General features: G+C 67.0%; 187 protein-coding genes and 3 pseudogenes (1 of these 190 cut by a window edge). 104 read left to right on the forward strand and 86 right to left on the reverse strand.

Annotated features, from left to right (window positions below; translation table 11 throughout):
- The first annotated feature begins 123 nt into the window (after positions 1–123).
- Genes CG716_RS05805 through CG716_RS05845 form a run of 9 tightly spaced genes read left to right on the forward strand, consistent with a single transcriptional unit; the run spans position 124 to position 7982 of the window.
- Complete coding sequence (locus CG716_RS05805) at positions 124–1281, forward strand: virulence factor Mce family protein (RefSeq protein ID WP_410431151.1); 1158 nt, start codon at positions 124–126, stop codon at positions 1279–1281.
- Positions 1282–1297: 16 nt separating this feature from the next.
- On the forward strand, positions 1298–2863 hold the full coding sequence (locus tag CG716_RS05810; RefSeq protein WP_094477394.1) for an MCE family protein: 1566 nt from the start codon (positions 1298–1300) through the stop codon (positions 2861–2863).
- Entirely contained in the window at positions 2833–3531 is a 699-nt protein-coding gene (locus CG716_RS05815; RefSeq protein WP_094477396.1) for an Rv1363c family protein, read from the forward strand. The genes CG716_RS05810 and CG716_RS05815 overlap by 31 nt, the downstream gene beginning before the upstream one ends.
- The gene (locus CG716_RS05820; RefSeq protein ID WP_094477398.1) at positions 3528–4511 is read left to right on the forward strand and encodes an RDD family protein; all 984 of its coding nucleotides are present in this window, start codon (positions 3528–3530) and stop codon (positions 4509–4511) included. Before CG716_RS05815 ends, CG716_RS05820 begins: the two co-directional genes overlap by 4 nt.
- On the forward strand, positions 4508–5065 hold the full coding sequence (locus tag CG716_RS05825) for an Rv1363c family protein (protein ID WP_094477842.1): 558 nt from the start codon (positions 4508–4510) through the stop codon (positions 5063–5065). Before CG716_RS05820 ends, CG716_RS05825 begins: the two co-directional genes overlap by 4 nt.
- Positions 5032–5670: an Mce protein gene (locus tag CG716_RS05830; RefSeq protein ID WP_094477400.1), complete on the forward strand. Its 639-nt coding sequence runs from the start codon at positions 5032–5034 to the stop codon at positions 5668–5670. The genes CG716_RS05825 and CG716_RS05830 overlap by 34 nt, the downstream gene beginning before the upstream one ends.
- A 25-nt stretch (positions 5671–5695) precedes the next feature.
- Entirely contained in the window at positions 5696–6379 is a 684-nt protein-coding gene (locus tag CG716_RS05835) for a YoaK family protein (protein WP_094477402.1), read from the forward strand.
- A 14-nt stretch (positions 6380–6393) separates the two neighbouring features.
- Entirely contained in the window at positions 6394–7218 is an 825-nt protein-coding gene (locus tag CG716_RS05840; RefSeq protein ID WP_094477404.1) for an SDR family oxidoreductase, read from the forward strand.
- Entirely contained in the window at positions 7215–7982 is a 768-nt protein-coding gene (locus tag CG716_RS05845; protein WP_094477406.1) for a fructosamine kinase family protein, read from the forward strand. Before CG716_RS05840 ends, CG716_RS05845 begins: the two co-directional genes overlap by 4 nt.
- Here CG716_RS05845 and CG716_RS05850 read toward each other — a convergent pair.
- Positions 7975–8262, reverse strand: a pseudogene (locus CG716_RS05850) (phosphodiester glycosidase family protein); the annotation flags it as partial. The gene CG716_RS05845 and the pseudogene CG716_RS05850 overlap by 8 nt on opposite strands.
- A gap of 153 nt (positions 8263–8415) precedes the next feature.
- On the opposite strand from CG716_RS05850, the gene CG716_RS05855 reads away from it, so the two are divergent.
- On the forward strand, positions 8416–8694 hold the full coding sequence (locus CG716_RS05855; RefSeq protein ID WP_094477408.1) for a GlsB/YeaQ/YmgE family stress response membrane protein: 279 nt from the start codon (positions 8416–8418) through the stop codon (positions 8692–8694).
- Positions 8695–8715: 21 nt separating this feature from the next.
- Here CG716_RS05855 and CG716_RS05860 read toward each other — a convergent pair whose 3' ends face one another.
- Entirely contained in the window at positions 8716–9471 is a 756-nt protein-coding gene (locus CG716_RS05860; protein WP_094477410.1) for a pirin family protein, read from the reverse strand.
- Positions 9472–9565: 94 nt separating this feature from the next.
- Between CG716_RS05860 and CG716_RS05865 the strand changes: the two genes are divergently transcribed.
- Positions 9566–10006 (forward strand): MarR family winged helix-turn-helix transcriptional regulator, encoded by a 441-nt coding sequence (locus CG716_RS05865; protein WP_094477412.1) that lies wholly within the window; start codon positions 9566–9568, stop codon positions 10004–10006.
- A gap of 7 nt (positions 10007–10013) precedes the next feature.
- Here CG716_RS05865 and CG716_RS05870 read toward each other — a convergent pair whose 3' ends face one another.
- Entirely contained in the window at positions 10014–10412 is a 399-nt protein-coding gene (locus CG716_RS05870; protein ID WP_094477844.1) for a heme-binding protein, read from the reverse strand.
- A gap of 450 nt (positions 10413–10862) precedes the next feature.
- Here CG716_RS05870 and CG716_RS05875 point away from each other — a divergent pair, with 450 nt between their 5' ends.
- A complete protein-coding gene (locus CG716_RS05875) occupies positions 10863–11825 on the forward strand; it encodes a hypothetical protein (protein WP_094477414.1) in 963 nt (320 codons plus the stop codon).
- 54 nt (positions 11826–11879) lie between these two features.
- On the opposite strand, the gene CG716_RS05880 is transcribed toward CG716_RS05875, so the two are convergent.
- Positions 11880–12830, reverse strand: a complete 951-nt coding sequence (locus CG716_RS05880) for a sigma-70 family RNA polymerase sigma factor (protein WP_234817737.1) — start codon at positions 12828–12830, stop codon at positions 11880–11882.
- Between the two features lie 149 nt (positions 12831–12979).
- Here CG716_RS05880 and CG716_RS05885 point away from each other — a divergent pair, with 149 nt between their 5' ends.
- Genes CG716_RS05885 through CG716_RS05910 form a run of 6 tightly spaced genes read left to right on the forward strand, consistent with a single transcriptional unit; the run spans position 12980 to position 17479 of the window.
- Entirely contained in the window at positions 12980–13819 is an 840-nt protein-coding gene (locus tag CG716_RS05885) for an alpha/beta hydrolase (RefSeq protein ID WP_094477846.1), read from the forward strand.
- 29 nt (positions 13820–13848) lie between these two features.
- Complete coding sequence (locus CG716_RS05890; RefSeq protein WP_094477848.1) at positions 13849–14853, forward strand: alpha/beta hydrolase family protein; 1005 nt, start codon at positions 13849–13851, stop codon at positions 14851–14853.
- A 48-nt stretch (positions 14854–14901) separates the two neighbouring features.
- Positions 14902–15651: a DUF2786 domain-containing protein gene (locus CG716_RS05895; protein ID WP_094477418.1), complete on the forward strand. Its 750-nt coding sequence runs from the start codon at positions 14902–14904 to the stop codon at positions 15649–15651.
- Positions 15648–16145, forward strand: coding sequence for a TIGR04338 family metallohydrolase (locus tag CG716_RS05900; RefSeq protein ID WP_094477420.1), 498 nt, complete (start codon positions 15648–15650; stop codon positions 16143–16145). Before CG716_RS05895 ends, CG716_RS05900 begins: the two co-directional genes overlap by 4 nt.
- Entirely contained in the window at positions 16142–16807 is a 666-nt protein-coding gene (locus CG716_RS05905) for an O-methyltransferase (protein ID WP_094477422.1), read from the forward strand. Before CG716_RS05900 ends, CG716_RS05905 begins: the two co-directional genes overlap by 4 nt.
- 57 nt (positions 16808–16864) lie before the next feature.
- Positions 16865–17479: a pyridoxamine 5'-phosphate oxidase family protein gene (locus CG716_RS05910; protein WP_094477424.1), complete on the forward strand. Its 615-nt coding sequence runs from the start codon at positions 16865–16867 to the stop codon at positions 17477–17479.
- Positions 17480–17489: 10 nt separating this feature from the next.
- On the opposite strand, the gene CG716_RS05915 is transcribed toward CG716_RS05910, so the two are convergent.
- Both CG716_RS05915 and CG716_RS05920 read right to left on the reverse strand, forming a co-directional pair.
- Positions 17490–19712 carry a molybdopterin oxidoreductase family protein gene (locus CG716_RS05915; RefSeq protein ID WP_094477426.1) on the reverse strand — a complete coding sequence of 741 codons (2223 nt, stop codon included), beginning with the start codon at positions 19710–19712 and terminating at the stop codon, positions 17490–17492.
- 42 nt (positions 19713–19754) lie between these two features.
- Positions 19755–20522 (reverse strand): IclR family transcriptional regulator, encoded by a 768-nt coding sequence (locus CG716_RS05920; protein WP_094477850.1) that lies wholly within the window; start codon positions 20520–20522, stop codon positions 19755–19757.
- Between the two features lie 90 nt (positions 20523–20612).
- Between CG716_RS05920 and CG716_RS05925 the strand changes: the two genes are divergently transcribed.
- The 3 genes from CG716_RS05925 (at position 20613) to CG716_RS05935 (ending at position 24462) form a co-directional block, all read left to right on the forward strand.
- Complete coding sequence (locus CG716_RS05925; RefSeq protein WP_094477428.1) at positions 20613–21953, forward strand: FAD-binding oxidoreductase; 1341 nt, start codon at positions 20613–20615, stop codon at positions 21951–21953.
- Positions 21950–22732, forward strand: coding sequence for a DAPG hydrolase family protein (locus CG716_RS05930; RefSeq protein WP_234817738.1), 783 nt, complete (start codon positions 21950–21952; stop codon positions 22730–22732). The genes CG716_RS05925 and CG716_RS05930 overlap by 4 nt, the downstream gene beginning before the upstream one ends.
- 101 nt (positions 22733–22833) lie before the next feature.
- A complete protein-coding gene (locus CG716_RS05935; protein ID WP_094477432.1) occupies positions 22834–24462 on the forward strand; it encodes a PE-PPE domain-containing protein in 1629 nt (542 codons plus the stop codon).
- On the opposite strand, the gene ilvD is transcribed toward CG716_RS05935, so the two are convergent.
- The gene (ilvD, locus tag CG716_RS05940) at positions 24459–26156 is read right to left on the reverse strand and encodes a dihydroxy-acid dehydratase (protein ID WP_094477434.1); all 1698 of its coding nucleotides are present in this window, start codon (positions 26154–26156) and stop codon (positions 24459–24461) included. The genes CG716_RS05935 and ilvD overlap by 4 nt on opposite strands.
- Positions 26157–26234: 78 nt before the next feature.
- On the opposite strand from ilvD, the gene CG716_RS05945 reads away from it, so the two are divergent.
- Positions 26235–26825 carry a DUF305 domain-containing protein gene (locus tag CG716_RS05945; RefSeq protein WP_094477436.1) on the forward strand — a complete coding sequence of 197 codons (591 nt, stop codon included), beginning with the start codon at positions 26235–26237 and terminating at the stop codon, positions 26823–26825.
- On the forward strand, positions 26826–27116 hold the full coding sequence (gene ricR, locus CG716_RS05950) for a copper-sensing transcriptional repressor RicR (protein WP_094477438.1): 291 nt from the start codon (positions 26826–26828) through the stop codon (positions 27114–27116).
- Between the two features lie 3 nt (positions 27117–27119).
- Here ricR and CG716_RS05955 read toward each other — a convergent pair whose 3' ends face one another.
- Positions 27120–27509: a PPOX class F420-dependent oxidoreductase gene (locus CG716_RS05955; protein ID WP_094477440.1), complete on the reverse strand. Its 390-nt coding sequence runs from the start codon at positions 27507–27509 to the stop codon at positions 27120–27122.
- Between the two features lie 85 nt (positions 27510–27594).
- Here CG716_RS05955 and CG716_RS05960 point away from each other — a divergent pair, with 85 nt between their 5' ends.
- The 3 genes from CG716_RS05960 (at position 27595) to CG716_RS05970 (ending at position 31523) form a co-directional block, all read left to right on the forward strand.
- Complete coding sequence (locus CG716_RS05960; RefSeq protein WP_420093176.1) at positions 27595–28821, forward strand: MFS transporter; 1227 nt, start codon at positions 27595–27597, stop codon at positions 28819–28821.
- Between the two features lie 143 nt (positions 28822–28964).
- A complete protein-coding gene (locus CG716_RS05965) occupies positions 28965–30005 on the forward strand; it encodes a L,D-transpeptidase (protein WP_094477442.1) in 1041 nt (346 codons plus the stop codon).
- A 63-nt stretch (positions 30006–30068) separates the two neighbouring features.
- Positions 30069–31523 (forward strand): alpha/beta hydrolase, encoded by a 1455-nt coding sequence (locus CG716_RS05970; RefSeq protein WP_207760594.1) that lies wholly within the window; start codon positions 30069–30071, stop codon positions 31521–31523.
- A gap of 10 nt (positions 31524–31533) precedes the next feature.
- Here CG716_RS05970 and CG716_RS05975 read toward each other — a convergent pair whose 3' ends face one another.
- Both CG716_RS05975 and CG716_RS05980 read right to left on the reverse strand, forming a co-directional pair.
- A complete protein-coding gene (locus tag CG716_RS05975; RefSeq protein WP_094477446.1) occupies positions 31534–32049 on the reverse strand; it encodes a nitroreductase family protein in 516 nt (171 codons plus the stop codon).
- Positions 32050–32051: 2 nt separating this feature from the next.
- Positions 32052–34064: a M13 family metallopeptidase gene (locus CG716_RS05980; RefSeq protein WP_094477448.1), complete on the reverse strand. Its 2013-nt coding sequence runs from the start codon at positions 34062–34064 to the stop codon at positions 32052–32054.
- A gap of 66 nt (positions 34065–34130) precedes the next feature.
- On the opposite strand from CG716_RS05980, the gene CG716_RS05985 reads away from it, so the two are divergent.
- Both CG716_RS05985 and CG716_RS05990 read left to right on the forward strand, forming a co-directional pair.
- Positions 34131–34739 (forward strand): Rv1363c family protein, encoded by a 609-nt coding sequence (locus CG716_RS05985; protein WP_094477450.1) that lies wholly within the window; start codon positions 34131–34133, stop codon positions 34737–34739.
- Complete coding sequence (locus tag CG716_RS05990; RefSeq protein WP_094477452.1) at positions 34736–35425, forward strand: hypothetical protein; 690 nt, start codon at positions 34736–34738, stop codon at positions 35423–35425. The genes CG716_RS05985 and CG716_RS05990 overlap by 4 nt, the downstream gene beginning before the upstream one ends.
- On the opposite strand, the gene CG716_RS05995 is transcribed toward CG716_RS05990, so the two are convergent.
- Genes CG716_RS05995 through CG716_RS06005 form a run of 3 tightly spaced genes read right to left on the reverse strand, consistent with a single transcriptional unit; the run spans position 35412 to position 39266 of the window.
- Positions 35412–35834, reverse strand: coding sequence for a CoA-binding protein (locus tag CG716_RS05995; RefSeq protein WP_094477454.1), 423 nt, complete (start codon positions 35832–35834; stop codon positions 35412–35414). The genes CG716_RS05990 and CG716_RS05995 overlap by 14 nt on opposite strands.
- A gap of 4 nt (positions 35835–35838) precedes the next feature.
- Positions 35839–36318: a transcriptional regulator gene (locus CG716_RS06000; protein WP_094477456.1), complete on the reverse strand. Its 480-nt coding sequence runs from the start codon at positions 36316–36318 to the stop codon at positions 35839–35841.
- Positions 36315–39266 carry an MMPL family transporter gene (locus CG716_RS06005; protein ID WP_094477458.1) on the reverse strand — a complete coding sequence of 984 codons (2952 nt, stop codon included), beginning with the start codon at positions 39264–39266 and terminating at the stop codon, positions 36315–36317. Before CG716_RS06005 ends, CG716_RS06000 begins: the two co-directional genes overlap by 4 nt.
- Positions 39267–39532: 266 nt before the next feature.
- Here CG716_RS06005 and CG716_RS06010 point away from each other — a divergent pair, with 266 nt between their 5' ends.
- The 4 genes from CG716_RS06010 (at position 39533) to CG716_RS06025 (ending at position 42675) form a co-directional block, all read left to right on the forward strand.
- On the forward strand, positions 39533–40069 hold the full coding sequence (locus tag CG716_RS06010) for a hemophore (protein ID WP_094477854.1): 537 nt from the start codon (positions 39533–39535) through the stop codon (positions 40067–40069).
- A gap of 166 nt (positions 40070–40235) precedes the next feature.
- Entirely contained in the window at positions 40236–40607 is a 372-nt protein-coding gene (locus CG716_RS06015; RefSeq protein ID WP_094477460.1) for a heme-binding protein, read from the forward strand.
- Positions 40608–40664: 57 nt separating this feature from the next.
- Positions 40665–41333, forward strand: a complete 669-nt coding sequence (locus CG716_RS06020; protein WP_165774050.1) for a response regulator transcription factor — start codon at positions 40665–40667, stop codon at positions 41331–41333.
- A 7-nt stretch (positions 41334–41340) separates the two neighbouring features.
- Entirely contained in the window at positions 41341–42675 is a 1335-nt protein-coding gene (locus CG716_RS06025) for a HAMP domain-containing sensor histidine kinase (protein ID WP_094477464.1), read from the forward strand.
- On the opposite strand, the gene CG716_RS06030 is transcribed toward CG716_RS06025, so the two are convergent.
- Both CG716_RS06030 and CG716_RS06035 read right to left on the reverse strand, forming a co-directional pair.
- The gene (locus CG716_RS06030; RefSeq protein ID WP_094477466.1) at positions 42672–43049 is read right to left on the reverse strand and encodes a DUF3054 domain-containing protein; all 378 of its coding nucleotides are present in this window, start codon (positions 43047–43049) and stop codon (positions 42672–42674) included. The two genes, CG716_RS06025 and CG716_RS06030, sit on opposite strands and share 4 nt — an antisense overlap.
- Before the next feature lie 18 nt (positions 43050–43067).
- Positions 43068–44246, reverse strand: coding sequence for a lysylphosphatidylglycerol synthase transmembrane domain-containing protein (locus CG716_RS06035; protein ID WP_094477468.1), 1179 nt, complete (start codon positions 44244–44246; stop codon positions 43068–43070).
- 79 nt (positions 44247–44325) lie between these two features.
- On the opposite strand from CG716_RS06035, the gene CG716_RS06040 reads away from it, so the two are divergent.
- The gene (locus CG716_RS06040; protein ID WP_094477856.1) at positions 44326–45480 is read left to right on the forward strand and encodes an AI-2E family transporter; all 1155 of its coding nucleotides are present in this window, start codon (positions 44326–44328) and stop codon (positions 45478–45480) included.
- A 108-nt stretch (positions 45481–45588) separates the two neighbouring features.
- Here CG716_RS06040 and mmpL3 read toward each other — a convergent pair whose 3' ends face one another.
- From mmpL3 to trmB, 3 genes are read right to left on the reverse strand one after another with little or no spacing between them, the layout of a single operon-like run.
- The gene (gene mmpL3, locus CG716_RS06045; protein ID WP_094477470.1) at positions 45589–48522 is read right to left on the reverse strand and encodes a trehalose monomycolate exporter MmpL3; all 2934 of its coding nucleotides are present in this window, start codon (positions 48520–48522) and stop codon (positions 45589–45591) included.
- 45 nt (positions 48523–48567) lie between these two features.
- Positions 48568–49257 carry an NYN domain-containing protein gene (locus tag CG716_RS06050; RefSeq protein WP_094477472.1) on the reverse strand — a complete coding sequence of 230 codons (690 nt, stop codon included), beginning with the start codon at positions 49255–49257 and terminating at the stop codon, positions 48568–48570.
- Positions 49254–50012, reverse strand: a complete 759-nt coding sequence (gene trmB, locus CG716_RS06055; RefSeq protein WP_094477474.1) for a tRNA (guanosine(46)-N7)-methyltransferase TrmB — start codon at positions 50010–50012, stop codon at positions 49254–49256. Before trmB ends, CG716_RS06050 begins: the two co-directional genes overlap by 4 nt.
- Positions 50013–50114: 102 nt before the next feature.
- Between trmB and CG716_RS06060 the strand changes: the two genes are divergently transcribed.
- From CG716_RS06060 to CG716_RS06080, 5 genes are all read left to right on the forward strand, one after another.
- The gene (locus tag CG716_RS06060) at positions 50115–51011 is read left to right on the forward strand and encodes a hypothetical protein (RefSeq protein ID WP_234817723.1); all 897 of its coding nucleotides are present in this window, start codon (positions 50115–50117) and stop codon (positions 51009–51011) included.
- Positions 51008–52345 (forward strand): hypothetical protein, encoded by a 1338-nt coding sequence (locus tag CG716_RS06065; protein WP_094477478.1) that lies wholly within the window; start codon positions 51008–51010, stop codon positions 52343–52345. The genes CG716_RS06060 and CG716_RS06065 overlap by 4 nt, the downstream gene beginning before the upstream one ends.
- 128 nt (positions 52346–52473) lie before the next feature.
- Positions 52474–54300 (forward strand): phosphoenolpyruvate carboxykinase (GTP), encoded by a 1827-nt coding sequence (locus CG716_RS06070; protein WP_094477480.1) that lies wholly within the window; start codon positions 52474–52476, stop codon positions 54298–54300.
- A 63-nt stretch (positions 54301–54363) separates the two neighbouring features.
- The gene (gene fadD4, locus CG716_RS06075) at positions 54364–55899 is read left to right on the forward strand and encodes a fatty-acid--CoA ligase FadD4 (protein ID WP_094477482.1); all 1536 of its coding nucleotides are present in this window, start codon (positions 54364–54366) and stop codon (positions 55897–55899) included.
- 12 nt (positions 55900–55911) lie between these two features.
- Entirely contained in the window at positions 55912–56853 is a 942-nt protein-coding gene (locus CG716_RS06080; protein WP_094477484.1) for an enoyl-CoA hydratase/isomerase family protein, read from the forward strand.
- Here the strand turns inward: CG716_RS06080 and CG716_RS06085 are convergent.
- Positions 56850–57605 carry a GntR family transcriptional regulator gene (locus tag CG716_RS06085; RefSeq protein WP_094477486.1) on the reverse strand — a complete coding sequence of 252 codons (756 nt, stop codon included), beginning with the start codon at positions 57603–57605 and terminating at the stop codon, positions 56850–56852. The genes CG716_RS06080 and CG716_RS06085 overlap by 4 nt on opposite strands.
- Before the next feature lie 35 nt (positions 57606–57640).
- Positions 57641–58798, reverse strand: a complete 1158-nt coding sequence (locus CG716_RS06090) for an acyl-CoA dehydrogenase family protein (RefSeq protein ID WP_094477488.1) — start codon at positions 58796–58798, stop codon at positions 57641–57643.
- 73 nt (positions 58799–58871) lie between these two features.
- Between CG716_RS06090 and CG716_RS06095 the strand changes: the two genes are divergently transcribed.
- The 3 genes from CG716_RS06095 (at position 58872) to CG716_RS06105 (ending at position 62461) form a co-directional block, all read left to right on the forward strand.
- Positions 58872–59885 carry a MaoC family dehydratase gene (locus CG716_RS06095; protein ID WP_094477490.1) on the forward strand — a complete coding sequence of 338 codons (1014 nt, stop codon included), beginning with the start codon at positions 58872–58874 and terminating at the stop codon, positions 59883–59885.
- A 96-nt stretch (positions 59886–59981) separates the two neighbouring features.
- On the forward strand, positions 59982–61169 hold the full coding sequence (locus tag CG716_RS06100; protein ID WP_094477492.1) for a CoA transferase: 1188 nt from the start codon (positions 59982–59984) through the stop codon (positions 61167–61169).
- Entirely contained in the window at positions 61163–62461 is a 1299-nt protein-coding gene (locus CG716_RS06105) for an amidohydrolase family protein (RefSeq protein ID WP_094477494.1), read from the forward strand. Before CG716_RS06100 ends, CG716_RS06105 begins: the two co-directional genes overlap by 7 nt.
- Here the strand turns inward: CG716_RS06105 and CG716_RS06110 are convergent.
- From CG716_RS06110 to CG716_RS06125, 4 genes are all read right to left on the reverse strand, one after another.
- Positions 62458–63813: an HNH endonuclease signature motif containing protein gene (locus CG716_RS06110; protein WP_094477496.1), complete on the reverse strand. Its 1356-nt coding sequence runs from the start codon at positions 63811–63813 to the stop codon at positions 62458–62460. The two genes, CG716_RS06105 and CG716_RS06110, sit on opposite strands and share 4 nt — an antisense overlap.
- Before the next feature lie 88 nt (positions 63814–63901).
- Positions 63902–65065, reverse strand: a complete 1164-nt coding sequence (locus tag CG716_RS06115) for an acyl-CoA dehydrogenase family protein (protein WP_094477498.1) — start codon at positions 65063–65065, stop codon at positions 63902–63904.
- A complete protein-coding gene (locus CG716_RS06120; protein ID WP_234817724.1) occupies positions 65062–66168 on the reverse strand; it encodes an acyl-CoA dehydrogenase family protein in 1107 nt (368 codons plus the stop codon). The genes CG716_RS06115 and CG716_RS06120 overlap by 4 nt, the downstream gene beginning before the upstream one ends.
- Entirely contained in the window at positions 66169–67056 is an 888-nt protein-coding gene (locus CG716_RS06125) for an alpha/beta hydrolase (protein ID WP_094477500.1), read from the reverse strand. It abuts the gene before it with no gap.
- Positions 67057–67188: 132 nt separating this feature from the next.
- Between CG716_RS06125 and CG716_RS06130 the strand changes: the two genes are divergently transcribed.
- Both CG716_RS06130 and CG716_RS06135 read left to right on the forward strand, forming a co-directional pair.
- A complete protein-coding gene (locus CG716_RS06130) occupies positions 67189–69132 on the forward strand; it encodes a flavin-containing monooxygenase (protein ID WP_094477501.1) in 1944 nt (647 codons plus the stop codon).
- Positions 69133–69141: 9 nt separating this feature from the next.
- Entirely contained in the window at positions 69142–70167 is a 1026-nt protein-coding gene (locus CG716_RS06135; RefSeq protein WP_094477503.1) for a zinc-binding dehydrogenase, read from the forward strand.
- A gap of 27 nt (positions 70168–70194) precedes the next feature.
- Here CG716_RS06135 and CG716_RS06140 read toward each other — a convergent pair whose 3' ends face one another.
- Entirely contained in the window at positions 70195–71832 is a 1638-nt protein-coding gene (locus CG716_RS06140) for an amidohydrolase (protein ID WP_094477505.1), read from the reverse strand.
- An 80-nt stretch (positions 71833–71912) separates the two neighbouring features.
- Here CG716_RS06140 and CG716_RS06145 point away from each other — a divergent pair, with 80 nt between their 5' ends.
- From CG716_RS06145 to CG716_RS06155, 3 genes are all read left to right on the forward strand, one after another.
- Positions 71913–72899 carry a glycoside hydrolase family 6 protein gene (locus tag CG716_RS06145; RefSeq protein WP_094477507.1) on the forward strand — a complete coding sequence of 329 codons (987 nt, stop codon included), beginning with the start codon at positions 71913–71915 and terminating at the stop codon, positions 72897–72899.
- Positions 72900–73042: 143 nt separating this feature from the next.
- On the forward strand, positions 73043–74239 hold the full coding sequence (locus tag CG716_RS06150) for an alpha/beta hydrolase (RefSeq protein ID WP_094477509.1): 1197 nt from the start codon (positions 73043–73045) through the stop codon (positions 74237–74239).
- A 58-nt stretch (positions 74240–74297) separates the two neighbouring features.
- A complete protein-coding gene (locus tag CG716_RS06155) occupies positions 74298–75716 on the forward strand; it encodes a WS/DGAT/MGAT family O-acyltransferase (protein WP_094477511.1) in 1419 nt (472 codons plus the stop codon).
- Here the strand turns inward: CG716_RS06155 and CG716_RS06160 are convergent.
- The 4 genes from CG716_RS06160 to CG716_RS06175 are packed head-to-tail and all read right to left on the reverse strand — an operon-like array spanning position 75700 to position 80297.
- A complete protein-coding gene (locus tag CG716_RS06160; protein ID WP_094477513.1) occupies positions 75700–76653 on the reverse strand; it encodes a DUF4436 family protein in 954 nt (317 codons plus the stop codon). The two genes, CG716_RS06155 and CG716_RS06160, sit on opposite strands and share 17 nt — an antisense overlap.
- 5 nt (positions 76654–76658) lie before the next feature.
- Positions 76659–77933, reverse strand: a complete 1275-nt coding sequence (locus CG716_RS06165) for an alpha/beta hydrolase (RefSeq protein ID WP_094477515.1) — start codon at positions 77931–77933, stop codon at positions 76659–76661.
- Positions 77902–79557 carry an acyl-CoA ligase FadD12 gene (gene fadD12, locus CG716_RS06170; protein ID WP_094477517.1) on the reverse strand — a complete coding sequence of 552 codons (1656 nt, stop codon included), beginning with the start codon at positions 79555–79557 and terminating at the stop codon, positions 77902–77904. The genes CG716_RS06165 and fadD12 overlap by 32 nt, the downstream gene beginning before the upstream one ends.
- Entirely contained in the window at positions 79557–80297 is a 741-nt protein-coding gene (locus tag CG716_RS06175; RefSeq protein ID WP_234817739.1) for a 1-acyl-sn-glycerol-3-phosphate acyltransferase, read from the reverse strand. Before CG716_RS06175 ends, fadD12 begins: the two co-directional genes overlap by 1 nt.
- Positions 80298–80452: 155 nt before the next feature.
- Between CG716_RS06175 and CG716_RS30695 the strand changes: the two genes are divergently transcribed.
- Positions 80453–81235 carry a crotonase/enoyl-CoA hydratase family protein gene (locus CG716_RS30695; protein WP_094477519.1) on the forward strand — a complete coding sequence of 261 codons (783 nt, stop codon included), beginning with the start codon at positions 80453–80455 and terminating at the stop codon, positions 81233–81235.
- 28 nt (positions 81236–81263) lie between these two features.
- Here the strand turns inward: CG716_RS30695 and CG716_RS06185 are convergent.
- Positions 81264–82142: pseudogene (locus tag CG716_RS06185) on the reverse strand (DMT family transporter); the annotation flags it as partial.
- 27 nt (positions 82143–82169) lie between these two features.
- On the opposite strand from CG716_RS06185, the gene CG716_RS06190 reads away from it, so the two are divergent.
- Positions 82170–83066: a LysR family transcriptional regulator gene (locus CG716_RS06190; RefSeq protein WP_094477521.1), complete on the forward strand. Its 897-nt coding sequence runs from the start codon at positions 82170–82172 to the stop codon at positions 83064–83066.
- On the opposite strand, the gene CG716_RS06195 is transcribed toward CG716_RS06190, so the two are convergent.
- From CG716_RS06195 to CG716_RS06205, 3 genes are read right to left on the reverse strand one after another with little or no spacing between them, the layout of a single operon-like run.
- A complete protein-coding gene (locus CG716_RS06195) occupies positions 83060–84118 on the reverse strand; it encodes an acyl-CoA dehydrogenase family protein (RefSeq protein ID WP_094477523.1) in 1059 nt (352 codons plus the stop codon). The two genes, CG716_RS06190 and CG716_RS06195, sit on opposite strands and share 7 nt — an antisense overlap.
- Complete coding sequence (locus tag CG716_RS06200) at positions 84115–85314, reverse strand: acyl-CoA dehydrogenase family protein (protein WP_094477524.1); 1200 nt, start codon at positions 85312–85314, stop codon at positions 84115–84117. The genes CG716_RS06195 and CG716_RS06200 overlap by 4 nt, the downstream gene beginning before the upstream one ends.
- Positions 85311–86156: a PaaI family thioesterase gene (locus tag CG716_RS06205; protein ID WP_094477526.1), complete on the reverse strand. Its 846-nt coding sequence runs from the start codon at positions 86154–86156 to the stop codon at positions 85311–85313. The genes CG716_RS06200 and CG716_RS06205 overlap by 4 nt, the downstream gene beginning before the upstream one ends.
- A 237-nt stretch (positions 86157–86393) precedes the next feature.
- Here CG716_RS06205 and CG716_RS31065 point away from each other — a divergent pair, with 237 nt between their 5' ends.
- Entirely contained in the window at positions 86394–89030 is a 2637-nt protein-coding gene (locus CG716_RS31065; RefSeq protein ID WP_133066878.1) for a PE family protein, read from the forward strand.
- Between the two features lie 54 nt (positions 89031–89084).
- On the opposite strand, the gene CG716_RS06225 is transcribed toward CG716_RS31065, so the two are convergent.
- Both CG716_RS06225 and CG716_RS30100 read right to left on the reverse strand, forming a co-directional pair.
- Entirely contained in the window at positions 89085–89714 is a 630-nt protein-coding gene (locus CG716_RS06225; protein ID WP_094477534.1) for a TetR/AcrR family transcriptional regulator, read from the reverse strand.
- On the reverse strand, positions 89715–89852 hold the full coding sequence (locus CG716_RS30100; RefSeq protein WP_165774039.1) for a hypothetical protein: 138 nt from the start codon (positions 89850–89852) through the stop codon (positions 89715–89717).
- 261 nt (positions 89853–90113) lie between these two features.
- Between CG716_RS30100 and CG716_RS06230 the strand changes: the two genes are divergently transcribed.
- Positions 90114–91943, forward strand: coding sequence for an acyl-CoA dehydrogenase (locus CG716_RS06230; RefSeq protein ID WP_094477536.1), 1830 nt, complete (start codon positions 90114–90116; stop codon positions 91941–91943).
- 55 nt (positions 91944–91998) lie between these two features.
- The gene (locus CG716_RS06235) at positions 91999–92457 is read left to right on the forward strand and encodes a MaoC family dehydratase (protein WP_094477538.1); all 459 of its coding nucleotides are present in this window, start codon (positions 91999–92001) and stop codon (positions 92455–92457) included.
- Between the two features lie 56 nt (positions 92458–92513).
- Here the strand turns inward: CG716_RS06235 and CG716_RS06240 are convergent, their stop codons facing one another.
- Positions 92514–93986, reverse strand: coding sequence for an aldehyde dehydrogenase (locus CG716_RS06240; RefSeq protein WP_094477862.1), 1473 nt, complete (start codon positions 93984–93986; stop codon positions 92514–92516).
- 41 nt (positions 93987–94027) lie between these two features.
- Positions 94028–94807, reverse strand: a complete 780-nt coding sequence (locus CG716_RS06245; protein WP_094477864.1) for a class I SAM-dependent methyltransferase — start codon at positions 94805–94807, stop codon at positions 94028–94030.
- A 36-nt stretch (positions 94808–94843) separates the two neighbouring features.
- Between CG716_RS06245 and CG716_RS06250 the strand changes: the two genes are divergently transcribed.
- Together CG716_RS06250 and CG716_RS06255 are read left to right on the forward strand one after the other, a co-directional pair.
- Positions 94844–96001 (forward strand): glycosyltransferase family 4 protein, encoded by a 1158-nt coding sequence (locus tag CG716_RS06250; protein ID WP_094477540.1) that lies wholly within the window; start codon positions 94844–94846, stop codon positions 95999–96001.
- A 16-nt stretch (positions 96002–96017) separates the two neighbouring features.
- On the forward strand, positions 96018–96404 hold the full coding sequence (locus CG716_RS06255; protein WP_094477542.1) for a DUF5313 domain-containing protein: 387 nt from the start codon (positions 96018–96020) through the stop codon (positions 96402–96404).
- 22 nt (positions 96405–96426) lie between these two features.
- Here CG716_RS06255 and CG716_RS06260 read toward each other — a convergent pair whose 3' ends face one another.
- From CG716_RS06260 to CG716_RS06275, 4 genes are all read right to left on the reverse strand, one after another.
- Positions 96427–98121 carry a diol dehydratase reactivase ATPase-like domain-containing protein gene (locus CG716_RS06260; RefSeq protein WP_094477544.1) on the reverse strand — a complete coding sequence of 565 codons (1695 nt, stop codon included), beginning with the start codon at positions 98119–98121 and terminating at the stop codon, positions 96427–96429.
- A gap of 2 nt (positions 98122–98123) precedes the next feature.
- Entirely contained in the window at positions 98124–98459 is a 336-nt protein-coding gene (locus CG716_RS06265) for a diol dehydratase small subunit (RefSeq protein WP_094477546.1), read from the reverse strand.
- The gene (locus tag CG716_RS06270) at positions 98456–100675 is read right to left on the reverse strand and encodes a propanediol/glycerol family dehydratase large subunit (RefSeq protein ID WP_094477866.1); all 2220 of its coding nucleotides are present in this window, start codon (positions 100673–100675) and stop codon (positions 98456–98458) included. The genes CG716_RS06265 and CG716_RS06270 overlap by 4 nt, the downstream gene beginning before the upstream one ends.
- A 120-nt stretch (positions 100676–100795) precedes the next feature.
- Positions 100796–102331, reverse strand: coding sequence for an APC family permease (locus tag CG716_RS06275; RefSeq protein WP_094477548.1), 1536 nt, complete (start codon positions 102329–102331; stop codon positions 100796–100798).
- A gap of 173 nt (positions 102332–102504) precedes the next feature.
- Here CG716_RS06275 and CG716_RS06280 point away from each other — a divergent pair, with 173 nt between their 5' ends.
- The 11 genes from CG716_RS06280 (at position 102505) to CG716_RS06330 (ending at position 110939) form a co-directional block, all read left to right on the forward strand.
- Positions 102505–103785 (forward strand): class-III pyridoxal-phosphate-dependent aminotransferase, encoded by a 1281-nt coding sequence (locus CG716_RS06280; RefSeq protein ID WP_094477550.1) that lies wholly within the window; start codon positions 102505–102507, stop codon positions 103783–103785.
- Positions 103782–105332 carry an aldehyde dehydrogenase family protein gene (locus tag CG716_RS06285; RefSeq protein WP_094477552.1) on the forward strand — a complete coding sequence of 517 codons (1551 nt, stop codon included), beginning with the start codon at positions 103782–103784 and terminating at the stop codon, positions 105330–105332. Before CG716_RS06280 ends, CG716_RS06285 begins: the two co-directional genes overlap by 4 nt.
- A gap of 3 nt (positions 105333–105335) precedes the next feature.
- A complete protein-coding gene (locus CG716_RS06290) occupies positions 105336–105941 on the forward strand; it encodes a BMC domain-containing protein (RefSeq protein WP_094477554.1) in 606 nt (201 codons plus the stop codon).
- A gap of 5 nt (positions 105942–105946) precedes the next feature.
- A complete protein-coding gene (locus CG716_RS06295; RefSeq protein ID WP_094477868.1) occupies positions 105947–106465 on the forward strand; it encodes a hypothetical protein in 519 nt (172 codons plus the stop codon).
- Entirely contained in the window at positions 106462–106722 is a 261-nt protein-coding gene (locus tag CG716_RS06300; protein ID WP_094477556.1) for a EutN/CcmL family microcompartment protein, read from the forward strand. Before CG716_RS06295 ends, CG716_RS06300 begins: the two co-directional genes overlap by 4 nt.
- A 24-nt stretch (positions 106723–106746) precedes the next feature.
- A complete protein-coding gene (locus tag CG716_RS06305) occupies positions 106747–107028 on the forward strand; it encodes a BMC domain-containing protein (RefSeq protein WP_094477558.1) in 282 nt (93 codons plus the stop codon).
- Between the two features lie 43 nt (positions 107029–107071).
- Positions 107072–107737 (forward strand): microcompartment protein, encoded by a 666-nt coding sequence (locus CG716_RS06310; RefSeq protein ID WP_094477560.1) that lies wholly within the window; start codon positions 107072–107074, stop codon positions 107735–107737.
- Entirely contained in the window at positions 107737–108738 is a 1002-nt protein-coding gene (locus tag CG716_RS06315) for a phosphotransferase enzyme family protein (protein WP_094477562.1), read from the forward strand. Before CG716_RS06310 ends, CG716_RS06315 begins: the two co-directional genes overlap by 1 nt.
- A 22-nt stretch (positions 108739–108760) precedes the next feature.
- On the forward strand, positions 108761–109540 hold the full coding sequence (gene fabG / locus CG716_RS06320; RefSeq protein ID WP_094477564.1) for a 3-oxoacyl-ACP reductase FabG: 780 nt from the start codon (positions 108761–108763) through the stop codon (positions 109538–109540).
- Positions 109541–109582: 42 nt separating this feature from the next.
- Positions 109583–110341, forward strand: a complete 759-nt coding sequence (locus CG716_RS06325; protein ID WP_094477566.1) for a GntR family transcriptional regulator — start codon at positions 109583–109585, stop codon at positions 110339–110341.
- A gap of 196 nt (positions 110342–110537) precedes the next feature.
- The gene (locus CG716_RS06330; protein ID WP_165774040.1) at positions 110538–110939 is read left to right on the forward strand and encodes a DUF1003 domain-containing protein; all 402 of its coding nucleotides are present in this window, start codon (positions 110538–110540) and stop codon (positions 110937–110939) included.
- Here the strand turns inward: CG716_RS06330 and CG716_RS06335 are convergent.
- Both CG716_RS06335 and pgfA read right to left on the reverse strand, forming a co-directional pair.
- Positions 110936–112639: an MmpA family trehalose lipid delivery protein gene (locus tag CG716_RS06335; RefSeq protein WP_420093177.1), complete on the reverse strand. Its 1704-nt coding sequence runs from the start codon at positions 112637–112639 to the stop codon at positions 110936–110938. The genes CG716_RS06330 and CG716_RS06335 overlap by 4 nt on opposite strands.
- 29 nt (positions 112640–112668) lie before the next feature.
- Complete coding sequence (pgfA, locus tag CG716_RS06340; protein ID WP_094477872.1) at positions 112669–113868, reverse strand: cell envelope lipid trafficking protein PgfA; 1200 nt, start codon at positions 113866–113868, stop codon at positions 112669–112671.
- Between the two features lie 172 nt (positions 113869–114040).
- Between pgfA and CG716_RS06345 the strand changes: the two genes are divergently transcribed.
- Complete coding sequence (locus tag CG716_RS06345) at positions 114041–115219, forward strand: acyltransferase family protein (RefSeq protein ID WP_094477570.1); 1179 nt, start codon at positions 114041–114043, stop codon at positions 115217–115219.
- Here CG716_RS06345 and CG716_RS06350 read toward each other — a convergent pair.
- The 4 genes from CG716_RS06350 to CG716_RS06365 all read right to left on the reverse strand — a co-directional run bounded on the left by CG716_RS06350 (position 115216) and on the right by CG716_RS06365 (position 122202).
- Complete coding sequence (locus CG716_RS06350; RefSeq protein WP_094477572.1) at positions 115216–116694, reverse strand: AMP-binding protein; 1479 nt, start codon at positions 116692–116694, stop codon at positions 115216–115218. The genes CG716_RS06345 and CG716_RS06350 overlap by 4 nt on opposite strands.
- Positions 116687–117670: a phosphotriesterase family protein gene (locus tag CG716_RS06355; RefSeq protein WP_094477574.1), complete on the reverse strand. Its 984-nt coding sequence runs from the start codon at positions 117668–117670 to the stop codon at positions 116687–116689. Before CG716_RS06355 ends, CG716_RS06350 begins: the two co-directional genes overlap by 8 nt.
- A 31-nt stretch (positions 117671–117701) precedes the next feature.
- Positions 117702–121967 (reverse strand): alpha-(1->3)-arabinofuranosyltransferase, encoded by a 4266-nt coding sequence (locus CG716_RS06360; protein ID WP_094477576.1) that lies wholly within the window; start codon positions 121965–121967, stop codon positions 117702–117704.
- Positions 121968–122028: 61 nt separating this feature from the next.
- On the reverse strand, positions 122029–122202 hold the full coding sequence (locus CG716_RS06365; protein ID WP_071948071.1) for a DUF2613 domain-containing protein: 174 nt from the start codon (positions 122200–122202) through the stop codon (positions 122029–122031).
- A 144-nt stretch (positions 122203–122346) separates the two neighbouring features.
- Between CG716_RS06365 and CG716_RS06370 the strand changes: the two genes are divergently transcribed.
- Positions 122347–123552 carry a glycoside hydrolase family 3 N-terminal domain-containing protein gene (locus CG716_RS06370; protein ID WP_094477578.1) on the forward strand — a complete coding sequence of 402 codons (1206 nt, stop codon included), beginning with the start codon at positions 122347–122349 and terminating at the stop codon, positions 123550–123552.
- A gap of 30 nt (positions 123553–123582) precedes the next feature.
- On the forward strand, positions 123583–124206 hold the full coding sequence (locus CG716_RS06375) for a TetR/AcrR family transcriptional regulator (protein WP_094477580.1): 624 nt from the start codon (positions 123583–123585) through the stop codon (positions 124204–124206).
- Positions 124207–124213: 7 nt separating this feature from the next.
- Here CG716_RS06375 and CG716_RS06380 read toward each other — a convergent pair whose 3' ends face one another.
- Together CG716_RS06380 and CG716_RS06385 are read right to left on the reverse strand one after the other, a co-directional pair.
- Positions 124214–125059, reverse strand: coding sequence for a MaoC/PaaZ C-terminal domain-containing protein (locus tag CG716_RS06380; protein ID WP_094477874.1), 846 nt, complete (start codon positions 125057–125059; stop codon positions 124214–124216).
- A gap of 10 nt (positions 125060–125069) precedes the next feature.
- Positions 125070–126434, reverse strand: coding sequence for a 3-oxoacyl-ACP reductase (locus tag CG716_RS06385; RefSeq protein ID WP_094477582.1), 1365 nt, complete (start codon positions 126432–126434; stop codon positions 125070–125072).
- Between the two features lie 121 nt (positions 126435–126555).
- Between CG716_RS06385 and CG716_RS06390 the strand changes: the two genes are divergently transcribed.
- Positions 126556–127860 carry an acetyl-CoA C-acetyltransferase gene (locus CG716_RS06390; protein WP_094477584.1) on the forward strand — a complete coding sequence of 435 codons (1305 nt, stop codon included), beginning with the start codon at positions 126556–126558 and terminating at the stop codon, positions 127858–127860.
- Positions 127861–128081: 221 nt separating this feature from the next.
- Here the strand turns inward: CG716_RS06390 and CG716_RS06395 are convergent, their stop codons facing one another.
- The 3 genes from CG716_RS06395 to CG716_RS06405 form a co-directional block, all read right to left on the reverse strand.
- Positions 128082–129311, reverse strand: a complete 1230-nt coding sequence (locus CG716_RS06395) for an alpha/beta hydrolase family protein (protein WP_094477876.1) — start codon at positions 129309–129311, stop codon at positions 128082–128084.
- Between the two features lie 171 nt (positions 129312–129482).
- Positions 129483–131318: an acyl-CoA dehydrogenase gene (locus tag CG716_RS06400; RefSeq protein WP_094477586.1), complete on the reverse strand. Its 1836-nt coding sequence runs from the start codon at positions 131316–131318 to the stop codon at positions 129483–129485.
- Between the two features lie 308 nt (positions 131319–131626).
- Positions 131627–142732 (reverse strand): type I polyketide synthase, encoded by an 11106-nt coding sequence (locus CG716_RS06405; RefSeq protein WP_094477588.1) that lies wholly within the window; start codon positions 142730–142732, stop codon positions 131627–131629.
- 348 nt (positions 142733–143080) lie between these two features.
- On the opposite strand from CG716_RS06405, the gene CG716_RS06410 reads away from it, so the two are divergent.
- From CG716_RS06410 to pe, 3 genes are read left to right on the forward strand one after another with little or no spacing between them, the layout of a single operon-like run.
- Positions 143081–144490, forward strand: coding sequence for a condensation domain-containing protein (locus CG716_RS06410; protein ID WP_094477590.1), 1410 nt, complete (start codon positions 143081–143083; stop codon positions 144488–144490).
- Positions 144491–144543: 53 nt separating this feature from the next.
- Entirely contained in the window at positions 144544–147522 is a 2979-nt protein-coding gene (locus tag CG716_RS06415; RefSeq protein WP_094477592.1) for an MMPL/RND family transporter, read from the forward strand.
- Positions 147519–148634: an acyltransferase PE gene (gene pe, locus CG716_RS06420; RefSeq protein ID WP_094477594.1), complete on the forward strand. Its 1116-nt coding sequence runs from the start codon at positions 147519–147521 to the stop codon at positions 148632–148634. Before CG716_RS06415 ends, pe begins: the two co-directional genes overlap by 4 nt.
- Here the strand turns inward: pe and CG716_RS06425 are convergent.
- Positions 148631–149266, reverse strand: a complete 636-nt coding sequence (locus CG716_RS06425; protein ID WP_094477596.1) for a GAP family protein — start codon at positions 149264–149266, stop codon at positions 148631–148633. The genes pe and CG716_RS06425 overlap by 4 nt on opposite strands.
- Before the next feature lie 11 nt (positions 149267–149277).
- The gene (locus CG716_RS06430) at positions 149278–150999 is read right to left on the reverse strand and encodes an AMP-binding protein (protein WP_094477598.1); all 1722 of its coding nucleotides are present in this window, start codon (positions 150997–150999) and stop codon (positions 149278–149280) included.
- A gap of 86 nt (positions 151000–151085) precedes the next feature.
- Here CG716_RS06430 and CG716_RS06435 point away from each other — a divergent pair, with 86 nt between their 5' ends.
- The gene (locus tag CG716_RS06435; RefSeq protein ID WP_094477600.1) at positions 151086–151568 is read left to right on the forward strand and encodes a flavin reductase family protein; all 483 of its coding nucleotides are present in this window, start codon (positions 151086–151088) and stop codon (positions 151566–151568) included.
- A gap of 24 nt (positions 151569–151592) precedes the next feature.
- Here the strand turns inward: CG716_RS06435 and CG716_RS06440 are convergent, their stop codons facing one another.
- The 5 genes from CG716_RS06440 to CG716_RS06460 all read right to left on the reverse strand — a co-directional run bounded on the left by CG716_RS06440 (position 151593) and on the right by CG716_RS06460 (position 155764).
- A complete protein-coding gene (locus tag CG716_RS06440; protein WP_094477602.1) occupies positions 151593–151748 on the reverse strand; it encodes a hypothetical protein in 156 nt (51 codons plus the stop codon).
- 89 nt (positions 151749–151837) lie between these two features.
- Complete coding sequence (locus tag CG716_RS06445) at positions 151838–152593, reverse strand: succinate dehydrogenase/fumarate reductase iron-sulfur subunit (protein ID WP_094477604.1); 756 nt, start codon at positions 152591–152593, stop codon at positions 151838–151840.
- A 2-nt stretch (positions 152594–152595) separates the two neighbouring features.
- Entirely contained in the window at positions 152596–154524 is a 1929-nt protein-coding gene (locus CG716_RS06450; protein ID WP_094477606.1) for a fumarate reductase/succinate dehydrogenase flavoprotein subunit, read from the reverse strand.
- Between the two features lie 37 nt (positions 154525–154561).
- Complete coding sequence (locus CG716_RS06455) at positions 154562–155398, reverse strand: succinate dehydrogenase subunit SdhC (RefSeq protein ID WP_094477608.1); 837 nt, start codon at positions 155396–155398, stop codon at positions 154562–154564.
- A 69-nt stretch (positions 155399–155467) separates the two neighbouring features.
- Entirely contained in the window at positions 155468–155764 is a 297-nt protein-coding gene (locus CG716_RS06460) for an Rv0250c family protein (RefSeq protein ID WP_094477610.1), read from the reverse strand.
- 167 nt (positions 155765–155931) lie between these two features.
- On the opposite strand from CG716_RS06460, the gene CG716_RS06465 reads away from it, so the two are divergent.
- On the forward strand, positions 155932–156693 hold the full coding sequence (locus CG716_RS06465) for an isocitrate lyase/PEP mutase family protein (protein ID WP_094477878.1): 762 nt from the start codon (positions 155932–155934) through the stop codon (positions 156691–156693).
- Here the strand turns inward: CG716_RS06465 and CG716_RS06470 are convergent.
- The 12 genes from CG716_RS06470 to CG716_RS06525 form a co-directional block, all read right to left on the reverse strand.
- Positions 156690–159593 carry an MMPL/RND family transporter gene (locus CG716_RS06470; protein WP_165774041.1) on the reverse strand — a complete coding sequence of 968 codons (2904 nt, stop codon included), beginning with the start codon at positions 159591–159593 and terminating at the stop codon, positions 156690–156692. The genes CG716_RS06465 and CG716_RS06470 overlap by 4 nt on opposite strands.
- Positions 159590–160003 (reverse strand): MmpS family transport accessory protein, encoded by a 414-nt coding sequence (locus CG716_RS06475; protein ID WP_165774053.1) that lies wholly within the window; start codon positions 160001–160003, stop codon positions 159590–159592. The genes CG716_RS06470 and CG716_RS06475 overlap by 4 nt, the downstream gene beginning before the upstream one ends.
- A 41-nt stretch (positions 160004–160044) precedes the next feature.
- Positions 160045–160524 (reverse strand): MarR family winged helix-turn-helix transcriptional regulator, encoded by a 480-nt coding sequence (locus CG716_RS06480; protein ID WP_234817728.1) that lies wholly within the window; start codon positions 160522–160524, stop codon positions 160045–160047.
- A gap of 228 nt (positions 160525–160752) precedes the next feature.
- A complete protein-coding gene (locus tag CG716_RS06485; RefSeq protein WP_094477614.1) occupies positions 160753–161304 on the reverse strand; it encodes a GNAT family N-acetyltransferase in 552 nt (183 codons plus the stop codon).
- Positions 161305–161314: 10 nt separating this feature from the next.
- The gene (locus CG716_RS06490; protein ID WP_094477884.1) at positions 161315–162208 is read right to left on the reverse strand and encodes a 5-oxoprolinase/urea amidolyase family protein; all 894 of its coding nucleotides are present in this window, start codon (positions 162206–162208) and stop codon (positions 161315–161317) included.
- Positions 162205–162864 (reverse strand): 5-oxoprolinase subunit B family protein, encoded by a 660-nt coding sequence (locus tag CG716_RS06495; RefSeq protein WP_094477616.1) that lies wholly within the window; start codon positions 162862–162864, stop codon positions 162205–162207. The genes CG716_RS06490 and CG716_RS06495 overlap by 4 nt, the downstream gene beginning before the upstream one ends.
- A gap of 90 nt (positions 162865–162954) precedes the next feature.
- Positions 162955–163671 carry a queuosine precursor transporter gene (locus CG716_RS06500; RefSeq protein WP_094477618.1) on the reverse strand — a complete coding sequence of 239 codons (717 nt, stop codon included), beginning with the start codon at positions 163669–163671 and terminating at the stop codon, positions 162955–162957.
- 22 nt (positions 163672–163693) lie between these two features.
- Positions 163694–164680 carry an ABC transporter substrate-binding protein gene (locus tag CG716_RS06505; RefSeq protein ID WP_094477620.1) on the reverse strand — a complete coding sequence of 329 codons (987 nt, stop codon included), beginning with the start codon at positions 164678–164680 and terminating at the stop codon, positions 163694–163696.
- Positions 164681–164689: 9 nt separating this feature from the next.
- The gene (locus CG716_RS06510) at positions 164690–165289 is read right to left on the reverse strand and encodes a LysE/ArgO family amino acid transporter (RefSeq protein WP_094477886.1); all 600 of its coding nucleotides are present in this window, start codon (positions 165287–165289) and stop codon (positions 164690–164692) included.
- A gap of 105 nt (positions 165290–165394) precedes the next feature.
- Positions 165395–167614: a SpoIIE family protein phosphatase gene (locus CG716_RS06515; protein WP_337360767.1), complete on the reverse strand. Its 2220-nt coding sequence runs from the start codon at positions 167612–167614 to the stop codon at positions 165395–165397.
- A 156-nt stretch (positions 167615–167770) separates the two neighbouring features.
- A complete protein-coding gene (locus tag CG716_RS06520; RefSeq protein WP_094477624.1) occupies positions 167771–167983 on the reverse strand; it encodes a hypothetical protein in 213 nt (70 codons plus the stop codon).
- A 162-nt stretch (positions 167984–168145) separates the two neighbouring features.
- A complete protein-coding gene (locus CG716_RS06525; RefSeq protein ID WP_165774042.1) occupies positions 168146–168754 on the reverse strand; it encodes a TetR/AcrR family transcriptional regulator in 609 nt (202 codons plus the stop codon).
- 84 nt (positions 168755–168838) lie between these two features.
- On the opposite strand from CG716_RS06525, the gene CG716_RS06530 reads away from it, so the two are divergent.
- The 6 genes and pseudogenes from CG716_RS06530 (at position 168839) to CG716_RS06555 (ending at position 174276) form a co-directional block, all read left to right on the forward strand.
- On the forward strand, positions 168839–170089 hold the full coding sequence (locus tag CG716_RS06530) for a cytochrome P450 (protein ID WP_094477626.1): 1251 nt from the start codon (positions 168839–168841) through the stop codon (positions 170087–170089).
- Positions 170090–170183: 94 nt separating this feature from the next.
- A complete protein-coding gene (locus CG716_RS06535; RefSeq protein ID WP_094477890.1) occupies positions 170184–170456 on the forward strand; it encodes a hypothetical protein in 273 nt (90 codons plus the stop codon).
- Positions 170453–171352, forward strand: a complete 900-nt coding sequence (locus CG716_RS06540; protein WP_234817740.1) for a LysR family transcriptional regulator ArgP — start codon at positions 170453–170455, stop codon at positions 171350–171352. Before CG716_RS06535 ends, CG716_RS06540 begins: the two co-directional genes overlap by 4 nt.
- Positions 171353–171473: 121 nt before the next feature.
- A complete protein-coding gene (locus CG716_RS06545; protein WP_133066879.1) occupies positions 171474–171746 on the forward strand; it encodes a hypothetical protein in 273 nt (90 codons plus the stop codon).
- A 186-nt stretch (positions 171747–171932) separates the two neighbouring features.
- A pseudogene (locus CG716_RS06550) lies at positions 171933–172682 on the forward strand (L,D-transpeptidase); the annotation flags it as partial.
- Between the two features lie 127 nt (positions 172683–172809).
- Positions 172810–174276: a peptide MFS transporter gene (locus CG716_RS06555; protein ID WP_094477892.1), complete on the forward strand. Its 1467-nt coding sequence runs from the start codon at positions 172810–172812 to the stop codon at positions 174274–174276.
- A gap of 21 nt (positions 174277–174297) precedes the next feature.
- On the opposite strand, the gene CG716_RS06560 is transcribed toward CG716_RS06555, so the two are convergent.
- Both CG716_RS06560 and CG716_RS06565 read right to left on the reverse strand, forming a co-directional pair.
- Entirely contained in the window at positions 174298–175056 is a 759-nt protein-coding gene (locus CG716_RS06560; protein ID WP_094477634.1) for a DeoR/GlpR family DNA-binding transcription regulator, read from the reverse strand.
- Between the two features lie 10 nt (positions 175057–175066).
- Positions 175067–177052 carry a PTS mannitol transporter subunit IICBA gene (locus CG716_RS06565; RefSeq protein ID WP_094477636.1) on the reverse strand — a complete coding sequence of 662 codons (1986 nt, stop codon included), beginning with the start codon at positions 177050–177052 and terminating at the stop codon, positions 175067–175069.
- A 177-nt stretch (positions 177053–177229) separates the two neighbouring features.
- Between CG716_RS06565 and CG716_RS06570 the strand changes: the two genes are divergently transcribed.
- Positions 177230–178288, forward strand: coding sequence for a zinc-dependent dehydrogenase (locus tag CG716_RS06570; RefSeq protein WP_094477638.1), 1059 nt, complete (start codon positions 177230–177232; stop codon positions 178286–178288).
- 9 nt (positions 178289–178297) lie between these two features.
- Here the strand turns inward: CG716_RS06570 and CG716_RS06575 are convergent, their stop codons facing one another.
- The 3 genes from CG716_RS06575 to CG716_RS06585 are packed head-to-tail and all read right to left on the reverse strand — an operon-like array spanning position 178298 to position 182303.
- Complete coding sequence (locus CG716_RS06575; RefSeq protein ID WP_094477639.1) at positions 178298–179752, reverse strand: aldehyde dehydrogenase family protein; 1455 nt, start codon at positions 179750–179752, stop codon at positions 178298–178300.
- A 1-nt stretch (position 179753) separates the two neighbouring features.
- Positions 179754–180956 carry an acyl-CoA dehydrogenase family protein gene (locus CG716_RS06580; protein ID WP_094477641.1) on the reverse strand — a complete coding sequence of 401 codons (1203 nt, stop codon included), beginning with the start codon at positions 180954–180956 and terminating at the stop codon, positions 179754–179756.
- Positions 180957–180959: 3 nt separating this feature from the next.
- Positions 180960–182303, reverse strand: a complete 1344-nt coding sequence (locus tag CG716_RS06585; RefSeq protein WP_094477643.1) for an NAD-dependent succinate-semialdehyde dehydrogenase — start codon at positions 182301–182303, stop codon at positions 180960–180962.
- Between the two features lie 110 nt (positions 182304–182413).
- Between CG716_RS06585 and CG716_RS06590 the strand changes: the two genes are divergently transcribed.
- Entirely contained in the window at positions 182414–183043 is a 630-nt protein-coding gene (locus tag CG716_RS06590) for a helix-turn-helix domain-containing protein (RefSeq protein WP_234817729.1), read from the forward strand.
- A 46-nt stretch (positions 183044–183089) separates the two neighbouring features.
- Positions 183090–183338 carry a hypothetical protein gene (locus CG716_RS06595; protein WP_094477645.1) on the forward strand — a complete coding sequence of 83 codons (249 nt, stop codon included), beginning with the start codon at positions 183090–183092 and terminating at the stop codon, positions 183336–183338.
- Here the strand turns inward: CG716_RS06595 and mhpA are convergent.
- Positions 183282–184832, reverse strand: coding sequence for a bifunctional 3-(3-hydroxy-phenyl)propionate/3-hydroxycinnamic acid hydroxylase MhpA (gene mhpA, locus CG716_RS06600; protein ID WP_094477647.1), 1551 nt, complete (start codon positions 184830–184832; stop codon positions 183282–183284). The genes CG716_RS06595 and mhpA overlap by 57 nt on opposite strands.
- A 110-nt stretch (positions 184833–184942) precedes the next feature.
- Between mhpA and CG716_RS06605 the strand changes: the two genes are divergently transcribed.
- The gene (locus CG716_RS06605; protein ID WP_094477896.1) at positions 184943–185527 is read left to right on the forward strand and encodes a TetR/AcrR family transcriptional regulator; all 585 of its coding nucleotides are present in this window, start codon (positions 184943–184945) and stop codon (positions 185525–185527) included.
- Here the strand turns inward: CG716_RS06605 and CG716_RS06610 are convergent.
- Both CG716_RS06610 and CG716_RS06615 read right to left on the reverse strand, forming a co-directional pair.
- The gene (locus CG716_RS06610; protein ID WP_094477649.1) at positions 185518–186456 is read right to left on the reverse strand and encodes a fumarylacetoacetate hydrolase family protein; all 939 of its coding nucleotides are present in this window, start codon (positions 186454–186456) and stop codon (positions 185518–185520) included. The genes CG716_RS06605 and CG716_RS06610 overlap by 10 nt on opposite strands.
- On the reverse strand, positions 186453–187586 hold the full coding sequence (locus CG716_RS06615; RefSeq protein WP_094477651.1) for a VOC family protein: 1134 nt from the start codon (positions 187584–187586) through the stop codon (positions 186453–186455). Before CG716_RS06615 ends, CG716_RS06610 begins: the two co-directional genes overlap by 4 nt.
- A 59-nt stretch (positions 187587–187645) precedes the next feature.
- Between CG716_RS06615 and CG716_RS06620 the strand changes: the two genes are divergently transcribed.
- Positions 187646–188830, forward strand: a complete 1185-nt coding sequence (locus CG716_RS06620) for a cytochrome P450 (protein ID WP_094477653.1) — start codon at positions 187646–187648, stop codon at positions 188828–188830.
- Here CG716_RS06620 and CG716_RS06625 read toward each other — a convergent pair.
- The gene (locus tag CG716_RS06625) at positions 188827–190590 is read right to left on the reverse strand and encodes a sulfatase-like hydrolase/transferase (protein ID WP_094477655.1); all 1764 of its coding nucleotides are present in this window, start codon (positions 190588–190590) and stop codon (positions 188827–188829) included. The two genes, CG716_RS06620 and CG716_RS06625, sit on opposite strands and share 4 nt — an antisense overlap.
- Positions 190583–191026 (reverse strand): SRPBCC family protein, encoded by a 444-nt coding sequence (locus tag CG716_RS06630; protein WP_094477898.1) that lies wholly within the window; start codon positions 191024–191026, stop codon positions 190583–190585. Before CG716_RS06630 ends, CG716_RS06625 begins: the two co-directional genes overlap by 8 nt.
- A gap of 85 nt (positions 191027–191111) precedes the next feature.
- Here CG716_RS06630 and CG716_RS06635 point away from each other — a divergent pair, with 85 nt between their 5' ends.
- Entirely contained in the window at positions 191112–191711 is a 600-nt protein-coding gene (locus CG716_RS06635; RefSeq protein WP_094477657.1) for a GNAT family N-acetyltransferase, read from the forward strand.
- Here CG716_RS06635 and CG716_RS06640 read toward each other — a convergent pair.
- From CG716_RS06640 to CG716_RS06650, 3 genes are all read right to left on the reverse strand, one after another.
- The gene (locus CG716_RS06640; protein WP_094477659.1) at positions 191678–192826 is read right to left on the reverse strand and encodes an acyl-CoA dehydrogenase family protein; all 1149 of its coding nucleotides are present in this window, start codon (positions 192824–192826) and stop codon (positions 191678–191680) included. The genes CG716_RS06635 and CG716_RS06640 overlap by 34 nt on opposite strands.
- A 61-nt stretch (positions 192827–192887) precedes the next feature.
- Positions 192888–194438: a long-chain-fatty acid--ACP ligase MbtM gene (mbtM, locus tag CG716_RS06645; RefSeq protein WP_094477661.1), complete on the reverse strand. Its 1551-nt coding sequence runs from the start codon at positions 194436–194438 to the stop codon at positions 192888–192890.
- Positions 194435–194677 carry an acyl carrier protein gene (locus tag CG716_RS06650; RefSeq protein ID WP_094477663.1) on the reverse strand — a complete coding sequence of 81 codons (243 nt, stop codon included), beginning with the start codon at positions 194675–194677 and terminating at the stop codon, positions 194435–194437. Before CG716_RS06650 ends, mbtM begins: the two co-directional genes overlap by 4 nt.
- A gap of 218 nt (positions 194678–194895) precedes the next feature.
- Here CG716_RS06650 and CG716_RS06655 point away from each other — a divergent pair, with 218 nt between their 5' ends.
- Together CG716_RS06655 and CG716_RS06660 are read left to right on the forward strand one after the other, a co-directional pair.
- Positions 194896–196233, forward strand: a complete 1338-nt coding sequence (locus CG716_RS06655) for a hypothetical protein (RefSeq protein WP_133066880.1) — start codon at positions 194896–194898, stop codon at positions 196231–196233.
- A 107-nt stretch (positions 196234–196340) separates the two neighbouring features.
- Positions 196341–197690, forward strand: coding sequence for a salicylate synthase (locus CG716_RS06660; protein ID WP_094477667.1), 1350 nt, complete (start codon positions 196341–196343; stop codon positions 197688–197690).
- Positions 197691–197696: 6 nt separating this feature from the next.
- On the opposite strand, the gene CG716_RS06665 is transcribed toward CG716_RS06660, so the two are convergent.
- On the reverse strand, positions 197697–199292 hold the full coding sequence (locus tag CG716_RS06665) for a (2,3-dihydroxybenzoyl)adenylate synthase (RefSeq protein WP_094477669.1): 1596 nt from the start codon (positions 199290–199292) through the stop codon (positions 197697–197699).
- 138 nt (positions 199293–199430) lie between these two features.
- Here CG716_RS06665 and CG716_RS06670 point away from each other — a divergent pair, with 138 nt between their 5' ends.
- The 17 genes from CG716_RS06670 to CG716_RS06750 all read left to right on the forward strand — a co-directional run bounded on the left by CG716_RS06670 (position 199431) and on the right by CG716_RS06750 (position 230230).
- Positions 199431–202874, forward strand: coding sequence for a non-ribosomal peptide synthetase (locus tag CG716_RS06670; protein WP_094477671.1), 3444 nt, complete (start codon positions 199431–199433; stop codon positions 202872–202874).
- 36 nt (positions 202875–202910) lie between these two features.
- On the forward strand, positions 202911–209339 hold the full coding sequence (locus tag CG716_RS06675) for a non-ribosomal peptide synthetase (RefSeq protein ID WP_094477673.1): 6429 nt from the start codon (positions 202911–202913) through the stop codon (positions 209337–209339).
- Entirely contained in the window at positions 209336–213640 is a 4305-nt protein-coding gene (locus tag CG716_RS06680) for a non-ribosomal peptide synthetase (protein WP_094477900.1), read from the forward strand. The genes CG716_RS06675 and CG716_RS06680 overlap by 4 nt, the downstream gene beginning before the upstream one ends.
- Positions 213637–214929: an NADPH-dependent L-lysine N(6)-monooxygenase MbtG gene (gene mbtG, locus CG716_RS06685; protein WP_094477675.1), complete on the forward strand. Its 1293-nt coding sequence runs from the start codon at positions 213637–213639 to the stop codon at positions 214927–214929. The genes CG716_RS06680 and mbtG overlap by 4 nt, the downstream gene beginning before the upstream one ends.
- On the forward strand, positions 214910–215107 hold the full coding sequence (locus CG716_RS06690; protein ID WP_094477902.1) for an MbtH family protein: 198 nt from the start codon (positions 214910–214912) through the stop codon (positions 215105–215107). The genes mbtG and CG716_RS06690 overlap by 20 nt, the downstream gene beginning before the upstream one ends.
- A gap of 103 nt (positions 215108–215210) precedes the next feature.
- Positions 215211–217037 (forward strand): type VII secretion AAA-ATPase EccA, encoded by a 1827-nt coding sequence (eccA, locus tag CG716_RS06695; protein WP_094477677.1) that lies wholly within the window; start codon positions 215211–215213, stop codon positions 217035–217037.
- A complete protein-coding gene (gene eccB / locus CG716_RS06700) occupies positions 217034–218566 on the forward strand; it encodes a type VII secretion protein EccB (protein WP_094477679.1) in 1533 nt (510 codons plus the stop codon). Before eccA ends, eccB begins: the two co-directional genes overlap by 4 nt.
- Positions 218563–222555, forward strand: coding sequence for a type VII secretion protein EccCa (gene eccCa, locus CG716_RS06705; RefSeq protein WP_094477681.1), 3993 nt, complete (start codon positions 218563–218565; stop codon positions 222553–222555). The genes eccB and eccCa overlap by 4 nt, the downstream gene beginning before the upstream one ends.
- Positions 222552–222863, forward strand: a complete 312-nt coding sequence (locus CG716_RS06710) for a PE family protein (RefSeq protein WP_094477683.1) — start codon at positions 222552–222554, stop codon at positions 222861–222863. The genes eccCa and CG716_RS06710 overlap by 4 nt, the downstream gene beginning before the upstream one ends.
- Positions 222863–224398, forward strand: coding sequence for a PPE family protein (locus CG716_RS06715; RefSeq protein ID WP_094477685.1), 1536 nt, complete (start codon positions 222863–222865; stop codon positions 224396–224398). The genes CG716_RS06710 and CG716_RS06715 overlap by 1 nt, the downstream gene beginning before the upstream one ends.
- 13 nt (positions 224399–224411) lie before the next feature.
- Entirely contained in the window at positions 224412–224705 is a 294-nt protein-coding gene (locus tag CG716_RS06720) for a type VII secretion protein EsxS (RefSeq protein WP_094477687.1), read from the forward strand.
- Positions 224705–224992: a WXG100 family type VII secretion target gene (locus CG716_RS06725; protein WP_094477689.1), complete on the forward strand. Its 288-nt coding sequence runs from the start codon at positions 224705–224707 to the stop codon at positions 224990–224992. Before CG716_RS06720 ends, CG716_RS06725 begins: the two co-directional genes overlap by 1 nt.
- 3 nt (positions 224993–224995) lie before the next feature.
- A complete protein-coding gene (locus CG716_RS06730; RefSeq protein WP_094477691.1) occupies positions 224996–225841 on the forward strand; it encodes an ESX secretion-associated protein EspG in 846 nt (281 codons plus the stop codon).
- A 17-nt stretch (positions 225842–225858) separates the two neighbouring features.
- Positions 225859–227253: a type VII secretion integral membrane protein EccD gene (gene eccD, locus CG716_RS06735; protein ID WP_094477693.1), complete on the forward strand. Its 1395-nt coding sequence runs from the start codon at positions 225859–225861 to the stop codon at positions 227251–227253.
- Positions 227250–228623 carry a type VII secretion-associated serine protease mycosin gene (mycP, locus tag CG716_RS06740; RefSeq protein ID WP_094477695.1) on the forward strand — a complete coding sequence of 458 codons (1374 nt, stop codon included), beginning with the start codon at positions 227250–227252 and terminating at the stop codon, positions 228621–228623. The genes eccD and mycP overlap by 4 nt, the downstream gene beginning before the upstream one ends.
- Complete coding sequence (eccE, locus tag CG716_RS06745) at positions 228620–229492, forward strand: type VII secretion protein EccE (protein WP_094477697.1); 873 nt, start codon at positions 228620–228622, stop codon at positions 229490–229492. Before mycP ends, eccE begins: the two co-directional genes overlap by 4 nt.
- A 15-nt stretch (positions 229493–229507) precedes the next feature.
- A complete protein-coding gene (locus CG716_RS06750; RefSeq protein ID WP_094477699.1) occupies positions 229508–230230 on the forward strand; it encodes a siderophore-interacting protein in 723 nt (240 codons plus the stop codon).
- On the opposite strand, the gene CG716_RS06755 is transcribed toward CG716_RS06750, so the two are convergent.
- Positions 230196–230686: the final stretch of a CopD family protein gene (locus CG716_RS06755; RefSeq protein WP_094477701.1), read on the reverse strand. Its footprint extends 541 nt past the window's final position; the window shows 491 of its 1032 coding nt (coding positions 542–1032); its start codon lies beyond the right edge, outside the window; the stop codon is at positions 230196–230198. The two genes, CG716_RS06750 and CG716_RS06755, sit on opposite strands and share 35 nt — an antisense overlap.

Consider the following 230686-nt stretch of genomic DNA (forward strand, 5'->3'; position numbering starts at 1 on the left):
ACCGGACGTGGTCCCCGGACCGCTGCCCGTCTCGCAGCAGATCAACGGTGGGGCTCCTCCCGGCGCACCCGCACCCGCGGCACCCGCCGGTCCGGCGTTGCCCGCTGAAGCGGGAGGCGGCCAGTGAACGCGATCCTGACGACCACCCGCCGGCTGGGCTGGCGTGGCTTCGTACTGCTGGTGACGGCGCTCGTGCTGACGTCGTGCGGCTGGCGCGGTATCGCCAACGTGCCGATGCCGGGTGGACCCGGCAGCGGCAAGGACAAGATGACCGTCTATGTCCAGATGCCGGATACGTTGGCGCTCAACGTCAACAGCCGGGTGCGGGTGGCTGACGTGTTCGTCGGCTCGGTGCGCGCCATCGAGCTGAAGAACTGGATTCCCACCCTGACGCTCGACATCGAGCCCGGAATCAAGCTGCCCGCCAACGCTATTGCGCGAATCGGCCAGACCAGCCTGCTGGGCACCCAACATGTCGAGCTCGATCCGCCGCCGAACCCGTCGCCGGAACCGCTGCGCAACGGCGCAACGATCCCGCTGAAGAACTCCCAGTCCTTCCCGACCACCGAACGCACGCTGGCCAGCATCGCCACCGTGCTGCGCGGCGGCGGCATCCCGAATCTGGAGATCATCCAGACCGAGGTCGCCAACATCCTGGACGGCAATGCCGGGCAGATCCGCGACTTCCTGGGCAAGCTGAACACGTTCACCGATCAGCTCAACCAGCAGCGCGACGACCTGACACATGCGATCGACAAGACCAACGAGCTGCTCTCGATCGTGGCGGCCCGCAACAACACGCTGGACCGCGTGCTGACCGAATTCCCCCCGCTGATCAAGTATTTCGCGGACGCCAGGGACAGGTTCACCGGTGCGGTGGAGGCCCTCGGCCGGTTCAGTGCGGTCACCAACCAGACGTTGTCGCAGTCGCGGGCCGACTTCGACACCAACCTGGCGCTGCTGCAGCGGCCGCTCAAACAGCTCGGCCGTGCGGCGCCGTATCTGATCGACTCGCTGAAGCTGGTCATCACGGCCCCGTACCCGATCGACAACATCCCGAAGGTGATCCGTGGTGACTACATCAACACGTCGGCCACCTTCGACCTGACGCTGAGCTCGCTCGACAACGCGTTCCTCACCGGTACCGGTGTGTCCGGAATGCTGCGTGCACTCGAGCAGGCGTGGGGCCGCGATCCGCAGACGATGATCCCGGACGTGCGGTTCACGCCGCACCCGAACATGACCGACGGTGGCGGACCCTTCATCGAGCGCGGCGAGTGAAGGGGGTGACGGACAGATGTTGACGACATTCATCAAGAGGCAGCTCGTCGTGTTCGGCGTGCTGACCGTGATCGCCCTGGTGGTGCTCGGCTGGTACTTCCTGCGGCTCCCCACACTGGCCGGTATCGGGCAGTACGAGCTCAAGGCGGACCTGCCGTCCTCCGGTGGCCTGTACGCGACGGCCAATGTCACCTATCGCGGCATCACGATCGGGAAAGTCACCGACGTGGAGCCGACCGAGACCGGTGTCCGGGCGACCATGAGCATCAGCGACAAGTACAAGATCCCGCTCAACTCGAGCGCCAACGTGCACTCGGTGTCCGCGGTCGGCGAGCAGTACCTCGACCTGGTGTCCGACGGCAATCCCGGCCAGTACTTCGCGGCCGGGTCGACCATCACCAAGTCGACGGTGCCGGAAGAGATCGGCCCGGCTCTGGATGCCGCCAACAAGGGACTGGCGGCGTTGCCCGCCGACAAGATCCCGGTGCTGCTGAACGAAACCGCCCAAGCGGTAGGCGGTTTGGGGCCGTCACTGCAGCGGCTGGTCGACGGCACCCAGGCGATCGTGACTGATTTCAAGACCAACATCCAAGACGTCAACGACATCATCCAGAATTCGCCGGCCGTCATCGACAGCCAGGTCGATTCGTCGAGCGCGATCCAGCAGTGGTCGAAAAACCTGAACTCCATCGCGTCGCAGACCGCGGCGCAGGATCAGGCGTTACGCGACGGCCTGAGCCAGGCCGCCCCGACCGCCGATGCCGTCAACGCAGTGTTCAGCGACGTGCGGGAGGCGTTGCCGCAGACGCTGGCGAACCTGGAGATCATCCTGGACATGCTCAAGCGCTATCACAAGGGCGTCGAGCAGTCGCTGGTGCTGTTGCCACAGGGCGCGGCCGTCGCGCAATCCGTGTCGGCGCCCTACCCCCATCAGGCGGCGCTGGACTTCGGGTTGACAATCAACCAGCCGCCGCCGTGTCTGACCGGCTTCCTGCCCGCCAGCCAGTGGCGTGCTCCCGCCGACACCAGCCCCAAGCCGGTGGAGAACGGTCTGTACTGCAAGATCCCCAAGGACACCCCGGCCAACGTGGTCCGCGGCGCTCGTAACTTCCCGTGCGCCGACGTGCCCGGCAAGCGGGCGGCCACCCCGATGGAGTGCCGCAGCACCGAGCCGTACACGCCGCTGGGCAACAACCCGTGGATCGGCGACCCCAACCAGGTGCTGAACTGCCCGGCCCCCGGTGCCCGATGCGACCAGCCAGTCAATCCCGGTACCGTGATACCGGCACCGACGATCAACAACGGGATGAACCCGCTACCGGCCAATTTGCTACCAGGGCCCACCCCGCCGATCAGTGACAACCCCAGTCCCGCCGGGACTGGCACCGTGCAGTGCAACGGCCAACAACCGAACCCCTGCACGTACACCCCGGCAGCGGGTAGTCCGACAGCCAGTAACACGGCCATCTACAGTCCGCAGAGCGGGGAACTGGTTGGTCCTGACGGGGTGAAGTACAACGTCAGCAACTCGAGCAGTACAGGAGACGACGGATGGAAGGAGATGCTGGCTCCGGTCAGCTGAACCCCACCCCGCCCACCACCGATGACGATGCTGAACGTAGAGAAGCTGAGGAGTCGGTGAAACCGGACCCAGCCGATGACGATGCGGATGTCGCTGACACCGAAAGCGTCGAGTCGGAGGCCACAACGGTCGACGAGACCGAACCAGCCGACACTGAGCAGCCGCGTGGGACGCGGCTGAGCGGGCGCCGTGTGGTCGCCGTGTGCGCCGCCCTCGTCATCGCGAGCCTGCTCGTGGCGACCGGCGGGTTCTTCGCGCTGCGGGCCCATCAGAACAGCGTCGCCGCGGCGCGGGCCGAAACCCTCGCGCTCGCCGCCGCCAAGGATTGCGTCACCGCCACCCAGGCACCCGACGCCAATGCGATGGCGGCCAGCCAGCAGAAGATCATCGACTGCGCGACCGGCGACTTCGGCGCGCAGGCCACCTTGTACAGCGGGCTGCTCGTGGACGCCTACCAGGCCGCCAAGGTGCAGGTCCAGGTCTCCAACATGCGTGCGGCCGTGGAGCGGCACAACGACGACGGCTCGATGGACGTCCTGGTGGCCGTGCGGGTGAAGGTCTCCAACACCGCGGCGCAGGACCAGGAGCAGGGCTACCGCCTGCGGGTCCGGATGATGCCCGAGGGAGGCACGTACAAGATCGCCAAACTCGACCAGGTGAGCAAGTGACGGTGACCGTTTCGGACACCGACACCGACACCCCCGACGACGCGGTGACCGACCAGGCGCCTGCCTGGGTGCAGGCGAGCTGGACGGCGCGCGCGGGCGCCTTCGCGGTCGACGTCTTCTTCGGCGCCGGCGTGGTGATCACCGGCCTGCTGGTGGCGTGGGCGGCGCCGCTGCGCGGATGGCTGTGGTGGGTGGCGGTCGCGCTGGCCGGTGTGGTGTTCCTGGCGGTGGCACTCAACCGGCTGCTGCTGCCGTCGATCACCGGGTGGACGCTGGGCCGCTGCCTGTTCGGTATCGCCGTCGTGGGCAAGGACGGGTCCTCGGTCGGCCCGTGGCGCCTGCTGCTGCGCGACCTGGCGCATCTGCTCGATACCGCTGCGCTGTTGCTCGGCTGGCTCTGGCCGTTGTGGGATTCGCGCGGCCGTACCTTCGCCGATTTGATCACCCGCACCGAGGTGCATCGTGTCGCGGGTGCGCGGCCCGATCGGCGGCGGCTGGCTGGGGCGGTGCTGATCGGACTTGCCGTACTGGCGGGCACGGCCACCGCGCTGGGCTACTTCGGGGTGTACCGGCCCGAGCTCGCCGTCGAGCAGGCCCGTCAGGACCTTGCGGTTCAGGGCCCCAAGATCGTCCAGCAGATGCTGAGCTACAACGTCGCCAGCATCGACGACGACTTCGCGCGAGCCCGCGGACTGGTCACTGACACCTACCGGCCACAACTTGTCGCCCAACAGGATTCGGTCCGCAAGGCCGGTCCCGTGGACAACGACTACTGGGTGACCAACAGTGCGGTGCTGACCAACACCCGCGACGAGGCGACGATGCTGCTGCTCATGCAGGGCCAGCGTGGGGAGGCACCCAAGCAGCGGTTGATCACCGCCACCGTGCGGGTGACCTTCGAGCGTTCTTCCTCCGGCCAGTGGCAGGTCGCCGGCCTCTCAGTGCTGGCCAAGCCGAACTCGGCAGGGGAGGCGAAATGAGCCCCCGTCGTAAGGTCGAGCCCGGCAGCCACGACTTGTTCCGGCTGCCCGACCCGCAACGGCGCCGCTGGGTGCTCCCGCTGGTCGCCGGACTCGCGGCGGTGGCGGTGATCGCCGCGCTCACGGTCAGCACGCTGCTCCTGGTGAAGCGCGAAACCCAGCGGCACGACGCGGTCCGGGATGTGGCCGTGCTCAGCTTCGTCCGCGGCTTCGTCACGCAGTACACGTCCATCGACCCGTTCCACGCGAACGACTACGCCGACCAGGTGCTGGCCCAGGGCACCGGCCAGTTCGCAAAGTTGTACCAGGACAAGATGAATGAGGTCGTCATCCAGGTGGCCCGGGCCGAGCCGACCAAGGGAACCGTGCAGGACCTGGGTATCGAGCGCTGGAACCGCGACGGCAGTGCCGACGTGGTGGTGGCCGCGACCACGAAGACGACCATGCCGGACGGCAAGACCATCGAAAGCGGGAGCCGCTGGGTGGTCACCGCGACCCAAGAAGGAGGTGCAGGAGGACCGTGGAAGATCAGCAACCTTCTGCAGGTGATCTGACCGACGCGGCGCCCGACGACGAAGGGGCCGACACCGACACCGACACGGACACCGAGGCCGCCCCGGACGCGCCGCGACGTCGAAACTGGTTGTACCGCAACAAGACAACTGTGGCGGTGGCAATCTCAGCCGTGCTGTTCGTCGCGGCGGGCGCCTTTGCCGGCGCCACCGTGCAGCCGTATCTGGTGGACCGCGCCGCCGTCGACACCAAGCTCACGATCGCTCGCACTGCCGCCGAGGCGATCACGACGCTGTGGACCTATACCCCCGAGGACATGGACAAGCTGCCGGACCGGTCGGCGCGGTACCTGTCCGGGGACTTCGAGGATCAGTACCGCAAGTACGTTGACGCCATCGTGCCGACCAACAAGCAGGCCAAGGTCACCAACAGCACCGAGGTGGTCGGGGCGGCCGTCGAATCGCTGAACGGCTCGGACGCCACCGCCATCGTCTACACCAACACCACGTCGAAGAGTCCGTTGACCAAGGACATCCCTTCGACGAAGTACCTGTCCTACCGGGTGCAGCTGACTCGGGACGGGTCGCACTGGCTGGTCACGAAGATGACCACGGTGACCTCACTGGACCTCACACCGAAGATTTAGCCGACCTATTGGCGATACTTGGCCCATGGTCGTCGCATCGCCCGTGTCGGAACGCTCCACCGTTGTCGCGCTGATGTTGCTGACGTTCGCCACCGGCCTGGTCGACGCGATCAGTGTGCTGGTGCTCGGGCATGTGTTCGTCGCCAACATGACCGGCAACGTGGTCTTCCTGGGGTTCTGGTTCGTCCCACATTCCGGGGTGGACATGATCGCCGCGATCCTCTCATTCGCCAGCTTCCTGGTCGGCACCGTGCTCGGCGGGCGGTTCGCCCGGCACTTCGACTACGAGGTACGGGTGTGGTTGACGGCGGCGCTGGGCACCGAGGTGGTGCTCCTGGCCGTATTGGCGGCGCTGGCCGGCACCGGCGTCGTGAACTATCACGACAACGGCAAGCTGATCCTGATCGCCGGCCTGGCGGTCACGTTCGGTGCCCAGAACGCCGCCGCCCGCCAGTTCGGTGTGCAGGAACTCAGCACCACGGTGTTGACGTCGACGTTGGTGGGGATCGGTGTCGACAGCCGGCTCGCCGGCGGCACGGGGGAGCGGGAAAAGTTGCGCTACAGCGTGGTTTTGACGCTGTGTGCGGGTGCCATGGTCGGGGCTACGCTGACGCGCTGGATGGTGGCACCGGTGATCGGCTTGGCCGCGATCGTGGTGACCGCCAGCCTGGCCGTCTTCCTGTTCGGTCCGAAACCACCCGCCGGGTAACTACAGTCGGGGCCATGCCTACTGTCCTGGTCACCGGTGCAGCCCGGGGAATCGGTAAGTCGATCGTCAGCTATCTGGCCGCCGCCGGATGGGATGTTATCGGCGGTGTGCGTACTGCGGCTGACGCCAAGGCGTTGTCGGCACTCCCGCGGGTCAGCGCGGTTATGCTCGACGTCACCGACGGCGCCCAGGTCGCGGCGCTGCCCGAGGCCCTACCCGCCCGGCTCGACGCCGTGGTCAACAACGCCGGAATCGCGGTCACCGGCCCGCTGGAAGCGCTGAGCACCGCCGATATTCGGCGGCAATTGGAGGTCAACGTCGTCGGCCAGCTCGCCGTGACGCGGGCGGTGCTGCCCCTGCTGCGCGAGTCCAAAGGCCGAATCGTGTTCATTTCCAGTGTGAATGGCAAACTTTCGGCGCCGATGATGGGCGCGTACAGTGCCTCGAAGTTTGCGCTCGAGGCGGCCGCCGACGCGCTGCGGATCGAACTGCGCCCCTGGCATATCGCGGTGAGTGTGGTGGAGCCCGCCCAGACCGACACCGACCTGTGGCGCACTGCCGACCAGGCCGTTGTCGATATGGAAGCCGCGATGACCCCGTCGCACCGCACCCTCTACGCCAAACATGTTGCGGGCATGCGCAAGTCGATTCCGATGTCGCAGCGGCTGGCCGTTGACCCGGAGAAGGTGGCAGTGGTGGTACACCGGGCGCTCACCGCACGCCGTGCCAAACCGCGGTACCCCGTCGGTGTGGCCACGGTGGTGCAGATGAACCTGGTGACCACGCTGCCCACCCGGGCCCGCGACATGGTGCTGCGCCGGGCGCTCGGCCAGCCTTGAGCGAGTTCGTCAAACGCAGACTTGCCGCACCCGATGGCTTCTTCGCCTGTGAGGCAGCAGGTTTGGCGTGGCTGTCGAGTGTGCCCGGTGGTGTTCCGTGCGGGCGGGTACTGCACTATGGCGACACCAGCCTGACGCTGCAGCGCTTGGATTCCGTGCCGCCGAGTCCTGAGGCCGCCACCACGTTCGGCCGGCGCCTGGCGATCACCCACAATGCCGGCGCACCGGGATTCGGTGCGCCGCCGGCCGGCTGGCAGGGCGCCGGATTCTTCGGTCCGCTGGACCAGCCACTGTCGATGTCTCTGGTCGCCAGTGATTGCTGGGGGCGGTTTTATGCCGACGAGCGTCTGGTGCCGATGCTTGAGCAGGCAAAGGGGATTGGACCCGTGGGGTGGACCGTGATCGACGAACTCATAGACCGTTGTCGCCAAGGCGATTTCGATGATGACGATGTGCCTGCCCGTCTACACGGTGATCTGTGGAGTGGCAACGTGATGTGGACCGACGCCGGGGCGGTGCTGATCGATCCCGCCGCACACGGTGGGCACCGCGAGACAGACCTCGCGATGCTCGCATTGTTCGGCTGCCCGCATCTGGAGGCCGTCTACGCCGGCTATCAGAGTGTGCATCCGCTGCGCGACGGCTGGCGCAACCGCATCCCGCTGCACCAGCTTTATCCGCTGCTCGCCCACGTCGTGTTGTTCGGCACCGGCTACGCCAGTCAAACTGTCCGCGCCGCGCGGGACGCGCTGGATCTCAATTGAATCCGAGCCAGGCGGGCAGTGCGCGCTCATGGGAGTCGCACAACACCTGCATCGTGTCGCATGAGCCCTTCGGTACACCGGCGCCGGCCCACATGCCGCCGGCGTCGCGGCGTAGCACGATTGCCGACGAGCCATCGCCGTCGAGCAGGATCGCGGTATCGCTGCCCAGGCCGCGAAACAGATCTTGGATCTGATCCGGGGTGTAGTTGCCACCCTGGAAGACGTACATCTCGTCCTTGTCCCTGGCGTAGGCCAATGCGGTCCGCGCCGCGCTGGGGCCCGGGCGGTTCGGCACCGGCGTCGTCACGACCAACCCGCCGCGTTTGCGAGTCCGGCAATTGATTGGCCGGGAGATGGTTATCCGCGCTGTGTGTGGGGAATCACTGCTCGTACGCGGCGCCCTCCCGGGCCCGCCGGAACATGAGGAGCAGCAATGATCGGAACGATTATCGGAGCAATCGTCGTCGGCCTGATCGTCGGCGCGCTTGCGCGACTGGTGATGCCCGGTAAGCAAAACATCGGCGTCATCATGACGATCCTGCTCGGCGCGGTGGGTTCCTTCCTGGGAACCTGGATCACCTACCAGGTCGGATACACCAACGCCAACGGCGGATTCGCGATCATCCCGTTCTTGGTCGGCATCGTGGTCGCCGTTGTGCTGATCGCGGCCTACCTCGCGGTCACCGGACGCAACAACCGCGTCCGCCACTAGCAGATGCGCGGCCGGGCCGGCCTAACCGGCCAGCCCGGCATGCATCTCCCAGGCCAGAATCTCGGCGGGCTCGATGGCTGTAACCCGCTGTCCGCCAGCAGAAGTGAAGCGCACCGCGTCGCCCTCGCGAAGGTCGCCGGCCCCCTCAAGCGTCACCGCGCCACGCGGAACGAACAGATGCAGATACGGTGCCTCAGGCAGTTCGACCGTGTCCCCGGCTTGTAGCCGCGCACCGTGCAGGGCCGCGTACCGGTTGCGGATCGCAATCGCGGCCTGGTCCTTGTGCTCGGGCATGCCGGAGGCAATCGTCACCAGGCCACCGCGCAACAACTCGTCGTCAATCTCCAGCTGCTGATATCCCGGATCGATTCCCGACTCGTCGGGAACCACCCACATCTGAACGAAATGGACAGGCTCGCTATGGGTTGTATCACCGGTGAGAGTCCAGTAGTCGTTCTTCTCCGAGTGCAGAATGCCGCGGCCGGCCGACATCCGTTGAGCCAGGCCAGGATAGATGACTCCGGAGTGGCCGGTGGAGTCCTGGTGCACAAGCGAGCCCTGCAGCACCCAGGTGATGATCTCCATGTCGCGGTGCGGATGGGTGTCAAACCCGGTGCCGGGTTTGACGATGTCGTCGTTGTTCACCAGCAGCAAGCCGTGGTGGGTGTTCACCGGGTCGTAGTGGTGTCCGAACGAAAATGAGTGCTTGGAGTCCAGCCATTCGATCTTCGTCGCGGCGCGGTCGGCGGCACGTCTGATGTCGATGGTTGCGGCCATGTCATCACCCCTTGAGGTTCCTTGCCAGCCTAAGTGGCCAGCTGCCTTGCGACAACGTAGATGACGTGTCATGTATTCCGCTAGGGTGGGGCGCATGGCTCAGCGCTGGTTGACCGATGACCAACAGCGGACGTGGCGGAACTACCTGGTATTGACCAGCCGCCTGCAGACCGCGATGAACCGCCAGCTGCAGGCACGGTGCGGACTGTCGCTGGCCGACTATGAGGTGCTGGTCGCGCTGGCCGAGCACGGCCCAATGCGGGTGCTCGAGCTGGCCGCCGAACTGGACTGGGAGCAGAGCCGGCTCTCTCACCAGCTCAGCCGGATGCGCACCCGCGACCTGCTCGAGCGGCGGGGCAGCGAGCAGGACGGGCGGGGTGCCACCGTCGAGATCACCGCCGCCGGGCGCGACGCCCTGGTCACCGCCGCCCCCGACCACGTCGAGCTGGTCCGCTCTGTGCTGTTCGACGGCATGACGCAGGCGCAAGCGCGGGGCTTCGACGAGGTCGTCGCTACCGCGCTGCGCCGGCTGTAGGGCCGACTCAGCCGGCCATGAAGGCGTCGTAGGCCGACTGCAGATTCGGTGGCAACACCGTCACATTGCAGGCCTGTTGAGTGGCGCCGATCGGCGAGAGGATCCCGCGCAGGTCGTAGTACTCGCTCGGGTTGGCGGTGAAGTACCCGCGAACGTTGGCTTCAGCCTGCGGGCGAGGCTGGCCGTAGGCCGCCGTCAGCACCTGGTTTGCGCCCGGGTGGGCGGCCAGATACTGGTTCGCCGAACCCGTCACCGAGCTGACGGTGTTGGCAACGCCGGCGCTGCTGCAATCCGGTGCCGCAGAGGCCATCGGCGCGGCCAGAGTCGCAGCCGCTATGCCCCCCACGATCAAACCGGTGCAGACGGCCGCAGCCTTCTTACTCGGCGCGATACCGCTGAACATCATGATCACTTCTCTCTTTCATTGGTTTCCCCGCCCTGAAACCCAAAGTACTCACGAGGTTTCCCGGCAAACACCCGTGCGGTAAACGGGTTTCGTTGCCGCGGCATGCGTTACAACACAGCGAGTGATGTTCGCCTCATTGTGGCCCAACGGAGTCGGCCGGCAATGCGCGCGCACTGAGAGTCCTTAACGCTCGGGGCGACTTCTTAAGTGATGGTCATGTCGGTCGTAACTCAACCGTTATGCCGGCAAACGCGAATAGCGCTGGGACAGGACGGGTTAGAGGCCGGGAAAGAGCGTCTTATTGACGCCCGTGGTCTTAACGGATCCTGAAAATGACCGCACCGGAGCGACGGTGGCGAATAGCGCCCGGGCAGATCGGGTAGAGCACTGGGCGAGGCGCGAAACTCCGCGCCGTCACGAAATCTGTCAACCCACAAGGGGAAAAACGCAATGACCACCCCAGACACCACTACCTTGCTCGCCCAGTTGCGGGCCGTGCTCGACTTGACCAACACCGAAATCCAGATCGCCGAAACCAGAGTGGCGCAGGCTCGCACGGATGCGGTGCGCACCGAGCTCACCCAGAACGCCGTCAACGGCCGCGAACGTGCCGAAGCGATCGAGAGCGCGATCCGTGACCTCGGGGGCTTCCCCGATTTCATCGGACCTTTTCTTGGCCGTGCGGCCGCGGCCGTCAAGGCCCTCACCGAGCAGGCGCAGCCTTTCGACGAGGCGCTGCTGGGCGACCTCGCACTGGAGGGCCAGCTGCTCGACCGTTCCCGCTACGTCAAGGCACTTGCCGTGGCCGCCAAGCAACCTGAGGTCGAGAGCCTGGCCAACCGGCTGATCATCGCGCACTCGGCGACCGTCGACTGGCTGACCACGGTGCTGGCCGAGGATGCCCTCGGCGGACCGGCCGCGCTGCGGCGCACGCCGCTGCAGATCCTCACCGGTCTCACGGTGCGGGTCGCCAATTGGCCGGTCATCTCCTCGGTCCGCGGTATCGACCGCGCGCTGGACGCGCTGCGCAACAGCCGGCCCGTCGTGGACCAGCTGGTCAGCCGCGGCGCCCACGCCGGCGAGGTCGCGGTCAAGGCCGCCCAGGCGTCGCGCGATGCGGCGCTGGAGACCGCTGAGCGGGTGGCTCGCCGCGAAGGCGCCGACGGCGCCGCTGACGCGTTGCACTCGCTGCGCAGCGCGACCGGAGTCCTCTCGCCGGAGGAGCTGCCCATCGCCAACTATGACGAGCTCAACCTCAACGACGCTGTTTCCGCGGTGAAGGACCTCGATGATCCTGCCGACATTCGCGCCATCGTCGCCTACGAAGAGGCCAACAAGAACCGCCAGCGGCTGGTCTCGGCCGCCCAGACCCGGGTGGCAGCCATCGCTCAGGAGATCGTCGGCATCGACTGACCCAAACCCATTGCCGGGTGGCCGGTTGTGATGGCCGACCACCCGGCTTCTGGGCTAAAGTGCCTCGGGCAGAAGGAATTTCGCGAACAGGCTGGTGTCGAGAAACGCCACCACATGCGAGATACCGCTGGGGAGCACGTCGAGCACATGCAGCTGGAACGGCACGTGCCTGCCGCCGGTCTCGGGTAGGCGCATGTACATCGCCGCGGCGGGCTGGCCGTTGGCGATCAGCGGTAACAGTCGCATGTCGCCAGCCGCATTGGCGGGGCAGTTGTGATGAATGAGTTCACCGATCGCCGGGCCACCCCGATACCAGCCATCGAACGGCGGCATCTCCCACACCGCTTCGGCGGTGAACATCTCCACCAGCCGTTCGATGTCGTAATCCTCGAAGGCCGAGATGTAGCGGGACAGCTGTTCGCGGGCCTCGGCCGACTCCGGCGGGGACAGGCGATCGTCCTGGCTGGGCCCCACGGCTTCGAGCTGGGCACGGGCCCGCTGCAGCAGGCTGTTGACGGCGGCGACGGACGTTCCGATGGCGTCGGCGACCTCGGCGGCCCGCCACTGCAGAACATCGCGCAGCACCAGGACGGCCCGCTGCCGCGGGGACAGATGCTGCAGCGCCGCAACGAAAGCCAACCGCACCGACTCCCGGGAGCCGACGATCGTCAAAGGGTCCGCGGGGTCGTCATATGACGATTCGGGCAGCGGCTCCAGCCACGACACTTCGCTGCGCTCGACGAGCTCGTCAGTCGGCTGTGAGCTCGGCGCGCCCAGGCCCGTCGGCAGCGGCCGGCGCTGCCTGCCCTCGAGCGACGTCAGGCAGGTGTTGGTGGCGATGCGGTGCAGCCAGGTACGCACCGAGGACTTGCCCTCGAAGCGGTCGTAGCCCTTCCACGCGCGCAGGAAGGTCTCCTGCACCAAGTCCTCGGCGTCGTGCAACGACCCGGTCATCCGGTAGCAGTGCGCCAGCAGTTCGCGCCGGTACGGCTCGGCCTGAGCCAGGAAATCACCCCGGTTCGGGTCGAACCCATCAGCAAGACGCTGCGGGCTATGCCCGTCATCAAGACTTTGCGCGAGCTCGCTCACACCGACCGACCTTACGCACGCGCACCGACAACCTGCGTGGCCTTAGTGACCGTTAGGCTCCGTTGATGGTCACAACGCGCACCGAGCGCACGTTCGACGGAGTCGGCGGCGTCCGCATCGTCTACGACGTGTGGACGCCGGACACCGAACCGCGCGGCGTCGTCGTGCTGTCCCATGGCCTCGGTGAGCACGCCCGCCGCTACGACCATGTCGCCGAGCGCTTCGGCCAAGCCGGCCTCGTCACCTACGCCCTCGACCACCGCGGTCACGGCCGCTCCGGCGGCAAGCGCGTCCGCGTCAGATCCATCGACGAGTACACCGGAGACTTCGGCACCCTCGTGGCAATCGCCACCGGTGAGCACCCCGGTCTCAAGCGAATTGTCCTCGGCCACAGCATGGGCGGTGGCATCGTGTTCGCCTGGGGTGTGGACCACGGAGGCGATTTCGATCTCATGGTGCTGTCCGGTCCCGCGGTCGCAGCTCAGGCCGGGGTGCCCCGCGGCAAACTGCTGCTCGGCAAGGCCGTGGGCTCGCTGCTGCCGGACTTGCCGGTCGAAGAGCTCGACTCGAACGCGATCTCGCGCGACCCCGAGGTGGTGGCCGCCTACAACGCCGACCCGCTGGTACATCACGGCAAGATTCCGGCCGGCATCGCCAAGGCGCTGGTGACGGTCGGTGAAACCATGCCTCAGCGCGCGCGTCAGCTGACCGCACCGCTGCTGGTGGTGCACGGCGCCCAGGACACGTTGGTGCCCACCAGCGGCAGCGAGCTGCTGGTCGACTGCGTCGGCTCCACCGATGTGCACCTCAAGGTCTATCCCGGGCTCTATCACGAGGTGTTCAACGAGCCCGAGCGCGACCGGGTGCTCGACGATGTGACCGCGTGGATCGAGGCCAGGCTGTGAGCTTGCGCCGTCGCATCGCCCTGGCGGCGATGGCGCTGATGCTGGTAGCCGGTTGCTCGTCGAACAGCGACTCGCACAACGCCTGGGTCGAGGACGAGGTGACGTTCGTCGCCGACGGCCTGACCATCCACGGCACCTACCGCCACCAGCACAACGGCCAGAAGGGGCCGGCGGCGCTGCTGATCTCCGAGAGCGGACGCACCGACCGCAACGGTGACAACAACGTCGCCGGGCCGATCGGCAACATGCGTCAGCTCGCCGAATACCTGTCTAACCACGGCGTGGCCTCGCTGCGCTACGACAAGGTCGGTACCGGCCAGACCGGCCTGGGTCCCTACGCCGACCACCCGTCCGACGTGGGCAGCGCTGTCTACACCAGCGGGGCGAAGGCGGCCGTGCGGTTCCTGGCTGGCGAAGCCGCCACCGCCTCCGACCACATCTCGGTCTACGCCCTCGGCGAGGGCACCGTCCACGCGATGGCGCTGGCCGACGACACCTCTGCCGGCGCGCCCAAGATCCATTCGCTGGGTCTGCTGCAGCCGCTGGCCGGCCGGTATCTGGACTTGATCACCAATCGGGTGAAAACCGATATGGCCGCCGCTGTGAAGGGCGGCCAGAAGACCCAGCCGCAGGCCGACCAGGTGATAGCCGCGTGGAATGCCGCCGTCGCCGAGGCGCGCACCAAGGGCACCGTGCCCGCCAAGCTGCCCGAGAGCCTGAGCGCGATCCTCAACCCCGGCAACGTCAAGGCTGTCGTCGAGGCCGACGCCATCGACCCGCTGCAGCTGGCCGCCCGCATCCCTGCCGCCACACCGGTATTGGTGACGTGCTCGGATTCCGACGGGCAGGCCAACTGCGCGGACATCAAGCCGTTCACCGACGCGCTGGCGCACACTTCGCTGTCCCTGGTTGCGCTCAAGGGCGTCAACCACGTGCTGCGCGACGACCCAACCGACAACGTCGGCAACTACTCCAAGCCGGGCCCGCTCTCGCCGCAGCTCACGGTGGCGTTGGATGGGTTCGTCGGCCAATGACGAGCCGGTGGCACACCAATGTCGGAGTGCTCGGCTAGGTTGCCAATCGTGACCGACGACAAGATGCTCGCGCGGATCGCGGCACTCCTGCGCCAGGCCGAGGGCACCGACAACGTCCACGAGGCCGAGGCATTCATGTCCGCCGCCCAGCGGTTGGCCACCGCGACCTCCATCGACCTCGCCGTCGCGCGCGCGCATTCGGCTTCCCGCACGGCCGCCCAGGTCCCGACCCAGCGGACCATCACCATCGGCGAGCCGGGCGCCCGGGGTCTGCGCACCTACGTGCAGTTGTTCGCGGGCATCGCCGCGGCCAACGACGTGAAGTGCGATGTCGCCTCGAATTCGACGTACGTGTACGCCTACGGATTCGCCGAGGACATCGACGCGAGCCACGCCCTGTACGCCAGCCTGGTCGTCCAGATGGTCCGGTCGTGTGACGGTTACCTGGCTACCGGTGCACACCGGCCGACCCCGACGATCACCGCGCGGCTCAACTTCCAGCTGGCCTTCGGCGCCCGCGTCTCCCAGCGTCTCGCACTGGCGCGCGAGGAGGCCACCAAGGACGCCACCCGGGACCGCAAGACCGCGCCGGGAACGGCATTGGCCTTGCGCAACAAGGAACTCGAGCTGCGCGACCATTACCGGCAGAACTCCAAAGCGCGCGGTACCTGGCAGGCCAACCGAGCGTCAGCGGGGTACTCGTCGGCGGCCCGGCGAGCCGGTGACCGGGCCGGCAAGCAGGCCCGGCTGGGGTCGAGCCCCGAACTTCCCGGGGCGCGGACCCGGCTGCCCAGGTGACGGCCCGCGACAGCCAGCGCTCCCGCGTCTACGCGGCCGAGGAGTTCGTCCGCACACTGTTCGATCGTGCCGCCCAACACAGTTCGCGCAGCATCGACTTCTTCGGCGCCCAGCTCACCCTGCCCCCGGAGGGACGGTTCGCGTCGATGCCCTCGGTTCAGCGCTACGTCGACGAGGTGCTCGCGCTGCCCGCCGTGACGGTCAGGTGGCCGACGCCGGAGCCGCTGACGGTACGTGCCCGCCGCGCCGCCAGCGCGGCCCACTACGAAAACCACAACGGCACAGGCGTTATCGCGGTGCCCGACCGAGACTCCGCCGACTGGGCCATGCGGGAACTGGTCCTGCTTCACGAAATCGCCCACCACCTGACACCGGACGGACCGCCCCACGGCCCGGACTTCATCGCGACGTTCTGTGAATTGGCTACCGTTGTCATGGGCCCGGAAGTCGGCCACGTGCTGCGCGTCGTCTACACCAAAGAAGGAGTGCGATGAACGACACCATCGGCCCGAACGACTGGCAGCCCGTCGACCGACTGCTGAACCAACTGTTGCTGCCCGAAGACCCGGCATTGACGGCCGCGCTGGCAGATTCGGTCGCCGCCGGCCTGCCGGCCATCGAGGTGTCGCCGCAGAGCGGACAACTGCTGTATCTGCTGACCCGCATCAGCGGTGCGCGCCGGGTGCTCGAGATCGGCACGCTCGGCGGCTACAGCACGATCTGCCTGGCCCGCGGCGTCGGCGCCGAAGGCAGGGTTGTCACGCTGGAATATGAGCCCCGCCACGCGGAGGTCGCCAGAACCAACCTGGACCGCGCCGGGGTGGGCGAGCGCGTGGACATCGTCGTGGGTGCGGCGCTGGACAGCCTGCCCGGCCTCAGCGGCCATTTCGACCTGGCTTTCATCGACGCCGACAAGGAGAACAGCAGCGCCTACCTGCAGTGGGCCATAGACCTGGGCCGGCCCGGCACCGTGATCGTGGTGGATAACGTTGTGCGCCACGGCCGCATCGTCGACCCGGTAGCGGGCGACGCACAGGCCCGTGGGGTGCGCGACATGCTGGAGCTGATGAGCACGCACCCGCGGCTGGACACCGCGGCCATCCAGACGCTGGGCCTGAAGGGCTGGGACGGCTTCGCCGTCGCGCTGGTGACGTAGTCCGCTCGAAAAAAAGGGGGTGCACAAATGTCGTACCTGATAGGGGACAATCGAGCGATGCGCCGCGAAGTCACGACCGTCGCCGACCTGCGTGCGGTCATCGGTGAGCCCGACCACTACGTCGCCAACAAGGTCAAGGACCGGCTGTCGCCGGTGCAGTGCGACTGGCTGGCCCATTCACCCTTGGCGTTCGTCGCAACGACGGACGCTCAAGGTCGCGTGGACGTTTCCCCAAAGGGCGACCCACCAGGATTCGTCCACGTCATCGATGACCACACCATCGCGATCCCAGAGCGACCCGGCAACAAGCGCGTCGATGGTTACCTCAACGTGCTGCAGCGCCCTCAGGTCGGGACCTTGTTTGTGATCCCGGGTCGCGGCGACACGCTTCGGATCAACGGACGGGCCCGCATCCTCGCCGACGCCGACTACTTCGACACGATGACCGTGCAGGGCAAACGGCCCCTACTGGCGTTGGAGATCGACATCGAGGAAGTGTTCTTCCACTGCGCCAAGGCGTTCCTGCGATCCAACGCCTGGAAGCCCGAGACGTGGAACCCCACCGCGTTGCCCAGCGTGGCCAAGATGGCCAAGGCGTTGCGGTCGGACTGGACTGACGCCCAACTCGAGGAGCGCTACAGCGAAGACAACGTCCGGCGCGTCCTCTACTGACTTCTGCGCGTCAGCCGACCGGGGCCACCTCGACCGGTAGCGCGCTTAGCACCGCGGTGCCCGACAATGGATCCAGCAGTGTCCCGTCGTTGAGGTTGTTGACGTTGACGCCCGGATCCCGCGCTGCCACCCGCATGCGGGTTCCCGGCTCGGTGTGACCCCATCCGTGCGGCAACGACACCACACCGGGCCGGATCGCGTCCGTGATCTCCACGGGCACTTCGAGTTTCCCGCCGGAACCGGTGACCACGGCCATGTCCTCGAGGCCCAGCCGAGCGGCGTCGTCTGGGTGGATCTGCAACGTGCACCGATTGGAACCGCCGGACAGCGCGGGCAGGTTGTGCATCCAGCTGTTGTTCGAGCGCAGGTGCCGCCGGCCGATCAGCAGGAACCCCGGCTCCGAGGTCAGCGACGCCAGCAGCCGGGGGAGGTCGGCGAGGATCGGACCGGGATCCAATTCGACGGTCCCCGAAGCTGTTCGAAGCACCTCCGGGATCCGCGGGACCAGCGGGCCGAGGTCGACCCCGTGGGGGGCGTCCTTGACCTTCTGCAGTGTCAGGCCGTGGGGGTCGGCGCCGAAGCCGTCACCGAACGGGCCAAGGCGCAGCATCATGTCCAGCCGCCGCTCGTAGCCGCGGCCGGCGGGCAGCATCGCGACCAACTCCTCGACCGAGCGGCCGGCGACGGGGGAGTGCTCGTCGGCGACCTCCTTGCCCAGCGTCGAGGTGATCACCTGGTCGTCCACCAGCGTCGGGTCGGCGTCGGGACCCATCCCGAGCGCGATCAGCGCGAGCCGAGACAAGATCTCGCACTCGTCGGGCCGCCCGTCCGGCAGCGGCAGCACCGGCGGGGAGTACCGGGCGTTGTTGCGCACCATCGCCACGCTGAGTGCGATGTCGAAATGTGCTGCGCGTGACGGCGGGGGCGGCGGCAGGATCACGTCGGCATGCCGAGTCGTCTCGTTGAGGTAGGGATCCACCGACACCATGAAGCTGACGGTGCCGAGGGCGTCCTGCAGGCGGGCGCCGTCCGGCGCCGATAACACCGGATTGCCTGCGATGGTGATCAACGCACGGATCTGGCCGTCGCCAGGGGTCTCGATCTCCTCGGCCAGCGCCACCGCGGGCAGCTCGGAGAGCACCTCGGGGTGGCCGGATACCCGGCTGCGCCAGCGACCCGTCGCGAATCCCCGGCCGGGGCGCGCCGGCCGCGGGGCGCCGGCGATCGACGAGCTGGCGAACATCACGCCGCCGGGCCGGTCCAGATTGCCGGTCAGGATGTTCACCACGTCCACCAGCCAGCTGGTCAGCGTGCCGAACTGGACGGTCGAGGTGCCGATGCGCCCGTACACCGCCGCGGCCGGGGCCGCGGCGAGTTCGCGTGCCAGAGTGCGGATTTCGTCGGCGGACACCCCACAGTGGTCGGCGACGGCGCCCGGCGGGAAGTCCTGTGCCGCCGCACGCACGCGGTCGACACCGGTGACGTGATCGGTCAGACGACCCAGATCGACCAGGTCCTCGTCGAAGAGGACGTGCACGACCGCGAACAGCAGCGCGGCATCCGAGCCGGGACGGACAGCGAGATGGCGGTCGGCCAGTTCGGCGGTGCGGGTGCGTGTCGGGTCGATCACCACCAGCTTCCCGCCGCGGCGGCGCAGCGCCTTGATCTTGCCTGGGAAATCCGCAGCCGTGGCCAGGGATCCGTTGGACACCAGAGGATTTCCACCGATCACCACGAGATAGTCGGTGCGGTCGAGGTCGGGGACGGTGAAGGCAAGCGGGTTGCCGTACAGATAGCCGCAGGAGACATGCTTGGGCATCTGGTCCAGTGTGCTGGCAGAGTACGCCTGCCGGGTGCCCAGCGATTTGATGACGACGGGGCCGTAGAGCGATCCGGCGATGGTGTGCGCGTTGGGGTTACCCAGATACACCGCCACCGACGCACCGCCGGTCTCAGCGATGACGCGCTGGAGTCCTTGCGCCGCCGCGGCGAAGGCTTCGGGCCAGCTGGTTTCGACGAGCTCACCGTCGCGGCGCACCATTGGCTGCTGCAGCCGGTCGGGATCGTTGTCCAGCTCGGCGAAGCTGGCGCCCTTCGGGCAGATGAAGCCGTGACTGAAGACGTCCTCGCGGTCACCGCGGGCCGAACTGATCCGGTCGTCTTCATCGATGGTCAGGACCATCCCGCAGGTGGCCTCGCACAACGGGCAGATACGTAAAGCGGTGCGGCTCATGCTTGCCACTGTGCTCCCCGGCCGACCCACTGGCAAGGCTGGTCAGCTGGACCAGAGGGGTGAATCCAGCGCGGAGCGCAGTGCGGCGATGATGTGGTTCTGGTGTTCCTTGAAACGTTCGGTCGGAGCGGGTACCGAGATCGCGACGACGTTTCCGCCCGCCGCCCGGCCCGCGATCCCAGCGGCGGAGATCCCCTCGGTGTGCTCGTCGCGGTCGAACGCCATTCGGGCGGTGCGGATCTCGCGAAGCTCGGCGCGCACCCGGTCGGCCGCAGCCTGGTCCAACGGTGCCAGCGCCGTGGCGACGTCGGCGTCGGCGTCGTCGAACAACGCCAGCGTCGCCTTCCCGTTGGCGGTGTCGTGCAAGGTGAAACGTCCGCCGATCGCGGAGACGGCGCGCAACCGATGTGGAGATTCGATCTGGTCGATGAACAACATCTGGCCGCCCCGGTACACCGAGAGGTCCACGGTTTCGCCGGTGGCCTCGGCGATGCGCTCCAGGGTCGGCCGGAAAGCCGAGGTGATGTGCGCGGCATCGGCGCTGGCCAGGCCCAGCAGCCGATCCCCGAGGACGATGCGGCCATCGTCGTCCACCGCTGCGAACCCGACCTCGACCAGACCGACCAGCAGCCGGCGCGCGGTCGACTTGGCCAGGCCGAGGCGGCTGTGCAGGTCGACCAGTCGCAGCCGGCCCGGGGCGGTCGCGATTTCGTCGAGCGCGGCGGCGGCCCGGCGTAGTACCTGGATGCCGTCGTCGCGTGCACTGGACGCACGTCCCTCACCGACCACCGAAATTTCCGCATCCGCCATCAGGCTGTCCCTTCCCTCCACGTCCCCTGCGCGGTATTGTGCCACATTGCGGATCGTATAGATCCGCAATGTGAACCAGAGGAGGCTTGGGTGGGGTCACTTCCTGAGGGTCGTCATTTCTTCCATGGTGACGATGGTTACGAGAACGCGCGCCGCGCCACGGTGTGGAACCAGCGCGTCCCGGACCGCTACCCGGACGTCATCGTCCAGGCGGTCGATACGGACGACGTGGTCGCCGCAGTGCGCTACGCGAAGGCCAACAACAAGCGGGTGAGCATCAAGTCCGGCGGCCACAGCTGGGCGGCCAGCCACCTGCGCGACGGTGCCGTGTTGCTGGACATGAGCCGAGTGGACCAGACCAGCATCGACACCGACAGGAGCGTCGCCGTCGCCGGTCCCGGTAAGGGTGGCAGTGTGCTGGCCGCCGAACTCGACGCGGCGGGCCTGTTCTTCCCCGCCGGACATTGCAAGGGCGTGTGTATCGGCGGTTACCTGCTGCAGGGCGGATACGGCTGGAACAGCAGGGTCGTCGGCCCCGCCTGCGAGAGTGTGATCGGTCTGGACGTGGTGACCGCCGACGGCGACACGATCTACATCGACGCCGACAACCATCCCGATCTCTATTGGGCTGCCCGCGGATCCGGACCCGGCTTCTTCGCCGTGGTCACCGCGTTCCACCTCAAGCTCTACAAGAAGCCCGCCGTGCTGGGCAGCAGCTTCTACGCCTACCCGATCGAACTCGCCGACGAGATCTTCACCTGGGCGCGCAACATCTCCGCCGAGGTCGATCGCCGGGTCGAGCTGCAGATCGTCGCGACCAGCAGTGCGCCTAATGCGGGCATCGACCGGCCGACGATCGTGATGGCCTCACCGGTGTTCGCCGACACCGAGGCCGAAGCCAAGGAGGCGTTCGGCCTCCTCGACCGCTGCCCCGTCGTCGACAAGGCGCTGGCCGCTTTTCCCTATGCGCCGATGGGCCTGCCCGATTGGTACACCGCGGTGATGAGCAACTACCTCGCCGATCATCGGTACTCCGCCGACAACATGTGGACCAACGCCTCGGCCGCGGAGCTGATGCCGGGCATTCACACCATCCTGGACACCCTGCCGCCTCACCCCTCGCACTTCCTCTGGCTGAACTGGGGGCCGTCCCCGCAGCGTCAGGACATGGCCTACAGCCTGGAAAGCGAGATCTATCTGGCGCTCTACGCCGGGTGGATGGATCCGGCCGACGACGACAAGTACGGCGACTGGCCGCGCTCCAACATGGCGGCAATGGCGCCGTTGGCCACCGGAATCCAGCTCGCCGACGAGAATCTGGGCAAGCGACCGGCGAAGTTCGCCACCGACGAGAGCATGGCCCGGCTCGACCGGGTGCGTGCCGAGTACGACCCCGACGCTCGTTTCCACAGCTGGATGGGTCGACTCTGATGGCCCAGACATATCTGGGTTACCACCCCGGCGACAGTGACACCCCATGGGGCACGTACTTCAATCCCGAGATGGCCGAGCTGCCCCGGCACGCCGTCATCGCACTCGAGCACGGGCCGCAGGCCGATCAGGTGCTACTCGGATTCGATTCCGCGGGAACGATTCTCGACGAGGGATACCAGCAGACCGAGAACGGGTACGGAACGCTGCGTGGCGGCGGCTTCCAGGTCTCGATCCGCACCGACATGCCCGGTGTCACGCCGGCGATGTGGGATTGGTGGTTCGGCTGGCACGGCAGCGAGTCCACCCGCTACAAGCTGTGGCACCCGCGTGCGCACGCGTCGGCGCATTGGGGCGACGACAACGGCTCCGGCTACGTCGGGCGGACCTCGATCATCGAGGAATACCTGGGTTCGGCCTACGCCAAGGCGGCCATCCAATTCCTCGAACCGTCCGCGCTGGGCTTGGACGCATCCAGGCTGGGCAATGACCTCGCGGTGTGCGCGCGGCTGGGCTCAAGCGAGCTGCCCGTGGACATCGGCTGGTTCGTGCACCACGTCCGGGCTACTCCCGACGGGGCCGAGATGCGGTCTCGATTCTGGATGGGCGGACCCTATATCGGAGTGCGCCGCGGCAACCGGCTGGCCGATTCGGTGATCCGCCCGATCGCGGCGCGTCAGCTGCCGGATCCGCGCGACCTGCTGGTGCACTGCGCACAGGAGATGAACCACCTGGCGAGCTTCTTGCCGGCGCTTTACGCGCGGTTCGAAGGTCCGTAGTCCCCAGTTTCGTCCAGCATTGCGAAAGTGATCTGAGCACCAACTGTTTGGGGCTAAATTCCTGAGCGCAGCCTGAGAAATGCGATGTAAGGGGTGGGGCAATGCCAGAGACACGAATCGCCAGGAAAGGCCAACGGATCTCGAGCGCTGCCAGGAAAACCGGGCTGTTCGGTGCGGCGGCCGCTACCGCTACCGCGATGGCGTTCGGAATGACCGCGCCGGACCTGTTGCCCACGGCCAGAGCAGCAGATGTCACCCTCAACGGCGTGACCACTGGACCGGTATTCCGGCTCTTGCAGGCCGCTGGTGTGAACTCGGTTGATTTCCCCAACGTGGCGCCGCCCTTGATCGACACCCTCACGATCGACTTCGCCTACACCGACGCCAATCCGGTGAACCTGGCTGATCAGATCAACGCCTTCCCGTTCGCCGGATGGAACATCCTGACCAACAGTTTCAGACGCCAACCCGGCGGGATAGTGGGGTCGGCGCTTCTGGCGGGTTCAGGGTTTGCCACCTTGGACACGAACCACGCGTATCAAGCGTTGCTGTCGAGCGCAGGCGGTAATACGTTGCCGGGATACACCCCTCTCGTTGGTCCAGGGCTGATCAACACTCTGACCGGGGCGCAGTGCGCGTCCCAGGGCACCTTCTGCAGGCCCGGCAACAACGTGACGACCCTGGCGCTTCTCCTGCTGAACAGCCCGCTGACACCCAATGGTGGGCTTTACACGCGCTTCGCCCCGATTGCGAACCTGTTCGGCATCAACCTCGTTAATCCGGTCGGCACAAGCGCCTCGAGTTCAACGCCGGCCACCAAGGGCAGCGGCGGCATCGTCACTCTGCACTCCGCGGTAGTGAATGTCGGGCTGGAGTACAACGCGTTGTCCGACTTGCCGGAGACCCTGAACCCGTTCTCGCTCGCCAACACCCTGCTGGCCACCGTCTTGCCGACCAACCTGCTCGGCGGTGTGAATCTCGGGGGTGCATCGCTGGGCGACATCGAGACTGCCCTCGGTCTGCTGGCGACGCTGGGTTCAACGAGTACCACCTACAGCACGTTGGCGCCTAACGATCTGCCACTCCTGGAGCCCCTTCGTCTGCCGGTGCGCCTGATCAACGCCGTCTCAAACGCGCTCGGTCATCCACTGAACCTGGGGACCCCGCTCGCCGACGCGTTGCAGCCCGCGCTGACGATCCTGGTCAACACCGGCTATACGGATGTCCAGACCCCGACCGACGGGGGCACCTACAACCGGACGTTCGACCAATCCGGCGACTCCGTCACCTTCCTGTCGCAGGCGACGCTCACCCCGGCGGAGTGGGCGCAGGTGCCGGGCGATGTCGTTCGGGCGCTGATCGTCGGATTCCAGGATTCGTTCCCGCTGCTCCGGTTCGGGAAGACGGCGCCGGTGCTCACTGTGGATGGCAACCATCTGAAGATCACCTACCCGTCGGCGCCTACCGGTAGCACGAGCACGCCGACAGCCACTTCCGGTGTTTCGATAGCGACTCCCGCCGCAACGACTCCTGCCGCCGAATCGGTCAGCACGCCGTCGACCGGCACCACCTCGACCCGCACCACGAGGTCCTCGGCCGGCGGCGCGAAGTCGCCCGCGGCAACCGGTCAGACGGGTTCAAGCTCAACTAGCCCGTCGGCGAGCACTGGATCCACCCACAACGGCGGCGTCGGCGGATCCAAACGATCCGCCACCAGGGCAGCGGCCTAGCCGCAGACGGCCCCGTGCGCGGCCGAGCCGACCAGCTTGCGGTACTTGGCCAGCACACCCGTCGTGTACTTGGGCGCGGGCGGGTTGAATCCTGCCTTGCGGGAATCGAATTCGTCGGCGTCGACCAGCACGTCGAGCGTGCCCTTGCCGACATCCAGGCGGATCCGGTCGCCGTCGCGCAGGAAGGCGATGGGTCCGGCGTCGACGGCCTCGGGAGCGATGTGCCCGACGCACAGGCCGGTGGTACCTCCGGAGAACCGGCCGTCGGTCATCAGCAGGACGTCCTTGCCCAGCCCGGCGCCCTTGATCGCTCCGGTGATCGCCAGCATCTCGCGCATCCCGGGGCCACCCTTGGGGCCCTCGTAGCGGATGACGACGACGTCGTTGGCCACGATGGTGCCGTCCTCGAGTGCATCCATCGCGGCGCGCTCGCCGTCGAAAACCCTTGCGGTGCCCTCGAACACGTCGGAGTCGAAGCCGGCCGACTTGACCACCGCGCCCTCGGGCGCCAGCGAGCCGTGCAGGATCGTGATGCCGCCGGTGGGGTGGATCGGATTGTCCAGCGCACGCAGCACCTTGCCGTCGGGATCCGGCGGCGCGATGTGGGCGAGGTTGGCGGCCATGGTCTCCCCGGTCACCGTCATGACGTCACCGTGCAGCAGTCCGGCATCCAGCAGCGCCTTCATGACCACCGGCACGCCGCCGATGCGGTCCACGTCGAACATCACGTGCTTGCCGAACGGCTTGACGTCGGCTAGGTGCGGAACCTTGGCGCCGATTCGGGTGAAGTCCTCCAACGTCAGCTTGACGTCGGCCTCGTGCGCGATCGCCATCAGGTGCAGCACCGCATTGGTAGATCCGCCGAACGCCATCACCACCGCGATCGCGTTCTCGAACGCTTCCTTGGTCAGGATGTCGCGCGCGGTAATGCCGCGGCGCAGCAGTTCCACCACCGCCTCACCACTGCGGCGGGCGTACCCGTCGCGGCGGCGGTCGGTCGCCGGCGGCGCCGCGCTGCCCGGCAGCGACATGCCCAGCGCCTCGGCGGCGCTGGCCATCGTGTTGGCGGTGAACATTCCGCCGCAGGCACCCTCGCCCGGACAGATCGCCCGCTCGATGATGTCGACATCCTCGCGCGACATCAGACCGCGGGCGCACGCGCCGACCGCCTCGAATGCGTCGATGATCGTCACGTCCATCTCGGTGCCGTCGGACAGCTTGGCCCGGCCCGGCAGGATCGAGCCCGCGTAAAGGAACACCGCGGCAAGGTCGAGGCGCGCGGCGGCCATCAGCATGCCCGGCAGCGACTTGTCGCAGCCCGCCAGCAGCACCGAACCGTCGAGGCGCTCGGCCATCATGACGGTCTCGACGCTGTCGGCGATCACCTCGCGGGAGACCAGCGAGAAGTGCATGCCCTCGTGGCCCATCGAAATGCCGTCGGACACCGAGATGGTGCCGAACTCCATCGGGTAGCCGCCAGCGGCATGCACGCCGTCCTTGGCGGCCTTGGCCAGCCGGTCCAGCGACAGGTTGCACGGGGTGATCTCGTTCCACGAGGACGCCACCCCGATCTGTGGTTTGGCGAAATCCTCGTCACCCATGCCTACCGCGCGGAGCATGCCGCGAGCGGCGGCCTTCTCCAAACCATCGGTCACATCACGACTGCGGGGCTTGAGATCGGGCGTTTCAGTCACCGGACAAGTATGCCGTGGTCGGGGTGCGGTTCCAAATCTCTATTATACCCCCGAGGGGTATTCCGGTACGGTGGGGACATGCCTTCTCCCAGCAGTCGCATCGTGGCGGTCGCCGCCGCCCTCGCCACCGCCGCCGTTGTCGCGTCCTGTAGCGCCGCCACCGACCATAGCCAGCACGGGTCGTCCGCCACGACGAGCAGCGCAGTGGTGGCCGCGCACAACGCCGACGACGTGATGTTCGCGCAGATGATGATCCCGCACCACCAGCAGGCGGTGGAGCTGTCGGCGCTGGTTCCCCAGCACACCGCCAACCAGGCATTGGTCGCGTTGGCGGCCAAGATCTCGGGCGAACAGCAGCCGGAGATCAACGCGATGAAGGCACTGCTGCTGCAGTGGGACGTCGACCCCGGCGCGATGGGCGACCACAGCGGAATGGCGATGCAGGGCATGGTCGACGACGCGACGATGGCCAAGCTCAACTCGCTCAGAGGCCCTGAGTTCGACACACTATGGCTGCAGTCGATGATCAACCATCACCAGGGGGCCATCGAGATGGCGAATAACGAGATCGCCAAGGGGCAGAGCGCCGACATGATCACCATGGCCAAGGCCATGGTGGCCGCGCAGCAGGCCGAGATCAACCAGATGAAACAAATGCTGGGAGAGTAAATGACTGCCGCACATGGGTATTCGGCGCGCAAGGACAACTACACCAAGAGGCTGCGACGGATCGAGGGGCAGGTCCGTGGCATCGCCAAGATGATCGATGACGACAAGTACTGCATCGACGTGCTGACGCAAATCAGCGCCGTCAACAGCGCGCTGCAATCGGTGGCGCTCGGACTTCTCGAGGAACACCTCGGCCACTGCGTCAGCCACGCGGTCGCCGAAGGCGGCGAGGAAGCCGACAAGAAACTGGCGGAGGCCTCGGCCGCTATCGCACGGCTGGTTCGGTCCTGACGCTCACTGTTTGCTGAACGACGTCGGGCGCACGACCACGATCACGCGGTCGGCGGCATCGGTCGGCGGCTCGGTCAGCGGGCCGCCGTAACGGTCGTTGAGGTGAAGGTAGAACGCGCCCGTCGGATCCGGCACGATCTCCTCGACCACGCCGCGGACCTCCAGATACTTGTAGGGCACGTCGGGATCGACGACCGACATCGCGATATGCGGGTTGGCGGCGATATTGCGGTATTTCTGCCGTTTGGTGGTGTGCGTGAACCGCAGGAGCTCGCCATCCCAGTCGAACCACATCGGATTCACCTGCGGATCGCCGTCGGGCCGGGTGGTGGCCAGGTGCCCGTACAGCGGGCGGGTCAGCAGATCTTCGTAACCAGCCGGAATCGCGACCATTCGAATTCTCCTCTGTTGGTGATCAGCCTGTGCAACGCCGACCAACGTCATCCTGTTTCCCTGGTGTAGCCGATAACGTGAGCGCGTGCCCACTGTGCTGCGCGCCGGCCCGTGGACACCGCGAGTCACCATTGCGCTCGGCGTGCTCGCCGCCGCCGCGTTCATCTACGTCACCGCCGAGATCATGCCGGTCGGGGCATTGTCGGCGATCGCCCGCGATCTGCACGTCAGCGAGGCCGTGGTCGGCACCCTGCTGGCCAGCTACGCGCTGGTGGCCGCAGTGGCCACCTTGCCACTGGTGCGGTGGACGGCCAGTTGGCCGCGACGGCGCACCCTGCTGTGGACGCTGGCCTGCCTGTCGGCGTCGCAATTGATCTCCGCGCTGGCCCCGACGTTCGCGGTGCTGGCCAGCGGCCGGCTGCTGTGCGCGCTCACCCACGGGCTGATGTGGTCGGTGATCGCCCCGATCGGTGCGCGCCTGGTGCCACCGAGTCACGCCAGCCGGGCGACCATGGCCGTCTACGTCGGCACCGGGTTGGCTCTTGTCGTCGGCAGTCCGCTGACCGCGGCGATGAGCGACCTGTGGGGTTGGCGGCCGGCTGTCGGGGCCATCACGATCGCCTCGTTGGTGGTGCTGGTCGCCGCGCGGTTCGCGCTACCCGTGATGGCGGTGGGCGACGCGGTCACCGGCGAGCGGCCCCCGCGCGGTGGTCACCACCGCAACCGGCCGCTGGTGGTGCTGTGCGCGTTGACGCTGGTGGGCGTTACCGCGCATTTCATCTCTTACACCTTCATCGTGGTCATCATCCGGGACGTGGTCGGCGTGCACGGGGCCCATCAGGCGTGGCTGCTCGCCGCCTACGGCGTGGCCGGGTTGACCGGTATGGCGCTGCTGGCCCGGCCGGGGGACCGTCGTCCGAAGGCCGCCGTCGTCGGGTGCCTGGCCGGGTCGTCGCTGGCCTTCGCGGGCCTGGCTGCGCTGGGTTTTGCCGACTGGCACACCTTCGTCGCAGCACTGGCCGGGGTGGTGGCCATCGTGCTGTGGGGAGCGACGGCCAACGCGATGCCGCCGATGCTGCAGGCCGCCGCCATGCGGCACTCGCCGAACGACCCTGACGGCGCATCCGGGCTGTATGTGGCTGCTTTCCAGGTCGGCATCATGGCCGGATCCCTGACCGGCGGCCTGCTCTACCAGCGGGCCGGGGTGGGAGCCATGATCAGCGCGTCCGCGGCGTTGATGCTGGCCGCCCTGGTGTGCGTGGTGTTCAGCCGCGGGCTGTTCGCTCTTGCCCCGGCTACCAGCGAAAAGTAACGCTTGCCACCTTTGCGGCGACTATCTGCACAGTTCAGGACGTTGACAGGGTCCAAGGTCGGGTTCGCTGGCTAATCACGTCTGGGAGTAACCCCAGGGTGCTGTGCCACACTGGGTCCTAGGAAATCGAGGGAGTTCAGGTTATGGCGCTGCGAGTGAAGGGGGCGATCGCCGCCACGTTATGCGTGGTCGGAGTGGCCGCCGGAATCAGTCTCGGCAGCGGATCGGCGCTGGCCGACCCTGACCAATCGCCCGCCGACCCAGGGATCGTCGATGTGCCGCCGGCCCAGGTGCCGCCACCCGACCCGGGGATTCCGCCCGCCGTCGACCCGATCGCCGCCGCGCCGGCACCCGATCCGTTCGCGCCGCCACCGCCACCGCTGCCGGCCGCCGACCCGCTGGCCGCTCAGCAGGCCGCCGTGGCCGCAGCCGGCCCGGTTAAGGGCCAGAACCCGCTGCCGTACACCGGAGATCCGGTGTTTGCGCCGCCGACGTTCAACCCCGTCAACGGCTCGATGGTCGGGGTGGCCAAGCCGATCATCATCGACTTCGCCCGCCCGATCGCCAACCGCCCGTTGGCAGAGCAGTCGATCCACATCTCGTCGGTGCCGCCGGTTCCCGGCGCGTTCTACTGGTTGACCAATACCGAAGTGCGGTGGCGGCCCTACAACTTCTGGCCGGCCGGCACCGTCGTCAACATCGACGCCAGCGGCGCGAGGTCCAGCTTCCGCGTCGGAGACGCCCTGGTGGCCACGGCCGACAACGCCACCCACCAGATGACGATCACCCGCAACGGCAAGCTCGAGCAGACGTTCCCGATGTCGATGGGCAAGCCGGGTCACGACACCCCCAACGGCACCTACTACGTGCTCGAAAAGTTCCCCGACATCGTGATGGACTCGGCCACCTATGGAGTGCCGAATACATCGCCGGACGGTTACAAGGTTCACGTCAAGCTCGCTGTGCGAATCGACAACCAGGGCAACTTCGTCCACAGCGCGCCATGGTCGGTGGGAGACCAGGGCAAGCGCAACGTGAGCCATGGCTGCATCAACCTCAGCCAGGCGAATGCGCAGTGGTTCTACGACAACTTCGGCAGCGGTGATCCGATCATCGTGAAGAATTCTGTCGGCACCTACAACAAGCCCGACGGCGCCGACGACTGGCAGTGGCAACTCGCCTGACCGCCGGTCCGCCAGGTCAGCGCTCAAAGGTTAAGCACAGCAACGGCCTCCACAATGGGGTCCGTGCCGCCATCTCCATCGCCTGCACCGTCGCCGGCTGAACCGACACCGCTGCCGCAGCTGCCCGCCCCCGACTTCCACCAGTACGCACACGGTGTCTCGCTGCTCGGCGGCTGGCTGCCGCTGACCATCGAAATCGTCGCTGTCGTCGTATTACTCGTCGCCATCGGCTGGCGCAGGACCCGGCGCTGGTGGCTGGTGTGGCTGCCGGTCTGTGTAGTCGTCGGCGTGCTCGCCGCGCTCGCCGCGCGGACCTACCTCAACTCCGAAGGCCTCGCCTCTGACCCGCCGCCCTTCTACTTGTGGGTGTGGACCGCGGTTTTCGGGGCCGGGGTCGCGGTGGCCGTGCTGGGCTGGCGGGGGAACTCTTGGTGGCGACGAGGTGTCGCGCTGCTAGCGATTCCGTTGACACTGTTGACCGCGCTGGTCGCCCTCAACAGGTGGGTCGGCTATTACCCGAGTGTGCAGGCAGCGTGGGGATCGCTGACCGCAGGCCCGCTACCGAATCAGATCGATGCCGCCGATCTGCCCGGGCTGCGTAACACCGTGCAGACCAACGGGAAGCTGGTCGAGGTCGACATCCCGAAGGACGCGAGCGGTTTCAAACACCGCAGCGAGTACGTTTACCTGCCGCCCGCCTGGTTCGCCGGACCCACCCCGCCGAAGCTGCCGGTCATCATGATGATCGCCGGCGAGTTCAACACCCCCGCGGACTGGATGCGCAGCGGCAACGCGATGCCCATCATCGACGGCTACGCCCAGAGCCACGGCGGCATGGCGCCGATCTTCGTGTTCGTCGACACCGGGGGCAGCTTCAACAACGACACCGAATGCGTCAACGGTCCCCGCGGGAACTCCGCCGACCATCTGACCAAGGACGTTCGGCCTTATGTCGTCGACCAATTCAACGCCTCCGATCAGGCGGCCAACTGGGCGGTGGTCGGCTGGTCGATGGGGGGCACCTGCGCGATCGACCTGACTGTCATGCATCCCGAGCTGTTCAGCACCTTCGAGGACATCGCCGGTGACCACGGGCCGACAGCCGGGACCAAAGAGCAGACGATCAGCCGGCTCTACGGCGGCGACGCCGCGGCGTGGGACCAGTTCGACCCGCGGACGGTGATGCTCAAGCACGGGCCGTATCAGGGTGTCGCCGGCTGGTTCGAGGACACCGTCACACCCACCAACACCACATCGCCCTACGGCACCGGCGGTGCGAAACGGCCGCAATCCGATGCGCCGTTAGGGTTCGGCGGGCACGACGAGTTCCACGATTCCGACGAGGCCGGAGCGGCCGACGATCTGTGCGCGACGGCCAAGACGGTCGGAATCTCCTGCACGGTGCACCGGATCATCAGCTTCCACACCTGGCAGTTCGCCGAGCGCGCGCTCTCTGATGCGCTGCCCTGGCTGGCCGCTCAGATCAAGACACCTGGCGCCACGGATTCGCCGGCCTGAGTAGGCCGACCTACCACCGGCCGCGGTGGACCACCTCGTCGAACGGACGCCGGTTCGGTTTGCGGATCGGGGTGAGTGGACGGTCGGCCGGGTAGCCGAGGCCGAGTAGATAGGCCACGAGGTAGCCGCTGGGAACGCCGAGGATTGCCCGGGCCTTGTCCTGATCGCCGACTGCTGAGTGGCCGGTGCCGATGCCCAGGTCCGTCGCCGCGATCGCCATGGCCATCGTGGCCTGGCCCAGGTCGTACTGGTCGAGCAGTTTGGTGCGCTCGTCGGGCGGCTCGGGAATCACCAGTGCGATCGCGGCCTGGGCGCCGGCGATGTGGCCGGCGCCCACCCATACCGTCGAAAGTTCCTGCAGCTGAGAGTGATCGGTGACGAGCACGAAATCCCAGTGCTGGTTGTTGCGCGCCGACGGGGACCGCCAGCCGGCTTCGAGGATCAGGTCGAGGTCGTCCTCAGGCACCGGGGTCGGGGTGTAACTGCGAACGTTACGCCGGGCCCGGATGGCATCCCAGGCGTCCACGCTCAGCTCCAGATCCGGACGCGGCGCTCTGGTTCCAGATACAGTTCGTCGTCGGCGCTGACCTCGAACGCGTCGTAGAACGCGTCCATATTGCGGATCACGCCGTTGCAGCGAAACTCCGGTGGCGAGTGCGGGTCGGTCGCCAGTCGTCGAATAGCCTCGGCCTCACGAGATTTCGTCCGCCACACCTGGGCCCATCCGAAGAACACACGCTGCTGGCCGGTCAGCCCGTCGATCACCGGCGCCGGCTTGCCCTCCAGCGACAGCTCGTAGGCGAGCAGTGCGATCGACAACCCGCCCAGGTCGCCGATGTTCTCGCCGACGGTGAACGCCCCGTTGACGTGATGGGACGGTTCGAGCCCGCGGGGCACGAACGTCTCGTACTGCTCGATGAGTGCCTTGGTTCGCGCGCCGAACTCGGCGCGATCCTCGTCGGTCCACCAGTCGACCAGGTTGCCGTCGCCGTCGTATTTGGCGCCCTGGTCGTCGAATCCGTGCCCGATCTCATGGCCGATCACCGCGCCGATCCCGCCGTAGTTCGCGGCGTCGTCGGCCTCGGCATCGAAGAACGGCGGCTGCAGAATCGCCGCGGGGAAAACGATCTCATTCATGCCCGGGTTGTAGTACGCGTTGACCGTCTGCGGGGTCATGAACCATTCGTCGCGATCGACCGGGCCGCCCAACTTGGCCAGCTCCCGGTCATGAGAGACTTCAGCGCCTCGAATAATGTTGCCGTACAAATCGTTTGGATCGATCACCAGCGTGGAGTAGTCTCGCCATTTGGCCGGATAGCCGATCTTGGGGGTGAACTTGTCCAATTTGGCCAGGGCGCGCTGGCGAGTGGCCGGTGTCATCCACTCCAGGTCGTTGATGCTGACCCGGTAGGCCTCACGCAGGTTGTCGACCAGAACGTCCATGCGGGCCTTGGCATCCGGCGGAAAATGGCGTTCGACATACAGCCGCCCGACCGCGTCGCCCATCAGACCTTCGACCAGCGACACCGCCCGCTTCCAGCGGTCGCGGATCTGCTCGGTGCCCGACAGGGTGCGGCCGTAGAAGTCGAAGTTCGCCGCGACCACCGCGTCGTTCAGATAGGCGGCCCGGGCGTTGATCAGCCGCCAACGCGCCCAATCCTGCCAGTCGGCGAACTCGTGGCTCGACCACAGCTCTGCGAATGCTGTCAGGTAATCAGGTTGGCGCACAACCAGTTCGGCGACAGCGTCTGGCGAGGTGCCCAGCCCGCTGACCCAGCCCATCCAGTCGAAGCCGGGTGCCTCGGCCGGAAGATCGGTCAACCTGCGCAGGTTGTAGGTCAGGTCGGCGTCGCGGCGCTTGACCACATCCCAGTGCGCGGCAGCCAGTTTGGTCTCCAACGCCACGATCCGCGCGGCCCGCTCGGTGTGCTCGTCGGCTGTCCCGCCCAGGACGAGGGCGAACATGGCGGCGATGTGCGCCGGGTAGGCGGCCAGAATGGCGGCGTGCTGCTCGTCGCGGTAGTACGACTCGTCGGGCAGGCCCAGCCCGGACTGCGAGACGTGCACCAGGTAGCGCGCCGAGTTCTTCGAGTCGGTGTCGACGTAGAGCCCGACGCCACCGCCGACGCCGGTGCGCTGCAGGGCACCGATCACGGCGGCCAGCGCGGCCGGGTCGGTCGCGGCGTCGATGCGGGCCAGCTCGTCGCGCAGGGGCTGCACGCCGCGGCGCTCGACGGCCTCCTCGTCGAGGAAGCTGGCATAGAGGTCGCCGATGCGCTGAGCGTCCGTGCCGGGCTCACCTCTGTCGCCCCCCGAGTCGCTGCGCTCCCGCCCGCCGGCGGCCTGCGTGATCAGCTCCCGCACCTGTTCCTCGGCCCGGTCGTACAGCGTGCGGAACGCTCCGTCGGTGGCCCGGTCACCGGGAATGGTGTATTCGGCGAGCCAGCGTCCATTGACGTGGCCGAACAGGTCGTCTTGCGGGCGTACCTCGGCCTCGACGTAGGACAAGTCGAGACCCGAGCGCAGTGTTTCTACCGTCACCCAACCATCCTTACCAGAGGTCAGACCGCGGCGTCTGGCCCGTGAGTGGCCCGGTAGCCTCGCCTCATGCCCGAGGCCGAACAGACGTCGTTGTCTGACCAGGACCACGACGAGGCGCACCACGGCGTGTTCTCCGGCTACGGTGTCGCCTCCGCGGTCCTGGGCCTGGTGGCTGTGATCGCGATCGCGCTCGGCGCGCTGATCTGGTCGGCCCATCACAACGCCACCGACGAGCGCGCCTACCAGACCCGGGTGATGGCCGCCGCCGCGGACTGGACCGAGGTGCTGATCAACATGAACGTCGACAACGTCGACGCGAGCCTGCAGAAGCTGCACGACGGCACCGTCGGCCAGCTCAACTCCGATTTCGAAGGCGCCATCACGCCCTACCGCGAAGTGGTCAGGACACTGAAGGCGCGCACCACCGGACAGATCGATTCGGTGTCCTTCGAAACTGTTCATCACGACCTCGACGCGCAGCAGGGCCAGCGTCCGGCCGCGCCCGCCGCCCTGCCCCCGGAACTGGCCGAACGCACCGACACCGTGCTGGTCGTCGCCACCTCGGTCAGTGAGAATTCCGGCGACAAGCCGGCCACCGTGCGCTGGAACCTGCGCCTCGGGGTCTCCGAGGTAGACGGCAAGCTGATGATCTCGCGGCTCGAGTCACTGCGATGAGGAACCTGGCCCGCGTGCTCGCCTTCGACGTCGCCGCGCCGGTCGCCGCAGTCGGGGCGTTGCTGGCCATCGGTGTGGTGCTGGGCTGGCCTCTGTGGTGGGTCTCGGTGTGCTCGGTGTTGTGCCTGCTCATCGTTGAGGGTGTCGTCGTCAATTTCGTTCTGTACCGGCGGGATTCGGTGACCATGGGCACCGACGACGAAAGCCCGGGGCTGCGCCTGGCGGTCGTCGGGCTGGCTACCCTGGCGCTGGCGGCGGCGGTGGTTGTCGGCTACACCCGGTGGACGCTGCCCGATCAGGACTTCACTCACGACTCCGCCGAGGTGGTGCGCATCGCCACTGCTGTCTCCGAGGCCACCGCCACCTTCAGCCCGGCCGCCCCCACCTCGTCGATCGACCGGGCCGCATCCTTCATGGCACCCGACCGCGCCGACGCGTACAAGGGTGAATTCGGCAAAGCCACTTCAGATCTGGCCAAGAAGAACATCTCTGCCTCGGCGCAGACGATCTCGGCGGGTCTGGAGGCATTGGGGCCGGCGGCGGCCAGTGTCGCGGTGGTGATGCGGGGAACCCAGAACCAGCCCGGTCAACAGCCGAGCTCGGCTGTGCTGGCGCTGCGAGTGGCGCTGGCCAAGCAGGACGACCGGTGGGTGGTGCTCGATATCTCGCCGATCAACGCCCGATGAGCTGGGCGTAGTCCACCTTCAGACACCGGTCCATCACGACGCGTAAACCGGCGGCCTGTGCTTGCGCGCCGACTTCGTCGTGCCACAAACCCTGTTGCAGCCAAAGGTATTTGGGGAGCGGGTCTAGGGCGAGCGTGTCGGCGAGCACCGCAGGCAGGTCGTCGTACCGGCGGAACACGTCGACCATGTCCGGCACCACCGGCAGGTCGGCCAGTGACGGGTAGACCCGTTTCCCGTCGAGCTCGCTGATGTTCGGGTTAATCGGGTACAGCTCGTAGTGGCTGTACCGAGCCAAGTACCGGTAGACCTCGTTGCTGGGCCGAACCGGATTGTCGGAAACGCCCACCACCGCGACGGTGCGGGTGTCACGCAGAATCTGTTGCAGCTCAACCGAATCCAGGGAGCCCACGGCGCTATTCTCGGCCGGACGCGCGCTCGGCGCGCATTTTGGCGAACCGGTCGGACAGCCTTCGCATGCGGATCATCAGCGAGGCGGGCGGGCTGAGCGTCGCGTCCAGATAGGCGGCCAGATCTGCCTGGGCGACGCCGATGCGGGAGGCGAATTCTGGAATGGCCAGGCCGGACCTGTCGAGCAGCAGTCGCACGTGGCGAGCCGCCTCGGCCCGCTCGTTGGCCTCGAGGTGACCGCGCGCCCGGGTCAGCACCTCCGAGAGAGCTTTGGAGATGCCGTAGGGCTGCGAATGTTCGAGCACTTCCTCGACTTGGCGGGCGGTGCGGCCGTACGGGTCCCGTTTGATGGCCACCACGATGCGCTGCCAGACCGTGATGTCACCGGTTTCCAGCGCCTCGCGAATCAAAGCAGTAGGCCAGAACTCGACGGGACGGCCGTCGGCGAAGGACTGCGCGGCATCGCGATCCGCAGCCACCGTCACCTCGCCTCCTCCAGGATCGCCACCGCCACCGAAAGGCAACGCTGCCTGATCCGCTCCCATTCGGCTGCCCCTTGCGGTCCTGCCCACCGCTCGTCGTCGCCGACGGCGGAGGGGTTGGGATCGGCGAGCCGACGTACCAACTGGGTTGTCACCCATTGTCGCTTAGATTGTCCAGAACAGTAATACCGGTCCATACTCGCGAGTACCACCGCAGCGGCCTCGGTATCCATCACAGTGACCAGATCGGCGAACTCGGCGAAGTCCGCCCGGCTGTTGCGGCACATGATCAGATAAGCCTGCATGCGCAGGGTCTCGGCGCAGGTCGGGATCTGCAGCCGGTCACCGGTGGGCAGCTGGACGTTGGTGGTCTCCACCGGGCTGAGCCGCTCGACCGTCGGGTCAGTGATGTCGGCCCCGGTTTCCAGGGCGTCCAGCGCGATCGCCAGCCGGCCCCGCCACATCGTCACCGGGTGCACGGGCCGGGGCACCGTCCTGCCGTTGCGGTAGCCGCGGATCAGCTTGACGGTCGCGGTGGTGCTCACCCCGACCCGGACAGGTCCGACGCGGACAGGATGCGGAGCGCTGGCGTCGTCGCTGCCCTTCACCTTGCCGGCGAGGTCGTTGCAGCCGCTGAACGCCAGCGGGTCGGCCACACTGACCGCGTCGGGCGCCAGGTTCTTCAGCCGGGCCGCCCCCTTGACCACCATCTTCAGATCCGCGGTCGGCGGCACCAGTGCGGAGATGTCGTCGGGGATGACGACGAGGTCGCCGAGGTCGACCTTGGGCAGCGGCTTCTCGAAGTCGACCGACGGCAGGATCCGGGCCAGCCAGGCGGGCAGCCACCAGTTCCATTGGTCGAACATCGCCATCAGGGCGGGCACCAGGACCAGCCGGACGATGGTGGCGTCCACCGCGATCGCCACCGCGCAGGCCACCCCGAGCTCGGCGACCAGCGGCATGCCGGCGAACGCGAATCCGGTGAATACCGCGATCATGATCAGCGCGGCGCTGGTGATCGTGCGCGCGCTGGTGGCCACCCCGTAGGCGACGGCGTCGCGGGTGTCGCCCGCCTGCAGGTAGCGCTCCCGGATACGAGTGAGCAGGAAGATCTCGTAGTCCATCGACAGGCCGAACGTCATCGCCAGCACCAGCGGCGGGATCGTGCTGTCGATCGAGGTGATCTTCTCGAAGCCCAGCCCCTCCAGCCAGCCCCACTGGAACACCATCACCAGGCTGCCGTACGCGGCGGCGACAGACAGCACCGTCATCAACACGCCCTTGAACGCCAGAAACACCGACCGCACCGAGATCAGCAGCATGACGAACGCGATCAGCGCGACGAATACGAACACCAGCGGCTGGGTCTGCGACACCCGGTCGTCGAAGTCTTTGATCAACGCCGTGGGACCACCGACGTCGACCTGCACGCCGGACGCCGCGGGCAGCCTGGGCAGGTGCGATCGCATCCAGTCGATGGCGTTGCGTGCGCCGATGTCCTCGGGGTCAACCGAGAGCACCGCGGAGAGCAGTGCGCTGCCGTTGTTATCGGCGAACGCCGGCTTGGAGACCGAGACGACGTCGGGCGCCTTCGACATCTCGGTGCTGATCGCTTCGAGCCCGGCGGAGTTCTTGGGATCGGATGCGCCGCCGCCCGGGAACGTGACCAGCACCCTGACCGGGCCCAGTGCGCCGGGTCCCAACGCTTCGGCGGCCGCGGCCACTCCGCCGCGGATCTCGTGGGACGACTTGAACTGCCGCTGCATGCTGTTGCCCAGCACCATCGAGAATGCGGGTGCGGCCATCAACAACAAGACCAGCGTCGCCGCCAGCGCCGACAGCCAGGGCCTGCGCATGACCTCGCCGACCCAGCGGGTCCAGAACCGCGACTGGGTGGCCTCCACGCGCCTCGACCATTGCAGCAGTGGGGAACGTTTGGCGACCGGTCGCCCGAACGTGGCCAGCACGGCCGGGGTCAATGTGGTCGACGTCAGTACCGCGATGGCGACAGCGAGGATGGCGCCGGTGGCCATCGAACGCAGCACCGGGGTGTTGATCAGGTAGATGCCCGTCAGCGAGGCGATGACGGTCAGACCTGACAACACCACCGCCAGGCCCGACGTTGCCATGGCCGCGTCGGCCGCCTGCTTCGGGTCGCGTCCGGCGCGCAGTTCTTCCCGGAAACGCATGAGGATGAACAGCGAATAGTCAACGGCCAGTGCGATACCGAACATCGACACCGTCGACGTGACGAATACCGACATGGTCGTGACGGTCGACAACAGGTAGACCACGCCCATCGTCACCACGACGGTGCACAGCGCCAGCACCAGCGGGACCGCGGCGGCCGCCAGCGAGCCGAACACCGCGAGCAGCACAATCAGGACGATCGGCAGGTTCCAGCGCTCGGCTTCGGCGATGTCGTGCTTGGTGCTGGTCTGGGCGGCGGCGCCGAGGGCGCCCTGGCCGATGACGTAGAGCTTGACCCGCCCGTCCCGGATCTGGCCGGGCTGGTCACCGGTGATGCCGACCTTCTGGCGCAACTGACGTGCGACGTCCACCGCGCCGGTGTTGTGAAAGTCCAGCCGCAGCGACACCACGTAGGGCTTGTCCGGGGCGGGCGCCGGCTGGGCGGGGTTGGGCACCACCACGACGCTGGGGGTCTGCTTTGCCACCTGCTCCAACTGGGCGACGGCGGCGTTCATGTCGTCGTAGCTGGCGTCGGCGCGGGGTGCCGCGACCAGAGCCAGCGGGGAGGCGCCCTGCTCCGGGAAGTGATCTTCCAGTTGATACTGCACATTCAGCGACTGCGAGCCGGCCACGTCGAAGCCGCCACCGGTGAGATGGTTGGACTGGGTGAGGGCCAGATAGACGGCCGGCACGAGGGCCAGCAACCAGCAGGAGAACACCAGCCAGCGGAATCTGCGCAGGTTGCTGCTGAGGCGCATCATGAACTGCTGGATGTCGATCTCCCCGCATTCTCCCCGCGCTATTTGGGAGCGAGCGTACCGCAGATAGCTGTGCGGTGACCTGCCGTGATCGGCGGTCTTAGCTGGATTGAGACCTGTTGAGCAGGTCCTTGTTACCGACGCTGAAGTGGAGGCCCGCCGCGGCCGATGGCAGGATGTGCTCTGGCCATGTATCCGGGTCGGGGAATTAGCCGGGCCGCAGCCGCGCTGCGGTGCGGCTCGTTGTCAGCGAACCCGAGGAGTCCGAAATGTCCGCGTCCACCATCTCGACGATCGCGGGCATACGCCGCGGCTTGTGCGCAGTGCTCGCCGCCACGGCCGCCGGCGGGGCTGCCGCGTTTGCGCTGTCGTCGTCGCCGGCGACCGCCGCCACGGATCCCTGCGCCGCCGGCTCGATCGCCAAGACCGTCGGCACGGTGGCCACCAACACCGGGACCTACCTGGACAGCCACCCACAGACCAACCAGGCGCTGACGACGATCTCCCAGCAGCAGGCCGGCCCGCAAACCTTGGCGTCGTTGAAGACGTATTTCGACGCCAATCCCGACGCGGCCAAGGATCTCCAGACCATCCAGCAGCCACTGACGAGTCTGTCCACCCAATGCAAGTTGCCGGTGAGCCTGCCGCAGCTGCTCGGCGTGCTGCAGTCGGCGCAGGCCGGCGGGCTGCCGGGAACCGCGGCAGGTGCGCTCGCCGGCGCGACGGGCGCGCAGCAGGTCGCAGGCACCCAAATCCCGCTGGTCGCAGGCCCGTTACCAGGGCCGGCCACGATCAGTACGCGCTGACCGACGCGACGTCGAAGCCCTCGAGAAAGGGGCCTGACCAGCTGCGTCGGAACATTCTCACGATTGGTTAAGCTCAAGGCGCGAAAGTCTGCAGCAATTCTGCTTAGCTTTCTCCTGTCAGTAGCCGTTACTGGCACGGCTTCTCCCCACGCTAAGGAGTCCGAGCATGTTGGTAAATGCCCGTCTTGCCCGTCGCGCGGTCGTCGGAGTGATCGGCACGGGCGCGGTCGCCGGCGCGATCCTGGTTGGCGCGGCACCATCCGCACTGGCCGATCCGCCGCCGAACTGCACCGCTGCCGACCTCGCCGGGGTCGCGGCAGGTGTGTCCGCCGCGACGTCGGCCTACCTGTTCACGCATCCGGACGTCAACGCGTTCTTCACCGGCCTGGAGGGTGCACCGCGCGACACCATCCGGACCCAGGTGAAGCAGTATCTGGACTACAACCCCTCGGTGAAGGCCGACCTGCAGGGCATTCGCCAGCCGCTGGTCGATCTGAAGAACCGCTGCGGTACCAGTCCCGCCGCACCTGTCTCCTAAGCCACGGTGCGGGTAGGACAGCAGCCCGCGCAGGAAGGCGCCGGCCGCACCGTCCTGATGGTCGATGACGACCCGGATGTCCGGACTTCGGTCGCACGCGGTTTGCGGCATTCGGGATTCGACGTCCGGGTCGCGGCGACTGGCAAGGAAGCGTTGCGGCTGTTGGCGAACGAGAGCCACGACGCGCTGGTGCTCGACGTCCAGATGCCTGAGCTCGACGGCGTGGCGGTGGTGACCGCGCTGCGCGCGCTGGGCAATGACATTCCGATCTGCGTGCTGTCGGCGCGAGACACGGTCAACGACCGCATCGCCGGTCTGGAAGCCGGGGCCGACGACTATCTGACGAAGCCCTTCGATCTGGGCGAGCTGGTGGCGCGGCTGCACGCGCTGCTGCGGCGCGCGGCCAATTCCAGTGAGGGCTCCGACGCGGTGACTATCGGGCCGCTCACGATCGACACCGCTCGGCGGCTGGTCTTCGTGAACGGCGACCGGATCGAGCTGACCAAGCGTGAGTTCGACCTGCTGGCCGTGCTGGCCGAGAATTCCGGTGTGGTGCTGTCCCGCCAGCGACTCCTGGAGTTGGTGTGGGGCTACGACTTTGACGTCGACACGAACGTGGCCGACGTGTTCATCAGCTATCTGCGCCGGAAACTGGAACGCGAGGGTGTGCCGCGCGTGATCCACACCGTGCGCGGAATCGGGTACGTGCTCCGGTCGGAGCCCTGAGCCCCCTGTGACTTGGCTGGGCCGTAGCCTTTCTCTCCGCGTCCGGGTCGCCCTGGCCGCGGCCTTGGCCGCCGCCATCGTGGTGGCCCTGCTCGCGGCGGTGACGTCGGTGGTGCTGGCGAACAACGATGAGGCGCAACTGGATCGGCGGCTGGACTCGATCGTCGAGGCCAGCATGTATCCCGAGGAGTTGCAGGACCCCGGCCACGGGGTGCTCAACACCGGGCGGTCGCGGTCCACCGGCCAGGTGGTTTTCCAGCGCGGATTCCAGCTGCCCCCGCTGCCGCCGGGAACGGCAACGGTCACGGTCAACGGCGTCGACTACCGGGTGCGCACGGTGACTGTCGAACAGGGCGGCGGCATCCTGGTCTCGGTGGGTATCCGCGCGGACAGTATCTTGTTGAGCCGCGCCCGAATTCCGCTGTACGGATTTATCGGCGCGCTGGCCGTGCTGGTGGCCGCCAGCTTGGGCTGGATGCTGGCGGGGCCGGCTATCCGGCCGCTGCTGCGGCTCACCGAACAGACCAGACGGCTGGGCAAGGGCAGTGACCAGATGGATCCGGTGCACGGCGCCAGGGAAGCCGAGGACCTGTCGGAGGCCATGGTCGCCATGCTGCACCGGCTGGCGGAAGCCCAACTGGCGACGACGAATTCGCTGCAGGCCGCCCAGGATTTCGCGGCCAACGCCGCGCATGAACTGCGTACGCCGCTGACCGCGATGCGGGCGGATCTGGACACCCTGCGCATCCACGATCTGCCGGCCGAGGAGCGCGCCGAGGTGGTGGGTGACCTGGCCCGGGCGCAGCGCCGCGTCGAGGCGATCATCACCGCACTGGGGCAATTGGCGTCCGGGCAGCTGGCTCGCAACGAGGACCGGGAGCAGATCGACGTCGCCGAGATGCTCGACCGGGTGGCCCGCGAGAACGTCCGCTCCGGTGCGGTCGAGATCATCGTCGAGGCCGACGAGGCCGGCACTGTGTGGGGCTGGCCGGCCGGTTTGCGGCTGGCGGTGGACAACCTGGTGCGCAATGCGGTCACCCACGGCGAGGCCAGCCGCATCGTGCTGCGGGCACACCGTCAGGAACCGTGGTTGTTCATCACCGTCGACGACAACGGCCGTGGTTTGCCGGCCGAGGAACACCGAAAAGTGTTGGGGCGCTTCGCGCGTGGTAGTACCGCCACAGCGGGCGGCTCAGGTCTGGGTCTGGCGCTGGTGGCGCAGCAGGCGGCCCTGCACGGCGGTGGCATCGAGCTCTCCGACGGTCCGCTGGGTGGGTTGCGTGCCGTCCTGGCGGTGTCGACCGCCCCGGAGCCCGTCGCCCTGACGCGGCAGCAGCCCTAGCCGTTGCGCTTGCGCGCCAGCACGGCCAGCCCCCGCCAGCTCAGTAGCAACAGTGCGGTCACCACCGACGCGACGATGATGAAGCTGGCCGCGACTCCCTGAGAACTGGCCTTGCGCAACAACATTCCGACGACGACCGTAGCCAGCCAGACGGTGACCCCGGTGGGCGCGATCGCGGTCGGGGCTCGCCAGCCTCGGGAGAGCACCCAGCCGATCAGGGTGCCGGACAAGAACGGCCACGCGGTCTCGGCGAGTCCGTCGAGCGTCAGTCCCTCCGCGTGGCTGCGGCGACCGATCGCGCAGAACACCACCACGCAGACGATGTCACCGGCCAGCGCGAGCGCCGCAGGCCGGGTGTCGGTACGAGCTGCCATCCTCGGATCCAAGCACAGTCAGCCGGCGGCGTCGTCGTCCGAGTGAGGGCACGGCGGCGGCAGCGGGCCCTGCAGCGCCGTGTTGGCCGGATCCTCGAGTGCCTCGACGGCCTGCTCCCGTTCGGCCGCGGCCGCCTCGTTGGCGACGTCGTCGGGGTCGAGCGCGCCCTCGGTGCGGAACATGAAGAAGAACACCACCCAGCCGATGGACGAGATGAAGATCCAGCTCGCCAGGCGGTAGATCAGCATCGCCGAGATCGCGGCAGAGAGCGCCATCCCGCTGGACACCAGACCGGGAACCAGCACGGCCTCCACCACCAGCAGCCCACCGGGCATCAGCGGGATCGACCCGACGGCGCGGGCGGCCGCGTAGGCGACGGTCAGGCCGGCCAGCGACGGCTTGCCGCCGGCGGCGTAGGCGGCGAAGGCCAGGCACGCCACGTCGCAGATCCAGTTGAAGAACGACCAGCTGAACGCGACCCCGAGGGTCCGGCGACTCAGGCTGACCGATTCCAGTTGGTTGAGGGTTTCGCGCCACTTCTGTAGGCCGGTGTCGGCGGGCTTGCCGCGCACGGAGTTGACCCAGCCCAGCACTTTGATGCCGATGCCGTCGATCAGTTCTGGGCGGCTCGCCACCGCCTGGGCGAGTAGCAGCAGCGCGATGAACCCGCCGAGGGTGAACAGCAGCGAGAACGGATTGTTCTTGGCGCCCAACAGGAATGCGCCGCCGAGACCCAGCAGCGCCAGACCGACGACCTGCAGCGCCCCCGACATCACCAGCTGCCAGGACGCGACCACCGGGGAGGCGCCCCAGAGTCGCTGCTGCCGGTAGACGAAAGTGGCCGAGAGCACCGGACCACCCGGAATGGTGGTGCTGAGCGCATTACCGGCGTAGAACGCGGCTTCGGAGCGCCACTGGTGGACGATGACCCCGGCCGACCGCAGCAGCGTGCGCTGGATCTGGGCGAAGCTGTGCATCGACAGCATGGCCGCGGCGATCGCGGCCAGCACCCACCACGCGTTCGCGGTGATCAGGCTCTTCCAGGCTTTGGCCAGCTGATCCCACACCAGGCTGGCCTCGACGACCAGCACAATCAGCGCGACCGCCAGCACCGCCCAGCGGACCCACCAGTACTTCCCGTGTGCCGGGGGGTCGTGTTCCTCGCGGGCGGTGTGGACCGGCGCGTCGTGGGACACGCAGTTCAGGGTAACGGTGCAGGCCGGTATCCACGGTGTTCGGCACGGATGCCCGTCGGTGCCGGTTACGCTGGGCCGCATGCCGGCGACCCGAACTTCGGACGACGAATCGGTTGATCCCTTCGTCCGCAAAGCGGCAGCGTGGTCATGGCGCCTCCTGGTGCTCGCGACGGCGATCGTGGCGCTGTTGCTGATTGTGGAACGGCTCCAGGTCATCGTGGTCCCGGTGGCGCTGGCGACCATGCTCGCGGCCTTGCTGCTGCCCGCCGTCGACTGGCTGGACCGGCGTGGCGCACCGCGCGGTGGTGCGGTGGCCCTGGTGTTGCTCGCCGGCTTCGCGTTGTTCGGCGGGATCATGACTTTCGTTGTCAGCCAGTTTGTTTCGGGCCTGCCGGGTCTGGTGGAACAGGTCACGCACAGTATCGACAGTCTGCGCCAGTGGCTCGTCCAGGGGCCGGCGCACCTGAGCCGCGAGCAGATCGACAACGCCGGCAACACCGCGATCAAGGCGCTGCGCGACAACCAGGAGAAGCTGACCACCGGCGCACTGTCGACCGCAGCCACGCTCACCGAGATCATCACCGGCGCACTGCTGGTGTTCTTCACGCTGATCTTCTTGTTGCACGGCGGCCGCAACATCTACAGCTTCGTCACCGCGATCGTCCCGTCGGCCACCCGGGAGCGGGTGCGTGACGCCGGGCGCGCCGGCTTCGGATCGCTGATCGGCTACGTGCGAGCAACCTTCCTGGTGGCGCTCGTGGATGCGGTGGGTATCGGTACGGGTCTGGCGATCATGGGGATCCCCCTGGCGCTACCGCTCGCCTCGCTGGTGTTTCTGGGCGCCTTTATCCCGCTGGTCGGTGCCGTCATCACCGGATTCCTCGCCGTGGTGGTGGCTCTGCTGGCCAAGGGGCTCGTCTACGCCCTCATCACGCTCGGCCTGATCATCGCCGTGCAGCAGCTCGAGGCCCACATCCTGCAACCGCTGGTGATGGGTCGCGCGGTGTCGATCCACCCACTGGCGATCGTGCTGGCGATCTCGACCGGCGGCGTGCTGGCGGGCATCGTCGGGGCACTGTTGGCGGTGCCGCTGGTGGCCTTCCTCAACAGCGCGATCCGGGTGCTGGTGGCCGACAACCCGGCCGAGGAGGCCGCCGAACTCGAGGCGCTGGACGACGGCGTCGTCATCAATGCCGAACCGGACGTCGTGCCCCCGAAGCGCAAGCACGACTAGTCGCCGAGGTCGACGAAATGTCGCGAACCACTGGCCCTTTCGCGCCCGTTTGTCGGTTTGGGCGGAACGAAGTCTTTGGGCGGAACGAGGTCTTTGGGTGGAACGACGTCAGAGACGGCCCTCGCGGCGCAGCAGCTCCGCGGCGCTGACGCCGCCACCGCCGCCGCGACGGGGGCGGTCCTCGCCCTCCTTCTTGCCGCGGGAGTTCAGCTTCTCGGTGGCCACCTCGGAGTCGCCCTGCTCGGGCCTGCTGACCGGAATGGCCCGGGTCTCCTCGGCGCTGACCGACGGCGGAACCTCGTCGGTGCCCTTCTGCTCGCGCTGGGTGGGGATGGCCGTGGTGGCGTCCTCCGGAGGTGTGATGGCCCCGGTGGGTTCGGCCGAGGACTGCGGGGGAGCCGGGGGAGTCGGCGAGCTGGCGGATCCGCGCAGTTCGCCCAGCCAGGACTCGATTTCCCGGTCCGGCGCCGGCGCCGCCGGCGGACGGTTGGTTCGCGCCGCCGAGGTCGCGGTGTTCACCGCGTTCTTGACGGCGTTCTTGGCAACCGAGAACCGCGTCGTGGGCGCCTCATTGACGGGCCCGGGATCCGGACCCGCGCCTGCGTCCGGCATCCGGGTGGTCCCGGCCGCCGACGGCGGATCCTGCGGCGGCGGAGTGCGCTGTTCGCCACGGCCCACAACGCGGGGCATCGCCCTGCCTTCGATGCCGGGGTGGGTCGGGTCGTGTGCCGGGCGGCGGGTCGTCGCGACGGGCGCGCCCGCGCCGACCAGCGCGTCGTCGGACTCACGCACGATCGGCCGCTTGCGTTCGTCGGGCAGATGGATCTCGCCGAGGCCGAGCTTGACCTGCAGACGCTTCATCCATCGCGGCGCCCACCAGCAGTCATCGCCGAGCAGCTTCATCACCGCGGGAACCAGGAACATCCGGATAACGGTCGCGTCCAATAGCAATGCGGTGATCAGGCCGAAGGCCAGGTACTTCATCATGACCAGATCGGAGAACGCGAACGCTCCGGCCACCACGATCAGGACCAGTGCGGCCGCCGTGATGATGCGGCCCGTGGTCGCGGTACCGATCCGGATGGCTTCTGTGGTCGACATCCCGCGTTCCCTGGCCTCCACCATGCGGGAGACCAGGAACACTTCGTAGTCGGTGGACAAGCCGTAGATCACCGCGATGATCAACCCGATCACGGGTGCCGTGAGTGGCGTCGCCGTGAAATTCAAGAAGCTCGAGCCGTGACCGTCGACGAATATCCACGTCAACACACCCATGGTGGATCCGAGCGTCAGCGCACTCATCAGCGCCGCCTTGATCGGCAACACCAACGATCCGAACGCCAGGAACATCAGGATCGTCGTCGTACTGATCAAGATCAGCACCATCAACGGACCCTTGTCGAGCAGGCTGTGAATACTGTCCTGCTCCAGCGCCGGGGTGCCACCTACCCAGATGGTCACCCCCTTGGGGGGTGGTATCGCGCGTAGCTCACTGATTTTCTTGGGTGCGTCGTTGCGGACCTGCAGCCCGTTCTGGATGACGGTGACGTTCGGGTCTTTGGTGCCCTCGTCCGTCGCGGTACGCGGTGTCCATTGCCCGGTGAATCCGGTGATCGCGTTCGCCTGCTGGGTGATCTGCTCGATCTGCGGGGGCGTGGCGTTCTGGATGACCAGGGTCATCTGCTCGGTGCGGAAGCCCGGGAAGGTCCTGTCGAAGTCCTCCTGCGCCATGCGCACAGAATTCGTTGGTGGCAAATACTTTTCACTGAAGCCGCCGAGGGACAACTTGCCCAATGGAATGATCAGCAAGATCATGATCACGACGATCGGCAGCGCGAACATGATCGGCCGCTTCATGACCATGTTGACGAGCTTGCCCCAGAAACCCTTCTCGACCTGCTCACGCGTCTGGGTCTTCTGCAGCTTGTTCGCGAGCCATTCCAGGTAGACCCGCATCGGCTTCCAGTTCCGGAAGAACGGCACCCGCAGCAGGGTGCGCACGCCGAGCGCGTCGACGTTCGGGCCCAGGATGCTCAGCACCGCGGGCAGCACGCTGATCGACAGGATCGCGGCCAGCATCACCGAGGCGATACCGGCGTACGTCAGCGATTTCAGGAAGCCCTGGGGGAACAGCAGCAGGCCGGCGAGTGACGCCACGATCAGCACGGCCGAGAACGTCACCGTGCGGCCAGCCGTCATCACGGTGCGCCGGATCGCCGCCTCGGTGTCGTAGCCCTCGGCGAGTTCCTCCCGGAACCGGCTCACCACGAACAGGCCGTAGTCGATCGCGATACCGAGACCGATAAGGGTGACCACCGGCTGCGCGAAGAAGTGCACCGGGGCGAAGAGCGAGATCAATCGCATGATGCCCAGCGAGCCGAGAATGGACAGTCCACCGACCATGGCAGGCAGGCAGGCGGCGACCACGCCGCCGAACACGAAGAACAACACCACCGCGACCAGCGGTAATGCCAGCACTTCGGCGCGTTGTTGGTCCTTGCCGATGGTGCCGGTCAGCTCGTTGGCCACCGGTTGGAGCCCGGCCAGCTCCACTTTTCCGTCGTCCATCTTCTGCAGGTCAGGCTGGACGACCTTGAAGTTGTTCAGGATGGTGTCGTCGTCATCGCCCTTGAGCGGCAACGTGACAAACGTGCGGGTCTTGTCGTCGGTCGCGAGTTTCTGGACGGCAGGCAGGGTGGGCGCCTTGAGGTATCCAGCCCACGGCAACATCTGGTCGGGGTGGTCGGCGACAACCTGATTGAGTTCGTCGACGATCTTCTTGGACCACTCCGGGTCATCAACGGTCTTGCCCTTGGGTGCCGTGAAAATGGCGACGATATGGCTGGATCGGTCTCGGCCGTACACCTTGTCGGCCAGCACGGACGCTTTCACTGACTGGCTGTTGTCGTCGTAGAAACCGCTCTGGGTGACGTGCTTTCCCAGGCTCAAACCGAAAAACCCTGCGCCGAGGCACAGCGAGACCATGACTGCGATCACGATGTATCGGTAGCGATACACAGTTCGACCCCACCAGGCGAACACGTAATCTCCTAACTAAATCTGCGGCGACCTGCGCATTGGGTTCTCCTACACGCGCGATGTCAGTAGCGAGGACAGCGGCCGGAATGGTTGCAGCCACGCCCCTTGCTCTGGTAGCGAATCTAGGCCGATTCGCGGCAGCGGCTCTCGGAAAACACCAGGAATGTCCTCCAGGTCGACGAACTCCAAGGTATCCGACGCTAATGCCCAGCTGGCGTGTTCGCGAAATCCGAGCACGTAGGCGGGGGTGCCGGCGCGGGCGATGTCTTCCAGCGGTGTGCGGAATGCCTGCCCGTCGGCCGACGCGACCAGCACTGCGGCCAGGCCTTCACTGCGGCGCAGCTCGATGTGGGCCAGCATGTCGCTGTCGACGTCGCTGTCCTCGTCCACCTTGGGCTTGGCGAAGACCGCGAAGCCGACGTTGCGCAGCGCCTCGACCCAGGGACGAACGACGTCAGCGCTGCCCGGCGCGATGTTGGTGAATACGGTCGCCTCGGGTTCCACCGTGATGTCCGGGTGGCCGGCCGACAGCTCGGCGGTGCGGCTCAACAGCCAGCGTCCCAGCGCGTCGAACCGCGGCCGGTGTGCGGCTGTGGGCCGGCCGCCGAGGATCGAGCCCAGGCCCATGTCCAGGTTGGGGGCGTCCCAGACCAGAAGGACCCGCTGGACCGGCGAGCTCGCCACCGGTTCGTCACCGTCGGGCAGGGCCGGAGCCGTCGCGTCGTCAATCACACTCATCGGCGTCTCATCCAGAGGAGCTCGCTCACCGCGCTGCCTGCGTGGCGGGCCTTCGTCTCATATTTGGTGGTCGGGCGCTGCACCGATATCGGCAGCTCGTCACCCGGCCGCACCCGCTGTAGCAGTGGTTCGGCGTCGCCGGCCTCGGCGATCTGCTCGGCATAGCCGGCATGGTCGGTGGCGGCGTGCAGCACACCGCCGGGGCGCAACCGGTCGGCGATCAGCGCGATGGTGGTCGGCTGTAGCAGCCGGCGCTTGTGATGGCGTGATTTTGGCCACGGGTCGGGGAAGAACACCCGCACCCCGGTCAGCTCGCCGGCCGCGAACATGTGCTCGAGCACGTCGACGGCGTCACCGCGGACCAGCCGGATGTTCGACACGCCTTCACGGTCGACCGCGCTGAGCAGCTGCGCCAGGCCGCGCCGGTAGACCTCGGCGGCCACCACGTCGATATCGGGTTCGGCCACTGCCATGCCGAGCGTCGAGGTTCCGGTGCCGCAGCCGATCTCCAGAACGACGGGGGCCCGCCGCCCGAACCACGCGGTCGTATCCAGGTGTTCGGCAGGTTTGGCGTCGAAGCGCGCCTGGGTGCCCAGCTGCGACCAGAGCCGATCCCATACCTCTTGCTGTGCTTCGGTCAGCGCCGAACGGCGCGACCGAAAGCTGGTGATTCGCGGATAGGGATGCGCAGCCCCGGCATCGGGCGCGGCTGAGCCACCGCTGCGCTGCATGTGCATCCGTCCATGGTCGCTCATGACAAGGGGTGTACCCGCACCGTGGTGCAGATTGATACCCAACAGTTGCCTAGGCCTGCTAGTGGCTAGCGCCACAGGGCAGCTGATGCCAGCATGTCGGGTGTGTCTGCCCAGGTAGTGCGGGTCGGAATCGCCGGTCGGCGGGGGTGCGGCAGGGCCACCGTGACACGAGTTCTGCGTGGGGCTGGTGTGGCTGTTGTGGGCTCGGCGGAACCCGCGGACCTCGACGTCTATGTGGTGGCCGAGACGCTGAAACCCGAGGACCGCCGCGCACTGGCCCACTCACCCCGGCCGGTCGTCGTGGCCCTCAACAAGGCCGACCTGGCCGGGTTCGGTGGCCAGGGACCCGTCGCGACCGCCGCCGCGCACTGCCGTCGGCTCAGTGACTTCACCGGCGTACCGGTCTATCCCCTGGCCGGCCTGGCCGCGGTGGCCGCCCTGGACGACACCGTCGTCGACGACGAGGTGCTTGACGCGCTGCGGGCGCTGACCACCGATCCCGCCGACCTCGGCTCGACCGACCGGTTCATCGACAAGGCACATCAGTTGCCGCACCCGATTCGACTGCGGCTGCTCGCTCAGCTCGACTTGTTCGGCATCGCCCATGGCGTGCTGGCGCTGCGGGCCGGCGCCGACCGGGCCGGGCTACTGGCGGCGCTGCGTCGCGCCAGCGCGGTGGACGGGCTGCTCGCCGGCATCGACGCGGCCGCCGCCCCGGTGCGCTACCGGTGGCTGATCGACGCGCACGCCGTGGCGCTGCCGGCCTCCGACGACGCGGTCGCCGCCAGAATGGCCGCGGCCATCGAGGTGGTGCGGGCCGCCGGGATGGCCGTGGACGACGACGTCACCGCCGCCGCACATCTGCGCCGCGCGATCGTATGGCAGCGGTACTCCCGCGGGCCGGTGTCGCGGCTGCACCGTTGCTGCGGCGCCGACATCGCCCGCGGCTCACTGCGGTTGTGGGAACGGGCGGGCGGAGTCGCGGAGTCGCTGCCATGACTCACGTAGTCCTGGTCGCCGGCCCGTGGCTGGCCGGCACCACCAGTCTGGTTGCCGCCCTTCGAGACCGGATGCCCGAGCATCGCGTGCTCGAAGCGGCTGAGCTCGCTGCCGGGGAGGCGCCCGCTGCGGTGGTGTTCGTGGTGTCGGCCGCCGCACCGCTGACCGCGTCGGACTGCGCGCTGCTGGACGTCGTGGCCGCCGGCACCGACGCAGTGATCGCAGTGGTGTCCAAGATCGACGTGCACCGCACCTGGCGCGAGGTCCTCGCCGCCGACCAGGCGCTCCTGACCGAGCGGGCTGCCCGCTACCGCGAGCTGCCATGGGTTGGGGTCGCCGCAGCACCGGACTTGGGCCTACCCGTCGTCGACGATCTCGTCACGGCGCTGCGGACCGTGCTCGCCGATAACACCTTGACGCGACGAAATCGGTTGCGGGCCAAGGAGAATCGGTTGCTCACCGCGGATGGCGCCGCTCGGGAAGGGTGCGTGGCCGCACTGCGCGATCAGCGTGCCGCGGTGCTGCGCCGGTTCCGGCTGGACAAGTCCGAGCGGACCATCGCGATGCGCAGCCAGATTCAGCAGGCCCGGGTCCGGCTGTCCTCCTTCGCCCGCGCCCGGTGCGCCTCGGCGCGGACCGAGCTGCAGGACGACGTGGCGGCCCTGACCCGCCGCGGGCTGGCCGGCTTCACCGACGAGGTGCGGCGCCGCGCGGCGGAAGTCGGCGATGACGTGCGGGACGAGGTGACCGGGCACTTGGCCGACGTCGTCGAGCAACTTGGACTGGCTTCCGACGTCGCGACGCCCGAGGGTCCGCGCTATGAGGTGGGCGCCGCACCGGTGCGGTCACGTAATGCGGAGACCCGGTTGATGATGCTGCTCGGCGCGGGCTTCGGCCTGGGTATCGCGCTGACGATCACCCGGCTGCTGGCAGACCTCGCGCCGCAGTGGGCGCTCCGCGGTGCCATTGGCGGTGCGGTCCTCGGGCTGATTGTGACGCTCTGGGTGGTCAGTGTGCGCGGACTGCTGCGGGACCGGGCAGTGCTGGACCGCTGGGTGGTCGAGGTCACCGCCGGCCTGCGCACCGCGATGGAGGAGTGGGTGGCTACTCAGGTGCTGGCCGCGGAGGCGTCAATGGGTCGGGCCGGCGCCGAGCGGGATGCTGTCGACGGCGCCGATATGGAGGACGCGGTGGCGCGCATCGACGCCGAAATCCGCGAGCAGACGGTGCGGCGGGCCCGCGCCGCCGCGGTCCGAGATCGGGCAGTAGCGGCGGTGCGGGCCGAACTTGAGGGTGAAAGGCTCCGATTATGGCCTTCTGAATCGTTCCTGTGAGTGATCGGACATAATCCCGATTAACCGCGGGTATCTCACCCGCGTTAACCTACTTTTCAGGGAGGACCGCGCTTTGGCGCGGATTCCGGCCTGCGTCCTGGCCATAAGAATAAGCAGGAGATTTTGCGATGACTTCAGCGACTATCCCCGGTCTTGATACCGCACCGACTAAGCATCACGGCCTCCTCGCTTGGGTCCAGGAGGTCGCCGAACTTACCCAACCCGACAGGGTGGTCTTCGCCGACGGGTCCGACGAGGAGTACCAGCGGTTGTGTGACCAGCTGGTGGCCGCGGGCACCTTCACTCCGCTGAGCGACACCGAGGAGCCGAGCTCGTATCTGGCGCGGTCGGCGCCGTCGGACGTGGCACGGGTCGAGTCGCGGACGTTCATCTGCTCGGAACGCGCGATCGACGCCGGCCCGACGAACAACTGGATGGCGCCGGACGAGATGCGCGCCCTCATGAAGGACCTGTACCGCGGCAGCATGCGCGGCCGCACCATGTATGTGGTGCCGTTCTGCATGGGCCCGCTGGGTGCCGACGATCCGAAGCTCGGCGTCGAGATCACCGATTCCGAATATGTCGTGGTGTCGATGCGAACGATGACGCGCATGGGCAAAGCCGCGCTGGACAAGATCGGTGAGGACGGGTTCTTCGTCAAGGCGCTGCACTCGCTGGGTGCGCCTCTCGAGGACGGGCAGCCGGACGTCCCGTGGCCGTGCAATGACACGAAGTACATCACCCACTTCCCGGAGACCCGCGAGATCTGGAGCTTCGGCTCGGGTTACGGCGGCAACGCGCTTTTGGGCAAGAAGTGCTACTCGCTGCGCATCGCCTCGGCCATGGCGCACGACGAGGGCTGGCTGGCCGAGCACATGCTGATCCTCAAGCTGATCTCCCCGGAGAACAAGGCGTACTTCGTGGCCGCTGCGTTCCCGTCGGCCTGCGGTAAGACCAACCTGGCGATGCTGCAGCCGACCATCCCCGGTTGGCGCGCCGAGACTGTCGGCGACGACATCGCATGGATGCGCTTCGGCAAGGACGGCCGGCTGTATGCCACCAACCCGGAGTTCGGCTTCTTCGGGGTGGCGCCGGGAACCAACTGGAGCTCCAACCCCAACGCGATGAAGACCGTCGCCGCCGGCAACACCGTCTTCACCAACGTCGCGCTGACCGACGAAGGCGGTGTCTGGTGGGAAGGCCTCGAGGGCGACCCGCAGCACCTCATCGACTGGAAGGGCGAGGACTGGGAGCCTGGACTCGACAAAAAGGCCGCGCACCCGAACTCCCGCTACTGCACCCCGATGTCGCAGTGCCCGACCCTGGCGCCGGAGTGGGACGACCCGCAGGGCGTGCCCATCTCGGCAATCCTGTTCGGCGGACGCCGCAAGACGACGGTGCCGCTGGTGACCCAGGCCCGCGATTGGCAGCACGGGGTGTTCATCGGGGCCACCCTCGGTTCCGAGCAGACCGCCGCCGCCGAGGGCAAGGTCGGCACCGTCCGCCGCGACCCGATGGCCATGCTGCCGTTCCTCGGCTACAACGTCGGTGATTACTTCGCCCACTGGATCAACCTCGGCAAGAACGCCGACGAGTCGAAGCTGCCGAAGATCTTCTTCGTCAACTGGTTCCGCCGCGGTGACGACGGCCGCTTCCTGTGGCCGGGCTTCGGCGAGAACAGCCGCGTGATGAAGTGGATCATCGAGCGGGTCGAGGGCAAGGCCAACGGTTCCACGACGCCGATCGGCATCGTGCCCAGCGCAGGCGACCTCGACCTCGAGGGCTTGGACGCGGATCCGGGTGACGTCAATGAGGCGCTTGCGGTCAACGTCCAGGAATGGCGGGACGAACTGCCGCTGATCGAGGAGTGGTTCGAGTTCGTCGGCGAGAAGTTGCCGACCGGCGTAAAGGACGAGTTCGAGGCGCTCAAGCAGCGTTTGGCTGAAAGCTCCTAACTGCTCAACACGTAGACAGGGCCAGTTGACACCCGTCAACTGGCCCTGTCGTATTGTGCATCCATGCAGATCCGCGAGCATGCCGAGGCCACTCCCGACAAGCCGGCCATCATCCTGTATCCCTCCGGAACCACCGTCACCTTCGGCCAGATGGAGGCGCGAGCGAACCAGCTGGCCCATCTGTTCCGGCAGGCCGGGCTGCGAGAGGGCGACGCCGTCGCGATCCTCATCGAGAACAACGAGCACTTCCACACGGTGATGTGGGCGGCACGGCGCAGCGGCCTGTACTACGTGCCGATCAACACCCACCTGACCGCGGCCGAGGCTGCTTACATCATCGACAACAGCGAGGCGAAGGCGGTCGTCGGCTCCGGCGCCCTGAAGGAGACCCTCGCCGGGCTCGCCGAGGAGCTGCCGAAGCTGCCGCCGTTGCTGCTGATCACAGACGGTGAACTCGACGGCTGGCTGAGTTACCCGGAATGTGTTGCGGATCAGCCGGTTACGCCTATCGATGACGAGATCGAGGGTGACCTGCTGCAGTATTCGTCGGGGACGACGGGGCGGCCCAAGGGAATCAAACGCGAGTTGTCGCATCTGCCTCCCCCCGAGGTGCCGGGCATGATGGCGGGGCTCATCGGGTTCTGGATGACGCCGGACGCCGTTTACATCAGTCCTGCGCCGCTCTACCACACAGCGCCGTCGGTGTGGTCGATGCAGACGCTTTCGGCGGGTATCACCACAGTCGTGCTGGAGAAGTTCGATGCCCAGGGCTGCCTCGACGCGATTCAGAGCCACAAGGTCACCCACGGTCAGTTCGTCCCGGTGATGTTCACCCGGATGCTGAAACTGCCTCCAGACGTGCGTAATTCGTACGACCTGTCGAGCCTGAAGCGGATCATGCACGCCGCCGCGCCCTGTCCGGTCGAGATCAAGAAGCAGATGATCGACTGGTGGGGCCCGATCGTCGACGAGTACTACGCGTCCTCCGAGGCGATCGGCTCGACGTTGATCTTCGCCGAGGATTGGCTCACCCATCCCGGTTCGGTCGGCAAGCCGATGATGGGCGCCCTGCACATCCTCGATGAGGACGGCAACGAACTGCCCGCCGGGCAGGCGGGGGAGATCTACTTCGAGGGCGGCTTCGACTTCGAGTACCTCAATGACGCTGAGAAGACGGCGAAGTCGCGCGACAGTCATGGTTGGAAGACGGTCGGTGACATCGGTTACCTGGACGAGGACGGCTACCTTTACCTCACCGACCGCCGGCACCACATGATCATCTCCGGCGGGGTGAACATCTATCCGCAGGAAGCCGAGAACGTGCTCGTCACCCATCCCAGGGTGATGGATGCCGCGGTGTTCGGCGTGCCGGACGACGAGATGGGCCAGAGCGTCAAAGGTGTGGTCCAGCTGGTCGACCCGGCCGAAGCGTCGGATGAATTCGCCGAGGAGCTGTTGGCCTGGTTGCGAGATCGGTTGTCGCACTATAAGTGTCCGCGGTCCATCTCGTTCGAGAAGGAGCTGCCCCGCACTGACACCGGCAAGCTGTACAAGCAGGAACTGATCGTCAAGTACTCGGCACCTGCACCGACGGGCTAGCGGGATGCTCCGCTGATGCTGGTGGTGGACCTGTACGACCCGCCCCCGATCGGGGTGTCCGGGCCGCCAGGTGTTGTGGTGGCGATCGGAGATTCGGCCAGCCCCGAAGCCGAATTCTGGCTAGACACCGCAACATTCGCGCTGACCGATGTCGAGCATGAGGACCGGCGGTTCATCACCGTGGAGTCGGTCAGTGACACGGTGGCCGAGCTGACCGACCGCTGCGGGCGCTGGCCGCACGCCAGCGCGGTCTGTGACGACGTGCTGCGGTCGGTCGACGTCAGCGGACCCGCGCTGCCCGCGATCATCACCGAGTCATTGGCCTACTCGACTCTGCAGGCCGGCCCGGAATTCGCCCGCTGGCTGGCCGAGCGTGGCCCGGCGACTCTGCCCGACATCGCGGATCCGGTGCTGGCCGAGCGCGACGGCGGCACGCTGCAGATCCTCTTCAACCGGCCGTCGCGGCACAACGCCTTCAGCACTGACGCCCGGGCGCTGCTGCTGGAGGCGCTGACCGTCGCGCTGCTCGACGACACCGTCACCGAGGTGGTGCTCGGCGGCAACGGCGCATCCTTCTGCAGCGGAGGGGATCTCGGCGAGTTCGGTACGTTCGCCGATCCGGCTGCCGCGCATTTGGCACGCACACGGCACAGTCCGGCGCTCGCGCTTGACGAGGTGACGCGTCGGCTGGGCCGCGCCTGCCGCGCCGAGATTCACGGCCGCGCGCTCGGCAGTGGGCTGGAGATGGCATCGTTCTGCGGTTGGGTCAGCTGTCAGCCTGACGCCGTGCTCGGACTGCCCGAACTCATGCTCGGCCTCATTCCCGGCGCCGGCGGCACGTTGAGCATCACCCGGCGCATCGGACGTTGGCGCACCGCTTATTTGGTGCTGTCCGGGCGGACGATCGGCCCGGCCACCGCGCTGGAATGGGGCCTGGTCGACGAGATCCGCTAGCTCGAGCGGCGCAGCGTCACCCGATAGGTGTACTGCTCGGGCAGGAAGTGACTCACCGACAGCTCGACCGGCGTGCCGGTGGTATCGGAATAGAGGCGATCCACCCGCAGCATCGGATGCCCGGTATCGCAGCCCAGCGCACCGGCCACCAGGTCGTCGGCGGGTGCAACGGTAATCGACTGCGCCGCTTCGGCGATGGGCTGATCCAGGTGAGGCTCGAGAACGCCGATCACGGTATTGGTGCCGACGGCGCCGTCGGCCAGCTCCGGGGACTCGAACACCAGCCGGGCGACCGACTCGGGCAGGTGCACGGTGGTCACCACGAACGGAACGCCGAAGTTCTCCCCGGGTCGCTGCGCTCCTGCCCGCCGGTCGTGCAGCCGACGGAACACCACGGTGTAGACGACGTCGTGTTCCAGCCGCAGGCGGCTGGCCACGGTCACGTCGACGCGACGCGAAAGTCCTTGCAGAACTTCCATTGTGGTGTCCTCGGACAGGCTCATCAGGTCTTCGATCGACCCGAGCTGCCGTAAATAACCCCGATTCGCGTACGTCCCGCGTCCCGGCACGCGATGAACCACGCCCTCGGCCACCAGATCCTGAAACGCCCGGCGCACCGTCTGCCGGGACAGCCCGTGTTCGGCCACCAGCTCGGACTCTGTCGGCAAGCGGATACCCTCGGGATACGCCCCGGCGGCGATCTCGTCGCGAAGCCGTTGCCGCAGAACCTGATACGCGGGCTCGGGTTTCATGTTCGGCTAGATGCCCCGCAAAGCAGATGTCGGCATCAAATGCCTCCTCGGGCCACCAGCTGCGCGGCGATGACATTGCGCTGGATCTCGTTGGTGCCTTCACCGACGATCATCAGCGGAGCGTCGCGGAAGTAGCGTTCGACGTCGTATTCGGTGGAGTAGCCGTAGCCGCCGTGGATGCGCACCGCGTTGAGCGCGATCTCCATAGCCACCTCCGAGGCGAACAGCTTGGCCATGCCCGCCTCCATATCGCATCGGTCGCCGCTGTCGTAGCGTTCGGCAGCGTAGCGGGTGAGCTGGCGGGCTGCGGTGAGCTTGGTCGCCATGTCGGCCAGATAGTTCCCGATGGACTGATGCTTCCAGATCGGCTGGCCGAAGCTCTCCCGGTCCTGCGCGTAGGCCAGCGCGTCCTCCAGTGCCGCCGTCGCGACGCCCAACGCGCGGGAAGCCACCTGAATGCGACCGGTCTCAAGACCTTTCATCATCTGGCTGAATCCCCGGCCGGGCTCTCCGCCCAGGATCGCGGTGGCCGGCAGCCGGCAGTCGTCGAACGCGAGCTCGCAGGATTCGACGCCTTTGTAGCCGAGCTTGGGCAGATCCCGCGAGATCGTCAGCCCGGCGGTCGGGGACTCGACGAGCACCACCGAGATGCCTTTGTGCCGCGGGGTGGCCTGCGGGTCGGTCTTACACAGCAGGGCGATCAGACCAGACTTGCGGGCGTTGCTGATCCAGGTTTTGGACCCGGTGATCACCAGGTCGTCGCCGTCGCGGCGGGCGACGGTGAACATGTTCTGCAGATCTGAGCCGCCGCCGGGTTCGGTCAAAGCCATCGTCGCGCGCAGTTCGCCGGTGGCCATTGCGGGGAGGTAGCGCCGCTTCTGTTCCTCGGTGCCGAAGATCTCCAGCAGTTTGGCCACCACGGTGTGTCCGCCCATCGCTCCGGCCAGACTCATCCAGCCGCGGGCCAGCTCTTGGGTGACCTCGACGTAGCAAGGCATCGACACCGGAGAGCCGCCGTACTGCTCGCTGATCGCGAGCCCGTAGATGCCGATGCGCTTCATCTGCTCGATCCACGCTTCGGGATAGGTATTGGCGTGTTCGACCTCGCGGATCGTCGGCTTCACGTCGCGGTCGACGAAGGCCCGCACCGTCTCCACCAGCAGCGTTTCTTCATCGTTGAGTGCAATGCTCACCAGGTCGCTCCAAGATCGGGAAATGTACGGCCATATTGACACGGACCCGGAAGAACCGCCAGTATGAGCGACTGTGACTTTGTACGGCCATATTGGTGGGGGCGAGGCAGGCGGGCCCTATTTCGATGATCTGGTGGTCGGCCAGGTCTTCGACTGGGCGCCGTCGATGACATTGACCGGCGGCGCTGCCGCCAGCCATCAGGCAATCCTGGGTGATCGGCTGCGGCTGTCGCTGGACGCGGAGCTGGCGCACGCTGTCGTGGGCAGCACGGCTGCCCTGGCCCACCCCGCGCTGGTGTGCGACGTCGCGATCGGCCAGAGCACGCTGGTGACGCAGCGGGTCAAGGCCAACCTGTTCTACCGCGGCCTGACGTTCTACCGGTACCCGGAAATCGGGGACACCCTGTTCACGCGCACCGAAGTGGTGGGGCTGCGCCAGAACGCCGCGAAGCCCGGTCGCGCCGCGACGGGGCTGGCCGCACTGCGGATGACCACCATCGATCAGGTCGGCCGGCTGGTGCTGGACTTCTACCGCTGCGCGATGCTGCCGCTGAGCCCGGCTGCCCAAGACACCGGTCACGCCGACGACCTGTCATCGATCGGCACCGACCTTGCGCTCGCCCCGGACCCGACCGTCGACTGGAACGCGGTGGCCTTCCGTGAACGGGTCCCCGGTCCGCACTTCTACCCGGATATGGCCGGTTCGGTTCTGCACAGCACCGGCGATGTCGTCAGTTCAGCACCGGAGCTGGCCCGGCTTTCGCTGAATATCGCTGCTACCCATCATGATTCACGGGTCGGTGGGCAGCGGCTGGTGTACGGCGGGCACACTATCGGGTTGGCGCTGGCTCAGGCCGGCCGGTTACTGCCGAACCTGGCGACAGTGCTGGGCTGGCAGTCCTGCGACCACACCGGTCCGGTACACGAGGGCGACACCGTCTACAGCGAGCTGCACATCGACGCGGCCGATCCACTGCCTGGCGAGCGCGGTGGGGTGCTCACCTTGCGCTCCCTGGTCTATGCGGTGGCCGACGAGGGCGACGATCGTCAGGTCCTGGACTGGCGGTTCCGCGCTCTACACTTCTGACGCCTGCGACGAGATCGGCACTTGTCGGTTTGCACTCGCATTTCCGCGGCGGAACGTTGATGTGGGCGCAGAGGATACGCAGAGGATAATGGACACGTGCACAGCGACGGTGGCGACTGGGCGGGCAGCGGCCTGGCCTGGTTGACCGGGCTGTCCGACGGTCCGCCTGACCACTCGCGCGCGGCCGTGCTCGCCCGTGCCGAGACCGTCGCTACCGACCTCGCCACTCTTCTGGGCGTGCAGGTCGATGCCGTCACCACATTGACCGGCCGGGCCGCTCAGCTCGGTCTGCAGCGGCGAGGCCGGATCTCCGCCGGCGGCGCCACCCGGCTGATGCCGACGCGGGACGGCTGGTGCGCCCTGACTCTCTCGCGCCCCGATGACATCGCGGCCGTCGCCGCCCTGGTCGAAACCAACTCCGTGCCCGACGACCCCTGGCCATCGATCGCGGACTGGGCTGCCCAGCGAAGCGGTGACGATGTCGTCGACCGGGCCGCACTGCTGGGCCTGCCCGGTGCCCGCCTCGGCGAGGCGACGGCCCAGTCACCCCTCGTCCGGCCCTCCGAGCGGCGGGGCGCACCCCGAACGGCGGCGGGTCTGCTGGTGGCCGACCTGTCGTCGATGTGGGCCGGACCGCTGTGCAGCCAGATCCTGGCGACCGGCGGTGCCACCGTCGTCAAGGTCGAGAGCCCGACCCGCCCGGACGGAACGAGGGCCGGCAGTCAGGCTTTCTACGACCGGATCAACCACGGAAAGCTCTCCTATTCCCTCGATTTCGACCGGGACGACCCGCGGCTGCGGGCATTGCTGATGGCCGCCGACGTCGTCATCGAGGGTGTGCGCCCCGGGGTGCTGGCGCGGCGCGGATTGAGCCCCGAAACGATTCCCGGCCCCGAGGGCAGGGTGTGGCTGCGGATCAGCGGGCACGGGCCGGACTCACCGCGCGTTGCCTTCGGTGACGACGCCGCGGTAGCCGGTGGGCTTGTGGGCACCAGCAGCAGCGGCCCCGTCTTCTGCGGCGACGCCATCGCCGATCCGCTCACCGGATTGGAATCGGCACTGGCCGTGGCCCATTCGCTGCGCGCAGGCGGCGGCGAGACGATCGACGTGTCGATGGCGCGGGTCGCCGCGAGCTATGCGCTGCTGCCCACTGAGCCGTCCTCGTCACCCACAACAGCCGCGCCACCCATGCCGCCCCCGCCGGCCCCGACCGCGGCCGCACTCGGCGCCGACAATGATGCGGTGGACGCCATTGTCGCGCAGAGGAATTCGGTGCCGTGCTGATCCGTCGGGCTCAGTTGCTGGACGGTCGAACCGTCGACATCCGGTTGACGGACCACATCGACGAGGTCGCCGCATCGCTTGCCCCGCGGCGTGCCGAGACAGTATTCGACGCCGCGGGCGGCACCGTCATACCGGGCTTGCACGATCACCACGTGCATCTGCGGGCGGCCGCGGCCGCACTGGATTCCGTTCATGTCGGGCCCACGACGGTACGCAGCCGCGCCGACCTTGCCGACGTACTGGCCGCGGCGCCGGTCGGCATCGACGGTTGGATCCGCGCGGTCGGCTACCACGAATCCGCGGCAGGACCACTGGACCGCGCCACACTCGACGACCTGAAAGACGCGGTGCCGGTGCGCGTTCAGCACCGCAGCGGTGTGATGTGGTTCCTGAACTCGGCGGGTCTGGCTGCCGTCGGCTTGCCCACCCACCCCGACGGCAGGTTGCGCAGTTACGAAACCTGGTCGGATGCGGTCGCACGGCGCGACATCTCTCTGGCCGCGGTCAGTCAACGACTTCTCGGGTATGGCGTCACGGGTGTCACCGACGCCACGCCCGGTCTTGGCGCCGACGAGATCGTCACGCTGACAGAGGAACACCGGCACGGCGGTCTGCACCAGCGGGTGCACTGGCTGGCGCCGGGAAAGCGGATCCTGCACGACGATTCGCTCGATCTTGACGAGCTGACCGATTGGATCACCCGGCGCCACAGCGAGGGTGGAGCCGTTGCCCTGCACTGCGTGACGGCCAGTCAACTGATCGTCACCCTGGCCGCGCTTCGGGCAGCGGGCACCCGGCCCGGCGACCGGATCGAGCACGCCGCGGTGGTGCCCGACGATTCGATCGCCGAACTGGCCGACATCGGCGTACTGGTGGTGACCCAGCCCAACTTCATTGCCGAACGCGGAGACCAGTACCTGGCCGACGTCGACCCCGCCGATCAACCTGCGCTGTGGCGGTTGGCATCACTGCTGCGGGCCGGCGTGCGGGTCGCACTGTCGACAGATCTTCCGTTCGGCGGCGCCGATCCTTGGGCAGCCATGCGGGCCGCAGTGCGCCGCACCGCCGCAAGCGGTTCGGTTCTCAACGAGAGCGAATGCATCTCGGCAACAACAGCTCTGACAATGTTCACCGGACACCCCGAGCGTCCTGACGTGGCCCGGACAATCGATCCCGGGCAGCCCGGGGACCTATGCGTGCTGAGCGCCGCGCCGGCCGAGGTCCTCGACTCGCTCGACGCGGATTTGGTGACTGCCACCATCGTTGCCGGCCACCTGCACCTCAACAACTAGTCCTTTTCGTCGTCCTTGGGGAGGAGTCGCTCAGGGTGGTGGTAGGTGTTGGTACCGCCGAGGAGCGGCAGGTGCGGTGGTGGGATCCATTCGGTGTCGCCGTTGGAGAGTTTCCGGGTGCGCCAGCCGCCGGTTTCGACGAGTTGGTTGTCGGGTGGACAGGCGAAACCGAGGTCGTCGATGTTGGTGGAACCGCCATCGGACCAGTCTTTGGCTGCGTGATGCACCTGCGCGTTATAGCCGGGAACGCTACAGCCCGGTGCGGTGCAGCCTCGGTCTTTGGCGTGCAACACAATTCGTTGATCAGCTGAGGCGATCCGTTTGGTGCGTCCCAGCCACAGCGTTCGGCCGGTGACCCCGTCGAACAGGGTGAGGTAGTGGTAACTGTGCCGGGCCATGCGGATGACGTCGGTGATGGGCACCACGGTGCCGCCACCGGTCACGCCGTTCCCGACCTTGTCTTGCAGTTCCTGCAACGTGGTGGACACGATCACCGTGACCGGAAGTCCTTTGTGCTGGCCGAGTTTCGGATTACCCAGCGTGGCACGCAACACGGCCATCAGCGCGTCGTTATGGCGTTGCCCCACTGTGCGGGTGTCGGTCTCGACTTGAGCAGGGGCTGGGTCGCCGTCGGTGATGGCGGTTTGATCGGCCGGGTTGCACATGCCCGGGGCCCCGTATTTGGCCAACAACGGCTCCAGATAGGCGCGGCATTCCGGGGTGAGCCACCATCGAGCCTCTGACATCCCGTCAGACTGCTGACGACCCAACACAAAGCTGCGTTTACGGGCCCGATCTTGGTCAGAGAACTCGCCATCGGGATTGATATGCAACGCCAACCGATTCGCCAACCGTCCCAGCTGGTCGGGCCGTAGCAACAGGGCGTGTTCAGCGAGGACGCCTTCAGCCTTCTCCCGCACCGGCACCGGCACATCGAAGGGCAACTCGGCCAAAAAGCGTTGGATCACCCGCACGTGCTCACGATCCAGCCCGCCGTCACGCCAGGCGGCCGCGGTGCCCGGCTGATGCGGCGCCATCGGCTCCCCGGTCAGGCTCATCCGCGGCGCCAGGGGCTCGGTGACCCGGGCCCGGCGTTTGGCTTCGGCGGGGGTGATGCGCAGCCAATCTGCGAGCACCCTATGCGCCGCTCCGCCGAGTTCGCTGACGTCGCGCTGATGCAACTCGTGGCTCAGGTCGTGGCGGATCACGTCATCGTGGCGGGCGTCCTTCTCGCAGCGGGCCGCGATCTCCAACAACTCCATCACCGTGAGCGCGGTCAAATCCAGCTTCGCCAAGGTGGTCCGGGCGGCGTCGATCGCATCCAACGCCTCACCCACCTCAATCGAAAGCATGTTCGAATACTATGCCGACCCACCGACACAACGAGACCTCGAAACCCAACCTGGGGATGAACCCGAGACTGGGGATGAATGCGGCATCTCAAGAACTGGTCGGCAACTCCCGGAACGGCGTACTCCGGTACGGCTCCGGCTCTTTCGGTAGCCCCAGGACCCGTTCGCCGACGATATTGCGCTGGATCTGATCGGTGCCGCCGCCGATGGAGGTGAAGTAGGCGTTGAGCGTACGGAACGTCACCGCGTCACCGACCGGATTGTCCGGGCCGCTCAACATTGTTTCCGGGCCGGCGATCTCGGTCTGCACCTTCGCCGTCTCGTGCAGGATCCGCGACATGGCAATCTTGCCCAGCGCCAGCAAGGTGGCGGCCTCGGCCCGATCGGTGGTGGCCTTGGCCCGCTGGGTGTTCCACCGATTCACCGCCGCGTAGGCGTCGACGCGGGCGATCTCCTGCCGGATGAACGAATCGTCGAGTCTGCCTGCGCGACGGGCCATCTCGACCAGACTGTCGGAGTCGGACTGCGGCTTGCGGGCCGAGCGGGACGTGCGGGCCAGGTCGCCCATCAACCGCCGCTCGTAGGACAGCGCCACCTGCAGCACCGCCCAGCCGCCACCCGGCTCGCCGACCAGGTTCGCATGAGGCACCCTGGCGCCCGAGATGAAGACTTCGTTGAATTCCGACTCGCCCGTGATCTGGTGAATCGGGCGAACCTCGACGCCGGGCTGGCGCATCGGGAACATGAAGAAGCTGATTCCGTTGTGCTTGGGCACATCCCAGTCGGTCCTGGCCACCAGCAGGCCGTAATCGGCGGTCTTGGCGAATGACGTCCACACCTTCTGGCCGTCGATCACCCACTCGTCGCCGTCGCGCTCGGCGCGGGTGCGCAACCCGGCCAGATCCGATCCCGCGCCGGGCTCGGAGTACAGCAGGCACCACTTGCTCTCACCACGGATCGACGTCGGGATCAGCCGGTGCTTCTGCTCGTCGGTACCCAGATCGTGCAGCGTGCAGGCGAACAGGTTGGCCCGGTCGTGCCCCGTGCCCGGCGCGCCGACCACGCCGAATTCTGCTGCCACGATTCGTGATTGCGGATCGGTGAGCCCGCGTCCCCACCAATGCGGTTCCCAGCTCGGCACGGCCCAGCCGGCGTCGAACACCAGCTGCGCCCAGTGCCCGCGGTCGAGTCCGGCGTCCCAGTTCTCGGTCAGCCACTGCCGGACCTCGTCGCGCACCTCGTCGTCGGTCACGGCTGAGCCTCCCGCAGTCGCACGTAGCGTTCTCGATGCCAGGCCGGGTCGCCCAACAACTCGGCGTCGGCTCTGGCCCGCCGCAGATACAGGTGCGCGGGGTGCTCCCAGGTGAAGCCGATGCCGCCGTGCACCTGGATGTTGTTGGCCGCGATCGTGACGAAGGCCTCAGAGCAATATGACTGTGCCGCAGCTAGATCCAACGTCCACGAGGTGTCATCGGCGTCGAACGCAGCGGCGACATGGCGAGCCGCCGACACCGACGATTCGGCGTCCAGCAGCATGTCGGCACACATGTGCTTGACTGCCTGAAAGCTCCCGATCGCCCGGCCGAACTGGAACCGGTTCTTGGCGTAGTCGGCTGCCATCCGCATTGCGTGCATCGCGCCGCCGGCCTGCTCGCCCAGCAGAGCCACGGATGCGGCGTCCAGCGCACGATCCACTGCATCGGCCCCGGCTTTCAAGTCGCCCACCGGCCGGCCGGGGGTGTTCCGCAATACGAGCCGGCCGAGTTTGCGGGTCTGGTCGACTGTCGACAACGCGCTGATCTCCAGGCCTGGCGCGTCGGGTTCGACGGCGAAGACCGCGTTCCCGGCCAGCACATAGAAACGCCCAGCGACGGTCGCGTCCAGCACGTAGGTCTTGGTGCCCGACAACTGCCACTCGAAACCGGCCGCGCGCGCCACGGTGCCGGCCGTACGAGGCGGCCGCGCCGACCCCGGCTCGGCGAACGCCACCGTCGCGAGAAACTCGCCCGCGGCGATGCGCGGCAGCACATCGGCCTGTTCCTTGGCATCGCCGAGGGCCAGCAGCAGCTGCGTGGTCAGAACCGCGGTCGACAAGTACGGCGCGCACAGCAGCGCCCGGCCCATGGCCTCCATCACCACGCCCACCTCGGCCGCACCTGCACCCGATCCGCCGAACGCCTCGGGGATCGCCAGGCCGAGCAGACCCATCGCCGCGAGCTCGGCCCAGACCGCGGGGTCGTACCCGGTGTCGGTGGCCATCAGACGGCGCACCTCGGCCTCGGGGGAGCGCTTGGCCATCAGGTCGGCGACCGCCTCGGCCAGGTCCCGCTGCTCGGTGGTCAGCGCCGCGGACACTCAGTCTCCGAAGCTTTGGCGCAGGCTGTCGCACTGGCTGTAGAAGAACGCCTTGGAAATATCGGCATCGGCCACGATCCCGTCGAAACCGTGGAACGCGCCGGGTACCACGTGCACATGGCACGGCACGCCCGCCGCGTTCAGCCGCTCGGCGTAGGCGAGGTCTTCGTCGTGGAACAAATCCAGCGTGCCGACGCCGAGCCAGGCGGGCGGCAGCCCGGCGAGATCAGTACGCCGGGCGGGCACCGCCACCTGCGGATCGGCGTCGCCCAGATAGGCCTTCCAGCCGAACTGGTTACTGGCGGCATTCCACAGCCGGTGCCCCGGGTTGTAGAGATGGCTGCCCACGCTGCGGTCGTCGATCATCGGATAGACCAGGACCTGAAAGACGGGTTTCACGCCGTCGCGGTCACGGCTCAGGAATGCCAGCGCGGCGCAGAGGCCACCGCCGGCGCTTGCTCCGCCGATCGCGATCCGGTCGGCGTCGACGCCGGGCAGCCTGGCCAGCCACTGCAGCGCGGTGTAGCAGTCCTCCACCGGCGCGGGGTACGGATTCTCGGGGGCGAGGCGGTAGTCGACGGAGGCCACCGTGATGCCCAGTTCCTTGACGAACTTGCGGCATAGCAGGTCATCCTGGGCGGCCGAGCCGATCAGGTAGCCGCCGCCATGGATCCACAGCAGGGCCGGGGTCGTGGTGGCCGCTCCGGCGGGCCGGTACAGACGGATCCCGATCCCCGACTCCAGCGTCAGCACGTCGACGTTGTCTGTTCTGGCTCGCTGGAACGCGGTCAGCCGCCGGATGACAGGCAGCGTCAACGGGGTGATCAGCTTGCGGGGGGTGAACCGCGCGGCTTTGCGCAGTTCGGGATTGATGTCAGTGGTCGCCACGCTGCCCAGTATGGCAACCCGGGATCCCGTTAGGACAGGACCTTGATCCGCGACGGTGCCGACAGTATCGTGATGGCGGCTATTACGGAACTACGCGTAGCGTAATTGCCGATCGGTGAGAGGACACGGGCAATGTCGACCAATCCCTATGCGGGGCAACCATTCACGTCCTCCGACGACGAGATCGCTGCCGCATTGGAGCAGGTCAGCATCCCGACTCTGTTGCTGTCGCTGGTCCACATCACCGGCGATCCGCGGTTCATCCGCGACTTCCAGCAGGCTGGTGTCTTCCTCAACGAGGTTCAGGGCTTCATGTCCGAGGAGGACAAGGCCAGGGCCCGCGCCGTGGCGCTGCCCGTCATCGCCGACTACCGCGACCGGGGCTGCCCGGGGCCGGTGCCACTGAGTCCCGAACTGATCGCCGAGATGCTCGACTGGGCCGCCTGCGAGCACGTCGACGACGAGTACCGCCCGATGGTTCTGGAGGAGATGGACCTCGAGGATGTCGACCCGCGCCGTCCGGCCGCCCTCGACCCCGCGGCCGCCGCCGACTTCCCGGTCGTGGTGATCGGGTGCGGGGAATCGGGTCTGCTCGCCGGAATCCGCCTGAAACAGGCCAACATCCCGTTCACCATCATCGAGAAGAACGCCGGCCCGGGCGGAACATGGTGGGAGAACAGCTATCCCGGTGCCCGAGTCGACGTTGCCAACCACTTCTACTGCTACAGCTTCGAACCCAGTAACGACTGGTCGCACTATTTCGCCGAGCAGCCCGAACTGCGCGCCTACTTCGAAACCGTGCTGGCCCGACATGAACTCGACGCGGACGTCCGCTGGCAGACCGAAGTGGTTTCGGCGCAATGGAATGACGACGACGGCATCTGGCTGGTGGTCGTGCGCGGCAAGGACGGAACCGAATCCACCATCCAGGCCAAGGCCGTCGTCACCGCGGTGGGTCAGCTGAACCGGCCGCAGCTGCCCGACTTCGAGGGTGCCGAGACCTTCGAGGGACCGGCCTTCCATTCCGCGGCCTGGGATCACTCCGTCGACCTGACCGGCAAGCGGGTGGCGCTGATCGGCGCGGGGGCCAGCGGTTTCCAGATCGCACCGGCGATCGCCGACCGGGTGGAGCATCTGACAGTCTTCCAGCGCACGGCGCAGTGGATGTTCCCCAACCCGATGTACCACGACAGCGTCGATGACGGTGTCCGCTGGGCGATGAATCACCTTCCGTACTACAACCGTTGGTATCGATTCCTGGTGATGTGGCCCGGGGCGGACAAGGGCCTGGAGGCGGCCCGCTCGGATCCGGACTACTCACACCCTGACGACCCGAACTATGCGGTCAGCGAGATCAACGCGATCGCGCGGCTGATGTTCACCGACTGGATCACCACCCAGGTCGGCGACGACCACGATCTGCTGAGCAAGGTGCTGCCCGACTATCCGGCGACCGGTAAACGCACCTTGCAGGACAACGGAACCTGGCTGACGACACTGCGCCGCGGCGACGTCGAGCTGGTGCGCACCCCGATCGAACGCATCACCCCACACGGCGTGGTCACCGCCGACGGAGTGAGCCACGAGGTGGATGTCATCGTGTACGCCACCGGATTCCGCGCCACCGAGGTGCTTTATCCGATGACGATCACCGGCCGCGACGGCGTGGACCTGCGCACCGCATGGGGCGAGCGCCCCGCAGGGTATCTGGGCATCACGGTGCCGGGGTTCCCGAACTTCTTCATGATCTACGGCCCGGGCAACCACCTGGCGCACGGTGGCAGCCTGATCTTCAACTCCGAGCTGCAGATGCGCTACATCAACGACTGCCTGGCCGAAGTAATCAGCAACGGCTGGAACGCAATTGAGCCGACCGTGGACGCCACCGAGGAGTGGCACCGCCGGCATCAGGCCGAGATCGCCACAATGGTGTGGGCGCATCCGTCGATCAAGCATTCGTACTTCAAGAATCCCGACGGCGAGATCCACACCGTCAGCCCGTGGCGACTGCCGGTGTACTGGAATGCGGTACGCAACCCGGAATGGTCGAACTTCGTTGTGACAAAAGGGAAATGAGGAATCGCCATGCGCGCGGTGCTTATCGAGACGCCCGGTTCGGTCCGGGTCGACAACTGGCCTGACCCGGTGCTGCCGGGATCGACCGGCGCCATCGTAAAGGTGACCGCCGCCGCCATCTGCGGCTCGGACCTGCACTTCTATGAAGGCGATTATCCACTGTTCCAGCCGGTGTCGCTGGGGCACGAGGCCATCGGCACCGTCGTCGAGGTCGGTTCGGACGTGCACACCGTGAAGGTCGGCGACCAGGTGATCGTGTCCTCGGTGGCCGGCTGCGGTGCCTGTGCCGGGTGCGCGGCCAAGGACCCGATCCTGTGCACGTCAGGCCCGCAGGTCTTCGGCGCCGGGGTGCTGGGCGGGGCCCAGGCCGAGCTGATGGCCGTTCCGGCCGCCGATTTCCAGCTGCTGAAGATGCCGGAGAACATCAACACCGAGCAGGCGCTGCTGCTCACCGACAACCTGGCCACCGGCTGGTCGGCTGCCCAGCGTGCCGACATCCCACTCGGCGGAACCGCGGTGGTGATCGGCCTCGGCGCGGTCGGCCTTTGTGCCGTGCGCAGTGCGTTGTTCCTCGGTGCGGCAACGGTATTCGCCGTCGATCCGGTCGCCGAGCGGCGGGAACGGGCGGCGAAATTGGGTGCCACGGCGATCGCTCCGGCCGCGGCCCAGGCCGTCATGGAGGCCACCGGCGGGATCGGCGCCGATTCGGTGATCGACGCGGTCGGCAACGACACGACACTGGATGACTCACTGGCCACGGTGCGTCCCGGCGGCACCGTGTCGGTGGTCGGGGTGCACAACCTGAACCCGTACCCGTTCCCCGCGCTCACCGCCCTGCTGCGCAACCTCACCTTCCGGATGACGACGGCACCGGTCCAGAGCACCTGGCCGGCGCTGATCCCGCTGCTGCAGAACGGTCGCCTCGACGTCGACGGGATCTTCACCACGAACCTGTCGCTGGAACAGGCCGCCGAAGGCTACGCGGCCGTCGCCGCGCGGTCAGGTGAGCACGTCAAGGTCCTGCTCACTCCCTGACATGGCAACATCGGTGCGGCCGGACGTCTATGCGCGGTAGACCGTTTCACCTTCTTTGACGGTCTCGACCACCGTGATGTCCTTGATGGCGGCCGGCTCAACTTTCAGTGGATTCTGGTCCAGAACAACGAGATCGGCGAGCTTACCGACTTCCAGTGAACCCTTCTTGTCAGCCTCGCGATATTGACGTGCCGCATTGATCGTGATCGCCTTCAACGCCTCGAGTGGGGTCACCCGCTGGTCGGCGCCGATGGTCGCGCCACTGCGTGAAATCCGGTTGACCGCCGTCCACACCACGAACATCTGATCCAGCGGGGTGACGACGAAGTCGGTGTGGTTGGTCGGCTGCAACCCGAGGTCGATCGCCGCGCGCATGGGGGACAGGAAGTCCGCTTGGGCCTTGCCGCGCAGCCGGACGTGGGCGTCGCCGAAGTAGAACGTGTGTGGTGTGAAGAACGACGGGATGATGCGGTAGTCCACGTAGCGTTGCAACTGGTCCCGGCGGACGAACTGCGAATGCACCATGACAGTGCTGCGGTCCCGGTGGAGGTCGTCGGCGGCCGCGAATTCGTGGGCCGCCAACGCGACATCGATGGCCGCGTCGCCGTTGGCGTGGATGTCCAGAGGCAGGCCGAGGTCGTAAACCTGCTTGAACCAGCCGTTGACGGTGTCCTGCGAGAAGCCGAGCTCACCGCACCAGTTGGCCTGGCCGTCGGGCCCGTCGACCAGATACGGCGTCGTGAAGTAAGCGGTGCGGCCCTGTGGTGAACCGTCGAGGGTGACTTTGACCCCACCGAGCTTGACCCGGTTGTGGTAACGGCCGAAAGTTGCCGGCGGATGGTGTTCCAGCACCTCTTCGAGATCGAGGATGAACGGGTAGGCGACCACGTCGATCAGACTGGCCCCACCCTCGGCCGCCCGGTAGATCAACTCGACATCGGCGGCCTTGGTGGCGCCCTCGTGCGCCGTGGTGATACCCGCCGCGGCGTACAGCATCTGGCCGGCCTTGCTCCACGCGATTTCTTGCGACGCTGTCGGCTGGGGCATGGCGGCGAAGATCGGCAGGAACGCGGTTTCCATCACCAGCCCGTCGGGCTCGGTCGAGCCTTCCTTGCGGACAATCACCCCTCCCGGCGGGGTCGGGGTCTCCGCGGTGATGCCGAAGATGCGCATCGCCGCGGAGTTGAGCACCGCACCGTGCATTGAAACGTGGCCTACCAGAACCGGATTGGCAGGAAAGTCAACGTCGAGGTCTTCCTTGTGCAATGTCCGGCCGCCGGGCATCAGGGTGTCGTCGTAGCCGTACGCGATGATCATCTCGCCGGGAGGAACCCGGTGGGCATCCCGAAATGACCTGAGGGCATTGACGATTGTTCCGACATCGGAGCCCGGCCCGGCCGGTGGTGCGAAGACGTTGACCTGGTTGGCGACGCTCAGTGAGTTGATGTAGTGACTGTGTGGATCCAGGAAGCCCGGCAGCAACGTCGCCCCGTCGAGGTCGACCACCCGGGTCGCCGGTCCCCGGTGCGCCGCCAGCACCTCATCGTGATCTCCCACCGCGGTGATGTGCCCGTCGCGCACAGCCAGCGCTGACGCCCAGGGGTTGTGGTCGTCGATGGTGACGAGGTCGCCACCGGTGTAGATGAGGTCCGCTCCAGCGAGCATCCCGGCCTCCTTACAGAGTCACTGGAGTTTAGGCCCGCAACTGGCGCCAATTGCTTCGCGGCGCTACTTTCTGTCCGGTGATGTCCTCAGCTGTTGGCGCAATCGCGCGCCTGATCGCTCCCGTTATGACGGTTGCGGTGGTCGCCGGCATGGTCCTGTCCGCCGATCCGGTACGGACAGGCCCTTTGCGCCTGGTCGACGACGCGGCCCCGGCCGGCGGATCCCCGTTTTACGTCGACCCGAACTCGGCGGCCATGCGTGCTTCGCACGCCGACCCCGACAACCCCGAGCTGGCGTACATCGCGAACACACCGCAGGCGTACTGGATCGACAACCTGGTCCCGGGCGCCGCGGTCAGCCGGTACCTGACCGGCGCGTGGGCGGCCGGCGCGCAGCCGATGCTGGCCATCTATTCGCTCCCGCACCGCGACTGCGGCAGCTTCGCCTCGGGTGGTTTCGGCTCGGGCGACGCCTACCGTAGCTGGATTGACGGCGTCTCGAACCAGCTGGGCGTCGGGCCGGTGACGATCATCCTCGAACCCGATGCCCTCGATATGGCTGACTGCCTGTCGAGCGATGCGCGAAAGGAGCGCTTCGACCTGATCCGCTATGCGGTCGACGCGCTGAACCGCGATCCGAACGCCGCGGTGTACATCGACGCCGGGCACTCGCGCTGGCTGAGCGCCGAGGAGATCTCCAACCGGCTCAACCAGGTCGGGATCGACCGGGCTCGGGGATTCAGCCTCAACACCTCGAACTTCTTGACCACCGATGAGGAAATCGGTTACGGCGAAGCGGTTTCGGGGATGACGGGCGGCAAGCCGTACGTCATCGACACCTCGCGCAACGGCAACGGGCCGGCCGCGGGCGATATGTATTGGTGCAATCCCAGTGGCCGGGCTTTGGGCGTGCAGCCCACCACCGCCACCGGCAATGGTCACATCGACGCCTTCCTGTGGGTCAAGCGTCCCGGTGACTCCGACGGCTCGTGTGATCAGGGAGATCCCGGGCCGGGGCATTTTGTGAATCAGTTCGCCATCGATCTGGCCCGTAACGCTGGTCACTGACGCGCCTTATTGACGCGTGCGGGCAAACGTCGTCGTCGGCGGCATGCCTTGGAGCGCGGCGGGTCTGGCCCCGCTCCAGCAAAGCAGTGCACATTCCGAAGAAATTGTCGTTTCGCGCTGCGCAGCCGGGGTACGCTCGCGCAATGACGGTACGACCGTGGACGACAGCCCGCTGGCTCATGCAGGCCGGCCCCGCTGACTACCTGTTGGCGATGAGCGTGGCCTCTGCGCAGCTGCCGATTGTCGGCAAGCATCTCGAGCCGCTGGGCGCCGCGACCGCAATGAGTGTTTGGGGCGCGCGGCAGATGCCCGAACTCGTCGGAGCGGCCGCCCGCTCGTGGCTGAGCCCGAATGCGGGCGAGGTGCGCAAGACTCAGCGAGAAAGCACCCGCGCGGTGTCCGAAGCCGGACTGCGCGGTGTCGTGGCGCCCGAGGATCTGCAGATCGAGTGGCCGGCGCCGGAGCGGACGCCACCGGTGCTGAATGCCTTGGAGCACCGCAAGCATCTCTATCGCTCGTCGGTCCGCTACGGCGACGACCCCGCGCAACTGCTCGACGTCTGGCGGCTCAAAGATCTGCCCGCCGAGCCCGCCCCGGTGCTGGTGTTCCTGCCGGGTGGGGCCTGGGTGCACGGCAGCCGGATCCTGCAGGGCTACGCACTGATGTCGCACCTGGCCGCCCAGGGCTGGGTGTGCCTGTCGATCGACTACCGCGTGGCGCCGCATCACCGGTGGCCGAAGCACATCCAGGACGTCAAGGCAGCGATCGCCTGGGCCAGGGCCAACGTGGACCGGTTCGGTGGTGACCGCGATTTCGTTGCCGTTGCCGGGTGTTCGGCCGGCGGCCACCTCGCCGCGCTGGCAGGACTGACCATCGACGACGCCGAGTACCAGGCTCATCTGCCGGAGGGCTCGGACACCGCCGTCGACGCGGTCGTCGGCATCTATGGCCGTTACGACTGGGAGGACCGCTCGACACCGGAGCGCACCCGCTTCGTCGACTTCCTCGAGCGGGTGGTGGTCAACAAGCGCCAGAGCCGCCACGGCGACATCTTCCGCAAGGCCTCGCCGATCGCGCGGATCCATCCCAAGGCGCCACCGTTCCTCGTGGTGCACGGATCCGGTGACAGCGTGATCCCCGTCGCGCAGGCCCAGAGCTTCGTCGAACGGCTGCGTTCGGTGTCCCGCTCGGCGGTCGGCTACGTCGAATTGCCCGGTGCCGGACACGGTTTCGACATGACCGATGGTGCACGCACCGGTTCGGTCGCCACGGCAATCGGATTGTTCCTCAATCAGATTCGCCGCGACCGCGCTCTGATGTCCGACAAAGAGGTGATCTGAGCCGTCCCCGGCGGTATCGTCCCGACTGGGACGGGCAGGGGCGGAGAGGGCTCAGGCGATGAAGAGATTGCGTGGCTGGGATGCCGTGCTGTTGTACAGCGAGGCACCCAATGTGCACATGCACACCCTCAAGATCGCGATCATCGAGTTGGGCGACCTCGGTGGCCGCACCTTCGGTGTCGAGGAATTCCGACAGGTCATCCGTGGCCGGCTCTACAAGCTCGACCCGTTCCGCTATCAGCTGGTCAACATTCCGTTCAAGTTCCACCACCCGATGTGGCGGGAGAACTGCGATGTCGACCTCGACTACCACATTCGCCCGTGGCGGGTGAAGGAGCCGGGCGGCAGGCGTGAACTCGATGAAGCGATCGGTGAGATCGCCAGCACCCCGCTGGACCGCAGCCGTCCGCTGTGGGAGATGTACTTCGTGGAGGGGCTGGCCAACGGCCGGATCGCGGTCGTCGGCAAGATTCACCACGCCCTGGCCGACGGGGTCGCCTCCGGCAACCTGATGGCCCGCGGGATGGATCTGCAGAGCGGCCCCGACCCGGACGTCGACTACCCGACCGACCCGGCACCCACCCGCGGCGAGCTGGTGCGTTCTGCGTTCGTCGACCACCTGCGGCAGATCTCGCGGCTGCCCGGTGTTATGAAGTACACCGCCGACGGCTGGGGTCGGGTGCGGCGCAGTTCCCGCAAGCTGTCGCCGGAGCTGACGATGCCGTTCACTCCGCCGCCATCGTTCCTCAATCACATGCTCACCCCCGAACGACGTTTTGCCACTGCGACATTGGCGCTGGCGGAGTTCAAAGAGACCAGCAAGCTCCTCGGCGTGACGATCAACGACCTCGTGCTCGCCACCGCCGCAGGCGCGTTGCGCACGCTGCTGCTGCGCTACGACGGGATCGCCGACCATCCGCTGCTTGCCTCGGTTCCGGTGAGCTTCAACTTCGACCCGGACCGGGTGTCGGGCAACTTCTTCACCGGCATGATGGTGGCCGTCCCGGTGGAAGTGGCCGATCCGCTGGAGCGGGTGCGCCAGACCCACGACGCCGCGGTGCTGGCCAAGGAGGGCCACCAGCTGGTCGGACCCGAGCTGGTCAGCCGGTGGTCGACGTACCTGCCGCCCGCGCCGGCGCAGGCGCTGTTCAAGTGGTTGTCCACCAGGGACGGCCAGAACAAGGTGCTGAACCTGCCCATCTCCAATGTGCCCGGACCGCGGGAACACGGCCGCGTCGGCGGTGCACTGGTTACCGAGATCTACTCAGTGGGCCCGTTGACCACCGGCAGCGGCATGAACATCACCGTGTGGAGTTACGTGGATCAGCTCAACATCTCGGTGCTCACCGACGGCACCACGGTGAAGGACCCGCACGAAGTCACCACGGCGATGCTGGAAGCGTTCTCCGAGATACGTGTGGCCGCAGGGCTTTCCGGTGAGCTGGCGGTGGTCAACACCGCTATGGCGCAGGCTTAGCCTCGGCGTCGTCCGCCAGCTCCTCGAAGACGTCGTCCGCGGTTTCCGAGGCGCTTTCGGCACGCTCGATGCTTCGCTGGTGCCGGAAGCCCAGGATGATGCTGGAGATCAGCGAGATGGAGATGACCGCCTCGGCGATGAAGAACGATCCGAAGTCGATGATGGATCCGATCGGCGGACTGCCCGGCACGGCGTTGCGCAACGGAATCAGCGCGAACAGGATGGCCGCCATCATCGAACACGCCGGGAAGATCAGACCGCGCCGCCAATGCAATACGTAGAAGGCAGCCACCACGGCGCCGATCGCCAGGCCCAGCATCAGGACCATCACGAACACCGCGAAGACAAGAGTGGGCATGCTGCGGTGGACCCCGAGGTTCACCCCCACCCCTCCGTTCGCATTGGCGATGAAAGTCTGGCCCTTTGTGGTGGTGATCCCGAAGAACGGGTCGGTGTTCAAGACCGTGAGAGCGACGGGCAGTTCGCCACCGCTGGCGTTGAGGGCATGCACCTCGAGGTGACCGCTGTAGCGGTCGAACGGATAGTCGGTGACCGAACCGGTTATGGTGACGCGTTGTTCGATATCAGGTGCGGGCTCGCCGGCTTTGATCTCGGCGCGCCAGTTGCCGATCGCTTCGGTCGTCACCGTCGTGTCCTGGGCGAAGTTGCCGTTCTCGTCGGCGAGTGATCCGCTCGGGAAGATGCTCATGACGGTCACCGAAAGAGCTTGTGTCGCAGAGTCGACACGCGTTACCCATACGGTCACTTCGACGTGGTTCGGGTTCTCCCAGTCCCCGAAATAGCTTTCGTCATTTGTACTCTGCCTGCTGGCGATATACCCGCCGACGCTCGCGGCGATCACAGCTGCCAGCGCGACGAGGGCGATCGCCACCCGTCGCAGGCCGATGTCGCGGACCCGCCGGATATGTCTACGCATCAGGCTTATTCTTTCATCCGGCTGGCGTACACCCAGGACAAGAACTGCCCGACTGCCTCGGCCGAGTCCTCTGCCCGTCGCGAGGGCATGATGTCGTAGCCGTGTTGGGCACCGGGCAATTCGGCGTAGAGCACCGGTGCCTGCGACACTTCCCGGATCTGCTCGACGAACTCGCGCGCCTCCCCGACCGGGATCACCGAGTCGTGTTCGCCGTGCAGGATGAAGAACGGCGGGGCGTCGGCCCGCAGGCGCCGGATTGGCGAGGCTTCGGTGTAGATCTCGCGGAATCTGCTGAATTGCCGCTTCACGACGAGCCTCTCGAGGAAGGCGATGAATTCGCGGCGGCCCTCGCCGCGGGAGGTGAACCAGTCGTACCGGCCGTATACCGGAACTGCGGCCACCACTGAGGTGTCGGCCTCGGTGAAGCCGGGCTGGTATTCCGGATCGTTCGGGGTCAGCGCAGCCAGCGCGGCCAGATGGCCACCGGCCGAGCCGCCGGTGATCGCGACGAAATCCGGGTCGCCACCGTACTCGGCGATGTGCTCCTTCACCCACGCCAGCGCGCGCTTGACGTCGACGATGTGGTCGGGCCAGGTATGTGCCGGGCTGACACGGTAATTCATCGCCACGCAGATCCAGCCGCGGTCAGCGAGGTGGCTCATCAACGGGTAGGCCTGCGGGCGGCGCCACCCGATCGCCCACGCGCCGCCGGGCACCTCGAGCAGCACCGGCGCCTTACCGTCACGCGGCAGGTCGCGCCGGCGCCACACGTCGGCCAGGTTGGCCCGCCCGTGCGGTCCGTAGGTGACGATGTTGGTCTTCTCGACGTAGCGCCGCCGCGACCAGGTGGTTCGCCACGCGGTGGGCCGCCCCGACGGGGACGGTGTGGCAGGCAGGTTGCCGAGAACGTCGGTGAAGTCCGCGCCGAGGCCCTCAACGAGGGCGGCCTGCAGCACCAGCTGCGGGGTGGTCACGTTGCGACGCTGAATCGCCCCCAAGAAGAGCCACGACAGCACCGTCAACACCAGGGCCGCAGCGCCCCGCCGGCCGCGGAAGTCGCCGCGCAGACCGCGACGCACGGCGTCGAGCGCCGAGCCGCCCAGATAGAGCAGCGGCAGCTCCGAGGTCGGCCAGCCGAACCAAAAGATTGCCAGCGTCTTGTAGCCCTTACGGCTCAGCGGGCGAAATCCGTTGGCGGCGTTGGCCAATTCGACGACGGCACGCGCCAGCGGGCGCGGGCGTCGCAACTTAGCCGTCAGACGTGCGAGCGAGGAGTTCATTACGCAGGATTTTGCCAGTGCTTCCGCGCGGAAGTTCGGTCAGGATGGTGATCTCACGCGGGACCTTGTAGTTGGCCAGGTTCTCCCGCACGTGGGCCTTGAGGTCGTCGGGATTGGCGCCCGACCCGTCGGTGAGCACCACGAACGCAACCAGCCGCTGACCGTACTGTTCGTCGTCGACGCCGAGGACGGTCGCCTCGGCCACCTCCGAATGCCCGGTCAGCGTTTTCTCCACCTCGATCGGGTAGACGTTCTCGCCACCGGAGACGATCATCTCGTCGTCCCGGCCCACCACGAACAGGCGGCCGGCTTCGTCCAGGCGGCCGATATCGCCCGAGGACATGAATCCGTCGTGAAAGTCCTTGGTGTTGCCCGAGGTGTAGCCGTCGAACTGGGTGGAGTTCTTCACGAAGATGCGCCCGACCTCACCGGTGGGGACCAGCCCGAACTCGTCATCGTAGATGCGGATCTCGGTGCCTGCGGCGGGCTTGCCCGCGGTGTCGGGGGCAGCCCGCAGGTCGGCTGGGGTCGCTGTGGCGATCATGCCGGCCTCGGTGGCGTTGTAGTTGTTGTAGATGACGTCGCCGAACTCGTCCATGAACTTGGTGACGACATCGGGTCGCATCCGCGATCCGGAGCAGGCGGCGAACCGCAGTGAGCGGCCGCTGTAGCGCTTCCGCACGTCGTCGGGAAGGTCCATGATGCGGTCGAACATCACCGGCACCACACACAATCCGGTGGCCTGATACTTGTCGACCAGTGCCAGCGTCGCTTTCGGGTCGAACTTGCGGCGGGTCACCACCGTGCAGGCCATCGCTGAGGAGAACACCAGCTGCGAGAAGCCCCACGCGTGGAACATCGGTGCGACGACCACCGTCGTCTCACCCAGCCGCCATGGCGTGCGGCTCAGGATCGCGATGAGATTACTGGCCCCGCCGCCGGAGTGCTTGGCGCCCTTGGGGGTTCCGGTGGTGCCCGACGTCAGCAGGATCAGCCGGCTCTTGCGGCCGGTGTTGGTGGCCCGCTGCCCGGCGTATGCAGCGATGAGCTTTTCGACGGTGGGTGCCTGCGTCTGCTCGTCGGTCCAGGCCAGGATTCGGGTGGCCTGTGGCCGGTCGGCCAGCGCCCGGTCCACCGAGGCGGTGAACTCCTCGTCGTAGATCACGACATCCGCGCGTTCGCGGTTGACCACCTCGGCCAGCGCCGGGCCGGCGAACGAGGTGTTGAGCAGCAGCACATCGGCGCCGATGCGGGTGGCGGCGATCAGCGACTCGACGAACCCGCGGTGGTTGCGGGCCATGATGCCGACCACGGCCGGAGCCGCCTGGCCGGCGACATCAGATCGAGCTGTACCACCGGGCAGCTGCTGCAGGGCCGCGGCCAATGCATGCGCACGCTCGTCGAGCTCGCGCCAGGTCAGGGTCCCCAGCTCGTCGATAAGTCCCGGGCTGTCCGGGCGGCGTGCGGCAGCCGTCGCGAACCCGGTGGCGATCGACAAGCCCTCGGCACGCGCGGCAGCCACCATCCGCACCGTCCGATCGGGACGCATCGGGGTCAGGAAGCCGGCCTTGGCCAGCGTGGCGACCGCGTCGCCGACCGACGTCAGGCGGGACAGCAGATCCATCAGCCGATCACCGGGAGGCGGCGCTGCGAGGCCAGCTCGTCCAGCGCCTCCTGCATGACCCCGCGCACATAGGCGTCGACGGCGTGGATATCGGGGTCCTCACCGAACTGCTCGGTGATGTGGATCGGCTCGAGCACCCGCATGACGATCTTGGTGGGCAGCGGGATGTTGAACGGGACGACGGCGCTCAGCCCGAACGGGAAGCCGACCGAGATGGGCAGGATCTTCGCCCGCAGCAGCTTGTCCAGCCGCAGCGCCTTGGCCAGGCCGGTGCCGCGAGTGAGATAGATCTGGCTTTCCTGACCGCCGATGGCCACCGTGGGCACGATCGGGACGCCGGCGTTGATGGCGGCCTTGACGTAGCCGGTGCGGCCGTCGAAGTCGATCTTGTTCGACGAGAAGGTCGGGCGGTACACGTCGTAATCCCCGCCGGGGAAGACCACCACAACGCCACCGGAGCGCAGCGCCTCGTCGGCGTTCTCATGGTTGGCGCGGATGAAGCCGTTCCGGATGAAGAAGTCCGCGGTCGGACCTGTAAGGACCAGGTCGTGGCTCAGCGTGTAAACCGGCCGGTCGTAGCCGAAGTGCTCGTAGAAACCCAGCGCGAACACCGGCACATCCATCGGGAACAGGCCACCGGAATGGTTGGAGACCACCAGAGCGCCGCCTGGCGGGAAAGACTCGAGCCCCTTGACCTCGCTGCGGTGGTAGAGCTTGAGGAATGGGCGCAGCACGCCCATCGTCTTTTCCACCAGGCCTGGGTCCCATTTCGCCGTCTCGGTGCGTGTCACGTCGTCGGTCCCCACACGTCCTCCTAAGAATTGAAACGTGTTCTAGTTTTTGATCGTACCGGGCTGATGCTGCTCGTCGTACCCCGATAGTTACCATTCCGAACGTGAGTGAAAACGCCGTTACCGAAGAGCCCGCTGTTCTCACCGAGCGTCGTGGCCGCATCCTGATCGTCACCATCAACCGGCCGAAGGCCAAAAACGCCGTCAATGCCGCGGTCAGCCAGGGTTTGGCCGCCGCCATGGACGAGCTCGACGACGACGCCGGCTTGTCGGTGGGCATCGTGACCGGAGCAGGCGGCTCGTTCTGCGCCGGCATGGACCTCAAGGCCTTCGCCCGTGGCGAGAACGTCGTGGCCGAGGGCCGCGGACTCGGCTTCACCGAGCGGCCGCCGCTCAAGCCGCTCATCGCCGCCGTCGAGGGCTATGCGCTGGCCGGCGGGACCGAGGTGGCGCTGGCCACCGACCTGATCGTGGCGGCCAACGACTCCGCCTTCGGCATCCCGGAGGTCAAGCGCGGGCTGGTCGCGGGCGGCGGCGGGCTGCTCCGGCTGCCGCAGCGCATCCCGTACCAGATCGCCATGGAGCTGGCGCTGACCGGTGAGAACCTGCCTGCCGTGCGCGCCCACGAGCTCGGTCTGGTCAACGTGCTGGCCGAACCAGGCCACGCCTTGGACGCCGCGATCGAGCTGGCCGAGCGGATCACCGCCAACGGCCCGCTGGCGGTGGCGGCCACCAAGCGGATCATCACCGAGTCGCGTGCGTGGTCTCCCGAGGAGCAGTGGAAGCAGCAGATGAAGATCCTGATGCCGGTCTTCGCCTCCAAGGACGCCCAGGAGGGCGCGATCGCGTTCGCCGAGAAGCGATCGCCGAACTGGACCGGCAGCTAGTCGATCTGCCCCAGTTGGTTCCAGCGAGAACCAGGATCGCGCCTGCGACTCCCACGAGGGTGAGCGGATCGCCGGCGACCAGGATGCCGACCGCGACCGCCCATAGCGGTTCGGTTCCGAGGAGCAGGCTGACTCGTGCCGGCGAGGTTCGGTAGACCGCCCACGTCTGGACGACGAAGGCGAAGACCGTGCATCCCAGTGCGAGGTAGACGATGACGAGCCAGTCGCCGAGGGACAAGTGCGCGGCGACCTCCGCGGCGTCGCGGCCCGTGAGCGGCGCCGCCGCGGTGAACACCGCCAGGCAGATGCAGATCTGCGTGAGAGTGACGCGGCCCGGATCGAGACGTCGGCCCCCGGACAGCTGTGCGATCACGGTGACGTGGCAGGCGCGGGCGGCCGCGGCGAGCAGCATCAGCAGGTCGCCCAGGCCCGGTGGGGTGAACCCGCCGCTTTGGGTGAGCAGCCCGACCCCGAGTACCGCGACCGCAGCCGCGCAAAAGAACGTGGCCGGGAGGCGGGTCCGCTGTATCCACTGTTGCAGCACCGGCGTCATGACGATGGTCGCAGAGATGATCAGGCCCGCGTTGGATGCCGAGGTCTTGGTGAGCCCGAACGTCTCGAGAGCGAAGATCACGCCGAGGATGGTTCCGAACACGGCACCGAAGGCCACTTCGGCGAGGGTCAAGCGGCGCAGCCTAGGGCCGAGAACGACCATGAGACCGATTGCGGCAAGGGCGAATCGGATGGCGAGATACCCGAAGACGGTGTCGGGTGTGGCGACGTCCTTGGCCGCCAGATAACTCGACCCCCAGACGGCGGCGACGGCAAGCAGTCCGACGTCGACACGGCGGTGGGTGGGCATGCCGTCATGGTGTCCAGGGGCGAACCCATTAGACAAGCAATACATTATGAACCAACCGAGTAGATTTACTACATGGATGTGGTGCGGCTGCGGCTCTTGCGTGAGCTCTCCGAGCGCGGCACGGTGCACGCGGTTGCCGAAGCGATGTCGCTCACGCCGTCGGCGGTATCCCAACAACTCAAGATCTTGCGGCGTGAGGCCGGGGTCCCTCTGCTCGAACCGGACGGGCGCCGAGTACGGCTCACCGATGCCGGTCGTGCTCTGGTCGGCCGGACCGACGAGATTCTTGCCGCCTTGGACCGGGCGCAGGCAGATATGGATGCCTACCGGTTCACCCCGCGCGGCACGGTCCGGGTGGCCATGTTCCCTTCCGGTGCCGCGATGTTGCTCGCCGGGCTCATCACCCGCGCCGCCGCCGTCGGCGTCGAGGTGCTCGGCCGCGATATCGATCAGCCGGCGATCAACGCACCCAGCCAGCTCGCCGATTTCGACGTCGTGGTGGTCCACCGCGACGAGCGCGACACCAACCCCTGGGGCCCGAGAATCGAAGCCACCCCGCTACTGCGCGAGCCGCTGGAAATCCTGCTGCCCCGGCATCATCGGTTGGCGGGCAGCGCACGCGTACCGCTGCGGGAACTGGCTGACGAGCCCTGGATCGGCGTCGAGGGCGGACTGATGGTCGACGACGTCCTGCGTTCCCTGGCGACCATTGCCGGGGTCCGGCCGCGAATCGTTCAGCGTGTCAACGACTTCCGGGTGGTCGAGGAACTCGTCGCGGCCGGGGTCGGCATCGCCCTTCTGCCGCGTTACGTTCACACCACCCGAGCCCTCGTTCGCAAGCCACTGGGCGGAGTGCGGATTGCGCGTCGGATCGAGGCGGTCACCAGGGCCGGGGCCAGCGCCCGCCCGGGCGTCGCCCAGGTGATCGACATCCTCAAGACCGTCGCACAGGACGTGGTCGGTCAGTAGGACCCGACGACGACGTCCCACGGGTTGCCGTCGCGTGCCGCGGCCAGCGCGAGCCGACCCAGCCTGCGGGCGTAGGACGCCGTGTCGCCGAATTCGTCGATCCAGCCGCGGGCCCGCATCGTCGCCAGCCACAGCCGGTGCTCCAGGGTCACGCCGATCGCACCGTGCAACTGGTGCGCGGCGGTCACCACAGACGGAACGACGCGGCCCAGCACCACCTTGGCCACAGTGACGGCGTAATCGGCCTGGGCGTGAGCGAATCCGTGGTCGGTGACAGCGGCGACGGCCAGCTCGGTGGCCGCCCGGGCGCGCTCCACCTCACCGGCCATCGCGGCCAGCGTGTGCTGGACCGCCTGAAACGCACTCAGTGGCCGGCCGAACTGCTCGCGCTCGCGAGTGTGGGCCACCGAGAACTCGACCGCGGCGTCCAGCGCGCCCAGGGCCTGGATGCAGCGCGCCCAGGCGCCGCGGCGCAGCAGCTCCTCGGCCGCGCCGTCGATGGCGACGAACCGCTCAGGCGTCTCCAGGATGAGGGTGTCGCGCGGCTCGCCGCCCAGGGAGTGTCCGGCGGCGACGGCTGTGGGATGGGCGATGGCAACCTGGAGCGCGGGGCCGTCGCGCAGGGCCAGCACCACCGCGCCCGCGGCGCCGGCGTATGGGACGCCCGTGACGGTGGTCGCCCCGGCCTCGCCGATCGCGATCGTCAGCGGACCCGAATCGGGCACCTCGAGGCCGGCCCTGGCCGCCAGCCAGCCGGCCAGCAGGTCGGTCTCGGCGAGCGGAACCGTGACCGCGTGTCGCGCCAACGCCCGCAGGACCACGGCCAATTCCCTTGGCCCGCCACCGGATTCGGGATCGCTGGTCAGGCGGGTCAGCCCGGCGTCTTCCAGGTGGCGCCAGGCGGAGGCGTCGAAGTGGTCGGGCAGCTCGCGCTGGCCGATCCGGTCGTTGAAGGATCGCGCACCGATATCCTCGGCCAGCCGCCGCAAGTCGGCGAGATCGCCTGTACCGCTGGTGGATCCGAATATGCCACCGGTCAACGCGCGGGTCAACGCAACCCCATTCCCCGTGCCACCACACCGCGGAGCACCTCGTTGGTCCCGCCCCGCAACGTGAACAGAGGCGAGTGCAGTCGTGCGACATCCAGGAGTGCGGCCACGCAGGCGTGTCCCGGGGCGTCGGCGGCGACGTAGGAGAACAGGTCGGCGGCCAGCTCTACCGACTCCTGCTCGAATCGGGTGCCCAGATCCTTGACCAGCGCGGCCTCGTTCACCGGCGACTGCCCGGCCGCCAGCGCCCTGGCCACCGATACCGACAGCTGGCGCAGCGAGATCACCCGGGCGAGAAGGTCGCCGACGGCCGCGGCGGCATGGTCGTCGAGATCGTCCTGGGCGGCCAGCAGCCGCATCAGCGCCGTGAGCAGCGGCGCGGTCGTCAGGATGCGTTCTGGGCCGCTGCGTTCGAACGACAGCTCGGCGGTTACCTGGTGCCAGCCCGCGCCGATCTCGCCCAGCACGTTGGCGTCGTCGACGAACACCTGATCGAAGGTCACCTCGTTGAAGTGGTGCTCGCCGGACATCATCACGATGGGGCTGATGGTGAGGTTCGGCGAGCGGGCGGGCGGCGACCCGGGAATGGCTTCTGCCAACGCGGTCGGCACGATGAACTGGCTGAACCCGGCATGCCGTCGCTTCGGGTCGACCGGGCTGGTGCGGGCCAGCACCACGATCTGGTGAGCCAGATGCGCACCGCTGGTCCACACCTTGGTGCCGGACAGCAGCCAGCCGCCGTCGGTCTTGGTGGCCTTGGCCGCAGACGCCGCGAGGTCGGATCCTGCCTGCGGCTCACTCATGCCGATCGCCGAGAAGTACCGCCCCGCAGCGATTCTGGGTAACAGTCGCTGCCGTTGTTCTTCGGAACCGTAGGCCAGTAGGCCGGGTGCCACTTGGCGGTCGGCGATCCAGTGCGCGGCCACCGGCGCCCCTGCGGCCAGCAGCTCTTCGGTCACCACGTAGCGATGCAGATGGCTGCGCCCCTGCCCGCCGTATTCACGCGGAATGGTCATGCCGAGGAATCCGGCGTCGCCCAGCCGAGCGCTGAACCCCTCGTCCCAGCTCGACAACCACGCGTCGACCGTTGGCTGCCAACCGAATTCGTCGTGGTCGGCGGACAGGAACGCGCGCACCGCGCCGCGAAGCTCGGCCAGCTCGGGCTCATTGGCGCACAGCGCCGCGAAGTCGTCGCTCACCGGTAGCCCGTGACCCGCGCAATGATCGCGACCTTGCCATCGTCTCCGACGGCCCGTGCATCCCCGACCGCGGAGTTCTTACCGATCCGCAATGCCGTTCCCTCGTAACGGGATTGAGCACCGGCAAAGAAGGGGCGCAGGAAGTTGACCCGGATCGACGCAGTGCGCAGCGGTTCAGCCTGCTCGTGGTTGATCGCGGCGGAGGCCACGAGTTCCAGTCCCGCGCTGCTGACCCCGCCGTGCACGATCCCGATCAGGTTGTTGATGATCGGGTCCGGGCGCTGCGCCAGCCGGTAGGTGCCGGATTCGGGCCCATTGCTCGCCTCGCTGGACATCAGCTCGGCCAGCGAGGTCTCAGGTGTGCGCACCAGGCTGTCCGGGCCACGCTGGATGGGTCCCTCGGGACCGCCGGTGATCGCGACGGTGCGTACGGTGCCGCCGCCGATCGTGCTGCCACGGTGGCTGATCGTGCAGATCGCCAGCAGCGTCGCACCCTGCGGCCCGAGTGGGCGGCTGCTGGCCACCACCGGTTCGTCGGGAGCGGCCTGCAGGCTCTCGATCCCGTCCGGGCTGAGTTCGACGGTCAGCTCGCTGGACACCGTCCATTGGCCCGACCCCCGGCGGTAAAAGTTCGCGCGGCCGCCCACGTCATCGACCAGGATGGCCAGCGGCCCGACCGTCGGCATTCCGGTGAACGGGTTGAGTAGCCGACCAACCGGCATCGACGCCACCACCGTGAACTCGGTGAAGTTCTCGTCGAGAGTTTGGATGCCGAACCGGGTGATGACACTTTCCGGAGTTTCCGGGTCCTGCCGCCCAGCCGGTTGGTCGAAGAACGTCACACCCTGTATTCCAGCATCAGCGACCCAACCTGTGTCCGACGGGCCGTCCGTAGTCCTTATCGATGGCCACATCCATCGCCACCGTGAACTTCCCCGCATCCAGCCCGGAGAGCGAAGGGGCGGCTCGGCGCGCCCGAAAACTGTGAAAAACCTCCTGAATCGCTGTGTGTTAGGTAAATTTCCGAGTCACGGGCGGGGGCACGGGGTTCCCGCATGAGGCGGGCAAGGAAGTCCACAATGATCGTGCACGATTCGTTGCAGAGCATCGACCACCCCGGGAGCCCGCCGCAGGGCGAGGCGCGGGTTAGCGAGAACGTCCGTCGCGCGCCGGACCTCGAGCCGCCTTCATTCGGTTATGCCCGCTGGGTGGGACGGGTCGGTGTGTTGGCGGTTGCGCTGGGTGTCGGCGCGGCCGCGGCCGCCATGCCGGTAGCTGCCGCGGATTCGAGCGGCTCGGGGAATTCGACTGGTTCGACGTCGGGTCGATCGTCGCAGGGGACGACACACGGGGGCTCCTCGAGTAAGGCTTCGTCGACGGGGGATGACTCGTCCGCCGGAACGGCGGGTTCGACGGCCAGTGGGGCACGCACTGCTCCCCGTCAACGCGCCGCCGCGCGTCCGTCGTCACCGGCGAGCCCTTCCGAGCCAACCACTTCCGAGCCAACCGCTGCGAGCAACGACACTCCTTCGGCGGCCACGAAGGCTCCCGCCGGTTCAGCGACCGAGACCAAGTCGGCGCCGCCTGCTGCCGCCTCGGCAGTCAGTGGGAAGGTGGCGTCGCCGGGAGCGGCCGCGATGGCCGCACTGGCGGGCAACCCGATCACGGACTTCGTCCGGGTCTTCATCGGTAACGGCACCGCCGCCAACCCCAATGCCGGCATTCTGTTCGGAAATGGCTACAGCTACACCGCCGTTGGCGGTGCGTGCGTTGCCGGTGCTGCGTGCAATGGCGGAAACGCCGGCCTGTTCGGAACCGGCGGCAACGGCTTCAACGGCGGCAATGGCGGGTCGGCCGGGTGGTTCGGATCCGGCGGTAGCGGTGGCACGGGCGTGGCCGGAATCAACGGCGGGGCCGGTGGCAAGGGCGGCGCCGGCGGCCTGTTCACCGGCGATGGTGGCAGCGGCGGTGCCGGCGGCGCCGGTACCGGTGCCGCCGGTGGCGATGGCGGCGGCGTCGGAGCCCTGTCGATCAACGGCAACGGTGGCAGCGGAGGCGCAGGCGGGACCGGGGTGACCGGGACGACCGGCAGCACCGGCGGTGCCGGCGGCAAAGGTGGCGTCGGCGGTGCCGGCGGTAAGGGCGGTTCCGGCAGTTCGATCTTCGGCCGGGGCGGCAATGGCGGCACCGGCGGTAAGGGCGGTACGGGCGGTGTCGGCGGTAATGGTGCTGACAGCGTCGACGGCGGCGCTGCCAGCGGCAACGGCGGGGCCGGAGGCGAAGGCGGAACCGCCGGAGTCGGTGGCGCGGCAGGCCAGGGCCGATTCCTGTTCCTCTTCACTCAGAGTGGTTTCGCCGGCGGCGGCGGTGTCGGTGGTACGGGCGGCGCCGGCGGTACCGGCGGGGCCGGCAAGGGTGCAACAGCCAGCGGTTTGGCGCAGGCCGGCGGTGTCGGTGGCACAGGCGGCAAGGGTGGTGCCGGGACCGGCGGCGCCGCGTTCGGCACCGGTGGTGCCGGCGGCGCGGGCGGGGCGGGCGCGAGTGACGGTACCGGCGCGACCGGTGGCAAGGGCGGTGTCGGTGGCAAGGGTGTCGCGGGCACTGCCACCGCAGTCGGCTTGGGCGGTGGCGGAGGCGGCGGCGGTGGCGGTGCCCTCGTCGAAGGGACCAACGCCGGCGCCGCTGTCGGTACTGCCACCGGCGGGGCCGGTGGCAACGGCGGTGACGCCACGACCACTGCAGCAGGCGGGGCCGGCGGCTCGGGCGGTGGCGCCAACATCATCTCCGACGGTGTCCTCAGCTCCGCCTCCGGTACTGCCACCGGCGGCGCCGGCGGTAAGGGCGGCACCGGGGGTGCCGTGGGCGGAGCCGGTGGCACCGCGGCACTCATAGCCGGCGCGCACGGCACCGTCGCGGGGACAGCCAAGGGCGGTAGCGGCGGTGACGCCACGGGCGCAGGCAGCGTCGGTGGCAATGGCGGGTCGGCCCAGATGCAGGCTGGCTCGTTGGCCAACACGCCCGCCGACTACGGCATTGTGACCGGTACCGCTACCGGTGGCAACGGCGGGGCCGCCACCAACGGGGGCCTCGGCGGTGGAGCTGGCAACGCAGTGGTAATCGCTTCAGGGCCGACGGGCGGTACCACCGGCATCACCGCCATCGGCGGTAACGGCGGTGCGTCCAGCGTCACTGGCGTGAGCGGCGGTAACGGTGGCTCCTCGAGCGTCAACGGTCTGAACGGGAGCATCACCGGCGGCTCGGCGGTCGCCGGCAACGGTGGCGCAACCAAGGGCGGTAAAGGTGGTGACGGCGGTTTCGCTTGGATCAAGGCCACCGACCCCACTGCCGCCGCAGGGACCGCGATCGTCAACGGCGTTTCGACCGGCGGTAACGGCGGTGACGGCGGAGCCAACGGCACCGGCACGGGCGCTGCGGTTGGTGGCGACGGCGGTGACGGCGGGAACAGCGCCTTCGTGCAGTCTGGCGGCCAGACTTCGGTCGGCGGGGTCAATTCGGGCGGCAAGGGTGGCAACGGCGGCAAGGGGACCAATGCCGGCACCGGGGGCACCGGCATCGGTGGTGCTGGTGGCAACGGTGGTAACGGTGGCAATGTCTCGGGCGTCCTAGGCCAGGGCACCGACGGCGGCAATGGCGGCGACGCCGGCGCGACCGGTACACCCGGCAGCGTCGGCACCGCGGGAGTCGATCACCCCTGATCGTGAACTGAAGGCCAGCGGGCGCAGTCGATTTCGGCTGTGCCCGTTGGCATTTCAGGCTTTGACTGTCGGTACGCCGAACTTCGTCACGAATTCCTTTGCCTTGATAAGGAATTCCATCTGCGCCGCGACGTCGTGCAACGGCTGCAGGCTGCGTACCGAGCGGCACAGGACAACCGCGCCCTCCATCGCGGACAGGGTGGTGTCAGCCAACGCGCTGGCCTCGGCGCTCTCGAAACCCTCTCGCAGGTATGCCTGCTTGGCGGCCTCGCGCCAGCGGCCGAAGATCTCGCCGGCCACTGCGGTCAGCTGCTGTTCGTCCTCGCCGGAGCCGACCGCGGCGGCCAGCACCGGGCAGCCGGCGGTGTAATCGCTTGTGAGCAGGGCATTTTCCCAGAGCTGGACGAAGCGGCGAAGCAGTACCCCGGCGCTCTCGCCGGCGGCTTCGTCGATGCTGGTGGTGATCTCGTAGCCGGCATAGTCCAGCGCCTCGCGCAGGATCTGGCTGCGGCCTTCGGGGAAATGGTGATAGACCGAGCCGCGCGGCGCGCCGCTGCGAGCCAGCACTTCGTCGATGGTGACTCCGGCGGCCCCGCGTTCGCGCAGCACCTCAGCGGCGCTCACCAGCATCTTGGTGCGGGTGGAGCCTCGGGTGCGGCGATCTGCCGGCGGTGTCCGGGTCATTCAGGCGGCGGGGGTTTGGCGAGCGTCGCCACCGCGCCACGCCAACGCACGCGCACCCCGACCGAACAGCTGCCGGCGCTTGTCAGGCACGTGACGCGTGAACCGGTGGCCGGCGATATTCAGCTCGATCAGCCACATTTTTCTCTCCTTGCGGCGCAGGTCGTAAGACCGACTCCATAACTATGGTTATGACCATAAGATTAGAGCCGATTAAGTGCAACATGGAATCTGCGTTCGGCGTTAACTCCTGAAAAAGGGGAGCCGCTGAGCTGCGGGTAGTTTCGCGCGCCGTGCTTTATATGATCCAGATCATATTTCTGGGCACTGCCTGAACCCCGCTGATCAGGCCCGCCATACCGACTAGGCTCGGCTCTGTCAGCGATGAGAAGGACGCAATCGATGAGCCATTACAAGAGCAACATCCGCGACCTCGAGTTCAACCTCTTCGAGCTGCTCGATTTGGAGAAGACCCTCGACGCTTATCCCGACCTTGACGGGGATTCGGTGCGCGAGATGCTGTCCGAGGCGGCCCGCCTGGCCGAAGGTCCGGTAGCCGAATCGTTCGCCGAGACTGACCGGCATCCGCCGACATTCGACCCCGACACTCATGTGGTATCGCTGCCCGAGCCGTTCAAGAAGTCGATGCAGGCCTGGCGGCAGGGGGAGTGGTTCCGCGTCGGGCTGGACGAGGCCGTGGGCGGTGTCCCGGCCCCGGCGATGGTTGGATGGGCGATCAACGAGCTGGTGCTGGGGGCCAACCCGGCGGTCTTCATGTACATGGCCGGCCCGATCATGGCCAACATCCTGTTCCACATCGGCAACGACCAGCAGCGGCACTGGGCGACCCTGGCCGCCGAACGCAACTGGTGCGCCACCATGGTGCTGACCGAGCCGGACGCCGGCTCCGACGTCGGCGCCGGCCGCACCAAGGCCGTCGATGCCGGGGACGGAACCTGGCACATCGAGGGCGTCAAGCGGTTCATCACCAACGGTGACACCGACGATTTCTTCGAGAACATCCTGCATCTGGTGCTGGCCCGCCCAGAGGGTGCCGGGCCGGGCACCAAGGGGCTGAGTCTGTTCGTGGTCCCCAAGTTCCTGCTCGATCCCGAGACCGGTGCGCCCGGTGAACGCAACGGTGTCTACGTCACCAACCTCGAACACAAGATGGGCCTGAAGGCCTCGGCTACCACCGAACTCAGCCTGGGTCTGCACGGGAAGCCCGCGATCGGCTGGTTGGTGGGCGACGTCCACAACGGCATCGCGCAGATGTTCAAGGTCATCGAGTACGCCCGGATGTTCGTGGGTACCAAGGCGATTGCCACCCTGTCGACCGGTTACCTCAACGCGCTGGAGTATGCCAAGACCAGGGTGCAGGGCGCCGACCTGACGCAGATGACCGATAAGACGGCGCCGCGGGTGACGATCATTCACCACCCGGATGTCCGCCGTGCCCTGATGATGCAGAAGGCCTACGCCGAAGGGCTGCGCGCGCTGTACCTCTACACCGCTGCCCACCAGGATCCGACTGTGGCGCAGGTGATTTCAGGTGCGGACGAATCGATGGCCGAGCGGGTCAACGACCTGCTGCTGCCGATCGTGAAAGGCGTCGGGTCCGAACGGGCCTACCAAACCCTGACCGAGTCGCTCCAGACGTTCGGCGGATCGGGCTTCCTGCAGGACTATCCGATCGAGCAGTACATCCGCGACGCGAAAATCGACTCGCTCTACGAGGGCACCACCGCGATCCAGGCCCAGGACTTCTTCTTCCGCAAGATCGCCAGGGACCGGGGCGGAGCGCTGGCGCACGTCGTCGGCCAGATCGAGACGTTCATCGGCAGCCCCGACGCGCGGCCCGAGTTGGCCGCCGGCCGCAAGGCCCTGGCCGACTCGCTGGACAACGTGCGCGCCATCGCGACCGTGATGACCGGTTATCTGCTCGGCGCGCAGGACAACGCGCGCGAGCTCTACCGGGTGGGACTGGAGTCGGTCGGGTTTCTGCTCGCCGTCGGCGACCTGCTGATCGGCTGGTTCCTGCTGCGCCAGGCCGAGATTGCGCTGCACGCGCTCGACGGCGACCCCGATCCGCGGGAGGAAGCCTTCTATCGCGGCAAGGTGGCGGTGGCGAACTTCTTCGCCGCCAACGTGTTGCCGCGGCTGGCCGCCGAGCGACACATCGCGGAGTCGATCGAGCTGACGATCATGGACCTGCGCGAAGAGGCCTTCTAGGCGTCGGTCAAGATGGCGGGGATAACCCGGCGGGACTGATGAGGAAGGCAACCCCATGAAGCTGATCACGTCCATCGACGACGCGGCATCCGCGGTCGGCCAGGAACTCGGCGTCAGCGAGTGGCTGCAGATCGACCAGAAGCGCATCAACGACTTCGCCGATGCCACCGGTGACCATCAGTGGATCCACGTCGACGTCGAGAAGGCCAAGGCCGAAAGTCCTTATGGCGCACCGATTGCGCACGGATTCCTGACGTTGTCACTGATTCCCGCGCTCAGCAAGGACAACTTCCGCGTGGAGAACGCGAAGCTGGCCGTAAACTACGGGCTCAACAAGGTCCGGTTCGTGGCGGCCGTGCCGGTCGACAGCCGGATCCGGGTGCGATCCGAGCTCGCGGACGCCACCAAGGTCGATGACAACACCGTCAACCTGACCGTCAAGCACACCATCGAGATCGACGGCGTCGACAAGCCGGCCGCGGTGGCCGAGATGATCGTGCGCGCGATCTACTAGCTCACAGGCGAAAAGGCCCCCGACACGCGATGCGTGCGGGGGCCTTTTCCGTCGAATTATTCGGGCTGGTACCCGAACGGCAGCAGCACGCTCTTGGCCTGCGTGTACGGCTCGATACCTTCGGGGCCGTTCTCGCGGCCGATGCCGGAGTTCTTGTAGCCGCCGAACGGCGCACCCGGATCGAAGGCGTACATATTGACCGCGTAGGTGCCCGTACGGATCTGGGCGGCGATCTTCATCGCCTTGTCGTTGTCGGTGGTGAACACCGAGCCGGCCAGACCGTAGGCGGAGTCGTTGGCGATCCGCACGGCATCCTCTTCGGTGTCGTAGGGAATCACCGCCAGCACCGGTCCGAAGATCTCTTCCTGCGCGATGGTCATCGAGTTGTCGACGTCGGCGAATACCGTCGGTTGCACGAACCAGCCGTTGTCGAGTCCCTCGGGACGGCCGCCGCCGGTGACCAGCCGCGCGCCCTCTTCGATGCCCTTCTTGATGTAGCCCTCGACGCGCTCACGTTGCTTCTCGCTGATCAACGATCCGATCATGGCGCCCGCGTTGTCGGGCAACCCGACCGGCATGGCCGCGGCCGCGGCGGAGATCTTCTCGACGACCTCGTCGTAGCGCGAGCGCGGGGCCAGGATCCGGGTCTGGGCGACGCAGGCCTGCCCGGTGTTCATCAGGCCGGCGAACGCCAGCATCGGCAACGTGGAATCCAGGTCGGCGTCCTCGAGGATGATGGCCGCCGACTTACCGCCCAGTTCCAGCGTGCACGGCTTGAGCCGCTCGGCGGCGATCTTGGCGATCTCCTTGCCGACGGCGCTGGACCCGGTGAACGTGAACTTGTCGATCTCAGGGTTGGCGGTCAGGGCGCGACCGGTCTCCGGGCCACCGGGGACGACCGACAGCACACCCTCGGGCAGCCCGGCCTCGGCGAAGATATCGGCCATCGCGAACAGCGACAGCGGGGTCTCGGCGGCGGGCTTCACGACGATGGTGCAGCCGGCCAGCAGCGCGGGGCCGAGCTTGTTGGCGGCCAGGAAGAACGGCACGTTCCACGCCGTCACGGCGGCCACGACGCCGATCGGCTCGCGCAGCACCATCGTGGTGCCGTAGACGCCGTCGCGGAACTCCCGCCAGGTGAACTTGTCGGCCGCACCTGCGAAGTACTGGAACGACGACATCGCGGCGCCGTACTGCATCATGTCGACGATCGTCGGCGGTTGGCCGGTCTCGGCGGCCAGCAGGAACTTCAGCTCCTCGGCGCGCTCTTCGAGGATCTTGACGGCGCGGCCCAAGATCTCGGCGCGCTCGGCAGGCGTCAGGTGCGGCCATGGTCCTTCGTCGAAGGCCTTGCGGGCGGCGGCGCAGGCGGCGTCGACGTCGGCCTTGGCGGCCAGCGGTACCTTGCCCACCAGCTCGCCGGTCGCGGGCGAATGCACTTCAATGACCTCAGAGGTGGACGGCTCGGTCCACTTGCCGCCAATGAACAACTTGTCCCATTCGGTCTTGAATGCGGTGCTCTGTGTCATGACCGTCACATTACCTACTGAAGACAGAAACTAGAACCTGTTCATTTCGGTGGGATCGGCGGCCGCAGCACCAGCACCAGGTTGCTCACCAAGAACTCCCGTATACCGGGCGCCGATGTCAGCCACCACGCCCATCGTGGGTGGTAACGCGGAAATGCCGCGACCAGCGCTCCTGTGCCGGCTGCCCAGGCCAGGCCGTCGGCAGCGGACACCGCGAAAAGCGACGACCCGTAGTTGTTCTTGGGTGGCCGGCCGTGCCTGCGGGTATAGCGCGCCGCGGCTCTGGCGCCACCCAGATAGTGCGTCAGCCCCATTTCATGGCCACCGAAGGGGCCGAGCCAGACGGTGTAGGACAGGATCGCCAGCCCACCGGGGCGGGTGACCCGCAGCATCTCCGCACCCAGCTGCCACGGACGGGGCACATGCTCGGCGACGTTGGAGGACAGGCACACGTCGACGCTGCCGTCGGCAAACGGCAGGGCCATTCCGGAGGCCCGGACGAACGCGCCGGGTCCAGACTGCCGCACCTGTTCGGCGGCGTGCATCTCGCTGGGATCGGGTTCGACGCCTACGTAGTTCCAGCCCGCGTCGGTGAATGCCGTCGCGAAATAGCCGGGGCCACCGCCGACGTCGAGCAGGGTGTGCCCGGTCGGGCTGTCGATGTGCGACGCCCGCCACAGGTCGGTGACCATGGCGGCGGTATCGGCCGCCAGCGCGCCGTAGAAACGGGCCGGGTCGGGCTGCTCATAGCGGAATTCGGACAGCAGCCGCACCGAGCGGCCCAGCGTCGCACGCCGGGCGAACAGGTCGGTGACGGCCATCGGGCTCACCCTAGTGCGCGGTCTAGTCTGAACTTGATGTCCACCAACGTTCGCTCTGTCCTGCTCTTGTGCTGGCGGGACACCGGCCACCCCCAGGGTGGCGGCAGCGAAACCTACGTCCAGCGCATCGGCACGCTGCTGGCCGAATCGGGCATCGACGTCACCCTGCGCACCGCCCGGTATCCCGGCGCCCCCCGGCGCGAGGTCGTCGACGGCGTCACGATCAGCCGCGGCGGCGGGCCCTACAGCGTCTACATCTGGGCAGGGCTGGCCATGGTCGCCGCGCGGCTGCGGGTCGGCCCGCTGCGGCGGGTGCGTCCCGACGTCGTCATCGACACCCAGAACGGGGTGCCGTTCCTGGCCCGGCTCGCGTTCGGACGGCGGGTGGCCCTCCTGGTGCACCACTGCCACCGCGAGCAGTGGCCGGTGGCCGGCCGGTTCGTCGGCAGGCTGGGCTGGTTCGTCGAATCGTGGCTGTCACCGCGCATGCACCGGCGCAACCAGTACGTCACCGTCTCCCTGCCGTCGGCCCGTGACCTGTCCGACCTCGGGGTCGACGCCGCGCGAATCGCCGTGGTCCGCAACGGTCTCGACGAGGCGCCGCCGGACACCCTGACGGCCCAGCGGTCGTCGACGCCCCGCGTCGTCGTGCTGTCGAGGCTGGTGCCGCACAAGCAGATCGAGGATGCGCTCGATGCGGTGGCCGCCCTTCGGTCCCGCATCGCCGACCTGCACCTGGACATCGTCGGTGGCGGCTGGTGGCATGACCGTCTCGTCGAGCGCGCCGACCGTCTCGGTATCTCCGACGCGGTCACGTTCCACGGCCACGTCGATGACCGGACCAAACACGCTGTCGTACAACAATCCTGGGTGCACGTGCTGCCGTCCCGCAAGGAAGGCTGGGGGCTGGCCGTCATCGAAGCCGCCCAGCACGCCGTGCCCACCATCGGCTACCGCTCGTCGGGAGGACTGACCGACTCGGTCATCGACGGCGTGACCGGAGTACTGGTCGACGACCACAACGACTTGGTACATCAGCTCGAACATCTGCTGGCAGAACAGGTCCTGCGTGACGAGCTCGGCGCCAAAGCCAAAGCCCGCAGCCGGGACTTCTCCTGGCAGCAGAGCGCCGACGCCATGCGGAATGTGCTGGAGGCGGTGCACGTTGGAAACCCTGCCAGCGGTGTGATCTAAGAAAAGGAACACCACGATGAGCGACGCGACCCGTCCCAATGCCCTGCAGTACATCGGCTACTCGTACGGCAAGGTCCTGCCCCCGTCGATGCGGGACTGGGTGCGAAACGATCTTGTGGGCAAGGGCGCCCAGCGCCGGGTCTTCTTCCGGGTGGCCATACCGGCGTTGCTTATTCTGGCGCCGCTGTGGTTGATCCCGACGACGGTTTACATGCACCTGGCGATGACCGCCCTGTTGTTTGTGCCCTGCCTGTACTTCACCCACGCCCTGCACAAGATCTACCGCGCGCATCGGCTGCGCCAGCACGGGCTGGATCCAGAGCTGGTCGACGAGGCCGCCCGTCAACGCCACGCGGCCATCCACGACGAGTACAACAAACGCTATGGGCCGCCGCAAAACTGACTGCTGACCCGGCCGGGGCTGCTCAGACCGTGTCGGCGTATAGATGCACCAGCCCGGACGCAACGGCGTAGCGCGGCCCGTGCAGCCCGTCGACGTCGGCCCGCCCGACGGCGACCGGAACGTTGCGCAGCGATTCGCCCACCGTCCGCAGCAGCTCGTCATCGAGGGCGCCGCCGCCGGCCAGCACCAGGGCAATCGGCGGCCGGTCGAAGGCTTTCAGGCAGCGGGCGATGTTGGCCGCGACGGTCTGCTGCTTGACCGCCAGCCGAAGGCTCCGCCACTCCTCGGCTGCCAGCCGGTTGGAGAACGGGACCAGCCCGGCGCTTCCGCGAGTACACAACCGGCCGATCGCCTCGGGCGGGGCCGGTGCGTCCAGGAACACCCGGCGACCGTCTTCCTCGTGGGCGATGTGCGGTCCTTCGACCCGGATCGCCGGCGAGCGTTTGACTTGTTCAGCCAGCGCGCGGGGAACACCGAGGGTGGCCGCGACGGCCGTGGTGATGGCCTCGCCCGCCCCGGCGGCCACCACTTCCTGGTCGGGGCCGATCACATCGATGGTGCCGCCGCCGATGTCGCACACGATCGACCCGGGAGGCAGATGGGGGGTGGTGTGGGCACCGCGCGCGGCCGCCCGCGGCTCCGAGGCGATGGTCCGGGCCGGGCGGCCGCACATCTGCTGCAGGGTGAGCGCGGCATCGGCGACCTCGTCGGCGGCCAGCAGCGCGACGATGGTGCCGCCGGTTTCCACGATCCCGCGGCGCAGCCACGCTCCGTCGTCGATCGCCCTGAGGTTGGTGAAATAGGCGTCGTCGACGGCGATTCCGTGGACGGCCGACGGCAGGGCGGCCAGCCGCACGCCGACCACCGTCCCGGGCGGACGGACCCGCAGCAAGCTCTCCGCCTCGGCCGGCGAATAACGTTGCACGACACCGTCAACCCGGCACTCCGCGTAGTCGTCGTCGGCCGCCGGTGGTGCGGGCTGGTCGGAGCGCAGGGTCACCGCGATCGCCGGGGAGTCGGCGAGCTCGCGGGTGAACTCGGCAATCCGGTGGATGTGCTCGTGGCCGATCTCCAGGGCCGCGGACAGCGCGATCGGGTCGGCCAAGGCGCGGTACGAGCGCCCCTCGGCCACCACTTCGATCGCCACCGGTGCGCCGCGCTGTAGGCCGACAAGGTCGACCTCGTCGACGACCGGCACGCCGCCGGGAATCCGGTTGGCGATCAGCACCGCCTCATCGCGTTCGGCGATCACCCCGGCGACCTGCCAGCCACGGTCCATGGCCTGGGTTATCTCCCGGGCGGCCACCTCGAAGTCGACCGTCGAATCGACCGAAACGACGATCCGTCCGGTGGCCACCGGGCCGTTGAGGTCGGCAAGCGGGACGTGGGCCCCGACGCCCGATCCCGCTCCGGCCGGGGTGCTCGCGCTGGGGCGGCGCAGGTTTCGCACCGGGCAATGGGGCGGTGTCGGTGGCGGCAGCGGCGCCGTCGCCGTATCGACCGGCCGTAGCGCCGACAGGACGATCTCGTCGACACGGATCTCTGCCTGGACCTCGAGCTTGTGCAGCAGCGCCGCCGCACCGGCCAGGGAGTCCGGGGACCCCTTGCGCCCACGGGTCGGTGCTTGTCCATGGCAGACCTGCGCCAACGGCCCGGGACCCACCCGCGCAACAACGATCTCGGTGGTGTGATTTCCGACATCGATACCGGCAACCACGCTCAACGCAGCAGACCCCGCCGCTGGTAGACGGTCGCCGCATGGCGGACCAACTGCGCGCAGCGGCCGGCGCCGCGCGAGTCCAACGCGGCCCCGAGTGCCTCGAGTTCCTGCGCCGTCGACCGGTGGGGGCGCAGCGCTTCGTAGAGGTCCATCACCTCATCGTCAGGCATCGTCGCCAATTCAGCTGCGCGCAAGAAGTTCTCGGCCAGCTGCGGGTTGCCGCCCGCCGCCGCGACCGAGGCCTGATGTGCCAGCGTTGCGGGATCCATCCGCAGATCCGACAGACTCAGCTTGCCGTCGACCGCCGCCTCGACGGTGTAGGGATTCTCGGTCATGCGCGAACCGCATCGATCGTTACCGGGGGTTCGCCGGGCTCGCATGCCGCGCGTTCGAGCGCGACCAGCGCCACCGCGCGGGCGTGGTACCGCGCCGAGATCGACTCGTCGGTGCCGCCGGTGAAGATCGGCACCGGCGCCATGCCCTTGGCGTGGCGCGCGGCGTTCTTACCCAGCTGCCGGTACATGTCAGCGTCGAGCAGGGGGGCGACGCTGAACAGTTCGAGGTTGGCCAGAGGGGCCAGGTCGCGGCGGTGTATCAGTGCAGTTCCCTTGCCTTGCAATCCAATTCCGATCCCCGAGCCCGACAGCTTGGCCGCGGTCAACCCGATCAGGCCGACGTCGATCGTCGAGCGGACGCGGACCAGTCGCGCCACGCAGCCCTCCTCTTCCAGTCCGGCCTCGATTTGCCGCAGGACTTCACCGACCGTCAGCCCGCACAGGGTGAGCCAGACGCTGCGGCCCAGCGCGGGGGACAGGCCGATGCATACCTCTCGCGGATCGCTGCCCTGCCGGGCGTTCTCAACGGGAGTCAGCGTGATGTGCCCGCGATGCTCGTCCTGGTCGGCGGTCAGTTCAGCTGCCGTCCGTGCCTGCCTGATTTCGTCGATCTCCGCGCGGCGGGCGGCCGAGAGCACGTACCCGGTGCCCGGTCCCGCGTAGTCGTTGGGGTCGGTGAGCTTGGAGAGCACCCGGAAGTTCTCGTCGAAGATGGCCGAGGTCTGCAACTGGTCGCCACGCAGCCGCTCGGCGGTCAGCCGCATGATCGCCTCGGCTTCGGCCTCGAAACCGGTGCGGTGCAGCGAGGCGGCCACGTCGAAGACCGTCAGCTGTCGGGCCTCGATGGCTGCCGCCGCCTCCGCCACCATCTTGGGGTGGCCAGCCGAGAGGTCGCGAGAGCCGTTGGCCACCACCACCTCGTCGACCCGGGCGTCGTCGTAGTCGGCCAGACCGAGGTCGCGGTAGACGGCCTGCACGGCGGTCGCGGCCCGGCGTCTTACCTGGGCCAGGTGCTCGGCTGACACGGTGCGTAGCCCGCCGTCCGCGCCCCAGTCCCGCTGCAGCACCAGGAAGTCGTCCATGTCGTCGGAGTTGAAGTTCGACAACGCGAATGCGTTGTCGTACCGGGGAATCGAGCCGAAGCCGGAGAAGACGAAATCGGCCCCGGCGAGCAGGACGGGCAGGGTGTGAGCGCTGCGGCGGATGTCGGACTCGGAGATGAGATTGTCGTTGCCCGCACATGATTCGAGATCGCGCAGCATCACCATCAGGTTTTCGGCGAGCAGCTCTTTCATGCCCTCCGGCACCGATGCGACCACCCCGACGCCGTCGATTCCACCGTTCTGCACGCCCTGCGATCCCAGCGCCCGGGCAAGCGACACGCACCGCGATTCCAGATACAGGATGGAGCACTTCTCGGCCGCGCCCATGAGGACCTCGGCACCACCGCCGCTGGTGACCCTCATCTTGAGGCCGCGGGAGGCGTAGGCGGAGGTGAGGATCGCCTTGGAGAACGGGGTGTCGTCACCGTCGACGAACACCTGCTCGGTGCCGTAAATCGAGATCGTCTCGGCATAGCTGGTCAAGCCGCGCAAGCCCAGCCGGAGTTCGAGGGCTTCCTCGATCGAGCACTGGGCCAGCGCGCCGGGCACCCCCACCTGGCTGCCGATCAACAGCGCCACCGCATTCGACGGTGCGTCGCCCAGCACGGGCACCGTGGTCTCGACTTCGCGGAAGCCGTAGGCCACCGCGCTCGCCGCGTCGGCGGCGATCAGTAGCGGGTCGTCGAGCTGGTTGGTGACATGCGCCTGGTTGCTCGGGGTGCGCCTGGCTCGCATCTTGGCCATCGCCATCTGCATCTCGACCGGCGTCTGCATGGCCACGACCCGGGCCAGTTTGGCCGGGGTGGTACCGCCGATGAGGCGGACCACCTCGGACCGGGGCACGCTGATGTCGACCGCCATCCGGGCCAAGGTGGCGTCGTCGAGAGCCATCGCTTCGGCGGCGGCCGCCAGGTCGATGCCATGCCGGGCGATGAACTCGTCGATGACGTCGAAGTCGGCGGCCGGTTTGCCGTCGAGTTCGACGACGACGCCATCGCGAACCACCAGCGATGGCGCGGGATCGTAAGGGCTGTGCATTGCGGCCAGGCCCAGCTCAGGGTTGGCCACGCTGAAGCCGTCGAGGTTGACCGGCTTGGCGTCCAGGATGCGCATTCGCCCCTGGTCGAGGTCCTTCGGGTGGTGCTGCTCGGATTGGCCATCCTGTGGCAGGGCCACGGTGTCGGTCCTCCTTGGTCCTCGAGCCAGGGGCGAAGTGTCGCTCATCGCCAGTCGCTATTCGCGAATCGCGGTGTCTTCGAAAACAATACGGCCGATCAATTCGTAGCGTCGGGGGTCACGCAGTTTGAAGTACAGCGCAGTGCCCGCCCCAAAGACGAACAGCCCGACCACGATCCACGGTGTCAGCTTGAACAGCAACGTCCCGGACGCGGTGCCCGCGGCGGCGTCTTTGTGCTCCCACAGCAGATAGACGACATAGAGCATGCCGATCCCGCCGAGCATGGGTGCCACGAGAGTGCGGAACCAGTGCTTGCTGACCGGATGGTTCTTGCGGATGTGAAAGTAGCTGACCACCGAGAACGCGCACAGCGACTGGACGATCATGATCGCCATCGTGCCGAGGATCGCCAGCAGGGTGTACATGTCCAGGTAGGGATCCATCCCGGCGGCAAGGAACGCCAGGATGATCACCAGCGTGATCCCGCTCTGCACGAAGGATGCGACGTAGGGCGAGCCGTGCTTGGGGTGCGTGGCGCCGATGGTCCGCTGAAGGTACTTCGACAGTCCCTCGCGCCCTAGGGCGTAAAGGTAACGCGACGCGCAGTTATGGAACGCCATGCCGCACGCGAACGAACCGGTGACCAACAGGACGTTGAACATCGTGATGGCCCAGCCGCCGTAGTAATTGCGCACCGGCCCGAAGAAGATCTCCGATGCGGTGTCGGCGTCCTGAGCGAGCTCGACCGACTTCTGCGGTCCGGTGCCGGCGATGGCCATCCAGGAGACGAAGACGTAGAACAACCCGACGCCGATAACGCTGAACATGGTGGCCCGGGGAATGATCTTCTTGGGCTCGCGGGACTCCTCGCCATACATTGCCGTGGACTCGAATCCGACCCACGACCAAAAAGCGAAGAACAAGCCGAGGCCGGCGCTGGCGCCGGCGATGCCGGCGGCCGGGCTGAACGCGCCGGCCGGGTTGATCGTCTCCGAGACAGCGAAGCCCTGGGGGCCGCCGCCATGGACAAGTACCGCGACCGCTCCGAGTGCCAGCATGACGATCTCCGTCACCAGGAACACGCCGAGCACCTTGGCGGTGAGGTTCACGTCGAAGTAGGTGAGGATCGCGTTGAGCGCCAGCATGCCCAGTGCGGGAACGATCCATGGAATCGACATGTGGAACTGGGACTCGAGCAGATTCTTGAAGAAGAACGAGAAGATGCCGATGAGCGATCCCTCGAACACCACGTAGGCCATGGTGATCAGCGCTCCGCTGGCCAGGCCGACGATCTTGCCCAGGCCGTGGGCGATGTAGCCGTAGAAGGCGCCGGTGGTGGTGATGTGCTTGGCCATCGTCGCGTAACCCACGGCGAACAGCGCCAGAACGATGGTGGCGACCAGGTAGCCGGCCGGTGCGTGTGAACCATTACCAAAACCGACTGCGATCGGCACGTTGCCAACCATTGCGGTGATCGGCGCGGCCGTGGCGACCGCCATGAAGATCACGCCCACGGTTCCGACCGCGTTGCGTTTGAGTAGCTGTACGTTGTCGCCCGAACTCTTCTCGGGTGTTGTGGCTTGATCGGTCATCGAGTACTGGGACCTTTCCAGATGTACGGTGGAACGTCGGATGTGGCCCACGCCACAGCGAACGTCCGTATATTGGCACTACCAATACGGCTTGGCAAGACCCAATTTCGACCATTGACATAAATGGTCAATCCATTTAGGTTCGGATCCGTTGACAGCGTGTGAGGAGCCGCATGCACGACTACGGAACATTCGCGTTCGACTCCAAGGCCGACGTGTTGGAGCGGGCGAAGACGTTTTGGAATCCGGACAAGACTCAGTTTTGGACGGATGCCGGCGTCGACCTGGTGATTGATCGCCGTGAAGGCTACTTCCTGTGGGATATGGGTGGGCGTCGACTCATCGACATGCACCTCAACGGTGGCACCTACAACCTCGGGCATCGCAATCCTGAAGTGGTGCAGGCACTTACCGAAGGTATGCAGTACTTCGATGTCGGTAACCACCACTTCCCCTCGGTCGCCCGAACGGCCTTGGCGCAGAAGCTGGTTGAGTCCGCACCCGACTCGATCACCAAGGTCGCGTTCGGTTCCGGTGGCGGCGAGGCGATCGACATCGCGCTCAAGAGCGCCCGGCACGCCACCCAGCGGCGCAAGATCGTCTCGATCGTCAAGGCCTACCACGGTCACACCGGGCTGGCGGTCGCCACCGGAGACGACCGGTTCGCCAAACTCTTCCTCGCCGACCGCCCCGACGAGTTCATTCAGGTACCGTTCGGCGACGTCGGTGCGATGGAACAAGCGCTTTCCGGCAACGACGTCGCTGCCGTCATCATGGAGACCATCCCGGCCACCTATGGATTCCCGCTGCCCCCACCGGGATACCTCGAGGCGGTCAAAGGTCTGACCGAGAAGTACGGCGCGCTCTACATTGCCGACGAAGTGCAGACCGGCCTCATGCGCACCGGTGAGATGTGGGCGATCACCAAACATGGAATCGAACCCGACATCATCGTCACCGGCAAGGGCCTGTCCGGCGGCATGTATCCAATCACCGCCGCCATGCTGGGTGATCGAGCGTCGCAGTGGCTGAATCAAGATGGGTTCGGCCATATCTCGACCTTCGGCGGCGCCGAACTCGGTTGTGTGGCCGCCATCAAGACGCTGGAAATCTGCGGCCGCCCCGAAGTGCGGTCCATGGTTCATTACATCGCCGACCTTTTCAGTGCCGGGCTCGCGCGCATTCAGAGCGACTACCCCGACTGGTTCGTCGGCATCCGGCAGAACGGAGTGGTCATCGGGCTGGAGTTCAACCACCCCGAGGGAGCCAAGTTTGTGATGCGAGAGCTGTACGAAAACGGTGTGTGGGCGATCTTCTCGACCCTGGATCCCCGTGTACTGCAGTTCAAGCCGGGCCTGCTGCTGGGGCGTGACCTATGCGAGGACGTGCTGGACCGGGTCGATGTCGCAGTGGGACGGGCCCGCACGGCCGCGATTGGAGGGAGACGATCATGACGACCATCGCCTCGGGCGGTCACATGCTGGAACGTGCCCAGTGGGCCGCCCGCGCGTTCGCCGATTTCGACCAGGCGGCGGTGGCGGCCATCGTCACCGCGGTCGCCGATGCCGGGTACAACGAAGCGGAGCGGTTCGCCGCGGCGGCTGTTGCCGAAACCGGCATGGGCGTGGTCGCCGACAAGCTCCTGAAGAACCGCGCCTGCTCGCGAGGCATCGTCGACTACTACCGCGGTGAGGATTTCGTATCCCCGCGGGTCGACACCGCCCGCAAGATTGTGGAGATCCCGCGTCCCGCCGGTGTGGTGCTCGCGCTGACACCCACGACGAATCCCGTGGCGACCGTCTACTTCAAGGTGATCCTGGCTCTGATGACGCGCAATGCCGTTGTGGTGGCGCCGCATCCGCGCGCCAAGCGCTGCTCGGCCGACGCCGCCCACGTTCTCGCCGAAGCGGCGGCGAGCGCCGGCGCCCCCGACGGCATCATCCAGGTGATCGAAGAGCCGTCGATCCCCCTGGTCGAAGCGCTGATGGCTGACGAGCGCACCGACGTCATCGTGGCCACCGGCGGCACCGGTGTGGTTCGCGCCGCGTACTCGTCGGGCAATCCGGCCCTCGGTGTCGGGCCGGGCAACGTCCCGGTTCTCGTCGACGCCAGTGCCGACATCGCCGCCGCGGCCAGACGCATCGTCGACAGCAAGGCATTCGACAACTCGGTGCTGTGCACCAACGAATCAGTGCTCATTGCAGAGGAGTCGATCGCGGCGTCGTTGTGCTCGGCGATGACCCGCAACGGCGCCCACATACTCGATGCCGAGAGCGCACGACGGTTGCGCGAGTACATGTTTGCCGATGGTCACCTCAACACCGACGTCGTCGGCCGCGACGCGGCCTGGATCGCCGGTCAGGCCGGTCTGCGGGTGGGCCCCAAGACCCGTGTGCTGGTAGCACCATTCGAGCACGTCATCGCCGAGGAGATGTTCGCGCACGAAAAGCTCTCACCGGTGCTGGGCATGACGACGGTGCCCGACGCCCACCGCGGCATCCGCGCGGCCCGCAGCGTGGTGCGGATCGGCGGTGCGGGGCACTCTGCCGCGATCCACAGCGAGAATCCAAGCGTCATAACTGAGTTCGCCGCACAGGTGCCGGTTCTCCGGGTCTCGGTCAACGTCGGGAACAGCACCGGCAGCTCGGGTCTGGAGACCAACCTCGCCCCGTCGATGACCATCGGCACCGGGTTCGTCGGGCGCAGCTCGATCGGGGAGAACCTGCAGCCGCAGAACCTGGTGAACTGGGCGAGGATCGCCTACAACCGTGATGCGGGGGTGGCGATGCCGAACTTCGCCGGGGTGAACCCGTGGCGGACGCCGGCGGGCCCGGTTCCAGAGTATCCGCGTGCCTCGAATGACCGCGGTGCCGCACCGCAAACCCAACCCGCGCGCAACGGCCAGCCAGTGGGCCGTTCCGCGCAGTCCGATCTCGACCTGCTGCGCGCCGAATTGCGTGCGCTGGTGGTCGAAGAGCTCGCTCAACTGATCAAGAGGTGACCTGTGGCCGAACTGCGCTCCTTCATCTTCATCGACCGGCTCCAGCCGCAGACGATGTCGTACCTGGGCAGCTGGATCAAGGGTGCTCTGCCGCGGGCTGACGTTGCCGCGCAGATCATCGAGGTGGCGCCTGGCCTCGACATCGAGGGAGTGACCGATGTGGCGCTCAAGCATGCCGATGTGACGGCCGGAATCCTGTTCGTGGAACGGCAATTCGGTTATCTGGAGTTCCACGGCGAAACCGGGGCGGTGAAGGCGGCCGCCGACGCAGCCCTGGCTGAGCTGGGTCAGGATGCGGCCTCCGCGGTGCGCCCGACGATCCTGGCGGCGCGCATCATCTCCAGCATCGACCGGCAGCATGCGTTCTTGATCAACCGCAACAAGCTGGGCTCGATGGTGCTGCCGGGGGAATCGTTGTACGTGCTGGAGGTGCAACCCGCCTCGTATGCGATTCTCGCCACCAACGAGGCCGAGAAGGCCGCTGACGTCAAGGTTGTCGATTTCCGGATGATCGGCGCCACCGGGCGGGTCTACCTGTCGGGCACCGAGGCCGACGTGCGGCAAGGCGCCGAAGCAGCTCAGGACGCCCTGTCCCGGAGTGCAACGTGACGGTGCTGGGTTCAATCGACCGCGATCAGCTCCGCGCGCTGGTCCGAGAGGTGGTGCGCGACGCGGTGGGCAGCCTGACCCCGCAGGCGCCTGCTCCCGCCGCCGCACCCCCGGCACGCCCTGCGCCGCCTGCCGGCGTTCCGCCGTCACGGCCGGTGGTGCCCGTCGGCATCCAGCCGACCGGGCCGCTGGCCGCCGACGATAAAGCTCGCACCGACACCATTCGCATCGCGAACGACCAGGATCTCGACGCCTTTGTCCGCCGCCTGCTGAAGCTCTTCGACAACCCCAAGGCGCGGGCCGACCTGCGCGCAGGCCGGCTGAGCTTCCGCCTCGCCGGCGGCGCGCACGGGGCGCCGGCGGCGGCCCGGCGCATCGACAGCGGCGCCGTCACCGAGCGGCACGTCGCCGACATGGCGACCTCGGGCGGCGTGCTGGTCCTAGGCCCCAGGGCGGTGCTGACACCGCTGGCCCGGGAGAAGGCCCGGGTCCTTGGCATCACCATCGAGAAGGAGCGGAAATGATCGCAGCGACCGTGACCGGTCACGTATGGGCGACCCGTCGCATCGACGGGCTGCCGCCCGGTGCCCTCCTCGAAGTACAGCCGGACGGATCGGGATCACACCTGATCGCGTTCGACGTGCTCGGCAGCGGGCTGGGCGAGCGTGTGCTGGTGGCCCAGGGTTCGGTGGCGGCCAGCTGGTTTCCCGGAACTCCACCGCCCGTCGATGCGCTGATCATCGGCTCGATCGACGCTGACATCACCGAACAACAGCAGTAACCGACAGAGAAACGAGGAGAAATCATGCCCAGCAACGCCATCGGAATGATCGAGACCAAAGGCTACGTTGCCGCGCTCGCGGCGGCCGACGCGATGGTGAAGGCGGCGAATGTCACCATCACCGATCGTCAGCAGGTCGGCGACGGACTTGTCGCCGTGATCGTGACCGGTGAGGTCGGCGCGGTCAAGGCCGCCACCGAAGCCGGCGCCGAATCCGCCTCCCAGGTAGGCGAACTCGTCAGCGTGCACGTCATCCCGCGGCCGCACAGCGAACTCGGCGCGCACTTCTCGGTGTCCGCTCAGTAGATCACCCCTTACCGCCGCTCGAATCCGACAGGGAGTAACCCGCATGGCCGCGACCGATACGCGCTCTGACTCGAGGACGCGCACCGATATCCGCGTCTATCTCCTGGTGGAAGACCTCCAGCGCCAGTTCGCCGCCTATCTGGGGACACCGACCCGTGCCCGGGGTTATCCCCCTTACGAGGGTGAGCACGCGCTCATCGTCGAGGTGTCGCCGGCACTGGCGATCGAGCGGGTCATCGATTTGGCGTTGCGTGAGGTTCCCGGTGTCCAGCCGGGAATCCTCTACGTGGAGCGGCAGTTCGGCGTGCTCGAGATCCACTCGAGTGATCTGTTGGAGGTTCAGCGGGCGGGCGAGGCGATCCTGCAGGGGACGGGCAATTCGGCGGCCGACCAGTTGCGTCCCCGGGTGCTGTACCACGACATCATCGCCGACATCACTGACCAGCATGCGGTCATCCTGAATCGCAACCGGCAGGCCTCGATGATCCTGCCCGGTCAGGCGCTGCTGGTCTACGAGATGACGCCCGCTCTGTTCGCCGCGGTGGCCGCCAACGAGGCCGAGCGGGCCGCACCGGGATTGACCGTCGTCGATGTCCAGATGATCGGCGCGGCCGGCCGGTTGTACTTCGGTGGTTCACTCGCCGACGTCACCACCGCCCGGGACCGCATCACCGAGGTGCTGGCCGGCATCGAAGGACGCGAGCACTGATGGGTGAAGCCGACGCGGTGATCACCGACAACCGGGAGGCTGCGGAACGAGCACTCGCCGAATACGACCTGGCGCCTGACTCCGAACTCCGTCTGCTGAATCTGTCCGAAAACGCCACCTACGCAGTGCAGGACGGCGCCACCGGCGCCCGATCCATTCTGCGGGTGCACCGGCAGAACTACCACCAGCTCGCCGAGATCGAGTCCGAACTCGACTGGCTCGCGGAGCTTCGTCGGGAGGGCGGCGTCACCGTGCCCACCGTGCTGCCGGCGCGGGACACCCGGCGGGTTGTCACTGTCACCGTCGACGGAATCGACCGTCACGTGGTGCACTTCGACATGGTGGCCGGCGTCGAGCCGGACGAGACGACGATCACCGCCGACGACTTCCACACGCTCGGACGGATCACCGCCGCATTGCACGAGCATTCACGCACCTGGACGCGCCCGCCCGGCTTCGCCCGGTTCTCCTGGGACTGGGAGCACAGCCTCGGCGCGCGGCCGCGCTGGGGCCGCTGGCAGGATGCCGAAGGCGTCGGCGTCGCCGAACGCGACGTGCTGGACCGCGCCGAGCAGCTGCTGCTTCGGCGCCTGACCGAGTATGGTTCGGGCCCAGACCAATTCGGTTTGGTCCACGCCGATCTGCGACTAGCCAACGTTCTCGTCGACGGCTCGACCATTACCGTCATCGATTTCGACGACTGTGGTTTCGGCTGGTTCTTCTATGATTTCGGCACCGCCGTCTCATTCATCGAGGATGATCCCGCGCTCGGCGAGTGGCAGGAGTCCTGGCTGGCCGGCTACCGCACCCGTCGCCGGCTCGCGGCCAAGGACGTCGACATGCTCGCCTCCTTCGTTCTGCTGCGCCGACTTCTGCTGCTGGCTTGGATGGGAACACACAGTCACTCCAAGGAATCTCGCACCAAGGCGATCACCTACGCCGCCGGCAGCTGCGGCCTGGCCGAGCGCTACCTCAGTTCAGCCGGCCGAGCGCTGGTCTGAGCCTCACGAAAAGGGCACCGCTATGTTCTCCTCACTTCAGGGCCGGTCGGCCATTGTCACCGGTGGCAGCAAGGGTCTGGGCCGCGGCATCGCCGAGGTCTTCGCCGCGGCCGGCATCAATGTGCTCATCACCGGACGGACCCAGACCGACATCGACGCAACCATCGCGGAGTTGGGCGACCGCCCGGGCCGAGTCAGCGGGTTGGCCGCCGATGTGGCCAACCCCAACGACTGTCAACGCGTCGTCGCCGCAGCCGTCGAACGACACGGCGGTGTAGATATCGTCTGCGCGAACGCCGGTGTCTTTCCGCAGTGCCGGTTGGAGGATCTGACACCCGAGGACATCGAGCATGTACTGTCGGTCAACTTCAAGGGCACCGTGTTCATGGTTCAGGCCTCGCTTGCGGCACTGGCCGCCAGCGGGCACGGCCGGGTCATCATCACCTCCTCGATAACCGGTCCCATCACCGGCTACCCCGGGTGGTCGCACTACGGTGCCAGCAAGGCCGCTCAGCTCGGCTTCCTGCGCACGGCCGCAATGGAACTGGCGCGCAAGAAGATCACCATGAACGCGGTGCTGCCCGGCAACATCATGACGGAGGGCCTGATCGACATGGGCCAGGAGTACATGGACGGGATGGCGGCGACCATCCCGTCGGGGCGGCTCGGTACGGTGGCCGACATCGGCAACGCCGCGCTGTTCTTCGCCACCGACGAGGCGGCATTCATCACCGGCCAGACGCTGGTGGTCGACGGCGGCCAGGTTTTGCCCGAATCCGCGGCGGCGATTGCGGATCTGTAATGCCCCACCTAGATTGGTAGGTCCAATTCAAGGGGGAGTTCGGTGCCAACGCAAAGTGAGCAGCTGCGGCGCCACATCGTCGCCGACATCAACGCCGGCGAGCCCGGCGGCAAGCTCGGCAGCGAACGCGAACTCGCGGAGCGTTACCGGACCAGCCGCTCAAGTCTGCGGCAGGTCCTCGCAGCGCTGGAGGAATCCGGCCTGGTGCATCGGGTGATCGGCCGATCGGGTGGCATTTTCATCAGCCACCCGCAGGTACAGCGCAGCCTGTCCGACGTGGTGGGGGTGCCGTCGTTCCTGGCCAGTCAGGGCTACGCCGCGGGCACCCGGGTGCTGTCGACGAAGATCACCGGACCCGATCGAACCACTCAGCAGGCCCTTCGCCTGACCGCCGACGATTTCGTGATCGAGATCCAGCGGGTGCGACTGGCCGACGGTTCACCGATCTCGCTTGAAACCGCCGAGTTCCCCGCCGAGGCCTTTCCCGGACTGCTCGAGAAGCAACTCGGCGGGTCGATCTACCAGATCCTGGAGACCGAGTACGGATTGGTCACCTCGCGCGCCGAGGAGCGGATCGAGGCGGTCAACGCCACGCCGGATGAGGCATCTTTGCTCGGCATCAAGCCGAAAGCCGCCCTCCTGCTGATCACCCGCATCACCTATGACCAGCATGGGACGCCGTGCGAGTTCTCCCGCGACCTTTTCCGCGGCGACCGCACTCGTCTGGCGGTTACCGTTCAGGGACGCGGAATCGGTGTGCAGCCCGCGGTCGACGCGGCATCGGTTGCGCTGCAGAGCTGAGTGCAGGCCGCGCGGGTGGTCCGCTCGCGGCGGCCACCAGCGGCATCGAAGCGCCGGGGCTGACAGCGAGTTCGCAGAAACTCGTTGCGCCGCAGTGCCGATCGAACTCAGCGCCATCGTGTGATGATCGGGAATGCCGAAAATATACGACTACGTCCGCCACCCGCGTGCCCATGAATTAGCGACGCGGAAACCGGTGACGGCCGCTGACCTGCGGGGGCTTCACCATGACAACTGGATGGTGCGGTTCAACGCCAGATTCGGCCTGTGGATCACGCTGATCGTCGGCACCATGTGGGCCGCGTATCTATTCACCGTGCTGGCATTGTTCGCTCTGCCCGACGCGATCAAGCAGGGCACGTACTTCGTCGTGGTGTGGTTGTCGAGCAGCTTTTTGCAACTGGTTCTGCTGCCGATCATCATCGTGGGCCAGAACATCCAGGCGAAAGCCGCCGACACTCGCGCCGACGATACCTACAAGGACGCCGAGGCGGTGCTCAAGGAGGCCTCGATGATCCAGGAGCACCTAACCAAGCAGGACGAGGTCATTTCCCGCATTCTGGAGCAGATCCAGCCGCCGGCACCGAAGGCGGACTAACCGGAGGGAGATTGCCTGCGGTCGCGTACCGCGGCCACCGCAAGTGCGGCGCCGGAGACGAGCAGCAAGGCCAGCCACCCCAGGTGCGCAACTATGACCGCAATCCGCTTACCTTGTGGCGCAACCGAACTGCTACCGCCGACCCGGTAGAGGCTCAGGTCTCCGTCGCGGTAGACGACCGGCAGCCGCTCTAACGTGCGCTGCGCGTCACCAATGGCGCCTGCACTGCCTGTTTCGACGACAACCCAGCCCACCCCGGCATCGGACAGTGCTGCGGGCGACCCGCCGGCCAGCAGCACCCGCTGAACCTCGCGGGCATGGCTGCCCTCTCCGGGCACGGACTGGCCCGAGATGGTCAGGTCGCCGGTGGCCAGCACCTCGGCACGGACGAAGCGCGGCAACGGATCCAGCACCGGAGCCGGGCCCGCCCACGGGAATTGGCGCATGCTGTCGGCGGGCAGCACGGCCACATCCGCGGGCGCGGCGTTGACGATGGCGGCGACCACAGACCAGCCCGGCGGATACCGCACCGAGGTGACCTTGCCCCACACGCCGAAGGCCAGATCGGGGAGGACGGCGATCACTGCGACCACGCACACCAGCGCGGTGAGCGAGGGGCGAAGCCAACGGCGCAACGTCACCACCGCCCCGGCCCCGGCGACGGCATAGCCCGGCATCGCCAGCGCCACCCACTTCTGTCCGTCGCGCAGCACGCCCACCCCCGGCGCGTCCTCGACCAGCGCCCGCAGCAGCGACAGCCCGGGGCCGGAGGCCAGCGTTGCGGGCAGCAGCACACCGATTGCGGCCAGCACCAACAGCGGCGCCGCGCTCCGGCGGCGCAGCAGTGTCGGCAGGCCGATGGCCACCACGGCCAGCAGCACCGCCGTCGCCAGCAATGCCAATAGCGTTGTGCGAGAGGACGGAACCGCCTCGGCGTTCCAGATCCCACCCAGCCCGGCCAGGCTGCCGAGGGTCCCCAGGCCCGGTTCGGCGCGTGCCGCGAACGCGAGCACCCCCGACGGCGGGGTCGACTCGAGTGCATCGCCCACAGCTGACGCGGTCAGCCACGGCAACGCGGCCAGTCCCGAGACGGCGAGCACGCCGGCCGCGCACCGCGGCCGCGGCACCTCGTCACCGGGTACCGCGATGCAGGCCAGCCCCACCACGGCGGCAAGCAGCAGGCCAGTCGGCGTCAGACCGGCCACCGCGACCCAGAACCCCACCGCCGCCCAGCGCGCCCATCGCGGCGCGAGGTCGTCGCTGCGTAACCGGATAACCGCGGCGGCCACCCACGGCAGGCTGCCGTACCCCACGAGCAGGCTCCAGTGCCCCTGCAAAAGACGCTCCGCAACGTAGGGATTCCAGATTGCGAGCGTGGCCGCCACCAGCTGGCCGGCCGGCCCGGCATCGGGGACCAGGACCGCGGCCAGCCGTGCGGCTCCCCAGCCGGCCAGGAAGATCCCCAAGATCAGCAGCACCTTGACCAGCACGCCGCCATCGAGGACGGGTGACACCGCGGCGATCAGGAAGTCCTGCGGCACCGCGCGCGGTGCCGACTCGCCCAGCCCCAGCGCCGAATCGGAGAAGTACGACCGAGGGGTGGACACCGCGTCGCGCAGCAGCAGATAGCCGGGCGCCAGCAGCGGTGCGGTCACCGCGAGCGCCAACAGGAGGGCATATCCCGCCACCGCCCATTCCAGGGCCCGGCGTGCCTGGGTCACGGGAGTGCTCACCGCTGTGGCGGTGGAGGCTCCAGATCCGGTCTCGCCGCGGGCAGCTTCTCGGTGGCGGCCTCGGCGGCGGGCATCGGCCCGGTTTCGTCCTTACCGAAGAAGCCGTGGTTGCCGGTGTCCAGACCCGGATCGATCAGTGCGGACTCGGCGCGCACGCTGAACGTTCCCAGCAGCACCCCACCGACAAGTGCCACCAGGCCCGCCGCGGTGAAGCTGATCGGCAGCACCCGCGACCACAAGCCGACCCGGTCGCGTTCGTCGCGGGCCGTGGCGACGCGTGACTCGATGGTCTGCTCGTTGGAGGTGACCTTGTAGTCCGCCAGCTCCATCTCCGGGTGCAACGGATCGCGGGCGTAGTACTGGTTGGCGTGCTCCGAGGACTTGACGATGACGCCGGTCACCGGATCCACCCAGAACGTGCGCTGCGCGGCGTAGAACCGGGTCATCGTGATCGGCTCTTCCGGCGGTCCGGGCAGGCCCCAGAGCTCCGCGCGGGCCGTCACCTCGCCGTCCTCGTCCTTGTCGTAGAGCGAGGCGTACTTGATCGGATCGACCAGCTTGCCGTCGGCGTCGTATCCGACGTTCTGGGTGAACCGGTAGGTGCTCAGCCCGTTGACGTCCTCTTGCCCGTCGTAGTTGGCGTCGAACGCCTTCTGCGCGATCGGGTCGAAGTACTGATACGTCTTCTTCTCGGTGTTGAACGGGAATCGGTAGGACAGGCCCTCATGGGGCAGCGCGATATTGGTCGGCGGCTTGTTGTCCTCGATGGTCCGCGGCTTCTGCACCGACCCGCCTGGGTGCGTGTCGTCGGACACCGCCAGCGCGGTGCTGCGGTTGACCGTCACGGTGTCGACCATCGCCAGCAGCAGACCATTGTCCTGCTGCTTGTCCGCGCGCCGGACGCTGGTACCGACCTGCAACGTCACCACGTCGGCGTTAGCCGGGGCTTCGACGGTGATCTGCTGCTGGGACACCACGGGCACGTTCTTGTCGACCACGAACTTCTCGCCCGACAGCGACGAGGGGTCCAGTGCGGTGCCGGTTCCATCGCTGACCAACGTCTCATCGATGTCGAGCGGGATCTTCTTGATCTTGCCGGAGGTGTAGGTCGACAACAGCAGCGCAGCGATCAGCAGGGCGGCTCCGAGCCCGATGATGCCGTACGCCGTGATACGCAACATGCCTGCGCGATTCACGCTGCCGTGGCCTCCCTCACTCTCGATCGTGCCCAAGCACCGCCTTACGGCGAAGCAAACGTGTTTGACCCTAACAGCAGCGCCCCAGGCACCGGCTCATTAGGAGGTCATCGCCGCAGCCCAGGTGTACCCACTTTCGCAGGCAACGTGCCATCGGAGCACACTGGCTGCCATGACACCGGAGGCGGAGCAGATCGGGGGCACCCGCGGCTTCCTGCCCGCTGTTGAAGGGATGCGCGCCTGCGCGGCGATGGGGGTGGTGCTCACCCATGTCGCCTTCCAAACCGGCACCACGGCCGCAGTGGTGGGTCGGCTGCTGCACCGCTTCGACCTGGCCGTCGCGGTGTTCTTCGCGCTCTCGGGATTCTTGTTGTGGCGCGGGCACGCCGCCGCGGCCCGCGGCCGTCGCCGGCGGCCGCCCACAGGCCACTATCTGCGGTCGCGCCTGGTGCGCATCATGCCCGGCTACGTGGTGGCCGTCGTCGTCATCCTGACCCTGCTGCCGGATGCCAACCACGCCAGCTTCACGGTCTGGTGGGCCAACCTCACGCTGACTCAGGTCTACGTCCCACTCACGCTGACCACCGGGCTGACCCAGATGTGGAGCTTGTCGGTGGAGGTGAGCTTTTATCTCGCTCTACCGATCCTGGCATTCCTGGCCCGCCGGCTGCCGGTGCAGGCGCGGGTCCCGGTGATCGCGGCGGTGGCGGTGGCCAGTCTGGCCTGGGGGCTGCTGCCGATCCACACGATGCAGGGCGTGAATTTCCTGAACTGGCCGCCGGCCTACGCCTCGTGGTTCGCCGCGGGCATGCTGCTGGCCGAGTGGACCGTCAGCCCGGTGGGCTGGGTGCACAGGCTGGCCCGAAAGCGTTGGGCCATCACGGGGATCGCACTGGTGGCCTATCTGATCTCGGCGTCGCCGCTGGCCGGGCCGAAGGATCTGGTCCCGGCCACGTTGGGCCAGTTCGTGATTCGCACGTCGATGGGCGCCATCGTCGCCGGTGCGTTACTGGCGCCGCTGGTCCTCGATCGTCCCGACACCCCGCACCCGATTCTGGGGAGCCGGTTCATGGTCACCTTGGGCCGCTGGTCCTACGGGCTGTTCGTCTGGCACCTGGCCGCGCTGGTGATGGTTTTCCCGATGGTCGGTAAGTTCATGTTCAACGGCAACCTGATCGTCATGTTGGTCCTGACGTTGGTCCTCGGGTTCGCGATGGCAGCTGTCAGCTACGCCCTCGTCGAGTCGCCGTGCCGGAATGCGCTGCGGCGCTGGGAGTACCGGCGCAAAGCTCCGGTCCCGCCGCTGGACAGTTCGGTCAGCGATGCGCCCGAGCCCGCAATTGCGCGCTAGTTCGTCGGCGACGCGCTCAGCCGGGCGATGATCTCGTCGCGCACCGCGGAACGGCGGGCCTTGCCGGCGTCGTCGCGCAGCGGACTATCGACGAACTCCACACTCCGCGGCACCTTGTAGTCGGCCAGCCGTTCTGCGACGAACGCCATGACACCGTCCTCACTGAGTACCGCACCGTCGGTGTGTACCAAGGCATACGGCACCTGACCGAGGTCCTCATGCGGTACCCCGACGACGAGGCAGGACAGCACGGCGGGGTGCTCGGCCAGCGCGTTCTCGATTTCGGCGGGGTACACATTGCGCCCACCCACGGTGAACATGTCGACGCGCCGGTCGGCCAGGTAGAGATAGCCCTCGTCGTCGAACCAGCCCAAGTCGCCCAGCGAATCCCAGCCGTCGAGGGATTTGGCGGTGCTGCCGATGTAGTGGTACGTCGGGCCTGAGCCGGGATTCGGGCGCATGTAGATCTCGCCGAGCACCCCGGGCGCGCACTCGTTGCCGTCGTCGTCGAGCACCTTCATCTCGCCGGCGACCACGCGGCCCACCGACCCGCGGTGGGTCAGCCATTCCGAGCCGCTGATGAATGTCAGCGCCTGAAGTTCGGTGCCGCCGTACAGTTCCCACACCGCATCGGGGCCGAGCAGGTCGATCCACGCTTGCTTGATGTTCGGAGGGCACACGGCAGCCACGTGCCACAGCCGGCGCAGAGAGGACAGGTCGTAGGCGTCGGGATTCGCGTGGTAGACCGGCAGCAGCCGATGCATGATCGTGGGCACCGTGGTCAGGTAGTTGACCTGGTAGTCGGCGACGACTCGTAGGAAGCGGTCCGGGTCGAACCGGGGCAGCAGCACCAGGTGCTGTCCGGTGAGCAGCGCGATGGTGGCCGAGGTGAACCCGGTGTTATGGCTCAACGGTACTGGCACCAACTGGGTGTCGGTCGGCTCGTTGCCCATCGACATCGCCAGCAGGTCCGCCGGTACCCGGCCATTCCCACCGGCCTCGATCAGCTTGGGCCGCCCGGTGCTACCGCCGGAGGCGATCGATTTCCATGCCGGTGAAACCGCCTCGGGCAGTGGATCATCCGACAGTTCAGGGCTGCCGGTGAAGGCGGCGTCCACGGACGGCACCACGCCGCGGGGGTCGGCCCGGCCCACCAGGAGCGCACGAGGTTTGAGATCGAGCAGACCCTCGAACTCGGCCTCGGGGAGTCTCGGGGACAGCGGCTGGGGAATCGCGCCGAGTTTCCACACTGCCACCGTGGCCTGTACCCACTCGATCGAGTTCGGCACCGCGATCGTCACGTAATCACCTTGCCTGACCCCGAGTTCGGCGTAGGCGCGGGCCAAGCGGTTCGACGTCGACTCCAGCTGCCCGCGGGTGATGGTCCGGCCGTCGCAGCTCACCGCGGGACGATCGGGTGCCTCGGCGGCCAGCTGGCTCATCCGCGTTCCGATCGGGGGGATCAGCTCATTCATACGCACCTTGCCTGGAGAAGATGTCTCGAGGGTTGTCGACCAACATCGTGGTGATCTGTTGTTCGGTGACTCCGCGCTGGCGCAGCGCGGGCAGTACATCGTTATGGATGTGCCGGTAGTGCCAGTTGGGCAGCGCCACCGGCACCAGTGCCTCGGGCAGCCAATCGATGTAGCAGGACGCGTCGTGGGAGAGGACCAACTTGTCGGCGTGGCCGCGTTCGCACATCCGCGCGACGGTGTCGACCCGCTCATCAAAGCCGAGCACGCTGTCCAGGCCGAACCGGTCCATGCCGAGGTAGGACCCGGCCGCGATCAGCTCTTCCAGGTAGCTCAGGTCGGTGGTGTCGCCGCTGTGGCCGATGATGACCCGGTTCAGGTCGACGCCCTCCTCGGCGAAGATGCGTTGCTGCTCCAGGCCGCGCCGGGTCAGGGCATGGGTGTGGGTGGTGATCGGCACGCCGGTCTGCCGGTGCGCTTGGGCCACCGCGCGCAGCACCCGCTCGACACCGGGGGTGATACCGGGTTCGTCGGTGGCGCACTTGAGGATTGCCGCTTTGACTCCGGTACCGGCGATCCCCTCGGTGATATCCCGGACGAACAGCTCGGTCATCGTCTCCGGGCCGTCGAGCAGCGTTCCGGGGCCGCTGAAGTGGAAGTACATCGGGACGTCGTTGTAGGTGTAGATCCCGGTGGCGACCACTATCTGCAAGTCGGTCTGGGCGGCCACCCGCTGGATACGCGGAATGTAGCGGCCCAGCCCGATCACAGTGGGGTCGACGATAGTGTCCACCCCCAGCGCTTTCAGCTCGTTGAGCTTCGCGACGGCATCGGCTTCCCGGACGGCCTCGGCACCCCAACCTTCGGGATAGTTGGCCATGATCTCGGGCGAGAGGACGAAGACGTGTTCATGCATGAACACCACACCAAGGTTGTCTGTCGAGATCGCTCCCCGCACGGTCTCGACCTGCGACGGCATTGTCGCGTCAGGCATAGCCATACCAGGCACCCTAACGGGAAATGCTTGTGTCCTCGGCGGTTTCGCCGTCAGTTCGCGGTGGTGGCCGGTGCCCGGCCGGCGGGCCGGAGCGAAGCGACTCGGGGAATGTGGCGGCGGCGGCCAGCGCGCCCACCGCGATCAGGGCCGGCAGCTGCACCCAGGCTGAATGACCGATGTAGCCGTCGACCGACCGCCACGGATACCGCGAGAGCAAGGCGCCGGCCAAGATCAGCCCGCAGGCGCTGGTGGCCACGGCCGTCCGGTCGCGCAGCAGGTCCCGGCGGCGCAGCAGATAGCCGATCACCATGGCGGCACCGAACACCACCACGCCACCGATCCCGGCGATCAACCCGCCGGCGGCCAACGCCCCGGCGCCGGCCAGCACAGGCAGCCTCCAGGGCCGCGCCGGGTCTGCGCCGAGGGGCGGGCGGCGGCGCGGCGGCACCAACGCCAGCAGCAGAAGCAGCGGGAGCAGCGACAAGCCCACGGCAAGCCCGATCCGGTAGAGGCGGTTCGACGGGAAGCTCACCGTGATGGTGCCGTGCTCACCGGCGGGCACCACCCAGCCCTGCTGCCAGCCGTTCACGACAACGGGGGTCAGGGTGACGCCGTCTGGCAGGTGGGCGACCCACCCGGGGTTGACGCTTTCCGGGACCACCAGCACCTGTGCGGTGGGCGCTCTGGTGACGCTGAACTCCCGACGGTCGGGACCCCAGCTGGTGACATCGGCGGGAGTCGTTGGTGCCGTGGGTATTTGCGACGCTGACGGGCCTGACAGCGCAGCGCCGTCCACGACGAACGCCGAGCCAGGACTGATCAGCAGCTCTTGCTGGCCGGCCGGCAGGGCGATCGGCGTCGGATCACACGCATGCGCCGGGATCGGTTCGCCGTCTAGCAACGCGGCGACCGTGGTGATCACCGAGGTCTGCACAAACCGGCCCGAGACCGCCACGATTGGCCCCTGACCGCACGGGATTTCGATGGTGCGCTTCCGATTGGCTGCGGCGTCGGCGGCGGCGATGGGCTTCCCATCCGTACCCAGCACGCGGACCTCGGCCAGGCCGGGTGGCTTGAGCTGATCGAAACCGATCGCGGTGCGGTCGATTACGTCGTTCCAGTTGAGGATGCTGATCCGCACCGTGTCGGTGACCCGTGGGCGCAGGGACACGGTTTGGGTGCCCACGCCTGGCCCGCCGGCGAGGCGGCGCACCTCGGGACCGTCACCGAGGTCGATGGCCACCATCGTGGGATGGGTGGGCAGCTCCGACGTACTCGGCGTCAGCGCCACACCGGTGACCTCCGTGGGCTTGGGCAGTGTCACGGTCAGGGTGGGGGCGCTGTGGTGCTGCACCACATTCTGTGGAGCGGTCCACGCGGTGCGGGGGTCGCCGTCGGTTGCCGCGTACGCCGAACCGTCGACATCGATCAGGTCGGCGTCGCCGCGGGACCGGGTAGTGCCCGGCTGGGCGATCAGGTCCGCCAGGTGCGGGCCCTGCCGGGCGCGCACCCACACCGTCGGGCTGACCTCGATCGGTTTGGGCACCGTCAGGGTCCGGCTCAGGGTCACCGGTTCCTCGGGGGCCAGGGCCATCGACGCCGCGCAGTGCACACCGTCCGGCGAATCCGCGCAGCCCTGCCGGCCGAGCAGCTCGGAGCCCAGATCCCATGCGGCGACCGTTGATCCGCCGGGGGGCCCCGGCACCACGACGCTGTGTCGAATGTCGACGGGGTGGGCGTAGCCGGATGCGTCGTATTGAGTCACCGACAGATCGGTGATGCCGAACTGGACTCCCGCCGAGCCGTCGTCGGTGCCGACCGCGGTGATCCGCACCCAAGGCGACTCCCCGTACGGCAGCGCCACCGACAGCGGCTTCCCGGGCTCGTCGAAACGCACTGTGCTGGTGCCATTTTGGGTCGACACCTGAATCCGGCGCACCTGGGCGCCCACGGCGGTGGCGCTCGGGGTGATCGTCAGGGTCGCGTTGGTGACGGGCCGGTCGAAGTCGATCTGCAGCCACTGCCCGACTGCCGCTTGCAGCGAGTTGGACACCCAGGCGGTCGCCGGGTCGCCGTCGACGGCGGCGCCGGGCCCGCTGGCCGTCGCGACGTTGGGCAGTGCGGTGGCATCCGAGGAGGAACTCGACGCGGACAGCCGCCCGCCGGTCCAGGCGCCGTGCACGAGTTTGGCGCCGGGGACTGGATAGTCGGGCACCCGGTTGAACGTGTTGCGCCGGTCGCCCTCGGCCCTGATCGCCGAAGAGTGGTCGTCGACCCGGCCATAGTCGGTTTCCCGGTCGACGGGGGTGTCGGTGACGGTGACCAGGGGTGCTCCCAGCCCGGCACGCTGGGCGTCGGACGTCAGCAGCATCGGACCCAGCGGGGCCTGACCCAATAGGCGGCGCCGCTCGTCGATGCGCTGTAGTACTTCGGGTCCGCCGTCGATCCGGGCCATCCGGTTGGCGTCGGTCAGATAGGGAGCGCCCGGATTGCCCTGGGTGTCAACGCGATAGATCTCAACAGCCGGATACCGTGGCCGCAGTCCGCTATCGCTGATGAATCCGTCCAGGACGCCCGGCCCGACGGGGTCGCCGAACTGCGCGACCTTCTGCAGCCCCGGTGAGCCGTCGATGGCCCGATGCACCAACAGCGGCCGCGCAGATCGCGATTTATCAGGGTCCAGGTCGTTGCGCACCACCACATAGGAGATGCCCTGACGGGCCAGGGTGTCGGCCAGGCCCGCCGACGGCCTGCCCGCGGCGAACAGCCGCTGCACCGAGTCCAGCGCGCGAATTGTCTGCGGCGGGGTCAGGGGAATGGAATCCCTTACTCCCCAAGGGCTTTCGCCCAGAACCTGCAGTGGCTCGTCGTGGCTGTTGCCCCATACCTGAGTAGCGAAGGGTGCTCCTGGGGCGACCAGCACCCGCCCGGGCGTGGGCTTACCGGTGTTGTGTTCGGTCAGCCAGTCGGCGGCCTGATGCCAATAGTCGGGGATCGCGCTGAACGCGCCGGGCGGGGTCAGCCGGCCTGTCCACGCCATCGACGTCGCGACCATCAGGGAGGTCATCACCACAATGCCGACCGCGACCCGCTTGTCGTGCTCGGGGTGCGCGAACGCCCGGATCCACACCGGCCGCGGCACGCTGCCCGGCAGGGGGATACGCCCCAGTAGCTGTGCCACTCCCAGCACCAGCGGGATGCGGATCACCGGCTCCAGCTTGTGCACATTGCGCAGGGGCGCGCCCGCCCCGTCGAGGAAAGCCTGCACGTGGTGCGCCAGCGGGGAACCCAGCCCGCCGGCGTAGCCGAGTCCCAACAGGACCACTCCGATCAGCAGCATGGTGATCAGGCGTCCGCGGGCCGGCATCGAGCGCAGCGCCAGCCCGGCCATCCCTCCCGCCGCCACCAGCGTGGTGGCCAACACCATCGCCGGTTGGGTCACCAGCTCGGCGGCCGCGGTGGCGTTCGGCGCGACGAACGGCGTCCAGCTGTCGGTGCCCCGCAACATCTCCGTCAGTGACGTCCACTGGGTGGTGACCCCGGAGGACTCGATGAAGTCCAGGAACGGCGGGCTGATGCGGCCAAGCAGCAGCAGCGCGACCACCCACCACGTGACGGCCAGCGCAGACGCCAGCGCCCACCACCCGGTGAACCGCCACCACACCTTGTTCGGCCGATGACACAACCACCAGATCACGGCAGGCAGGCAGCCGGTGATCGTGGCCACTGCGTTGACGGCGCCCATCAACGCCAGCGCGAGACCCGCCCGCCCGGCCAGCACCCGCAGCGATCTGCCGTCCCCTCCGCGAAGAGCAAGGATCACGGGCAGCAGCACCCACGGCGCCAGCATCATCGGCAGGGTTTCCGACGAAATCGACCCGACCGTGGTCAGCACTCGCGGCGAGAGGGCAAACGCGAGCGCGCCGATGATGCGCGACGGCGTGGTCCCGACGCCCAGCGCCTCGGCCACCCGCAGCAGCCCCCAGAACCCGGCCGTCAGCAGCAGCGCCCACCACAGCCGCTGGGTGATCCAGCCAGGCACTCCGAGGGTGTCGCCGAGAAGGAAGAACGCGCCGTGCGGGAACAGATAGCCGTAGGCCTGGTTCTGCGCCTGCCCGAACGGCAGGTCGCTGTTCCAGAGGTTGGCCGCCCGGGCCAGGAAACGCAGCGGGTTGGCGGTCAGGTCGAGCTTGGTGTCTGGCGAGATCAGTCCCGGCGACTGGGCGAAACACAGCACCAGCACGATGGCGAAAACGCCACCGAGCCAACGCCGCGACAGCGGCGGAGTCGTGATGGGCGCCTCCGTGACCGCGGGGGAGGCGGCGGCGAGCGTGCTCAGGCTAGCCGCGGTTGCCGTACTCGACGCGGTTCAGCACCGACGACGCGGGGTCGCCGGGCGACAACGGCGGCTTGGTGTCCTGCTGGATCATCAACGTCACGCCGAAGATCGCTGCGGCCCCGAGCAGCAGGCCGACCACGATGCTGGCGGCGGCAGGAACCACGAACCGGGTCATGGTCGGTTCTCCTTGCTGAGTTGCGGGGGACGGCTGGGTAATAGGGTGAACACCCGCTGGTTCACCGCGTGAATACCCGCTGGCCAACCTAGCATGCGGCGAACCTTGGTTGGCCCCCGGCGACGGCCGTGACAGCATGTCCGGATGCCAACCCGCCTGCTCTCGTTACGCGGAATCGCGGCTCTGTCGGCGCTGCCGCTGCTTCTCGTCGGCTGCTCAGCTCCTGCCGCGCGCCCCGGCGCGACGTCATCGGCACCGGGCAGTACGTCGTCTTCGGCCAGCCCGATGGCCGGTCCGGTTCCCGCACCCGCGAGCCCCGCACCGCCCGCCTGTGGCGACGGCCCGGCGTTGCTGAGCGCGATGTCCACCCGCGACAAGCTGGCCCAGGTGCTGATGGTCGGCGTGAAGGACAGCGCCGACGCCCGCGCCGTGGTGGACACCTATCACGTCGGAGGCATCTTCATCGGCAGCTGGACCGATCTGTCGATGCTGACCGACGGCTCGCTGAACGACTTCGCCAACGCCGGGCCGCTGCCGCTGGCCGTCAGCGTCGACGAGGAGGGCGGCCGGGTGGAACGGCTGTCGTCGTTGATCGGGGATGCGCCGTCGGCGCGGGTGCTGGCGCAGACCAAAACGCCCGACGAGGTGTACCAGTTGGCCCTCGACCGTGGCCACAAGATGCGTGGGCTGGGCATCACCGTCGACTTCGCCCCCGTCGCCGACGTCACCGACGCCCCGGACGACACCGTGATCGGCGACCGGTCGTTCTCCAACGACCCTGCGGTGGTGACCGCCTACGCGGGCGCGTACGCGCGCGGCCTGCGGGATGCCGGCCTGCTGCCGGTGCTCAAGCATTTCCCGGGCCATGGGCACGGATCTGGCGACTCGCATACCGCAGGGGCAGTCACTACGCCGCCACTGGCGGATCTGCAGAACGACGACCTGATCCCCTATCGGACGTTGACCACGGAAGCCCCGGTCGCGGTCATGGTCGGCCACCTCGAGGTGCCCGGGCTGACCGGAACGAGCCCGGCCAGCCTGAGTGCGGCAGCGGTGGGTCTGCTGCGCAGCGGCGGCTATGGCGGCCCGGGCTTCGACGGTCCGGTGTTCAGCGACGACCTGTCCAGCATGGCGGCCATCGCCGACCGGTACGGCGTCGCCGAGGCCGTCCTGCGCAGCCTGCAGGCCGGCATCGATGTGGCGCTGTGGGTGACCACCGATGAGGTGCCCGCGGTGCTGGACCGGCTGGAGAAGGCGGTCAATGCCGGCGAACTCTCGCTGCCCGCGATCGAAACTTCCCTGCTGCGGATGGCGCGCCTCAAAGGGCAAAGTCCCCGCTGCGGCGGTTAGCCTGATTCGGGGTACCTGGTAGGAGGCGAGATGGCGGGTGGCACCAAGCGGTTGCCCCGTGCCGTGCGGGAGCAGCAGATGCTCGACGCCGCAGTGCAGATGTTCTCGGTCAACGGCTACCACGAGACGTCGATGGACGTCATCGCCGGCGAGGCGCAGATCTCCAAGCCGATGCTGTACCTCTATTACGGCTCCAAGGAAGAGCTGTTCGGGGCCTGCCTGGCCCGCGAGCTGAGCCGCTTCATCGAGGCCGTGCGCGAGGATATCGATCTCAAGCAGAGCCCGCACGATCTGTTGCGCCACGTCATCTTGTCGGTGCTGCAGTACATCGACGCCAACCGGGCGTCATGGATCGTGCTGTACACCCAGGCGACCAGTTCGCAGGCGTTCTCCCACACCGTTCGTGAGGGCCGCGAGAAGATCATCGACATGGTGGCCCGGCTGCTGGAAGCCGGGACGCGGCATCCCGAGCCCGGCACCGACTTTCACATGATGGCCGTCGCGCTGGTGGGTGCGGGCGAGGCCGTCGCCACCCGAGTCAGCGCGGGTGATGCTGACGTGGACGAGGCCGCCGACATGTTGATCAACCTGTTCTGGCGCGGCCTGAAAGGCGCCCCCGCCGACAAGGAATCTTCACCGGCGTCTGCGCCGTAATCTGTTGCTAGAGGCCGCGAATCGTCCCGGTGAGGTGCGGGTATCCCTTCGCCATGTTGCGCAGCGCGATATCCCAGCCGTCGGCGACCCGGTCGACGTAGAGGCCGGCGCTGGCGGGCAGCACGACCGGCTTGCCGAACTTCACCGTGTAGCGCACGGCATCGGGTAGCTGGGCCTCGATGTTGGCCAGGACAGCTGCCGCACTGAACATTCCGTGCGCGATGACGGTGGGGAAGCCGAACAGCTTGGCGCCGATGGCGGTGGTGTGGATCGGGTTGTGGTCCCCGCTGATCGATGCATAGCGCCGGATCTTGCCGGGGCTGATCCGCAGAATGGCATTGGGGGGCGGCAGTTTCGGACGCTTCGGAAGCTCCGGCTTCGGGCCGCCGGACAGGCTGGTGCGCTGCTGGTGCAGGAATGTGGTGACCTGATGCCACGCCGGCTCGTTGCCGACACTCACATCGGCGACGACGTCAACCAGCAGGCCCTTGCGATGCTCGCGAAGATTCTCGGCGTGCACTTTCACACTCACCGAGTCGGTGACCGCGATCGGACGGTATCGGGTGATCTGATTCTCCACATGCACCGCACCCATTGCGGCGAAAGGGAAGTCGAAGCCGGTGATCAACGCCATGACGGTCGGGAACGTCAGCACGAACGGATAGGTCAGTGGCACGGTGTCACCGAACCGCAGGCCGGTGACGGCGGTGTAGGCGGCCGCATTAGACGGGTCGATGGCGAGCTCGTCGACGGTCAGGGTGCGGTCGGGCAGACTCTCGCCGCGCGGGATGAACGGCAACGATCCGGCTGCGGCGCGCAGCAGGTTCAGCACGCCGCTGGGCTGTTCGGTCACGTCGGCCACCTCATGCCCCCAGCATGGCCTGGCCACACACTCGAATCACGTTGCCGGTCACGGCATTCGAGGCGGGGCTGGCGAAATACGCGATGGTCTCGGCCACGTCGACCGGCTTGCCGCCCTGATAGAGGGAGTTCAGCCGGCGCCCGACCTCGCGGGTGGCCAGCGGGATCGCCGCCGTCATCGCGGTCTCGATGAACCCGGGTGCGACGGCATTGATGGTGATGCCCTTACCGTCGAGCTCGGGAGCCAGCGCCTGGGTGAGGCCGATCATCCCGGCCTTGGTGGTCGCGTAGTTGGTCTGCCCGCGGTTGCCGGCGATGCCGGCCATCGAGGACAACCCGATGATCCGCCCGCCGTCGCCGATGCTGCCATTGGCGACCAGGCCCTCGGTAAGGCGTTGTGGAGCAAGCAGATTCACTGCGACCACCGCATCCCAACGGGCGTCGTCCATGTTCGCCAGCAGCTTGTCCCGGGTGATGCCGGCGTTGTTGACCAGGATGTCGGCGCGACCCCCGTTGTGATCCGAGTAGTGCTCACGTAAGTGTTGGGTGATCTTGTCGACCGCGTCGGGGGCGGTGACGTCCAGCGGCAGCGCGGTGCCGCCGACCTTCGTCGCCGTCTCTTCGAGAGCCGACGCCGCGCTTTCGATATCAATTGCGACGACCTTGGCCCCGTCGCGGGCGAACACTTCGGCGATGGTGGCGCCGATACCGCGGGCCGCACCCGTCACGATGCCGACCTTGCCGGCCAGTGGCTTGTCCCAGTCAGCGGGCGGTGTGGAGTCCGCGGCACCGACGTAGAAGACCTGTGCGTCGACGTAGGCCGATTTACCCGACAGGATGAACCGCAACGTCGACTCCAGCCCAGTCGCAGCGGGTTTGGCCGCCGGCGACAGGTACACCAGAGCGACGGTGGCACCGCGCCGCAGCTCCTTGCCCAACGAGCGGGTGAACCCTTCGAGGGCGCGCTGGGCGATGCGCTCGTTCGTGCTGGCGGCCTCGTTCGGGGTGGTGCCCACCACGACGACGCGCGCTGAGGGTCCGAGGTTGCGCAGCAGCGGGGTGAAGAACTCGTAGAGGCCGCGCAGCTTCTCCGGCTCGGTGATGCCGGTGGCGTCGAACACCAGACCGCCGAACGAGTCGGCCCATCGGCCACCGATGTTGTCGGCCACTACGTCGTAATCCTCGGCGAGTGCCGCCCGCAGCGGCTCGACGACGCGGCCGTCACCGCCGATCAGCAGTGAGCCGGCCAGCGCGGGTTCGCCGGGCCGGTAACGACGCAAGGTTTCCGGTTGCGGAATGCCGAGCTGCTTGGCCAGCAGTGAGCCGGGCGCTGAGTTGACGACCTGTGAGAAAAGATCGGAAGCCACGAACGTGCCTTTCGAGTTTGGTTGGCGGGGGACCGAGAACGAACTTACTCCAGAGTAAGGAAGGTGCGTAGTATGGGTTGGGTATACCCCCTCTCAAACCGAACCTTAGGCGGAGATTGACGTGGCCTCTACCAGTGCAAACAGTCGCCGGGTCGCCGTGATCGGCGGCAACCGCATCCCGTTCGCGCGATCGGATGGTGCGTATGCGGAGGCGTCCAACCAGGACATGTTCACCGCCGCGCTCGGCGGCTTGGTGGACCGTTTCGACCTGGCCGGCGAGCGGCTCGGCGCGGTGATCGGCGGGGCGGTGCTCAAGCACAGCCGCGATTTCAATTTGATGCGTGAGAGCGTGCTCGGCAGCCAGCTCTCGCCCTACACCCCGGCGATCGATCTGCAGCAGGCCTGCGGCACCGGCCTGCAGGCGGCGATCGCGGCCGCCGACGGAATTGCCGCTGGCCGCTACGAGGTAGCCGCCGCCGGCGGTGTGGACACCACCTCCGACGCCCCGATCGGGCTCGGAGACGATCTGCGCCGCACCCTGCTCGGTCTGCGCCGGTCCAAGTCGAACGTGGACCGGCTGAAGTTGGTCGGCAAGCTGCCCGCCTCGCTGGGCATCGAGATCCCCACCAACGGGGAACCACGCACCGGGCTGTCGATGGGCGACCACGCCGCCATCACCGCCAAGAAGATGGGTATCAAGCGCGTCGACCAGGATGAGCTGGCAGCGGCCAGCCACCGCAATATGGCAGCCGCCTACGACCGTGGTTTCTTCGACGATCTCGTTACACCGTTCCTCGGGCTCTACCGGGACAACAACCTGCGCGCCGACTCCAGCGCGGAGAAGCTGGCCAAGCTCAAGCCGGTGTTCGGCGTGCGCAACGGCGACGCCACGATGACCGCGGGCAACTCCACTCCGCTGACCGATGGGGCCTCGGTGGCACTGCTCGCGAGCGAAGAGTGGGCAACATCACACTCGTTGACTCCGCTGGCCTATTTCGTCGACTCCGAGACTGCCGCGGTGGATTACGTGAACGGCGAGGACGGCCTGTTGATGGCGCCCACCTACGCCGTGCCGCGTCTACTGGCCCGCAACGGCCTGACCTTGCAGGACTTCGACTTCTACGAAATCCACGAGGCCTTTGCCTCGGTGGTGCTGGCGCATCTGCAGGCCTGGGAGTCCGAGGAATACTGCAAGGAGCGGCTGGGCTTGGACAGTGCGTTGGGCCGCATCGATAAAACCAAGCTCAACGTCAACGGCTCCTCACTGGCTGCCGGCCACCCGTTCGCGGCCACCGGCGGGCGGATCGTGGCTCAGCTGGCCAAGCAGCTGGCCGAGAAGAAAAAGGACAGTGGTCAGCCGGTGCGCGGTCTCATTTCGATCTGCGCGGCGGGCGGCCAGGGCGTCACCGCGATCCTCGAGGCGTAGCCCTCGTGCAGTGGCCCGCGGCGCACAAAATTCGGAAAAAAACTTTCCGGGGTTTGTAACGATCCGAAGCGGGCTACATATGTATTGGATAGCTCCGTGTTGCCGTCTGACCCCCCGACCCGACGGCAACACGGGGCATCCTCTTTGTTTGCCGCCCTATCGGCGCGAACGAAGGACCGCCGCTGGAGAAGAGGGGATTCCAGCGGCGGTCTCCTAGAGGCCTAGACCCCGGAATCCACCAGGCCTGATTGCACCAGTGCGGCGTCGACGAACTGCTGAACCGGGCGGGCCTGGAAGAACCCGGTGTGGCCGCCGCGGTACCAGCCGATGTTCGGCCGCCCCCAGTGTTCCCAAAGTCCCAGCACCTGCTCGCGCGGATGCACGATGCGGTCGGCGACGCCCGCGTAGATGAAGCGGCCTTCCGGCGCCACTTTCGGTTGCAGCGACAGCGGGGAGATCATTTCGCCGATCGGCTCGGCCAGTTCCAACGTCCGGAAGCGTGGGTCGTCGACACTCAACCCGGCGTGACGGCCCAGGATCGACACCAGGTTGGCCGGCGGCACACCGAGAATGGCACACGTCAGGTCCTCGTCGAGGCTGGCGACCAGCGCCGCGATGTAGCCGCCCAGCGAGATGCTGTTCAGCCCGATGCGGGCATCGGGCTGTTGCGACCGAATCCAAGCCAGCACCCGCCGGATGTCCCACACCGCCTGGGCGGTGGCGTGGACGTCGTCCATCACATCCTCACCCGGAAAGACCGCGCCCTTGGGGAGTCCCTTGGCCCGCGGGCCGTGCATCGGAAGCACCGGCAGCACCACGTTGAGGCCGAAGTTCTGGTGCAGATGCCAGGCCCGGAACAAGGCCAGGTCCAGGTTGGCGCGGCCCATCTCGGTGCCGTGCACACACACCAGCCATGGGCGCGGTTCGCGGTGGCGCAGCATCATCGCGTATTCGCGGTGGTTGCCGGTGTAGCTCAGCCAGCGCTCGCGGCCAGGTTCGCGGGCGTACGGCTTGTAGCCGCTCTCGAACGACATCCGCTCGTGGCTGCGGCCACGGCTCTTATAGGACCGGATGTTCACATCGGTCGGCACGGACGGGGCGGCGAAGTAGCCTTCCGGCCTGGCCAGCCAGCCCCGCTTGGAGTAGAAATCGATGGCCTTGAGGACCTCTTTGTTGATCTGGTCGTAGACGGTCGTGTCGCTTAATGGGCGGCGCAGGCGCAGTCCCACCAGGACGATCTCGTCGCGCAGGGCGTGGCTGGCCAGCGACAGCGTAGGCCGCGCGACGGGCAACTCGCCGCTGCCGCCGTCGAGGTATTCCCCCCACGATCGTGCGTAGTAGCCGCCCGCCTTGGTGAAGGGCGCGACAATATTCGCCAGAGGGTTCGCGTTACTGGGTTTTCTGCCGGTAATCGCGGGATTCTGGTGAATCGATTCGTTGCTGTCGAGCATCGCCATTCCTAGAATGTAGCGGATAGCCAGTTAACTGCCAGGGCCCAAAGTCCCGACATATGTCTGCTGATGGGGAATCGTCGGCAAAAAGTGACCAAAGGCCCTGCGTGCAGACCTGCGAACGCCGACGGCCCCGGGACCGAACGATCCCGGGGCCGTCGTGCGTCGAACTCAGAAGGCGGCTTCGTCGAGCTCCATGATGTCGTTGTCGATGGTCTCGATCACCAGCCGCGTGCTGGTCAGCAGGGGCAGGAAGCTCTTCGCGAAGAACGATGCGACAGCGATCTTGCCCTCGTAGAACGAACGATCGGCACCGGTGGCGCCGGCATCCAGCGCCTCGACGGCAACTGCGGCCTGGCGCTGCAGCAACCAGCCGATGACCAGGTCGCCGACGCTCATCAGGAAGCGCACCGACGCCAGACCCACCTTGTAGATGTTGCTGGGGTTCTCCTGCGCGGACATCAGGTAGCCGGTCATCGAGGCGGCCATCGCCTGCACGTCCTCGAGAGCCTTGGCGAGCAGCTCCCGCTCGGTCTTCAGGCGGCCGTTGCCCGACTCGTTCGCGATGAACTCGCCGATCTCGCCGGCCACGTGCGCCAGCGCAACTCCCTTGTCGCGGACGATCTTTCGGAAGAAGAAGTCCTGCGCCTGGATCGCAGTGGTGCCTTCGTAGAGGGAGTCGATCTTCGCGTCGCGGATGTACTGCTCGACCGGGTAGTCCTGCAGGAAGCCGGAGCCACCGAAGGTCTGCAGGCTCTCGGTGAGCTTGGCGTAGGCCTGCTCAGACCCGACGCCCTTGACGATCGGCAGCAGAAGGTCGTTGACCTTCATCGCCAGGTCGGCGTCGACACCCTGCACGGCCTTGGCCACCGGTGCGTCCTGGTAGGTGGAGGTATAGAGGTACAGCGCCCGCAGACCCTCGGCGTAGGCCTTCTGGGTCATCAGGCTCCGACGGACATCCGGGTGATGGGTGATCGTCACGCGCGGGGCGGTCTTGTCGGTCATCTGCGTCAGGTCGGCACCCTGCACACGCTCCTTGGCATACTCCAGAGCGTTCAGGTAACCGGTCGACAGAGTGGCAATAGCCTTGGTGCCCACCATCATTCGGGCCTGCTCGATCACGTCGAACATCTGCGCGATGCCCTCGTGGACCTCGCCGACCAGCCAGCCCTTGGCCGGGACGCCGTGCTGCCCGAAGGTCAGCTCACAGGTGGCCGAGACCTTCAGGCCCATCTTGTGCTCGACATTGGTGACGAAGACGCCGTTGCGCTCACCGGGCTCGCCGGTCTCGAAGTCGAAGAGGTACTTCGGCACGATGAACAGCGACAGACCCTTGGTGCCCGGGCCTGCGCCCTCGGGGCGGGCCAGCACCAGGTGCAGGATGTTCTCGAACAGGTCGTCGGAGTCGGCGGAGGTGATGAAGCGCTTCACACCGTCGATGTGCCAGGAGCCGTCGTCCTGCTTGACGGCCTTGGTGCGGCCGGCGCCGACGTCAGATCCGGCGTCGGGCTCGGTGAGGACCATGGTGGAGCCCCAGCCGCGCTCGGCAGCGTTGACGGCCCACTTCTTCTGCTCCTCGGTGCCGAGGTTGTGCACGATCTGGGCGAAGCCCGCACCGCCGGCGTACATCCAGACCGCCGGGTTGGCGCCGAGGACGTGCTCGTGCAGCGCCCACACCAGTGTCTTGGGCATCGGCATGCCGCCGAGCTCCTCGATGAGGCCGACCTTGTCCCAGCCGCCATCGATGAACGCCTTGACCGACTTCTTGAACGGTTCCGGCAGGGTCACCGTGTGGGTCTCGGGGTCGAACACCGGCGGGTTGCGGTCGCCGTCAACGTATGACGCGGCCAGCGGGCCTTCGGCCAACCGGGCCATCTCGCCGAGCATCTCCTGCACGGTGTCGGCGTCGAGGTCGCTGTAGTCGCCAGCGCCGAGGGCCTTGTCGAAACCGAGGACCTCGAACAAGTTGAATACCTGGTCGCGGACATTGGACTTGTAGTGGCTCATGACGGTTACTCCTCAGCGAGAATGTCATCTGAACTTGGGCTTTATGGTTGGGTACTTGGCTCTAAGTTACCCACCAGTAACCCGAAACTATACCGGCCGGTAATCGGAACGCAAGTCGATGTGAGCAAGTTCAGTCGACTAATCAACCCACTGGTTGGGTTGGCCCCTTGCCGCGCCTCTCGCCCTCGCGGTCTTACCTGCTCAGGACGGGTTGCAGCCAGCAAACAACACCACTATGTGGTGATACAAATCATCGCGATATCCGTGCGATGTCTGTCACACCGCTACCCGTGGGGCGTTGCGTGTGGTCAGTTCTCGGGTGTGGGTGCGGGCCCAGGCTCGACGACACCCTCGGGCTCGGTGGCAGACTCCGCTGCTTGCGCAGGCTCGGAGGATTCGGCGTCGCCCGACGGCGCATCCGCATCGGGGAGTTGCGACACCAGATGCTCGGCGAGCTCCGCGAGCGTCGGGTAGTCGAACACCGCGGTCGGGCTGATATCGAACTTGCCGCCGAACTGCCCGAACAGGCGGTTGCGCAGTTCGACCGCCATCAGAGAGTCCGTGCCGAGGTCCAGGAACCGGCTGGTCGCAGCGGGCGGTTGCGCGAGCCGCAGGAAGCCCTGCACTTCGCGCTGCAGGAATTCGGTGACGAACCCACCCCGCGCTGCCACGGGAAGTTCCAGCAACTGCCGGAGCAACTCGCTGTCGCCGGTGACCGCTCCGTCGCCGCTGGGCAGCACCTGATCCAGCAGCGGCGGGCGGATCCCGCCCAGCATCTTCGCGGTCCGTTGCCAATTGGCCTTGAGCACAGTGGCTTGTGCGGCCCCGTGCCGGATCGCTTCACCGAGCGCGGCGAGCGCCGCCGACGGCTCCAGCGGCATCATGCCCTGGGCGCTGAGGTTGGCGACTGCGGCCTGCGAACTGGCCATACCGCCGTGACCCCATGGGCCGAAGTTGACGGCGGTCGCCGGCAGGCCTTGCGCCCTACGCTGCGCGACGAGCCCGTCGAGCAGCGCATTGGCGGTCGCGTAGTTGGCCTGCGACGGCGAACCCAGCACGGCCGATGCCGACGAGTAGAGGATGAAGAACTCGAGTTCGTCATCCTGCGTCAAGCGGTGCAGATGGTGGGCACCGTAGGCCTTGGGACCCAACGCGGTCTGGAATCGCTCGAGATCCTGCTGCGGCAGCAGTGCATCGTCGAGCACGCCGGCCAGGTGTGCCACGCCCGCCAGCGGCGGCAGCTCGGCCCTGATCTTCTCCAGCAGCCCGGCGATTTCGGACTCCTCACCGACGTCGGCCGAGAAGACGTGAATCCGGCAATGGAACCGTTCGGTGATGGCATCAATCGCCTGCTGCAGCTCCGCGTCCGGAGCGCGACGGCTGGTCAAGACGATGTCACCGGCGCCGAGTTGGGCCAGATACGACGCGGTGTGCAGGCCGAGCGCCCCGAGGCCGCCGGTGATCAGATAGGTCCGATCACCATGCGGTTGAAGCGGTTTCGGCATCTGCACCACGATCTTGCCGATATGCCGCGCCTGCTGCATACGCCGGAATGCGGTCCGGGCCTCGGTCAGCGGGTAGACCTCGGCGGGCACCGGTGTCCATTCACCCTTGGCCAATCCGTCGGACACCTCGACCATCAGCTTCTGGATGTGGTCGGGATCGGTCATCATCGTGACGTCCAGCGCGACGATCTCGTAGTCGATGTCGGGACGCAGCGCAGACATCTGCTCAGCCGTCCAGATATCGCGTTTGGCGATCTCGGCGAACCGGCCGCCCTTGGCGGTAGCCCGGACCGTCGCCTCGACAAAGCCCTCGTTGGTCAGGCTGTTGAGAACCACGTCGACGCCCTCGCCGCCGGTGTCCGCGAGAATCTGGTCCGCGAAATCCGTTGTGCGCGAATCGTAGACGTGCTCGACGCCCATCTCACGCAGCGTGGCGCGCTTGTACTTGCTGGCGGTGGCGAACACCGTCGCACCGTGCGCACGGGCCATCTGTACCGCGGCCAGCCCCACGCCGCCACTGGCAGCGTGGATCAGCACCTTGTCGCCTGGCTTGAGCTGCGCCCAGTCGAACGCCAGCCGGACCGTCAGTGCCGCGGCGGGAATGGTCGCCGCATCGACCGCGCTGATGCCGTCCGGCACAGCGGCCAGCAGCGGTGCAGGCACATTCAGCCGGCTGGCGAACGCCCCCTGCATCGAGCCGAAAACCCGCTGGCCGACCTCGAATCCCGTTACCTCGGAACCCAATTCGGTGACCACACCACACAGGTCACCGCCGATCGGGCCCGGGTCGCCGGGGTACAGGCCGAGCACGTTGAGCACGTCGCGGAAGTTCAGGCCGGCCGCTTCGATCCGGACCTGCACCTCGTTCGCCTTGGGCGGAGCCACCTCCGCCTCGGTGAGGCGGAGGTTGTCGATCGCACCGCGCTCGGTAGGCGCCAGCGCAAAGTCGTCGCTGCGCGGCATCGGCAGCTGACCGTTGCGCGCCCAGTGCAACAGCCGGGACACCAGGAAACGTCCCTGCCGCACCGCCATCTCGGGTTCGACGACCGGTGTGCCGAGCGTGCCGGCCAACCAGCCCAGTGACCCCTCGGAGGCGTCGCCGTCGACCAGGCGTACGCGCAGGGTCGGCTGCTCGGCGATCAGCGTGCGACCGAATCCCCACAGTGCGGCTTGGACCGGATCGACCGGCTCGCCGGGTTCGGTGGCCACCGCACGCTCGGTGACGATCCACAGCCCACCGGCCAGCGTGCCCTTCTGCTCGGCCAACGCGGTCTGCGTGGCACCCAGCAGGGTGGCGATCTCGGCCTCCAACCTCGCGGCGAGGTCAGTCGTGGTTTCGGTGTCCGAGTGTGCCGAACTGCGCCAGACGATTCCGGCGACTGGCGCACCGCGCTCGGCGGCGTCGGCGAACGCGCGCTGCCAGGACTGTGGGTCGGTGATGTCGTCGACCGTCGCGGCTCCGGGCACCTCGGCCGCCAGCGTGTCGAATCCGGCGATCAGCCACGTGCCGTTGGTGGCCTTGGCGGTTTCGGGCTCGTCGCCAGCGGCCGCCGGGGCCGCGATCTCCTGCCAACCCAGGCTGTACAGCAGTCGGGTGGAGTCCCCGCCCAGCCCGCGGAGCAGTGCCTCGCGGGGAGCGCGCTTCACCGTGAACTCACGGATTCCGCCCAGCACCCGGCCATCCGGGTTCACGAAATCGATATCGAAGACCTGGGTTTCATTGGTGAGCGCGTTCTCATGCCAGCGGGCACGGCAGTAGAACCGTCGCGGCATTTTCTCGGCCACCGTGACCTGTCCGTACCGCAACGGCAGGAACAGATCCGACATGCCCTGCTCGGCGGCGAGAGTCGCCGGGAAGGCCGGGAAGGCCACGCCGGTGCACAGGTCCAGCAGGACCGGGTGGATCGGCTCACTGCCCAGGTGCTCGTTGAGTTCTTCACCGACGGCAATGTCACCGATCGCCTCACCCTGGCCGACCCACAACGACTTCAGCGAGGTGGACCACGTCGGTCCCCAGGCCAGTTCCATGTCGTGGAAGATGTCGAAAAGCTCTTGCGGGCGAGTGCGATTCATCTGCTCGATCGCCTCGTCCGGCGAGACCGCCCCGTCCTGCACTGCCTCATCAGCGTCGGTGCCGGCCAGCAGGCTGCCGTCGGAGTTCAGCGACCACTCGGCATCGCGCACCCCATAGGGTCGGCTGTGCACTTGGAACTTCCAACCGTCGTCGACGGGATGCAGCGCCAGCTGTACCTCGCGAGATGCTTTGTCGGGCAGGATGATCGGCTCGTAGAAGAAGACTTCCTTGACCCGCGCCGGGGCGCCTACCGCAGCCAGCGCCATCGTCGCGTACGTCGCGCCGGGCACGACCACGGTGCCGTAGATGACGTGATGTGCCAGCCATGGCTGTGTCTTGATTGACAGAACGTTGGTGTAAACGGTATCGCCGGAGGCCAGATCCTTGGCGCTGCCCAGGATTCCGGATGCGGCCGTACCGTCTGCCCGAATGCCTGACGTCTTCGGCCAGTAGCGCCGGCGCTGGAACGGGTAGGTAGGCAGCTCGAGCCGCTCGCCCGGCGCGTGGTACTTGGCCTCGAAGTCCGGCCGGTGCCCGCAGATATACGTCGTGGCAAGCGCTTCGGTGATCTGGCGTTGGGCATTGGCGCCCTTGCGCAGCGACACGATCGCGCGCGGCGTGGCCGTCGACTCCGGCCAGATCTGCAATGCCGCGGCGGTGAGGATCGGCTGCGGGCCGATCTCCATCAGCACCGAGCAGCCCAGTGCCGCCACGGTACGCACGCTTTCGGTGAATTGCACCGGCTGGCGGGAATGCCGCCGCCAGTACTGCGCGTCGATCGGTGTCTCGCCGGTGAGCACAGCCCCGGTCCGGTTGCAGACCAGCGGCCGCGAGGGCACGGCGTACTCGAACTGTGTGGCGAACGATTCGAATTCGTCGAGCACCGGGTCGAGCAGTTCGGAGTGGAATGCGTGACTGGTCTCCAGCCAGGTGCAGCGGGTTCCGTCTTCGCTGCACGCTGCGACGATCTGCTCGAGATCCTCGCCGGGACCGGACAGTACGGTGTTGCGGCCGTTGTAGGCACCCACCGAAACCCGGGGGAATGCCGTCGCGGCGCGTTCCACGTATCCGGGATCGGCGAACACCGCCACCATGCGGCCGCCCGCAGGCAGGCTGCCGAACAGCCGGCCGCGTTCGGCGATCAGCCGTGCCCCGTCCTCAAGGCTGAAGACTCCGGCCACGCAGGCCGCGGCGTACTGGCCCACACTATGGCCCAGGACCACGTCCGGCTCGATGCCCCAGGACTGCCACAGCCGCGCCAGGCCCATCTCGACGGCGAAGATCGCGGGCTGCGCAAATGACGTGTGCCGCAGTGTTTCTGCAGCCTCGCGGTCATTGGAGAACATGATGTCCAGCAGCGGATGCGGCAGCATCGAGTCCACGGCTTGCGCGCAACGCCGCACGGTGTCGGCGAATACCGGCTCGGTCTCGAACAATTCGCGTGCCATGCCCGGGTACTGGCTGCCCTGCCCGGGGAAGAACCACGCGGTCGTGGGCGGGTCGGTGCATTCGCCCCGCAGCACGCCGGGACGCAGCCGGTTGGCCACCAGGTCGTCCAGCAGCATCTTGGCCTCGTGGACAGACGTTGCGACCACCGCCGCGCGATGCTCGAAATGCGAGCGTCCGGCGCCGGCTGTGAAGCACACGTCGGCGATCGGCACATCGGGATGCGCGTCCAGCCAGGTGGAGTAGCGCTGCGCCAGCGCCAGCAGACCCTGCGCGGAGCGCGCAGACAACGGCAACAGGCTCAACGGTTCCCGAGCGGTCTCGGCTGCCACCTTGCCGTCGGCCGGTTCGCCGATGATGTCATCGGCGGAGTCGCCGTTGTCAGCCGTCAACGGCTGCGGCGCCTCTTCGATCAGCACGTGTGCGTTGGTGCCGGTGAACCCGAATGAGCTGACGCCGGCCCGCCGGGGCCTGCCGCTGGCGTGCCACGGCGTGGCCTCGTCCACCACCCGCACCGGCAGCGAGTCCCACGGGATGTGCGGAGACGGGTTGTGGAAGTGCAGGTTCTGCGGGAGGAGCTCGTGCTGCAACGACAACACGACTTTGACCAGACCGGCGACACCGGCAGCGGACTCCAGGTGGCCGATATTGGTTTTGGCCGTTCCCATAAGCAGCGGCCGACTCGGTTCACGGCCGACGCCGTAGACGGCCGCAGCCGCCTGTACCTCGATCGGGTCACCCAGTGGGGTGCCTGTGCCATGGGCCTCGAGGTAGTCGACGTCCGCCCCGGTGAGGCCGGCACGGTTCAGAGCCGCGGCGATGAGGCGTTGTTGGGCACCACCATTGGGCACCGTCAAACCGCTGGAGGCACCGTCCTGGTTGACCGCGCTGCTGCGGATGACCGCGCAGACGCGGTCACCGTCGCGCTGTGCGTCGCTGAGGCGCTTGAGCACCAACACGCCGCAGCCTTCGCCGCGCACGTAGCCGTCGGCGGCGGCGTCGAACGTCTTGCATCGGCCGTCGGGGGCCAACATGCGCGCTCGGGACGCGGCGACGATGGACGCCGGGCTCAGCAAGACGTTGACGCCACCGGCCAGTGCCATATCGCAGTCGCCGGAGTGCAGGGCCTGGCTGGCTTGATGGACCGCCACCAGCGAGGAGCTGCAGGCGGTGTCCACCGCCATCGCCGGCCCTTCCAGGCCGAGGGTGAACGCGACCCGGCCCGCGATCGCGTTGAGCGCGTTACCGGTGATGAAGTGGGCTTCGAGGTTGTCCACTGATTCGCCGGAGAGGAGATGCGCGTATTCGTTGGCGCCGACGCCGACGAAGACGCCGGTGCGGCTGCCGCGCAAAGAGGACGCCCTATACCCAGCTCTCTCCAGCCCTTCCCACGCAACCTCGAGCATCAGGCGCTGCTGTGGGTCGATCCAGATGGCTTCCCGCGGGGAGATGCCGAAGAACTCCGGGTCGAAACCGTCGACGCTTTCCAGGTATCCGCCGCTGCGGGTGTAGATCTTGCCCGGCGACTGCTGATCAGGGTCGTAGTACTGGTCGACGTCGAAGCGGTCTTCCGGGATCTCCCGGATCGCATCCACGCCGCCGGACAACAGATCCCAATACGCATCGGGATCGGGTGCGCCGGGGAACCGGCATGCCACCGCGATGATCGCGATGGGTTCGTCGGTAGCCGAGGTCGCCAGAGACGTCGGCTGGGCGACTGTTTGGGCGCCGGCCCGCTCGTTGAGGTTGAGGACGTCGGACAGCAGGTAGTCCGCCACGTCGGTCAGTCGCGGAAAGTCCATGGCCAGCGTCGCCGGCAACTCTTTGCCGACCGCCTGCTCGAGCCGGCGCCGGAGCTCCACGGCCATCAGCGAATCCATGCCGAGGTCGAAGAATCCAGCCTCCTCGCGGATCTCCGACGCGTCGATGCGCGTGACCTCGGCGACGGTATTGCGGAGGTATTCCAGGACAAGCTTCTTGCGCTGCTGCACGGGAGCCGCGGTGAGCTGATCGACCAGCCGCGTGTTGCCCGACGCCGAAGACACGGCGGACACCGATTCGGGTACCTCGCGGGCCACTTCGGCCAGCAGGGCTCGCCGGCCGGCCTGCAGGTAGATCGGCAGGAAGCGGGCCCAGTCGATGCGCGCGACGACGGCTTGTGCCGGCCCTTGCGAACCTGCGGTGACCATGACGTCGGCCATACCGGCCAGCGCGTCCGCGGGTGACAGCGTCCGGATACCGCGTCGATCCAGTTGTGCGCGGGCGTCCTCGTCTGCCATCCCTGCCGACCAGGGACCGAAGTTGACGCTGAGCGCGGGAACACCCTGTGCGCGCAGCTGCCAGGTCAGCCCGTCGAGGAAGGCGTTGGCCGCGCTGTAGGCGCTCTGACCGTAACCGCCCCACACCGAGGAGATCGAGGAGGTGGACAGGAAGAAGTCCAGTTCCAGATCCGCGCTCGCCTCGCTCAGATACCAAGCACCCCAGACTTTTCCGGAGAACACCCGATCGACTTCGGCGCTGTCCAGCGAGCTCAGCGGGGTGGTGTTGTTCTCGCCGGCGGCGTGCACGATGCCGGCCAGCGGCGGAAGTTCGGCCTGCACTGTGGCAAGAAGGCGGGCGACATCGTGCGGGTCGGCGACGTCTGCTGCGACGACCCGGACGTTGCAGCCGTGTTCCTCGCGCAGGGAGTCGATGCGCCGCTTGGCTGCCTCGTCGGGTGCGCGCCTGCTGGTCAGCACCAGCTGCCGGGCTCCGCTGGCGGCCAGGTATCCCGCGATCTCCAGCCCGAGAGAACCCAGGCCGCCGGTCACCAGATAGGTGGCATCCGAACGCAGCTCCAGTGCCGTCGGGTTCGGTTGCCCAGACCGGCGTACCAGCCGCGGAACGTGTACCGCGTTGTCCCGCAGCGCGATCTGGTCCTCGCCCGGCGACGCGGTGACGACCTGCTTGATCAGGCGCGACCACTCGTCGGTGCCGCGGCCCGACAGATCAGCGAGTCCGCCCCACACCTGCGGATACTCCAGCGCGGCGGCGCGGCAGAATCCCCACAAGCTGCTCTGCTCCGGCGACATCGTGTCGGCATCGGTAACGCGTTGTGCGCCATGGGTTACCACCCAGATGGGCGTACGCAGCTCGGCGGCGGCCGCCGCACGGAACAGGCGCTGGGTCCCGCCGAGGACACGGTGCTGCATCCGCAGCAGCGACCGCATCGACGCCGCACCGTCGGAGTCCAGGGCTGCGACGTGCAGGATGCGTAGTGCCGGCTCGTCCTGCACCGCGGCGCGCAATTCGTCGGCCAGCTTTTCCTCGTCGCCGTCGGACACCGGCAATCCGAGGACGCGGTGCCGGTGTCCGTGCGTGGTCAGCGCGTCGATCAACGGCCGCATGACAACGGCGTCGTCGCCGACCAGCAGCCAGGCGGCGCCTTCGCCGACTTCCGCGGGAGAGAAGTTGGCGGCAGGAGCGGAGCCTGCGGAGCCACCAGATGACATCCGCTGCCAGCAGATCTCATACCGGATATCTGCGATCGACTGCGCACTGCGCTGCCGATTATGCTGCGCAGCAAGCATGTTCAGCACATCGGCGGTCGTGTGACTACCGCCCGCGCCATCGAGCAGCGCGGCAAGCTCTTCGATCCGGCCGTCCTCGAGCAGCCCCATCGCCTCGGTGCGTGCGGAATCGTTTGCCCCGGCCTGAGTCTGCTTGCTGTTGAACCAGTACTGCCGATGCTGGAAGGGATATGTCGGCAGGTCGAGCTTGCGCGCCGGTTGCTGAACCAGTGCAGCGAAATCGGGCAGATGCCCGGCGACATAGGCGTTGGCGAGTGCTTCGGCGACCTGGCGGTGATCGGCACCGCTACGGCGTAGCGAGGGGACCGCCTTGGGTGCGGTCGCCGGGTCCGGCCAGGCACGCAGTGCTGCGGCGGTCAGCACCGGCTGCGGGCCGACTTCGAGCAGCAGTGCGCAGCCGAGTTCGGCCAGGGTCGCCACCCCCTTGGCGAATTGGACCGGCTGGCGCGCGTGCCTGCGCCAGTAGGAGCCGTCGAGCTTGGCGTTGCGCCCCAGTGCGGCACCGGTCCGGTTGCAGACCAGAATCCTTTGCGGCGAGGCGAATTCGAAACCGTCGGCGAAAGACTCGAATCCGTCGAGAGCCGGATCGAGTAGCGCCGAGTGGAATGCGTGGCTGGTGTCCAGCCAGTCGCAGCGGGCGCCGTCGTCCGTCAGTGCAGCGACCGCCCGCTCCAGATCTGCTGCGGGACCGGACAATACGGTGTTGGCACCGTTGTAAGCAGCGACCGACAGGCTCGGGTATTCGTCGGTGAGGCGCTCGACCCGGTCCGGGTCGGCGAAGATCGCGCACATCCGCCCGCCGGACGGCAGGTCGCCGAACAGGCGGCCCCGCTCGGCCAGCAGCCGGGCGCCGTCCTCGAGGCTGAACACGCCAGCCACACAGGCCGCCGAATACTGGCCGACACTGTGGCCCAGCAGCACGTCGGGTTCGAAGCCCCACGATTGCCACAACCTGGCCAGACCCATCTCCACTGCGAAGATCGCTGGCTGGGCGTGGCGCGTCTGCTTCAGCGCCTCGCCGGCATCCGCGTCACTCAGGCCAGTTCCAAAAACAATGTCCAGCAACGGCTTATCGAGCACATCGGCAACCGCCTCCGCGCATCGGGTCATTGTCTCGGCGAATACCGGTTCAGTCTCGAACAATTCGCGAGCCATGCCGGCGTACTGGCTGCCCTGCCCGGGGAACAACCAAGCGGTCTTCGGCGCTTCGACACAGTCACCGCGCACCAGTCCGGGGGCCGGCAGGTCGTCGGTGAGCGCGCCGAGCAGCTCGCGGGCGGACTCGCGGGAATTCACCACCAACGCGGCCCGGTGCTCGAAGTGGGCTCGCCCGGCACCGGCCGTCAGGCACACGTCGGCCAAGGTGGCCTCGGGATGTGCGCTGAGCCAGCCGCGGTACTGCTCGGCGGTCTGCACCAGGGCGGCCGGGGTGCGCGCGGACAGCGGGAGCACCATGAACCGTCGGTCGTCGGCCGGTTCAGCCGCCGGGGCGGGAGCAACTTCGGGCGCCTCTTCGAGGATGACGTGCGCGTTGGTGCCGGAGAAACCGAACGAACTGACGCCCGCGATGCGGGGCCGGTCGGAGCGTTCCCAGGCGACCGCCTGGTCGACGACCCGCACCGGGATCCGATCCCACGGAATGTGCGGCGACGGATTGCGGAAGTTGAGGTGCTTAGGCAGTTCCTGGTGTTCCAGCGACAGGACGACTTTGAGGACGCCGGCGACGCCCGCGGCGGCCTCCAGGTGTCCGATGTTGGTCTTCGCCGAGCCGATCAGCAGCGGCTGGTCCGCGGCGCGGCCCTTGCCGAGTGCGGCGGCCGCGGCCTGAACCTCGATGGGGTCGCCCAGCGACGTCCCGGTCCCGTGGGCTTCCAGGTAGCCGATGTCGCTGGGGACCAGCCCCGCGCGGTCCAGCGCCTCGCCGATGACCCGCTGCTGGGCGACGCCGTTGGGCACCGTCAGACCGCCGGAGGCACCGTCCTGGTTGACCGCACTACCCCGGATCACGGCCCGGATCCGGTCACCGTCGGCAAGCGCGTCTTCGAGGCGCTTGATGGCGATGACGCCGCAGCCTTCGCCGCGCACGTAGCCGTCGGCCGCCGCGGCGAAAGTCTTGCAGCGGCCGTCGGGTGCCAGCATCCGGGAATGGGAGAACGTGATCATGGTCGCCGGGCTGAGAATGACGTTGACCCCGCCGGCCAGCGCGAGGTCACACTCCTGAAGGAGTAGCGCCTGGCAGGCCTGGTGAATGGCCACCAGCGACGAACTGCAGGCGGTGTCGACTGTGACTGCGGGGCCCTGCAGCCCCAGCCGGTAGCTGATCCGGCCGGCCGCGGCCGCGCTGGACGTACCGATGGCCAGGTAGGCCTCGATCTCGGGGTAGGTCAACGCGTCGGATGCCATGCCGAGGAAGTCATGAGTGGCCAAACCGATGAAGACACCGGTTCGGGTGTTCGCCAAAGTCGTTGGTGCGGTGCCGGAATGCTCAACGGCCCGCCACGAGGTCTCCAGCAGCAACCGATGCTGAGGGTCCATCAACTTGGCTTCGCGCGCCGACACTCCGAAGAACGGCGCGTCGAAACCGGTGGCATCGTCGACGAAGCCGGCGCGTCGGGTGACCACTTTGCCGCGGGCATCGGGGTCCGGATCGAAGAATTCCTCGGCATCCCAACGGTCCTGGGGCACCTCGGTGACGGCGTCTCGACCGTTGTGAAGGAGATCCCAGTACTGGTCCGCGTCCGCGGCGCCGGGAAAACGGGCCGCATATCCGATGATCGCGAAGCGGGGTGCCTGCTGCGTCGGATGTTCGGTTAATGCCATCAGGTTGTGCTCTCCGCGTCGGGCCGTAAAACGTCGATCCTGTACGGGAGACCACGTCTGGCCAGGATCAACGTCCGAACGGCCAGCCCGGTCATCTCCCGACAGCGACGGCCGGCTCATCTCCCGACGGCCAGTATTGCATGTGCGTTGCTGAAGGTCGTGCTTTCGTGCCCTCTTGACAGTGTCGCCGTAGGCTAGCGCGCCAGCGCCTCGGATCGGGGCCTGCTACCGCCTCTGAGCAGCGCCATCGGGTCCTTCGGCGACCGGCACAGGCTCAGGCGCTATGTTGGTCTGGCCACGAGCGTCGCCGGTCCCCGGCCGTAGCCGTACCGACCCGGGAGGGAAATATTGCATATCGGGAAGATTTCAATCGGCACAATCGATGATTGGTCGCCGAGCCCCGGTGTTGTGATCTCCTGGCATCCGACAACTGCGGCTATGGAGAAGGCCCGACAGGCACCCGTCAGTTCGGTCCCCGTGAGCTATATGCAGGGGCAACACATTCGTGGCGTGTACGAACAGGACGCTGCTGGCCTCGACTATTCACGGCAAATCATCGCGACCTGTGAAGTTCCTGGTCAGTGCGATATTTCTGCCATGAACCATGCGCTCAACGCGTACTTGCGCCGCCATGACACCTATCGGAGTTGGTTCGAGTATTCCGGTTCTGGAGATATCGTCCGGCGCACCATCGCCGATGCGGCCGATATCGAATTCGAGCCCATTGATCACGGCGAAATGGGCGCCGAAGACGCGCGCAAACACATTGTTGACATACCCACTCCGCTGGAATGGGGATGCTTCTCATTCGGCATTGTGCAGAGTGCGGATCACTTTGATTTCTACGCCAGCATCGACCATGTGCACGGGGACGCGGCGCTCATTGGAATCACCATGCTCGAAGCCCACGGCATGTACACATCGCTGTTGATGACCGGGCAACCCATGGCACTGCCTGAGGCCGGCAGTTTCGACGATTTCTGCCTCAACGAACACAAGTCGACCGCGGATTTGACGGTCGATTCCCCCGAGGTCCGCGCTTGGATCGAGTTTGCCGAGGACAATAACGGCACTCTGCCGGAATTTCCGCTGCCGCTGGGTAATCCGCTGGAACCGACGGTCGCGGACATGGTCGGCGACATACTGTTGGACGCCGAGCAGACCGCGAGATTCGAATCGGCTTGCACGACGGCAGGTGTCCGCTTCGTCGGGGGGCTGTTTGCCTGCACCGCCATGGCGGAGCATGAGTTGACCGGTGCCGCAACCTATTACGGGCTCACACCGCGGGATACCCGCAGGACTTCGGACAACTTCACCACGCAGGGTTGGTTCACCGGCCTGGTGCCGATAACCGTCCCGATCGCCGCGACGACGTTCGGTGAAGCCGCCTGGGCGGCACAGAATTCGTTCGATTCGGGACTGAGCCTGGCAAGAGTGCCCTACTACCGCGTGCTGGAACTCGCGCCGTGGTTGGACAAGCCCCGGCCGAACTTCCCGGTCTCGAACTTCCTGCACGGCGGGGCCGCTCCGCTCAACGCCGTGCTCGCCGCCGCTGACATGGGCTATTCCAATAACATCGGCATTTACTCCGACGGACGATTCTCTTATCAGCTGACGATCTATATATTCCGGTACGAGGCTGGAACCGTGATGTCGGTGATGTTCCCGGATAACCCGATCGCGCAGAAGTCGGTTGCCCGATACATAGCCGCGATGAAGTCGGTGTGCGAACGGATCGCAGACAGCGGGCATTGGTGACGTGTTGTGAGTAGCGGGACCTCACGCGTACGAGGAACACAGGTGAGGACGTTGTGCGACGGCTAGCCGATTTTGTGGTGCGGTGGCCTTGGGCGGTGATTGGGCTCTGGGTCGCGTTGGCGGTGGCGCTACCGCTGACGCTTCCGAGCCTGAACGATATGGCCGAGAAGCATCCACTGGTCACGTTGCCGGGGGACGCTCCGTCGAGCGTGGCGGCCCGGCAGATGACCGAAGCGTTCAAGGAACCCGGCGGCGACGACCTGCTATTGGTGGTCCTGACCGACGAGCGTGGACTCAGTCCTTCGCACGAAGCGACCTACCGCAAGCTCGTGGGCGCTCTGCGTGAAGACCAGCACGACGTCGTGATGCTGCAGGATTTCGTCGAAACTCCCGCTCTGCGTTCATTTTTGACGAGCAAAGACAATAAGTCCTGGGTGGTGCCGGTTGGGCTGGTGGGCGCGTTGGGCACCCCGGAGTCGTATGCCGCCTACAACCGGGTGGCCAATATTGTCAGGCAGAGCACCGCGGGCAGCCCCTTGGAAGTGCACCTGACGGGGCCGGCGGCCACCGTCGCCGACCTCACCATCGCCGGTCAAAAGGACCGGCTGCCAATCGAAATCGCGATCGCGGTGCTTGTTCTGGCCGTATTGCTTGTGGTGTATCGCAATCCGATCACCATGCTGCTGCCGTTGGTCGGGATCGGGTCGTCTTTGGTGATCGCTCAGTCGGTGGTCGCAGGATTGTCCCAACTGACCGGTCTGGGTGTGTCAAACCAGGCGATCATCCTGCTGAGCGCGATAATCGCTGGTGCCGGAACGGATTACGCGGTCTTCCTGATCAGCCGTTATCACGACTATGTGCGGCGCGGTGAGAGCTCCGACGACGCAGTACGGCACGCGTTGGGCTCGGTGGGCAAGGTGATCACCGCATCGGCTGCCACCATCGGAATCACCTTCCTGGGCATCAGCTTCGCCAAGATGGGTGTTTTCTCCACCGTCGGCGTGTCATCGGCGATCGGGGTCGGGGTGGCCTACCTGGCCGCTCTCACGCTGTTGCCGGCCATCATCGCGCTGGTCGGCCCACGGGGCTGGATTACGCCTCGGCGTGAACTGACCGCACGGTGGTGGCGACGGTCGGGGATCCGCATCGTGCGCAGGCCGCGACTGCACCTGGTGGCCAGCGTGCTGATCCTGATCCTGCTGGCCAGTTGCGTGGGGCTGGCGCGATACAACTACGACGATCGCAAGGCGGTGTCCCCAGCGGACCCGAGCTCAGTGGGCTACACCGCGCTGGAACGCCATTTCGACCTCAACCAATCCATCCCGTCCTACGTGCTCGTCCGCTCACCCCGCGACCTGCGGAATCCGCAGGCCCTCGCGGACCTGGAGCAGATGGCCGGGCGGATCAGCCAGCTGCCGAATATCTCGATGGTCAGCGGCATCACCCGGCCGCTCGGGGAGGTACCGAAAGAGTTCCGGGCTACGTATCAGGCCGGCCTGGTCGGAGACCGTCTGGGCACCGGTTCGGCGATGATCGCCGCCAACATGAACGACCTGAACCGGCTGGCCGGCGGCGCCAACACACTCGCGAACAACCTGGGTGACGTGCGGGGCCAGGTGGGGCAGATCGCAGGCAGCGTGCAGAGTGTGGTCGACGCGTTCACGGCGATCAAGGGCCAATACAGCGGCGACACACTGGTGAAGAACGTCGAAGTCGCGGCCAAGCTCGTGAACGCTGTCAACCGGCTCGGCAACTCGATGGGCGTGAGCTTCACCGCGGCCAGGGACATGTTCGCCTGGGTGGGGCCGGTGCTGGTGGCGTTGCACGGAAACGCCGTCTGCGACCTCGATCCCTCCTGCGCCGAGACCCGAGGCCATTTCCAGGCACTCGTCGACGCGCGTAATGACGGCACTCTCGACGAGATCAACTCTCTGGCGGGGCAATTGCAGTCGATGCAGGACCGGCAGTCGCTGGACGCGACCCTGCGCCAGCTCAGTGATGCCTTCGGCAAGCTGCAGAAGGTTATGCACACCATGGGGCTGGACTCGCCCGGTGGCGCGCAGGCAGGCACCAGCAAGCTCCGGCAGGGCGCCGATCGGGCGGCCAGCGGCAGCCGGGACGTGTCCAACGGTGTGGACGAAGTTGTCGACCAGATCAAGCTGATGCGAACCGGACTCGATCAGGCGGCGGCATTCCTGTTGTCGATGAAGCAGGGCGCCGCGACGCCGGCGATGGCGGGGTTCAACATTCCGCCTGAGGTTCTCGATCTGCCCGACTTCAAGATGGCCGCCAAGATGTTCATCTCGCCTGACGGGCACTCGGTGCGGTATCTGGTGCTCACCAAACTCGACCCGTTCAGCGCTGCGGCCATGGATCAGGTCAATGCCATCAGCGATGCGGCACGAAGTGCGCAGCCGAATACCAGTCTGTCGGACGCCACGATCTCGATGGGTGGTTATCCCGCCGCGCTGCGCGACACGCGCGACTACTACCAACAGGACATCAGGTTCATCATCGCCGTCACCATGATCGTGGTGCTGCTGACGTTGATGCTGCTGCTGCGCGCCGTCATCGCACCGCTGTATCTGGTTGGTTCCGTGGTGCTTTCGTACTTCGCCGCTCTCGGAATCGGCGTGCTGGTCTTCCAGTACCTGTTCCACCAACAGCTGCACTGGACGGTGCCCCCGCTGGCGTTCGTCGTGCTGGTCGCGGTGGGAGCCGACTACAACCTGCTGTTCGCGTCCCGATTGCGCGACGAGTCCTTCGGCGGCACGCGCTACGGCGTCATCCGGACGTTGTCGTCGACCGGGGGCGTCATCACCGCGGCGGGTCTGATCTTCGCGGCCTCGATGTGGGGGTTGCTCTTCTCCAGCATCGGTACCGTGGTTCAGGGCGGGTTTGTCATCGGTGCCGGAATCCTGCTGGACACATTCCTGGTCCGGACTGTCACGGTGCCCGCCGTGGCTACCCTGGTCGGAAAGGCGAACTGGTGGCCGTCACGACTGAAGTCGCAGGGGAGCGTTAAGGCATGAAGAAGCTACTCGCCACGGCGACCACGCTGTTGACCCTGTGCGCCACCGGCGGAATCGCAGCCGCCGATCAGCCACCACCGAGCCAGCCGAACAACGACGGCCCCCCGATCGGTACGCCCGGCCGCGGATATGCCCTGGGCGGCGCCCACGTCCTCGGCATCCCCTATGACGAGTACATCCGCCGCACCGGTGCGGACTGGTTCCCCGGCCTTGACCGGCAGATCGTCGACTACCCCGCCGGACAGGTCCAGGGCCACACGTTGGAGCGCCTGTTCCCCGGCATCGGCAAGCTGGACGACGACTTCCCGGGCCTGGGTATCGACGGCCCGAGTATCGGCGAGTCGGTGGACGTCGGCGAAGGCAACGTCCTTCGGGCGATCCAGGACGGCGGGCCCGGAACCGCGATCGGACTGTCCGAGGGTGCGATGGTGCTCAACGCCGTGCAGAACCGGCTCGCCAGCGATCCGAACGCGCCGCCGCCAAACCAGTTGTCCTTCGCCACCTATGGTGATCCGATCTCACCCCACGCGTTCGGCGCGGGCTTCCTCGCCCAGAACTTCCCGGTGGGCAGCACCGTGCCGGCCCTCGACTACACGATCCCGCCTCCGGTAGACAGCCAGTACGACTCCTACCGCTTCGTCTCGGCGTACGACAGCATCGCGGATTGGCCGGACCGGCAGGACAATTGGATGTCGGTGGCCAACGCGGTCGTGGGACTGGCGACGGGACATACCGCCGTGGCGTTCACCAACCCGAGCATGGTTCCGCCCCAGAACATCGCGACGACCGTGAACTCCAGGGGCGCCAAGATCACCACGTACATGGTCCCCGAACAGCACCTGCCACTGGTGTTGCCGTTCAAGTATCTCGGCGTGGACGAGGCGACGCTCAACAAGTTGGATGCGGTGCTGAAACCCTCAGTGGACGCAGGCTATTCGCGTAACGACGATCCGCTGACCGCGCCGATCGAAGTGGACCCTGTGCACGGCTACGACCCCGCCGCTGTCACCGCGCCGGCCACCCAGGCCGCATTCGGCGGTGGCACGGATCCAGTTTCGCAACTGATGGCCGGCTTGCAGTACGTAGTGGATCACGGTCCAAGCACCCACTAGACGCCAAGCAGACCCGCGCAGAGCAGCACGACGCCGACGACGGCCAGTAGCACCGCGACCTCGCGCCGGCGCCGCGCCCTGACCCAGCGGTGCAGGGCGGTCATCGCCGCGTGTGTGCGTTGCGGGGCAACCAGATAGGCCAGAAGCGGGATCTCCACGAGTGCGAAAGCCACCACGTTGAAGCTCACCAGCGCCCCGAATCGGACGGCGGGGGCGTTGGTGCCCGCCGCGATCACTGCCAACGCCGCCAGGTAGTCGATGGACGGCAGCGCGATACCGAGACCAGCCACACCGGCGACCCACAGTGACTGGCCGTCGAGCAGCCGGGTCAGCCAGGCGGGCGGTGTCCGCTCGCGTCCCTTGGTGATGGCCAGGAGCCCCGCCGCCAGCAGGGCCAGCACTCCGATCACGATCTGCACCCTGGGCAGCGTGAAATGAGCCGACGCGGGAATGCGGGACTCGAGCGCGAACAACACCACCACACCGACGGTCAGGCCCATCAGGAAGCCGCCACAGAGGAAGGCGGTCAGCTGAAGATGGGGGCGGGGACGATTCAGCATCAGTACGGACATCCCGATACGAAAAGGTTCCAGACTGACTGCGGCAGCCATCACCAGGAGGGTGAACCACATCGGCTGATCAGCTACGCATCCAACCGCACGAAATGTCCTTGCCGGTACTGCTCGACGCACGCGGCCCGGCGGATCTTGCCACTCGTGGTGGTGGGCATCGACCCGGCTTCCACCAGCACGATATCGGCGACCTGCAAACCGTGCGCGCGCGAAATCGCGGCGACCACATCACTTTTCACCGCGGCGAGCACGTCGGCATCCGCAGGCGTCTTCAGCTCGACGACGGTGACCAGCGTCTCGGTCTCCTCGTCGGATACCGCGATGGCCGCCACCCGGCCGTGGGTGATCTTCTGGACCGTCGCCTCGATGTCGTCGGAGTAGTGGTTGCGGCCGCGGACGATCAGCATGTCTTTGATGCGTCCCACGATGAAGAAGTCGCCTTCGGAGATGAAGCCTTGGTCTCCGGTACGCAGCCAGCCGGTCGTCGGGACGGTGGGGTCGTCTTCATGCGGGCCGGTCAACGTGGCGCCGAACGCGGATCCCGTCTGCTCGGGCTTGCGCCAGTACCCGGCGGAGACGTTGTCACCGTGCGTCCAGATCTCGCCGACGGTTCCGTCCGGGCACAGTTGGCAGGTGTCGGCGTCGACGATGCGCACCAGTGGCGACACCGGCAGCTGGTAACGCAACAACGGGGTCCCGCCGGGTTTGCGTACGGCCACGCCCTGGGACAGATCGTCGATGTCGAAGTCGACAACGTCTGGCACCTCGTTCGCGGTGCTGCTGGCGACGTAGACCGTCGCCTCGGCCAGGCCGTAGGAGGGTGCCATCACCTCGGGGCGAAGACCAATCGGGGCGAGGCGTTCGTTGAACCTGACGACGGTCTCGGGGTGGATGCGTTCGGCCCCGTTGATGATGCCGATCACCCCGCTGAGATCGAGGCCGTCCAGTTCGTCGTCGGTCGTGCGCCTTGCGGTCAGGTCGAAGGCGAAATTGGGCGCCGCCGACCACGCCTTCGGTTGGCGGGCCATCGCGTGTAACCATCGTGCCGGGCGGGTCAGGAACGCGATCGGGCTCATCAGGTCCGCCGGGTGCCCGCTGAGGATGGGTGCACCGATCCCCAGCATCAGGCCCATGTCGTGGTAGAACGGCAGCCACGAGACCAGGCCGGTTCCCGGTGGGAACTCACCGCCGTAGTGAGGCACGTATTCCGCCATCAACTGTTCGAAATTCGCGCACATGTTGCGGTGCGAGATCATCACGCCCGCCGGCAGCCGCGTCGACCCGGACGTGTACTGCAAATAGGCGATGTCAGGACCGTCCGGTATCTCGGGATCGAGGGGCCTGGCTGCGTCGAGATCGAGGGTGTCGACGGCAATCGTGGCGATGACGGCGGCGCCGTCGTCGACGTACTGCGCGGCGACCTCGAAGACATCGGAGGTGGTCAGCATTACGGTCGGCGATGTGTCGGTGACCACTGCGCTGACTCGCTCGTCGTGGGAGCCGGGCACCGGAACCGACAGCGGGACGGCGATGAACCCGGCCTGCATAGCCCCCAGGAACGCGACGATGTAGGGCAGGCCCTGCGGCGCGATGATCAGTGCCCGGTCGCCGGGAGCGCCCTGCTGGCTGATCTCGTGTGCGACGTTGAGTGTTCGGCGATACAGCTGTGCCCAGGTCAGGCTCTCCGCGATGCCGTTCCAATCCCGGTCGTAATCGGTGAACGTGAAGGCGACGTCGTCTGGGGTGAGACCCGCGCGTTCCCGCAGCACGGACAGGATTGAAACGTTCGGCACGGCCCAAGGCTACTCAACGGGTATTTGAATCAGGCCTCACCCTGCTGTGGCCGACGCCGACCGTCACATGGGAAGATCGGAGTGCTATGAGCAACACAGATTTGAGCCCCGCCTCGCTGCGTGAGGCGTTCGGTCATTTCCCGTCCGGTGTCATCGCCATCGCCGCGGAAGTCGATGGCGTTCGGGTCGGTCTGGCGGCGAGCACCTTTGTGCCCGTCTCGCTGGATCCGCCGCTCGTCTCGTTCTGTGTGCAGAACAACTCGGAGACCTGGCCCAAACTCAAGGACCTGCCGTCGCTGGGTATCAGCCTTCTTGGTGAGTCGCATGACGCGGCGGCGCGCACGCTCGCGGCCAAGACCGGGGACCGCTTCGCCGGGCTGGAGACCCACTCACACGAGACCGGCGCGGTGTTCGTGCACGGCACCAGCGTGTGGCTGCAGAGCTCGATCGAGCAGTCGGTGATCGCCGGCGACCACACGATCGTGGTTCTCCGGGTCAAGGAGATCACCGTGCACGATGTGCCGCCGATTGTTTTTCACCGCAGCACATTCCGCAGACTGGGCGCCTAGCCCAGTCTGATCCCGCTGCGCGGGTCAGGGCCGCTCGCCGAGTTCTTCGCGATAGGCGGCGATGCGCTGCTCGATCTCGGCCGCGTCGTCGGGCCGGCCCTGCTTGCGAGCCAGTTCGGCGCGGGCGGACAGCTCGCGGATCGCCGTGCGAATGTCGTTGACGCTATGGACGCTACCCATGGCTGGAGGCTACCCAGCGGGGCGCCAATACGATCGGGCCGCGAGAAATCCCTGGGGAAATGTCGCGGCCCGCTCGCCGAAGAGCTGACTTACTTGTCGCGCCTGAACAACTTATTGCCGAGCCACACGATCGGGTCGTACTTGGCGTCGGCCACGCGCTCCTTCATCGGGATCAGCGCGTTGTCGGTGATCTTGATGTGCTCGGGGCAGACCTCGGTGCAGCACTTGGTGATGTTGCAGAAGCCGAGGCCGTTCTCTTCCTGGGCCATGTTGCGACGGTCCAGCGTGTCCAGCGGGTGCATCGACAGTTCGGCCTGCCGCATCAGATAACGCGGGCCGGCGAAGGACTTCTTGTTCTCCTCATGGTCACGGTTGACGTGGCACACGTTCTGGCACAGGAAGCACTCGATGCACTTGCGGAATTCCTGGCTGCGGTTCACGTCCTCCTGCTGCATGCGGTATTCGCCGGGCTGCAGGTCCTTCGGGGGAGTGAACGACGGGATCTCCCGCGCCTTCTCGTAGTTGAAGGAGACGTCGGTGACCAGGTCGCGCATCACGGGGAACGTCCGCAGCGGGGTGATCGTCACGACCTCGTCCTCGCCGAACGTCGACATCCGGGTCATACACATCAACCGTGGCCGGCCGTTGATCTCGGCGGAACACGAACCGCACTTGCCGGCCTTGCAGTTCCAGCGCACCGCCAGGTCGCCGGCCTGCGTGGCCTGGAGCCGGTGGACGATGTCGAGCACCACCTCGCCGTCGTTGACCTCGACGGTGTAGTCCTGCAGGTCGCCGCCGGCTTCGTCGCCGCGCCAAACCCGCAGTTTCGCGTCGTAAGCAGCCATTTTCAGCCCTTCCGCTCAGGGTGCTCGGCCAGTTGGTCTTCGGTGTAGTACTTCTCGAGTTCGGACAGCTCGAACGTGGCCAGCAGATCGGGCCGCATCACAGGCTGCTGCTCAGGCGTGACCGTCACGTTGGGCACGACCGCCCCGGCATCGCCGGGTGCCACCCGGCAGACCAGCAGCTTGTTGCGCCAGTGGGCGTCCATCTTGGGAAAGTCGTCGCGAGTGTGTCCGCCACGGCTTTCCGTGCGCTGCAGCGCGGCCTTGGCCACACACTCGCTGACCAGCAGCATGTTGCGCATGTCGATCGCCAGGTGCCAGCCGGGGTTGAAGAGCCGTCCACCCTCGACGACGACGTTGGCGTAGCGCGCCTTCAGCTCGTCGATCTTGGCGAGCGCCTCTTCGAGTTCACCCTCCTTGCGGATGATGCCCGCCAGGTCGTTCATCGACTGCTGGAGCTCGGCGTGCAGGGTGTAAGGGTTCTCGGGGTTGGCCTTCGGCTCGAACGGCGACAGCGCCAGCTTGGTGGCCTCGTCGATCGCCGCGTCCGTCACCGTCGGGCGGGCGGACAGGGCCCGCACGTAGTCGGCCGCACCGAGTCCGGCGCGCCGGCCGAACACCAGCAGGTCGGACAGCGAGTTGCCGCCGAGCCGGTTCGAGCCGTGCATACCGCCCGAACACTCGCCCGCGGCGAACAGGCCGGGTGTCGCGCCGGCGCCGGTGTCGGGATCGACCTCGATGCCGCCCATCACGTAGTGACAGGTCGGACCGACTTCCATCATGTCCTTGGTGATGTCGACCTCGGCCAGCTCGATGAACTGGTGATACATCGACGGCAGGCGCCGCTTGATCTCCTCGGCGGGCATGCGGGAGGCGATGTCGAGGTAGACGCCCCCGTGCGGGGTGCCGCGGCCGGCCTTGACCTCGTCGTTGATGGCACGGGCGACCTCGTCGCGGGGCAGCAGGTCAGGGGTGCGGCGCGCGGAGTCGTTGTCCTTGAGCCACTGATCGGCTTCTTCTTCGGTCTCGGCGTACTGCCCCTTGAACACGTCGGGGATGTAGTCGAACATGAACCGTTTGCCGTCGGAGTTCTTCAGCACGCCGCCGTCACCGCGGACGCCCTCGGTGACCAGAATGCCCTTCACCGACAGCGGCCAGACCATGCCGGTCGGGTGGAACTGGATGAACTCCATGTTGATCAGGCCGGACCCCGCGCGCAGGGCCAGCGCGTGCCCGTCACCGGTGTACTCCCAGGAGTTCGACGACACCTTGAACGACTTGCCGATGCCGCCGGTGGCGAGCACCACGGCCGGCGTCTCGAACAGGATGAACTTGCCGGTCTCGCGCCAGTACCCGAAGGCGCCGGCGATCCGCCCACCAGTTTCTGGGCCGTCCTTGATCAGATCGGTGATCGCGCACTCGTGGAAGACCTTGATCCGGGCCTCGTAGTCGCCGAGTTCCTTCTTGTCCTCCTGCTGCAGCGAGACGATCTTCTGCTGCAGGGTGCGGATGATCTCCAGGCCGGTGCGGTCGCCGACGTGCGCCAGCCGCGGGTAGGTGTGCCCACCGAAGTTGCGCTGGCTGATCTTGCCGTCTTTGGTGCGGTCGAACAGCGCGCCGTAGGTCTCCAGCTCCCACACCCGGTCGGGGGCTTCCTGAGCATGCAGCTCGGCCATCCGCCAGTTGTTGAGGAACTTGCCGCCGCGCATGGTGTCACCGAAGTGCACCTGCCAGCTGTCCTTGGTATTGACGTTGCGCATGGCCGCGGCGCAACCGCCCTCGGCCATGACGGTGTGTGCCTTGCCGAACAGTGACTTCGTCACCACGGCGACCTTCAAACCCCGTTCCCGGGCTTCGATGACCGCTCGTAGGCCCGCGCCGCCGGCACCGATCACTACTACGTCGTAGGAATGCCGTTCGACCTCAACCGTCATTAGTCCTCGCTCAAGCTATGGTTGGTGAAAGTTGTTGTCAGCCAACGAATCTCAGGTCAGAGATGGCGCCACTGGCCACCAGCATGACGTAGAAATCGGTCAGCATCAGCGTGCCCAGCGTGATCCAGGCATACAGCTTGTGCCGGGTGTTGAGCTTGCTGACCTGCGTCCAGATCCAGTACCGCACCGGGTGCTTCGAGAAGTGCTTGAGCCGGCCGCCGGTGACGTGGCGGCAGGAGTGGCAGGAGATCGTGTAGACCCACAGCATCACCACGTTGCCGACCAGGATGATGTTGCCCAGGCCGAACCCGAAGCCACCGGGGCCGGTCTCGGAGTGGAAGGCGACGATCGCGTCGTAGGTGTTGATCAGCGAAATGATGCCGGCGATGTAGAAGAAGTACCGGTGAGTGTTCTGGATGATCAGCGGAAAGCGCGTCTCGCCAGTGTATTTCGCGTGGGGCTCTGCCACTGCGCAGGCGGTCGGGGACTGCCACACCGAGCGGTAATAGGCGCCGCGGTAGTAATAGCAGGTCAGCCGGAACAGCAGCAGGAACGGCAGCGACAGGAAGGCGTACGGCAGCAAGGACAGCAGCCCCGACGCGGGCAGGATCTGCGGCCAGAAATCGCTGGCCTCACCGCATGCCTTGCTCAGGCACGGTGAGTAGAACGGCGTGAGGTAGTGGTACTGCGGAACGAAGAAGTAGTCCCGCTGGAAGGCCCGCACCGTCGCATAGATGACGAACGCGGCGAAACCCAGGTCGGTGACGATGGGTGACTTCAGCCAGTTGTCGGTCCGCAGCGTGCGTTGCGGTATCTGGGCACGGCCCGGTGAGAAGACGCCGGTCGCAGGGCGGTTAGCCGCAGGTGCGCTCATCTACTGTGATCCCCTTCGCAGAAACTCTTCGGAGGGTACCCAGATCACGGCACCCCGGTTAAATCGGGGTCAGCGGCGATTATGGCCGCCAACACCTTCGTCATCGACGTCTCGCCAGAAGGCGGTGTCGTATGGAGTGTCGGGAATTCCGATCTTCTCCGCGGAGACCACCGCCGTTTGCTGGGTTAGGGCAAGCTCATTCGCGTCGATATCAAGAAGTTCCACGTCATTGAGGATGCGTTCGGCGTCGTTGACGATTCGGCGCATTGCCGGACTGTCGCCGTAACGTGTCTTCAAAGAGGTGACGCAGCGCCGTAATCCGCCAATCAGATGGTGAAGTTCGGCCAATTCTGTAGTGGTGGACAACGGGACCTCCTTGGGCTGAAGGTGTCATGGATCACAGTACGACAATCGATGCTAGCCACATTTGGAACTCAACGTGAGACAGGTCACGTCGGGAATGGCGAGTCGACAGTCGTGTTGCACCGCCAGGAGAACGGTTCGACGACGAGGAATGAAGAGAGGTGACTCCGGTGCCCAGTCAGAACAGTCTTGCCGAACGTGCGGAGGCGTTGTTGGCCTTGCATCAGCCGGGCAATCCGGTGGTGCTCCCGACGGTCTGGGACGCCTGGTCGGCGACGCTGGCGGTGGAGGCCGGGTTTGTGGCCCTCACCGTCGGCAGCCATCCGCTGGCCGACTCCGTCGGCAAGCCCGACGGTGAAGGCATGAGTTTCGACGACGTCGTCGCCCGCGTAGCGCAGATCACCGCCGCGGTGGACGCACCGGTGTCGGTGGACATCGAATCGGGCTACGCACAGCCCGCTGAGCGGCTCATCGAGGGGTTGCTGGGCGCCGGTGCGGTCGGGCTGAACATCGAGGACACCGTGCACAGCGAGGGCAAGCGGCTGCGCTCGTCCAGCGAGCACGCCGAGCTGGTCGGGGCATTGCGCGCAGCGGCCGACAGTGCGGGCGTCCATGTGGTCGTCAACGCCCGTACCGATCTGTTCCTGCGCAACGACGGTGACGACGCCGACCGAGTGGACCGGGCGATCGCTCGCCTCACCGAGGCCGCACAGGCGGGCGCGGATGTGCTCTATCCGGTGGGCCGGCACGAGCCGGACACGTTGCGCCGCTTGGCTACTGAGCTACCGCTGCCGATCAACGCGATCGCGATCCCGGAGTCCGACGACCTCGCGTCGTTCGGGCCGCTCGGCGTGGCTCGGATCAGTTTCGGGCCGTTCTGGCAGCGCGCGCTGGCGTTGCGCGCCAACGAGATTCTGGCTCGCTGGCGCTAGGCCTGCGCGGGCAGTGCTGCGGTCTCCTCGTCCTCGCTCGTGGGTTTGGGCGGCTGCGGCTTGCGGAAGTGGTTGTCGCCCCGGGGATAGACCACCTGCGGCCACCAGAACCAGCGGCCCAGCATGGTCGCGATCGACGGCATCAGCAGCGACCGCACGATAAAGGTGTCGATCAGTAGGCCGATCGCGATCGTCGAGCCCATCTGAGCCAGCACGATCAGCTTGCTGCCCATCATGCCCGCCATGGTGGCGGCGAACACCAGTCCGGCTGAGGTCACCACACCGCCCGTGCCGGCCATGGAGCGGATGATGCCGGTCTTCAGGCCGGCGTGGATCTCATCCTTGAACCGGGATACCAGGAGCAGGTTGTAGTCCGATCCGACCGCCAACAAGATGATGACGGACATCAGCATGACGAGCCACTGCACCTGTTTCCCGAACAGGTCCTGCCAGATCAGCACCGAGATGCCGAAGGATGCGGCGATCGAACTGCCTGCCGTTCCGACGATCACGAGTGCCGCGACCGCACTCCGGGTCAGGATGAGCATGATCATGAAGATCAGCGTCAGCGACGAGATCACGGCGATCAGCAGGTCATACCTCGCGCCGTCGGCCATGTCCTTGTAGGTCGCCGCGACCCCGCCGAGGTGAATCTTGGCGTTCGACAGGGAGGACATCTTCAAGGCCTCCTGTGCGGCCTTGCGTTCCGACTCGACCCTGGCGATGCCGTCGACCGTCGCCGGATCGCCCTCGTGGGTGATGAACATGCGGGTCGACTTGCCGTCTGGCGAGAGGAACATCTTCAGGCCGCGCTCGAAGTCGGGGTTCTGGAAGGCCTCCGGTGGCAGGAAGAACAGGTCGTCGTTCTTGGCCTGGTCGAAGCTCTCCCCCATCGCCAGTGCGGTGTCGTTGGTGGCCTGCGTCTGATCGAGCTGGGCCTTCTGCGAGTTGTACGACGCCAACGCCAGGTCCCTGCTGACCTTCATCGACGCGATCGTCTGCGGCAGCAGTGCCGTCAGCTGCGGCGCGATGGCAGCCAGCTGGTCGGTATTGCCCTGCACCGCTTCGGTTTTGTCGGTCACTGCGTCGATCCCGTCGAGGGAGTCGAAGAGGGATCGTCCCGCGGCACAGATGGGGATGTCGTAGCAGTGCGGTTCCCAGTAGAGGTAGTTGCGCATCGGCCGGAACTGGTCGTCGAAGTTCGCGATGTTGTCGCGCAACGCCTTGGTGGTATCGAGCAGGTCCTGTGACCGGGCCGCCGAGTCCTGGGTGAGCTGGGTCTGCTTGATGGACAGCTGGTACTGCTTCTCCAGGATGTCGATCGAAACATTCATCGAGTCAACCGTTTTGAGCTGATTGTCCAACTGATCCCGCTGGAACGGCAGATTCATGTTGCTGGTCTGGCCCGCCACACTCGTCTGAAACGGAATCGAGCTGTGCTGGATCGGGATCCCGAGGGGCCGGGTAATGCTCTGGACCATCGCGATGCCCTCGGTGTGCATCACGTTGCTGGCAATCTTGTTCAGCACCAGCATGTCTGCCGGATTCCGCATGTCATGGTCGGCCTCGACCATGAGGATGTCGGGGTTCATCCTGGCCTGGGTGAAGTGCCGGTCGGCGGCGGCGAAGCCCTCATTGACCGGGGCATCTGTCGGCAGGTAGTAGCGGTCGTTGTAGGCGGGTTTGTACCCGGGGATCGCCACCAGACCGATCAGCACAACGAACAGGCTTGCCACGAAAATCGGTGCGGGCCAACGTACTACCGCGGTACCGATACGTCGCCAGAACCGGCTCTGTGGAGGCCGCTTGGACTCGTACAGGCCGACTTTGCTGCCCAGGAACAGCACGGCAGGCCCGAGGGTGACCGCGATGGCCACGACCACGATCATGCCGACCGCAACGGGGGCGCCCATGGTGGTGAAGTAGGGCAGACGCGCGAAACTGAGACAGTAGGTGGCTCCCGCGATGGTCAGCCCGGACCCGACGATGACGGGCGCGACGGATTTGAACGTGGCGTAGTAGGACTCGTCGCGGTCCAGTCCCATCCCGCGGTCTTCGCGATACCGGCCGAAGATGAAGATGCCGTAGTCGGTGGCTGCGGCGATCGCCAGCATCGTGAGGATGTTGCCGGCGAACGTGGTCAACCCGAAGGCGCCGTGGCTGGCCAGAACCGACACCACACCGCGCGCGGTCAGCAGTGCGAGGAACGTCAGGAACAGCTGGATGAGCGTGGTGCGGACGGAGCGGTAAACCACCAGCAGCATGCCCGCGATCGCGACAAGCGTGATCAGCGTGATCTCGGCGAGGCTGGCGTTGCCGATGACGTGCAGATCGTCGGTGAGCGCGGCCGGCCCGGCGACGTACGCCTGCACGCCCGGCGGAGCCGGTGTGTCCTTGATGACCTTGCGGACGGCGTCGACGCCTTCGTTGGCCAGCGTCTGACCCTGCTCGCCGGCGAGGTTCAGCATCACGTAGGACGCTTTGCCGTCGGCGCTCTGGGCACCCGCAGCCGTCAGCGTATCGCCCCAGAAGTCCTGGATGTGCTGGACGTGCTCGGGATCCTGCTGCAGTTTGCGGATGATCTCGTCGTAGTACTTATGGGCATCCGGGCCGAGCGGCTTCTGCCCCTCCACCACGATCATGATCGTGCTGTTGGAGTTGAACTCCTGGAAGTTGGCGCCCATGAGCTTCATGGCCTTCATGGATGGCGCGTCTTCGGGCGCCATCGGCGCCGCGTGCGCCTCGCCGACCACCTCGAGCTGAGGTGCGAGCACGTTCACCCCAACGGCGACAACGATCCAGAACAGGATGATCGGCAGCGCCAGGATGCGAATCAGACGGGGGAACGCGGCCCGGTGCGGCTTGCTGGTGGGTGCCGGCTCGGTGATGGTGTTGGTCATGCGGACTTCACCAGGCAGTAGGTTTGGGCATTGACGCCATCGGCCGATTGCTCTTCACGGACGGTTCCGTTCACTGTGACGCGGCATCCAATCTGGTCACCGTCGGTCTGCGCCATGAGGCTGGCGCTGACGGCAGGCAACGTCGTCGACAAGGTGATTGACCACGGCAGCGGTGCATTGATGGTGTGCACCTTGGCGTCCGGGTCGAAATAACTGATCTGGGCCGTGGTCCCCGGTGCGCCGTAGACGTCGTAGACCATGACCTTGGGGTTGAACTGGACGATCTCGATGCCGGCACCGGCGCCGGCGTTCAGGTCCTGCGATGCGAACATCTTGTGCAGGCGTGAAACGACCAGGCCGGACACCGCCAACACGATGATCAGGACCACCGGGATCCAGATGCGTTTCATCACGCGGCCAACCGGAATAGCTTTCACCCGAACACCTTCCGTCAATCAATCGGCCGTTGTGCGGCGGCACAGTCGGCATTGGCGACGAGCTGGCTGATGAGCGGAAACCCAACCCGCGCCGTGAGCCACAGTTGCATCTGTTCGTCGGCCGTCAACGTTGTCATCAAGGCCGCCAGTCGTTCCCGGCGCATGCGCTTGCGCTCGTCGAGCAACGCCTGGCCCTGCTCGGTGATACCGACGAGGCAGGCCCTGCCGTCATCGGGGTCGGCGAGCCGGGTCACCAGGCCCGCGCGTTCCAGCCGCTGAACCAATTGGGTCATCGACGGCTGGCTGACGCCTTCTCTGGCGGCCAGTGTGGTCAGCCGGATAGGGCCTTCGCGGCACACCCGATTCATCGTGAACGCGGCGGAGGCGCTCAAGTCGGCGCGGTCGCTGAGAAATCGGATCGTCAGGTCCATTGCCTGGTCCAGGGCATCGCCCACGCAGTCGCTGACGTCGTGATCGGTCAGCTGATTTCTCACTCGGTATCTATATCACGCGTGCTATGTAGCAGCAATCAAAGCCCAGTCCCACATGGCGCACAGCCAACTCACAGGTTTGCTGGTCAACGGGTTACGCGCGCTCAGAATGGCGCAGAGTTGTTGCAGTGCAGCCGGTCTAGCGAACGGCCGTCAACTGGTCACCGGCCGAGAAACCCCAATGGCCGCTGTCAATTACATGCCGTCTGCTATCTATCGGCGTGATTCCAGCTACCAGACGTCGCCGTCGCGCCAGTCGCAGGCGAGCTCGGCGGTGACGTCGAGATCCAGGTCGATTGGCAGCACGAAGATCGATCCGTCGTCGTCTGGGGTGCGAGTCGGTCCGCCGGGGGCCAGCACAGAGGTGGGTCCCTGCCAGTGCACCCAGCCGCGGGGGCGGTAGATCTTCTCGCCGATCGGGCCCGAACTCAGCGCACCGAGGTCGTAGGCACCGCGGATCACCTGCTCGATGGCGTCCATCACGGCGTGGGCCAGTCCTTGTCCACGCCAGTCTTCGCGGACCGCGACCCCTTCGACGTAGCCGCAGCGCAACGATGTGCCGGCGTAGAGCAGGCGCCGCTGGACGACGGCAGCGTGAGCGATCAGGGCACCGCGGTGGGCGATGATGGCGTGCATCCCGCCGAGGGCGTGGTCCCAGTCGGAGTCGGTGAATTCGGTCGGACCGGCGAACGCCTCAGTGACCATCTGCTGGGCGTTCTGGCGGGTCTCGGCGTCCAGGTCACTGGTGTGAACAAGCCGGGCGGTATGGACCTGCGCGTGCACCCCTTCAGCTCTACCAGCCCGTGGAGCTCCCCGCTGGGATACGAGGTCGGGTCCAATGCAGTCGCACTGTCTGGCCGGGCCGGATCTGGGCCACGGTGTCGGTGTCGGCGTCGGTGACCACGCCGATGACGGGATAACCACCCGTGACCGGGTGGTCGGGGCCCAGGATCACCGGATGGCCGTTGGGCGGCACCTGGATGGCGCCGCGGGTGGTGCCCTCGCTGGGTAGCTGGCGGTCGGGCCACCGGTAGGTCAGTGGCCGCCCGGCCAGCCGCATGCCGACCCGGTCGCTGCGATCGGTGGCCACCCAGTCGGTGTGCACGAGGGCCTCCGGGTCGGTGAACCAGTCGTCGCGCGGGCCGGGCACCACGCGCAGCTCGAGCAGATCGTCGGCGATCGCGGCAACCGGGGCCTGGTCGAGTTCGGGATAGCCCTCGGCATGCCTGCCCACCGGCAGGATGTCGCCGGCGCGCAGCGGGCGGGGCCCGATGGCCGACAGCGTGTCGTAACTTCGCGAGCCCAGCACCGGGTCGACGGCGATCCCGCCGCGCACCGCGAGGTAGCTGCGCAGCCCGGCATGCGGCGCACCGAGCGATATCACTTCTCCGGCGCGAGCACGGTGAATACTGTTGTTGCCAAAGGGAACTCCGCTTACCGCGGGATCAGTGTCGGCGCCCGTCACGGCCACGTCCACATCGCCGCCGTGCACTCGGGCGGCAAATCCACCCAGGGTGATCTCGACGGTCGCGCGGTCATCGGGGTTGGCCACGAGGCGGTTGGCCAGCCGGTGTGCGCGGCGGTCGGCGGCCCCGGACCGCGTCACCCCGACGTGCGCCAGGCCCGGCCTGCCTAGATCTTCGAGCAGCGCCAACGGTCCGGTCCGCAGCACTTCGAGCGTGGTCACGCCGAACGCCCGGTGACGGCTTGGAACCGCACCCACATGCCCGGCTCCAGCAGCGCGGGCTGGGGCCGGTCGATATCCCACAGCACCGCGTCGGTGTGCCCGATCAGCTGCCACCCGCCGGGCGACCGGCGCGGGTAGATACCGCTGAATTCGCCGGCCAGCCCGACTGATCCGGCCGGGACTGCGGTTCGTGGATCGCTGCGCCGGGGTACCACCAGCCGGGGATCGCCACCCACCAGATAGGCGAAACCTGGTGCGAATCCACCGAATCCGACCCGCCATGGTGTTGCGGTGTGCGCCTGGATCACTCCACTGGCATCCATGCCGGTGTGTGCGGCGACGTCGGCGAGATCGGGGCCGTCGTAGACGACGTCGATCACCACGACGTCGGCGTCCGGCCGGCCTGCCTGGTCAGTGGGATCGATGGGCACCTGCTGGAGCCGTTGCCGGGTAGCGGCTTGGTATCCGGGATCGGCGAGTTTCATCAGAACGGTGCGGGCTGCCGGCACGATATCGAGGACGCCGGGCAGTTCAGCGTTGCGCAGGGTCGTGGTCAACGCCAGCACCTGCTCGGTCGACTCGCATTCCAGCAGCAGCGCCTTGTCGCCGTAATCACGGATTGTGTTGGGCACCATGAGATCTGTCGCCACACTCATTCATCGACGGTAGGCCCGCCGACGGGTCGATTGTGCCCGCTTTCGAGCACTGCCACAGGTGCGCCAGGCATCTCATATTTATCGAGTGCGTCAGACCATCTCGGTGTATGTCGGCTCGTGGCGCTTGATGTACGCGATCACCCGATAGGTGATCGGCAGCATGACCACTTCGACGCCGGTCTTGTAGACCCACCCCAGTGCGGTATAGGTGACGAAGTCGCGGAAGGTGTTGATGCCGATGGCGCCGGCGGCGATGCTGCAGAACACCAGGGTGTCACCGAGTTGGCCGGCGAAGGTCGAGCCGACCAGCCGCGCCCACAGGTGCTTCTCCTTGGTGCGCTCCTTGATCTTCACGACGGTCCAGGCATTGATGGTCTGGCCGACGATGAAGCCGGCCAGACCCGCCACGATCAGCTGGGTGTAAGCGTGGACGATGTTCTCGAAATGTTCTTGGTTGGTGTAGAAGTCGGCCGATGGCAGGTAAATCGTGACCCAGAACGCCAGCGCGGCCAGGATGTTCATCGCGAAGCCGAGGATGATCGCCCGTCGCGCGGCCTTGAACCCGTACACCTCGGAGAGCACGTCGCCGATCACATACGTGAGCGGGAAAACGATGAAACCGCCGTCGGTGATGATCGACCAGTTCCCGATGATGGGCCCGAACGCCACGCCTTTGGTGGCGGTGACGTTGGAGATGATCACCAGCGCGGTGAACACCGAGACGAAGGCCGGATAATATCGAGAGCCGACTTGGGCGAATCCGGGGGTCGGGGCGGCTGCGCGCGCGGTGTCCTGGCTGCTTGTCACGGTGCTATCCAAGCACGGTCGGTCAGCTCAGCGCGTGTGAAATCAGCGGCGGCAGCTGGTCGGCCACCACCGGGTACGACAGCGGCGAGGCGAACGCGATCGCCCCGGCGAGGTCCTTGCCCGTGAAAACGTTGCGGTTGGATGCGGTGGTAGCCAGTGCGGCAACGGCCGGATCGGCAAGCAGCGCGGCCTGATCGGCGTCGCTCTCCGTGCACCAGATCAACACGTCGGCGGAGTCGAGGACGTCGGCGAGTTTGTCGTGCGGAATCGCTGCTTGGTTGTCGTCGACGGCGTAGGACGAAAGGCTGTCAGGTACCTGAAAGCCCATCGCGGTGAGGAAGTCGGTGCGCCAGCCGGGCCGCGTCGCGGTCAGGGTGCCGCCGAAGAAGCTGCCGGCCAGCAGTAGCGCTTTCTTGTCTTTGAATGAAGGGTTGTTCTTCGCCACGGTGGCGAACTTGTCGTCGACGGCCGAGATCAGCTGCTGCATCTGCTTGCCCTGGAACACCGCGGTGCCCACGGCGTTGGCCTGGTCTTTCCACGGCTCGAAAAATGCGTCGGTACCGCTCTGCGCGATCGTCGGCGCGATCGCGGCCAGTTTCTTGTAGGTGTCGGCGTCCAGGCCGGCGTTGACCGCGACGATCAGATCGGGCTTGAGTGCGGCGATCTGGTCGACCTGAATTCCGTTGTCCAGGTTGAGAACTGCCGGTTGGGCTGACCCAAGTTTGGGCAGCGCCCACGGCCATACGCCGAACGGTTGGTCACCGAACCAGGTGGTGACGGCGATCGGGACGACGCCCACCGCGAGGAGGTCATCCTGTTCGGTGAAACCGGCGCTGACGACGCGCTTGGGCGGCGCCGGGATGGTGGTCTCGCCGAAGATGTGCTTGACGGTCACCGTTTTCTGAGTGGCGTCGCCGCCGGAGCCGTCCGATGAACATGCGGCAGCAACCAGCGCACCCGCCGCGCCCGCGGCTCCCAGGAACCCTCGCCTTGTCCACTGCGCCCTCACGGCGCGAGATTAGCTCACGACCAGCGAGATGCCGAGCGCAATCATGGTGACCGCGATCAGGCCGTCGAGAATGCGCCACGTCAGCGGGGTGGCGAACAGGCCCGCCAGCCGGCGTGCGGCGAAGCCCAGGCTGAAGAACCAGACCACGCTCGCGGTCACCGCGCCGATGCCGAACAACCACCGGCTGTCGGCGTACTGGTTGGCCAGGGTTCCGAGCAACACCACGGTGTCGAGATACACGTGGGGGTTGAGAAAGGTCATGGCCAGGCACGTCAACACGACGGAGATCAGGCGTGCGGAGCCGTCCTGGGTGGGTGCCATGCTCGACGGTCGCACGGCCCGCCGGGCCGCCAGCGCGCCGTAGACGAAGAGGAACGCCGCCCCGCCGATCTTGGCGATGGTGACCGTTTGGGGGTGGGCGGTGATGAGCGCGCCGATGCCGGCGATGCCTGCGGTGATCAGCAACAGATCGGAGACCGCGCACACGCTGACCACGACGAGGACGTGTTCTCCTCGGATGCCCTGACGCAGCACGAACGCGTTCTGCGCGCCGATCGCGGCGATCAGGGTGAAGGAGGTCAGAAATCCGACGAGCAGGGGAGAGGTCACGAAATCGAAGGTAGGCATCGCGGTTGAAACAGTCCAGCTAAATAAACTTCATATAGATAAGCGGCGCTAATGGCACTGGTTCGTGGGTATTGAATGCCACCGGCCTCAGGCGCGGCGCAACGTCACGATGGTGACGTCGTCGTCGGCGCCACCCGTCGCCATCGCCGTCGCGATCGACGACGGGTCGGCGTCCACCATGTCTCCGCTCAGTATCCGACCCAGCCTGGCTATGCCGCCGTCGAGCGATTCGCCACGATGTTCAACCAGGCCGTCGGAGAACATGGTCACGCCCTGGCCCGGCTCGATGGTGAACGCGCTCGGGGTGTACGTGACATTGCGGACGCCAACCGGTGGGGAAAGCCGCACGGGCAGTTGTGCTGCCGCCGCCCCGGGTTGCGTCAAGTAAGGGATCAAGTGACCGGCGCAGCCCACTTCGACGTAGCCGGAAGAGAGGTCGACCCGTGCGGCCAGGACAGTGGCGAATGTCTTGGGCATCAAGTGCAGGCAGAAGTCGTTGAGCTCGGCCAGCGCCTGAGCCGGGCCGGCACCCGAGAACAGCTGTGCGCGTAGCACATTACGCATCTGCGCCATGGTCCCTGCCGCCGTAATGCCGTGTCCCGCTACGTCGCCGAGCAAGACGACCAGCCGGCCGTCACGCAGTTCGAATGCGTCGTACCAATCGCCGCCCACGCGACCGCCGGAGGCCGGCTCGTAGTATGCGGCCAACTGCCAGTCGGACAGGGTGGGCAACGTCAGGGGAAGAAGGCTCCGCTGCAGAGTCTCGGCTACCCGCAACGCACCCTGCGTTCGGCGGTACAGGGCTTCGACCAGATGGTGTCGCAGCGCCTCGGCGGCCTCGGTCTCGTTCGCGGTCCATGGTTCGCTGCACCCTCGGACTTCCTCGCGCCACCGCTCGAACGACTTCCGCGGACTGAGCCGCGTCTCGTTGCCCTCTGTGACCGCGATCGCCTTGTTGTGCGGATCCCCGCCCCAATCCACCGAGCGCAGTGCTTCGCGCCTGAACCAGATGGCGTATTGCCCGTCGGGCAGGTTCAGCGCCAAGGCGCCTGCGGCGATCTGAGGGTCGAGATCGATGTGCGGCAGTCCGTCGCTTAGGGAGTCGACGCCGGCGATCTCGTCACCGGTGTCGAGCGCCCACGCCGCGACTGCCGAGACCACTTCGGGCGGGGGTACCGGACCGCGAACCCGGGTCTCATCCTGCAGCTTGACCACCATGCTGTCGGCGGGCACGAGGTCGAGGAGGTCGGGTGCTCCCAGCAGTGCGGACGTCAGCGGGCGGCTGTCGTCGAGCACGGCGGCAATCAGCTTGGCGAGGACGGCCTGCGTTTCCAACCGCTTCTGAAGCTTGTCGTCCTCGAACCGGTCGACGAGTCGCAGCGACAGCGTCGAGCCGAGGAACTCGGCTGCCGCCCGCGTGCCGAACGGCGGCAGGTGGGGACCGGCGTAGTGGTGGCAGGCGATGAGGCCCCACAGCCGCCCCTGCCGCAGCAGGGAAATCGACATCGATGCGTGCACGCCCATGTTCTGCAGGTACTCGACGTGGATGGGCGAGACGCTGCGCAGCGTGGCGTAGGTCAGGTCCAGCGGTGTGCCGCTGCCGGGGTCGACGGCAGGCAGGATCGGGACGGGCGCATAGTCCACGTCGGAGATGAGCCGGATCCAGTTCCTCTCGTACAGCTTGCGCGCCTGAACGGGTATATCGGTGGACGGGTAGTGCAGTCCCAGAAAGGAATTCAGGTCCTCACGCTTGGCTTCGGCGACGACCTCCCCGTTGTACTGCTCGTCGTAGCGATACACCATTACCCGGTCGAAGCCGGTGAGCTGGCGGACGGCGCGTGCGGCCGTGTCGTACAGCTCGGTGAGCGTGGACGCGCGGTTCAGTTCCTCCACCGAACTGCGCACCGCCAGGTAAGTGTTCGGGAACGAGAAAGGGCGCTCGCCGTAGGCGATCTCCAACTCGACCAGGAGCGTGCCGTCGGGCTCGCGGTGGAGGATGGCGTCGAACACCCGCGACTGTCCGGCGACGTCGATTGCACACTCCAGCGGATTTCTTTGGCGCAGGTCGCCGAACGTCAAGGCCGCCTGCTGGATCTGGGCAGCTGGTTCGGCGCCGATGAGCGTCGAGAGAGGCCGACCCAGGACCGCGTCGACCTCTTTGCCGAGCAGTTTGCTGACGTTGGCGCTGACCGAGCGCACCTCAAAGTCGGGCTCACGCAGGACTGCGAGCACGCCGCGCGGTTGAATGCTGCCCGGGATGTGGATGGGCTCGCGTGCGCAATTGTCCAGGTCAATGGGAGTGCCCACAGGAACGAGCTCATTGGCCGACTGATTCGGTTTGCTGGTCAAGCAATCAACTCTGTCAGTTCGAGCCTTGGATGCCAATCACGCGATTCTGCAACATCGGTGTCGGCGCGCGAACGGGCGACCCGGCAGCCTCAGCCGGGTGCAGAGGTGGGCTGGCTAGCAGATAGCGGCCGCGGCGATCAGCCCGAACGCGATGAGCACGATGCTCAGCACGAACGCCGCATGACCCATCGACAGCGCGACCACGACACCGACCACGCCGGCTATGAAGATGACGACCATCAGGAAACCCATCAGGCCCCGGTGCGGATTGATCGCCGCAGACGGAAGCGAGACGGCCGACCTTCTCGAACGTTCCATGCCGATCATCGAACACCCCTCGTTGTGACCTGGCTCATCATTCGAAGTATAGGTGATGCAGATCACAAATCGAGTACAACGCGGCTACCGTATGCCGGTGGCTGCTCAGTGCGCGACGTCAACCAGATCAGGCGCGAGTTCCGCCCATGCTCGGACGCAGGCGAGAACCCGTCAGATCGCCTCGGCCGCCCCCAGGGCGATGGCTGTCACCGTGGCGACCAGCCCGTCTTCGTCGGTGTCGACGTCACCGTGCAGCCAGGCGATGATGAGTTCGGTCGTTCCGGCGACCAGAGCGCGCGTCCCCAACACCCGGTCGACCGATGGCCGCGGGGGACCGGTGAAGGGCATGGCGTCGGCGGCCATCCGCTCGGTGAACACGCCGACCGCGCGTTGTTGGCGTTGCCGCAGCCGGGGGAATCCGGGCGATTCCATGTAGAGGCGCGCGTCGGCGGTGCTGGAGGCGAGTGCATGCACGACGGTGCGCAGCACTTCGTTGACCCGGTCGGCCAGTGGAGTGGTCGTCAGCACCTTCTCCATGTCGGCTTGCAGTCGGGTGTACAGGTCGTCGGCGCAAGCATCGAGCAGGTCGTCCTTGGTGGCGAACTCGGTGTAGAAGTACCGCTTGCTCAGCTTCGCCCGCTGGCACACCAGGTCTACGGTCAGCGGCCCGAGTCCTATGTCGGCGATCAGCGCGCGCGCTGCGTCCAGCAGGCGCGCGCGGCGCTCTTGGGAGCGCTGTTGGGAGCTAAGCCCGCCGTAGGTCCGGCCCTCGACAGTCACGACGCCATCTTGACCCATCTGTGGTGCACGCCATAATCTAGAACGCGATCGTTCCAGATTACTCGCCGGCGCAAGGAGTGACCGATGGGCACACGGATCATGGATGACGCGGCGCGGCTGCTGGCCCAACCGCCGTCGTACACCGACGAGCCGGCACTGCACCGGGCGCTGGCGCATCTGCGCCCACACGCCCCGGTGTCCTGGGTCGAGGCACCGGGCTATCGGCCGTTCTGGGCGATCACCAAGCACGCCGACATCATGGACATCGAGCGGCAGAACGACCTGTTCACCAACGATCCGCGGCCTCTGCTGACCATCGCCGCGGCTGACGACGCGTTGCGCGCTCAGATGGAAGCCGGTATCGGCCTGAGCACGCTCATCCACATGGACGATCCGCACCACCGCGACATGCGCAAGATCGGCGCGGACTGGTTCCGGCCAAAAGCCATGCGCGCCTTGAAGGCTCGCTGCGATGAACTCGCCAAGATGTATGTCGGCCAGATGGTCGAGCGTGGTTCTGAGGTGGACTTCGCCCAGGAGATCGCCGTCAACTACCCGCTGTATGTGATCCTGAGCCTGCTGGGCCTGCCGGAATCGGACTTCCCCCGCATGCTCAAACTCACCCAGGAACTCTTCGGCGGCGACGACACCGAATTGCAGCGCGGCGGCTCCACCGACGACATGCTTGCGGTGCTGCTGGATTTCTTCACCTACTTCGCCTCGTTGACCGCCTCGCGCCGCGAACACCCCACCGAAGACCTGACCTCCGCGATCGCCAACGCCACCATCGACGGCCAGCCACTGTCCGATATGGACACCGCCTCCTACTACGTGATCGTCGCCAGTGCCGGCCACGACACCACCAGCGCCGGAATCGCCGGAGGGCTGCTGGAATTGGTGCGCAACCCCGCCGAATTGCGCCGGCTGCAAAACGATCCGAGCCTGATGGGCACCGCCGTAGAAGAAATGATCCGTTGTGTGACCCCGGTCAAGGAATTCATGCGCACCGCCCAAGCCGACACCGAAGTCCGCGGCGTCCCCATCGCCAAAGGTGAATCCGTTCTGCTGTCCTACGTTTCAGCCAACCGCGACGAAGACGTCTTCGACGACCCGATGCGCTTCGACGTCGGCCGCGACCCCAACAAACACCTGTCCTTCGGCTACGGCGTGCACTTCTGCCTGGGTGCAGCGCTGGCCCGCATGGAAATGAACAGTTTCTTCACCGAACTCGTGCCCCGGATCAAAGACATCGAACTGGCCGGCGAACCAGAATTGTCGGCCACCACGTTCGTCGGCGGCATCAAGCACTTGCCGATTTGGTACTCGCTGAGATGATCCCTGGCCGTCCCGCTCGGGCGAATACGCCGCGCCGACCATCATCAGCAGAGATAATGCCGATGAGTCGGTTTCGAGACGGGAAGTAGTGACCATGAAGAAGCTGGCAGCGGCGCTGTTGAGCGCTATGGCAATGGCAATCGTGCCGGTGGCGATCGCGCCCGGCGCGCAGGCCGACGTGTGTGGCGACGTCGGCGGACGGCACGTCGATGTCGGCGGCTGCACCAATGTTGCGGGTGACGTCGCGGTGGCCGGCACGGTCGCGGCAGCCGACGATGCTGCCGCGCAGGCGGCCACCGGTCAGCCGCCGTGCTACACGCCACAGGGGGTCCCCTATTACACCCCCGGTTCGGACCCCTGCTACTGAGCGGGCCCGCTGAGGCCCGGCTGGATGCGGGTCAGCTCGCGGCCTTCGCCGCGATAGTCGAACTCGGCAGCTTCGAGGCTGCGGCCGATCAATTACACGTGACACCGTCGGCGGTGAGCCAGCGAATCAAGGCGCTGGAAAAGCACGTGGGCCAGGTGCTTCTTGTTCGCGGAAAGCCATGTGTGCCAACAGCAGCCGGCATACCTCTGTTGAGGTTGGCGGCGCAGACGGCGATGCTGGAGGCCGAGGCGATCGCCGAGATGGCCGGAGGCGGGTCGGTGCCGCGGCCGCGGATTGCGATGGCGGTCAACGCGGATTCGATGGTGACGTGGTTCGGGGACGTGTTGGCAGGGCTTCCCGGCGTGTTGTTCGATATCCATATCGAAGACCAAGATCACTCGGCCAGGCTGCTGCGCGAAGGCGTGGTGATGGGTGCGGTCACCACGGAGCGCACACCAGTGCCGGGATGCCGGGTGCGGTCTCTGGGCGTGATGCGGTACCTGCCAGTTGCCGCCGCCGACTATGTGAAGCGCCATTTGCCAGAGGGTTTCACCGCCGAAGCGGTGACAGAAGCGCCGTCACTGGCTTGGAATCGCGACGATGCCTTGCAGGATATGTTGGTACGCAAAGTGTTTCGTCGTGAAATCGAACGAGCCGTGCACTATGTGCCAACCTCGGAGGGTTTCGGAGCGGCGGTGCGAGCCGGACTGGGCTGGGGGATGTACCCAGAACAATCGGCCGCGCTGCCGCTCGCCGACGGTACTTTCGTCCAGGTCTGCGATGTGAACCTGGATGTTCCGTTGTTCTGGCAGTGCTGGAAGCTCGACAGCCCGCTCATGGAAACGCTCACCGCCACGGTGCTGGCGGCAGCGGGAGTGCTGCGCCGGCGTCGTTAGGCCGGTTCGCCGAGACGATCGGCGGCTTTCAGGAATCGCGCAGCAAGTGCACAAGGTTTCCGAGTCCTCGATATGGCTACCCCGGTCGCAGAAACGCTCCAACCGACCGGAGGTGTGACACATGGATGCAGGCCGACGTTCCCGTTCGACGACGATTGCGGCAGCAGTGGGGTTCAACGCCGCGCTCGCAGGCGGTGTGTTGGTCGCTGCGACGCAGGTCGAGCGTGGTGGACCAGGGTCGGTGCTGTCGGATCCCGGATCCACTTCGGCACCGGCGCCAGGCTCGATGACGACTGGCGTGACCACGAGGACGTCACCTGGCCAGCCGTCAGCGTCGCCATCGGTGGCGACCCCGCAGATCACCACGACGCCGACCTCAGCGACGCCGGGTTAATCGCAATTGTCCAAATCCCCACCGATCCACCATGATCGATCGGTTGGTCCGTCGATCGTGGAGTGGTGAATGCGCGATATGAATCGCAGGGCACGGGTCCTGCTGTCGGTAGTGGTCGCCTTGATAGCACTGCAGGCCGCTCCGGCTGCCGTCGCACACGCTGATGATGTTCTGCCCAACGTGCGGTTCACCACCACATCCGGTGCGGCCCTGCAGAACGGCGGGACCTACGGCATCGGCACGGTCATCGTCGCGCACTTCGATGGTCCGGTCGGTGACAAGGGTCTGGCCGATCAGGCACTGCAGGTGGACACGTCGACAGGGGTTACGGGTGCGTGGCACTGGGTCGACGACCGCACCGCGCATTGGCGGCCGCCGCAGTACTACGACCCGGGCACCGTCGTCACCGTCACTCCGGGGCCGGGGCCGCCGTTGTCGTTCAACATCGGTGCCTCGCACGTGTCCATCGCCGATGACGCCACCAAGCAGGTGACTGTGTTCGACGGCGGAAAATTGGTGCGCACCATGCCCACATCGATGGGCCGCGGCGGTACCGACAAGGTCGGCAACACGACGCTGAGCTTCTGGACGCAACCAGGCATCTACACGGTTCTGGACAAGAGCAATCCGGTGATCATGGACTCCTCGACGTACGGCCTTCCGATCAATTCCCATCTCGGATACAAGGAGTCGATCAACTACGCGGTGCGCATCAGTACCGACGGTGTTTATCTGCACGAGTTGGACGCGACCGTGTGGGCCCAGGGCAATACCGATACCAGCCATGGCTGCCTGAACCTCAACCGCGACAACGCGATGTGGTTCTACAACTTCTCGGTGCCCGGCGACGTCGTCGAGGTCCGCAACTCCGGCGGCAAGCCGCTACAGCTGTGGCAGAACGGCGACTGGAGCGTCCCCTGGGGCCAGTGGGCGTAGCCCACCGGTGTCTCAGTGCGTAGCCCACCGGTGTCTCAGTGCGTAGCCCACCGGTGTCTCAGTGCGTGGTCGGCCCGCGGGTGTCGAAGCGCTGAACTGCGGTTAGCGATATGGCATCGTGCAAGCCATGGCCGATGCGATAGCAACCGAGAACGCGCCCGCGCAGAAGACATTCTTCGGGCATCCGGTCGGGCTGGCCAACCTCTTCGGCGTCGAGTTGTGGGAGCGCTTCTCCTACTACGGAATGCTGACCATCCTCGGGTACTACCTGTACTACTCGCTTACCGACGGCGGTCTCGGCCTACCCAAGGCCACGGCGACCGGCATCGTCGGCGCGTACGGCGGCCTCGTGTACCTGTCCACGGTGCTGGGTGGTTGGGTCGCCGACCGGCTGCTCGGTATGGAGCGAACGGTCTTGTACGGCGGGGTGGTGGTCATGTGCGGCCACATCGCGCTGGCCGTGCTGCCCGGACTGGCCGGCGTCGCCATCGGCTTGGTGCTGATCGCGCTGGGATCCGGAGCGCTGAAAGCCAATGCATCCTCACTGTTGGGCACGCTGTACGACGAGGGCGATCCGCGCCGTGACGGTGGGTTCACGCTGTTCTATCTGGGTATCAACCTCGGCTCGTTCGTCGGCCCGCTGATCACCGGCCTCTTGCAGACCAAGGTGGGATTCCATTACGGCTTCGGCGCCGCCGCGATCGGGATGGCACTGGGCCTGACCCAGTATGTGGTGTTCCGGCGCAATCTTGGCGGCCACGGGCGCACGGTTCCAAATCCGCTGTCGCACAAAGAGTTCTGGCGAACGGCCACTATCGCGTTGGTAGTCCTGGCTATCGCCGTGGTCGCGTTCGTCGTCGGCCTGATCACACTGGCCAACCTCTCGCAGGTGACCACCGGAATCCTCATCGTCGCCTCGATCGGCTATTTCGCGGTGATGCTGAGCAGCTCGCGGGTCGAGCCGCTGGAACGCACCCGAGTGCGCGCATTCATCCCTCTGTTCATCGCCAACGCCGTGTTCTGGTCGCTGTTCCAACAGATCTTCACGGTACTGGCGGTCTACTCCGACGAGCGGATGAACTGGTCCATCTTCGGATGGCGGGCCCCGTCGAACTGGATCGGCTCCATCGAACCGGTGTGGATCATCCTGCTGTCCCCGCTGTTTGCGGCGATGTGGACCAAACTGGGCCGGCGCGCGCCCACCACGCCGCGCAAGTTCGCCTATGGCGTTGTCGGCATGGGTGCCGCGTTTCTGCTGTTCCTGCCGATGGCCGGGACGACAGGTCGTAGTGTGCCCGCCCTTGCCGTGGTGGCGATCATGGGCGTCTTCGCGGTCTCGGAGCTGATGTTGTCACCCATCGGCCTGTCGGTCACTACACAGTTGGCGCCTAACGCTTTTCGGGCCCAGATGATGGCGCTGTACTTTTTCTCCGTCGGCCTGGGCACGGCGATGTCTGGCGTGCTCTCGGGTTACTACAGCCCGGACGGCGAGTTCGCGTACTTCGGCATCCTCGGTGCGGTCGCCATCGCCGTCGGCGTGGTGGTGTGGGTGCTGGCGCCCCGGGTCAGCCGCCTGATGGAGGGCGTGCACTGAGGTCACGCAGGGCGAGTCGAGCTAGGCGCGGACCACCGAAGGCCCCATCGCTTCGTAGCTGCGTGCCTCGGCGAGTGACAACTCTGCGCCCGTCACGATCGAGTCGAAATCGGATACTTCGGCGAACCGGCAGAAGCTGCTGACCCCGAACTTCGTGTGCGCGGCCACCAGGACCCGGCGGCGTGCGACTTTGACCGCGGTGTGCTTCACCGCGGCCACCGCAGGGTCGGGGGTGGTGAGGCCACGATCGGGTGAAATGCCGTTGGTCCCAAGGAAAGCGATGTCGATTACGAGGCCGCCCAGCATGTCGGTCGCCCAATGATCCACGGTGGCCAGGGTGCGGCCGCGCATCCGTCCGCCAAGCAGCAGGACGGTCACCGATTCGCTGTGGGCCAGGGCCTCAGCGGCCAACAGTGAGGAGGTCACCACCGTCAGCTCCAGTTCGGAGAGACGCTCGGCGATCAGCCGCGGCGTGAAACCCTCGTCCAAGTAGACCGTTTCGGCCCCATGCAGCAGTTCGGTGGCGGAGCCCGCGATCCGGTGCTTCTCGGCGAGGTCCACTTGACTGCGGTACTCGACTGTCGACTCGAATGCCGCGGTCTCCAGTGGGATGGCACCGCCGTGAGTCCGCTTGAGCATTCTGCGACTGGCAAGAACCTTCAGGTCGCGGCGGATCGTCTCGGCCGCGACGTCGAGCTCCTCGGCCAGTGCGGCTACCTCGACCCGCCCCCTGGTGCGGGCGAACTCGACGATGCGGCCTTGACGGGTGTCGGAATCCACGTGCGTATTCTCACCTGCCCGTGCCACCAAGCACCGACTGGACCTCCTCGGCACTCGTGGCGTCCCGCAGCCGCGCCACTTCGTCCTTGTTCAGGAAAACCCCGGCGATCTTGGTCAGCAGCGCCATGTGGTCCTTACCGGCGCCGGCGATGCCGACGACGAACTCGGCCGGTTTGCCATTCCAGTCGATCGGTTCGGCATAGCGCACGAACGAGATTCCGGTGCGCCTGATGGCGTCCTTGGCCTCGTTGGTCCCATGCGGGATGGCCAAGCCGTTGCCCATATACGTGGACACCGAGCCTTCCCGCGCGTGCATCGCGTCGACGTAGGACGGTTCGACAGCACCGCAGGTCACCAACAAGTCACCCGCCTCGCTGATCGCCGCGTCCCGCGTCGTAGCGGTGCCCGCCAGCACGATCGACTCGACGCCGAGCACCTCCCCGGCGGGTGCTTCCTCGGCAGGCTCCTCGGCGGCGGCTTTGGCGCCGCTGGTGTCATTGGCGGTGCCGAGTAGGTCCACGATCTCGTCGTATTGCGGTGCGGCCATGAAGTTCTCCACCGAGACGTGGACGGCCGACGGGGTCTTCTGGCGGGCTCGGTCGGTGAGGTCCTGGTGGGTGACCACCAGCCCGTAGGTGTCGGTGAGATTCGAGATCGCCTGGTTGGTGACCTTGACGTCGGTGAACCCGGCACCCTGGATCTTCTTGCGCAGCACCGAAGCACCCATCGCCGAAGAGCCCATGCCCGCGTCGCACGCAAACACGATGTTGGTGACCGGTCCGCGGCTGGCCGAACCCACGAGCGCCGAGGACACGCTGGACTTTTTGCCCTTCAGGGCCTCCATCCCCGCGGTCGCGGCGGCCAGGTCCCCCTCATCGTCGGACTTGTCGGTCTTGAGTAGTAGCGATGCGACCACGAACGAGACTGCGGCCGCACCGAATACCGACAGCGTGACGCCCAGGAAGCTGCCGGTGGCGGTCTGGGCGTAGACGGCGATGATCGAGCCGGGGGCGGCAGGTGCACGCAGACCGGATCCGAACAGCACGTTGATGAAGATGCCGGTCATGCCACCGAGGATCGTGGCCAGGATCAACTTGGGCTTCATCAGGACGTACGGAAAGTAGATCTCGTGGATGCCGCCGAAGAACTGGATGATCGCCGCACCCGGCGCCGACGCCTTTGCCGCACCGCGACCGAATGCCATGAACGCCAGCAGGATTCCCAGCCCCGGTCCTGGGTTGGCTTCCAACAGGAACAACACGGACTTGCCGGTTGCCAGGGCCTGGGTCGTGCCGAGAGGCGTCAGCACTCCGTGATTGATGGCGTTGTTGAGGAACAGCACCTTGGCCGGCTCGATGAAGATCGACGTCAGCGGCAGCAGATCGTGTGCGACCAGGAAATCGACGACCCTGCCGGCGCCGTGGCTGAAGCCTGACACGATCGGCCCGATGCCGAAGAAGCCGAAGGTAGCCAGGATGAGACCGACGATGCCGGCCGAGAAGTTGTCGATGAGCATCTCGAAGCCGGGGCGCACCTTGCCGTCCCAGATGGCGTCGACCTTCTTCATCACCCAACCGCCGAGGGGGCCCATGATCATCGCACCGAGGAACATCGGGATGTCGGTGCCCGCGATGACACCCATGGTCGCGATCGCGCCGACGACACCGCCGCGGATCCCGTACACCATCCGGCCGCCGGTGGCTCCGATCAGGATGGGCAATAGGTAGGTGATCATCGGCGCGACGATGCCGCCGGCGGCGAAGTCGCCCCAGCCGCCGATCTTGGCCACCCAGCCGCCCGGGTCGCGCAGTCCCGGGAAGATTCCGGTCAGCCACCCGGCCTTGATGAACAGTGCGGTGATCAAGCCCCAGGCGATGAACGCGCCGATGTTGGGCATGACCATGTTCGACAGCGACGTGCCCAGCTTCTGAACGTGAACCCGGGCGCCGGTCCGCGGCTTCGTCTCGGTGGTGGACAATTCGAGGCCTCCGATCATGAGGTGATGCCGGTCACATCTGACGACCAGTAAACCCCACATTCGGACATTCGCGCAAGCAATCGGTCATAAACGGGCGGAAATATCTGTGGCTTTATGCCCGAATTGTCGCTAGGGTGTTCTCCAGATGGTGCGGGATTACCGGCTGCGCCGAGCAACTTCGGAAGGACGATCCCCATGAAAGCCCTGCGCTTCTACGCCCCCGAGGATGTTCGGCTCGAGGATGTACCCGAGCCCACTTGCGGTCCTGACGAGGTCAAGATCCGGGTGCGCAACTGCTCGACGTGCGGCACCGACGTCAAGATCTTCTACAACGGTCACCAGAACCTGACCCCGCCGCGGACGATCGGGCACGAGATCGCCGGCGAGATTGTCGAGGTCGGTACGAAGGTCAACGCGACGTACGGCAGCGCCTGGCAGGTCGGTGACCGGGTCCAGGTGATCGCCGCTGTGCCGTGCGGGAAGTGTCACGAATGCCGCAAGGGCTGGATGGCGGTATGCCAGAACCAGACGTCGGTCGGCTACCAGTACGACGGCGGGTTCGCCGAATACATGATCGTGCCCGAGCAGGTGCTGGTGGTAGACGGTCTCAACCGCATCCCGGACAACGTCGGCTTCGATGAGGCTTCGGCCGCCGAGCCGTTCGCGTGTGCCATCAACGCCCAGGAACTGCTAGGTATCGAGGAGGGTGACACCGTCGTCGTCTTCGGTGCCGGCCCGATCGGGTGCATGCATATCCGGATCGCCCGCGGTGTGCACAAATGCGGCCCGGTCTACCTCGTGGATGTCAACGACAGCAGGCTCAAGATGTCGGCCGATGCCGTCGACCCCGACGAGGTCATCAATGCCGCCGACGTCGACGTCGTGGCCAAGGTCATGGAACTGACCGGCGGCCGTGGGGCCGACGTGGTCATCACGGCCACGGCGGCCAACATCACCCAGGAGCAGGCGATCGCGATGGCCGCGCGCAACGGGCGTATCTCGTTCTTCGGCGGCCTGCCCAAGACCAACCCGACGATCACGTGCGACTCCAACGTGGTGCACTACCGGCAGTTGCACATCCACGGGGCCAACGGCTCTGCGCCCGAGCACAACAAGCGAGCCCTGGAATACATCTCCACCGGGCAGGTTCCGGTCAAGGATCTGATCACCCGCCGCATTTCGCTCGACAACGTGTTGGATGCGTTCGGCATCGTCAAGAGCGGTGAGGCGATCAAGGTCACCGTCGAACCGTAGCTCGTGCGATCAAGACCCGCCGCGCAGATAGACCGTTGTGGTGTAGGTGAAGAACTCGCGTGCCGCGCCGCCCTGCTCCTTGGGGCCGAGCCCGCTCTTCTTCGCCCCGCCGAACGGGACGTGCGGATCAGCGCCCGCCGACTCGGAATTGATGTGCAGCACCCCGACGTCGATGTGCTCGACGGCGTCGAGCGCGCGGGCCAGGTCCCGAGTGAAAACTGCTGCGGACAAGCCGAATTCGCTGTCATTGGCCAGCGTGAACGCCTCATCGGCATCGGCCGCACGCCGCACCGCCAGCACGGGGCCGAAGAGCTCCTCGGTCCAGATGTCGGCGCGCCCGGTTACCTCGACGACGGTGGGTGCGACGAAGAAGCCTTCGGCCAGCAGTCCCTTGAAGTAGGGCTGGCCGCCGGCCAGCACCTCGACGCCGTCGTTGATCGCGGAGCCGAGGCCGCCGTAGATGTTCCGCTGGGCGGCACCGGTGATGACCGGCCCCATCTGTGTCGCCTCGTCCGTCGGATCGCCGACCACAAGTGCTTGCGCCCGGGTCGCGAGTTGGTCGAGGAATCGCTCAGCGATCCCCTCCGTGACGATCAACCGTGATGTGGCCGTGCACTTTTGGCCTGCGGACCGGAATGCCCCCAGCATCACCTGGTCCAGCGCCAGCCCGATGTCCGCGTCGTCGAGCACCACCGCCGCATTCTTCCCGCCCATCTCGGCTTGCACCGGCACACCGCGCGCTGCCGCGGTGGCGGCGATATCTCGACCCACTGCCGTCGAACCGGTGAAGCTGATCGCGTCGATGCCCGCATGGCCGATCAGTGCCTCGCCGATCGGAGAATCGCCGATCACCAGGTTCAGCACACCGGCGGGTAGACCCGCGGCAGTCAGTGCCTCCGTCAGCCGGAGCGCCAGCAACGGAACTGTGGTGGCCGGCTTCCACACCACGGTGTTGCCGTACACCAAGGCGGGGGCGATCTTCCATGCCGGGATCGCGATCGGAAAGTTGAAAGGGGTGATGACGGCGACGACGCCAATTGGCTTGCGAGTCACCAGGATCTGCTCACCTGCCCGTGGCGAGGCGAAGATCTCGCCGGCCTGCCGATCGCCCTCGTTGCCGTAGTAACGCAGGATCTGCGCGGCGCGCCGAACCTCGCCGACGCCCTCGGCTTTCGTCTTGCCTTCCTCGGTCGCCAGTTCCAGGCCCCAGGGCAGTGCATTGCTGTCGACTATCGCGGCAGCCTCGAGCAGAACGGCGCCACGAAGATGCATCGGTGTCCGGGCCCAGGCCTTACCGGCTTCACTCGCCGCGGTGACCGCACAGTCGACATCGTTCACCGTGGCGCTATTACCTTCGGCGACAACCACACTCGGCCGTGTCGGGTTTACGCTGGCCACCCGCTGACCGCTGCCCGCAGACCATTGGCCGGCGATCAGTTGCCGGAGTTCTTTCGCGTCGGTCATCTCAGCGGAACGCCGCTTGTCCGGTCAGCGCCCGCCCGATCGACAGTAGGTGCATCTCGGAGGTGCCCTCGTAGGTCAGTACAGACTCGAGGTTGTTGGCGTGCCGCAGGGGAGAGTACTCAAGGGTGATCCCGCTGCCGCCCAACAGGGTTCGACATTCGCGGGCGATGGCCAGTGCTTCGCGAACGTTGTTGAGCTTGCCCAGGCTGATCTGCTCGGGCCGGGCGCCTTCGGCGTCCTTCATCCGGCCCAGGTGCACGGCCAGCAACATGCCCTTGCCGAGTTCGAGGGTCATGTTGGCCAACTTCTCTTGCGTCAGCTGGAAACTCGACAACGGACGGTCGAAAACCTCCCGTTCGCGGGCGTAGGCGATCGCCGTCTCCAGGCTGTCGCGTGCGGCCCCCAGGGCGCCGAACACGATGCCGAACCGTGCCTCGTTGAGACAGGACAGCGGCGCACCCAGGCTGGTGGCTTCCGGCAGTTGCGCGGACGCGGGCAGCCGGACGTTGTCCAGCACCAGTTCCGAGGTCACCGAGGCCCGCAGCGACAGCTTTTTGTGGATGACGTTAGCGGTGAACCCGGGGGTATCCGTGGGCACCAGGAAACCGCTGATATCCCTGTTGCCGTCGCCCGTTCTCGCCCACACCGTGGCCACGTCGGCGAGATTGCCGTTGGTGATCCACATCTTGGTGCCGTCGAGCACCCAGTCGCCGCCGTCGCGCCGCGCGCGCGTGCGCATGCCGGCGGGGTTGGAGCCGAAGTCGGGTTCGGTCAGGCCGAAACACCCGATGGCCTCGCCGGTTGCCAGCCGGGGAAGCCACTCGTTCTTCTGCTCGTCGGAGCCGTAGCGGTAGATCGAGAACATCGACAGCGAACCCTGCACCGACACGAAGCTGCGGAAACCGCTGTCACCGGCTTCGAGCTCCATGCAGGCCAGGCCGTAGCTGACCGCGTTGGTCCCGGCGCACCCATAGCCCTGCAGGTGCATGCCCAACAAGCCCAGCTGTCCGAACTCCTTGCCGAGTTCTTTTGGCAGCGTGGCGGATTCGAACCAGTCCTCGATGTTCGGCCGCAGCCGGGTGTCGACGAACTTGCGCACCGTGGCCGCGATGTCCCGTTCGTCGGAGTCGAGCAGGCGGTCGGTTGCGAACAGCTCTAGCGGGTCGTAGAGGTCTTTCTTGGCCGGCGCCGCGGTGGTGCTCATGGTTTATCCGATCCGGATCAGTTTCTTGTTGACGAACTCGTCGATGCCGAACCGGCCTAGTTCGCGGCCGAAGCCCGAGCGCTTCACTCCGCCGAACGGCAGCTCGACACCGTCGGCGCCGACCACGTTCACGAACACCATTCCAGCATCGATCTTGTCTGCTACCCGCTTGGCCTGTTCTTCATCCGTGGTGAACACATACGAGCCGAGACCGAAGGGGATGTCGTTGGCCAACTCGACGGCCTCGTCCTCGGAGTTCACCTTGAACACCATCGCCACCGGGCCGAACAGCTCCTCGCGATAGGTCGCCGAATCGGGCGAGACTCCGGTGAGGACACCGGGCGGGAAGTAAGCGCCCTCGCGCTTGCCCTCGGAGACCAGTTTGGCGCCGTCGGCCACCGCGCGGTCGATCTGCTCGGCAAGGTGCTGTGCGGCGCCGAGCGAGGACAATGGGGCCAGGCCGTCGGCCGCCTCGACGACCTTCTTGGTGAACTTGTCGAGGAACTCGTCGTAGAGCGGGGCGGCCACGATGAAGCGCTTGGCCGCATTGCAGGCCTGCCCGGTGTTCTCGAACCGGCCCGCCATGGCCGCCTCGACCGTGGCCTCCAGGTCATCGCTGCTCAGCACGATGAACGGGTCGGAGCCGCCGAGTTCCAGCACGACCTTCTTCAGGTTGCGGCCGGCGATCTCGGCGACCGCGGCGCCGGCGCGCTCGGAGCCGGTCAGCGACACCCCCTGCACCCGCGGGTCGGCGATGGCGTCGGCGATCTGCTCATTGGTCGCATACACGTTGACGTACGCACCGGCGGGGTAGCCGGCGTCGTCGAAGATCTGCTGGATGGCCTCGGCCGACTCCGGACACTGCGGCGCGTGCTTGAGCACGATCGTGTTGCCCAGCGTCAGGTTCGGTCCCGCGAAACGGGCGACCTGGTAGTACGGGTAGTTCCACGGCATGATGCCGAGCAGCACGCCCACCGGGCCGCGCTTGATCACCGCGCTGCCGTCACCGTCGAGCAGCTGGATCGGCTCGTCGGCGAGAAACGTCTCGGCGTTGTCGGCGTAGTACTCGTAGATCGCGGCGCTGAATTCCACCTCGCCGAGGGCCTGGTCCAGCGGCTTGCCCATCTCGCGGTGAATGATCTCGGCCAGCTTCTCGCGGCGCTCGGTGTGCAGAGCGGCCACCTTGCGGATCAGGGCGACCCGGTCGGCCAGGGTCGAGGTCTTCGACCATTCCCGGTACGCCTTGGCTGCCGAGGCCAGCGCCAGCTCGATCTGCTCGTCGGTAGCGGTCGGGTACTCCCGCACGACTTCACCCGATTTCGGGTCGACCACTGCGTACAGACTCATTGTTCCGCCCTGATGGTTTAGTGGTGTAAAACTTATGAAAGTTATATACCGCTAAACTTTGGCCGCGCAAGGCCCCGCGGCCGATCGACCGGTGAAGGTGAGGTGTCCCGATGTCGCAACAGGACACGTCACGGGACGACGCCACGGGCGGCGAAGTTCTCGCCGGGGTCGACGGCTGGATGACCCGGCTTGGCCCGAAGCTGCGCACGCTGCGCAAAGAGCGCGAGCTGACCCTGGAGGCCGTCGCCGACCGCGCGGGACTTACCAAAGGATTCCTGAGCTTGCTGGAACGCGGCCAGACCACGATCTCGGTGCCGAACCTCCTCAAGGTCTGCGAAATCCTCAGTGTTTCAGTGGGTTCGCTGTTCGACTACCCCGAATCAGCGGTGGTGCGCGGCGGTGACGGCGCGCCAGTGGAGATGGGCGGCAGCGGAATCCGCGAGTACCTCCTGACGCCGGAGACCGAGCGCAACCTTCAGGTGATGCGTTCGGTGCTGCGCCCCGGTGGCGGCACGGGTGGCGCCTACACCTTGGAGTCGGAAACCATCTTCGTGTTCGTGCTTCGCGGGTGCCTGCGGCTGACCGTCGACGGTCAGGAGTCGGTCCTCAAAACCGGCGACTGCTACACCTTCTCGGCCAAGGCCGTGCACTCCTGGGACAACCCTGGGCAGGACGAGAGTGAAGTGCTCTGGTCGATTGTGCCGCCGATCCCGCGGAATTCCGTTCCAAATCGAGCCTGAACGTGCTCTACTGACCAGACTGTACGTGCCGGGGGAAGGTGTTCGGGTGGTCAAGAAGGCAGCGGGAAAGCGCGCCGACGGCGACGAAACGCTCGCCGTCGATCGACGCGTACGGGTCTATGTCGACACCGACGATGAGGTACGCGGTGTCATTGTGGAGGATTTCGGCGACTTGGCCGGTCATGCGGTCGATGTCGGTGATGTGCACATCTCGGATGCGGCGCGGCGCTGGGCGGTCCTATTGGACGCTGGAACCCTGGTTTTCGTCGACAGCCACCAGATAGCGCCCGAGTAGGGCAGTCAACTCCCCGGCATCCCGACCGCAATGCAGGACTGTGCGATCGGGCCGGATGATCGCTGCACCGGCCCGGCCGTTTCGCAGCCAGTTCGCTAGTTCATCACCCGGGCCCGCCACATGGACTGTGGCGCCGTATCGTTCGGTGACGAGTCGGTCGGCTGCAGTCGGGTTCTGTGTCGTCACGATGGCAAAGCCATTGCCCAACAGGTCGTCGAGACGCACACCCGCGGAATCGACGGCGTTGGGACACAACGTCCCGCCGAGTTGATTGCGACGATGTGACCGATGGACCAGCGCCGACCGGTGCAACGGTGGTGTGCGCGAGTCGGTCACCCGCTCGCGCAGGCCGGGCAACCGGTGGATCTGCGGAACGATGGTGCGGCGCAGCATGTTGCCGATCTCGCCGCCGGAGGTCATCGCCCGGCCGACCGTCAACGCCAGGCCGATCATCTTCCGCGCGTGAGGTTTTCGCTCCTGTTCGTAAGTTTCCAGCGCGCCGGGATCCAGCGTCCCCTTGATCACCCCGGCGAGCTTCCAGGCCAGGTTCATCCCGTCGCGTAGGCCCGCTCCCATACCCTGGCCCACGAACGGCGGGGTCAGGTGCGCGGCATCGCCGAGCAGGAAGATGTTGGCGCACCGCCAGCGGTCGGCGAGCTGGGCCCGAAAGGTGTACTCCGCGACCCGAATCAGATTGAGTTCGGCGATGGCCGCCCTGGAGGTCCATGGCGCCAGAAGTGGGGCAAGGGCTTCGACGGTGCCGAAATCGCCGGCGATCTCGTCGGGCCGCAGTTGAAACTCCCAGCGGTAGCGCTCGTCGCCGATCTGCATGAAGGTCCCGGCCCGCCGCGGGTCGCACAGTTGGTGGACGCCGGACCACTGGCCCAGGTCGGCCGTGGTGGCCACGTCGACGACCAGCCAGCGTTGCTCGAACCGCAAGTCGCGCATGGTCGATCCGATCCGTGCGCGGACCAGACTGTTGGCGCCGTCGCAGCCGAGCACGTAGTCGGTCTCGATGGCCTGTTCGTGGCCGTTGGCGCGGTCGGTGTAGGTGATCCGGGTGCGGCCATCGGAGAGGGCGACGACATCGGTGACCTCGACGTTGCCCCGCAGTGTGGCCAGCGGATGGCGCGCGAGATTGGTCCGCAACAATGCCTCCAACTCGGGTTGGTCGAACATGTTGGCTTGCGGGTAGCCATGCGGTGTGCGGGCGGGGTCCCGGTCGAACTCGGCCAGCACCCGCATGGTGGGGTCGAGCAATCGCAGGCCGAGTGCAGGCCGGGAGATCTTGGCGAATTCCTCGGCGATCCCGAGCCGGTGGATGATGCGGAACACCTCGTCGTCGAGATGGACGGCGCGGGGCTGGGGATAGGTGTCGGCATAGCGATCGAGGACCAGGCTGCGCACACCGTATTGGGCCAGCAGAGTGGCGGCCGTGATGCCGGTGGGTCCGGCGCCGACGACCACCACGGGTGGTGAATCAGTGCAGCTCATGCGGCTCCTTCTCGGCGGCTGAGGAAATCGTCACTAGTGAGAACCGGTAGGATTCGTCCGTGACCGAAGCGCCGATCAACCGCCTGGAGCGCCGCAAGCAGCGGACGCGGATGGCGTTGATCAAAGCGGCCCAGTCGATGATTGCCGTCGGCAAGCTCAACGTCCCGGTGCTGGAGATCACCCAAGCCGCCGATGTAGGAATGGGGTCCTTCTACAACCATTTCGACAGCAAGGAGGAGCTGTTCGAAGCCGCCGTGGCTGACGTCCTCGACTCTCACGGCGCCGTGCTGGACCTCCTCACGTCCGGAATCGAGGACCCGGCGGCCGTCTTCGCGTGCAGTTTCCGTCTGAGCGGTCGATTCTTCCGCGAACGCCCGCAAGAGAGCCGGATTCTGTTGGCCAACTGGGGAGCGCTGCTGTCGGCGGATCGCGGCCTGGCGCCACGGGCCTTGCGGGACATCAAAGCCGGGGTCGCGGCTGGGCGATTTCATGTCGAGGATCCTGAACTGACCCTCGCAGTGGCGGCCGGTGCGCTGCTCGGCCTGGGGCATCTGCTGCAGTCGCAACCTGACCGGGACGCCGGCGCCACTGCCGACGCCGTGACCGAAGACGTCCTGCGCTTGTTCGGGATGTCGCCCGAGGATGCTCACCAGGTCTGTCTACTTCCGTTGCCAGACATGTTATTTCAGGAATAGGTCACGGTCGTACGCTGGGTGCCCAGATCGATGGCACCGTCATCGGTGCGAACCGATGCCTCGATCACGTCGCCGTCTTGCAGGTACTTCGGGTTGGTCGCCTGACGCTTGAAGAACGCCTTCCACTTCATCGCAGGCGGCAGCAGTGACCCGATGATCTCGATGGGCTTTGGTGGTGCGCTGAGTGCGGTGCCGACGGGTGTCCCCGTCAGGATCAGGTCGCCGGCCGCGAGATCCTGAAAGCGACACAGTGATTGGAGTGCTTCCAGCGGACGGTAGAGCATGTCCCCGGCCACCAGGGCATTCTGACGTTCTTCCCCGTTGACGGACAGTCGCAGCCGCAGCTCGCCGAAGCGGGCGAACTCGCGCGCGTCGATCAGGACCAAAGCCGGGCCCACCGGAGTGAACGTCGGATACGACTTGGCCTCATAGAACTGGGTCTGCGGCAGCTGGATGTCACGGGCCGACACGTCGTTGGTCACCACTAGTCCGGCGACGTAGTCGCTGACGTTGTCCGCGGAAATCGTTGTCCCGACTTCGATGTCACGACCGATGACGAGCCCGATCTCCACCTCGTAATCGAGGAGCTTGACGTGGGAGGGTTTGCGAACCGGTGCGAATGGGCCGCTGATCGACGCCGAGGACTTGCGGAAGAACGTCAACGGAACGGTCTTGGGGTCCATGCCGGCGTCGCGGACGTGGGAGGCGAAGTTCGTCATCTGGGCCACCACCCGGCACGGTGTGGTCACCGGGGAGCGAAGGTCGAGCCTCGTGATGTCGACGGTATCGCTGCTGTGCGCGGCGGCCTCGATCGCGGAACGGTCGGTCAGCAGTTCCGCGGTGGTCTGCGCCGACGTGTCGATCCTTGCCGCACCGGTCGGGGCCGCAGCCCACCACGAGTCTGCGGTGCGAAAGACGGAAATGGTCATGAGGCGGCAACTTTCAGCAATCCGATGAGGCGTTTGACGTCGAACTCATTGTTCTCGCGCAGAGCGGTGATCATCGAAACCACCTCGTGGCGAGCATGTTTGGGCCTGGTGCCCAGGAAGTCCGCCGTTGCCGGCGGTCCCCACTGGGCCAAGCCCGAAGCGGTGAAGGGCGCCCAGCCCGGCTCGAGGGTGCTGTCGAACATGTCGCCGTCGGTGAAATGCTCGACCAGGAATCCGTCCGGATCGCGCCAATAGTCGAACAGCTGGCTGCCCTGGATATGGCGGCCGATGCCCCACGACCGGAAGTAGCCCTGCGCGCTGAGGTATTCGCCGCCGGCGGCCAGCGCATCGAGATCGCTGACCTGGTAAGCGGAATGGACGTAGCGGTTGGCCGGGCCCAGGGCCAGCGCAAGCGTGTGGTGATCGGTCGGGATGGATCCGCGGTCGCAGCGAATGAAGCTCATGGTGGGTCCGCGGTCGCGTTGGCCGGGGAAGTAGAGGAAGTCGCTGACGATGAGGCCGAGGTTGTCGAGATACCAGTTCAGAGTCTCGAGGTATGTCGTGGACTGCATCACGATATGGCCCAGCCGCTGCACGGTCGCGGGTGCTCGCTGGGGCCGCTGCGTGGTGTTGACGCGAGTGGCCTGCCGCCCGACGTTGAACACCTGCGGCGGTTGCGCGGGGAGTTCGGGCAGTTCGTGCATCCCCGCGACGACTGTGACCGGAATGCTGCCGGGGTCGGCGAGCTGAACCGACAGACCGCCGATCGACTCCGGCAGCACCCGTGTCGGGGCGTTGTGTGCCGCTGCGAGCGCGCGCACGTCGGCCTCGTCCGCTGCCTTGAAGGCCAGTCCACGGAAGCGCGTCTGCGTCCCCCGACGGATCAGAACGCACGGGGCGCCCGCATCTGCGCCACGTAAGTGCAGGTTGTCACTGGTACGGGTGACGGTGTGGAAACCGAAGGCCTCGGCAAAAACGTCGGCGGCGGCCAGGTCGGGCTTGTCGAATTCCAGCCAGGCGAGGTCGTGCACCTTGATGACCGGGTTCCGTGACCTACCCGAATGCTCACCGTGCAGCGCGCCGTGTTCGCTGTGCACGTCGACGACCTTGCTCACCGCGACCTCCTGCATTACCGTATGACGAAATCGTCACATACGACGGAATGCTCAGTCAAGGTGAGGTCCGGAGAATGCGCCAGGTTCGCGATGTCGCGGAATATCGACCAGATATTTATGCCCGCAGTGCGATCCTCGACCCGTACCCGCACTATCGACGGCTGCGTGAGATGGGCCCGGTCGTATGGTTGCCCCGGCAGCGCGTCTACGCGCTCTCGCGATACGTGGAGTGCAAGGCTGTACTGCGCGACGACGCGGCCTTCATCTCCGGCAACGGAGTAGCGCTCAACCGCATTAGTAACCGACTCTCCCGAGGTACCACGCTCAACAGCGACGGCGCCGAACACGAGCGGCGCCGCAAATTGGTCGCGCACCGGTTGCTACCTCGTGCCCTGCAGTCCATCGCCGAGACTGTCGATCGGCTCGCGGCGGAGGTTGTCGATGCTGCGATGGCCCGGGGCGAGATCGATGGCGTGGAGATGGCCTCGGCACTCCCGCTGGCAGTCGTGCCGGACCTGGTGGGATGGCCCCATGATCGACGACGACACCTGATCGACTGGGCCGGAGCTACTTTCGATGCACTCGGGCCACTCAACGGGCAGGCGATCACTTCGGTCGCCGGAACGGTTCAAATGTTGCGGTTCGCGAGGAGCGTCGTTCGCCGGCGCACTGTGCTCGACGGCAGCATGGCTCATGAACTGCTGATCGCCGCAGACGAAGGCAAACTGGCACACAAGGAGTGCCCGCCGCTCCTGGTCGACTACATCGCGCCCTCCCTGGACACCACTATCAGCGCGATTTCCAATGCGCTGCACCTGTTCGCCGCGCACCACGATCAGTGGCAGCTGCTCAGGGCTGAGCCGCACCGAATTCCCAACGCCGTCAACGAGGTAATCCGCTACGAGTCGCCACTGCGCGCCTTTTCCCGCCAGGCCCGCGCAGACACCGACGTCGCGGGGGTTGTCGTGCCTGCAGGCGCGCGCGTGCTGGTGCTGTATGCGTCGGCAAACCGCGACGAGCGCGAGTGGAACCAACCCGAGGTTTTCGACATCACACGCGATGCCGGACGTCAGATCGGCTTCGGTCAAGGTGCCCATGCCTGTGCCGGGCAGGGTCTGGCCCGATTGGAGGCCGCGGCGCTGCTACGCGCGCTGGTGGCGCGCGTTTCCCGTATCGACCAGCTCGGACCACCCGTATGGGCGATGAATAACATCATCCGGCGTCATAAACGGCTGCCGCTGAAATTGGTTGCCGCCTAGCGGAATAACCGCCGGAGGCGCTTGGCCGGCGGTCGCCGCGAGGCGTATGGCCACGGGTTGTTGCGTTCAGGAACGGCGTCGGCGCGCACCTGCTTGAGCTGTGCCCGCAGGTGCGCTCTCAGTTCGTGCAGCTCGGGATCGGTCCAGCGGTTGATCGCCTCGATCGGATCGCCGGTCAGGTCGTAGAGCTCCCACTGATCGTCCAGTGGGCTGGTGCGGTAGGTCTCCCCGCCCAGGCCGTTGGCCGCCAGGTGTCGCACCCCGGGTTCGGTCCAGGTACCGGGGTCGTCGAAGGTGCGAACCAGCTTCCATAGGCGCCCGTCCACCCTCGTCACAAGCCCCTCGAAGTTGGCTGAGGTATGGGCCGGTATCCGGATACGCAGTGGTGCAGGGGGATTCACGGTCTGCCTGAGGCGCCGGCCTAACCCTGAGGCGCCGGTATCGCCTTCGAGCATGTTGTCGCGGGTCATGATGTACACCGCGCGGCTCTCGTCGTCGGGCGCTCCGTCGACGATCGGCATCAGATCACGCCCCGGCAGGGGATGTACCTCCGAAAAGGACTCGGAAAGCGTTGCCGCAACGGCCGTTACGTCGATGCCGGCGGCGCCGAGCAAGGTCGGCACCAGGTCGACATGTGACGTCGGCGATGTGACCAGGCGCCGCGTGGTGGCGCGGTCGCCGACCCGGGCGATCACGAACGGTACGCGGGTCGCTTCGTCGTAGAGGTTGAACCACTTCTGGTGCAGACCACCGTGCGCGCCGAGTAGATCACCGTGATCGGCTGTGCGCACCAGCACGGCGTCATCTGATCCGCCCTTGGTCACCGCAGCCCGCACCCGGTCGATCGGGCCGTCCACCTCGGCATGCAGCCGGTAGTAAAGATCGCGATAGCGCTGCGCGCCATGGTCGTACACCCATTGGATCGCGGGCGCGGGGCCGTATCCGGAGTAGTAGGCCTCTCGGAACGCGATCTGGGCGGCGGGCTTGGTGCGCAGATCTTCGTCCGCCGTCGGCGCGGCGGGAACCGGTGGCGGGTCGAGCGGCGACGACTCCAACGGGCTGCGCGTGGCCCATGTCGGGAACAGCACGATGTCGTGCGGATTGACGAAACTCGCCACGAGCAGGAAGGGCCGCAGCGCGGCGTCGTCCCCGGCGCGCCTGCGGGCGTAGCGGTCCTGCAGCCAGGCCACCACCCGGTCGGCGATCAGCGGATCACGACGGATGCCGCTGTTGGCCAGCCCGGCTCCGTGCGGCTCGGGCCCGACCCAGCCGGAGAAGCCGAACGGGGCCAGTGGCTCGGCGGCCAGATAGCGACGTACCGCGGCCGGGTCGACGGTGCCGTCGTCGTCGTTGGTCGCCAGCGGGCCGCCGGTCCGCGGGTCGGTCAGGTCCGCGTGCGAAATGTGCCACTTGCCGTCGTAGTGCGTGTCGTAGCCCGCTGCGCGAAACCAGTTGCCCAAGGTGGGCACCTCCCCGCGCCGCAGCCATCGCATCCGGGAATCGTCGAAGGCCTTGCCGATGCCGTCGGTCTGGGTGACGCCGTGCAGATCGGGGTAGTGCCCGGTGAAGATCGTGGGCCGGCTCGGCACGCAGGCCAGCGAACCCGTGTAGTGGTGGCCGAAGCTGACGCCGTGTTCGTCGAACCATCGCCGGCCGCTCAACGCGCGCTGTCGCCACGCGAGCACGTCACCGGACTCATAAGGAGGGATTGCACGTTCCTCGTCGGTCATCACGATGATGATGTCGGGGCGGTCAGACATGTTGGCCCTCCACTCGTTTCGCCAGTGCGGCGAGTAGCGCATCAAGTTGCTTGGCAGAGACACGGGTGACGATGGCTTCCGCAATCCGGTGCAGCGGGCCGGAAACGGTGACGGTGCTCCCCAGCGTCACCGTGGTCGCGCCGGCCGACGGGATGAGTGTCCAGCGACTGCTCACCGCCAGCCAGCGGGGGAAGCCTTCGACGTCGTAGGCCAAAGTGCCCGGCGGATCGAACTCGGTGATTTGCTCGACGAGGGTGTTCCGGCCGACCTGAACGCGGCGGGTGGTGCCGATACCGACGTCTTGGGCGTGCGGGCTCAACAGGCAGGAATGGTCCACGAAGTCGGCCCACGCGCCGATGGCGCCGAAGTCGGCCAGGACATCCCAAATTGCTTGCTGCTCGGCCGCTACCGTCCGTGTGCGGCGAATCTCGGCCACCGCATCATTCAACCCCACCCGCGGGCGGGATGTCGGGAGATCGGACCCACCGCTGCCGCGGCGCCGTGGGCTACGCTCCCCAACGATGACCGAGCTTGTTCTTGCCCGCGCGCTCACCGAGCTGCCCGCTGAGGTGGCAGCGGTGCCGGCTCCGCCAGTGCCGATCGTCGAGTCGCCGTACGCGCTGCGCGCGGCGACGGAGTCCGATGCCGACATGGTCGCCGAGTGGATGAACCGGCCGCATCTGGCCGAGGCGTGGGAATACGATTGGCCGGTGGAGCGCTGGCGCAAGCACCTGCTGGCTCAACTCGGCGGCAGCTATTCGCTGCCGCTCATCGCCAGCCTCAACGGTGTTGCCGGTGCGTATCTCGAAATCTACCGGGCCGCTAAGGATTCGATCGCACCCTGCTATGACGCCGATCCCTGGGACGTCGGGTTGCATGCCGCGATCGCGGATCTGAGCGCGGTCAACCGGGGCTTGGCTCCTCGCCTGCTGCCGCGGATCGTCGCCAGCCTGTTCGCCACCGAACCTCGCTGTCGACGAGTCATGTTCGACCCTGATCACCGCAACACCGCGGCGCGGCGGCTGTGTGAGTTCGTCGGATGCCAGTTCCTCGGCGAGTACGACATGTCGAACCGGCGGATGGCCCTCTACTCGTTCGAACGGCCGATCAACGTGGCGTAGCCGTCGAAGTCGGGCTTCATCCCGGCCGCGACCAGCTCCCACAGCACCTCGTCGGTACCGCCGCCGACCCGGGCCAGCTTCATGTCTCGCCACCACCTGCCGAGCGGTGTTTCGTCGACCAGGAATGCCGAACCGCCGAAGATGTGCAGGCATTCGCCAGCGACTTCCTCACCCAGCCGTGCGGCGGTGACTTTGAATCCCGCGGCGGTGCGCAGGTCGAGGCGCCCACCGGCGGCGAACCCATCGAGGGCGTGCCGCAGCACGGACACCCGCGCGGACAGGTCGGCGATCCGGAGCCGCAGTGCCTGGTGCTCGAAGAGCGTCTGGCCGAACTGGCGCCGGGTCATCATGCGCGCCAGTGTGATTCCAATGGCCCGCTCACATGAGGCTGCGACCTGGGCAGCCACCGAGACGCGCTCGTGGGCCAGACCCCAGCTGATCGCGGCCAGTCCGGTGCCAGAGCGCGCCACCAGCGCGTCCTCGGGGACCCAGGTGTCGATGTGCACAGCTGCGGTATCCAGAGGTCCGGCGCTGAGTTTGCGATATGGCGGTGCGACGTCGACGTTGGTGGCCGGGATCGCGATCAGCGCGACGTTGCCGTGCCGGCTCGCCGGGTCGTGGTCGACGCTGCGGGCGACCACGATTATGTGATCGGCAATCGGAGACAGCGAGACGAACTTCTTGGTCCCGCGTACCTCGAATCCGCCGTCGCGCTGGCGAATTGTGGTCTCGCAGATCTGCAGATCCGAGCCACCCGACTCCTCGGATGCGCCGATGCACAGCACCGCGTCGCCGTCGATGGCTTGCTCGCAGATGTCGCGCAGGTAGTCGGATCTGGCGAAGCGGCGCAGGATCGCGATCGCCGAGTCGTGCAGGCTGACTCCCACAGCGATGCCGGCCGACATCTGATCGCCGAGGGCCGAGGCCAGCGCGATGAGCTTGCCGAGGTCGGCTTGGGTCTGAGTCGGCTCGCCCCACTTGTGCCGGAACACCCCGGACTTGCCCAGGTGCTCGATCAGCTGACGCGGAAACCGTTCGCTGGCTTCGGCATCGACGGTCCAGAGTCTGACCTGTTCGTCGAACGTGGCGTCCAGGAGGTCGTCGAACTCGCTCATGCGGCTCCCTCGCTGGCTCGGGCGCCGCTTGTTCTTTGTTGGTTCGCTCCGCGAGCGTCGCTCATGCGCCCACCGATTCCAGTTGGCGCTGTACTTCCAGACGGCGCAGCTTGCCTGATGAGGTGCGGGGCAGCGACCCGGGTGCCAGCAGCATGACGGTGGCAGGAGCGACACCGCAGACCGCGGCCACCCGTTGTGCCACCGCACTGCGTGCGGCGGCTTCGTCACGGCCGCGAAACTCGGCTGCCACCAACAACCCCGGGCGCGGCGAACCGGGCGGTGTGCCTACGGCCACGACCGCGCCCTCGCGCACACCCGGAATCTGGGCGACGACCTGCTCGACCTCGGTGGGGAAGATGTTGCGGCCGGCGATCCAGATGATCTCCTTGGCCCGGCCGCAGACGACCAGGCCGTCATCGGTGAGATAGCCGAGATCACCTGTCGGGAACCAATTCTCGATACAGGTGGCGTCCTGCCCGAGGTATCCATTCATCATCGAGGTACCCCGGATCTCCACCTGCCCGACGCCGGGAGGAGCGCCGTCGAACGGTACAGTGCGGATGTCCATGCCGTCGATGGGTGGTCCGAGAATCGCGTGGCGCTGTTTACCCGTCGGCCCGTCGAGTTCGTCGACCAGGAGCCCGGTACCGGCAGCGGGCATGGTGACCGCGCACACGGACTCGGCCAGGCCGTAAGCCGGGGCTGCGGCCGATGCATGAAATCCGAACGGCGCCAATGCTGTTTCGAATCGAGTGAGGCCGTCGCAGTCAATCGGCTCACCGCCGTTGATGGCGACGCGCACGCTGCCGAGGTCGACATCGGCGACGCGGCTCGCGTACTTGCCAATCAGGTTGTAGGCGAAATTCGGCCCAGCGGTGATGGTGGCGCGGCTCTCGGAGAGCCACTTCAGCCAGCGGAACGGCGAGGCGGCGAAGGCCGCCGTCGGTGCCAGCCACAGCGGCATGCCCGCGATCGCCGAGGTGACCAGGCAGGTCAATCCCATGTCGTGGTACAGCGGGAGCCACAGGCAGCCCAGGTCCTGGGCGGCGTCGACGCCGAGACGCTGAATCAGTCCACGGGTATTGCTGAGTACTGCCTGCGGGGACAGAGCCGCAGTGCGGGGCTGGCCGGTGGAGCCGGCCGTTCCCTGGAGGATCGCGACGTCGCTGTGCGCGGCGACCACGTCACCGGACCGGTGACGGTTGACCTCCGCGACGTCCCGCACGGGCACCGGTGAGCCGTCGTCGAGCAGCATGCTCAACTCGGCACCGTGGCTTAAAACGGTGCCCACGCCGATATCGCGGAAGCGATTGAGTGTGGCGGGCACCCACTGTGCCGGGTCGGCACCGCGGGTCATGGTTGGCAGGATCGACACACTGCGCCCGGAGATCAGCGCGCCGAACAGCGCGGCGACCAGATCGATTGTGGGCTCACCGACGAGACCTATTGTGTGAGAGTTGGTTTCGTGAATGAGAGAAGCTGCCTGCTGGGCGCGTGCGTGGACCTCGGGCCACGGATAGGGGCGCCAGGTATCGGTCTCGCGATCGAGGACGGTCAGCTCACCCGTCGACGAGGTCATCGACTCCGTCAACGCTGATGCCAGCGGCGTCATCCGGCTTTGTTTCGGATAGCCGCGTCAAGGTCGCCAAGAGTGTTGCAGGTCAACAACTCTTCCTCCGACAACACGACGCCGAGCTTTTCTTCGATGGCGACCATGCCGACTGCGAACGCCACTGAATCGAGACCGACCTCGTCGATCAAGTGGGAGTCCGGGGTGAACCGCGATACGTCGATCTGGAGATCCTCGCGGAAGATGCTCGCAAGCCCGCCACTGATCGTCGATGAGTCCATGGCAGGGAAGGGTACGTCATCAACTATGGTAAGGCTACCCTTACGGACTAAGGGCAGCCGTTGAGGGATCTTCCAGCCATCTGTTGGTCGAAAAAGGCCAGCTAGTAGCCGGCGAAGCGCTGTAACTATGGTTAGGCATACCTATTGAAACTTAGGTAAGTCTCAGCTAACGTCCAGCCGTCGCTATCGGCGCAGGAAATAAATTCAAAGGAGAAGTCGTGTTACCAGCACTCAGCCTCGCGGGGACTGATGTCGTATCCGGACCGGTGCCCTCGGGGCGGCGGGTCAACAAATTCTTGGCCGCCGGCGCGGCGATCGTGACCGCAGGTGCTCTGGCCGCCAGCCCGATCACGCCGTCGTCGTCCACGACACTGTCCCTGCCCGCTCTTCAGCAGCGCGCGGTGGAACTCACGGCCCTGTCGGCCACCGCCTCGCCGCTGGTCGTGTATCCCGAGATCCTCACCACGACACTGACCAACCTCTCGGCCCTTGGCCAGGCGATCGCGGCCGATCCCTTGCCGATCTTGTCTCAGATCGCCCGCAATCAAATCGGATACGCCGAGGAGATCGGTGGCGCCATCGCCGGGGTTCCGGCGGCATGGCAGACCTACAGCGCAGGCCGGGGTGCGACGTTCCTGACCAATTACAGAGATGCTCTGGCCGCAGGCAACACGGCCAGTGCCGTTAACTACCTGAGCAGTTACGTCCTTTATGGCCTGCAGGCGACGTTAACGCCGATCTACAACACCTTCCTCACGCACACCGTTCGGGGATCCACCACGCCGATCGAGGGCATACCTCAGCAGATGGCTCAGAACTTCGCCAATGCCGTGGGCGCCCTTTTCAGTACCACGACTTTCGTCAGCGGAATTTTCCAGTCGAGCTACGGAATGGCGCTCGGCACGTTGGTCGCGGCGGGCGAGGGCATCGCCGCTGTTGCGCAGTCGGTTGAGGCGGGCGATGCGGTCGGCGCGATCAACGCGGCGGTCAACCTACCGGGTCTGGTCGTCAACGCCTTCCTCAACGGTTGGCAGCATCCGCAATCCGCTGCGCCGTTCCCGGCTCTGCTGACCTTCATTCCGGTTGCGCCGCCAACGGACCCGGCGAACGGTGTCACCAAGACGGGTGTATCGATTGGCCTGCTTGGGCGTTTGTTGGTCACCATCCCGCAGGCGATCGCCAAGGCCATCAAGCCGGCCACGACGACGGCCAGCAGCACGGCCGCCATAACCGCTTCAGTAACAACGGAATCCACGGCCTCCACGGCCTCCGCGGCCGCCACGGAATCGACAGGCACCACCGCGAGCACCGAACAGGCCGGCGACACGTCGACCTCTTCGTCGGCATCCACTGGTGGCACCACCACCACGGCCACTGAAAAGGACTCGACCACTGCGTCTTCGGTCACCGCAGCGGCGAGCAGCAAGGCTGCCAAGAAGTCGAGCACCAGCTCGGCCAAGGCCTCCGACGACAGCGGCTCGGCAGGCACGAAGAAGTCTGCCGGCAGCGGACACAGCGCCCGCGCCAAGGCGTCGGCCTCGTCCGACTCGAAGTAACGGGCTGGGATAGCCGGGCCCCGCGTCGCCGGGGCCCGGCTGTTCCGCATTACGGCTACTCGACGATGTACACCCCTACCGAAAACACAGGTTAGGACCCTCATCCCATGACCGACGTGACCGCAGCGCCGCGATCGCCGATCGAATCGGCGGGGTGGGCAGAACTGCCGCACGGGATGGATCCGGCGGACGTGGTTGCCCTGCTGGCCGCCGCCGTTCCTGAACGCCTCGGTGCTGACTACCTGGTCTACGAGCAAGACGGATCGTGGACGCTGGCGATCGGTACCCGCGCGTCCATCGAGCTCGATCGCGACGAGTTCCGCATCGGCAATGGCGGGTCCGTGGTGTCCCGGCGCTGGTCCGGCCGGCCCGCGGCCGTGCTGGCTGAGGCCCTCGACACCGTGCTGGCGGACGGCGAACCGGCATTCGGGTGGATCGCATTCGAGCTCGGTACGCATCGCCTGGGGCTATACGACAAGGTGCCGCCCAGCACGCCCTTGGCCAGGATCTTCACCCCGATCAGCCGGGTCACTGTGTCGGCCAACGGGATTGAGACCGTCAACAGCGACGAGCTCCTCGACGCCGCAGTCCGGGATTTGCGACCCGCCGAGCTGAGCCATCGCTTTCGTGCCGTCGACGTGTCAGCCGATCACAGCGGATACCGCGACCGCGTCGCGACCGCGATCGCCGAGATTCAGGACGGTCGCTACCAGAAAGTCATTCTGTCGCGCACCGTGGACATTCCGTTCACTGTCGACTTTCCGGCGACCTACCGGGTTGGCAGGCAATACAACACACCCGCGCGGTCGTTCCTGTTGAACCTCGGCGGGATCCGGGCGCTGGGATTCAGTCCCGAGCTGGTGACCGTGGTGCGCAGCGACGGACTGGTGATCACCGAACCTCTGGCCGGTACACGAGCATTCGGCCGTGGCAGCATCAACGACCGGCAAGCCCGCGACGATCTCGAATCCGACGCCAAGGAGATTGTCGAACATGCCCTGTCGGTGCGCACGTCGCTGCTCGAGATCACCGAGGTGGCCGAGCCGGGCAGCGCCGTGGTGACCGACTTCATGTCCGTGCGGGAACGGGGCAGCGTTCAGCACTTGGGCTCCACCGTGGGGGCGCGGCTGGATCCGGCCCGCAACCGGATGGATGCCCTGGAGGCCTTGTTTCCCGCTGTCACGGCGTCGGGAATCCCGAAAGCACCTGGGGTCGAGGCGATTCTGCGGCTCGACGAGATGCCTCGCGGCCTGTACTCCGGTGCGGTCGCGATGTTCACGCCCGACGGTGGCCTCGATGCAGCACTCGCGCTGCGTGCCGCCTATGAAGTCGACTCGAGGACCTGGCTGCGCGCCGGAGCCGGCGTTATCGCCGCGTCCTCACCCGAGCGCGAATTCGAAGAGACCTGCGAGAAGATGGGATGCCTTGCGCCCTATCTTGTCCCGCGTAGCGAGTGACCGGATCTAGGGGCACAGCTGCGCGACGATGGCGCGTTTGTCGACCTTCCCCACTGCGGTCGTCGGCAGCGCCGGCATCGGCGCGATCATGTCCGGGCGGCAGTGCACGGCAACACCGCGGGCGTTGAGATGATCGTTGAGATCTGACAGCGAGACCGCGTTGCCCCGAAAAACGATTACCGCACAGATCTTCTCACCGAGGTAAGGATCGGGCAGGCCGACCGCGGCCGCCGCGGAGACAGCGGGATGAGTCAGCAGGTGGCTCTCCAGGTCCAGGGCTGACACGGTCTCGCCGGCCCGCAGAATGACGTCCTTGACACGGCCGGTGACTTCCAGATACCCGTTGGCGAATCGACGCACCTTGTCGCCGCTGCGATAGAAGCCGTCCGGGGTGAACGAACGCTGGTTCTGTGCCTCGGCCCGGAAGTACCCGTTGATCGTGTACGGCCCGCGCACCAGTAATTCGCCGGACTCACCGTCAGGTACGGCGATACCGGCGTCGTCGACGATGCGCACCTCGTCGTCCTCGGCCAGCGGCTTACCCTGGGTGTGCTCGACGACCTCGTCGGGATCCCCAATCCGCGTGTAGCACAGCAGCCCTTCGGCCATCCCGAACACCTGCTGCAGTCCGGGGGTGAGCTCGGACCGGATGTGCCGGGCGTCGTCGGCGGCCAGCTTGGCCCCGCCCACTTGCAGCAGCCGAAGACTGGTCGGGCGCTGGTCCTCCCAGGCGCAGGCCTGCGCCCACAGCCGCGCCAGCGCGGGCACCAGCGCCGTCGCGGTGACTCCGTGCCGGGCGATCGTGGCGAACGCGGCTTCCGGGCTGGGATCCGTCCCGAACACGACGGTCGCCCCGACCGTCATCGCCCCGAGCAGACCGGGACACGCCAGCGGGAAATTGTGGCCGGCCGGCAGTGCGACCAGATACACGTCGGAGTGGGTCAGCTGGCATAGCCGCGCGCTGGCCGTGGCGTTGTAGACGTAGTCGTCGTGAGTCCGGGGGATCAACTTCGGCGCACCCGTCGTGCCGCCGGACACCAACAACAGGGCGGGAGTGTTGGTGTCAGGGTGCCGTTGCGGCGGGTGTCCGTCGCCGGCGCACAGCTGCGACCACGAGATGTGCGGGCCGGCGTCGCCGTCGACGATGATGTGCCTGAGCTGGTTGGCGCGGTCGAGCAGCCGCTCGGCCATCGCGCTGTAGTCGAAACCGGGGCCGGTACCCACGATGATTCCGGTCGCACCACTGACGTCGAGAAAATGCGCCAGTTCGGCATCTCGATGGCCGGGCAGGCACATGACCGGCAGTGCGCCTGCGCGCAGGAGCGCGAACAGTGCCACCGCGAATTGGCAACTGTTCGGCAGCTGCACCAGCACGCTCTGCCCATCGCCGATTCCCCGTGCGAGAAGTCCCGCGGCCGCGGCATCGGCGCATCGGTCCAGTTCGGCATAGGTGAGGCTGCTCCGCTCATCGACAACAGCCGGGTGGTCCGGCCATTGCGCAGCGGCCGATCGGAGGATCTGGTCGAGCGGCTCACCGGTCCAGTAACCCGCCTCGCGGTAGGCGTCGGCGCGGTCCGGCGGGAAGGACGTGAATCCGGTCATTGCGCTCCCTGACGTAGGCGTATCCGCCCCGCCAGCATAGGGTAGCCTTCCCAAAGTTAGGGCAGGCTACCGATGTAGGAGGTGACAGTGACCGCGGCTGAGGACGGCTCCCCACCTACGGGGGGTTCGGAAGCGGCCATGATCACCGAGCGGGTCGCCGAACTGCTCGGCGTCGGCCACGCCGACATCGATCCGGACGGCGACCTGATCGCGCAGGGCCTCGACTCGATCCGGATGATGTCGCTGGCCGGGCGTTGGCGCCAGGCCGGGTTCGACATCGACTTCGCCCGCCTCGCCGCCGCCCCTTCCGTCCGTGCCTGGGCCGAGCTGTTGACCCCCGCCGCCCCTGTCGATCCGGCACCCGCGGCGCCCCAGTCGGCCGACGGAGAACCGTTCGGCATGGCACCGATGCAACATGCGATGTGGATCGGCAGGCATGCCGGCCAACCGCTGGGCGGAGTGGCCGGCCATCTCTACGCCGAGTTCGACGGCGCCGCGGTCGATCCAGAGCAGATCCGGCGGGCCGCCACCCAACTGGCAGAACGCCATCCGATGCTGCGGGTGGAGTTCCTGCCCGACGGCACCCAGCAGACCGGTGCCCGCCAGGACCCGCTGCCGGTGGTGGTCGAAGACCTGCGCGATCGCGACGACGCTGCGGTCGAACGACGGTTGGCCGCCATCCGTGTGGCCAAGTCGCGCCAACAGCTGCATAACCGGGTACTCGAGTTGACATTGACTCAGCTGCCGGGCGAACGCACCCGACTACATGTCGACCTGGATATGCAGGCCGCCGATGCGATGAGTTACCGGTGTCTGATGGCCGATCTTGCGGCGCTGTATCGCGGTGATCAGCTCATGGAGATCGGCTACACCTATCAGCAGTACCGGCAACAACTTTCGCCGTCGGACAGAATCGACGCCGATCGGCAGTGGTGGGCCGAGAAGCTGCCTGACCTGCCAGACGCGCCGACACTGCCGCTGGTGCCGGTCACCCGCCAGCGCGATCCATACCGCCCAGGCCGCCGGTGGCACTGGCTGGATCCGCAGACCCGTGACGGCCTGTTCAACCGCGCCCGGCGGCGGGGGGTGACGCCGGCGATGACCCTGGCGGCCTCGTTCGCCGACACGGTGGCCGGGTGGTCCGCCGATCCGCGGTTCCTGCTCAACGTCCCGCTGTTCGGGCGCGAGCCGCTACACCCCAACATCGACAGGGTGGTCGGTGACTTCACCTCGTCACTGCTGCTCGACATCGACCTCGCCGCCGCCGGCACCCCGATCGAGCGAGCCCGCGCGGTGCAGGACACCATGCACGAGGCGGCCGCGCACGCGTCGTATCCGGGCCTGTCGGTCCTGCGGGATCTCAGCCGCCACCGCGGCACACAGGTGCTCGCGCCCGTGGTGTTCACCAGTGCGCTCGGCCTCGGTGAACTGTTCAGTCCCGAGGTGACAACACAATTCGGTTCACCGGAATGGATCATCTCCCAGGGCCCGCAGGTCCTGCTCGATGCCCAGGTGACCGAATTCAACGGCGGCATCCTGCTGAATTGGGATGTCCGGGAGGCGGCGTTCTGCCCGGGCGTGATCGACGCGATGTTCGCGCATCACATCGACGAAGTGCTGCGCCTGGCTCATGACTGCGATGCCTGGGACGCGCCGAGACCACCCCGGGTGCCGGTGCAACAGCTGCAGACCCGGGAGTCGGTGACGACGAGCACCGTCCCCAGCGGACGAATGCTGCACGACGGCTTCTTCGACATCGCGGCCGAAGTTCCAAACGCCCCAGCAGTTTTCAGCAGCATGGGTGATCTGACCTATCAACAGCTGTCTCGGCAGGCGCTCGCGGTGGCTGCCGCGCTGCGTGCTGGCGGCCTGCCGGACGGGGGAACCGTTGCGGTACTGGGCCCCAAGACTGCCGAGCAGGTGCCGGCGTTGCTGGGGATTCACGCAGCCGGTGGCGTGTACCTGCCCATCGGCGCGGACCAGCCGCACGAACGGGCGCAACGGATCATCGCCGGCGGTTCCGTTGATCTCGCACTGGTGTGCGGCACCGAGCTGCCTGACGTAGCGGTGCCGGTGATGACAGTCGCCGAGGCGATCGCTGCCGGCGACGGAATCGAATTAAAACCGGCGACAGGCGATCCCGACCGAATCGCCTACGTGTTGTTCACCTCCGGCTCGACCGGCGAGCCCAAGGGCGTCGAGGTCAGCCACGACGCCGCGATGAACACCGTCGAATTCATCACCGGGCACTTCGGGCTCGGGCCCGATGACCGCTGTCTGGCACTGTCGACGCTGGAATGCGACATCTCGGTGCTCGATATCTTCGCGACCCTGGCCACCGGCGGCGCGATCGTCGTGGTCGACGAGGAACATCGCCGCGACCCCGACCACTGGGTGCGGCTCATTGATACGCACCGCGTCACAGCGTTGCATTTCCTGCCCGGCTGGCTGGCCATGCTGCTCGAGGTAGCCGGCCCGCTGCCGACGCTGCGGGTGGTGCCCACCGGCGGGGACTGGGTCGGCGCGGCGATGGCCAGGCAGCTGCGCGAGCTCGCTCCCGGGGTGCGTTTCGCCGGTCTCGGCGGGGCCACCGAGACCGCGATCCACAACACGATCTGCGAAGTGACCGACGTTCCCGCGGACTGGACCGCGATGCCGTTCGGAAAACCCCTGCCGAACAACCACTGCCGCGTTGTGGCTGCGGACGGCGACGACTGCCCCGACTGGGTCGTCGGCGAGCTGTGGATCGGCGGACGCGGTATCGCTCGCGGCTACCGGGGCAGGCCCGACTTGACCGCTGAGAAATTCGTCGTGCACGACGGCATCACCTGGTACCGCACCGGCGATCTCGCCCGCTACTGGCCGGACGGCACCTGCGAATTCGTCGGCCGAGCCGACCACCGCGTCAAGATCAGCGGCTACCGCGTCGAACTGGGCGAGGTCGAGACGGCATTGCAGCGCTTGCCGGGTGTGCTCGGCGCCGTCGCGGTGACCATCCCCGGCGGCGCCGCACCCCACGACCGGCTGGCGGCGGCCGTAGCCCTGACACGGGGTTCGGCCGCGATCGACTCACTTCGCGGACAGCTCGCCAAAGAGCTTCCGCCGCACATGATTCCCCAGCACATCGAGGTGTTGGATCGCATTCCCTACACGGTCGGCGGCAAAGTCGACCGCCGCACCGTCGCACGACAACTTGCCGAGAGTGCCGAATCCGCTGCGGGCCATCGGCCCGCGACAGGCCCGCTGCAGTCGGCACTGGCGGCGATCATCACCAGTGTTCTTGGTGTGGCACGGCTCGGAGTCGACGACGACTTCTTCGCGGTAGGAGGCGATTCCGTACTGGCCACCACCGTGGTGGCCCGGATCAGACAGTGGCTGGACATCTCGGAGGTGAGCGTCGCCGATTTCTTCGCCACGCGCACAATCGAAGGCCTGGCCAACCGGCTGCGTGAGATCGAACCCGCTGAGCGGCTGGACGAGATCGCCGAGTTGTATCTCGAAGTGACCGGTATGGACACCGCCGATGTGGCCTTGGAACTCACCAGAGCCGGTGGCCGGTCCGGACAGCGGCTACCGGGCTGACGCCGCGCCCGACGATCATCCACCAGAGGACATCCGATGACAGAGACCCTTGCCACCGAGCAGCAGCGCCTGGAGTTGTTGCGCCACAAGCTTGCCCAGCGTGGCCTCCTGGCGGAGCCGAAGGCGGCGGTGGACCCTGAGGCGATGACCGATGGTCAACGCCGGATGTGGTTCGTCCAGTCCATCGATGCCACCGGTGCGCTGCTGAACGTCGCTGTCTCATACCGCCTGGCAGGTGACATCGACGCGGCCCGGCTGCGCGCCGCGGTAGACGCCGTCGCGGCGCGCCACCCGGTGCTGCGCACCACGTACTGCACCGGCATCGACGGCGAACCGCAGCCGGTCGTCCACGACGATCTGACACCGGGGTGGGCCGAACACGATCTGTCCGAGCTCAGCCCACAAGCTCTCGGGCTGCGGCTGGACGTTCTCGCGCAGCGCGCGTTCACAACCCCGTTCGATCTCAGTACTGAAGCGCCACTGCGCATCACGCTCGCCCGCGTCGGGCCGGGTGAGTACGTGCTGCTCCTCGTGGCTCATCACATCGCGTGGGACGACGCGTCCTGGCAGATTTTCTTCGCCGACCTCACCCGGGCCTACCAGGGCGACGTGCTCGCTCCGGCGTCAGTGCCGGAGTCCCCGGCCTCCGGCACTGACGATGCCGACGTGGAGTATTGGCGCGCGTTGCTCGTCGACCCGCCAGAGCCGCTGGAACTGCCCGGCCCCAAAGGTTCGGCGGTGCCGGCGGCCTGGCGCGCGCAGCGGTGCACCAGCCGATTGAGCGCCGACGCCGTCGGCGCGGTGACGAAGCTCGCGCAGGACACCGGCGCCACCCCCTACATGGTGCTGCTGGCAGCGTTCTCGGCGCTGGTGCATCGCTACACCCACGCCGACGACTTCCTGGTCGCCGCACCGGTCCTCAACCGAAACTCCGGCGACGTCATCGGCTATTACGGCAACACAGTCGCACTGCGGATGCGCCCGAACCGCTGGGGCACTTTCCGCGAACTCGTGTCGGAGGCCCGCGACGCGGCGGTGGGCGCCTTCGCGCATCAGCGCGTCAACCTCGACCGAGTCGTTCGTGAACTCAATCCGGACCGCCGCTACGGCGTCGAACGGATGGCACGGGTGGGCTTCGGTATGCGGGAACCGGGGGGCGACGGCTTCAACCCGCCCGGTGTCGAGTGCAGGCGTGCCGAGTTCCGTGGCCAGTTCGCGCAGCTGCCATTGGGTGTCATGGTCGAGTTGACCGGCGGCGAGGCCGAGGTGGAAGTCGAATACCTGACCGAGATGATCGACCCCCGTCTGGCCCGGCAATTTCTAGACAGCTTCACCGTGCTCCTCGACGACGCGCTTGCGGCGCCTGATCGCGTCCTAGCTGACCTGGCCCTGCTGGACGAAGCTGACGCCGCGTGGCTCTATCAGGTGTCCCACGGCGAGCCTTTCGACTGCCCGGCAATGACTCTGGGCGACCTGATCGCCGAGCGCGCGTCCCGGCAGCCGGACACCACGGCCGTCGCCTACGAGGGCCGCCGCTACACCTACCGCGAGATCAACGAGGCGGCCAACCGCCACGCACACTGGCTCGTCGCGCAGGGTATCGGCGCCGAAGACCGGGTCGCGGTGTTGCTGGACAAGTCCCCCGAGTTGGTGATCACCGCCCTCGGCATCGCCAAGGCGGGCGCGGTCTACCTGCCCGTCGATCCCGAGTACCCAGCCGACCGCATCGCCTACATCCTCGCCGACGCCGACCCCAAGATGGTGGTGCGCGAGCCGATCGCCGGAACTGAGGATCTGCCGGCCCGAGACCCCGCACCCTCGGATCTGCTGCGGCCGTTAGGACCTGACAACACGGCCTACCTCATCTACACATCGGGATCGACCGGACTGCCTAAAGGTGTCCCGGTCCCGCATCGGCCGGTTGCCGACTACTTCCGGTGGTTCGCGCAGGAGTACCAGATCGGCCCGGACGACCGGCTCCTGCAGGTCGCCTCACCGAGTTTCGATGTGTCTATCGGCGAGATCTTCGGTGTCCTGGCACAGGGCGCCCGCCTGGTGATACCGCGCGGCGACGGGCTGCGGGATATCGGCTACCTCACCGACCTCCTGCAGCGCGAAGCCATCACCTCAATGCACTTCGTGCCGTCGCTGCTCGGGCTGTTCCTCTCGCTTCCCGGTGTCGAGCAGTGGCGCACGCTGCGCCGCGTTCCGATCGGCGGCGAAGCCCTGCCGGGCGAGCTGGCCGACAAGTTCCACGCCACTTTCGACGCGTTGCTGCACAACTTCTACGGGCCCACCGAGACGGTCATCAACGCCTCCCGTTTCAAGGTCGAGGGCCGCCAGGGCCCCGGTGTCGTGCCGATCGGCACACCCAAGATCAACACCACGATCCACCTTCTCGACGACGCACTGCGGCCCGTTCCGGTCGACGTGATCGGCGAAATTTACATCGGTGGAACGCAACTGGCGCACGGCTACTACAACCGTCCGGTGTTGACGGCCGAGCGGTTCGTCGCCGACCCATTCAACCCGGGCGGACGGCTCTACCGGTCCGGCGATCTGGCCCGGCGAAATCACAACGGCGATCTCGAATTCGTCGGTCGCGCCGACGAACAGGTCAAGATCCGCGGCTTCCGCATCGAGCTCGGCGAGGTGGCCGCTGCGGTCACTGTGGATCCCAGCGTCGGCAACGCGGTGGTGATCGCGGCCGAGCTGCCGCAGATCGGGAAGAGCCTGATCGCGTATATGACACCCGCACCCGGTGAGTTCGTGGACATCGAGCGGATCAAGGCCAGAGTGGCTGCCGCACTGCCCGACTACATGGTCCCAGCCGCATACGTTGTCGTCGAAGACGTTCCGGTGACCGCCAACGGCAAGCTTGATCGCGCGGCACTGCCCGAGCCGGAGATCGGACCCGCGGTCGAGTATCGCGCGCCCGTCACCGAAACCGAGCGTGAGGTCGCCGCGTTGTTTGCGCGGTTGCTCGGCGCCGACGAAGTCGGCTGTGACGACTCGTTCTTCGCCCTCGGCGGGCACTCGCTGCTGGCGACAAAACTGGTGGCCGCGATCCGCGAGGACTGCCGTGTCGAGGTCGGCGTGCGGGACGTCTTCGAACACGGCGCCGTCGGCGAGCTGGCTACACTGATCGACGAATTGCGCAAGGGCCAACCGAATTCAGCCCGGCCCGCGCTTGTCGCCCGCGCCGATAGCCAGCGTGCGGCGCTGTCGGCCGCGCAGCTGAGAAGCTGGTTCCAGTACCGCGTCGACGGTCCGAGCCCGGTGAACAACATCCCGTTCGCCGCGCGATTGACAGGTCCGTGCGACGTCGACGCACTCGTCGCCGCCGTCAGGGACGTGGTCACCCGTCACGAGATCCTGCGGACCGTCTACCGCGAGATCGACGGTGTTCCCCACCAGGTTCTCGAGGATGCAGACGCGATCGGTGTCCGGCATCTCCGCGGGCCTGACGGGGATTGGCTCACAGCGCAACTCGATGCCGAGCGCGCGCACCGCTTCGAGCTCGAAGCGGAACTGCCCATCCGCATCGCGGTGCTGAGCACGCCCGGTGAAATCGTGTTGTCGATGGTCGTGCACCACATTGCCGCCGACCACTGGTCGGCCGGTGTGTTGTTCACCGATGTACTCACGGCGTATCGCGCACGTCGGCAGGGGAGTGCGCCGTCTTGGCAGCCGCTGCCCATCCAGTATCGCGATTACGCGGCCTGGCAGGTCGAGCTGCTCTCCGATACCGAACTCATGGATGCCCAGCGGCAGTACTGGACCCGGCAGCTCGACGGGCTGCCCGAGGACACCGGGCTACGGCCGGATCTGCCCCGGCCGCCGATGGCCGGTGGCTCGGGCGCGGCCATTCCGCTGCGGTTCGACGCTCAGGTGCGCGAGCGGCTCACCGCACTCAGCCGGGAGCTCGGCATCACCGAGTTCATGCTGCTGCAGACCGCCGTCGCTGTTGTCCTGAGCAAAGCCGGTGGCGGCCAGGACATCCCGCTGGGCACGCCGGTGGCCGGCCGTACCGACACCGAATTAGACTCGCTGGTCGGCTTTTTCGTCAACATCCTGGTGCTGCGCAACGATCTTTCGGGCAATCCGACGCTGCGGGAGACGCTGGTGCGCGCCCGGGACATGGCCTTGGCCGCCTATGCCAACCAAGACCTTCCGTTCGACCGGGTGGTCGACGCGGTCAACCCGGTGCGGTCGTTGTCGCGAAACCCGCTGTTCCAGGTCGTCGTGCACGTCCGCGAGGAGCTGCCCGAGAACCAGCTGATCGAGGCCGGTGCGGACGGGGAGACCCGATTCACCGCACTGGAGCCGACATTCGACGTCGCGCACGCCGATTTGAGCGTCAACTTTTTCGTCGGCGACGACGGCTACCGCGGCCACGTCATCTACCGCACCGAGCTTTACCAACCGTCGACGATGCAGCGATTCACCGCCTGGCTGGGCCGGGTCATCGAGGTCTTCGCCACGGACGCCGACACCAGCCTGCGCGACGTCAACCTGCTCGACGATCTCGAGTACGACCAGGTGCTCGCGCAGAGCCGCGGACCCGTGTCGCCCGCCGACCGGGCCCGCACGGTTCCCGAGCTGCTCGAGGCTAGCCGGGCGTGGGGCACGGGTCGAGTCGCGCTGCGCTGCGGCGACCAACAACTCGATTACTCTGCGCTGCACCACCGTTCGGACCGATTCGCACACCTTCTGGCGCGCCACGGGGTCCAGCCGGGCTCGCTGGTGGGGATGTCGATGCGACGCGGTATCGATCTGGTGGTCGCCCTGGTGGGCATCATGAAAGCCGGTGCCGGCTTCTTCCCGCTGGACCCCGGCTATCCGGTGACGCGAAAGCAGCTGATGCTCGACGACGTCGCGCCCAAGGTCGTCGTGGTCACCGCGGAAGCTGCCGACGCGATGCCGGCCACAGACGGGGTCACGCTCATCTCGACCGACGACCCGGCGGTCCGCGCCGAGCTGGACGCCACCGACCCGGTCGCGCCGCTGGCGCCGCCGCGGCCCGATGACCCGATGTATTTGATGTTCACCTCGGGGTCCACCGGAAAGCCCAAGGGGGTGGTGGGTACGCACCGGGCGATGAGTACCCGGTTGACCTGGCAGCTCAAGCACTACCCGGTGGCCGGCGAGGACATCCGGCTGGCGCAGGCGCCGATGACCTTCCTGGAGGGTTGCATCGAGACACTGGCCGGCCTGGTTGCCGGCTCGACGCTGATCGTCGCCGACGACGTCGAGCACCGCGATGCCGAGGCGCTGGCTGGGCTGATTGAGCGGCACTCGGTGGTTCAGGTCACCGGGGTTGCCAGCTTGGTGTCCGCACTCGTCGACAGCACCCCGGATGCCGTCCGGGGGCTGCGCCGGCTGGTGACCTGTGGCGAGCCGGTCAACGTCTCGCTGCTGCAGCGGCTGGTCGCTTGTGTCGGCGACAGCACGACCACCGAACTGCTGAACGCTATCGGCGCCACAGAAACCTCGGGCGCGCTGATCCGCGGCCCGCTCGACCTGCCCACCCCCAAGCTGGGCAAGCCGATGGAAGGCTCGCAGGTCTATCTTCTCGACGACGCGCTGCAGCCGGTACCGGTGGGGGTGGTCGGGGAGTTGTACTACGCGGGGGAGCAGATCGCGCGCGGCTACTGGAAGCAGCCGGGTTTGACGGCGGCGCGGTTCATCCCGAATCCCTATGCCAGTGAGCCGGGTTCGCGCTTCTACCGCAGCGGGGACCGGGGGCGTTGGACCGAGGACGGCCGGATCGAATTCGTCGGCCGCACCGACCACCAGGTCAAGGTGCGCGGATTCCGTGTCGAGCTCGCCGAGGTGGAGGTCGCCCTCAAGGCCGCCGATGGGGTGGCCGTCGCTGCTGCATGCACCTGGGACGGACCAGGCGGCGCCACCCTGGCCGGCTACGTGGTGCCCCATGCGCCAGTGGACGACCCGGCGGCATTCGCCTCGGCGGTGCGCGAGTCGGTGTCTGCGGCACTGCCGGGCTACATGATCCCGGCAACGATCACGGTGCTCGACTTGATGCCGGCGACGGAATCCGGAAAGCTGAACCGGCCCGGGCTGCCCCGACCCGAGGTGCACACCAGGGGAATCAGTGAGCCGCCCCGAACCGACACCGAGCGAGCGGTCGCCATCGCCATGGAACAGTTGCTCGGAGTCGCCGGGATCGGCAGGGACGACGACTTTTTCGCGGTCGGCGGGGACAGCATCCTGTCGGTGCAACTCGCCGCCCGGATGCGCGCCGCCGGATTGACGGTCCATCCCCGGATGATCTTCGAGTACCCCACCGTCGCGCTGCTGGCCGGTGCGGTCGACACCCAGGCAGAGCTGGGCGACGCTGCGGAGCGCGCTGACACACGCCACCGGCCGATGAGCGTGTCGGGACTGTCGACGGGCGATCTGGACGCGCTCAAATCGTCGTGGTCGAAGGCACGCCAGTCGTGACAAGTGCCGATATCGAAGACGTACTGGCGCTGTCGCCGCTCCAGTTGGGGCTGTACTCGCACGCCACGCTGATCGGAGCCGACGCCGACGACCCCTACGTCATCGCGATGGCCGCCGATGTCACGGGGCCGCTCGACGTCGCGCTACTGCGTGAGTGTGCGGCGGCGATGCTGGTACGTCACCCCAACCTGCGCGCGAGCTTCTGGCATCAGGATCTTCCGCACCCGGTCCAGATCATCCCCGCCGCTGTCGAACTGCCGTGGCTGCAGGTACGTGCCGATGATGACGTGGCGGCAGCCGCGCTCAAAGAGCGCGAACGAAGCAGGCCCTTCAGCTTGCACGACGGCCCGTTGATTCGCTTCCTGCTCATCGAACTGCCCAGTCAGCGTTGGCGTTTGGTGGTCACCGCGCATCACATCGTGATCGACGGCTGGTCGCTGCCGGTGTTCATCGGTGAAATGCTCACGCTGTACCGGGCCGGCGGTAGCCCCGGAGTGCTGCCCGAGCCTCGGTTGTATCGCGACTACATCGGCTGGCTTGCCGACCGTGATCCCCAAGTCGGCGAACAGATCTGGCGTCAGCACCTGGCGGGGCTGCCAGAGCCGACGCTGCTCTCGCCGGCACTCGGTGGCGGCGGTTCGGGTCTGCCCAGGCAAACGAAGCTAACGCTGCCAGATGCCGAAGCCGAGCAACTGGCCGCCGCAGCGCGCGCGCGGGGTATCACCCTGAACTCGCTTATGCAGATGGCCTGGGCGTTGATCTTGGCCCGCCTGACCGGTCGTGACGACATCGTGTTCGGGGTCACCGTGTCCGGACGCCCGCCGGACCTGGCCGGCGTGGAGACCATGGTCGGATTGTTCATCAACACCATTCCGCTTCGGGTCCTTCTGGATCCCAATAAAACTATTGCCCAGCATTGTTCGACTCTCCAGCGAGAGGCCGCCGAACTTCGCGACCACAGCCATCTGACGCATTCGCAGCTGCGGACCCTGGCTGGGGTCGGCGAGATGTTCGACACCTTGCTGGTCTACGAGAGCTTCCCGCCCGGAGACGTCGCCGGCGGGCAGGAGTTCGCCACCGGGCAGGTGAGTTTTCGCCCGGCCGCGATGGAAAGCCTGACCCACTTTCCGGTGACCATCGCCGCGTATCGAGCCACCGCCGAACTGACCTTGTTGGTCGAGGTCACCGACAATGCGCTCGGCCCCATGACCCCCTACCAGCTCGGGACCCGGATCTTGGCCACGATGCAGCGCCTGATCGACATGTGGGATCGCCCGCTTGGTGCGGTGAGCATCCTGCTCGACGGCGAAGGCCGACATATCGATGCCCCCGTCAGTGCCGGCACCACACCCGCGCTCGGGGTGGCCGACCGATTCGCCGAAGCCGCTGCCGCCCATGCCGATTCGGATGCGCTGCGGTGGGCCGGCGGACAGCTGAGCTACCAGGAACTGCACGAACGGTCCGACCGCCTCGCCGGCTGGCTCGCCGAGCACGGTGTGCGGCGCGAGACCCCGGTGGCGATCCGGCTGCCGCGGGGCGCGGACTTTGTGGTCGCCATGTTCGGCGTCCTCAAGGCCGGCGGCATGTACGTGCCGCTGGAACCGGAGATGCCGGCCGGGCGGGTGGACTCGATTCTCACCCAGAGCGGTGCGGTCCTCGTAATCGACGAACAGACTGTGGCCGCGTCGGAGACAGCGTCGCGATTCTCGGTTCCGGCCGATCCCTACCAAGCCGCCTACGCGGTGTTCACCTCGGGCACCACCGGAGAACCCAAGGGCGTCATCGGAACCCACCAGGCACTGCTGGCCTACATCGACGACCACGGTGACCGCATGTTGCGGCCGGCGGCCGAACGCCTCGGCCGCCCCTTACGCGTCGGGCACGCGTGGTCGTTCGCATTCGACGCCGCCTGGCAGCCGCTGGCCGGGCTGCTGTTCGGCCACAGCGTGCACCTGATCGACGAAACCGACCGCCGCGACGCCGAAGCGCTCGTCGAGATCATCGACCGGTACGGCATCGACATGCTCGACGTCACCCCGTCGCTGTTCACCAATCTGCGCCAGGCGGGGCTGCTGGATCGCGCAAACCTTTCGGTGCTGGCCCTGGGTGGAGAGGCGGTCGGGTCGGCGGATTGGACAGATATTCGCAAGGCCTGCACGGGTCCGCTGCTGGCCGCCCACAACTGTTATGGCCCAACCGAAACAACCGTCGAAGCCGTCGTGGCAGCGATCGCCGAGCACGACGCACCGGTGATCGGCTACCCGACGCGCGCGACCAGCGCTGTCGTGCTCGACTCGTGGCTGCACCCGGTTCCCGACGGTGTCGTGGGCGAGCTGTATCTGGCCGGGGAGCAGATCACCCGGGGGTACCTGGGCCGTCCCGCCGAGACCGCGACGCGGTTCGTCGCCGCGCCGGGTGGTGGCCGGATGTACCGCACCGGTGACCTGGTGCGCCGAGATTCTGCCGGAGCGCTGTCGTTCATCGGGCGTGCCGACGCCCAGATCCAGGTGCGCGGGTATCGCGTCGAGCCTGCCGAAATCGAATCGGTGCTGGAAGAAGTGCCCGGCGTACGCAACGTTCACGTCGCCGTGCATCGGCAGGCGGCCGGCCCAAAGCTGAACGCCTATGTCGCCGGCGATGTGGCCGTGGCCGAGCTGCGGTCGCTGTTGCGAAGCCGGCTGCCGCGCTACATGTTGCCGCACCGGGTGATCGTCGTCGACACCATCCCGCTGACCGCCAACGGCAAGGTCGACGAGGCCGCCCTGGCCGCCACGTTCACTCCAGACGAAACCCCCGAGCGACCCCAGACTCCGACGGAAGTAGCTCTGGGTCAAGCGGTCTCGGAGCTACTGGACATCGCTGATGTGGATATCGACGCCGACCTGCTGGAGCTGGGGCTGGACAGCATTGTGGCCCTGTCACTGGTCCAGGCGGTGCGTCGCAGCGGAATGACGCTGCGGGCGCGGCTGGTCCTGGAGTGTGGCACGCTGCGCGAACTGGCCGCCGCCATGGATAGTGACATCGCCGAGCACATCGCCGCTGGACCTGAACCGCAGGGGCCGATCCCGGCTTTGCCCGCTGTGCACTGGCTCTACGAGCATGGTGATCCGCGACGCCTGGCTCAGGTCGAAGCCATTCAGTTGCCGCCGGACGCCACGGCTGAGCGGCTTCGGGTACTGCTGGACGGCATCGCCGCCGGACACGAGATGTTCCGCAGCCGCCTCGATCTGCCGACGATGACGTTCCTGCCTGGTGAGTTGCAGACGATTCCGCTGACCGAGGTGCAGGTCTCCGGTGAGATCGCCGACGCCGTTTCCGAGCATGCCCCGGCCGCGATCGACCGGCTCGACCCCGAGCGCGGCTACCTCACCGAGGCTCTGTGGCTGCACGGGCCCGGCGATGCGGGCGTCCTGGTTCTGGTCGTCCACGTGCTGGCGATGGACCCTGCGTCCTGGCGCATCGTGTTGGGTGAGCTGACGGCGAATTGGTCGACTGCCGGCGCACCGGCGGGCAGGAGCGAAGCGACCAGGGGAGTATCCCCGCTGGTGGGCGGCGAGCGGGTCAGTTATCGCCGGTGGGCGCACAGGCTCGTGGAGCGCGCCGCCGAGCTGGACACTGTCGAGTTCTGGGTGGCGCAACTCAATGGCGACGATCCGGCTTTGGGGGACAGACGAATCCGCCCCGACGTGGATCGATTCGGCGACCTCGCGATCACCGTGACGGTCACCGAGGCCGACGTCACCGCCGCGTTGTTAAGTGCACCGGCGCCGATTCAGGATGTGCTGGCCGATGCCACCGCCCGGCTGATCGCCCGCTGGCGCGACGGCCGCGGCGACACCGGTTCGGTTCCGTTGGTGGCGCTGGAAAGCCACGGACGGACCGGGGTCGACGACACGGTCGGCCTGCTGAGCGCCATCTATCCGCTGCGTATCCGGCCCGGTGAGCCGATGCCCGAGATCAACGGGGAGCCAATTGATTACGCGCTGCTGCGTTATCTACGAGCCGAGACCGCCGAACAGCTCAGCGGGTTCGGCGGCCCCCAGGTGCTGCTGAATTACCTGGGCAGGCTGGACCTCGACGCGGGGTCGCTGCTGAACCGGGGACTGCTCGCCCACGTCCCGATCATGACCGAGCCGAACGTCGCGGTGCGCCACGAGCTGACCCTGGTCGCCGCGGTCGCCGGCGGAAAGCTGGTCACCCAATGGCGCACGTTGCCAGAGATTTTTAGCGAGGCCGATGTGGCCGCGCTGCAAGACATCTGGCGGGACACCCTCCGGGAGCTCAGTGGGGTGCCCCAATGACCGAACGGCTGGCGATCATCGGGGCCGGGGCCAAAGCCGTGGCGGTGGCGGCCAAGGCCGCGACGATGCGGGACATGGGGGTGGCCACACCGGAAGTCGTGGCCGTCGAGCGTTCAGCAGTCGCGGCGAACTGGCGCTCGGGTGGCGGCTGGACCGACGGCCAACACCGGCTCGGCACCAGCCCCGAGAAGGATGTCGGCTTCCCGTACCGCTCGTCGATCCTGCCCGGGCGCAACGGCGAACTCGACGCGCGGATGATGCGGCTGAGCTGGCAGTCCTACCTGGTGAACACCGGACGCTTCGCGGAGTGGGTCGATCGTGGCAAGCCAGCGCCGACGCATGAGACCTGGGCGGCGTACCTGCGCTGGGTGGCCGACAGCGTTGGGCTCCAGGTCGTCGACGGCGAAGTCGTTCGGCTGTCCTTGTCCGGCCGCTCATGGGTGGTGCACTGCCGCGACGACAGCGTCGAAGCCGACGCGGTGATGATCACCGGCCCAGGCCAGCCCGACAGATCGGTGCTGCCCGGACATCCGCAGGTCCTCTCCATCGCCCAGTTCTGGCGGATGGCCGCCGAGCACCAGCGCATCGACGCCGAACGAGTCGCCGTGATCGGCGGCGGCGAGACGGCCGCGTCGATGCTCAACGAACTGTTCAAACACCGGGTCGCGACGATCACCGTGATCTCACCCCAGGCGACGTTGTTCACGCGGGGCGAGAGCTTCTTCGAGAACAGGATGTTCAGCGATCCGACGGACTGGGCCGGACTGACGCTGTCCGAGCGCAGGGATGTCATGGCCCGCACCGACCGCGGGGTGTTCTCGGCGCGGGTTCAGGACTCGCTGCTGGCCGACGACAGGATCCGGCACCTGCGCGGCCGGGTCGCCCATGGGGTCGCTGCGGACGGCCGGATCCGGATCACCCTCCATACCGACCGACAGAGCGAACGCTTGGAGACCGTCCACGGGTTCGACCTCGTGATCGACGGGTCGGGGGCCGACTCGCTGTGGTTCTTGCCTTTGCTGGGCCAGGATGTGCTCGACCTTCTCGAGGTCAGGTTGAACGGTCCCCTGACCGGCGACCGGATGCAGCAGGCGATCGGTGACGATCTGGCGCTGGCCGGGGTGCGGCCGAAGTTGATCCTGCCCAACCTGTCGGGGCTCAATCAGGGTCCGGGATTTCCCAACCTGAGCTGCCTGGGCCTGCTCTCCGACCGTGTACTCGGCCTCGGTTCCCACACGTATCCCATAGACCGAACAATCAGGAGAAATGTTGACTACCAACCCCTTTGACGACGAAGCCGGCCGCTTCTACGTTCTCGTGAACGACGAGGAGCAGCACAGTCTGTGGCCGGTATTCGCCGAGATCCCGGCGGGCTGGCGGCGGGCTTTCGGTGACGCACCGCGCGATGAGTGTGTGCAGTTCGTGGAGCAGAACTGGGCTGACATGCGGCCGCGGAGCCTGCGCTGAGCGACTCGACACTCAAGTTAGGCAGTGCTAACTTCACCATGATTGGTTAGGCAAACCTAAAGGAGATGGGGGGCGGGTTCGACCGCTGCCCGACACGATGCTCATGGACAACGCTGTGGTGACGTCGGGGCGCGTAGCGCGCCCCGACGCGGATCTGGTCAGCCGGTTCGCGACCTGCTGCAAGGCGCTGGGCCTGCCGGTGTACGACCGGCGCCGGCCAGCCGATATGGTGGCTGCACGCCGGGCGTTCACCGAGCTCACCAGGGTTGCGTACGACCAGTGCGATGCCTGGACCGGGCTGGCTGCGGCCGGCTGCACAACTCTGGATGTGCTGGCCCAGGTGGCCCGCACCCTCGACACCACCGGCATGCTGCAACGGCGGATCGAACTTCCGGCCGGGGCACTGGGTTTCGACTACGACACCGGGCTGTATCTGCGGTTCCGCGCCACCACCACCGACGACTTTCGGCTCGCCCACGCTGGGGCACTCGCCATCGATGGCAAATTTCATGCCGCTGACGAGATCGTGGCCGAGATTCGCGCCCGCCGACCCGAATGGCGCGAGGCGCGTTGGGTCGACGCGGCACTCCGCTCCCGCGCACAGCGCTGGTCCGACGTGATCAAGCTGCTGACTCCGATAGTCAACGACACCGACCTCGACCCGCTCTACGCCCACGCCGCCAAGATCTCGTTGGGCGTTGCCCTGGCCCGGCTCGGCATGTTCGCTCCCGCGCTGTCCTATCTGGAGGAGCCCGCAGGGCCGGTGGCGGTGGCCGCGGTGGACGGCGCATTGGCTAGGGCGCTGTCACTGCGCGCCTGCGGTGACGACGACACCGCCGCCGAGGTATTGCAGGATTTGTACGCCGCCAACCCGGGCAACGAGCAGGTCGAGCACGCCTTGTCCGACCCGACCTTCGGCATCGCCACCACCACCGTGGCGCGCATCGATGCCAGAAAAGATCCGTGGGATGTCGAAACAGAGCCCACCGCAGACGATTTCATCGACCCAGAGGCTCGGGAACGCAAAGCCGCGCTGCTCGAAGAAGCCGAACGTGAGCTCGGCGAGTTCATCGGCCTCGATGAGGTGAAGGACCAGGTGTCGCGGCTGAAAAGCTCGGTGGCCATGGCACTACGCCGCGAAGAGCGCGGCCTGGCAGTAGCCCAGCGCACCCATCACCTGGTATTCGCCGGCCCGCCCGGCACCGGCAAGACCACCATCGCGCGCGTGGTGGCCAAGATCTACTGCGGTCTCGGATTGCTCAAGCGGGAAAACGTCCGCGAGGTACACCGTGCCGATCTGATCGGTCAGCACATCGGTGAGACCGAGGCCAAGACCAACGCGGTCATCGACGGCGCACTGGACGGCGTGCTGTTTCTCGACGAGGCCTACGCATTGGTGGCCACGGGCGCCAAGAACGACTTCGGCCTGGTGGCCATCGACACGCTGTTGGCCAGGATGGAGAACGACCGCGATCGGCTGGTCGTGATCATCGCCGGCTATCGCGCCGACCTCGATCGGTTCCTGGACACCAACGAAGGTCTTCGCTCGCGGTTCACCCGCAGCATCGTCTTCCCGTCCTATTCGTCCGCCGAACTCGCCGACATCGCCGTCGCCATGGCGGCCAAGCGCGACAGCGTGTTCGACACCGCGGCACGGCATGACCTCGAGGCGCTGTTCGGCCAGCTGGCCAACTCGTCGACGCCCGACTCCACCGGGGTGGCCCGGCGCAGCCTCGACATCGCTGGCAACGGGCGCTTCGTCCGCAACGTCGTCGAACGTTCCGAGGAGGAAAGAGAATTCAGGTTGGACCACATGGACCTGGCCGGTGCTGACTTCACCGACGAGCAGATGATGACGATCACTGCTTCCGATGTGCGCAGTTCCGTCGTGCCGCTGCTGCGTGGGCTCGGTCTGACGGTGCCCTCATGAGCGACGCTCGCCGGTCTTTCTCGTCGCGGACGCCGGTCAACGACAACCCCGGGCGCGTCACCTACCGGCGCGGCTTCATCACTCGCCATCAAGTCACGGGCTGGCGATTCGTCATGCGCCGCATCGCATCCGGGCTGGCCCTCCACGACACCCGCATGCTGGTCGACCCGCTGCGCAGCCAGTCGCGGGCGGTGGTGATGGGGATTCTGCTGGCGGTGACCGCGGTGCTCGGTTGTTTCGTCTTCTCGGTTCTGCGTCCTGGTGGCGTGCCGGGAGGCGACCCGGTACTGGCGGACCGATCCACGTCCGCGCTCTACGTTCGCCTCAACGACCGGCTGCACCCGGTTCTCAATCTGACCTCGGCCCGTCTGGCTGTCGGGCGCCCGGTCGATCCGACCTCCGTGAGCAGTGACCAGCTGGACAAGTTTGCCAGAGGAAGCTTGATCGGCATACCGGGGGCACCAGAACGTATGGTGCAGAACACATCTCGCGATGCGGTATGGGCGGTCTGCGACGGTGCCGGCGGCCCGGCTGATGGCCAGGGCACGTCCGTGATCGCCGGCCAGGTGGAACAGCGCGGTGCCCGGGCCGCTGCGCTGCCCGCCGGTCACGCAGTGCTTGTCGGCGGTACCGACGGAACCTGGCTGCTGTGGGACGGCCGCCGCAGTGCGATCGACCTCGCCGACCGGCCGGTCACCGACGCACTGGGTCTGCCCGCCGCGACCCCCACCCCGCGATCAATCGCACCCGGACTGTTCAACGCGATACCGGAAGCTCCGGCGCTGCGGGTTCCGCAGATCCCCGAAGCAGGCCAAGCTCCGGGTTATCCCCTGCCGGTGGCGGCCCCGATCGGCGCCGTGGTGATCGCGTATGGCAACGACGGCACTCCGATGAACTACGCCGTGCTACCCGATGGATTACAGCCCATCAGCCCCGTGCTGGCGGCGCTGCTGCGCAACGCCAATTCGTATGGGCTGGCCCAGCCACCAAAGCTCGAGGCTGATGAGGTAGCCAGGATGCCGGTCTCGACGCTGCTCGACGGGTCGGCCTTCCCGGGTGAGCCGGTCACATTGGTCGCCGCCGCCGACGCGCCGGTGACCTGCGCGCGGTGGGCCAAAGGCGATGGCGCAGCCACCAGTTCGCTGACTCTGCTCTCGGGCTCGGTTCTGCCGCTGCAGGACGGGGCACGTCCGGTCGATCTCGTCGGGAGCGCCAATCCCGGTACGGCAACCCGGGTCGCACTACCGCCCGGCCGCGGCTACTTCGTGCAGACTGTTGGCCAGCAGTCGGCCTCCCCGCCGGCCGGCTCGTTGTTCTGGATCTCCGACACCGGGGTCCGGTACGGAATCGGCGGCAACCGCAAAACCGTCGACAATTCCTTAGCCGCAATGGGACTGATCCAGCCGCCGATACCGATCCCGTGGTCGGTGTTGACGTTGTTCGCCCCCGGTCCGGCCCTGTCCCAGGCCGACGCCCTCGTCGCCTACGACGCCGTCGGACCCGCAGCAGTCCAGCAGGAGGCCCGATGAGCCGGCTGATTTTCGAGGCGGGTCGGCGGCTTCCGGGCCCGAAAACCCATACGGGCGCGATCGTCATCGAGGCGCCGCCCGAGCTTCCCCGGGTGGTGCCTCCGTCGCTGCTACGCCGGGCGCTGCCCTTCCTGATCGTCATTCTGATCGTCGGCATGATCGTCGCGATGGTCGCCACCGGCATGCGGATGATCTCCGCACAGACCCTCTTCTTCCCCTTCGTGCTGCTGCTGGCTGCCACCGCGCTCTACCGGGGTACCGACAACAAGATGCGCACCGAGGAAGTCGATGCGGAGCGCGCTGACTACCTGCGTTATCTGTCGATGATCCGCGACAACGTGCGCACCGCGGGCGCTGCGCAGCGGGCCGCGCTGCTGTGGTCGCACCCTGCTCCGGCGGCGCTGGCGGCCATCCCCGGGTCGCGGCGGCAGTGGGAGCGTGATCCCCACGACGCCGACTTCCTGGTGCTTCGTGCGGGGCTGCACACCGTGCCGCTGGACACCACGCTGCGGGTGAAGGACACCGCTGACGAAGTCGACCTGGAGCCCGTGTCGCACAGTTCATTACGTGCGCTGCTGGAAATTCAACGCACTGTGCGGGACGCCCCACGCGGCATCGATCTGACAGCGGTCTCGCGGCTCACCGTCCTCGGCGACCCCACGGAGGTGCGAGCGGCTTTGCGCGCCTGGCTGGCCCAGGCAGTCGCGTGGCACGACGCGGCGTCCCTCGGAATCGCGCTGGCCAGTCCAGAGTTGGAGTCGGACTGGTCCTGGCTGAAGTGGCTGCCGCACACCGACATCGCCGGCAAGATCGACGGCTGCGGACCGGCGCGGTACCTGGCGTCGGACACCGATGAGCTGATTGCCTCGATCGGGCCTGCGCTGGCGCAGCGCCCGCTGTTCGGGATCGACTCCGATGATCCGTTGCGTCATCTGCTGATCCTCATCGACGATCCCGCCCACGCGCCCGAGGACTCGGTGCTGTCGACCGGTCTTTCCGGCGTCACCGTGATCTACACGGCCGCAGCAGATTCCGGACCCCGACCCGGCCAGTATCCCGATCCCGAACGGCCCGTCCTACGGGTCGTAGGCGGGGCGATCCAGCGCTGGGAGACCGACGGCTGGCAACCCTATGTCGACAGCGCGGACCAGATGTCACTGCGCGAGGCGGTGCACCTGGCACGCGGACTGGCGCGCTGGGATTCCAACCCGACGCATACCGGGCTTCGCTCGCCGGCCACCCGCGGTGCCAGCTTCACCACTCTGATGGGTATTCCGGATGCGTCGGCGCTCGACGTGGCCGACGTGTGGGCGCCGCGGCTGCGCGACGAGGAGTTGCGGGTACCGATCGGTGTCACGGCCACCGGGGTGCCGATGTACTTCGACCTCAAGGACGAAGCCGAAGGCGGTATGGGCCCGCACGGCTTGATGATCGGTATGACGGGCTCCGGTAAGTCCCAAACCTTGATGTCGATCCTGTTGTCGCTGTTGACAACCCATTCGGCTGAGCGGCTCATCGTGATCTACGTCGACTTCAAGGGCGAAGCCGGAGCCGACATCTTCCGCCACTTCCCCCAGGTGGTCGCGGTGATCTCGAACATGGCCGACAAGAAGTCGTTGGCCGACCGGTTCGCCGACACTCTGCGTGGCGAGGTCGCCCGGCGGGAGAACCTGCTGAAGGAAGCCGGACGGCTGGTGCAGGGTAGCGCGTTCGGCTCGGTTGCCGAGTACGAGGCCGCCCGCCCCGCCGCCGAAGACAAAGGCATCGACTTGCCACCGCTGCCAACACTGTTCGTAGTGGCCGACGAGTTCACCCTGATGCTGGCCGAACACCCCGAGTACGCGGACCTGTTCGATTATGTTGCCCGTAAGGGCCGGTCGTTCCGGATCCACATCCTGTTCGCATCGCAGACCCTCGACATCGGTCGGATCCGCGACATCGATAAGAACACCTCGTATCGGATCGGCCTCAAAGTCGCCAGCCCGGCGGCATCACGGCAGATCATCGGCGTCGAAGACGCATATCACATCGAATCAGGCAAGGAGCACAAGGGAGTTGGCTTCCTTGTGCCCGCACCAGGAGCGACACCGATCAAATTCCGCAGCACCTACGTCGACGGAATCTACGACCCCCCACGTCCTGTCACGTCCTACGTGGTGCCTGCCGCACCCGAGCCGGTCGCCTTCACGGCCGGCCCGGTAGCGCTCGACGAAGACGTCGTGGTGTTGCCCAACGACGGGTTCGCCCCCGCAGCGCTGCCCCGGAAGCTGATCACCACCATCGGCGATCAGTTGGCGCAGTACGGCCCGAAGGCGCCGGCGTTGTGGCTTCCGCCGCTGGATGAGTCGATTTCGCTGGACGAAGTGCTCGCCGGCGCCGGAGTAGAAGCGCGCCAGTGGCGTTGGCCGCTCGGCGAGATCGACCGCCCGTTCGACATGCGCCGTGACCCGTTGGTCTTCGACGCGGCGTCGTCGGCGGGCAACATGGTGCTCCACGGTGGCGCGAAGTCCGGAAAATCCACAGCACTGGTGACATTCGTGCTGTCGGCCGCGCGGCTGCATTCGCCACGGGACGTCACGTTCTACTGCCTGGACTATGGCGGCGGACGGCTGCGCGGACTGGAAGGCCTGGCCCATGTGGGTAGCGTCGCCTCACCGCTGGAGCCCGAGCGGATCCGCCGGACCTTCGGCGAACTCGAACAGCTACTGCGCTCCCGGCAGCGCAACGCGGGTCGTCAAGGCGGATACCAGGACCAGCACGGCGAGGTATTCCTGCTGATCGACAATCTGTACGCGTTCGGTCGCGACAACACCGACCAGTTCAACACCCGTAACCCGCTGCTGGCGGTGGTCACCGAACTGGCCAACACCGGTCTGGCCCACGGCATCCACGTCGTGGTCACCACACCGAACTGGCTGGAGGTCCCGCTCGCGATGCGCGACGGTCTCGGCCTGCGCCTGGAGTTGCGCCTACCCGACCCGCGCGACAGCAATGTGCGGGTCACCGACAGCCTGCGACGGCCGGCCGAATCTGTGCCGCACGATCAGCCGGGTCGCGGTCTGACCATGGCGGGAGAGCATTTCCTGTTCGCCGAACCGGATATGGCCGCGATCCCGGCGATCAACGCGGCCTACCCGGGGCTACAGGCGCCGCCGGTGCGGCTGCTACCGGCCGTGCTCGAGCCCGTCGAGGTGGCGCCGCTGTATCGCGGCGGCGAGCGGGTCGTCCTGGGACAGCGTGAGTTGGACCTGGGCGCCGTCGTTCACGACTTCGCCGAACATCCGCTGCTGATGGTGTTCGGTGACAGCAGGTCGGGTAAGACCACCCTGCTGCGGCACCTGATCCGCACCATCCGGGAGAACTCGACCGCCGCGGACGTCGCGTTCACGGTATTCGACCGACGCCTGCATCTTGTCGAAGAGCCGTTGTTCGTCGACAACGAGTACAGCGCCAACATCGACCGGGTCACCCCCGCGGTGATGGGGCTTTCGGCGCTGCTCGAGGAGCGCAGGCCACCGGCGGGCGTACCTGCCGCCGAACTGGCGTCCTGGAATTACCGTACGCAGGCCGGTGCGACGCACACGCACTACCTGATCGTCGATGATGTCGATCAGATTCCCGACGGCCCAGCGTTGAGCGGTCCCTATGCAGGTCACCGGCCGTGGACTCCGCTGATCGGATTGCTCTCGGCAGCAGGGGATCTCGGATTGCGCGTCATCCTCACCGGCCGGGCCGGCGGATCGGCGCACGCTCTGATGACCAATCCGTTGCTGCGCCGCATGAGCGATCTGCAGGCAACGGTGCTGATGTTGTCGGGGAACCCCGCCGACGGAGCCAAGATCCGCGGCCACCGGTTCACCCGGTTGCCGGCCGGGCGCGCGATGCTGCTCGGCGACAGCGACGGTGTCGACCACCTCCAGCTCGTCAATCCGTTTACCCACGCGCACAGCACGACTCAGGATCGGTTCGGAGAGGAGAACCCGTCATGACCCTACGAATTGTCCCCGAGGGGCTGGCCGCGGCCAGCGCTGCGGTTGGGGCTCTCACCGCCCGGCTGGCGGCCGCCAACGCTGCTGCCGCGCCGGTGATCACCGCTGTGGTGCCCCCGGCGGCCGACCCGGTGTCGCTGCAGACTGCCGCAGGGTTCAGCGCCCAGGGACTCGATCACGCTGCCACCTCCACCCAGGGCGTGGCCGAACTGGGTCGATCTGGTCTTGCGGTCGGGGAGTCGGGGGCCGGCTACGCGACCACCGATGCAGCCGCCGCGATGTCGTACCTGATCGCACGGGGAGGCTGATGACCGCGCCGATCTGGCTTGCTTCGCCACCGGAAGTGCACTCGGCGCTGTTGAGCGCCGGGCCGGGCCCCGGTGAGCTGCTGGCTGCGGCGTCGGCATGGCAGGCGCTGAGTGCCGAATACTCCAGCGCAGCAGCGGAACTCACTCAAATTCTGGCCACAATCCAGGCCGGCGCCTGGGAAGGTCCCAGTGCTGAGCAGTACGTCGCCGCCCACGCCCCTTATCTGACCTGGCTCGAGCAGGCGAGTGTGGACAGCGCCGGAGTGGCAGCCCAACAGATGACGGCCGCCGCCGCGTACAGCACTGCGCTGGCCGCGATGCCGACGCTGCCGGAACTGGCCGCCAATCACGCCGTGCATGGGGTGCTGTTGGGCACCAACTTCTTCGGCATCAACACGATCCCGATCGCGGTCAACGAAGCCGACTACGTGCGGATGTGGATTCAGGCAGCCACCACGATGAGCGTCTACCAGGCCGTCGCCGGTACAGCACTCGCCGGTGCACCCCGAACCTCACCGGCTCCGACGATCGTCTTGCCGGGATCGGAGGCGATGAGCGCATCGGCCTCGGCCGGCTCCACGGCGGCACAGGCTCAGGCCAGCGAATCCGGCTCCGCACTGAGCAATTCGAACCCGCTCATCGACTTGCTCGAGGCCTACATCAAGGCGCTTCCCGACGGGGATCAGATCTGGGACTTCCTCACACACCCGGTGCAGTACCTCCAGCAGATGATCGCCGACTTCCTGACCAACCCGGTTCAGGCGTGGCAGACGTGGGGTCCGCTGCTGTCGGCGCTGCTGTACCAGGCGATCCTCCAGCCCGTCGGGTGGACCACCTGGGGATTCGCGCTCGCGTCACCACTCTTACTGCCCGCTCTGGCCGCTGCGGCGCTGCCGTTGTTGGGACTGCTGGCGCTGCAGCCGAATATGCCTGTGCCCGATGCGATGCCGGGGCCGGTCCCGGTGCCCGCCGCGCAGCAACCGAACCTGTGGCCCGCCTCCTCGACCGCACCGACGATGCCTGCACCGGGCGCCCCGGCGCCGGCCGCCTCCGCAGCGCCGGCCGCCTCCGCAGCCTCCGCGGCGCAGGTACCCGCGGCGCAGGGCATCTTCTACGCCGTCGCCGGTCCCGACCCCGACGGGGACCCGGGCCCGACCCTGAACGAGGGCAGCGGTAACAAGGCCGTCGCCACGGAGGCGGCGCCCGCGGCGGCCGCGCTGGCGGCGGTGCAGGCCAAGGAACGGGCCCGTCGTCGGCGCGCTCAGCGGCTCAAGGACCGCGGCCACCGCGACGAATACATGGACCTCGACAGTGACACCGCGCCCCCGCCGGAGTCGGGCACCCACCCGACCACGTCGTCGTCGGCTATGGGTGCCGGACCGATGGGGTTTGCCGGCACCGGAACTCGTCGGGATGTCGCCGCCGCCGGCCTGACCGAGCTTGCTGCCGATCCGCTGGGCGAGCGCCCCACGATGCCGATGCTCCCGCATACCTGGGAGAGCGATCTACCCGAAACGGATTCCCACCGAGAATGATTGGAGAAATGCCGTGAGCATGTTAGATGCCCACATACCGCAGATCGTGGCCGCCGAGGCCGCGTTTGGAGCGAAGACGGCGCTGATGCGCAGCACCATCGCCCAGGCTGAGCAGGCCGCGATGGCGGCCCAGGCCTTCCACCAGGGTGAGTCTTCGGCCGCCTTCCAGGCTGCGCACGCGCGGTTCGTCGAGGTTGCCGCGAAGGTCAACTCACTGCTGGATATCGCCCAGGTGAACCTCGGCGAGGCCGGCGGCACCTACGTCGCCGAAGACGCCGCCGCAGCCACGACGTACGGAGGATTCTGATGTCTCAGATCATGTACAACTACCCGGCCATGTTGGCGCACGCCGGTGATATGGCCGGCTATGCCGGGACATTGCAGGCGGTCGGCGCCGATATCGCCACCGAGCAGTCCGCCCTGCAAGGCGCCTGGCAGGGCGACACCGGAATCACGTATCAGGCGTGGCAGGCTCAGTGGAACCTGGCCATGGAGGAGCTGGTGCGTGCCTACCGGGCGATGGCCAGCACCCACGAGACCAACACCCTGTCGATGCATGCGCGCGACCAAGCCGAAGGCGCCAAGTGGGGCTGAGACTTGGCCGCACATAACGCGGTCGAGCTGACCGTTGATGCTGCCTGGCTCGTAGCCGAAAGCGTTGGCGCCGGCTCTTTTCCATGGGTGCTGGCGATCACGCCGCCCCTGACCGAACCGTGCGAGGCGAACGCGACCCTCGCACGGGTGCGCACGGAGCTGAAACGCGTGCGCGTGATGTCGGCGGACGGGCGGATCGACCCCACGGTGGCACGGTGGGTGCGCACCGTGTGCGCGCCGCACCGATGGCTGGAACTCCGTTACGTGCGGGGCGCCGGTTCCGACCTGATGCGCGGTCTGGTGGCCCGGCGCGGGCAGGACACGGTCGTGGCGTTGCGCAGCGGCGAGCTCGTCACGTTCACCGAACTCGACATCAGCGATCCCGCACTCCTCGCCCAGGTCGTGACTGCCGGCTTACCGGGCCGTGACCCGGCGCGATTCGCCGAATTCGCGCTGCCGACCCGGGTGGGGGTGCGTGCCGACGAACGACTGCGCGCCGGCGCTGATGTGGACGGCGTTCTGGCGAGCTTGGGACTACCGCCCTCGGCGATCCCGGTGGTGCACTCGGTGTTCAGCGGACCGCGCAGCTATGTGGAGGTGCGCGCGGGCTCAGCCCATGACGGCGCCCAAAACCTCAGTGACGTGGGGATCGGCATTGTCGACGCGGCCGCCGGCCGGCTTCTGGTAGGCCCCGAGCGCGCCGCCGACGGTGAATGGTTGTCGACCTACGCGCCGGGCACCCCGTTCGCGATAACACTGGCCCTCGAGCGGCTCGCCGAGACTTTGCCCGATGGACGCTGGTTCCCCGCCGCCGCATTGGCGCGCGACTTCTCCAGCAACAGAATCTGATGAGGAGAGAACGAATAATGACCGAAACTCCGGTGCTGCCGATCGTACGCGTTGCCGTTCTAGCATACGGGCGGATCACCGATGTGGCCCTGCCCGCCGAGCTGCCGCTGCGCGACATACTGCCCGCGGTGAAACGGCTGGTCCCACAGCCGGAGTGCGACGGGGAAGCCATTGGCCCGACCCCGATGACCCTGGCTCCGATCGGCGGTGCGCCGTTCAGCGTCGACGCGAGCCTGGACACCGTCGGCGTGGTCGACGGGGATCTTCTTGCGCTGCAACCGGTTCCAGCGGGACCGATATCGCCCGGCGTGGTGGAAGACATCGCCGATGCCGCCGTCATATTCTCGGCCGCCCGTCACCGTCCCTGGGGGCCGCAGCGCCTGCAGGTGGGAGCCCGGATCTCCGTCGCGGTGTTCGTCGTGGCGCTGTCCGCGGTGGCCATCGCCCATCGCGCCGCGACCGCCTCGGTGATCGGTCTCTACGCGGTGAGCGCCCTGGCGGCCCTCACTGCGGTCGCCGGCCTGTCGCTGCGCTCCCGGTCGGCTCGGCTGGCCACCGAGGTGTCCGCGGTGGCCCTGGTGCCGATCGCTTCGGCATTCTGGCTGGCCGTTCCGGGGCTGTGGGGGCCATCGCCGGTGATGCTGGCCGCCGCTGGTGTGACGGCGTGGTCGTTGATCGTGCTCACCCAGACTGAAGTCGGAGTGGGATTGTTCACCGCGGCAGCGGTTGTCGGCGTCGGTGTGCTGATGGTCGCCGGTGCCTCGGACCTGTGGCAGTTGCCGGCGTCGACGGTGGGCTGCGCACTGATCGTGCTGGCCCTATTGATCACGGTGTCGGCCCCCGCGCTGGCCGCGACGTGGGCCCGGTTTCCGCTGCCGGTGATACCGGCCCCCGGCGACCCGACTCCGTCCAGTCCGGCGGCGCGGCTGCTGGCCGATCTGCCCCGTCGGGTGCGAGTCGGCGAGGCCCACCAGACCGGCCTGATCGCCGGTGGTGTGCTGTTATCGTCGGCCGGATCGTTGATCGTGGCCGGCCGGGCCGAGGGCCCGGGAGGCTGGGGCTGGTATCTGGTGGCCGCCGCCGCGGCCGCCGCGGTTCTCCGGGCCAGGGTATGGGACACCGCGGCATGCAAAGCCTGGCTGCTCGCCCAGCCGTTCTTGGTGGCCGCCGGGCTGCTGGTCGCGTACGCCGTGGATCTGCGTTTCGTCGCTGCGCTGTGGGCACTCGTAGTCCTCGGCGCGCTGACGGCGGCGTGGGTGGCGGTGGCCGTGAACCCGAATATGGCGACGGCGGAGCACTATTCGCTGCCGGTCCGTCGGCTTGTGGGATTCGTTGCCTCCGGTATCGACGCATCGCTGATTCCGGTGGTGGCCTATCTGGTCGGCATCTTCGCATGGGTCCTCGATCGATGATGCGGACCGCCGCGTTTGCCGCGGTGGTGCTGTTGGTCACCGCCCCGGTGGCCGGCGCTGTCGACCCGCCCGTCGCCGACCCGGCGGCGCCGCCGCCACCGGGCAGTGTCGGCCCGACCGGCGGGATGGCTCAACGCTCCGAATGCGTGACGACCGGGATACGGGCGGGGACTGACCCCGCTGCGGTGCCCGCGAACCAGACGATGCTGAACCTGTCTGGGGCGTCGGCATATTCGCGTGGCGAAGGCCAGACGGTGGCCATCATCGACACCGGGGTGCACCCCGGCCCGCGGCTCCCCAACGTGACCGGAGCCGGTGACTATCTGTCGGCCGGTGACGGGCTGACCGACTGCGATGGACACGGAACGGCGGTCGCCGGCATCATCGGCGGACAACCCGGTCCCGACGGATTCAGTGGCGTCGCGCCGGCGGCGCGGCTGCTGTCGATCCGGCAGGCCTCGCCGCGGTTCTCGCCCAACGCCGCCGGGAAGGACGCCGCATCGGTCCAGGCCGGCATCGAGATCGACACGCTGGCCCGCGCGGTGGTCCATGCCGCGGACCTCGGGGCCACGGTCATCAACATTTCGACGGCGTTCTGCCTGACACCCGACCGGCTGTCGGATCAGCAGAAGCTCGGCGCGGCGCTGCGCTACGCCGCCATCGACAAAGACGTCGTCATCGTCTCCGCCGCAGGCAATTCCGGTGCCAGCATGGCCGGCACGCCGGGGACAGAATGCACGTCCAATCCACTGGGCGACCCGGCGCACCCGGGTGACCCGCGCAATTGGGCCGGCGTGACCTCGGTGTCGGTGCCGTCCTGGTGGCAGCCGTATGTGCTGTCCGTCGCGGCGCTGACCGCCGATGGCCAGCCAACCGATTTCACGGTGTCCGGGCCGTGGGTGGGCGTCGCCGCCCCCGGGCAGAACATCGTGTCGGTGAGCAACGATGCCGCGGGAGGGTTGGCCAACGGGATGCCCGACGGCCGCGGCGGTATGGCCCCGCTGGATGGAACCAGTTTCGCTGCGGCCTACGTGGCCGGAACGGCCGCCCTGGTGCGCAGCCGCTATCCGGGCATGCACGCCGACGAAGTGGTGCGCCGGCTGACGGCGACCGCGCACAACGGCGCTCAGGCACCCTCGAACGTGGTCGGCGCCGGAACCCTCGATCCGGTCGGCGCGCTCACCTGGAACGTGAACCTCGGTAGCGAGACCTCACCGGTACCGGCCACCAAACACATTGCGCCACCGGCCGTGTCAGCAGCGGGCGACCACACCCCGCGAACGGTGGCCTTCACCGCGACGGCGGTGCTCGCGGCCGTTGTCGCTGCTGTCGCCGTCATCGCACGAAGACGCAAGGAGGAACGGGAATGAGTGGCATCCCTGGCGCCGGACGGCTCACAGTCGTCGCGCTGGCCGCAGTCTCGGCGGGGCTGGCCTACCCGTGGCGATCGCCCACCGACACCTGGGTGCTGGGCGTCGCTGCCGCGACTATGGTCCTGGCATTGATCTGGTGGCGGGGCAGCTACCTCACTACGATCGTGGCGCGACGAATCCGGGTGTTGTTGCACCGCAAGATGATCCAGGCCGCTTCGGCTGATCTGCGCCCAGTGGGCGCCGACGTGGTCACCACCGTGCTGATTCGAGTCGACAGTCACGACCGCGAACTGCCCATAGGGTTACTCGGGGGCTATCTCGATCGCTACGGCCTGGCGTGCGATTCGGTGCGGGTGACCACTCGCACGGCGGCGGGCGCGACCACGACGTGGATCGGACTGACCTTTAGCGGAGCACGCAACCTGGCCGCGCTGCAGGGCAGGTCGGCACAGATTCCGCTGCGGCAGACCGCCGAGAGCGCGGCCCGCCGTCTCGTCAGCCATCTACGCGAAATCGGCTGGACAGCAACGCTTGTCGAATCAAGTCAGGTACCGGAACTGGTGGCAGCCGATGCCCGCGAGAGGTGGCGGTCGGTCACCGACGCTCGCGGCCACCTCAGCACTTACGCCGTCGACGTGCCCGAGACTCTTGCCGCGGTGCGGTCGGTTGCGGCCGCCGAGGCATGGACGGTGGTAGAGATCGCGGGACCCTCGCCACGGGATCGGGTTCGTGCCGGCGCAGCGATCCGCACCGAGGAGCAACCGGCCGCCTCGCCACCGTTGCCAGGTTTGGTGCCGATCCCCGGTCGACAGGCCAGCGCGCTGGCCGCGTTGCACCCGCTGTCGGGTATTCGTCTGCTCAACTGAAGAAAGGGAATCGCCATGGCGGACAACAAGCCGTCGCGCGGCTGGCAGGGGACCGTGCTGAAACTGTTCCGGGCCGGTGAATACGAACTGACTGTCACCGGTCGCGAGCAGCTCAGCGAGCACTACCTACGGCTGCACTTCGACGCCGGCGGGATGCTGGTCGATCGACAGGTTCACCCGACCATGTGGATCCGGATGTGGTTCCCCGGCGGCGCAAAGCTCCACCAGCGGGGATACACACTGGTGAATCCCGATTCGGTGAGCGACACCGTCGACATCGAATTCGCGTTGCACGACGGCATCGCCTCGCGGTGGGCCTGTGCGGCGCGACCCGGTGACGCGATCGGCGCCACAGTGCTCGGCAGCAGTTTCACGCTACCCAAACCCGAACCGGTCGGATACGTGATCGTTGGTGACACAGCGTCTTTGCCCGCGATCAACTCGCTGCTGGACTCGATCGGGGACGCTCCGGCCACAGTGTTCCTAGCGGCCGGTCACGACGACGACCGGGACCTGCCAGTCGCCCGGAGTGCGGGTGTCACCTGGATCGACCGGAGGGACTCGGGCGCCGCGCTGGTCGAAGCCGTCAGCGACGCCGCCTACGACGCCGAGGATCACTTCGGATGGGTTGCCTGCGACAACCGCACCACCCGCGCCGTCGCCAAGATCTTGCGTGAGGACTACCGCATCCCTCGCACATCGATCAAAGCGCAGGCCTACTGGGCCGAGGGGGCCTGACCGAGCGTCGGGTTCCCGCCCACATCGCCACCGCAACGAAGGCGATCAGCGCCAGACCGGTCGCGAAGGTACTCATGTCGAACGGCCCCGCGCTCGGCCAGCCCGCCTCAGTGCGGGCCGAGCCGCGCAGGAACGGGACGACGGTGAGGACCCCGATCGCGAGCAATCCTTCGCCGAGAACGACCGCGGGGAAGTGCTGTGCGGCAAGGTGAAAGAGACCTCGCTGATCGCCGTCTCGCTTCAGGACGCGGATTCTGGGTAACAGCACTCGCACGTTGTAGGCCCCCGCGCTCAGCAGCGCGAGCACCAGGATGAGTTTGACCCCGAGGAATCGCCCGTAGGAGGTGGTGAAGAACTGGCTGGGCGTCCCGACATGGTTCCACGCCAGCCAGGTCCCGCTGACAATCAAGGCCCCGACTGCGACCAGGGCCACCAGGCTGAATCGTTCCCAGATCT

Source organism: Mycolicibacterium sphagni (assembly GCF_002250655.1).
GTDB lineage: Bacteria > Actinomycetota > Actinomycetes > Mycobacteriales > Mycobacteriaceae > Mycobacterium > Mycobacterium sphagni.

Excerpts from the sequence above, each read along its gene's own strand:
- CG716_RS05810 (WP_094477394.1), top strand. The coding sequence starts at position 1,298 with ATGTTGACGACATTCATCAAGAGGCAGCTCGTCGTGTTCGGCGTGCTG.
- CG716_RS05815 (WP_094477396.1), top strand. The coding sequence starts at position 2,833 with ATGGAAGGAGATGCTGGCTCCGGTCAGCTGAACCCCACCCCGCCCACC.
- CG716_RS05825 (WP_094477842.1), top strand. The coding sequence starts at position 4,508 with ATGAGCCCCCGTCGTAAGGTCGAGCCCGGCAGCCACGACTTGTTCCGG.
- CG716_RS05835 (WP_094477402.1), top strand. The coding sequence starts at position 5,696 with ATGGTCGTCGCATCGCCCGTGTCGGAACGCTCCACCGTTGTCGCGCTG.
- CG716_RS05840 (WP_094477404.1), top strand. The coding sequence starts at position 6,394 with ATGCCTACTGTCCTGGTCACCGGTGCAGCCCGGGGAATCGGTAAGTCG.
- CG716_RS05855 (WP_094477408.1), top strand. The coding sequence starts at position 8,416 with ATGATCGGAACGATTATCGGAGCAATCGTCGTCGGCCTGATCGTCGGC.
- CG716_RS05860 (WP_094477410.1), bottom strand. The coding sequence starts at position 9,471 with ATGGCCGCAACCATCGACATCAGACGTGCCGCCGACCGCGCCGCGACG.
- CG716_RS05865 (WP_094477412.1), top strand. The coding sequence starts at position 9,566 with ATGGCTCAGCGCTGGTTGACCGATGACCAACAGCGGACGTGGCGGAAC.
- CG716_RS05870 (WP_094477844.1), bottom strand. The coding sequence starts at position 10,412 with ATGATGTTCAGCGGTATCGCGCCGAGTAAGAAGGCTGCGGCCGTCTGC.
- CG716_RS05875 (WP_094477414.1), top strand. The coding sequence starts at position 10,863 with ATGACCACCCCAGACACCACTACCTTGCTCGCCCAGTTGCGGGCCGTG.
- CG716_RS05885 (WP_094477846.1), top strand. The coding sequence starts at position 12,980 with ATGGTCACAACGCGCACCGAGCGCACGTTCGACGGAGTCGGCGGCGTC.
- CG716_RS05890 (WP_094477848.1), top strand. The coding sequence starts at position 13,849 with ATGGCGCTGATGCTGGTAGCCGGTTGCTCGTCGAACAGCGACTCGCAC.
- CG716_RS05905 (WP_094477422.1), top strand. The coding sequence starts at position 16,142 with ATGAACGACACCATCGGCCCGAACGACTGGCAGCCCGTCGACCGACTG.
- CG716_RS05910 (WP_094477424.1), top strand. The coding sequence starts at position 16,865 with ATGCGCCGCGAAGTCACGACCGTCGCCGACCTGCGTGCGGTCATCGGT.
- CG716_RS05915 (WP_094477426.1), bottom strand. The coding sequence starts at position 19,712 with ATGAGCCGCACCGCTTTACGTATCTGCCCGTTGTGCGAGGCCACCTGC.
- CG716_RS05920 (WP_094477850.1), bottom strand. The coding sequence starts at position 20,522 with ATGGCGGATGCGGAAATTTCGGTGGTCGGTGAGGGACGTGCGTCCAGT.
- CG716_RS05935 (WP_094477432.1), top strand. The coding sequence starts at position 22,834 with ATGCCAGAGACACGAATCGCCAGGAAAGGCCAACGGATCTCGAGCGCT.
- CG716_RS05945 (WP_094477436.1), top strand. The coding sequence starts at position 26,235 with ATGCCTTCTCCCAGCAGTCGCATCGTGGCGGTCGCCGCCGCCCTCGCC.
- ricR (WP_094477438.1), top strand. The coding sequence starts at position 26,826 with ATGACTGCCGCACATGGGTATTCGGCGCGCAAGGACAACTACACCAAG.
- CG716_RS05955 (WP_094477440.1), bottom strand. The coding sequence starts at position 27,509 with ATGGTCGCGATTCCGGCTGGTTACGAAGATCTGCTGACCCGCCCGCTG.
- CG716_RS05965 (WP_094477442.1), top strand. The coding sequence starts at position 28,965 with ATGGCGCTGCGAGTGAAGGGGGCGATCGCCGCCACGTTATGCGTGGTC.
- CG716_RS05985 (WP_094477450.1), top strand. The coding sequence starts at position 34,131 with ATGCCCGAGGCCGAACAGACGTCGTTGTCTGACCAGGACCACGACGAG.
- CG716_RS05990 (WP_094477452.1), top strand. The coding sequence starts at position 34,736 with ATGAGGAACCTGGCCCGCGTGCTCGCCTTCGACGTCGCCGCGCCGGTC.
- CG716_RS06005 (WP_094477458.1), bottom strand. The coding sequence starts at position 39,266 with ATGATGCGCCTCAGCAGCAACCTGCGCAGATTCCGCTGGCTGGTGTTC.
- CG716_RS06010 (WP_094477854.1), top strand. The coding sequence starts at position 39,533 with ATGTCCGCGTCCACCATCTCGACGATCGCGGGCATACGCCGCGGCTTG.
- CG716_RS06015 (WP_094477460.1), top strand. The coding sequence starts at position 40,236 with ATGTTGGTAAATGCCCGTCTTGCCCGTCGCGCGGTCGTCGGAGTGATC.
- CG716_RS06020 (WP_165774050.1), top strand. The coding sequence starts at position 40,665 with ATGGTCGATGACGACCCGGATGTCCGGACTTCGGTCGCACGCGGTTTG.
- CG716_RS06030 (WP_094477466.1), bottom strand. The coding sequence starts at position 43,049 with ATGGCAGCTCGTACCGACACCCGGCCTGCGGCGCTCGCGCTGGCCGGT.
- CG716_RS06040 (WP_094477856.1), top strand. The coding sequence starts at position 44,326 with ATGCCGGCGACCCGAACTTCGGACGACGAATCGGTTGATCCCTTCGTC.
- CG716_RS06050 (WP_094477472.1), bottom strand. The coding sequence starts at position 49,257 with ATGAGTGTGATTGACGACGCGACGGCTCCGGCCCTGCCCGACGGTGAC.
- trmB (WP_094477474.1), bottom strand. The coding sequence starts at position 50,012 with ATGAGCGACCATGGACGGATGCACATGCAGCGCAGCGGTGGCTCAGCC.
- CG716_RS06065 (WP_094477478.1), top strand. The coding sequence starts at position 51,008 with ATGACTCACGTAGTCCTGGTCGCCGGCCCGTGGCTGGCCGGCACCACC.
- CG716_RS06070 (WP_094477480.1), top strand. The coding sequence starts at position 52,474 with ATGACTTCAGCGACTATCCCCGGTCTTGATACCGCACCGACTAAGCAT.
- fadD4 (WP_094477482.1), top strand. The coding sequence starts at position 54,364 with ATGCAGATCCGCGAGCATGCCGAGGCCACTCCCGACAAGCCGGCCATC.
- CG716_RS06085 (WP_094477486.1), bottom strand. The coding sequence starts at position 57,605 with ATGAAACCCGAGCCCGCGTATCAGGTTCTGCGGCAACGGCTTCGCGAC.
- CG716_RS06110 (WP_094477496.1), bottom strand. The coding sequence starts at position 63,813 with ATGCTTTCGATTGAGGTGGGTGAGGCGTTGGATGCGATCGACGCCGCC.
- CG716_RS06130 (WP_094477501.1), top strand. The coding sequence starts at position 67,189 with ATGTCGACCAATCCCTATGCGGGGCAACCATTCACGTCCTCCGACGAC.
- CG716_RS06135 (WP_094477503.1), top strand. The coding sequence starts at position 69,142 with ATGCGCGCGGTGCTTATCGAGACGCCCGGTTCGGTCCGGGTCGACAAC.
- CG716_RS06140 (WP_094477505.1), bottom strand. The coding sequence starts at position 71,832 with ATGCTCGCTGGAGCGGACCTCATCTACACCGGTGGCGACCTCGTCACC.
- CG716_RS06145 (WP_094477507.1), top strand. The coding sequence starts at position 71,913 with ATGTCCTCAGCTGTTGGCGCAATCGCGCGCCTGATCGCTCCCGTTATG.
- CG716_RS06150 (WP_094477509.1), top strand. The coding sequence starts at position 73,043 with ATGACGGTACGACCGTGGACGACAGCCCGCTGGCTCATGCAGGCCGGC.
- CG716_RS06155 (WP_094477511.1), top strand. The coding sequence starts at position 74,298 with ATGAAGAGATTGCGTGGCTGGGATGCCGTGCTGTTGTACAGCGAGGCA.
- CG716_RS06160 (WP_094477513.1), bottom strand. The coding sequence starts at position 76,653 with ATGCGTAGACATATCCGGCGGGTCCGCGACATCGGCCTGCGACGGGTG.
- CG716_RS06165 (WP_094477515.1), bottom strand. The coding sequence starts at position 77,933 with ATGAACTCCTCGCTCGCACGTCTGACGGCTAAGTTGCGACGCCCGCGC.
- fadD12 (WP_094477517.1), bottom strand. The coding sequence starts at position 79,557 with ATGGATCTGCTGTCCCGCCTGACGTCGGTCGGCGACGCGGTCGCCACG.
- CG716_RS06175 (WP_234817739.1), bottom strand. The coding sequence starts at position 80,297 with ATGGGCGTGCTGCGCCCATTCCTCAAGCTCTACCACCGCAGCGAGGTC.
- CG716_RS06190 (WP_094477521.1), top strand. The coding sequence starts at position 82,170 with ATGGATGTGGTGCGGCTGCGGCTCTTGCGTGAGCTCTCCGAGCGCGGC.
- CG716_RS31065 (WP_133066878.1), top strand. The coding sequence starts at position 86,394 with ATGATCGTGCACGATTCGTTGCAGAGCATCGACCACCCCGGGAGCCCG.
- CG716_RS06225 (WP_094477534.1), bottom strand. The coding sequence starts at position 89,714 with ATGACCCGGACACCGCCGGCAGATCGCCGCACCCGAGGCTCCACCCGC.
- CG716_RS30100 (WP_165774039.1), bottom strand. The coding sequence starts at position 89,852 with ATGTGGCTGATCGAGCTGAATATCGCCGGCCACCGGTTCACGCGTCAC.
- CG716_RS06230 (WP_094477536.1), top strand. The coding sequence starts at position 90,114 with ATGAGCCATTACAAGAGCAACATCCGCGACCTCGAGTTCAACCTCTTC.
- CG716_RS06235 (WP_094477538.1), top strand. The coding sequence starts at position 91,999 with ATGAAGCTGATCACGTCCATCGACGACGCGGCATCCGCGGTCGGCCAG.
- CG716_RS06240 (WP_094477862.1), bottom strand. The coding sequence starts at position 93,986 with ATGACACAGAGCACCGCATTCAAGACCGAATGGGACAAGTTGTTCATT.
- CG716_RS06245 (WP_094477864.1), bottom strand. The coding sequence starts at position 94,807 with ATGGCCGTCACCGACCTGTTCGCCCGGCGTGCGACGCTGGGCCGCTCG.
- CG716_RS06250 (WP_094477540.1), top strand. The coding sequence starts at position 94,844 with ATGTCCACCAACGTTCGCTCTGTCCTGCTCTTGTGCTGGCGGGACACC.
- CG716_RS06255 (WP_094477542.1), top strand. The coding sequence starts at position 96,018 with ATGAGCGACGCGACCCGTCCCAATGCCCTGCAGTACATCGGCTACTCG.
- CG716_RS06265 (WP_094477546.1), bottom strand. The coding sequence starts at position 98,459 with ATGACCGAGAATCCCTACACCGTCGAGGCGGCGGTCGACGGCAAGCTG.
- CG716_RS06270 (WP_094477866.1), bottom strand. The coding sequence starts at position 100,675 with ATGCGCATCCTGGACGCCAAGCCGGTCAACCTCGACGGCTTCAGCGTG.
- CG716_RS06275 (WP_094477548.1), bottom strand. The coding sequence starts at position 102,331 with ATGACCGATCAAGCCACAACACCCGAGAAGAGTTCGGGCGACAACGTA.
- CG716_RS06280 (WP_094477550.1), top strand. The coding sequence starts at position 102,505 with ATGCACGACTACGGAACATTCGCGTTCGACTCCAAGGCCGACGTGTTG.
- CG716_RS06285 (WP_094477552.1), top strand. The coding sequence starts at position 103,782 with ATGACGACCATCGCCTCGGGCGGTCACATGCTGGAACGTGCCCAGTGG.
- CG716_RS06300 (WP_094477556.1), top strand. The coding sequence starts at position 106,462 with ATGATCGCAGCGACCGTGACCGGTCACGTATGGGCGACCCGTCGCATC.
- CG716_RS06305 (WP_094477558.1), top strand. The coding sequence starts at position 106,747 with ATGCCCAGCAACGCCATCGGAATGATCGAGACCAAAGGCTACGTTGCC.
- CG716_RS06310 (WP_094477560.1), top strand. The coding sequence starts at position 107,072 with ATGGCCGCGACCGATACGCGCTCTGACTCGAGGACGCGCACCGATATC.
- CG716_RS06315 (WP_094477562.1), top strand. The coding sequence starts at position 107,737 with ATGGGTGAAGCCGACGCGGTGATCACCGACAACCGGGAGGCTGCGGAA.
- fabG (WP_094477564.1), top strand. The coding sequence starts at position 108,761 with ATGTTCTCCTCACTTCAGGGCCGGTCGGCCATTGTCACCGGTGGCAGC.
- CG716_RS06345 (WP_094477570.1), top strand. The coding sequence starts at position 114,041 with ATGACACCGGAGGCGGAGCAGATCGGGGGCACCCGCGGCTTCCTGCCC.
- CG716_RS06350 (WP_094477572.1), bottom strand. The coding sequence starts at position 116,694 with ATGAATGAGCTGATCCCCCCGATCGGAACGCGGATGAGCCAGCTGGCC.
- CG716_RS06355 (WP_094477574.1), bottom strand. The coding sequence starts at position 117,670 with ATGCCGTCGCAGGTCGAGACCGTGCGGGGAGCGATCTCGACAGACAAC.
- CG716_RS06365 (WP_071948071.1), bottom strand. The coding sequence starts at position 122,202 with ATGACCCGGTTCGTGGTTCCTGCCGCCGCCAGCATCGTGGTCGGCCTG.
- CG716_RS06370 (WP_094477578.1), top strand. The coding sequence starts at position 122,347 with ATGCCAACCCGCCTGCTCTCGTTACGCGGAATCGCGGCTCTGTCGGCG.
- CG716_RS06375 (WP_094477580.1), top strand. The coding sequence starts at position 123,583 with ATGGCGGGTGGCACCAAGCGGTTGCCCCGTGCCGTGCGGGAGCAGCAG.
- CG716_RS06395 (WP_094477876.1), bottom strand. The coding sequence starts at position 129,311 with ATGCTCGACAGCAACGAATCGATTCACCAGAATCCCGCGATTACCGGC.
- CG716_RS06400 (WP_094477586.1), bottom strand. The coding sequence starts at position 131,318 with ATGAGCCACTACAAGTCCAATGTCCGCGACCAGGTATTCAACTTGTTC.
- CG716_RS06405 (WP_094477588.1), bottom strand. The coding sequence starts at position 142,732 with ATGGCATTAACCGAACATCCGACGCAGCAGGCACCCCGCTTCGCGATC.
- pe (WP_094477594.1), top strand. The coding sequence starts at position 147,519 with ATGAAGAAGCTACTCGCCACGGCGACCACGCTGTTGACCCTGTGCGCC.
- CG716_RS06425 (WP_094477596.1), bottom strand. The coding sequence starts at position 149,266 with ATGTGGTTCACCCTCCTGGTGATGGCTGCCGCAGTCAGTCTGGAACCT.
- CG716_RS06435 (WP_094477600.1), top strand. The coding sequence starts at position 151,086 with ATGAGCAACACAGATTTGAGCCCCGCCTCGCTGCGTGAGGCGTTCGGT.
- CG716_RS06440 (WP_094477602.1), bottom strand. The coding sequence starts at position 151,748 with ATGGGTAGCGTCCATAGCGTCAACGACATTCGCACGGCGATCCGCGAG.
- CG716_RS06445 (WP_094477604.1), bottom strand. The coding sequence starts at position 152,593 with ATGGCTGCTTACGACGCGAAACTGCGGGTTTGGCGCGGCGACGAAGCC.
- CG716_RS06450 (WP_094477606.1), bottom strand. The coding sequence starts at position 154,524 with ATGACGGTTGAGGTCGAACGGCATTCCTACGACGTAGTAGTGATCGGT.
- CG716_RS06455 (WP_094477608.1), bottom strand. The coding sequence starts at position 155,398 with ATGAGCGCACCTGCGGCTAACCGCCCTGCGACCGGCGTCTTCTCACCG.
- CG716_RS06470 (WP_165774041.1), bottom strand. The coding sequence starts at position 159,593 with ATGACCAACACCATCACCGAGCCGGCACCCACCAGCAAGCCGCACCGG.
- CG716_RS06475 (WP_165774053.1), bottom strand. The coding sequence starts at position 160,003 with ATGAAACGCATCTGGATCCCGGTGGTCCTGATCATCGTGTTGGCGGTG.
- CG716_RS06495 (WP_094477616.1), bottom strand. The coding sequence starts at position 162,864 with ATGAGTGTGGCGACAGATCTCATGGTGCCCAACACAATCCGTGATTAC.
- CG716_RS06520 (WP_094477624.1), bottom strand. The coding sequence starts at position 167,983 with ATGATCGGCATGGAACGTTCGAGAAGGTCGGCCGTCTCGCTTCCGTCT.
- CG716_RS06530 (WP_094477626.1), top strand. The coding sequence starts at position 168,839 with ATGGGCACACGGATCATGGATGACGCGGCGCGGCTGCTGGCCCAACCG.
- CG716_RS06535 (WP_094477890.1), top strand. The coding sequence starts at position 170,184 with ATGAAGAAGCTGGCAGCGGCGCTGTTGAGCGCTATGGCAATGGCAATC.
- CG716_RS06545 (WP_133066879.1), top strand. The coding sequence starts at position 171,474 with ATGGATGCAGGCCGACGTTCCCGTTCGACGACGATTGCGGCAGCAGTG.
- CG716_RS06555 (WP_094477892.1), top strand. The coding sequence starts at position 172,810 with ATGGCCGATGCGATAGCAACCGAGAACGCGCCCGCGCAGAAGACATTC.
- CG716_RS06565 (WP_094477636.1), bottom strand. The coding sequence starts at position 177,052 with ATGATCGGAGGCCTCGAATTGTCCACCACCGAGACGAAGCCGCGGACC.
- CG716_RS06570 (WP_094477638.1), top strand. The coding sequence starts at position 177,230 with ATGAAAGCCCTGCGCTTCTACGCCCCCGAGGATGTTCGGCTCGAGGAT.
- CG716_RS06575 (WP_094477639.1), bottom strand. The coding sequence starts at position 179,752 with ATGACCGACGCGAAAGAACTCCGGCAACTGATCGCCGGCCAATGGTCT.
- CG716_RS06580 (WP_094477641.1), bottom strand. The coding sequence starts at position 180,956 with ATGAGCACCACCGCGGCGCCGGCCAAGAAAGACCTCTACGACCCGCTA.
- CG716_RS06585 (WP_094477643.1), bottom strand. The coding sequence starts at position 182,303 with ATGAGTCTGTACGCAGTGGTCGACCCGAAATCGGGTGAAGTCGTGCGG.
- CG716_RS06590 (WP_234817729.1), top strand. The coding sequence starts at position 182,414 with ATGTCGCAACAGGACACGTCACGGGACGACGCCACGGGCGGCGAAGTT.
- mhpA (WP_094477647.1), bottom strand. The coding sequence starts at position 184,832 with ATGAGCTGCACTGATTCACCACCCGTGGTGGTCGTCGGCGCCGGACCC.
- CG716_RS06605 (WP_094477896.1), top strand. The coding sequence starts at position 184,943 with ATGGCGTTGATCAAAGCGGCCCAGTCGATGATTGCCGTCGGCAAGCTC.
- CG716_RS06610 (WP_094477649.1), bottom strand. The coding sequence starts at position 186,456 with ATGACCATTTCCGTCTTTCGCACCGCAGACTCGTGGTGGGCTGCGGCC.
- CG716_RS06615 (WP_094477651.1), bottom strand. The coding sequence starts at position 187,586 with ATGCAGGAGGTCGCGGTGAGCAAGGTCGTCGACGTGCACAGCGAACAC.
- CG716_RS06620 (WP_094477653.1), top strand. The coding sequence starts at position 187,646 with ATGCGCCAGGTTCGCGATGTCGCGGAATATCGACCAGATATTTATGCC.
- CG716_RS06625 (WP_094477655.1), bottom strand. The coding sequence starts at position 190,590 with ATGTCTGACCGCCCCGACATCATCATCGTGATGACCGACGAGGAACGT.
- CG716_RS06635 (WP_094477657.1), top strand. The coding sequence starts at position 191,112 with ATGACCGAGCTTGTTCTTGCCCGCGCGCTCACCGAGCTGCCCGCTGAG.
- CG716_RS06640 (WP_094477659.1), bottom strand. The coding sequence starts at position 192,826 with ATGAGCGAGTTCGACGACCTCCTGGACGCCACGTTCGACGAACAGGTC.
- mbtM (WP_094477661.1), bottom strand. The coding sequence starts at position 194,438 with ATGACGCCGCTGGCATCAGCGTTGACGGAGTCGATGACCTCGTCGACG.
- CG716_RS06650 (WP_094477663.1), bottom strand. The coding sequence starts at position 194,677 with ATGGACTCATCGACGATCAGTGGCGGGCTTGCGAGCATCTTCCGCGAG.
- CG716_RS06660 (WP_094477667.1), top strand. The coding sequence starts at position 196,341 with ATGACCGACGTGACCGCAGCGCCGCGATCGCCGATCGAATCGGCGGGG.
- CG716_RS06665 (WP_094477669.1), bottom strand. The coding sequence starts at position 199,292 with ATGACCGGATTCACGTCCTTCCCGCCGGACCGCGCCGACGCCTACCGC.
- CG716_RS06670 (WP_094477671.1), top strand. The coding sequence starts at position 199,431 with ATGATCACCGAGCGGGTCGCCGAACTGCTCGGCGTCGGCCACGCCGAC.
- CG716_RS06675 (WP_094477673.1), top strand. The coding sequence starts at position 202,911 with ATGACAGAGACCCTTGCCACCGAGCAGCAGCGCCTGGAGTTGTTGCGC.
- mbtG (WP_094477675.1), top strand. The coding sequence starts at position 213,637 with ATGACCGAACGGCTGGCGATCATCGGGGCCGGGGCCAAAGCCGTGGCG.
- eccA (WP_094477677.1), top strand. The coding sequence starts at position 215,211 with ATGGACAACGCTGTGGTGACGTCGGGGCGCGTAGCGCGCCCCGACGCG.
- eccB (WP_094477679.1), top strand. The coding sequence starts at position 217,034 with ATGAGCGACGCTCGCCGGTCTTTCTCGTCGCGGACGCCGGTCAACGAC.
- eccCa (WP_094477681.1), top strand. The coding sequence starts at position 218,563 with ATGAGCCGGCTGATTTTCGAGGCGGGTCGGCGGCTTCCGGGCCCGAAA.
- CG716_RS06710 (WP_094477683.1), top strand. The coding sequence starts at position 222,552 with ATGACCCTACGAATTGTCCCCGAGGGGCTGGCCGCGGCCAGCGCTGCG.
- CG716_RS06715 (WP_094477685.1), top strand. The coding sequence starts at position 222,863 with ATGACCGCGCCGATCTGGCTTGCTTCGCCACCGGAAGTGCACTCGGCG.
- CG716_RS06725 (WP_094477689.1), top strand. The coding sequence starts at position 224,705 with ATGTCTCAGATCATGTACAACTACCCGGCCATGTTGGCGCACGCCGGT.
- eccD (WP_094477693.1), top strand. The coding sequence starts at position 225,859 with ATGACCGAAACTCCGGTGCTGCCGATCGTACGCGTTGCCGTTCTAGCA.
- mycP (WP_094477695.1), top strand. The coding sequence starts at position 227,250 with ATGATGCGGACCGCCGCGTTTGCCGCGGTGGTGCTGTTGGTCACCGCC.
- eccE (WP_094477697.1), top strand. The coding sequence starts at position 228,620 with ATGAGTGGCATCCCTGGCGCCGGACGGCTCACAGTCGTCGCGCTGGCC.
- CG716_RS06750 (WP_094477699.1), top strand. The coding sequence starts at position 229,508 with ATGGCGGACAACAAGCCGTCGCGCGGCTGGCAGGGGACCGTGCTGAAA.